The following is a 230,686-nucleotide window of genomic DNA, read 5'->3' on the forward strand; positions in this document are numbered from 1 at the left end:
CTCGTAACAGCATCGGGATACGTTACATGGGAGGAGCGATGCCATTTGCGCCGACATTTACCGCAAATGCCGAGAGCGATTCGTCACCAGCCTTTGCTGCGAGCAGAAGAACCTTCGCCCCGATCTTTAGCACCGAGCGATCGGCCGGTTCGATGCTAACAATCGGAACGTCCGCCGGGATGAAGACTTTCTTTTCCCCGCTCTCATATTTGACCGTCAGTGTCCGTCCGTCCGCACCCAGGATGCTGCCAACGGAACCATTGGTCATAGTGCTGTTCGGCTGCATGTCCCACGGCCCGCTCCCTTCTCCGACACCACGCATGGAGGGAGGAAAGATGTGAACCTCCAGGGCCTTGAGGGTGCCATCCGCCTGTGGTGCAGCCGCCGTGCCGATATAGCTATCCGGTTTTATTGCGCTCAAATCGGTCAGCATAACGGAGGCTATTTTGGTATCGGCACCGATTTTGATACCGACATCCTTACCGTCCCGTGTACGCACCTTTAGTTCGTTCACTGTTACGCCGGTGAGTGAGCCGCGGACGCGCACGGGCTCAGTGGCGTGGGCGACGCCGACGGCGGTGGAGCAGAGGACTGTGGCCGTTAGCGCTGCAGCTAGGAAAGGGGATCTCGTGGGGTTGAACATTGACGCTGGAACTCCAATACAGGACAGAACGATGCGATGAGTAATCTGGGAACTGCCACCGCAGGGTGACGCAACGATGACAAATTTGTCATCCGCCGTTCACGGAAATGTCTCAGTCGAGACATTAGTCAAACTCAGTTCTGGAGTGCGATAGGCGTGGCGATTCTGATAATCGAAGACGATCCGAAGACCGGTGACTATCTCCGCAAGGGACTGAAGGAGAATGGCTATTCCGTCGATCTGGCACGCACGGGTATTACCGGCCTGCATTTGGTAATGGAAAACGCCTACGAACTGGTCATCCTTGACGTCATGCTTCCCGGGCTCGAAGGGTGGGAAGTGATCCGCCGCATTCGGCTGCACCGCGATCTGCCCGTCATTTTTCTTTCGGCTCGTGACGATGTGAACGACCGTATTCGGGGACTACGCCTCGGCGCCGACGATTATTTGGTAAAGCCTTTCTCATTTGTAGAACTGGAACTGCGTATTCGTACAATCCTCCGGCGCGGCATCGTGCGCGAAAACGACACCTTTGAGGTGGCGGACCTGAAGCTCGACGTGCTGCGCCGAAAGGTTACGCGCGGCGGCGTCGAAATCGCCTTGACCAACAAGGAATTCATGCTTCTTCATCTGTTGATGAAGCGGCAAGGTGAGGTTCTCTCGCGCACGCAGATCGCCTCGGAAGTCTGGGACATGAATTTTGACAGCGATACGAATGTCGTTGACGTCGCGATCAAGCGACTGCGGGCGAAGGTTGATGCGGCGTTTAACCATAAGTTGATTTCCACGATCCGAAGCGTCGGATATAGCCTGAGCAGCGAAGCATGACCTCAGGTGCAAGCCGACCGTCGTCCCTGATGTTGCGAATGACGGTATCCTACGTCGCAGTCTTGTGCATTCTCAGCGTGACCCTCGGCACCTATTTCTATCATTCCGTTCGCCAGTCTCAGGAGCAGCGTATCGAGTCCCTTACTTCCGGGCGCGCCTCCTACTACGCCCGGCTCGTCCATGAAATGTATTCGGTGGCTGAACTGCATGACCGTCCCCTGCTGATTGCGAGCATGCTCGGTGCAGAACGCGACGTTCTCGTCTTTCGGCGTCCCTCCGGAGAAGTTGTCATCGAGGTCAATCAGGACGAGATCCCGCTACCGCAGCTTCTTCCAGACACGAAAGGCCACGGCTTTGCGGCGGTCGCCTTCAAAACGACGACTGCCGCTGGTACCGAGGTTTATTGGGCATCTGCACGAACAACCGCCCTGCAGAGCAATTCGCCACTCGAAGTGATCGCCGGATATCAGATGACAAACGAGCGCGCGATGCTGGCTGCTTATCGGGAACGAATCATACTGTCCACGGTTGCTGGTGTGGCCGCCGCGACATTAGTTGCTTATGGATTGCTACGGCGGGGACTGCGACCGGTCCATGACATGGCGGCCAAAGCTGCCGAAATCCATCCGGGGCGCCTCGATTTGCGCCTCGATCCCATGGCCGCCCCGGCCGAGCTGCGCGCGCTCGCCAGGGCATTCAACGCCACGCTCGATCGGCTGGCGGATGGCTACCAGCGCCTATCGCAATTCTCCGCCGACCTCGCGCACGAGATCCGAACGCCGCTTGGCGTATTGATCGGACAGACCCAGGTGACGTTGGCTAAGCCCAGGACGTCCGATGAGTATCAACTCGTCCTCGAATCCAACTTAGAGGAGTTTGAACGGCTGAGCCGGCTGGCCGAAAATATGCTTTTCCTCGCTCGGGCTGACCATGGCAGTCAGCAAATTGAGCGGACGCGGATCGATATGGGCGGGGAACTGCAGAAGATCGCTGACTATTTCGAAGGTCCGGCCTTCGAACGCAACGTGAGCTTCAGCATCGAAGCCGACGGCATAGCATGTGCCAATCTGGATCTCTTTCGGCGCGCGGTCAGCAATCTGGTCTTCAATGCTATCCGTCACGGCAGGGAAGGATCGATCGTTCGGCTGTGCGCCACAAGCGCCGGGGACCAAGCGATCGTGGAAGTCGAAAACCGCGGGTCGTCACCTTCGCCGGAACAACTCAGTCGGCTATTTGACCGCTTCTACAGGGCCGACCCGTCGCGCAGTGCTGCGACAGAATCCCATGGGCTCGGTCTGGCGATCGTCGATGCTATTATGCGGCTGCACCGGGGCGAAGCGGAAGTATCCTGTCCCGAACATGACCTCATTCGTTTTCGTCTTTCATTTCCGAATTGAGATGGCGAGTTCACCTTCACCGCGGAAGTTCGCCATGGCGTACCCTGGCACGACTGCGAGCTGGGCAAGCGTCAACAACTAAAATCTTCGGTTGCCGGGATGCCGACATTCCGGCCGCTTCGGTTAAACGCGCAGTATGACTCAAGCTGCAGGCCGATCATGCGGCCTGCCGTGCGCGTATCGTCCTTTGATTCCCGCCTAACATGCGCCTCCTGGAAATTGTATTAGACCTGTGCGCGGATAGGCCTTCCAATTATTTTTTGCCAACCGCGACGAATCCACGTCCATCTGCGCCACAGCAGATTGCGGCGAGATGGATGAAGCGAGGTAATACTCTGCGCGTCGACGCAACGGATTGCGAAGCAAGGGAAATGCTTGAGCTTGTTAAGCAGCGTTCGATGGAGTTGCGCAACTGGTAGACAACTTCACGTGCATCACGCGCCACGAAAGTGCGATGTCGAACCGCCACAGCCAGTCGCCGTTTGATGACGAGCGACGGAGTGGAACGACTAAAGGCGATGCCGGACAGATCAATGATGTCGAGCTGTGCTCGTCAGCGACCATCGGCTTTCGTATCAGCGTGAAACTTGAGGCTGAAACCTGTGGCGGAGGACAAGCCTGCGTCTAACTGCAACTTGACATAGTATGTTTGAAAGAAGACTGTTTGAAATCAGACAATTTGAGATTGGTAGCTCCGACAATGACAGTAGAGGCCTGCCCGCCCGACCTTCTTGATCACAGCATCGGTGCGTTCATGCGCTATTTCCAGGTTCACATAAACCCCATCCTGCACCGCGTCGAATTTGAAGGGCGCACCTATTCCGATTACGAAATCGTCGTCTGTATGGCGCTGAACCTCGAGGGGACGATGCGGCCGATGGACCTAAGCCGTGATCTCAGTCTCATCAAAGGCAGCCTGACATCGGTACTTCGGCGCCTGAGGGACCTGGACTTGATCAGGAGGCTCGACATTCCCGGTAACGAGCGCAGCTATCGGGTGGCGCTGACCAACAGGGGGGAGCGCTTCGTTCGCCATCTCATGGAATATCGGCTCAGAATGTTCCGGCAGCTGTTCGCCGACATGACGCCGGAAGACATCGCGGCGACGGCGCGGGGGTTCGACTTGATTTCCGCGTATCTAAAGCGGGTGGAGGAAAAGCATGCTGGGCCTATTTCGCAAATCTGAGCCTGAAACAAAGGCCCATGACTGGTATCACGCCGCTACGCCTGAGGACCGACAGGAATATGACGCCTTCGGCCCTTGGGTCTACCAGATCACCAAGGAAAGCGAAATGCCGTCGCGTTTTCGCTTTGCCTATGCGCGGCACCACGATGCCCGCTTTATCCTAAAGATACCCGTCCATGCTGACCGCCGCGTAATGCGCCCAGGGATGGATCTCTATCTCGCCGTCCTGGCCATCGACGAAAACGGCGTGAGCATCTACCGCCTCGTCGAAAACCGTATCGTCTTCGATGAATGTTCCTGGGACGGCGTCGCGGCCGTCCGCAACGGTTCCGACCTGCTGCAAGGAACCTTTTCGCTCCTGCTGACGAGCGGGAGCGAGATCAAGCTGGCCTTCAACAACGTGTCGAAGCGGTTGATGGAGGATGCGTCCGATTTCGTCAGGAGCCGTTGCGCAAGTCCGGTACAGACGCCGCGCCTGCCGGCGACCGTGCCCAGCATCGCCATCACCGACAACTTCTTCCGCTCAATGTTTTTGATAGCGCAAGGGCGATGCCCTACGCCGATCGCCGCCGCTCATTTCGAGCCGCCCGGTAGTAGGTGCCTCGACCGCGACGGCCGACGCCGAATGACAACCGGCCTCCTACTCCTGTTAGCCCCAGATGAACTGATCATCATCAGTCGCGACCAACCGACGCGCCGGTACTTACAGGACAGTTATTCAGCGCTCACCACCTGCGTTCCGCTGGCCCGCATCGCAGGCTACGACTTCCGCGAAGCCACCACCGGCGGGACGCGGCCGCGCTTCCATGAATTGCTGCTGCGTCTCGGCGCGCAGGACCTGCTTCTTTTCTGCCTCGCGGTTCCCGAGACGGTACTTGCCCGGCTCGACGACCTCGCCATCCCGCGCATCGGATCGAAGACGCTCTAGGCGAGTTTCTCAATCTGGGCGTTCTGCCGTCGACGAACTGACGATCGTCCGGGATGCTGTGTCACTCAGGCCACATTACAAAACTGCATCTCAGAAAGCGGCCGAGGTCAGGCGAAGTCGGCTCTGTGAACCCACTTTGTCAGCACCCTCAGCCCAACCAATCCAAAGACGCTATCCCTGACTTGCGCATCGTCTCCGATGGAAATTCACCAAAGCGATTTCGATACTCTGCGGCGAACCTGCTCGCGTGCACAAATCCCCATTTCTGCGCAACCTTTTTGACTGTTTGTCCCGGCACGCCTTGTGATAATTCCTGGTGAACAGCGTCAAGCCTTAAATGCTGCAGGAATGCCATAGGTGTCGTGTGGCGAAAGTCTCGAAAGCCCTGCTGCAAAGTGCGCGGGCTTACCCCCGCCGCTTGTGCTACATCGCTGATCATTATCGGTTGATCGATGTGTGCACGCATATAGTCGATGGCGCGCTTGACGGTTCGCGGCATTGGCGATTGGACGGTACGCAGGAGTTCACTCGAATAACGGTGCTGGGTTGCATCCAGCAAGAGTTCTAAAATCGTATTTGTTAGATTAACTAACGCAAGCGGCGCCTGAACCAAAGTTCGATCTGCCAAGCCCGAATACATCAACTCTGCTAACCGTACTAGAAAAGATCCCGGTCCTGTTGCCAAATCTATTTCTGGCGAAAAATCGATCCTGCCGCGAACTGACGTATCGAGACGAAGACCTAGACGCTGAGACAATACCTGCTCGCTAATCTTCAGGCCGAGATGTTTTCGTGTGCCGACAAAATGCAAGGCATTATCTGACATGCTACTCACAAAAGCCCCACGCGTCCCCTCCGAAAGTACCCGTTGGCCGTTTACAGTGACTATCGACCGCCCGCACAACGGCAGGAGGACAATGTTTGATTCGCTCGGGTTGCGATGCCGCATCTTGAGGTTGCCCCAATACGTTCCGGCAATAATAGAGATTTGGTTCGAATTAATGCCATGGACATTGAAAGCAACTTGTTCGCTGCCCTCTAGGTCCACCTCACTTCGCATGCAGAGGGTGGAAAGGCGGTTCTCAAGATCGCCCATGCTCGATCCCGCGATTGAGAATTCACTGATCTCAGTGAGGGGGTGTCGGCACACCTAAAGACTCCATAAATCTAGCCACATAGGCTGCTTCAAATCGATGTAATACAACCACCGCGATTTAATCCCGATAGAGTAGTGACTATTTTCGTATCCTTAAGACACAGTTCGCGACATAAATATCTCGAACAGCAGTATAATAAGACAGATGCATCTACTGCTAGTATCCCAATTTCTTGTCATTTATTTATTTAGTGTCAACTTTTGGAAAGTCTCTACCGATCGCGTGAAGCTGCGCTTGACAGCACACCTGCGACTCCGACTACCAAGGTCAATATCGATGAGATGGTGCGTATAACGCAACAGCGATTCAAAAAAGGAGGACTAATTTCATCGTCAAATAGGTTTGTTAAGGAGTTTTACGATGAATGCGGGTGTTACCAGTCTGCCGGTTAGGAATGGACACGGCGAAAGGCGGCAGGAACGTCGGTTCCAGCCCGACATGTGGCCATTCTCGATTTACTAGGCTTTGACCTGTACCCGCGCTCGACATGGTCTCGTTCACAGGCGAGTTCGGTCACAAAGGCGCCGTAGTAGCGCCGACATCCACTCAACTCGATCGCACGTAGACGTTGCAGTCATAAATGCGCCCATGCTGGGCGCGCACGAAAAAGAATCGCCGGACCCAGCCGGCGATCCTCTATCCTTTAAACGTCAGACCGTTCAGAATTCTTCCCAACTGTTGGCGACGGCAAGATTACCGTTTGTCGAGGGCTTGCGTGCCGGCGCAGCACGCAATGCATTGCGCGATGAGGTCGCGTCCATCGCCCGCGCGGTCTGCTGCAGGGCATGCACCTGGAGCACGCTTTGTTCGAAAGAGAACTGCGCTACGAGCGCGCGCAGTTTCGCCGCTTCCTCAGCGAGCGAAGCCGAAGCCGCAGTCGATTGTTCGACCATGGCGGTGTTCTGCTGGGTTGTTTGATCCATTGAATTGACCGCTGCGTTGACCTCGGCGAGTCCGATGGACTGTTCCTTTGCGGAGGTTGCAATCCCCTCCATATGGCGATTGATGTCTGAAATCTGCTCGCCGATAGTTTTCAGCGCGATGCCGGTCTCGCGGACCAGCCTGACGCCGCCTTCAACTTCGGAAGACGAAGTGTGGATCAGACTCTTGATTTCCTTCGCAGCCTGCGCCGACCGCTGGGCAAGTTCGCGTACCTCTTGCGCGACCACCGCAAAACCCTTGCCGGCATCACCTGCGCGCGCTGCCTCCACACCCGCATTGAGCGCCAGGAGGTTGGTTTGGAAAGCAATCTCGTCGATCACGCCGATGATGTTGGAAATCTGCTGCGACGAAGCCTCGATCTTCTGCATCGCGTCTTCCGCGTGGCTCACGACCTGGACCGACTGCGCAGCGCTGTGGTTCGCTAGGGTCGCAGCTTGGCGGGCTTCCTCCGTGCGCTTGCTTGAATTGGAGACATTCGCGGTAATCTCGTCGAGTGCGGCAGCTGTCTGTTCGAGCGAGGCTGCCTGCTGTTCGGTGCGCTTGGAAAGGTCGCTGGCACCCGATGAAATCTCACGTGTGCCACTGTCCAGTGCCGAAATGCTGCCCGCCATCGCCGACAAAGTTTTGCCGAGCTGACTGACCGAAGCATTGAAATCGTGCCGCAGCGCTTCAAAATCTGCGGCGAAGGGCTCATTTAGCTGGAAAGTAAGATCGCCGGAGGCCAGTCTCCGAAGCCCCTGCGCCAGACCCGATGTGGCGATTCTCAGCCGTTCTGCGGCGTCCTGCTCAGCTTTTTCCTGCGCGGCGACGCGCTCGCGTTCAGAACGCTTGCGATTTTCCTCAAGTTCCCCCGAGACCTGCGCCGCCCCCACGGCAGCGATCCTGAACTGTTCCACCGCTCTTGCTATATCCCCCATTTCATCGCTTCTATCCTTGAACGGAATCTCAGCAATGCGATCCCCCGTGGCAAGCTTCTTCATCGAGGCGATAATTCCGTGGACCGGCCTGGTCAGGCTGCGTGTTGCGAAAGCCGCAGCTAGGAGCGTTATCGTTAGGAGCACGCCGGTACTGGCAAGCGCCAGCCAGTAATTGCTGTCTGCATCTTTCAACACCTTTGCCGCGGCATCGATCATATCCTGCTCAAAGCGTTTTTCGACGGCAGCATAAAGATCCATTCGCGCGGCATTGGCGGAGAGCCAGGCCTCCGGCGATACATCGCTTATCGGCGCGTTCGGCCCGGCGTCCGCTACCAGCTTCAGCATCCGGTTTGTCTCGTCCACCGGCTGGCCGGCATAGGTGGAATGGAAGAAGGCCCGCTGCTCGGCATTCGCATAGAAATCGATCATGCCTTGATATTGCTTCTGCCGATCGACGAAGCGGACAACCGCAGCAAAAAGATCGTTGCTGAATTTGCCGGCTGAGAAGCCTCCCGCGGCGTTGGCTCGTGCGGCACTCGATGCTTCGGCCGCCTGTAGTAGATAGGCGTAGACCAGCATGTTGCGTGTCACTTCCGAGTCTTTGGAAGCGGCGGTCGCATGCAAGCTGAAATCCAGCAGGCGAACGATGGCGCCGGTATAAGCCGGGTTCGTGTTGTCCACGGATATGGATTTCGTCGATACTTTCGGGCGGATATCCTGGAGTTGGTCGGCCTTGTCCATACCGTCTTTCAAAACAGCGCCGACCTCAGTGTCGATGCTACTAACGGGAATATCGAGCAGGGCCTTGGCGACGGCGGCACGCGTCTCATCGGAGGCTCCTCGCGCTTGTTTCAGCTCTGCTTCCGACGCCTTGCCCGTCAAGAAGGCTACGGATTTTCCTGCTTCTTTCTGCAAGCTGTGGACATATGCGCTCACCCTCGCATTGAAATTTACGAGCTTGTCGGTTTGCTCCATATTTGTCGCCACCTCTGAATACTGGTTCAGCATGATGGCGGATGGTATGAGCATACCGGCAACAGGTATCAAAAGCAGAAGCAGAAGCTTTGTGGCGATACGGAATTGGAATTCGCGCTTTTCGTGGGCGACAGGCATGCGTTCCTCCAGGAAGATATGACCAACATGTCTTCGCTTCGGGATGTCCTTCAGCGATTTCAACGTTGCTGTCACATGCAGCGTCCACGTGGTTGATTTTCGGTAAAGCCTGATGCAGCAACGATATGCCACGGGATTTAAGATGCGGCAATTGGCTATACCCGCGCAGAACGTATAGCTGAGAACCTTCTGCTAGATCAGAAAGATGAAACGCTACAGATGCTTTCTGAACCTCGAAGCATGGGATCTTTCGATCGCCATCGATGATTTCGGCACCGGCTATTCGGCGCTGAACTAAATTGAACGCGATAGAGAACCCGTAGGGCGTCGGCGCAGAGAAGCCTACGCGGTATGGGATTCCGGCAGCATGATTTACGATCGAAGTCCGGCAAATTCCGGCTTAGACCAATGAGCCTAAGCCTAAGGCCAATCCGCATAGCCCGAGGACAACATGCTGTTTTCCGAGCCGGCCGAGGCGCGGGCGATCTCGCGGTAGCCGGCGGGGGAAAGGCCGGTCTTGCGTTTGAAGAAATGGCTGAAATAGGTCGGGTCGCGAAAGCCGAGGCTGTCGGAGATTTCCTGGATATTGCGGGCCGAGCGCTCCAATCTCAGCTTTGCCTCCTGCACCACCCGCTCGTGCAGAAGCTGGATCGGCGAGCGGCCGAGCGCCCTTTGGCAGATCGAATGCAGCCGGTCGGCGGTAACGCCCAGTTCCGCGGCATAATCGCTGATCGGCCGGTGCCGGCGGAAACCGGCCTCCACCAGTTGCCGGTATCGCTGCAGGATCGATCCGGTTTCGCCCTGCCCGCGCTGTTCGCTTCGCTCGCCGTCGGAGCCGCGCCACAGCGCCATCAGCATCAGCCTGATATAGGCGGATGCGACCATCCAGGAGGAGCGGGCGGGATCGGCGAGTTCCCGCACGAAGCCTGAAATCAGCGGGCTGATTTCGGCCACCGCTGCGGGATCCAAGGCTTCGACCAGCTTGCGCTGCTCGGTGAAGAGGCGCAGCGAATAGGATTCCACCTTGTCGCCGATCGCATCGACCATGATCTGCGGCGAGGCGCCGACCAGATGAGCCGCGCTTCCGGCTGATATCGATAGCTCGCAGCGCGCCTGTGGCGGCAGGAAGGCGAGCAGCGGTCCCTGCAAAGGCCGATCGTCGCCATTGTCGAAGTGAAGCTCGGCCGCCCCCTCGCCGAGCAGCAGGAAATGGTGGAAATCGGCATAGAGGCCTTTTTGAAAACGGATGCGCCGGTGCGACAGCGACGGCGCATGCCACTCGCCCCTGGCATAGTGATGAATCCCCCCGTTCGTTGCCAAAGGCCTCTCCTCCATTCCCGCGAAAGCATGCGACAGTCACCGGATAATTACAATATTAACCCAATAAATCGCATTCCATCCGCAGCCGATCGGCGTACCTTGTCTCCATCAGCCTTTGGGAGGAGGCTCTTCAACAGATGCAGGAACCGTCAGGCCGCCCTCGTGGCGCCGCGTCCGCTCGTTTTCTCCCATGGCAACAACGCAAGTGCCAGCATGTGGCGCCAACGCGTAGGGAATGGGTGGAACAGTGTTCGCGGCAAAGCTGATGATCAACAACGAGGCGATGGATGCTTCCGAAGGGGCCACCTTCGAACGCATTGATCCGCTGACCGGCGATGTCGCAACGATCGCTTCGGCAGGATCCGTTGCCGACATGATAAGGGCAGCCAATGCGGCCGCGGCCGCTTTTCCGAACTGGTCGCAGACCGGCCCGGGCGAACGGCGCAGGCTCCTGAATGCCGCAGCCGATATCCTGGAAGCGCGCACTCCCGAACTCATCGCCGCCATGACCGGTGAAACCGGCGCCACCGCGCAATGGGCGGCGATCAATTGCGGGCTCGGCGCCGATATTCTTCGCGAGGCGGCGGCGATGACCACGCAAATATCAGGCGAGATCATTCCATCAGGCATTCCGGGAAGCCTCGCCATGGCGGTGCGCCAGCCGGCCGGCGTCTGTGTCGGCATTGCCCCGTGGAATGCGCCCATTATTCTCGGCACCCGCGCCGTCGCCATGCCGCTTGCCTGCGGTAACACCGTCGTCCTGAAAGCCTCGGAACTTTGCCCGAAAACCCATGGCCTGATCGGCGACGTCCTGCGGGATGCCGGTTTCCCCCGCGGTGTCGTCAATGTCGTCTCCAATGCGCCGAACGATGCCGCCGCCATCGTCGACGCGCTGATCGCCCATCCTGCCGTGCGCCGCATCAACTTCACCGGCTCCACCCGTGTCGGCAGGATCATCGCCGAATCCGCGGCAAGGCATCTGAAGCGCTGCCTGCTCGAACTCGGCGGCAAGGCGCCGTTCATCGTCCTGGCCGACGCCGATATCGATGAGGCGGTCGGTGCGGCCGCCTTCGGCGCCTTCATGAACCAGGGCCAGATCTGCATGTCGACCGAGCGGATCATCCTCATGGACGAGATCGCCGACGGCTTCGTCGGCAAGTTCCGGACGAAGGCCGCGACCCTCGTCGCCGGCAACCCTAACGACGGCAACACGCCGCTCGGCACGCTGATCAATGCCGAAGCCATCAGGCGCGTCCGGTCGCTCATCGACGATGCCCTGCAAAAGGGCGCGGTGCTCGTCTGCGGCGGCGAGGCCCACGGCACGCTGATGGATGCGACCGTCATCGATCACGTGACGCCGGCCATGCGCATCTACCGCGAGGAGAGCTTCGGGCCGGTTGCGGCGATCATCCGGGTCGGCAGCGTCGACGAAGCCGTGACGGTTGCCAACGACAATGAATACGGGCTCTCGGCCGCGGTTTTCAGCGCCGACGTCAATGCGGCGCTATCAGTCGCCATGCGGCTCGAATCCGGCATCTGCCACATCAACGAAGCCACAGTTTCCGACGAGCCGCAAATGCCGTTCGGCGGCGTCAAATCAAGCGGCTACGGCCGCTTCGGCGGCAGGGCTGCGATCGATGAATTCACTGAGCTCAGATGGATCACCATGGCCTCGGGAAAACGGCACTACCCGATCTGAATTGAGATCGGCCGAAATGAACACTGTGCACGGGCTGGGAGGCCCGCATCAAGAGGGAGGAATGAATTCATGAACGGCATCTTCCGCAACGGAAAATTCAACGCGGCGTCTCTCACCCGCCGCTCTTTCATCGCATCAGCTGCCGCAGGCAGTGCGGCGCTGGCGCTTTCCGGCCGCACGGCCTGGGCTGCAAGCGGCGATACGCTGAAGGTCGGCTTCATCAGCCCGCGCACCGGCCCTCTCGGCGGCTTCGGCGAGACGGACGGCTATGTGCTCGACCTGGCGCGCAAGGCGCTGGCGAACGGTCTGCAGGCGGGCGGCAAGACCTGGAAGGTTGAGATTCTCGACCAGGACACCCAGTCCGATCCCTCGCGTGCCGGCCAGTTGGCGAAGGAGCTGATCAACAACCAGGCGATCGACCTGATGCTCGCCGTCTCGACGCCCGAAACCATCAACCCGGTGGCTGATGCCTGCGAAGCATCAGGCATTCCCTGCCTCTCGACGGTCATGCCCTGGGAGGCCTGGTATTTCGGCCGCGGCGCCAAGCCAGGCGCGCCCTCGCCGTTCAAGTGGACCTATCATTTCGGCTTCGGCGTCGAAGAGTTCCACAAGGCCTATGTCTCGCAGTGGAACCTGATCGAGACCAACAAGAAGGTCGGCGTCATGTATCCCAACGACGCAGACGGCAATGCGATCCGCGCCCATCTGGCGCCGGCACTTGCCAAAGAGGGCTTCACCATCGTCGATCCCGGCGCCTATGAAACCGGAACCACCGACTTTAGCGCGCAGATCGCCCTCTTCCGGCAGGAGGGCGTGGAGATCTTCAACTCGTTCCCGATCCCGCCCGATTTCGCCGCCTTCTGGCGTCAGGCGGCACAGCAGGGCCTCACCCAGCAGATCAAGATCTGCCAGGTCGCCAAAACAGGCCTCTTTCCCTCCGACATCGAGGCGCTCGGCGATCTCGGCCTGAACATCGGCAGCGCCGCCTACTGGCACAAGGCCTTCCCTTACAAATCGACGCTGACCGGCGTCTCCGGAACCGAACTCGCCGACGGCTATGAAACGGCAAGCGGCAAGCAATGGACGCAGCAGCTCGGCGCCAGCCTGGCACTTCTCGACGCCGGCTTCGATGCGCTGAAAGCTAGCGCCGACGTCAAGAGCAAGGAGGCGGTCGCCAAGGCGCTCAGCACGCTGAAGACCACGACGATCGCCGGCAAGGTCGACTTCACCAGCGGTCCCGTCGCCAACGTTTCTCCCGGGCCGATCATCGGCACGCAATGGGTGAAAGCGCCGGAGGGCTCGAAATTCGCGCTCGACTATGTCGTCACCGAAAACGCCACCGACCCGAATGTCCCGGTCGGCGCCAAGCTCACCGCTTACAACGGATAACCAAAGTGCAGCAGCAAGCGCAAAGACGGCCGGGAGGAGCCTTTCTCTCGGCCCAGGGGATCCACAAGCGGTTCGGCGCGCTCGTGGTCTTGGAGAATCTGGATTTCTCCATGGGCGATGGCGAGGCGGTCGGCATTGTCGGGCCGAACGGCGCGGGCAAGACGACCCTGCTCAGCGTGCTCGCCGGCGCCTTCCCGCCGAGTGCGGGAAGCATCACCTTCGATGGCGCCGACGTCACCAACCGGACGGCGGCGGAGCGCTGCCGGTCGGGTCTCGTCCGGACCCATCAGATTCCGAAACCCTTCAGCGGCATGACGACCTTCGAAAATGTCTTTGTCGCCGCATCGCACGGCCATGCAGCAAGCCGCGACGAGGCCTATGAGCGTGTGGTGGATTCGCTGTCGCTCTGCGGCATGCTCGGGGTCGCCAACCGCCAGGCCGACACGCTCGGCCTCTTGGATCGCAAACGGCTTGAGCTTGCCCGTGCGCTCGCCACACAGCCGAGGCTGCTGCTGCTCGACGAGATCGGCGGCGGCCTGACCGATGGCGAAGCGAGCGAACTTGTCGAAACCATCCTCGAATTGCGCCGCCGCGGCATCGGCATCGTCTGGATCGAGCATATCGTTCATATCCTCCTGCAGGTGGCGGAACGGCTGATCTGCATGGACGCCGGCAGGATCATCGCCGATGGCGAACCGAAAACGGTCATGAGCGATGCGGAGGTGGTCAAGGCCTATCTCGGAGGGACACCCGCATGAGCCTTCTCTCCATCCGCGACCTCGACGTCCGCCACGGCCTGCTGCAAGCGGTGCGCGGGGTCAGTTTCGATCTCGCCAAGGGCGAGGTGCTGGCGCTGGTCGGCGCAAACGGCGCCGGCAAGACGACGCTGCTCAGATCGATCGCCGGCGCCCACCTTCCTTCCTCCGGCCACGTCCTTCTCGACGGTGAAGATCTGGCCGCCGTCCCCTCCCACAAGCGGATCGCCAAGGGCATCGCCCTGGTCCCGGAAGGCCGCCGCCTGTTTTCGCAGATGACGGTCGAAGAAAACCTGCTTCTCGGAAAGAGTTGCGGCCGCCAGGGCGAGTGGAGCATCGACCGCGTCCTTGACGCCTTTCCGAACCTGAAACCCCGCCGTCACGCCAAGACCGGGCATCTCTCCGGCGGGGAACAGCAGGCGACCGCCATCGGCCGGGCGCTGATGAGCAACCCCGATATTCTTCTCCTGGATGAGGTTTCGCTCGGGCTTTCACCGCTGGTCGTCGATCGCGTCTACGCGCAATTGCAGGCGCTGCTGACCTCGGGAACGACCATCGTGCTCGTCGAGCAGGATCTTGCCCGCGCCATGAGCGTCGCCAGCCGTGTCATCTGCATGCTGGAAGGACGCATCGTCCTCGACAGGCCGGCAGCGGCCGTCACGCGCGCTGACGTCACCCAGGCCTATTTCGGATTGCATCGGGCATCCGGCGAAAGGAGCGCATCATGATCAACACCCTGCTCCAGGGCATTCTGCTCGGCGGCTATTATGCCGTCATCGCCTGCGGCCTGTCCTTCATGTTCTCCGTCATGCGGATCATCAATCTGGCGCATGGCAGCCTGGCGGTCGCAGCCGCCTACGGGCTGTGGCTGCTCGCCGCCAAAGCCGGAATCCCGCCTTTTGCCGGCCTGCTGATCGTACTGCCGGTCATGGCCGCCATCGGCTGGCTGTTGCAGCGCTTCATTCTGGAACGCAGCGCCCGCGGCGGCACGCTCCTGCCGATCCTGACGACCTTCGGCCTGTCGATCGTCATCGACAACCTGCTGTTCGAGCAGTTCGGCGCCGACACAAGGTCGCTGGCGCCCTTCATCGGCAACCTGTCCTATGCCTCCTGGCAGCTGCCGGGCCACATCTTCGTCGGCAAGCTTGCCGTCCTGATGATGGTCACGGCGATCCTCATTCTCGGCGGACTGCAGTTCTTCCTTAGCCGTTTTGCGTTGGGCCGCGCCATCCGCGCCACGGCCGAAGATCCGGATACGGCAGGACTCGTCGGCATCGACGCCCGCAGGGTGAACGCCGTCGCCACCGCCATCACCATGGTCACAACAGGCATTGCCGGCGCTTTTCTCGGGATGCGGGCAACCTTCAGCCCCTATGCGGGCGGCCCGCAGCTGCTCTTTGCCTTCGAGGCGGCTGTCATCGGCGGAGCGGGATCGCTGTGGGGCACGCTTGCCGGCGGCATCGTTCTTGGCCTTGCCCAATCGCTCGGCGCGCAATTGCATCCGCAGGGCTTCCTGATCGGCGGCCATGCCGTGTTCCTGCTGGTGCTTTTCATCAGGCTGTCCCGGTCTCGCCTGCCGGTTCTCGACAGAGTCGGAGCGCTTCTCAAACCCAGTGCCCTTCTCAACCTTCGCGCACGTCTCCGGAGTCCGACATGACCCCCAACACGAGCTTTGCCTCCAACGGAATATCGATCGAGCGCTGGACGAAATCGTCACGGCTGGCGCTCGGTTCGATGGCCGCGGTGCTTGCCCTCTTGATCTTTGCCCCCGCCGTGCTCGGCGCCGGCGCGATCGACCGGCTGACCGCTCTGTTCATCTACGTGATCCTTGCCGCCATGTGGAATGCGCTTGCCGGTTTCGGCGGGCTGGTGTCGGTCGGCCAGCAGGTGTTCTTCGGCCTCGGCGCCTATTTCACCATTCGTCTGGCCGATGCGGGGCTCGATCCCTTCGTCTCGGTCTTTGCCGCCGCGATCGTGACCGGCGCGCTGTCGATCCCGCTTTCACTGTTCATGCTGCGGCTGAAGGGCGGCGAGTTCGCGATCGGCATGTGGGTCGTAGCCGAACTCGCGCATCTGCTCGTCAACCTCGACCGGCTGATCCAGGGGGAAACGGGCACCTCGCTGATCTCGCTCAACGTCTATGACGGCGGCACGCGGCGGGCGACGATCTACTGGCTCGCATTGACCGCGATGGCCGCCCTGCTCGGCGCTCTCTTCATCCTGATGCGCAGCCGCGCGGGTGCAGCCATGCAGGCGATCCGCGACAATGAGGAGGCGGCGACCTCTGTCGGCGTGCGCGTGATCGCGACGAAGCGGCTGCTCTTCGTGCTCGCCGCCTTCGGCATCGCCGTCGCCGGAGGCCTGTGGCTGGCAACCGCCACGACCTTCCAGCCGAAGACCTATTTCAGCGTCCAATGGACGGCCTACATGATCTTCATGGTGCTGGTCGGCGGGATCGGCAAATTCGAGGGCGCCATCCTCGGCGCCATCCTGTTCTTCGTGATCGAGACCTTCTTCGGCGCAGCCGGCGTCTGGTACCTGATCGGCCTCGGCGCCACCGCGCTGATTTTCTCGCTCTACCTGCCGCGCGGCCTGTGGGGCGAAGTCGAGCGCCGTTTCGACTTCCAACTGCTGCCGGTCGGCTATCGGCTGAAATTGCCCGGTCCGCATAAAATCAAATGGGAAGAATGAGCCGGCTTGCGTCCGGATTCTCACGGGAAAGGTGACGTTCATGCTTTTTGGTAAAACAATCCTGGTGACCGGCGTGGCCTCCGGCATCGGCGCCCGCACGGCTGAGCTGGCCGGCCAGATGGGCGCCGAGGTGATCGGTGTCGATGTGCGCGAACCGGCAGGTGGAAATGCCGCCTTCATCAAGGGCGATCTGTCCACACCGTCAGGCGTCGCCGAGATAGTCGGGCAGCTTCCGGTGCGCCTCGACGCGCTCGCCAATGTCGCCGGCCTCTCCGGCAGCGCCGGCGTCGTCTCGACGCTCGCCGTCAATTTCTACGGGCTGCGCGCTTTCTCGGAAGCCGTGGCCCCGCGCCTTCGCGAAGGCGGCGCCATCGTCAACGTCGCCTCGATCGCCGGTTACGGTTGGCGCGCCAATCTCGAGCGGGCAAAATCGCTGACCGCAATCGAAGGCTTCCCCGATGTCGCGGCTGTTGTCGCCGAACACGGTCTCAAGGACGAGGAGGGCTATCCGCTCTCCAAGGAGCTGCTGCTGCTCTGGACCATGCGCGCCGCCCATCAGGCACTGTTCAAAAACCGTGGCATCCGGGTCAATGCGGTCAGTCCCGGGCCGGTGGAAACGCCGATCCTCAAGCAGTTCCGCGCCGTGCTCGGTGACGCCAGGGTCGACAGCGACATCACCCGCGTCGGCCGCGCCGGCACCGCTGCCGATATCGCCCCCGCCGTGCTCTTCCTCTGCTCGGACGGCGCACGCTGGATCAACGGCACCAATCTTGCCGCCGACGGCGGCCTCGAAGCATCCATCAACGCCGAAGTCCTCGGCTTCTAGTTCTTGTCCCCAGGAGATCTCCGATGAATATTTCCCTCCTCATAAATGGTGCAGACCGCGCGGCCTCCGGCGGCCGGACCTACGATCGCATCGACCCCTTCACCGAGAAGCTCGCCAGCCGCGCGGCCGCGGCAAGCCTGGACGATGTCGCCGCGGCCGTCGATGCCGCCTCTGCCGCCTTTAACGCCTGGTCGAAGACCGGCCCCAGCCAGCGCCGCGCGATCCTGATGAAGGCGGCCGATATCATGGATTCGAAAGTCGGCGAGTTTACCCGGCTGATGATCGAGGAAACCGGCGCCACCGCGCCCTGGGCCGGCTTCAACGTCATGCTCGCCGCCAACATCCTGCGCGAGGCCGGCGCCATGACGACGCAAATCACCGGAGAAATCATTCCGTCCGACAAGCCCGGCACGCTCGCCATGGGTGTTCGCCAGGCGGCCGGCGTCTGCCTGGCGATCGCCCCGTGGAACGCCCCCGTCATCCTTGCCACTCGCGCCATCGCCATGCCGATCGCCTGTGGCAACACCGTCATCCTCAAGGCATCCGAACAATGCCCCGGCACGCATCGGCTGATTGCCGCGGTGCTGACCGAAGCGGGCCTGCCTGCCGGCGTCATCAACGTCCTCACCAATGCACCGGAGGATGCGCCTGAGATCGTCGCCGCGCTGATTGCCCATCCGGCCGTCAAACGCGTGAACTTCACCGGTTCGACCAAGGTCGGCAAGATCATCGCCGAGACCTGCGGCAGGTATCTCAAGCCTGCCCTGCTTGAACTCGGCGGCAAGGCGCCGCTCGTCATCCTCGACGACGCCGATATCGACGGTGCCGTCAATGCCGCCATTTTCGGCGCCTTCATGCATCAGGGCCAGATCTGCATGTCGACGGAGCGGATCATCGTCGACGAGACGATCGCCGATCAGTTCGTCGCCAAGCTGGCCGCCCGCGCCAGCCAGCTGCCGGCCGGCGACCCGCGCGGCCATGTCGTTCTCGGCTCGCTGATCAGCCTGGATGCCGCCAAGAAAATGGAGGAACTGATCGCCGATGCGACCGCCAAGGGTGCCAAACTCGTGGCCGGCGGCAAGCGCTCCGGCACCGTGGTCGAGGCGACGCTGCTCGATCACGTCACATCGGGTATGCGCGTCTATGCCGAAGAATCCTTCGGCCCGGTCAAGCCGATCATTCGTGTCTCGGGTGAGGAGGAAGCCATCCGCATCGCCAACGACACCGAATACGGCCTGTCATCAGCTGTCTTCAGCCGCAACATCCAGCGGGCGATGGCGGTTGCGGCCCGCATCGAATCCGGCATCTGCCATATCAACGGCCCGACGCTGCACGACGAGGCACAGATGCCGTTCGGCGGCGTCAAGGGCAGCGGCTACGGCCGCTTCGGCGGCAAGGCGGCAATCGCCGAATTCACCGACCTGCGCTGGATCACGGTAGAGGATTCCGCCCAGCATTATCCCTTCTGAGGGGTATTGTCGCCCGGCGGTCAGAGGCATTGAAAATCATGCGCGCCACAGCGGCTATTGCGGTTGTGGCGCATTTTACTCGGGGTTCACGGTCGAAAGAAGCTTCCTCCAGAACAGGTGAGCGGGTTTAGCGTTGCTTTAAACAAACTGTGCAAGGGTAGATGCCTGTCATCCACACCGGCAACCTGATGAAGTTTCGAAGAAATCCTAAGGTAGCGCGCGGCTTCGCGGGCTCTATAATGAGCCACACAAGCGCATTTGCTCCAGCAATATTTGCGGCAGTCATTGCAGCCATCGTCGTCTGGGTGGCAACGAACTGGCGGCTGGAGCGATTGCTGGCCGATGAACGCTCGATTGTCGCCGGCGAGCTTGCCGGCATATCATCCCGACTTCAGACGAACCTCAACAGCAATGTGAAGCTGTTGCAAGGCCTGGCGGCGGGTATCGCCGTCAATCCGGCGATGGACCAGAACGGATTTTCCAAACTTGCCGCGCAGATCCTGCTGCCGGATTCACAGTTGCGAAGCTTCGCCGCCGCACCCGGCATGGTGGTCAAGTGGGTTTATCCGGAAAAGGGAAATGAAAAGGCCATCGGACTGGACTACCGAACGAATGAGAAGCAACGGGCCGGCGCGATGCTGGCGCGCAACACCCACAATATCGTTCTGACAGGCCCGGTTGACCTGGTCCAAGGTGGAACCGCTTTCGTCGTCAGGTACCCGATTTATATCAATGAAGGAACGAGCCAGATCTTCTGGGGTCTGCTGTCCGGACTGATCGACATTCCAAGGCTCTACGGCGAAAGCGGCCTTGGCGCGACCGAGCTCGAGATCGCCATCAGCACCGTGCCGGATCCGAACGCGCCCAAACAGGTTTTTTTCGGCAGCCTGGACACTTTTTCGAAGCAGCCGGTCGTGACCTTCGTTGACATGACCTATGGCCGATGGACGCTGGCCGCAGTGCCGAAGAGCGGATGGGGCCGATATAGCGGGCTCGGCACGTTTGAGCTCTATGCGAGCCTGTTGTCGCTGTGCGTCGTCGCGCCGATGATCTGGGTCGGCTTTCTGACGAAATCACGCCAGAGAACCATTGAAAAGCTTCGCCTTCACAAGAAAAAGCTCGTTCGAGCACGGCAGAGACTGGAATACCTGTCATTGCATGACGCCCTGACCGGGCTTCCCAATCGACGATTTATCGACCAGATGATCGCGCAACCGCGAAGACCTGGTCCAGACGATTGTCTGATCCTGATCCACATCGACCTCGATCGCTTTAAAGAGATCAACGACACGAAAGGGCATGCCGGCGGCGACACGGTCTTGCAAACCACCGCTTCGCGCCTTGCCGATCTGGCTGGTCCAAACGATGTCGCGGCGCGGATCGGTGGAGATGAATTCATCTTCGCCAGCTGGAGCACCGATCCCGAGGCTAAAGCGAACGGATTGGCCGAGCAGATTGTCGATAGGCTCGAGCAGCCGCTGTTCATTGATGGTGCGGAGTGTGTGGTCGGTGCCAGCGCCGGCGTTGCCTGGGAAACCGAACAGGCGCGCGGGCGGGATCTCAGCCAATTGCTTCTGAATGCCGATCTGGCTCTCTACGAGGCGAAGAAGGCCGGCCGCGGCCGCGCGGCCATTTTCACCGAGGAGCTTCGCGCCGCGGCAATCCAATCAAAAGAATTGGCGGATGAATTCGATCATGCGCTCGACAGCGACGAACTCGTTGCATTCTTCCAGCCGCAATTCGATGCCAATACATTGGCTATCGCCGGCGTCGAGGCCCTTGCTCGCTGGGATCATCCGAAAAAAGGCCTGCTCGGCCCGAACGCATTTCTCGATGTCGCCGAAAGGCTGGGGCGCAGCGGCGACATGGACAGGCTGATCCTGCAAAAGGCCCTGTTCGAGCTGACGCGATGGGACAGCCTGGGAATGCAAATCCCGCGTGTCTCAGTGAATATTTCAGCGCGTCGGCTGGCGCAGGCAGATCTGCTTGCCGAGCTTTCAGCACTTCCTGTCGCGAACGGCCGCCTGTGTTTCGAGCTGCTTGAGACAATCTCCTTCGACCATCTTCAACCTGTTCTCAGCGAGATCATTCCCGCTGTCAAAGAGCTTGGCATTGAAATCGAGATCGATGATTTCGGCACCGACCATGCCAGCATCGTCAGCCTGCTTCGATTTGAGCCGCGGAGACTGAAGATCGATCGAGAGATTATCAAGCCGATTATCGCGTCTCCATCCCAGCGCCGCCTGGTCTCCTCGATTATCGAAATCGGCCGATCACAGAATATCGACATCGTTGCCGAGGGCGTGGAGACAATGGAACATGCAAAGATCCTGAAAGATCTTGGCTGCCATCTGCTGCAAGGTTACGCCTTAGCACGACCCATGAGCTCGGAGCAGCTGATTGAATTTTGCCGCATGAAGGACAACGGACTGACACAGGCAGGCTGATAGTTGCTGCTTTCCCGTGACCGAAAACGGCTGGCGCCCTCATTGCCAAGCTTCGGCTGAACCGCTCTAAAGCGCGTCGCGATCTTTCAGATTCGCTTCCTGCGCCTTAGCTCTTTGTTTTTACGCATGTCGTTGCCGCAAAACCGCTGCACACTTTTGCGCGACATGCTTTAGACCGAGAAACCATCCAATGCGTCGGCAAGCTTCAGCCATAAATCATGGGGCGGCGAAGGAATGGGTCGCGAATCTGCATCGGAGATCCGAATTGCGAAAGCGATCTCATCCGATCTGACGGACGAGAGCATCCGGCGAAATCTGGCGGCCTTGTCGGTGAACTGATCCGAACCCTGTTCGCCCAGCACGGTGCGGACCGTCGCAATGGCCAGATTGAAGTTCTTTTGCAATGGCCCAAACGCGCCACGGTGCTTGTCGCGCATGCCGCGATGCAGATCGCCCTCTGCGAGGGCCGCCATGGCATCGTCGAAATCGGACAGGTTATCGCCGATCGACACAATCAGCTGGTTGAGGATGGCGGCAGAACGGCAAAGATCCGGGTCGGCGTAATCGGCCTTCATTCGCCGCGTCAGATCTCCGCTCATGACAGCCGTCGCCAATGCCGCGATCTCGGCGCAGAAGCTGGCTTTCTGATCCTTGAGATCGGTTGGCGTATCCACGGTATCGGGATCGTCGGAACCTTGATCCCGATACGCCGTATTCCACCCCGGGCCGTTGGTTGTCTCGACCATGCACACCGAGCCCTAGCGCAATGCACCGCTGCCGCAGAACCGACAGCGGATCATAAATGCACAATTGCTATGTACCATGGCGTATTCCCCATATGCCTGCAGGCCATCGTGCCGCTGCCACACAAAGCCTGATATCCCCAGGTGACAGAAGGCGATCCCATCCAAGGCGACAACGCTTAAAAAAATCCTTCGGCGCCGCCACGGCCGGACTTTTGTCGCGCAGAACGGATAGTCTCGACGTATTTTGATCAGGGTTGGGCGAGTGCAAACGCATTTGTAAGGCGGCGGGTGACCTGACGGGCTAGGTAACTATCGGGAAGTGGTTTGGCCACCTCGAGCGGAATTCGACGACCTCACTATGCACCTACCTCGCGGACTGCCGGGACACTAGGAATGGTTGTATTATAAAGGGTGAAGGGCACCGCCTGAGCTGCAATCGTCATGGCCGCAAGCGCCCCTGCCGGTCGGAGATTGTCAATGGTATCGGCCCGCCCAGAGCCGGGTGAAGTTTGGGCGCGTAGATTTGCCCCACTTGCAGTTCGCCATGAGCAAGCAGGAGACGCTTGAACATCGGCTTCCCATTTTCGTCAGGATTGTCGTAGGAATCTGCCTTCACATTGCCGATCAAGATTCCCAACGTGATTTTGGGATCCATATCAGGCTCGGGCGAAAACAGTTCCGGGCAACTGACGCGTCCATAAAGCATATTGATTTCGACGGTTTTATAATCCTCGTTCCAAGCAACCAAATCCCCGAAAGCCGAAAATCCGAGAACATGCGTTCTTTCCGGCTTCAGGTCCTCATCCCCGCCAAGAACCAGCGCCAGGACCGATTTATATTCGTCCGTCGCGGTCGGCAATGGACGAGATGTCGGTAAAGCCGGCTTGCGGACTGCCCTTCATCACCAGGCCATCGGAACCGATGACATAGTCGGCTTCGGGGCCATCGCTCTCGACATCGGCGACGTAGGAATAGGCGGAAAGAGATCGAGCGATGCGATCCGGCAATGCCTGCTGCTTCCAGGCGCCGGGCCGACCGGTAAAAAGTGTTTTCAAACGCGGATAACTGTCCATTTCGGCATAAAGTTTTTTCTGAAGCTCAAATTCCTCCTCCTCCGACATATCCTCCCGATAAAGAGGGTGGCCGGGATAGAGATTGAAATGCCGCGCATTCGCCGCCTGCGTGCCAACAATGAAGATATCGCCGTTTTGATTGGTCCCGAGGATCGTCCAATCGGGCACCTTATAAGGATATTCCGTCGGCAGCGACGGGGAGACATCCTGCCAGGATTTGTCCTTGCCAAGCTTCAGAAAACCTTCGCCGCCCGCAACCAGCCATTGATCCCCGACCGGCAGAATGGAGGTGAATAGGATCTCGGGTGCATCATCGGATTCGGCCTGGGTCCCAGGAATGACCGAATGCTCCGCGCCTTTGGGACTGATCACATAAATGTCGCCGTTCAGGCTGAGCGTCACATAAGACGGCTCTACGTCATCGGCCCGCGGCACGACCCTGATATCCCGCAATTCCCGCTGCACATCGAGGCGCGAGAATGTCTGCGCTTCGGCGTCGCGCGTCAGGATGATGGTATAGGGATCGTCCCAGCGCGGGCCGCCAACCAAAAGCGCAAAGTACCGATCATCCGCCATAGCCGCAGCATAAAGCGTCGGCTCCCATGCTCCGTAGAGCTCCTCGATATCTTCATCGTCAGTGGCGTCAATCATCGAGGCTTAGACGGCAACCCTTTGAAATCGCGTTCCAACAATTCAGGTGGAATTTCGATTTCTGTCCAGCGATCACCGTCAAAGGTGTGCACGCCATGCTTCGAGTCAAAATAATACAGGACGTTGTCGACAGCCTGAACTTTGAGCGGGTTCGGAATGTTGCGATTGATGCTCGGATCAAGGATGGGCTTCAAAGGTGACAGCAGATGCCCGTCGAACCAATGCAGCGCGTAGTCTGAGGCTATCACCATCCGATCCTTGAATTTCGTGATCGAGTGCAGCTTTTCTTTGTTTCCTTTGAAAGAAACATCCTGAAAACCATGTTCGGCATTCCCGCACAAAATGACGCCATTGCCACCAACCGCCCAGATCTTCTCTGCAGACTCGATAAAAATATCCGAAAGCGTAGCAGGCTCCGGATAGTATTTTCCCGAACGCGGCTTGGCAACGATCTGCCATTCCTGCCCGTTCCAGTGATAAAGGCGGCCTTCCAGGACACGGCTTGGCCCCTCTGAGGCTCGTCGAATGGCTGCAGCCTCTTCGCTCCGACCGGCAAGGTAGAGGCGACCCATCTCCTCTTCCTCTTCCTCCGTCAATTCCCTGTTTGTGCTTGTCGGTGAATAAGTCACATTCATATAGAGGTCGCTCTCGGTCGAGCCATCCAGATCGCCGAAGAGGAGATAATCGTAGGTTTCTGGTGCTTGCGGCAGCTTTTCCTTGTGAAACCAGTTTATGCCGCTCTCAGTCAGACGGTAAAGCTGCGAGTGATAGCCGGTTACGAACAACGCATTCCCAATCAGAGCTATGGAGTTGACGTATCCGAGGTCGGTCGCATCGTCGGAATAGACGCCAGCCCCTTCAATTTTACGATGCGAGGAGTTCTGCCCCATGGGTAGCGTATAAACATCGCCTTCATCGCTTAGGGCGTAGATGATCGGTCGTCCATCCTCTCCCATTTTACCGGTAAGACCGTCGATCTTGCGCGGAATATCGGAGCGAGACCATGGCTGCTCCAACCCACCTTCGTAAACGAGGATATACGAGTGCATATCCTCGTAATCCTTGCCGCTGAACACGACGCAGAATGTGTCTTTCGCCAGGGCAATGGCGCAGTCAAGGCGGAGTGGATCGAATGGCTTCATGTTTCGTCACTTCAATAGGTGCCGACCGACCTTCAGGACATCACGCGTTGCCCGCAAGCCCGGGGCGTCGAAGCAAATTACCGAACGCTACCGGCGGGGATCGTTTGGGACACAATTTGCTGCTGTCCTCCGACTTCGACTGCGAATGAATAGTAGATCTCGTCAGGCACGCGCGAGACAGCCTCGGAAATATTCAGCTTTTGATAGTGGTCAGCCGTATTTTCCCCCGCAGTCCTATCTCGAAAATAGATCTCGTCCTGCGAAAGCTCACCGAGACTTCGGCGAAGCTGCGGCGTGATGGCTTTACCGTTATCGTCATAAATCGCCTTGTATGAATCCGTGCTGGTTGCCGCCAACAATATGTTCCAGATGTCCTCCGGCGCGGACCTGGCTTCCAGAAACAACTCGACCGCGTTTTGAGGCATGTCCACACCGGCCGCGCGATAGATCTCCTCCAGATCATGGGGCGGAGGATCGGTTCGGCTCCGGCTCGTCAAATCCATCAGCAGTGCGACATCGAGCGAAAACGTGAAGTGCCGTCCTGTCTTGTGCCAGAGATTGACGGTTCCCAGGCTAGAATATCCGAAGGCGGCGAGGTCATCAGCATCCAATTCCGGCACATTAGCCAGCACCTGGCGAAAGAAGCCCTCAAAGAGAGCCGGTGTGCACAGCCAGTAGTTCCTGTTTGCATAGTACCCCACGCCATATTGCATCCAGAATTCTCGCAAGTCCTCCGGAACGCGCCCAACGGCACTTTCCGCTTCGGCCTCGGAAATTCTTTTTGCCTCGTGGGGTTTGCCTCGCGTCTCAAGAAACTCTGCTGCGGTCATTCGTATCTCAAACCACGATCAGAAAATGAACCAATACTTTCCACTTCGGCGGAATCCCCGGTCTTGGTCTCATCGGTTCTGTGGCCCGATCGTTCGGCGCGGCGTCACCGTACCAAAACCGCTTTCTCCCCGAGCGGGCGGTGTATAGTCGTAATAGGTTGGCGGCTCCATGGAAGCCAGAAAGATCAGATGCTCAACCAATGGCATCTTCTGAAGATTCTTCAAAATATTGCGGCCACCTAGATTAAGTGCGGGCGCAAACCCGTAAATTTGGCCCCATGTCAGAGGCCCGAGAGTTTCGAAAGCCTGAGGCATCATGTTTTTCCGATTTTCGTCCTCCCACGGCGGAGTAACCGGCGCAAATCGACCTGAGAAGCACAGGCCCAACATGACTTCATCGGTCCACCGGCGTTGGTGTTCCTCGTTATATCCTCGATTGTCGACACCCACCTCTCCCCTCGGCAGGTTCAACCTAATCATGGCATCGCCGTACCAGATATCGATCGCACCGAAGGCACTATAGCCAAAGGCGTACATCTCTTTCGGATCAAGTTCCGGATCACCGCGAAATACATAGTCCAGCACCGGCTTCGGCAAGGAAGGATTGCAGAGCCAGTATTGACCGTCGGACCAACTGCACCAACCATGATCGATCCAGAAACGGAGAAGAAAATCCGGCAATTTTCCGCGATAGGCCTCCACATCGGCCGCGCTCGGGCGAATGACATTGTCGATCTTGTAAGCAGAGAGAAATTCGTCGAACCACTTGATCTCGAAGATGTTGTAGTTTGAAGCCACGTCCATGTTCCCGAAAAGCGTTTTCCTGGGTGGCACAATCTGCTGGACAGCGCCCGCTTCCTCGCGGGCGCAACGCTTAATCATATGGATTGCATCTAAGGCGAAGCACACATCAATTGTCGATTAGACGGTCATGTCCGATCGTACGGACAGCCTCGAGATGTCCAAAGGGTCCTCGGCCACCCTGCTTCGGATCGATATAGCGTTCGAGCGTAAAGGATCCTATCTGCGACAGCACTCCCAAATATTCGACGAAGCCGCCGATTGAAAAATCCTGGGCAGCGCCATCGCCGCCGAGGCGGAAATGCGGGACCATGGTATAGACCTGATCGGCACTGATCGGCCCGAGCCGCCGGCGAACCGCATCGAAAACGGGCTTGCCGGTTGTAGCATCCACCCAGCCACGACCATCGAAAACGCTGGCGTCCACGGCGGCAGCTACCGCCATATCATCGTCGAAGGGAGGTACGCCCTCAATGACGTGGGTGGTAATGTCTGTGGTGGTGACGGTGCCGAGATTCATCTTGAGCGTGATCAGCTTGAACTTAGGATGCCAGACGCTGACCTCGCCGAACGCATCACGCATGAAGGGCACCATTCTTGCGACGTCGAATTCCGGATCGCCAGCAAACAGCGCATGCAGAACAGGCATGATCGGCTCGGGATCGCAGATCCAGAAAAGACCGTCGCGCCACTGCCCGCGCCCAAGTTCAATCCAGAAATCAACCATGGCGTCAGGCAGCTTCCCGCGACAGCCCTCAGCCTGCGAAGCAGCAACCGCCATACCGTCCTTGAGCGGTCCGAATTCATCCAATATTTCCTGTAAGGGGCGCCGGGGGGTAGCAGACATATTGGCTCCAGATGCTCATCAGCCGCTCGATATGGTCAGGGCGATCCTTTGTCGCCGCCACCCTTGAATGGCCTCTGCGAAAGCTCTTTCGGAATGTCGTACTGATTCCAACCCTGATCATCGAATGTGTAATAGCGAAGCCCGTAGTCGAACACGTAGAGCTTGTCGTTTTGAACGAAGATCGCGCTCGGCTGCAGTACGAAGGGGGCAGAGCGCATCTTCACCTTGGGCGCGAATGGCTTTGCAAAATGGCCATCGAACCGGAACAGTTCGGTGCCGGTTGCAAGGATCAGTTCGTTGCGCCAGCGAACGCCGTCCTTGAAATTCTTCTCGCGGTCGGCAATGGACGAGATGTCGGTAAAGCCGGCTTGCGGACTGCCCTTCATCACCAGGCCATCGGAACCGATGACATAGTCGGCTTCGGGGCCATCGCTCTCGACATCGGCGACGTAGGAATAGGCGGGAAGAGATCGAGCGATGCGATCCGGCAATGCCTGCTGCTTCCAGGCGCCGGGCCGACCGGTAAAAAGTGTTTTCAAACGCGGATAACTGTCCATTTCGGCATAAAGTTTTTTCTTCAATTCGAAGCGCTCTTCATCGGGCATATCCTTCCGATAGAGAGGGTGGCCGGGATAGAGATTGAAATGCCGCGCATTCGCCGCCTGCGTGCCAACAATGAAGATATCGCCCGCCTGATTGGTTCCTGTGATCGTCCAATCGGGCATCTTGTAGGGATACTCCGCCGGCAGATGCGGAGAGACATCTTGCCAGGATTTTCCCTTGCCAAGCTTCAGAAAACCTTCACTGCCGGCGACCAGCCATTGGTCTTCGACCGGCAAAATGGAGCTGAACAGGATCTCGGGCGCATCATCGGATTCGGCTTGAGTTCCGGGAATGATCGAATGCTCCGCGCCTTTGGGACTGATCACATAAATGTCGCCGTTCAGGCTGAGCGTCACATAAGATGGCTCACCTACGTCATCGGTCCGCGGCACGACCCTGACATCCCGCAATTCTCGTCGCACATCGAGGCGCGAGAATGTCTGCGCTTCCGCGTCGCGCGTCAGGATGATGGTATAGGGATCGTCCCAGCGCGGGCCGCCAATCAAAAGCCCAAAATATCGATCATCCGCCATGGCCGCGGCATAAAGCGTTGGCTCCCATGCTCCATAAAGCTCTTCGAAATCTTCATCGTCATCGATGGCGTCGGTCATCTTCACTCTTTCAATCTGTTAGGGATAGCTGCCATTGCGAAGAACCTCCGCGATCCGGCCCGAAGGAAGCGGCTTTTCCTTGGTGCGGCCTGGCGCAGTCAAACCGGTTTTTCCTTTCACTTGCGCCGCTGCTCGCGCATTGGCGGCTGCTGCGCAAACTTTGTCGATGTCTTTCGTCTGCAAGAGTGCAGCCTGCGATCTTATTAGGATGTCCTCCATGGGAGCAGTGCCGGGGAATTCCGGATGATCAATCCCTGCAAACTCTTTCCTGATGTGTTCATGCACACCCCCTGAGTCATTCTTATTGCTGTGTTCGTCGCTCGTCAGACAGATTGACTCACCTTGGCCTTCCGTGGGTGCGTTGGGAACCCGTTCCGTCGTTACTTTTCCTGCCCGATCACCTAACCGGTAGACCATGTCAGGCACCACGTGGTGAGTCTTGCCGCCGCGCGCCGTGCATGGTGCTAAAATCTCATCATAGGGTCCTATGAGGCACTCTTTCTTCTTTTTGTCATCGATCCTCGTATTGGAACCGGGATCAAGTGGCGGCGGTGGAACTGGCTTCGGTTTCTGCTCCTCTTCTTCCTTTTTCCGAGCCTCGGTCATCTCCTTCAGCTTTTGCTCGATCTGGTCGTCCGACAGCCCCTGAAAAGGAGAGAGGACACCCTGAACTTCGGCATCCGACATTGTGCGGACGTCCATCGGCTTTCCGGCCAACGTAGACAAGATGTCATTGGCAAGCGGAACGCGTTCGCTGTCGTTAATAATGAGGCCGTATTTCCCTTCCCAAGCTGAAGAATTAAACATGTCCAGAGGATTGCTGACATGTTGGCGACCACCGAGCAGGCGATTCTGAGTCATGACATAATCGCCCGGGCCAGAAAGGATCGTCTGAAAAGCACGCGCTTCAGCACCTTTTTCAGCCTGCGTTTTGCTGAGGTCGTCCAGGACGAGCGACGCAGCGCGACCCCAAATTCCAAGTCTTTTGAGCACCTGCGAACCAATTTGCGATCCGGCGGTTGGAGTCTGCGTTGTCGGCGGAGCGGTTGTGGTCGCTCCTCTCGTCGTTCCACCAACGGGCACCCCGCCACCCACACCCGTCATGGTGCCGACATTCGCCTGCGCATATTGCGCACCCATGATCGGAACCTCGGGCGAGGCATCGCTGATGACACGGCCTTCGTCACTGCCAGTCGAGCGCAGCGATCCTCGAACAGGGTCGTCATCTTTGGGCGGGACATATGTCTGAGTCCCACGCACGAAGATCGCTTCGCCCTGCGTATTCCGATTGTTCATCCAGAAGCGGTCGAGATGCCGGATGACGTGAGAACTCTCGGCGCGTACCTGGTCGGCATGACCGATCGGCTCGCAAATATCTTCGACGGTGCCGGATTTGACTCCCTTTTTCGTTCCCGGCGCATCGCCATGAACGTGGGTCGTACAGGACCGCAGGACCATTGCCTTCTTGCCGGTGAAGCGGACAGATGGCGTGTAGTCTTTGTCGTGCCCGCAATAGTCGACGATCGGGTACGGGATAGGGACAACCGAGGAGCCGACCGGCGTCAGGCATACATCCGGTGCCAGCGAGATGATCTTTGCTTCGTCGAGATCACGCAAACCTTCGCGCGGCTGCTTCGTCGTCCAGGGCGCCGGGTAGTCGGGCTCGCCGACATAGTTGTCGCGCGGGATGCTCATGCCGCAACCTCATCGGCGTCAGCATCTGCCGCTTTGACTTGAACCCGCGTCAACGTCAGCGATGTTTCGCCTGCCTCCTGAAGGGGAAAGCGTGCCCGCCAAGTCAGCATCACGCGACTATCGTTCCGCCAGTCGAGTTGCACGCCGTCTAGCGAGAGCACATACCACTCATCGCGCTCATGACCGACACATCGGACCCCCAGCGTGATTCCCGGAAGTCGCCCTGCGGCTAGGGCGAAGCTGGGGTGCAGATGATCCAGCTGGTAGTCTTCGTCCCCGATCAGATGCGGCATAACAACGAGATCCGGATGAGCGCATTGCCAGAAGCGCGCATCGAAATCCTTCGGCAGAAGCGGGTGGCGCTCATTGAGCCAGACATCGTCATAGGTGCCGGCGTGTTCCTGGCGGGACCGCCACCAGGGCGATGTCAGACCCAGTCCCTGCGGCTCGACCGGCTCGCGCCAGTTCAGCTTCTCGCCAGGCAACGTGATTTGTGGCGCCGCGACGGGCGCTTGATCCCAAGGCATGTCTAGATTGACGATGCCGCAACCGAGCGGATTGCGCGCTTCAACATCGGCGGGCGTTTCGTTTTCCGGGTCGCCCGTACCGGGAATTTGACCGCCATACGCCTTGCTCCAGCAAATCGGCACCGAAGATGCCGGCTCGGCTTCGGTCAGTTGCCAATCCGTCAACACTCGCTTTGCTTCCTTTGCCGAGAAGCCCGCCCATTTCTGCTTGACGACGGGGCGCCAGAAGCGCGCGCCATGGACTTCGAGCCTTTTGGAAAGCTGCCCGACGCGAAGGCCCACCTGCCATGAAGGCGCTGGCTCGCCGCCCGGGGCGTAAGCATTGCCAAGGAAAGTGATGTCGGTTCCGACCTTCTCTGGCGTGAGATCGGTCTGACGCAACAGCGGGCTGGCATGGGGATCGCCGTCATAGGCGTCCTCCCACTGGAAGTCTTCCTGTTTCGAGGCGATGGCGAGCGCATCGCCCTGGCGGTGAACGAAAGTGCCGCGAACCGAGACCACACAATCCAAATCGCCATTCGCGTCGAATTGCCGGAAGGCCACGGCCGGAAAAGGAAGCCGGTTGATCAGTTCCAAGGTTGCTCCTCCTCAGTTCAGATCGATCGGCTTGCCGCGCATCTGGAAATGTTCGGTGGCGACGAAGTTGAACGTCTTGCCGAGGATGATCACTTCGCCATTGGCTTTCATGATGAATTTGGAATCGCCGCATTCGATGACGAATTCCTCGCCGACGGCGATCTTCTTGAACTTGCCGACGCTCTCCAACGATGTCTGGCCGACATTGGTCACCTTGCTGACGCCGATCTGCTCGGCGCGGGCGATGCCGATCGTGTCGGATTTGAAAGAGCCGACGATGGTGTTCATGATGCCGGGAAGCGGGAAGAGGCCTGAAGCCGCATCGCCGACACCCGTGCCGGAGCCGGCAAGTGCCGTGCCGGCATCGGCACGCGGGCTTGGTCCCGAGACGACCCCCTCACGGCTGCCAAGACCACCGGCGCCTAAGAAACCGAGCGCTGAAGATGCGAGTGTGCCGGCAAAGGCCGCAAGCCCCGGCCCGCCACCGCCTGCAATCTGGCCGGCCTGCGCCAAGAGCCCCGCCGTATGTCCGGAGAGACCGCTGACCGCCCCCATCAGCGCCATGGCCATCGGCCCCGTGCCGCCGACGACGGTGTTCATCGAACCGCCGACTTCATGTTTCTGGTTGCCGCCGACCTCGACCGTCCGGTTGGCGCCGATCGCCGAGACCTCGTGCCGGTCGATGCGCTTGGTGCGGTCGTTCAGAACGCGCGTCGTCTGGTCCTTCTGCGCATGGAAGAACATGTTCTCGCTGTCGGCCTCGTCCTCGAACGTCATCTCGTTGAAGCCGGTACCCTTATGCGTGTTCGACCGCATGACCATGCGTGTCTTGTTGGCCGGCAGGTCGTAGGGGACCGTATTGGAAGGATTGGGGACCACGCCGGTGACCAGCGGCCGGTCGGGGTCGCCGTCGACGAAGGCGACCATCACTTCCATGCCGATGCGCGGAATGACCTGGGCGCCCCAGGTTCCGCCGCCCCAGACCTGGCTGACGCGCACCCAGCAGGTGTCGGAGCCGTCCTTCTTCGCCTTGCGGTCCCAGGGGAACCACAGCTTGATGCGGCCGTACTGGTCGGGATGGATCTCCTCGCCGGAAGGGCCGGCGACGATCGCCACTTGCGTACCCTCGATCCGCGGCCGCTTGGTCTCGCGATGCGGCGTCATCGGTACCCGCGACGGCACCGCCTCGAATGTGTTCGTGTATTCCGGCTCGTTGCTGTTCGTCTCGTAGGAGCGGTCGACGACGGTATGCACCGCCTTGACCACCACATGCTCCTCATAGACGTGGTCGGGATGGGCGACTTCATAGGGCGTGAAGCGGCGTCCTGCCTCAAGGATGCGGGATGTGGAGCCGCCGAAGACCCGGTCGTGATCGGCTTCGGAGGCCTGCATCCTGAGTTTTTCCGCCCGCTCCGCCTCGGCGACGGACGAAATGCGCGCCGGATATTCGTAAAGCTCGCGCTTGGTTGCTTCCGGCATCTGCACCAGGGATGGCGTCATGGTGCCGGGCACCATGCGCGGCGTCTCGAAGTTCCAGTCGGCGCCTGCCCGCTGGCCGGGCACATAGGAATAGCGCCGGCTCCAGTCGTTGATATGGTTGCGGTCGGACGAGCCCTGCGCCAGGCGAACCCGCCCCTCACCCTGCGCCGAGGGCGACGGGCCGAGCCAGGATCTGGCACCGTCGGCCACATGCAGCTTGTGTTTGCCGTCCTCATGGGAGAACCAGTAGAACAGGCCGTCCTCCTCGAAGCGGCGCGTGAGATAGGCAAGGTCCGTTTCATTCCACTGCACCGAATAATGCTGCGGCGGCGGTGGCGTGATCACGCCTGACGTATCGGGCGCCGGGATGCCGTGCTCGGAAAACAGCGTTTCGACGATATCGACCGAGGTCTTGTCCATCCAGATGCGGCAGTCGGAACGGCGCGACAGCAACCACATCTGCGGCCTGAGCACCATGGAATAGGATCTGAGGCCGCGGGTGATCGGCGGCCCCTCGTTGAGTTCGGTCACCAGGCCGTTGAACGGCCGGCGCACGCCGCCGCCATCCTCGCCCTGCTGCACCTCGACGGAGACATCCATCAGCCGGCCGATCAGTTCCTCCGGCTTGACGGATGGCTTCTTGGCGCGGGCCGAGAGCTTGATTTCAAAGAGCGAGGAAATCCCTTCCTCGATCGTCACCCGCTCCGGCAGAAGCTGGTCCTCGCCGAGCGGCGAGACGATCTTCAGAATACGGTTCGCCTGGATGAAATCGGCGGCGAGGGATTGCAAATCGTCCATAACATCACGTTCCGTCTTCAAAAGCCGATTACTACTGCTGTTGCGGCCGAGGATGGGTTTTGAGGTAATCCGCCAGTGCCGAGAAATATTGCCCCAGCATTTCGGTATTCGCCCGATCGGCCACCTGCCTGTAACTTTCGATCAGCGCGTCGCGCTTGGCCTTTCCGCCCGGACTCCCGTAGAAATCCGACAGCACCGACAAGTCCTGCGCCGACAGGGTGGCGAGCGCAAAGGTACGCTGCGCCTTCTCGTTCGCTCGCGCCGTATCCTTGGGAATCGGCTTCTCGTTCTCGTTTCGGGAGCGCAGCGCCGAGATCACGCTTGACATTTCGGACTGCAGCTTGCCTTGCGAAGCGGACGCCAGTTCTTCGGCATCGGAATTGGAAAGAGCCTCGAGGGAGAGATAGATGAGCTGCGAGGTAAAGGCGGTTTCGACGGCAAGATCCGGGCCGGCCATGAGATCGGTGAGCCGGCTGATGCGCGGACCTTTGTCCGGGTCGGCGAGACGCGTCTCGATATCCTTCGCCGCCGTCTGATCCTGCGCTTCGGTCATCCGCGCAATCTTTGCCCGCCCCTCTTCCAATGCCGTCGCCGCTTTGGCGAGAGCTTTCGGATCGACGCCATCGTCGCCGGCGTCTGCCACGGCCTTCGATATCTCGGCAGCCATGCTGTCGGCTTTGAAGGAAGACCGCGCGGCCGTTTCGAGCAGCGGCTGCACTTGCGAAGCCTCGGAAATGCCGCGATCGGACGCGGCCTTGGCGACATTTTCGACGGCGGCAGGCGTGGCGGAAAGGCGCCCTGAGAAGCACAGGCCCAACATGACTTCATCGGTCCACCGGCGTTGGTGTTCCTCGTTATATCCTCGATTGTCGACACCCACCTCTCCCCTCGGCAGGTTCAACCCAATCATGGCATCGCCGTACCAGATATCGATCGCACCGAAGGCACTATAGCCAAAGGCGTACACTCTTTCGGATCAAGTTCCGGATCACCGCGAAATACATAGTCCAGCACCGGCTTCGGCAAGGAAGGATTGCAGAGCCAGTATTGACCGTCGGACCAACTGCACCAACCATGATCGATCCAGAAACGGAGAAGAAAATCTGGCAGTTTTCCGCGATAGGCCTCCACATCGGCCGCGCTCGGGCGAATGACATTGTCGATCTTGTAAGCAGAGAGAAATTCGTCGAACCACTTGATCTCGAAGATGTTGTAGTTTGAAGCCACGTCCATGTTCCCGAAAAGCGTTTTCCTGGTGGCACAATCTGCTGGACAGCGCCCGCTTCCTCGCGGGCGCAACGCTTAATCATATGGATTGCACCTAAGGACCGAAGCGCACATCAATTATCGTCAGTTGGAAACGGCTCTTGATCAGCCCATCTTTAGCCTTCAAAGCGAATGGGTTTGATGAGCCGTGCGACCGCGCGATAGCTCTCCGCCCCCCCGCTCGCAGCATCGCCCAAGACAGGCTAGGCCCCGGCGCGAAGGTTTGCTCCGTTTGAGAACTAACGGGCGCCTCAATGTTCGCTTCGCCGAGAACGGTGAGCCAGTTTGATGAGCGCGGCTTCTCCCAACCACCTTCCTCGGTTTCTGCCCAGAAGAGTCCCATAGCGTCGTGCTCCAGCCCTTGCTTGAGCCAAGGATAGTAATAAGCATCTTTCTCGTGGCTGACCAAAAGAACAGACCGTTTTGCCAATGTTAATCCGCAGTGAGCCAGCCGAGGCCCTCGACGATGCGCCCACCATGCGCGGTCGGATCCCCCATCCGGGCCAAGGCCTTGCCCTCGATGAAGACAATCGACGAGCCGCCGCTGATCGTGTCCGGACCGCCGACCATGCAGGTGCATTTGTCGCCGACAACGGCAACCGGCACGCCGTCGACGGTCACCAATGTCTGCGTTTGCGAAATCGGCCCGCCGACATGCGGCTTGGGTCCCGGTTCAACCATCGGGCAAAGGTGGTTGTGACCCTTGAGGGAAACGTGAAATGACATATAAAATTTCCGTCCAATCCCTGTTGATCGAAATAACTAGCCATAGAAACTCGGCCGCCGATACCCCTCCCGGCCCCAACTGGGCGTCGGACTTACTCGAAGTCCTTTGCCCGATCCTTCCAGTATTCGCTGATGAATTCACGTGACGGTGGCGAATCCTCGTCGTCGTCATCGAATTCCGGACCACCTTGGGCGCGCGCTTCCAGAGTGCGCCGCACTTCGTTGCGCAGGAACTCGCCAAAGCTGTCCGCAATCTTGTCCTTGCCGTTCGCGTATCCGCCAGCGGACACCTCGTAGACCGGCGCCTCGCCGTCTGCGTTCATCTCGGCGCAATCCATCACAAAGAAGGGACCATAACCCGCTGTCAGAAACGGGATCATCGTCTCGCTGATCCGACCATCGGCGCGCTCTCGTTCCGTGGCATACACGACATTGGTGATGAATTTCGCGTCTATACCTTGGGAGAGCCAACCGTAAATCTCAACCGTGTCGAATTCGAGCGCTCCATATTCGGACAGCATCTTCTTATACGACACCGGCAGCGACACGCCGAGCCGGCTCTCGATCTGCTTCAAATCTTCTTCAGTCGCGCTCCTGGTCCCGAGAATGTCGATCCCGTTGTCTCGCAGGCTGCGGATTGCATCATCAAACATCGCGGTGCTCATCATCTACTCCTTTGTCCACGGCCTACCCAAAGAGCCTGGCGCTGCCCCTATGGAGGCGGTCCATTGCCGAAATCCCTAGCCCTGGCGCGCCAATATCTCGACCGGTAATTGTTGTAGTCTATCTCGTCCTGCGGATGCAGCTTCCGCCAACTTATATAGTCGGCGTCGCCTTTCGGGTAGATGTGAATGGTGTTGTAGTTGTCACTATGGAAGGTGCTTTGCACCTCCGCTAAGGGACCCTTCTTGCCTGTCTCGCGCAGAGTCTCCTGCTGAACCATGTGGTGCAGTTCGATCAGTTTTCCATCCGAACCATAGGGCGCAAGTCCAGCCTTCATACGCTGATAATTGGTGCGTCCCTTTTCATCGACTAGGTTCGGATCGATCAAATCGTCTCTCTGGTAGACCGTGCGCCCACCGACCTCCTTCTTCTTCCAGAGGCCCGGCCTTGGCCCGCCGGGATCCTTGACATTTTCATGGGTCGACTTCGGCAGCCCCGCCTGGTCGTCGCCAAAACCCTTATGTGACTTGGCATGCTCCACGACCTTCGCTTCGGGAAGCTCAATGCGGGCAGTCTTGCCGACATTTCCCCCGGCCCGCTTCAGCATGATGACGATCTTGCGCGCTGCTGTTCCGACCTTCTTGCCGATCGACACCGCCACCTTGAGGGCGATAGCGCCCGCGCCGGCCGTAAGAGCGCCGGCCGCCGCCGAAATCGCCAATTCAAGCGCGAGGAAGGCGCCGTCAATGCCAAGGGTCCCGAAGGCGTAAGTCGGGCCGCCCTTCTCCCAGTCGGAAAGGAACTGCTTGTAGCGCGCCAGAGCGGTCTCTTTCAACGCATTCCACACCTTGGAAAGCGCTGCGGTGACCTGTGCCTGGCGCGCGCTGACTGTACCTTGCGTGGCCGCGATGACCTTGTCCTCGGTGGTCGTGTCCGCCTTGTAGTCGTAAAGCCCGGTACTTTTGCCGAGCCATTCGACCGTCGCCTTGCCACCCTTCATGACCTGCGAGGTCTGGTTCACGTCGACGGCGACGCTGTCGCGTATGCTGCGGTCGAGATTTTCGATATCGTCCTTAAAGCCCGGATCATAGCCGAAGAATGTGCCGACCTTCTGCGCTGCCCATAGGCCGCCGCGCTGCATACCGAGATGGGCGGCGCCTAAACCGGGCGGCGTGTAGTCGTCGATCGCAACTCCGGCGGCTTCGACGAGGCCCATGGCCTCCTTGACCGCGCCCTCCAGGGCGGCAAGCACCGCCTCTCGTGCCGCCTTCTGCTCCTCCGCAGTGCCCAGGACGCCGCCCAACAGGCCAAGCGTATAGACCATGCTCCAGTATTCGAGCAGTCGGTCGTAGGTGTATTTCTGCAGATCGGTGTCCGGATGCGGATGTGTCCCGGGAAGCTGCGAGTCGGGATATTGAGCCGCCGCGCTACCCATCGGCATCTTCTCCGAGGAAATGCCACTTCAGGAGTTCCTGAGGAAGCATCTTGTAGAAGTTCAAGGATGCGTGCCCCACCGGAGCCATGACGCCGCCGGCGCCGAGACCGATCTCTCCGAGCGCCTGCGACAGCGCTCCCAGACATGCGGTAATATCTGCCGATCCCTGTGGATTGGCCTTGGTGAGTAACCCCTGCACAAGCGGCAATTGCTGTTCGGGGCTGAGCGACAACTGACCCATGGAACTGAAAGGCTTGATACCCACGCGGGCCTGAAAGCGCTCGCGAACCTCGTCGCGAACGCTTCGGCGCTCTGCAGCAATGGGTATCCACTCTCCCGACGGCACTAGGGTCATCGCGTCAGTTCCTGCGGATATCGACCTTCGAAGCCTTTAGGACCAGTTCCTGTCCCGCCTCGATCGTCACGTTTTCGCCCTTGAGGTGAACCGTCCCGTCCGCCTCCATCCTGACGCTGGTCTTGCCTACGACGATCTCGTAGGTCTTGCCCACGACCGTGGACTTGGCCATACCCACTTCCTGATAGTGGCCGATGGCGGTCGAATCGTTGCGGATGCCCCCGACCGTCGTTTGCAATCCGCCGCCGATCGTCATCGACTTCGCCGCGCCGACGATTTCTGTGGAAGATACCATCACCGTCTCGGCCTTGTTCTTGGCCACCCCGATCACGAGATTGCCCTCGCCCATGGTCGTGTCGGACAGGAAGCCAAGTTTATCTGTGAACGCACCAAGCTTATCGGTGAGCAAGTCGCCGACCTTGCTGCGCAGAATACCCATGGCGGCCGTCACTCCCTTCTGAAGGATGTTTGGACCGACCATCAGCGTCATGTTGCCGCCGATCACTTCGTGGTGGTTGTTACCGACCTCGATCGTCTTGTTATGGCCGACCGACTCCGACTGGTTGTTATCGACGCGCTTCGAACGAGAATTTTCGACATGAATGCGGTGATCCCGCTGCGCATGCATGTAGATTTCTTCCCGGCCGTTCTCGTCCTCGAAGCTCATCTCGTTGAAGCCAGTGCCCTTATGGGTTTGAGTTCGGAATGTACTCTTGGTCTTATTCGCCGGCAGCGTATAAGGCACCGCATTGGCAGGATTGGGCACCACCCCAGTGATCAGCGGCCGGTCGGGGTCGCCGTCTACGAAGGCAACCATCACCTCCATGCCGATGCGGGGAATGATCTGCCCGCCCCAGGTGGAACCCGCCCAGTTCTGCGCCACGCGCACCCAGCAGGTGTCGGAGCCGTCTTTCTTCGCCTTGCGGTCCCAGGGGAACCACAGCTTGATGCGGCCGTACTGGTCGGGATGGATCTCCTCGCCGGAAGGGCCGGCGACGATCGCCACCTGGGTGCCCTCGATCCGCGGCCGCTTCGTCTCGCGATGCGGCGTCATCGCCACCCGCGACGGCACCGCCTCGAATGTGTTCGTGTATTCCGGCTCGTTGCTGTTGGTTTCGTAGGAACGGTCGACGACGGTATGCACCGCCTTGACCACCACATGTTCCTCATAGGCGTGATCTGGATGAGCGACTTCATAGGGGGTGAAGCGGCGCCCCGCCTCCAGGATGCGGGATGTGGAGCCGCCGAAGACCCGGTCGTGATCGGCTTCGGAGGCCTGCATCCTGAGTTTTTCCGCCCGCTCCGCCTCGGCGACGGACGAAATGCGCGCCGGATATTCGTAAAGCTCGCGCTTGGTTGCTTCCGGCATCTGCACCAGGGATGGCGTCATGGTGCCGGGCACCATGCGCGGCGTCTCGAAGTTCCAGTCGGCGCCTGCCCGCTGGCCGGGCACATAGGAATAGCGCCGGCTCCAGTCGTTGATATGGTTGCGGTCGGACGAGCCCTGCGCCAGGCGAACCCGCCCCTCACCCTGCGCCGAGGGCGACGGGCCGAGCCAGGATCTGGCACCGTCGGCCACATGCAGCTTGTGTTTGCCGTCCTCATGGGAGAACCAGTAGAACAGGCCGTCCTCCTCGAAGCGGCGCGTGAGATAGGCAAGGTCCGTTTCATTCCACTGCACCGAATAATGCTGCGGCGGCGGTGGCGTGATCACGCCTGACGTATCGGGCGCCGGGATGCCGTGCTCGGAAAACAGCGTTTCGACGATATCGACCGAGGTCTTGTCCATCCAGATGCGGCAGTCGGAACGGCGCGACAGCAACCACATCTGCGGCCTGAGCACCATGGAATAGGATCTGAGGCCGCGGGTGATCGGCGGCCCCTCGTTGAGTTCGGTCACCAGGCCGTTGAACGGCCGGCGCACGCCGCCGCCATCCTCGCCCTGCTGCACCTCGACGGAGACATCCATCAGCCGGCCGATCAGTTCCTCCGGCTTGACGGATGGCTTCTTGGCGCGGGCCGAGAGCTTGATTTCAAAGAGCGAGGAAATCCCTTCCTCGATCGTCACCCGCTCCGGCAGAAGCTGGTCCTCGCCGAGCGGCGAGACGATCTTCAGAATACGGTTCGCCTGGATGAAATCGGCGGCGAGGGATTGCAAATCGTCCATAACATCACGTTCCGTCTTCAAAAGCCGATTACTACTGCTGTTGCGGCCGAGGATGGGTTTTGAGGTAATCCGCCAGTGCCGAGAAATATTGCCCCAGCATTTCGGTATTCGCCCGATCGGCCACCTGCCTGTAACTTTCGATCAGCGCGTCGCGCTTGGCCTTTCCGCCCGGACTCCCGTAGAAATCCGACAGCACCGACAAGTCCTGCGCCGACAGGGTGGCGAGCGCAAAGGTAAGCTGCGCCTTCTCGTTCGCTCGCGCCGTATCCTTGGGAATCGGCTTCTCGTTCTCGTTTCGGGAGCGCAGCGCCGAGATCACGCTTGACATTTCGGACTGCAGCTTGCCTTGCGAAGCGGACGCCAGTTCTTCGGTATCGGAATTGGAAAGAGCCTCGAGGGAGAGATACATGAGCTGCGAGGTGAAGGCGGTTTCGACGGCAAGATCCGGGCCGGCCATCAGATCGGCGAGCTGGCTGATGCGCGGGCCATTGTCCGGGTCGCCAAGACGTGTCTCGATATCCTTCGCGGCCGTCTGATCCTGCGCTTCGGTCATCCGCGCAATCTTTGCCTGCCCCTCTTCCAATGCCGTCGCCGCTTTGGCGAGAGCTTTCGGATCGACGCCATCGTCGCCGGCGTTTGCCACGGCCTTCGATATCTCGGCAGCCATGCTGTCGGTTTTGAAGGAAGACCGTGCGGCCATTTCGAGCAGCGGCTGCACTTGCGAAGCCTCGGAAATGCCGCGATCGGACGCGGCCTTGGCGACATTTTCGACGGCGGCAGGCGTGGCGGAAAGGCGGCTCCCACCTGCTCGATTTGAAGCAGGGATTGATCGACGGAACCGGATGCGCCGGTTGTGCCGGCAGCAGTCGCTGCCAGAACGCAGGCGACGGCCGCCGGGATCACCAGCCATCGCATGCGACCCATCAATCCACGCTTCAAGACGTCAGTCAATCGCATCGGCACCGCCTCAGATCATCCTGACATCGGTGAGCTGCCTGGGCCGTGCATCGGTGGAAAGGCGGTTGATGATCTGCTCCGCCTTCGCCATCTGGGCGCCGCCAGTCGGATCGATCAACAGCTTTTCGGCAAAGTTCTGCTCGGGATAGAAGGACGAATTGCCGGTGAGACGGCTGAGCGTATTGATGCGATCGCGCACGACCGAACCGACATTGTCGTATTCGACACGCTGACCGGGATCGTAAGGCTGGAAAGGCCGGCCGGTGAAACGCGGCGAAATGGACTTTGGATAGTCCGATGCCGAAGGCAACTGCGGAATAGCCTTCTTGCTGTATTCGATGTCGCGGCCAATGCCGCCGGCGGTCCCGCCGGTGGACGGCGCATAGGTCACCAGCTTGTCGGAATCCAGGACGGCGCTCATGTAGAACAAGAGCTCCATCTTCTGGGACAGCCGGTTTTCGTCGACGCGCCGGCTCTCCGGCGGATTGCAGAACGGCGTCTGACCGACCAGATCGACAAGCCTCGATTTGGTGGCTTCGCTGATCGTGTTGTCCTGTTGCACGCCCCTGATGAATTCGTGCACGCAGACGTGGTTGATGGCGATGAAATCATCGATCCGCGTCTTGAAATTCAGAGCGGTCGGGGCAGACGCGATCGGCGCGCTGCTCGTCAGTTTTTCCGCAGCGCTCGTCACCTGCTTGCTGGCAAGCTTCTTGGCTTCGTCGAGGACGCCGCCAAGCGCAAACATCACCACCTTGCTGTTGGCGGCGGCATGCATGACGCTGAAGGTACGGTTGAGGTTGTTGTTGCAGATCACGTTCAGCGCGGCCCGGCCCGCCAGCACCCGCAACGAAGTCGTCGCGAAGGCGGCCATCATGATGCTGCCGGTCAAGACGGAAGCGGAAAACACGAAAAGCTCGGCCAGCATGCGGTCGCGGGCTTCCTGGGCCTTTGTGGTTTTCTGGAAATTGTCGACGGCGAGATCGTAGGCCCGCACATAAGGACTGGAGACATTCGTCTCCCATTGGGACTTGTACTTGGGCAGTTCTACCAGAATATCGTTCAAACGCTCAGTTGCAGCCGACACGATCATCTCCATTGTCCAAAGCGCAAAACAACCTGTTCAATCGCCTTCCTTGGGGAGACGAGAGAACATGGGACGACAATGCCAGCAGCAAGGCTGGCATTGCCGATGTCGTGAAGCGTCAGGCAGCCTTGGTGGTCGCGAGATCGTAAGAGGCGATCATCGGCGACTGCGGCGAGTGCTTGTCGTCGTAAGGCGTGTACTTCACTTCCATCTTGGTGAAGTTCAGCTTGATCGTCTCGACCGGGCGGTCACCGTTGGAATCGATCGAGTAGCTGGCAATCAGCGTGTTCTCGAGCGAATACTCGATATAGGTGTCGCCGGGATTGCCCGTCGTGACGAGGTGGATGACGGAGCGCTTGCCGGTGCGGCCCGAGCAGGCTTCCTGGAAAAGCTTGGTCGACGAGGAGTCGCTGACCTTGGTGAGGATCACTTCCGAAACGGTCGGCTCGGAAGCTTCGCGGTTTGCCGCCGAACCAGCGGAGGTGTTCATGTTGCGGGCGACGTTCCAGTGGATGGCTTCGATGTCCATCCACTTGCGATGCTGTTCGTGGGTAGCATCCCCTTGGATTCCGTCGATCTGAAGATAAATCGGCATGCTGTCAGCTCTCCTGTTGGCGGTTGAGTGCCTAGTTGCGTCTAAGGCGTAGTTGCCTTTCTTCTTCCTGCTCCCCGAGTGCGCTTGCGGCTCGGGGTTACTTCATCCGACAACCGGTTTTCCCCCGGCGTGTCGAATTCCTGCGGGGCGGCCTCGTCGGCATCAAGGCCGAAGCGGTGGCCATCGTAGCCGATGGCAATCCCCGTAATTTTCTTGCCCGTTGCGACGGCATCGAGGAAAAATGTCGAAAGATCGGGCAAGAGATCGCGGGCGATCATCACCTCGATGGCGCGGGCGCCCATCTCGCTGGTGCGCGCCCGCGCAATCAGCGCGTCGCGGGCTTCCGGCGACAGCGAAAGCGTCGTCCCGTAAGTGGCAACAACCCGCTCGCGGATACGGCCGATCTGGATGTCGACGATGCCCGACAGCGTCTCGGTGCCGAGCGGCATGAAGGGCAGCACCGTCGTGCGGCCAAGGAAGGCCGGCTTGAAATGCTTCTGCAATTCCGGCAGCAGCAGCGCTTCAAGTGCATCCGGTCCGGGCATCGTGTCGGGATCGGCAGAAAGTGCGGCGATCATCTCCGAACCGGTATTCGCCGTCATGACGATGGTGGTGTTCTTGAAATCGATGTCGCGGCCTTCGCCGTCGCGCAGCGTTCCCTTGTCGAACACCTGGTAGAAGATTTCCTGAACGCCCGGATGCGCCTTGTCGATCTCGTCGAGCAGCAGCACGCCGTAGGGTCTGCGCCTCACCGCCTCGGTGAGCACGCCGCCTTCGCCGTAACCGACATAACCGGGGGGCGAGCCGAGGAGCATGGAAATCTTATGCTCCTCCTTGAACTCGGACATGTTGATGGTCGTGAGGTACCGGCTGCCGCCGTAGAGCATGTCGGCGAGCGACAGTGCGGTTTCGGTCTTGCCGGTGCCGGACATGCCGACCAGCAGGAAAACGGCCGGCGGCCGGCGCGGATCGGAAAGCCCGGCGCGGGCCGCCCGCATGGCCGAAGCGATCCGCTCGATCGCCGCGTCCTGGCCAAGCACCCTTTCCTTCAGCCTGATATCGAGCGTCTTGACGGTCTCGATCTGGTCGGCAAGCAGCTTGCCCAACGGGATTCCGGTCCAGCGGGCAACGACGGCGGCAACGATCTCCTTGTCGACGACCCGCGGCAAGAGAGGCGTTTGATCCGCCACCGCCGCAAGGCTCCGCTCCGTCGCGGCCAAGGCCGCGCGGGCGCCCTCGGCAGTCATGGTCTGCGGTGGGAAAGGCGCCACATTCGTGCCGTCGCCCGTATTGTCGGCCGACGCCAGCGGGACGACGGCGTCGTCGGGCGAGAAAAACTCCTCCAGCCGGTCGGCCTCGCGGACGAGCCGGTTTTCTTCGTCGAATTTCGACCGCAACGCCTCGATCTCGAAAACGATCTCCTGCTGCTTGGCAGCAATTTCGCCAAGCCGGGCGCGCTTTTCCGGAGTCTCCGGCTCGCGGGCGAGCCAGTTCGCCTCGGTTTCCAGAAGATCGCGCTCGTCGGTCAGCAGCTTCAGCGCCTCCGGCGTCGTCTGGCGCGCCAGCGCCACTGCGGCGGCGGCCGTGTCGATCAGGCTGATCGCCTTGTCGGGAAGCTGCCGGTCCGGCAGATAGCGCGCCGAAAGCCGGACGGCAGCGACGATCGCCTCGTCGCGGATGCGGACATTGTGATGGGTTTTCAGGCCTTCCGCCACGCCGCGCAGCATGCGGATTGCGGCTTCCTCGTCCGGCTCACGGACATGCACCGTCTGGAAGCGGCGGGTGAGCGCGGCATCCTTTTCGATGAACCGCTTGTATTCGCCCCAGGTCGTCGCCGCGATCGTGCGCAGCTCTCCCCGCGCCAAAGCCGGCTTCAGAATATTGGCGGCATCGCCCTGCCCTGCCTGTCCGCCGGCGCCGATCAGCCCGTGGGCCTCGTCTATGAACAGGATGATCGGCTGCGGGGAGGTCTTCACCGCATCGACCACGCCATGCAGCCGCCTCTCGAACTCGCCTTTGACGCCGGCGCCTGCCTGCAGCAGGCTGAGATCCAACAGCAGCAGCTTCACGTCCTTCAACCGGGCGGGCACATTGCCGCCGGCGATCTCCAGGGCGAGGGCTTCGGCCACCGCGGTCTTGCCGACGCCCGCCTCGCCGACGAGGATCGGATTGTTCTGCCGCCGGCGCATCAGGATATCGATCACCTGCCGCAGCTCGCGATCACGGCCGATGACCGGATCGATGCGGCCCGCGCGGGCGTCCGCCGTCATATCGCGGGCGTAGAGCCGCAGGAATTCATTGTCTCCGGCCGAGGCGGCCGACACGGAAAGCTGCTCCGACGGAGCGGGCGCTTCCGTCTCCAGCAATCTGTCGAGCCTTGCTCTGTCGAGATTGCGCAGCGACGGGGCGATGCCGCGGATAAGGGCCCGCAATGCCGGATCGCTCAGCAGCGCGGCAAGCAGATCGGCGAGAAGCACGATATTGCGCCCGCATTGCAGCGATGCAACCAGAAAGGATTCCCTCCCAAGGGCAAGCAGATTGGGGGAGAGCGCCAGCGAGGCGCCATCCTGGCGCGGGATGTCGGCGATTGCCGCGTCGAGCTCCGTCCTCAGCGTCGCGGAGGAGGTCCCGAGCTCTTCGAAAACGGCGGAAAAGCCCGCAATATCAACAAGGGAGCGAAGCCAGTGGGCTATGTCCACAACGGCGTGCTGGTGACGCACAGCAAGCGAAGCCGCTGTCTCAAGACCGACACGTAAATTGGGCTCAAGCGTTCTTATCAGACGATTGAGATCGATATGGGACATCCGCTAGTCCTGTTTTTACGTCGAAATTCAGCGCGCGCTCGTGATGCGAAGAACAACTAGGGCGCTCATAAACCCTTGTCCAGAAGAAAAACGACTCTATTTTAAAAAATGAGCATATCGAAAGTCGTCATAAATCCGTCATCATCAGGAGATGGTTGACAAGCCAATACAGGCCGCCCAAAATGCCAGCTATCTGCTGTATTCTCTGATTTTTGAGGTATTTAACCGCGTGAACGTCCACGAAATTATAGATCCACTTGAAACAGATCGCCCGTGCGGAGAAAACGTGCGCGTTAATACTGCATCACGCGAAATATACTATAGAATTAAAGACGCGAGAAACGCTGCACGTACAGCCGAGCGTAGTATTTCGCCTGGTGACGTTATTGCGCTTGCACCCGCCTGGCATGATGTTAGCAATCTTGGATTGCAGATCCTTTCTTCCCGGAGCAAGGACATCGAAGTATTGGCCTGGCTGGCGGAGGCCCAGCTGCGGCTGCGCGGCTTCTCAGGATTGCGAGATGTTTACGTTGCAACCGCGTCGCTTTTAGGCAAGTATTTCGACACTTTGCATTCGATCGGGGACAGCGATTTCGAGGAACGGTTCGCGCCCTTCGCAGGCCTCAACGGTGTCGGCGGCGAGGGAACCCTCATCCAGGCTATTCGTTTGACATCGTTGATCCCGGACGGGAAGTTCGCTCAATTTTCGCTTTGGGATTTCCAGCTTTCGCAGCGGCCGAACGAGGCCGAACGGCGCGAGGAATTGCAGCAGGCGGCAGCAGAAGCCGGTGTCGCGCAAATGTCAGCCTATCTCGGCGTGCTGACCGAGTGCATCGCCGCTTTCGACCGCATGGTCGAAATACTTGACCAACACTGCGGCGACCAGGCGCCGCCGAGTTCGAATACACGCAATGTTTTGCAAGAGGCGGCGTCTGCAATCCGGATGCTCGCCGGCATCGAAGCTCCCCCGGCCGCGTCTGAAACGCCTGCTTTGCAAGGGCTGGAGCCGCTGCAGGCAGGCGATACCGACGGTGCCGAGACCGTTCGCACGCGGCCTGTCGGCGCTGAGGCGATTCGTTCGCGGGAAGAGGCCTTCGAACTTCTGGTCGCCGTGGCGCGCTATTTCCGCCGCACGGAGCCCCATTCACCGATCTCCATGTCGATCGAAACGCTGGTGCGTCGCGGCCGCATGGATTTTTCCGAGCTTCTTGCCGAGCTTCTGCCCGAACAGCACACACGCAATGCGGTGCTGACGGCAGCCGGCATTCAGCCCGTAAACGACAAGGGAGGCTAGCGGCGCGCGGCCGGGCTTTCGGCCGCAATCCGGAGCATCCTCAATTGGCAATCCGCCGATGAGACGAAGGAGAATCTCGATGGCAAGTGTGCATGAGAAACTGGAACGGGTTCGCAAACCGCGGGTCCACATTAAATACGAAGTGGAAACCGAAGGCGCGATGGTGGTGAAGGAGCTGCCGTTCGTCGTCGGCGTGCTCGGCGATTTCTCCGGCAATCCCACGCAGCCGCTCAAAGCTTTCGGCGAGCGCAAGTTTGTGCAGATCGACCGCGACAATTTCGACGACGTCATGCGCCGCATGACGCCGGGCCTCACCCTATCGGTCGAGAACACGCTCGAGAAAAACGGAACCGAGCTGCCGGTTTCGCTGAAATTCGAAAGCATGGCCGATTTCGAACCCGGCGCGGTCGTCGATCAGGTGCCGGCGCTGAAGGCCCTGCTCAACGCCCGCAATCAGCTGCGCGACCTGATGAGCAAGGCGGACCGCTCCGAGGAGCTCGAGCGTCTGCTCGAGGACATCCTGCAGAACAAGGCCGATCTCTCGCAGCTGGTGGCCCAGCTTGGCGGCGGCGAAGCCGGAGCGGCGAAGGACGCGTTGAACTGAATGCCTGGGATCGCGGGCCGGTGATGGCCCGCGCGAATTCCTGAAGAGTCTTTGTCCGGCCGCGGCCCCTTTTGAAGGGAACCCCTCATGCTTCGAGGGCCGCCGCTTTCGCAAAAAGGATCGATAGATGACCGCCGAAACGCAATTGCAAACAAAGGAAGAAGTAGGCTTCGCGCCTGATGAGAACCTGCTCTCGAAGGTCGTTGCGGCAACCCGCCAGACCGAGCCCGACCGTGCGCAGGATCTTCTGCGCACCCTCACCGACCAGGCCCTGAAGGGCACCGTCACCTATGATCGCAATCTGACGATCACCCTGAACAATGCCATTGCCGAGATCGACAAGGCGATATCAAGCCAGCTCGCGGCAATCATGCAGTCGCCGGAGTTCACCAAGCTGGAAGGCGCCTGGCGCGGCTTGAACTATCTCGTCAAGAATAGCGAGACCAGCGCCAATCTGAAGATCCGCGTGCTCAATGCATCGAAGCGCGATGTCGCCAAGGATCTGGCCAAGGCCGTCGAATTCGACCAGTCCAGACTTTTCAAGTCGGTCTATGAAGACGAGTTCGGCACACCCGGCGGCGAACCGATGGGCGCGCTGATCGGCGATTACGAATTCGACAATTCCTTCGACGACGTCCAGCTTCTGCAGGGGGTCTCGATGATCGCCGCGGCCGCTTTCGCGCCGTTCATCTCGGCCGCCAGCCCTCGCATGTTCGGCTTCGAGGATTTCCGCGAGCTGGCAAAACCCCGCGATCTCGAAAAGATCTTCGAAACGGTCGAATACGCCAAGTGGCGGAGCCTGCGCGACAGCGATGATTCCCGCTTCGTGACGCTTGCCATGCCGCGCGTGCTCGCCCGCATGCCTTACGGCCCGAAGACCAGCCCGATCGAAGAGTTCAACTTCGACGAAACAGGCGGCTCCAAGACCGGCGAGCTGTCGCACGATTCCTACTGCTGGATGAACGCAGCCTATGTGATGGGCACGCGCCTGACCGAAGCCTTCGCCAAGAACGGCTGGTGCACCGCCATTCGCGGGGCGGAAAACGGCGGCAAGGTCGAAGGCCTGCCGATGCATATCTTCTCCAGCGACGACGGCGACCTGGACCTGAAGTGCCCGACGGAAGTCGGCATCACCGACCGCCGCGACGCCGAACTCGGCAAACTCGGCTTCCTGCCGCTTTGCCACTACAAGAATACCGATTATGCCGTGTTCTTCGGGGCGCAGACCGCGCATAAGCCGAAGCTCTACGACCGGCCCGAGGCGACCGCCAACGCCGCCGTTTCCGCCCGCCTGCCCTATATGATGGCGACCTCGCGCTTCGCCCATTATCTCAAGGTCATGGGCCGCGACAAGATCGGCTCCTTCATGGAGGCGGAAGATTGCGAGGCCTGGCTCAATCGCTGGATCTCCAACTATGTCAACGCCAATGACGACGCCGGCGAGGAGTCGCGGGCGAAATATCCGCTGCGCGAAGCAAAAGTCACCGTGCAGGAAATCCCCGGCAGGCCGGGCGCCTACAACGCCGTCGCCTGGATGCGCCCTTGGCTGCAGATGGAGGAATTGACCACCTCGCTGCGCATGGTCGCCCGGATTCCGTCGAAGAACTGATGAAATCAGGGTCCGGCGCGGCGGTTCGCCGCCGCGCCAAACTCTTCCGAAACATTTGGTCAGGTCGACGATGGGTTCCAGCACTGAATGGCGGCGCCGGGCGGATCAGCTGATTACGCTGATCGACGAGGCGCTGAACAGGCAAGTCAATGCCATCCTCCACCATCCCGATTTTCAGGCGATGGAGGCGAGATGGCGTGGCCTCGCCATGCTCGTGCGCGAGGCAAGCCGCCGCGGCGAGGTGAAGGTCAAGCTGCTCAGCGTCAGCTGGCGCGAGCTCGCGCGAAGCATGGAGCGCGCCAGCGACTTCGATCAGAGCCACCTGTTCGAACTGATCTATAGCCGCGAGTTCGGCATGCCAGGCGGCGAACCCTTCGGCCTGCTGGTCGGCGACTATCATCTTTCTCCGGCCGATCCCGCCGACGGCGATCCTGTTGGCACGCTGTCGCAGATCGGCATGGTGGCGGCCGCCGCCTTCTGCCCCTTCGTCGCCGGTGCTGCGCCGCTTGCGATCGGGCTTGAAGATTTTCACGAACTGAACCGGGTCAACGACTTTTCCTGGCTTGCCACAGAGACCGACCGGATCCGCTGGAATGGTCTTCGCGCGCGTGAGGATTCACGTTTCCTCGGGCTTGCCGCACCGCGTATCCTGATGCGTTCGCCGCTCACACCGCATGCGCGCGATCGCAATGACGGCTTTCCCTTCCGCGAAAGCATTGCTAGCGACGGCAGTTCACTGCTCTGGGGCAACGCCGCTTTCGCCTTTGCCACTGTTGTCATCCGCAATTTCATCGCTTCCGGCTGGTTCGCAGATATCCGCGGCGTCACGCAGGATGCGATCGACGGCGGCCTGCTGAGCGCAGCCGAGCTCCCGCCTTATGATTTCGGCACGGAGAGCAACGGACTTTCCGCCCAGGCGCCAGTGGAAATCCACCTGACCAGCAGCCAGGAGCAGCAGCTTTGCGAGCTCGGCATCATCCCTGCCGCGACCACCTATCTCTCCTCTTCGGCGATTTTCAATTCCAATCAGTCGTTGCATGCGCCGCCGCATTATTCCAACGAACATGCACGGCAGAACGCGCGGCTTGCCGCCATGCTGCAATATGTGCTCTGCGCCTCGCGCTTCGCGCATTATCTCAAGGTCATCATGCGTGACGAAATCGGCCAGCTTTCGGATGCGATCTCGATCGAGCGCCGGCTGGCGGACTGGCTCACCGCCTATACGCTCGGCAACGACGATGCCGATATTGCGTTGCGCACGCGCTTTCCCCTGCGCTCCGCCGGCATCGGCGTCGCCGAGATTCCGGGCAAGCCCGGCAGCTTCTCCTGCACGGTCCGGCTGCAGCCGCATTTCCAGCTCGATGACGTTGCCACGAGCTTCCATCTCATCGCCGAGACCACGACCACCGGCCAGATCCTGAGCCGCCCGGTCGCCATACCCGAGAGGATGTCCGCATGACGCTTTCCGCCAGCATCGCCCAATCGCTCAGAGACAATGCCCTTGAGGAGGCGCTCGAGGAGGTCAAGGCGCATCTGAAGGCCAAGCCCTCGGATCAGGAAGCGCGGCATCTCTATATCGATCTTCTCGTGCTTGCCGGCGATTACCAGCGGGCGGACAATCAATGCAGCCTTGCCGCCACTCTCTCTCCCGACGCGACGATGGGCTTTGCCTTGCTGCGCAACGAGCTTCGGGCGATGGCGGCGCGCGACGCCTGGTTTGCGAGCGGCGGCGTGCCGGAATTTCCGCAGGGGCCGAGCGAACTCGACAAGCTCGCCGTTCGCCTCGGCATCGCCCATCGCGACGGCAATGCGGATGAGGCGCGAACCGCGCTCGATGCGCTTGAGCAGCTCAGGAACGAGCGGCCGCTGATCTGGAACGGCAGACCGGTCTCCGATTTCCGCGACCTAGACGACCGCACGCCGCACGCTCTCGAAGTGATCATGACCGGCGGCGGCTATCTGTGGATCGATTTCGCCAAGATCGCAGCGCTGTCGATCGAGCCGATTGCCCGGCCGCGCGATCTCGCCTTCCGCCGTGCCGAACTGTCGCTCATCGACGGCGCCGCCGCTTCGGTGCTTCTGCCGGCGGTCTATCACGGCACAGGCAAGGATCCGACGCTCAGGCTTGGCCGCGAGACCGATTGGATCGAGGAACCGACAGGCATCACCACCGGTCGCGGCCAGCGCTGCTACCTCGCCGGCGACGAACTGGTTTCCTTCCATGATACTCAAAGTCTGGAGATCGTGCCGGCAACGGCTGCCGGCAGGCAGGTCGCGCATGGTTGATCCCCTCGAACGCTACCGGCTGCGTGACCGTGTCCTGTCCCGCTCGATCCTCGACAGGCTGATGGACGAGGCGCCGGATCGCGCCGTCGACCCGCCGATGACCTTCGTCGACCAGGTGCGAGAGGTCAGAGAGGCCATCCGCCGCGATCTCGAGGCGCTGCTCAACACACGGCGCTCCCCGGCGACGCCGCCGGCCGTGCTTTCCGAGTTGAGGGACGCCCTGGTGAGCTATGGTGTCGACGGCATCGTCTCGGCCAATCTGATGACCGAGCAGGCCAAGCTCAAGCTTGCCGCAGTAATCGAGCGGCGGATCGCGCTGTTCGAGACACGGCTTGCCGATGTCAGGGTGACGATCCTGAAAAGCCGGACGATGACCGAACGGGCGCTGCGCATGCGCATCCAGGCGACCTTCCGCCTGCACGAAGGCATGCCGCCGATCAGCTTCGAATCGACCATCGATCCGTCGACCCAGCGCTTCCTCGTGGAGGCCGGCAATGGCTGAAGGTTTCCTGCACCGTTACAATGAGGAATTGCTGGCGCTGCGCCGTCGGGCCGCGCGTTTTGCCGATGCCTTCCCGAAGATCGCCGGCCGCCTGCGCATGACCGGCGACGTCGCCGACGACCCGCATGTGGAACGCCTGATCCAGAGCTTCGCCTATTCGGCCGCCCGCGTCCGCCAGAAGCTGGACGACGAATTTCCCGAGCTCACCGACGGCCTGCTCGAAACGCTCTATCCGCATTATCTCGCGCCGCTGCCGTCGATGAGCATCGTCAAGTTCCGGCCGAGCGATACGCTCGCCTCGGTCCAGACCGTGCCGCGCCATACGGAGGTGCTGGCCGAGCCGGTCAGAGGCGAAGCCTGCCGCTTCCGCACCACGCAGGACGTCGAGATGGCGCCGATCGAAATTGCCGGCGCCGGACTTTCCGGCCAGCCGATCAATGCGCCGCTTTCACCCTATGCCGGCGTTGCCGGCTGCCTCAGGCTGTCCCTCCGTAGCCTCGATGCCCGAAAGCCCCTCGGCGGCCTCGGCGTGAGCCGGCTGCGCCTGCACATTCCCTCCCCGTGGCAACAGGCGGTAGCAATCTACGAACTGCTTGCCAATCAGACGCTCGGCATCGCCCTTGCCAAACATGCCGACGATCGGTCGCCGGTCTTCCTGCCGGCTGGGAGCCTCAAACCGGTCGGCTTCGAGCCCGAAGAAGCCATGCTGCCCTATCCGGCGCCGAGTTTCACCGGCTACCGGCTGCTGACCGAATTCTTCGCCCTGCCCAGAAAGTTTCTCTTTCTCGACATCGAAGGGCTCGATGCCTGGACGGGCGAGACGCTGGAGCTCTTCATCTATCTCAAGGAGAGCGACGCCAAACTGGAGCGTGCAGTGTCCGTCCGCGACTTCGCGCTCAACGCAACGCCCGTCGTCAATCTCTTCCGCCAGGTCTGCGAGCCGATCGCCATCGACGGCACCCGCACGGAATACCGTCTCCTGCCCGATGCGCGGCGCCAGAAGACCCGCGAGATCTATTCGATCGATCGCGTTCTGCTCACCGGATCGCGCGGCCAGGAGGAATTCTGCCAGCCCTTCTTCGGACGGTCGCAACGGGCAGGCGCGAGCCCGACTCACTGGCAGGCCTATCGCCGTTTCGACGAAGACGACAGAACCAGCGATATGGATATTGCCTTCGTCGACAGGCAGCGCCGCTCTTCAGGTCCCGTCGATGCGGTCGCAAGCGTCGACACGCTCTGCCTCAACCGCGATTTGCCGGAACAGCTTCCCTTCGGCGGCGGCCATCCCTTCCTGCAGCTTGCCTCCGGCCACGAGGCGGTGGCGGGCGTCGAAGCGCTGATCCCGCCGACGCCATCGGTCCGCATGAACGATCAGGAGGGCCGGAACTGGCGGCTGATCTCGCATCTCGTCCTCAACCACCTGTCGCTCTTCGACAATGGCGGCGCGGCGCTGAAGGATATCCTGTCGCTTTATGCCTTCCGGGACAGTCCCGAGACCAAGCAGTTCGTCGACGCGCTGGTCCGGATCAAGGCAGCCAACTCGACCGCCCGTCTCGGCAGCGGCGGCATGGTGCCCGGCACCGAAATCACACTGGAATGCGATCCGGCCGTCATCGACCGGCCCTCGGCCTTCCTGTTCGGCAGCGTGCTCGACCGTTTCTTCAGTCTCTATACCTCGGTCAACAGCTTCACCCGGCTCACCATCGGCATGAAGGGCCAGTCGAGGCCGATTGCCCGGTGGCCGGCGCGCGCCGCCGACCGCCCGCTGCTTTGAGGAAGGATCGCTAGCGAATCATGGATCTCCCCGTCGCCCGCAAACCAGACGCCCTTGCCGATCTGCTCGAACGCGACCCCGGCCGCTTCGAGCCGGTGACGGCCTTTCGCGTCGCGCAGGCTTCGGTGGGCGAAGGACGCCTCGATGTCGCCGCCCATGTCGGCGTCTCGCCGGCGCCGCTTGCGGTCAGCGGCTACAAGCGCAAGGCCGGTCGCGCCACCGTCCGCAGTGCACTTGCCGGTCTCGTCGGCGCACTCGGCTCGATGCCGTCGGCCTATAACGAACTCGTCATGCGCGAGGAGCGCAACCGGTCGCGGGCGCTCGCCGGCTTCTTCGATCTCTTCGGCGCGCGGATGGCCGAACTCTTCACCGATGCCTGCGAGAAATACCGCATCGCCCGGCGGCTGCGCTGGGGCGGCGCCTGGGCAAGCAATGCTTTCGTCACCACGCTGCTGTCGCTCACCGGTTTCGGCACCAAGCGGCTCGTCGAAAAGAGCGGCGTCGACGAGGAGTTGATCCTGCGTTTTTCCGGTTTCTTCGCCGCGCGTAACCGCAATGCCGTCAATCTGCGCGCCATGCTGACCGAATTCAGCGGCCTGCCGGTGGAGATCGAATTGTTCCGCGGCCGCTGGCTGGCCATTCCGGCGGAAGAGCGCAGCCGCATGGGCCAACCGCAGGGCGTCCAGCTTGGCGTCAATGCGACGGCGGGTGCCGCGATCCACGATTTCAGCGGCGGCTTTCGCATCGTCATCGGTCCGCTCGGCTATGCCGACTACCTCCAGCTTGCGCCGGGCGGCCGCGCCGTCACCGAGCTCTTCGCCCTGACGCGGCTCTATGTCGGCGCCGCACTCGAATTCGACATACAGGCCATCCTGAAGAAGGAGGACGTTCCCTTCTGCCAGCTCGGACAAGCGGGCGATCCGCCGCGCCTGGGCTGGAACAGCTGGGCGAGGGTCGCGCCGGCGGCAAAGGACAGCGGCGATGCGGTGATCGTCGAACGCCTGTCGGTGCAGGCGCGGTGAGGAGACGAGAATGCGGCTCGAACTGAAAGAGATCACCAGCGACGCGACGGCGTCAGGCCAGTCGAAATGGTTCTTCGAACGCGGCCGGCGAACGCTCGGGCGGGCGCCCGATTGCGACTGGCGGCTGCCGGAGGATCGGCGCTCCATCTCCAAGCTCCATTGCATCATCGAACGTGACCGCGATGGCTTCCTGCTGCGCGACCAGAGCGCAAACGGCTCCTGGGTCGACGGCGTCGCCGTTCATGAAGGTCAAATCGCCAGGCTTTCCGACAGGTCGCGGCTGGAGATGGGCGGACTTGCCTTTTCCGTCCACATATCAGGCGACAAGGACCGCGAGATCGAGGATCCCGATGCCGGTTTGGTGCTGAGCGACGAACCGCTGACCATTTCTGCGATCCTGGCCGACATCGCTCCAGGCGGTCGCACCGCAAGCGGTATTCTCGGTGAGCGCGCGACCGATGACTGGGCCTTTCCCGAACAGGGCGGGAAGAAAGGCGCGGCTTCATCCCGCAATGTCGAGATCGGCTGGAGCGGCCCTCCGGAGATCCGTTCAGCCACCCAGCTTCTGCCGGAAGACTGGAATTCGGAGGAGACCGAATACGGCAGCCACCTGGAACATGGGTCCGCCACCCATGTCGCCGTGCCGATCGCTCAGCGCCGCGCCGCGCCGGTGATCGAGATCGTCAACGACAACGACCCGCAGCCCGAAGCCGAGGAATTTCCATCGTTGACGATCGGCCGGTTCGAAGCCTTCGCCGATCGGCTGGAGCCGCTGCTCGCCCGGTTCGAGGAGGCTGTCGAGAACAGCTATGCCGTTTTCGAAATGCATGTGCCGTCCTTCGACAGGCAGCCGGACTTCCTGGCCGGCGGCACGGAGGAGGCGCTGCTTGCCCGCATCGAGGCGCTGCTCGGGCGACAGCTCACGCTCAATTCCGCCCTCCAGGCTCTCGTTCGGACGGCGGGCCAGTTGGAGCCGCGCAGCCTGGAAGCGCGTGTCGAGACCGGCGCCTGGCGCCGGGACCGGAATTACTGGCGGGCTTACCGGGCGCAATTCGAAAAGGACGGCAAAAGCCGGTCGATTCAGGACCTCTTCCGCGATGCCATGACCGGCGCGATGAACGGCAGAGACGCAGGGCCTCGTCCGCAAGACAGGCAGGAAGGAAAAGACGCGCACCATGAGGAATGAGAACCGGGTGGCCTGGAGCGAAGGCATGTTCCTTCGCGTGCAGCATTTCCAGCAGGCGGACCGCTGGACCGAGCGGCTCGTGCGCACCGCCACGCACGGCCTGTCGCCCTATCCCTGGGGCATAGCGGAGATCGGCATCGACCGCGGCGCATTGGCGATCGGTCAATTCGCGCTGTCGAACCTGCGCGGCGTGTTGCCCGACGGAACGCCGTTCGAAGCCCCCATCGATACCGACCTGCCGCCGCCGCTTGATCTCGACGAGAATACCAAGAATACGATCGTCTATCTCGCACTTCCCGCCCGTCAGCCGGGCAAGGCCGATGTGGCGCTGAACGGCGGTGCCGCGCGCAACAGCGTCCGCCTCGTCGCCTCGCCCTACGAAGCGCCCGATGCCAATGTCGAGACCGACTTCATGGCGCCGATCGATGTCGGCCGCCTCAGCCTGCGCTATCTCCGGACCGGCGACGAGCTCGCCGGCTACGAGCTCATCGGGCTCGCCCGCATCATCGAGGTGCGCTCCGACCGGGCCGTGATCCTCGATCCCGACTATATCGTGCCGAGCCTCAACTGCACGGCCGCGGGACGGCTGAACGAGCTGATCACCGAGCTTCTCGGCATCGTGCGCCATCGCGCAGAGGCGATCGCCGAGCGGATCGGCGACCCCACCATCCGCGGGACGGCGGAGGTCGGCGACTACCTGCTGTTGCAGATCCTCAACCGCGCCGATCCGATGCTGAAGCATATTTCGGCGAATGCAACGCGCATCCATCCCATCACCTTCTACGAGAACTGCATCCAGCTTGCCGGCGAACTCGCCACCTTCACGACCGACCGCAAGCGCGCCAGCGACTTCCCGCCCTATCGCCACGACGACCTGAAGGCGACATTTGCCGCCGTCTTCGACGATCTGCGCGCCTCGCTGTCCTCCGTGCTGGAACAGGCGGCGGTGGCGATCGAACTGGCCGAACGCCGGCATGGCGTCAGGATCGGCACGATCAACGACCGTACGCTGCTCAGGGACGCCGGCTTCGTGTTGGCGGTGCGGGCCGAGATGCCGGCCGAGGACGTGCGCCGCAAGCTGCCGGCGCAGATCAAGGTCGGCCCGGTCGAGCGTATCGCCGACCTCGTCAACGTGGCGCTGCCGGGCATTCCCGTGCGGCCGCTGCCGGTGCTGCCGCGCCAGCTCCCCTATCGCTCCGGCACCATCTATTTCGAACTCGACACCAAGAACCCGCTCTGGAAACAACTCGACACTTCGGGCGCCATCGCCGTGCATCTCGCCGGCGATTTCCCCGGGCTCGAAATAGAACTGTGGGCCCTGAGAGAATGAAGACCGAACCCGCCTCCTGGCAGAACCTGCCGACCGTCGTCGAACTCACCGAGGACGGCACTCGGAAAAAGCAATCCGCCCGCAAGATGGCGGAAATGCTGGATGACGTTCTCGATTTTCCCGAAAGCGAGGGGGGAAAGGGGCCGGTGGGATCACTTGCGAAGAGTGCCGCGTCCATCGAAACACTCGTCCGGGATTTTCGCTTCGGCGCCGAGGACGTACCGACCATGGTGCGCTCGGCCGCACCGCTGCTCAACCTTGCCCATGCCCTGCGCTATACGGAAGAACAGCCCGAGATCGACGCGTTGCGCCAGCTGGCGATCGAAGCGGTCGGCCGCTACGAGCGTGATCTCGCCAGCGCGCGCATCAGCCCCGAACGGGCGCGCGCCGCCCATTATGTCGTCTGCGCGACGGTCGACGATGTCGTGCTCAGCAAGGCCTGGGGTGTTCGCGCCGGCTGGGCTCGCTCGGGTCTCGTTTCCACCTTCCACATGGACGTGACCGGCGGCGAACGGGTGTTCGACCTGCTCGACCATTTCCAGCAGAGCCCCGGCGCCAACAAGGACCTGCTGCTGCTGATCTACCTCTGCCTGTCGCTTGCCTTCGAGGGCCGCACCCGCGTCTCGGCGCGCGGCGGGCTGGAGCTCGGCCGCATCCGCGACAGTCTCTACAAGACGCTGCTTGGCCAGTACGGCGTGTTCGAACGGGAGCTTTCTCCCCATTGGAGGGGCGTTTCGGCCCGGCACCAGCCGTTGCGCACCGCGGCCGCGATCTGGACGCTGCTTTCCCTCCTGACCCTGATCCTGGCGTTCGGCTACCTGTTCTTCACCCTCTCGCTCAATCGCGCCTCCGACGGAACATTCGAGCGGCTCGCCAAGCTGCCACCGCGCGATATGCCGAGCGTGCTGGTCAAAGTTCCCGAGCCGTCGCGGCAACCGCCGCCCGTTGTCGTCGCCGAAACCCCGCCGCTAACCCCACCGCCGCAAGTGAAACCGCCGAGCCGGCTCGACAATCTGCTCGCCTTCCTCCAGCCGGAGGTCGAAAAAAAGCTGGTCACGCTCTCGGATTCGAATGGCAGGCTGCTGGTGCGCATCAGCAATTCCGGCCTGTTTGCCATCGGCAGCGCCGAGGTCAGCCCGAAATTCCACGATCTTCTCCAGCGGATCGGCGGCGCGCTCGCTGCAGAGAATTTCCGCGCCGTGGTGGTGGGTTATACCGACAATGTGCCGATCCGCACCGTCCAGTTCCCCTCCAACTGGCACCTTTCCGAAGCCCGCGCCAAGGCGGTCGGCGAAATCCTCACTTCGTTCACCGGACCGGGCGCGATCCTGACCGAGGGGCGTGCCGACACCGATCCGATCGCCGCCAACGATACGCCGGAGGGCCGGGAGATGAACCGCCGCACCGAGATCCTGGTCCTGACCGATCCGAGCGAGCGGCTGAACGATGCGGATTTGACGACCTCGCCTCGGGCCGACATGCCGGATGAACCGACGCTGCCTGCTGCAGGAGGTGGTTCGCGATGAACCCACTCAGTTATTTCTATACGCTGCGTTCCTATGTGGAGGCCTATGCCGGCCTCATCGGCCGCCGTTTCATCTCGATCATCTGGGTGGCGGCAATCTGCGTCGTCATCTGGTTCTACGGCTATCTCGCCGCCTATGGCGATTTCAAGCCGCTGGCGAGCACCAGCGCGCGGCTGACGCTGATCGGCATCATCATCGCCGCGTGGCTCGCTTATCTCGTCTTCACCGCCATCCGCGACCGCCGCCGCGACAAGAAGCTCGTCGAAGGGATAGAGCGGGACGCGGAAGCCGAAGCGGCGGCCAGCCAGCAGGCGGAGGTCGGCGAGATCCACAGTCGCCTCAAGGAAGCGCTGCAGCTCCTGCGCCGCATCACCAAGAAGCGCTTCGGCTATATCTACGAGCTGCCGTGGTATGTCATCTTCGGCGCCCCGGGTTCCGGCAAGACGACGGCGCTCAGCAATTCCGGCCTCAAATTCCCGCTCGGCGATGCGCTCGGCAGCAATTCCGTGCAGGGCATTGGCGGCACGCGCAACTGCAACTGGTGGTTCACCGATGAGGCGATCCTCATCGATACGGCCGGCCGCTACACGACGCAGGACGATCTGAACGGCACCGCCAAGGCCGGCTGGGAAGGCTTTCTCGGCCTGCTGCGCAAATACCGCCGTTCGCAGCCGATCAACGGCGCGCTGGTGACGCTGTCGATCGGCGATCTTCTGACGCGCGATCCCGAAGCCCAGCGCGAGGAGATCAGGGCGATCCGCCAGCGGCTGTCCGAGCTCGACGAACTCCTGCATGCGCGCGTGCCGGTCTATCTGCTTTTGACCAAGGCCGATCTCCTGACCGGCTTCGTCGAATTCTTCGACGGTTTCAACAAAAGCGACCGCGAACAGGTCTGGGGCACGACCTTCGGGCTCGACGAAAGCTACAAGGCGGCGAACCTGCCGGAACGCTTCAACGAGGAATTCACCCTGCTGCAGCAGCGCGTCGACGCCATGCTGATCGAACGCCTGCAGCAGGAGCCCAATCCGGAGCTGCGCGGCCGCATCTTCCGCTTCCCGGCCGAACTCGTCTCTTTGAAAGAGCGCCTGCAGGATGTCGTGACCGAACTGTGCTCGGGTTCGAAACTGGTGGAAGCGCCGCTCTTGCGCGGCATCTATTTCGCCTCCAGCACCCAGAGGGAGGAGACCGTCGCCGTTCCCCGCACGCGGCGCAGCTATTTCCTCTCGCGGCTCTTCAAGGAGGTGATCTTCGGCGAGGCCTCGCTGGTTGCCCGCGACAAGCGGCTTTCCGGCCGGCAGCTCCTCTTCCGTCGGGCAGCCTATGTATCGGCGGTCCTGCTGCTTGCCGTCGTTCTCACAAGCTGGACGGCGACCTATATCCAGAACACCACGGCGCTTGCCGGCGCGGAAAGACGCATCGACGCCTATGAACAGCTGGTGCGCGGCGTGCCGGTGCGCGACGTCTCGGATGCTGATTTCCTGCGCATCCTGCCGGCGCTCGACAATCTGGCCGCCGTCACCACCGACTTCGGCAAGACCCGCGTCTGGCCGGTGAGCCTCGGCCTCGATCAGGAAGGAAAGGTCGAAAGCCGCCAGCGCGAGGCTTATCAGCGGGCGCTGAACACGCTGCTGTTGCCGCGCATGCTGGTGCAGCTGCAGAAGGAGATGACCGAGACCACCGACGTCACCCGCACCTTCGACGCGCTGAAACTCTACGGCATGCTCGGCGGACTCGGCCCTGTGAATGCGGACTTTGCCTCGCTTGAGGCGGAGGACATGTTCACCAGGCTCTACCCCGACGAAGGCCGGGCCGCAGCCCGCAACGCGCTGATCGCCCATGCCGAAGCCATGACGCGCGGCGCGCTGCCGCCGATCGAGCTCGACAAGGCGCTGATCGCCAAGGCGCGCGCGATCATCCGCTCTGAGAATATCGCCAGCCGTGCCTATGACATCCTGGCGGAATACCGCGAGTCCCGGGCTCTTCCGGCTTGGAGTCCGGCCGGCGCGCTCGGACCGCTCGGCGAACAGGCTTTCGAGAGAACCTCCAAGGCGCCGCTCAGCGACGGCATTCCCGGCCTTTTCTCCGCGACCGGCTACCGAACGGTCGTTCTCACGGGGATCACCGACGCGGCGCGCGAAGCGCTCGACGAGCAATGGGTCCGCGGCGATCCCAATCCTGCCGGCGTCACGGTCGATACGGTCGCTCAGGCGACGCTTCAGCTTTACTTCGACACGTTCGAGCAGCGCTGGTCGACGCTTCTCGCCGATATCAGGGTGAAGCCTTCCCAGACGATCGGCGATGCGGCGGAAACCACCCGCATTCTGGCCGGCAAGCCCGGCCCGGTCGAGACGATTGCGAAATCGATCACTGCTGCCACCGATCTGCGCGGGCCTGGCGCCGAAATCGCCTCGGCCGCCGGCGACAGCCTGGCGACCTCGACCGCGGCGCTTGCCAGTGCGGCGAATGCGCCCGATCCCTTCGGCCGCCTGCGCGACGCGCTGAAGGCGCCGGCCGGCCAGTCTCCGCTTCCCGACCAGTCGAAGGATGCGCCGCGGTCGGAGATCGGGCAGCTCGAGCCGATCCTGCAGCGGGTCCAGGAGCAGCTTTCGCGGGCGACGACCTCGACCGCCGAAGTGGCGAAAGTGTTCGACGTCGACAGCCAGCTGACCGACGCCAATCAGGACCTGCTTCAGCAGGCCCGCAAGCTGCCCGGGCCGGTCGATAGCTGGATGGCGGGGCTGGCTGCGGATGTCGGATCGCTGGCGGTCAAATCCGCCCGTTCTCGCATCAGCGGCGCCTGGGCCGCGGAAGGCGCGGGTTTCTGCTCGACTGTCGTCGCCGGCCGTTATCCCTTCGACCGGAAATCCCCTCGTGACGTGGCGATGAGCGACTTCGTCAGGCTGTTCGGCCCCGAGGGCCTGTTCAAGACCTTCTTCAAGGAAAAGCTCGAAGCCTTCGTCGACACCAGTGCTTCGCCATGGGGTTGGAAAGGCACGTTCGGCGCGGCAAGCATCCCGAGCGCCGCAATCGCCCAGTTCGAGAATGCCGACAAGATCAACCATGCCTTCTTCCCGGCCGGCAGCAAGAACCCGTCGATCACGATCAACGTCAAACCGGTCTCGCTGACCGATGCCGCCAGCGCCGTGATGCTGGAGATCGAAGGCGAACGGGTGGTCTATTTCCACGGTCCGATCCAGTCGAAATCGATCACCTGGCCATCGACGGAAGCCAGCAACGCCTCGCGCATCGCCTTCCAGCCGGGCGGCTGGCAGCAGGCCTTGACGGAAAATGGCGACTGGTCGCCCTTCCGCCTTTTCGATGATGCCAACGTCACGGTGCAGGGCGACGATCTCTTCCGGGCAAAATTCCAGCAGGACGGCCAGGCGGCGGAGTTCGACGTGCAATTCGGTTCGGTGCTCAATCCATTCCGGCTGGAGGCGCTCGGCGCCTTCTCATGCCCGGTGCAATTCTGATCGGCCTGATATGAACGAGCGCGCCACCCTCGAGCGAAACCCGACCGAGGCCGACAGGATCGGCTTCTTCGGCAAACTGCCGAGCCATGGCGATTTCGTTTCGATGGGCTTGGGCCGCAACCTGCAATCCGCGCTCGACGCGTGGCTGCAGGCCGGGCTGCAAGCGGCACAGCAGGAACTCGGAGGGGATTGGGAACGCCGCTTCCGTTTCATGCCGGCATGGCGTTTCATCGTCGAACGCGGCCTCTGGGGACCGGCCACCGTCGCCGGCGTTCTGCTGCCGAGCCTCGATCGCGTCGGGCGCAGTTTTCCGCTTGTTATCGCTGCCCAGCTTCACGGCTTTGCCGAGCATCCGCGCCAGCTCTATCTCGACGACGCGTGGTTCACGGCGGCCGAGGCGATCGCCGAAAGCTCTGCCAAGCGGGATTTCGACATCAACCATTTCACCGCAAGCCTGAAGCGGCTGCGGAGCTTGCGGCCGGCCGATCTCGCCGAAAACGAGACGCTGCAGGACAGAGCGTCCAGCCGCGGCACGATCTGGTGGCGGATCGACCCCGAGGAGCGGCGGGCGAAGGGATTCGGCGTCAGCGGCGCCCCTGAACCCGAGCACTTTCCGAAACTGCTGCACGACAACTCCCCCACCGCTTCGGCGGCCCCGCGACCCGAAACGGCCGCGACAACAACGCGCGCAGTTGTCGTCGAACAGCATCAGCCTCTCGTGCTGCGTCACAGCCACGCCACACATGCCGGCACGCGGCTCACCGTCAATGCCGACGCACTGCTCGTTTCGGAGACGCATTCGCTCTTTGCCGTCGCCGATGGCGTGGGTGATGGCAACGCCGCGGCCGAAGTCGGCAAGATCGCCGTTCATGTGCTGGCCGAAACGGCGAAGCAGCAGACGATCGAGGCTCTCGTGCAGGAGGTCAAGGGCAAGCTCGGCCGTGCCCACGGCCTGCTTCAATCGGCCTATCATTCCTCCGATCGCGAACCGTCGGCCGCCAGCATCGTCGTGCTGGCCACGCTTCGGGAGAGCTGCGCCCTGCTCTGGGTCGGGGATGCCCGCTGCTACCTCCTGCGAGAAGGCATGATGCGCTGCCTCACCCGCGACCATGTGGAGATCGGCCTGCGGCGCACGCTCTCGCGCGCCATCGGCCTACGCGGGCATCTCATTCCGGAAGTCCTCTGCGGCGGATTGCAGGCCGGCGATCGGCTCCTGCTCTGCAGCGCGCCGCTGCCGAATGCGATCCCTGAACGCAGCATCGCTGAAATCCTGCTTTCCGCAAAAATCGAAAAGGCGGCCGACATCCTCGTCCAGGAAGGGCTGATCGCCAATTGCCGTGACAATCTCAGCGCCATCGTGATCGACGTGAAGACCGATGAGCCGTGAACCTCCGGAAGCGGATTTCGAGGAGATCGCGCGACGTTTCTCCCATCTCTGGCAGGCATTGAATGCTAGCGCGGACAATCCGTATCCGCCCGGGACCCGGCAGATCCTGGTCGACCGGGTGCGGGATGCGCTCGATCGAGGCGAGGCCCGTCTCAGCGATACCGATCCCGGGATCATCGCCAACAGCTTCGTGCTCGAGGCGCTGGTCCATGACGGCGCGTTCACCCAAATCTATCGTGCCCGCCATCGTGATCTCGGAACGCTTCATGCCATTAAGATGCCGCGGCCCGAGCATGCCGACGATCCCGTGCTGAGGAAGCTCATGCTGCGCGAAGCCGAGATGGGCATAACGCTCCGTCACCCTCATATCGCTGGAACACAAGCGGTTCTGCGCCTTGCCGACGGACGCCCAGCTCTGGTCCTGGAATGGCTCGGGAGACGGCTTGCGGATCGCTTGCAGGAACAACCGTTCTCTCCGGATGAGGTCATCTCGGTCATAATATCGGTGCTGTCCGGGCTGGAGGCCATCCATGCCGCCGGCTCCGTGCATTGCGACCTGTCGCCGCTCAATCTTCTCTTTGCCGATGGCGACCTCTCCCGTTTGAAGATCGCCGATTTCGGCATCGCGATCGAGATCGGGTGCCGGCACGGGCAACTCGATCTCGCCTTTGCCGGCCAACCGGATTTCGTGTCTCCGGAACAAATGGCCGGTGGATCGCTGGACGGCCGATCCGACCTCTATGCCGCAGGACTTCTGCTGTCCCTGCTCCTGCATCATTGCGACGAGGAAGGCGAAGAGCTTCAGGCTTTAGAGGCGTTGGCGATCTGCCTGTCGCAGCGCAATCCTGAAGACAGGCCCCAAAATGCGAAGGCCGCCTTGCATCTGCTCGGCGGCCCCGCGAAACGTCCAGTCGGCGCTTAATTACCGCTCGAGCCGGGGATGGGTGCAGCGGCCGTCGGCACGCTTTTCTGGTAGACGTTGAAGAGCTTGGCGAAGTCCACCAGGCTGGCATTGCTGGCGTAGATAATATCGCCGTCCATCATCTGGAAGCGCTGCATCAGCGCCAGATTGGACACGTCCTTCATATTGACTCGGTAAATCACCGGCTTGCTGCTCACCAAGACCGGCGCGGCAGTCTTGGCATTCACAGCCGCCACCTGCGTATAGACCGGCTGGTTGCGAAGCACATAGAAATTGCTCGCATCGGCCCGGTCGTCGAGCAGGCCGCCCGCCCGGCCGAGCGCCTGGGCCAGCGTCAGCCTACCCGGCTCGAATTCGAACTCGCCGACGCTCTTGAAGGCGCCGAAGGCGGTGAAGGTCGGTGAATCCTTGTCGACATAGATCTGGTCGTCCGGCAGCAGATAGACATTCTGCTTGCTGTCGTCGATGACGCGCTGCAGCGGCACGGTGGCGCGCTGCTTGCCGCGCATCAGCGTCACGGTCGCCGAGCCCGGCGCAGACGATGCGCCGCCGGCCAGTGCGACCGCATCCAGCACGCGCTCCTTGCGGGCGGTCAGCGGGAAGCGGCCGGCGGACCGCACGTCGCCATTGACGGTGAAGCCGCTGGAAGGCCTGTCGACCACGGTGACGACAGCCTGCGGATTGACGGCCGACCCCTTCAGGCCGGTGACGATGCGCGTTTGCAGAGCCTCGGTCGAGGAATCCACCACCCGCTGCTTGCCGATGAAGGGAAGCGTCACATTGCCGGTGGAATCGACGGTGAAGCGGCCGAGATTGAGGGTCTTGCTCTGGGTCGACGAGAAAAGCCCATCCTCGCCGGGATCGAGAATCGTCACGTCGATGACGTCGCCACGCCGCAGCCTGGTATCGGCAAATCCGCTCGAGCGCATGCTGCTGAGCCCTGTATCAGTGGCCGCATAGGCGAGCGGGGCTGAAGAAACCGGACCCATCGGCGCTTCCGACAACCGGACAACAGGAATTCGCTCGTTCGTTTGCGGTGAGGTGGCATTATAGAAACCACCGGCAGTTGGGCCATCGGATGGCCGGGCACATGCGCTAAGAACTGCGACAAGGACCAACGGCGCCAGCTTTCGCATCAGGTATCCTTTTGGCAATGTTGAGAGAATCGAAAATTATCAGCGGTAGGTGGCCGAGCAATACCAGTTGTACGCGAAAAATCAATTATGACAGCTCAGAGGCAGCCCGCTGTGACTAATTGGCAACCATCTGGCTTTGAGCTGGAACCAAATCCTTCGTCAACCTATTCGGTCGAAACGGTTTTGAACCTATTCAGGCAAGCAAATGACCTTGCACATCAAACGAATCTACGAGCCTAGCGTAGACAAAGACGGCACGCGCATTCTGGTCGACAGGCTCTGGCCGCGCGGGCTGAACAAGCAGGATGCGGCCGTCGACACATCTGGCTGAAGAATATCGCGCCGGGCCCGGTGCTGCGCCGATGGTTCGGCCACGATCCGGCCAAGTGGACCGAGTTTCAGCGCCGTTACCGACAGGAACTCGTGCTTCAGCGCTTCCTCGGCAGAGACTGAAGCCTCGGCGGCCAATGCCGATGATACGCCGCTTGCACGGCGTAAAATTTTCCGGGAACCTTTTCGACCGGTCTGCATCCAATGCTCGCTTCCAGAGGCGCACCACCGTTGCTGGGAGACGTTCCGTCATATGACATTAGGGAGACAGATCATGTTGAAACCAATTCTCGGCACAGCCCTCCTGGCGGCCTCGCTCGGCACGGCTTCGATGGCCGCCGATGCCAAGCCGACCGACCCGCAGATCGCCCATATCGCCTATACGGCGGGGCACATCGATGTCACCGCCGCAGAGCAGGCGTTGAAAAAGAGCAAGAATGCCGAAGTCATCGCATTCGCCAAGACCATGGAACGCGACCACAAGGCCGTCAACGAACAGGCGCTCGCCCTCGTGAAGAAGCTGAAGGTGACGCCTGAGGACAATGCGATCAGCCAGTCCTTATCGACACAGGCAAGCAACGAACTGACGACACTCGGTGCTCTCGACGGCGCGGCCTTCGACAAGGCCTATGTCGAAAACGAGGTCGCCTATCACAAGTCGGTCAACTCAGCGCTTGCCGAGGTGCTGATCCCCTCGGCTCAGAACAAGGAACTGAAGTCGCTGCTGGAAACGGGGCTGACCCTGTTCAAGCAGCATCAGATGCATGCCGAGCATCTTGCCTCGATAATCAAGTAGTCTGCGATGGGTCTGCTCAAGATATCGCTGCGGCTTCCGTCGCTGTTGGCGCTGCTTTGGGCAGGCGCCGGCATTGCATCGGCGGGGGAATATCAGCTCACCATCGCGGGCATGAAATTCGCCGCGCCGCCGGCCGAGCTGCATGTCGGCGATGTGATCGTCTGGCGAAATGATGATATATTCCGGCATACGGCAACGGCTCGCGACAAAAGCTTCGATATCGACCTGCCGCCGAAATCGGAAGGCCGCATGACGATCAGCCGGGCAGGAGCGGTCGATTTTTATTGCCGCTTTCATCCCACCATGACGGGTAAACTGGACGTCCGGCCGTAGGGCCGGGCTCCACCAAAAGACGAGGCAGGCAGGCGGAGATTTTCATGACAGCCATTCCGGTTCCGGTCGCACGACACCGGCCACCTTTATCGACGCTCGCCGACGCCGAGCGTGTGCCCCTCGCAAGAAAGGGCGACGAGCCCGCCATCCGTGCCATCGTCCAACGTCACAATCAGCGCCTGTTCCGCACGGCACGCGCCGTGATCCGCAACGATTGGGAAGCGGAGGATGTCGTGCAGGCCGCTTATGTCAAAGCCTTCACCAATCTGGCGACCTTCCGCGGCGAGGCCGAGCTTTCGACATGGCTAACCCGGATAACGCTCAACGAGGCGCTGAGCCGCGTGCGCAGTCGCAAGAACACCACCGGGCTTGAGGAAATCGACATGCAGACGACATCGCGGGGCGGCGAAATACTTCACTTTCCGTCCTCGCTTTCGGCAGCCGACCCGGAAACCGAGCTGTCGCGGAGCCAGGCGCGCCATCTCCTCGAACATGCGGTCGACGAACTCCCGGACGAGTTTCGCGCCGTCTTCGTGCTGCGCGATGTCGAGGGCATGAGCACCGACGAGGCCGCATCCTATCTCGGCATCAAACCCGAGACAGCCAAGACCCGACTGCACCGGGCGCGCAGAATGCTGCGCCAGTCGATCGAAAAACAGCTTTCCGGCGCATTCTCGGCGCTGTTTCCGTTCGACGGTGCCCGTTGCGCCTTCATGGCCGATCGCGTCGTCGCAGCCCTTCGCCACGAGACGCCCTGATGTCTTGCAATTCACACGCCGAACTCGCTCGACGCCTCAACGGGAGGGGCGACGGTTACCCTGCGATTCCTGGCGGCGCGAAACTGGTTTTCAGCGCACCGTTCAATCTGTCGAGCTCGTCCAGGACCTTTTGGATCCGCGCGCGCGCCTGGAGCATTTGATCCACCTGCGAATCGCCGGACGGTGTGCCTGCGGCCTCGTGATCGTGATCGTGAAGAGGGGTGTCGGAGACCAGCGTTGGAAACGGGATAATTTCAGCCATTTGCATTCTTATTTCGTTGTGGAGAACAGGAAACTCTCATGTCTCCAGGTCCGATGGCTCAATGGGCTGCGGTGGTTTCATCGCCGATCAACCAGAACAACTTCGCTTTTCATTTCAATGTGTTGCGTCTTATTCGTATAACACTAAACGCCGCATTAGCCTTAACAAATCCCTATTTTCACCCGAGCGGCAGCTCAGTTTGCACCTTTGCCGCGCCAAATGGATAGAGATGCGAAATTCGGACAGCTATCAATTCCGAGCAAAGACGGGTTCATTCGGCAAGCGCCATTCGTTGCGAGCGGCTTATCTCGATCTTCCCGGCACCGACGGGATTTTCGCCGATCCGGGAAAGGGTTTGGGATGGCAGTTCGCCGAAGCGCTTTCGATATTGACCCGAGAAACGGCCGACATGGGTGAAGCCCCATTTCTGCGCAATGGTTCTCACCGATTGATCGGGATGGGCGGATGAAAGCTCCTGGCGAACGACATCGAGACGGAGATGCTCCAGATAGGCCATGGGCGTCGTCATGCGAAATTTTCGAAAGCCATCCTGCAGGGTACGGGGACTGACGCCGCACGCGTCGGCGATTTCCTTGAGGGTCATCACCTGGGAAATATTGCCGTGCATGTAGTGGATCGCGCGCTTGACGTGCCATGGAACCGGAGATTTCCTGTCACGGGAGAACTCCTGCGAATAGTTATGCGGTATGGCATCGATGAGAAGCTCGAGCATAGCTCCGAGGAGATGGCCAAGCGCCCTCGGCGATTTACGGAGGGTTTCACCCATCAGGCCGTGATGCATGGTCATTGCGAGCAACGCCACGTCCATTCCGGATCCTTGCGACAGATCGATCTCGTTTGCGAAGCGAAGGCGTCCCCGCAATGAAGCATTCAACCGGGCTTCGATCCGCCGGGCGAATTCGAGGTGGGGCACTCTAAGGCAAAGATGCGTTCTGGGGCCGGCAATACGCAGTTGACCGTTCGACTGACCGTCGAAGAGGATACCCTGGTTTTGGATGGACGGCAGCTTGCGGTCGGCGACCGTGACCGTTGCGCTTTCCGCCAGCGGAATGAGAACCGTGATCGTCTCGGCCGATGCGGGAAAATGGATCGAGAAATCGCCGTCATAGACGCTTGCGATGATCGAGATCCCGCGCGCGCGAACCATGTTGATCTGATACTGCGCCTTCCGACTGCCTTCCGGTCTTACGTCTATTCTGCTGTGCAAGCGGGAAAGCGAAGTTGAAAGCTCCTGCAGATCCGTCCCGGCGAAGGACAGGTGATCGAAGGCGTTCCAACTTGCTTGCGGCATTCCAGGCTTATCCTCACCAATCCTATGTATCGGGTTTGAAGCCCTTATCCGCGCGGCGCGATCGGTGCCCTCTTGCCGCGGCCCCAGAGAATGAACGCCGAAAGGGCGAGCAGGATGACGTTGAGCGGCAGCGCAGGCGTTTCGCCGCGGGAGACATGAAAGATCATGGCGGCGATCTGCAGCAGCACGCAGCCGAGCGCAGCGAGCACGCTCAGGCGCGGCTGGATCCGGGTCAGGGCCGGCAAGAGGACGCCCACCCCGCCCGCAAAATCGATGACGCCCATCAGGCGCAGAAACCATACGGGAACCTCGCCCGGCCAGACCCACATCGCCGCCAGTTGATCGACCGGCATGAAGAATTTCATGCAGCCGAACAGGGTAAAGGACGCGAAGATGAGCGCCTGCGCGACCCATAATGCGATCTGGAGCCCTTTTCCCGCGGGCGCGGCAGGCGAGGCGGTCGCGGCGCTGGACATTCGAACCTCATGAACACAATGGCGAGCCGAAAAGATACGGCTGGAAGCTCATCGTGAAAACCGTTATATTTTCGAAAAAATTTATCGATTGGATCGATGAGATATGCAGCCCCAGCCGACCTTGGATCAGCTCCAGGTCTTCCTCACCGTGGTCGAGAAAGGCAGCTTTTCAGCCGCCTCCCGTGCCCTCAACCGAACCCAGTCGGTCGTCAGCTATACGATCGCCAATCTCGAGGCGCAGCTCAGGGTGGCGCTTTTCAGCCGCTCAGGCACCAAGCGGCCGCAGCTGACCGAGGCCGGCAGATCCGTTCTCGAGGACGCCCGCCGGCTGCTCGGCGATCTCGATCTGATGCGGGCGCGCGTGCAAGCTCTGAGCGACGGCCTGGAGGCGGAGCTTAATGTCGCGCTGAGTTCCGTCGTGCCGTCGGAGATCGTCGTCGACGTGCTGCGCGCCTTCCGCAGCCACTATCCCACGGTGTCGCTGAATGTAACGGCCGGCACACCCGGGATGGTCATGGATGCGGTCATCAACAGGAGGGCAGTCGTCGGCTTCGGCGGCACTATGTCGGTCAAAAGCGATCAGATCGTTTTCGAAAAGATCGGCCAGCAGGCGATGGTTCCCGTCGCGGCACCGGATCATCCGCTTTCGATGCTGCGGCGGCCGATGACGCTTGCCGACGTACGGGACGAAACCCAGCTCGTGGTCTTCGACGCCCCGGGGTTGGCGAAGGGCCGGGACTTCAATGTATTCTCCCTCAAGACCTGGCGGGTCAGCGACAATGCGACGAAACATCTGTTCATCCGCGGCGGACTGGGCTGGGGCGGACTGCCGGCATCTGTAGCCAAGGACGATGTCGCCGACGGCCGTCTCATCCGCCTCGACTTTCCTGCCTTCGATCAGCGCGAATTCCCGGTTCACGCGGTCCGCAATATTGCAAACCCGCCGGGGCCTGCGACGAGATGGCTGATCGCAGCGTTCCAGGCGAGGCTTTCCGGCGAGGACGAAAGCCGAGAGCTGGAGAACAAGGTTTCGAAACCGGCCTTACAGAAACGGGCAGTTGACGGCGCCTCCGGATAAACCATGGGCGGTGCCGGGCCAACGGGAGTTGCTGCGCACGGTTCCGTGCTGACGATGAAATTGCATCCTCTGCCGTTACAAGCAAAGCAGTTACGGCAAAACCGCAGCAAATCGCTGCATATCTGCACATCTCTTCCCCCAAAATGCTAGAATTTTCCCGGCTGGCTTCGTAGCCCGTTGCAATTACCCCCGCCTCTGGCTGGATTGCTGCGTTTTCGCGGTCAGTCCAGGCGCATTTGGAGTGACCGCATGATTGAGACCCGCGACGTGAACGAACGAATGAACACCGCCCTTGATATGGACAGCCTCCTCATCGACTGGATCGACGTTGAAGGCCGCATCTCCCGCATCAGCGATCGGGAAGCCAGGGAATTGGCCATCGATCCGCGGACGGTGATCGGCATGCCGCTCGAAAGCGTCTATAGTGGCGTGTCCGCCTCACTGATCCGTGCCGTCGCTCGCGGCGAACGGACTGCCGATCGAAGCTTCCCGGTATGGATGAACTCCGGTCCCTATGGTGAGATGGCCATGGTGGCGAGTGCGTTCGCAGACGGGCCGAATGGCCTTGCAATCCTCAAGCAGCCGCTGACGCCGCCGACCCTTGGCATCGGCGCGGAACTGGTCGAGCGGGTGGAAATCCTGTCGCAAATGATCGGCGCTGCCACCGATGCTTGCTGGTGCATCGAGTTTCTCGAGCCGGTCGATACGTCGCTCGCCGAAGAGGAAATCGTCGAGCAGATCTTCCGCAACCGAAGCCGGTGGCGCGCCTGCAACGAGGCCATGTCGCGCCTCTACCGGGTACCCGATGACCAGGACTTCAACACGCAGCCGGTTTCCCGTTATTTCCCGGCGACCGAAATCAATCGGCGAATGGTGCGCGATCTCGTCCGCTCCAACTATCGCCTCGACCGTGCACAGGCCGTGGACAGGCGCCACGACAACAGCGAGATGCTCGTCGAGAACGACTTCCGCGCCGCCGTCAAGGACGGGCTCCTGATCCGGCTCTGGGGCACGACGCGCGACATCGGAATACACAGAAAGCGCGAGCAGCAGCTTTACGATCGCGCAGAGACGATGCTCGACATCCTGAGCGCCACGCCCGATCCGATCCTCGTCATATCGGACGACGGGTTGCTGCAGGCGGCAAATCCCGCCGCCGAAACCGCCTGGGGCCGCCCGGTCGACCAGATGCTGGGGCGACCGCTCCAGCATTTTGTCGAGACCCGCAACGTCCTGGAAAAACTGCTGCAGGCAGCGCTCGAAGAGGAGGAGGCCGGGGACAGCGAATGCGACCTCGTCATCATCTCGGCGAGCGACAGCAGGGACAGCTGGCGCTTCAGGGCGGCGCGCATCGAGGGAGAGATGCGCCGCTACGTGCTGACGGCGCGGAAAAAACCGAGAAGAAAGTCGCGCCTCACTGCACAGGAGGCGCTGTCATGAAGTTCTATGCCAACGACATCAACATATCGGCACCGCGCGGGCTGCGTCCGGGCTTTATCGACGATCCGCAGTTTCGCAGCCTTCTTGAAGCCCTGCCCGACGGCGTTGCCTTCCTGGAAACCGACGGCACGATCAAGATCGTCAACGGCAAGCTGGAGCTCATCCTCAACCTCGCGCGCGCCGACCTCGTCGGAACGGAGCTCGCCAAACATGCGAAAACCGCCGGCCCCGTCATTCAAAAATTGGCGGCCGCCCTTCATCAACTCAAACGGACCGAGGTCTCGGGCCCGCTCAATTCTCAGCGGAACGTGTTCGCGTCGCTGAGCATCTTGCGCAACCAGGAGGGAGGCGCCTACGGAGCGCTGATCACCATGCGCGACTCGGGCCGGCAGCACAGGGCGAGCGAAGGCCTGGAGCGGTTCCGTTTCGAGACGGAGGCCGGTGAACCTGGCCGGACGGCTTACCACATGACGCCGCAGCTCGAGAACCTAGCGCGCAAAGCCGGGGTGGCGTTGGAACGCGGCAGCGCAATCCTGCTGACCGGCGAAACCGGAACGGGCAAAACTGAGTTCGCTAACCGCATCGGAAGCGCGGGCGAAGCCGGCGCCCTGCCCTTCGTGCACGTCAACTGCGGCATGCTGTCCGACGAACAGTTCGATGCGGAGATGTTTGGCATCGAGCCCGGGGCGCCGCTCGACAAATCCACCCGCGGCAAGCTCGGTTTCATCGAAGCCGCCGACGGTGGCATTCTGTTTCTCGACCAGATCACCGATCTGTCCGTCACTTCCCAGATGAAGCTCGTGTCCTTTCTCGAGACCCAGACGTTCAGCCGGTTGGGATCGATGCAGCGGCGGCGCGCCCGCCTGCGCCTCATCTCCTCCACAAACCTCGACCTGCAGAACAGCATCGCCAGCGGATCCTTCCGACAGGACCTCTTCTATCGTATCGCCGTCGTCACGATCCCTCTGCCGCCATTGCGGCAGCAGCCCGATCTCGTGAAAACAGTCGCCGACCAGATGCTTCACCGCATCAATCTCGGGCGAAAGCCTCAATTGCGCCTGTCGCGGGAGTTTGCCGATCTCCTTTTGAAGCATGCCTATCCGGGAAACCTGCGGGAACTGTCGAATATCCTCGAGCATGCCGCGGCCTCAGCCGAGGAGATTGCGCTTGCCGAGCATTTCATGGCGCCGATACCCGCCTCCGCGCGCGCCGAGCCCGAGCGTTCGGAAGGGCCTGAGGCCACCGCACCCGCGCGCGCCGGTTTGAAAGATCTGGTTCAGGAGTTCGAGACCTGGATCCTGGAAAAATCCATCGCAGAGAATGGAAGCAAAAGAGGCGCCGCCAAGGCGCTCGGAATCGACATCGCCACGCTCGTCCGCAAGACGAAACGCAAACAATGAAACGCGATACAGGGGAACCACAACATGAATCTCATCAGAAAATTCGCGATCGGCGCATTGGCGGCGATCTCGGCATTGCCGAACATCGCCTCGGCGAGTGCTGCTGAACTCAACCTGCTGACCTGGGAAGGCTATGCCGCGGATGGCTTCGTTTCGAAATTCGAGGCGGCATCCGGCTGCAAGGTTACGGCCTCCTATGTCGGCTCCAACGACGACTTTGCTGCCAAGCTCGCCGCCGGCGGTGGTGTCTACGACATCATCACGCCATCGCTCGATACCGTTCCGATGTTGCATCAGGCGGGTTTCGTCGACCCGATCGACACCGCCAAGGTCGATGGCTACGACGGCATCTATCCGGAATTTTCCAAGTCACGCGCAGTCGTGGCCGACGGCGAGACCTGGGCGGTGCCGCTGATCTGGGGCTCGGTCTCGCTCATCTACCGACCGGACAAACTGCCCTCCACACCTGACTCCATCGGCGTCCTATTCGATCCCGCCAACAAAGGAAAGATCTCGCTGTGGGACGACAAATCGGCGATTTACTGGACGGCGCGTTATCTCGGCTATGACAACGTCTTCGATCTCTCGGACGAGCAGTTGGAGGCGGTGAAGGCAAAGCTGATCGAGCAGAAGCCGCTCATCCGGAAATACTGGGCGTCCGCCGGGGAACTGACCGAGCTGATGGCGAACGAGGAAGTCTATGTCTCCAATGCCTGGACCGGCCTGTCGAGCAAGGACGTCAATGCTTTGAACAAAGGCTTCAAGGTCGTCGAATTCACGCCGAAGGAAAAGGCCGAAGGCTGGATGGATTCGATGATGATCGCCAAGGGTTCACCCAACACCGAATGCGCCTACAAATTCATCTCGTTCATGCAATCGGCCGAGGGACAATGCGGCATTGCCGGATCGACCGGCTACTTCCCGGTCAACCCGAAGGCCGTGGAAAGCTGCATGAATGCGGACATGAAGAAGGAACGTCAGGTCAACAACGTCGAGTTCGTCAAGAGCCTGGTGATGTGGGAGCAGCCCAAGCGTCTGGACAAGTATCTCGAGGTCTGGAACGCGGTAAAGGCGGCGCCCTGAACCACCTGTAGTCCGGAGGATGCTGCACGCATCCTCCCCTTCCTCTTTGATCTTACTTTTGGAGAACGCATGAGCTCGCGTGCTATCGTGACGCTGAACGGCGTGACAAAATCCTATGGCCATTTCACGGCCCTGCATGAGACCAACCTCGACGTGAGCGAAGGCGAATTCGTCACGCTGCTCGGACCGTCCGGATGCGGAAAAACCACCACGCTGAGACTGATCGGCGGCTTTGAATATGCGACGTCGGGCGCCGTGTCGATTGCCGGGCAGGATGTCACCAGCGCTCCACCCTACCGGCGGCCCGTCAACACCGTCTTCCAGGACTATGCGCTCTTTCCTCACATGACGGTTGCGCAGAACATCGCTTATGGCCTGTTCGTCAGGGGGAGCTCCGTCCCGCCGCAGGAGCGCAAGCAACGCGTCGACGAGGCGCTTGCGATGGTCGGTCTGGAAACGATGGGCCACCGGGTGCCGGCGGCCCTTTCCGGCGGCCAGCGCCAACGTGTCGCGGTCGCCCGCGCGATCGTCCGCCGGCCGCGTGTCCTGCTGCTCGACGAGCCGCTGTCGGCGCTCGACGTCAAGCTCCGGGAAGACATGCAGGTCGAACTCAAACGGCTTCATCGCCAGCTCGGCATCACCTTCCTGATGGTGACCCACGATCAGACGGAAGCGCTGGCGCTGTCCGACCGTATCGTCGTGATGAAACAGGGCAGGATCGTCCAGATCGGCGCGCCCACCGACCTCTACGACAATCCGTCCACCCCCTATGTCGCCGACTTCGTCGGCGCCTCGAACCTGGTATCGGCACGATACGAGGGCCGGGACGGAACATTCGATCTCCTTCGGCTCGACGATGGAACGCTCCTGAGGCGGGGCGTCAAACATCGCGATGCGTCGGCGGCCCCGCACGTCGGCACCGTCACGGCCGGCATCCGGCCCGAAAGAATAAGGCTCGACGGCTTTGACGGCGCCAACACCCTGGAGGCCCGGATCGTCGAGACGTTGTTCCATGGAGACCGGGTGCGTCTGGAACTGACTTTGGCGCGCAACGCCGGGCGGATCTTCGTCGATATCCCGCGCACGGCCGGGACGTCACGTCAGCTCGCGCCCGGAGAGACGATCGGCCTACACGTCGATCCCGCCGACGTGATGCTGTTTGCTCCGGAGCCGGGCGCATGATCGTCACTCGTCGCAATCTGGCAGCCTTCGCAGCCCTTTTTTCCATTCCGCTCGGCTGGGCGCTGATCTTCCTGATCATACCCTACGCGGTGATGATCGCCGTCGGCTTCTGGACCCGCCAGTTCCCGCTCTTCGTTCCGGATTTCCAGTGGGGCAACTTCGCCCAGCTGTTCAACGATCCTCAATATACAACGGTCATCCTGCGCACTCTCAAGATTGCCCTGCTGGTGACGCTTGGAGCGACCCTGCTCGGTTATCCCCTGGCCTATTTCCTGGCCTTCACGGTCAAAAGCCAAAAGTGGCGGAACCTTCTCTACATGTCGGTCATCGTCCCGCTCTGGGTGTCGTATCTTTTGCGCGCCTACACCTGGAAGATCATCCTCGGAACGAACGGCGCGCTCAACTCCCTGCTCCTGTCGCTCGGTCTCGTCGACCAGCCGCTGTCGCTGTTCCTCTACAACCAGGCTACGATGGTGATCACGCTCGTCTACATCTTCATCCCGTTTATGGTCATGCCCCTGTTCACGGTGCTCGACAATGTTCCGAAGGCATTCGTCGAAGCGTCGGAAGACCTCGGCGTCGGCCCCTTCATGACCTTCTGGAGAGTGATCTTTCCCTTGTCGCTCGGCGGGCTGATTGCCGGGGCGACGATGACCTTCTGCCTGTCTTTCGGAGATTTCGTCGCCCCGGTGCTCGTAGGCGGGCCCGACGGCACCATGGTTGCCAATCTCCTGCAAAGCCAGTTCGGCGCGGCGCTCAACTGGCCGCTCGGCTCGGCGCTCGCAACCCTCGTGCTGATCCTGGTGCTCGTCGTTCTCACCGTCTCCAGCCGGTTCGACCGCACCGGTCACATCGACATGAATTAGGAGGATGCGATGATGGCTTCTCTTCAATGGTGGCAGCGCGGCCTGGTGGGCTTGAGCCTGCTGGTGCTGGTCTTTCTCTATGTACCGATCGTCATCCTCGTGATGTTCTCGTTCAATGACAGCGCCGTGACCTCCTTTCCGCTCTCGGGCTTCACCCTGCGCTGGTACCAGCAGTTCCTGGCAAACGGCCAGATGCTGACGGCGCTCGCCAACAGCCTGATCGTCGCGACCTTTGCCACGCTCGTCAGCGTCACGGTCGGCGTGACGGCCGCGCTGGCGCTCGATCGTTACAGCTTTCCGGGCAAAAGGCTCTTCAGCAACGCCATCCTGCTGCCGCTCAGCCTGCCGGGGATCGTGACCGGGATCGCGATGCTGAATTTCTACAAGCAGATCGGCATCCCACAAAGCCTGACCGCTGTGGTCATCGGCCACGCGACGGCGCTGCTCGGCGTCGTCGTCTCGCAGGTGATGGCGCGCCTCGCCAAGCTCAACCGGCGCCTTCTCGAAGCCTCGGCGGATCTCGGAGCGACGCCGTTCGAAACCTTCTATCGGGTCGTTCTCCCCAATATCCGGGCCTCGATCCTCGGCTCCGCGCTGCTCTGCTTCACACTGTCTTTCGACGAAATCCCCGTCACCTACTTCCTCACCGGTCGCGAGGTGACGCTTCCGATCTACATCTACTCGACCCTGAGGCGGGGCATCACGCCCGAGATCAATGCCGTCGGCAGTGTGATCGTCGCCGTTTCATTCGTTCTCGTCGTCCTTTCCGTGACGATGCTCAGGAACCAGCCCAAATCACGATAACCAAGGAGGATCTTTCATGGACGCATCGACCTACACACGGGATTTCTGGCACACCAAAGCCAGGTCTCTCAAATTCCGGACGCAGCATTTTATCGACGGAACATATGCTCCCTCGGCCGACGGACGCACTTTCAAGTCCATCAATCCGGCCACCGGCGAAGTCCTGGCAGAAGTTGCCCGCGGCGGCCAGGCGGAGATCGACCGGGCGGTCGCCGTCGCCCGCAGGGCCTTCAAATCCGGCTCCTGGTCGCGCATGGACCCGCGCGAGCGGATGGCGGTGCTGGAGCGTTTCTCGGCTCTCGTACAGGAGAACGCGGAAGAATTCGCCCTGCTCGACAGCCTCGACATGGGCAAGCCGGTCATGGACATGATCAACATCGACATCCCCGGCTCGGTGACGTCGCTGAAGTTCTTCTCCGAGACCATCGACAAGATCGAAGGCGCCGTCACCAACACGTCGGCCAGCGCCCTCCACTACATCCTCCGCCAGCCGCTCGGCGTCGTCGGCCTCATCGTGCCGTGGAACTACCCGCTGATGATGGCCGCCTGGAAGCTCGGCCCTGCCCTTGCGACAGGAAACTCCGTCGTTCTCAAGCCGGCGGAGCAGTCGCCGCTCTCGGCAAACCTGCTCGCCGAACTGTTCATCGAGGCCGGCGGCCCGGCCGGCGTCCTCAATGTCGTCCATGGCCTCGGCGAAGAGGCAGGAAGGGCGCTCGGCCTGCACAACGATATCGACAAGATCGGCTTTACCGGCTCGACCGAGGTCGGCAAGCTCTTGATGGTCTATGCCGGACAGTCGAACATGAAGCGGGTCTCCACGGAATGCGGCGGCAAGACGCCGCAGATCGTGCTCGGCGACTATGACGATCTCGACACCGCGGTCACCTATGCCGTCAACGGCATCTATGGAAACCAGGGAGAGGTCTGCAACGCCGGTTCGCGCATTCTGGTCGACAAGAGCATTCACGACGATTTCGTCGAACGTTTCTCCGCTCGCACGAAGGAGAGTTTCGTGCTCGGCGATCCGCTGGATCCGTCGACGACGATCGGGCCGCTGGTGACCTCGTCGCATCAGCAGCGTGTGCTCAGCTATATCGACATCGGCCGCAGCGAAGGCGCGGCCCTGAAATTCGGCGGCGGCACACTTGCCTCCTCGCCGGCCGGCGCCTTCATCGAACCGACGCTGTTTACCGGCGTCGACAATTCGATGCGGATCGCCCGCGAGGAAATATTCGGGCCGGTGGCGGCCATCATCCCCGTCGATGGCATCGACGACGCGATCGAGATCGCCAATGACACGATCTACGGCCTCGCCGCCTCGATCTGGACCCGCGATATCGGAAAGGCGCATCGCTTCGCCCGCGACGTGGAAGCCGGCGTGGTCTGGGTCAACTGCTTCGATCATGGCGACATGACCTCGATCTGGGGCGGCTACAAGCAGACGGGCAACGGCCGCGACAAGTGCCTGGAGGCGCTGACCCAATACAGCCAGACGAAGTCGGTCTGGGTGCACCTCGGCTGACCAAACGCATTGCGCCTGGGCAGCGGTTCTGCCCAGGCGCCACCCCATGCCTTCGATCAACAATTCCGGATTTTACAATGACCGCCTCAGCAGACCTGCATTCCCGTCAGAAGGCCGCCGTCGCCGGCGGTGTTGGAACACGGGCCATATTCGCGCAAAGGGCTCAGAATGCCGAACTCTGGGATGTGGACGGTAAACGATTCATCGATTTCGCCGCCGGGATCGCCGTCAACAATACCGGCCATCGCCATCCCAGAGTCATGCAGGCCGTCGCCGATCAAGCGGAGCAATTCACCCATACCTGCTTTCACGTCGCCCCTTATGAGGGATATGTCAGACTTGCGGAACGGCTGAACGCGATCGCCCCGACAGGGCAGGAAAACCGCACCATGCTGGTGACGACAGGTGCCGAAGCGGTGGAAAACGCCGTCAAGATCGCCCGCGCCTATACGAAGCGCCCGGGCATCGTCGCATTTTCCGGCGCCTTCCACGGCCGCACCATGCTCGGCATGGCACTGACCGGCAAGGTCATGCCCTACAAGAAGAATTTCGGGCCTTTCCCGGCCGACGTCTACCATGCGCCGTTCCCGAATCCGTTCCTCGGCATTTCCACCGAGGAGGCGATATCGGGGCTCGAGCGGTTGTTCGCAGCCGACATCGATCCCGAACGCATCGCTGCCTTCATCGTCGAGCCGGTTCAGGGAGAAGGCGGCTTCAACGTCGCGCCGAAGGAATTCCTCGTGCGCTTGCGCGAGATGGCGGACAGATATGGCATCGTGCTGATTGCCGACGAAGTGCAGGCCGGCATGGCCCGGACGGGCAGGATGTTCGGTTTCGAGCATGCCGGCGTCGAGCCGGATCTCGTGACCATGGCGAAGGGACTCGCCGGCGGATTTCCGCTGTCGGCCGTCACCGGCAGAGCCGAGATCATGAACGCCGCCCATCCCGGAGGGCTCGGCGGCACCTATGCCGGAAATCCACTGAGCGTCGCGGCCGCCAACGCGGTGCTCGATGTCATCGACGAGGAGAAGCTCTGTGAACGCGCGGCCGAAATCGGACGGCGCATCACCGACCGCTTGACGTCGCTTGCATCCCGGCAGGGCATGGAACGGATCGGCGACGTGCGCGGGCTTGGGGCGATGATCGCCTTCGAGCTTGTCGAGGACCGGCAGACGAAGACGGCCGCGCCTGCGATGACGAACCGCATCGTCGCGGAAGCCGAGGCGCGGGGTCTCATCCTTCTCTCCTGCGGAACCCGCCTGAACGTAATCCGTCTCTTGCCGCCGCTGACGATCGAATGGGATGTCCTCTCGGAAGGCTTGAACATCTTGGAGGCCGCAATCGAGGCGGCATTTTCCGTGCCCTCCGACTCCGCGGCAGCATAGGCTCCAAAGCGAAACTTAGGACTCCCCCGCACGTAATTCCGCGCCGAGCCAGGCGCGGAAAGCCTCCAGCGGCGGGTAATTGGCACGTGATTGCGGCCAGACCAGCCAGTAGGATCCCGACCCCGGCACCGATCTCTTCAAGACAGGCACCAGCCGTCCTTCGGCGATTTCACTGTCGGCGAGATAATCCGGCAGAAGGGCGACGCCCAACCCTGAGATCGCGGCCTGTGTCATCGTCGCAAACTGATCGAAGAGCATGCCCGTCACATTTGCCGGTTCCGCGCCTTGGGCGGCAAACCAGAGTCTCCACGCCGTCGGCCTGGTCTCCAGCTGCAGAAGCGGCAGGCCGACCATGTCGCCAGCCGAGGTGATCGGATGTTCGCCAAGCAGCGCCGGTGAGATGCAGGCCGTCAGGCGTTCCTCGAATAGTTTCATGTGATCGGCATCGCGCCAATCCTCCGCGCCGAAATGAATGGCGGCATCGAAACCCTCGGCGGCGAAATTGAAGCGCCTGAGGCGTGTTGCCAGGTTGATGGTGATGCCGGGATGTTTAATGAGGAATTCGCCCAGCCGCGGTGCCAGCCAACGCGTGCCGAAAGCCGGCAGGATCGCGAGCGACAGGCCGCCGCCGCCCGGATTGGCGGAAAACTCCATGCTGCTGCGTTGAATGAGATCGAGTGCCCGGCTGACGTCCCGCCCATAGGCATGCGCGGCTTGCGTGGGGATGAGCTTCTGCCTGTGCCGTTCGAAAAGCGGACGGCCGAGTTGCTGCTCCAGATTCTGGACGAGACGGCTCACTGTACTCTGCGTCAGGTCGAGTTCACGCGCCGCCGCTGCGGTTGAACCCGTCCTGAGGACGGCGTCGAAAGCCGAGAGGAGGCTTATCGAGGGAAGGAACCGGCGCGGGCGCATCTTACCTATGCATTTTATGAATGATGTTACGCCTAAATAGGGTTTTTCCTCGCTTTTTGCAATCGCTATATGAATAGGAAAGCCACTTCGTCATTCCGAGGGGAAATCCGTGACCGCCGACAGAACCGCAACCGCCTTTAAAGCTTCGTCCTTCGCCTGGGACGATCCCTTCCTGCTCGACGACCAGCTGTCCGAGGAAGAGCGCATGATCCGCGAAGCGGCCAGGGCTTTTTCCGAAGCCGAGTTGCTGCCGCGTGTTCAGGATGCCTATCTCCAGGAACACACCGATCCCGCTCTCTTCCGGCTGATGGGCAAGGCCGGGCTTCTCGGCGTGACCTTGCCGGAGAAATACGGTGCTGCCGGCGCCAATTATGTCGCCTATGGCCTCGTCGCCCGGGAAGTCGAGCGCATCGATTCCGGTTACCGCTCGATGATGAGTGTGCAGTCCTCTCTGGTGATCTATCCGATCTATGCCTATGGATCCGAAGCGCAGCGGGACAAATACCTGCCGGGCCTCGTTTCCGGTGAATTGATCGGCTGCTTCGGCCTGACCGAGCCGGATGCCGGTTCCGATCCGGGCGGCATGAAGACCCGCGCCGAGAAGATCGACGGCGGTTACCGCTTGCGCGGCTCGAAGACTTGGATCTCCAACGCACCGATCGCCGACGTCTTCGTCGTCTGGGCGAAATCGGAAGCGCATGGGGGTCAGATTCGCGGCTTCATCCTCGAAAAGGGCATGAAGGGCCTGTCCGCGCCAAAGATCGGCGGCAAGCTGTCGCTACGCGCTTCGATTACCGGCGAGATCGTGCTCGACGGCGTCGAAGTCGGCGAAGATGCTCTGCTGCCGAACATTGCGGGCCTCAAGGGACCGTTCGGCTGCCTCAACCGCGCCCGCTACGGCATTTCCTGGGGTGTGCTCGGCGCTGCCGAGGATTGCTGGTTCCGCTCCCGGCAATATGGGCTCGATCGCATCCAGTTCGGCAAGCCGCTCGCCGGCACCCAGCTTTTCCAGAAGAAGCTCGCCGACATGCAGACGGAGATCGCGCTCGGGCTGCAAGGCAGCCTGCGTGTCGGCCGGCTGATGGACGCGGGCCAGTTCGCGCCGGAAATGGTTTCGATCGTCAAGCGCAACAATTGCGGCAAGGCGCTTGAGATCGCCAGGCATGCGCGCGACATGCACGGCGGCAACGGCATCCAGATCGAATATCATGTCATGCGCCACGCCCAGAACCTCGAAACGGTCAACACCTATGAGGGCACGCACGACGTCCACGCGCTGATCCTCGGCCGCGCCCAGACCGGCATCCAGGCATTCTTCTGATGGCCGGCGTAAACGGCGCGCCGCTTGCCGGCCTGAAAGTGGTTGAACTCGCCCGCATTCTCGCCGGCCCCTGGATCGGCCAGACGCTTGCCGATCTCGGCGCTGAGGTCATCAAGATCGAAAGCCCGCAAGGCGACGATACCCGCAGCTGGGGTCCGCCCTTTATCGAACGGCCGGACGGCAGGGGCGGCACCGAGAAAGTGGCCGCCTATTTTCACGCAGCAAACAGGGGCAAGACGTCGCTTACTTGCGATTTCGCCGATCCGGAGGATCTTGCCCGCGTCCGGACCTTGATCGAAGAAGCAGATGTCGTGGTCGAAAATTTCAAGGTCGGCGGATTGAAGAAATTCGGCCTCGATTATGACAGCGTCGCCGCGATCAATCCACGCATCGTCTACGCCTCCGTCACCGGTTTCGGCCAGACGGGTCCGCGCGCGCAGCAGCCGGGCTACGACTTCCTGATCCAGGGCATGTGCGGGATCATGGACCTGACCGGTGAGCCCGATGGCGAACCGCAGAAGGTGGGCGTCGCCTGGATCGACGTCTTCACCGGACTTTACGGCGTGATCGGCATTCAGGCGGCGCTTGCCGAGCGTGAACGTTCCGGTCTCGGCCAGCAGGTCGATCTGGCGCTGTTCGATGTCGGCGTCGCGGTGCTCGCCAATCAGGCGATGAATTATCTGGCCGGCGGCAAGGTGCCTCGACGCATGGGCAATGCGCATCCCAACATCGTGCCCTACCAGGTCTTTCCGGCCGCCGACGGTCATCTCATCATCGCCTGTGGCAACGACCGGCAATTTCAAGGTCTGTGCGGCCTGCTGGGCCTCGACGGGGTCGCGGACGATCCGGCCTTTGCCACCAATCCCGCGCGAGTGGAGAACCGCGAGGCGCTCTGCGCCTTGATTGCGGAAAAGACCAACCGCAGGCCAAAGGCGGTATTGATCGCCGACCTCGAGAGGGCAGGCATTCCGGGCGGGCCGATCAACAGCGTCGCCGAAGCGATCGACGAGCCGCAGATCGAGGCACGCGGACTGAGGATCGCGCCGGAAGGCCTGCCGGGTTTGAGAACGCCGATCAGCCTGTCGCGCAGCCCGCTGACGCTCGACAGGGCTTCTCCGATCTTGGGTGACGGACACTGGAACTTTCCCTCCGAAAAGGCAGACGCAGAATGATAGTCGAGGCCGTTGGAGTGGTCGGCGCCGGCCAGATGGGCAGCGGCATTGCCCATGTGCTTGCGCTTGCGGGATACGACGTCTCGCTGATGGATGTCGACGCGGAACGGCTTGGCGCCGCGATTGCCAAGATCGGTAGGGACATGGACCGGCAAGTAACGCGGGGCGTGATAACCGAGGAAGGAAAGCTGCTCGGCCTTCAGCGCATCCGGACGACGGTGCGGCTGCCGGAACTCGGGAAGAGCGATCTCGTCATCGAGTCCGCGACCGGGAAGGAAGCGGTCAAGCAGAAGATTTTCGACGATCTGGCAGAGCACCTGCGGCCGGAAACGATCCTGACGACCAATACGTCTTCGCTTTCCATCACCCGGCTCGCCGGAGGGACCAGTCGACCCGAGCAGTTCATGGGCCTCCATTTCATGAACCCGGTTCCGGTCATGCAGCTTATCGAGCTCATCCGTGGAATTGCGACCAGCAAGGAAACCTTCGAGGCGGTCCGCGGGGTCGTCGAAAGGCTCGGCAAATCGGCCGTCGTGGCTGAGGATTATCCGGGCTTCATCGTCAATCGGCTACTGATCCCGATGATCAACGAGGCGGTCTATGCCCTCTACGAGGGCGTCGGTTCGGTCGCCGACATCGACAGCAGCATGAAGCTTGGCGCGAACCATCTGATGGGTCCGCTGGAACTTGCCGTCTTCATCGGCCTCGACACCTGCCTTGCCATCATGAATGTGCTCCATGACGGGCTCGCGGACACCAAGTACCGTCCTTGTCCGCTGCTGGTCAAATATGTCGAAGCCAAGTGGCTAGGGCGGAAGGTCGGCAAAGGTTTTTATGACTACCGTGGCCCCGAGCCCGTCCCTTCCCGCTGACCCCCGGCCCGCTGAACAGAGGTGAATGCACATGAGGATTCTCGTGCCCGTCAAACGGGTTGTCGACTACAACGTGAAGATCCGGGTGAAGGCGGATGGCACGGGTGTCGAGCTTGCCAATGTGAAGATGTCGATGAACCCGTTCGACGAGATCTCGGTGGAAGAGGCGCTGCGGCTGAAGGAAGCCGGCAAGGCCGAGGAAGTGGTGGTGGTGTCGATCGGGCCTGCCAAGGCCGAGGAGACGCTGCGCACCGCCCTTGCCATGGGCGCCGATCGGGCGATCCTGGTCGAGACCGATGATGCGGTCGAGCCGCTCGCCGTCGCCAAGATCCTGAAAGGTGTCGCCGATGCCGAGCAGCCGGGCCTGATCATCGTCGGCAAGCAGGCGATCGACGACGATTCGAACCAGACCGGCCAGATGCTGGCCGCACTACTTGGTTCAGCCCAGGCAACCTTCGCCTCGAAGATCGACATCGGTGATGGCAAGGCGCAGGTGACCCGCGAGGTCGATGGCGGCCTGCAGACGATCGAGATCAAGCTGCCGGCGGTGATCACCTCCGACCTCAGGCTGAACGAACCGCGTTATGCCTCGCTGCCGAACATCATGAAGGCGAAGAAGAAGCCGCTCGACAAGAAGGCGCCTGCCGATTTCGGCGTCGACACCACGCCGCGGCTGAAGGTGCTGAAGACCGAGGAGCCGTCCGGCCGCAAGGCCGGCGTCAAGGTCAAGTCGGTCGCCGAACTGGTCGACAAGCTCAAAAACGAAGCCGGCGTGCTGTAATCAGCTGAGAACAGGAGCAAAATATCATGACCATTCTTCTTCTCGCCGATCACGACAATCAAAGCCTTTCCGACCAGACCGCCAAGGCGCTGACGGCGGCAAGCCAGATCGGCTCCGACGTGCACATTCTCGTCGCCGGCAAGGCTGCCAAGCCTGCTGCCGAACAGGCAGCCAAACTTTCGGGCGTCGCCAAGGTGCTGCTGGCCGAAAGCGATGCACTCGCCAACAATCTGGCCGAGCCGCTGGCCGAGCTGATCGTCTCGCTGGCAGGCAGCTACGACACGATCCTGTCGGCCGCCACCTCGGTCGGCAAGAACGTGCTGCCGCGCGTCGCTGCCCTGCTCGACGTCGCCCAGGTCTCGGAGATCATCGAGGTGATCTCCGCCGATACCTTCAAGCGGCCGATCTATGCCGGCAATGCCATCCAGACGGTGCAGGCCAGCGATGCCAAGAAGGTGATTACCGTGCGCACCGCCTCCTTCGCCTCTGCACCGGAAGGTGGCTCGGCCACCGTCGAGGCGATCGCGGCGGTTTCCGATCCGGGCCTGTCGACCTTCGTCAAGGACGCCCTGTCGGCCTCCGACCGTCCGGAACTGACGTCTGCGAAGATCATCCTCTCCGGCGGCCGGGCGCTGGGTTCTGCGGAAAAATTCCGGGAAGTGATCCTGCCGCTGGCCGACAAGCTCGGAGCTGCCGTCGGCGCCAGCCGTGCCGCCGTCGATGCCGGTTATGCGCCGAACGACTGGCAGGTCGGCCAGACCGGCAAGGTGGTTGCGCCGCAGCTCTATATCGCCGCCGGCATATCAGGCGCTATCCAGCATCTGGCCGGCATGAAGGATAGTAAGGTGATCGTCGCCATCAACAAGGACGAGGAGGCGCCGATCTTCCAGGTCGCCGACTACGGCCTCGTCGCCGATCTGTTCGAAGCCCTGCCGGAATTGCAAACATCCAAACTGATGCAGGCGGGTTAGGAATAGCAATCGCCGAATTGCACTTAGTTCGGCGATAAACTTTTCACACTCGAATCCGCTCCTCCCCTAGGTCGAAGCCGTTGGCCGGGGAGCCGAGCCACAGAGCCATGATCTCAGCCTTGGGCACGGCTTTGCTGTAAAGAAACCCCTGCGCCGAACCGCATCCGTTTGCCGCCAGGAAGGCCGCCTGCTCGGCGGTCTCGACGCCTTCGGCCACCACGCTCTGCCCGAGACAGCGGGCGATGGAGAGGATCGCCTTCACCAGTTCCTCGTTCCGCCTGTCGGTGCTGTTGATGAACGACCGGTCGATCTTCAGCGTGTCGATCGGAAAGCGCGCCAGATAGTTCAGCGCCGAATAGCCAGTGCCGAAATCGTCGATGGCAATCGAAAATCCCATGTTGCGCAGTTCGGAAAGCATCTGCAGCGTATAATCCTTCTGATCGAGCAGAAGGCTTTCAGTGATTTCGATTTCGATCCATTCCGCGCGGCAGCCGGTCTCCTCGAGAATCTCGGCGATCGACCTGACCAGTCCGGCGGATTGAAATTGCTTGACCGACAGATTGACCGCTACCTTGTGCGGCACCTGGCTGCCGGCATTCATTTCGGCCGCGGTCTGGCATGCCTCGCGCAGCACCCATCGCCCGAGTTCCACGATCAGCCCCGTATCTTCCGCAACCGGAATGAAACGAGCCGGAGGAATCATGCCCATCTCGGGGTGACGCCATCTCAGCAAGGCCTCGCAGCCCACCATGGCGCCACTGTCCAAAAGCACCTTCGGCTGGTAGTGCAATTCCAGTTCTCCGCGCTCGATGGCACGGCGCAATTCCGATTCCAGCCGCATGCGCTCTTCAGCGCTCGCCGTCAGGTCCTTGGAGTAGAAGCGAAAACTGTTTCGCCCCGAGCGTTTGGCGAGATACATCGCCGAGTCGGCGTATTTCACCAGGTCGTTGGCGTCGGCGCTGTCATCGGGATAGAGTGCGATGCCGACGCTGCAAGAAATGAATACCTCCTGGCCATCCAGCAGGAAACGCTCCTTGAACCTTTCGAGGACCTTGCCGGCTGTCCGACCGAGATCGTCGCCTTCTCGGATATCCGGCAACAGGATCGCGAATTCATCGCCGCCGAGGCGCGCAACGGTGTCGTAGTCGCGAACGCTTTCGTTCAGCCGCGAGGCGGCCTGACAGAGTAGTTGATCCCCGACGGGATGCCCCATCGTATCGTTGACCGCCTTGAAATGATCGATGTCGATCAGCATCACGCCGGCCCGTTGACCACGCGATACGGCTGATGTGATCATCTGCCGCAGTCGATCGTTGAACAGCGACCGGTTCGGCAGCGAGGTCAGGGGATCGTAGAAGGCCATCTGGTGGATTTTTTGGCGCGAGACATTCAACTCGGTCACATCCCGCGACACACCGAGAACCCCGGCGACTTCCCCCCCTGCACCCAATATCGGAACCTTGCGTGTTTCAAGAAGAACAGATTGACCATTCTCCTGGGAGATGACCCATTCCTCGCCGACGATGATGCCCCCAGCCTGGATGGCTGCTTTGTCTGACTCCAGGAAGTACAGAGCCCTTTCGGTCCCGAACAGCTCGAAATCCGTTTGTCCGACAACCTCGGATTCCGCCATCCCGGTCAGTCGCTCGAATGCGTGGTTGCATAAGAGATAGACGCCATCCATGTCCTTCACCCAGACCATATCAGGCATGGTCTGAAGCACGCTGAGCAACTGCGTCCGCACGGAATTTATGGCTTCCTCCGCCCGTTTTCGTTCGGTAATGTCACGCGAGAATGCCAGAAGCGTGTTGACCGCGGGATCGGCGCTCGGTCGTTTGGCGACCGACAGCTCGAACCAACGCGTCTCGCCGTTCGGCAAGGAGATGCTGATGCAGCGACCGTAGGCCACCCCCTCTTTGGCGGCCGTGCCGAGCGCCTCCATTGCGATGGCCGCCTGGTCCGGCGCCAGAACGTCATTGACCGTTCTGCCGAGCAGCATCTCCTTCTGCTGGGCCAGCAGTTCGGGGCTTCTCGTCCAGACCTGGAGATAGCGGCCGTCCTGATCCACCTCGAACAGAACATCCGGAATGGCGGTGACGATCCCCTCCGCGAATTCGAGCGCCTTCGTGAGGTCTCGCTCCGCCTGCTTGTGCTCGGTAATGTCAACGACGGCGCCGATCAGGCCAGCCGGATCGCCGTTTTCCCCAGTCAATACCGCCTTGTTGACGGCGACGTCCCGCACGGCCCCGTTCGCCGTGGTAAATTTTCTTTCGATGTACTGGGCTCCACCCCTTTCAAGGAGTGCATCATTCTCGGCGAAATAGAGTTCGGCCAGATGCTTCGGATTGAAATCGAAATCCGTTTTCCCAATGATCTCGTCGCGCCTGCGGCCAATGAAATCTTCGAAAGCCTTGTTGCAGCCGATATAGCGTCCATGTGTGTTCTTGTAGAATACAGGAAGGGGACACGCGCCGAGCAAGACTTCCGGAAGAGCTTCCCCGGTGAAAGCGGCGTCCTGATGCTGCGCTCCATCCTGCTCGTGGCCTCCCAAGAAAAGGGCCGGCTGCTGGAGCGATTCGGACGACGACTTCATCATGGATATCCTCACCATGCGCCCGGCCGGATGCGTCATTCATCCGGTCGAGAATTCTCTGGAAAAGTCGCCCAAGTCATTTGAGGCGCAAACTGATGAAGATGTAACTTTAGGAGCGCCGGCCCGCTGCAACCGAGCACGTCACTCAGCCCTGAATACTGCGGCCAGAAAATTAAGAGATCACTGCGCACTCCTGCAGCGCCTCACCTTTCGGCGCGCGATCCGGATCGAACCGCGTAATTTGGATACTGCCGACCTGCCCTGCTTTGGTTTTCATCGCCGGCGAACGGATCGGAAAGGGACATAGCGCTTATCCGAAATCCGAACAGTATGGCCAATTTACGATGTTTTCGTGCGGTTTTTCCCGCAAGAAGCTGGTTTCGTTGGTTTTTCACGAAGGCGTTTACGCTTCTGAAACCAGACCGTCCGCAGTTTTGAACCATTCGAACGGGGTGCTGCCCGTGCCTCTCCGCCATGAAGACGGGTTGCGGGACCAGCCAGAATAGGCGCTGCTCATCAATGGAGATGGCATGCGCTCAGAGGGGAAAATGTTCAATAATTCGCATGCACATGGCGGCAGTTTTTCTCAATATAGTGGAGACGGCGCGAGCCAGTCCGCACCGACAGACCGGAACATCCCCGTCGTCTGGAATTCCTGACGCACGGAGCCGCGTCGGTCCGGGAGCCTTCACAACATCTTGCGGGCGAGCGACGGCGACGGCGGTTCGAAGAGCTGATGTCACGACGTGAGCCTTGCATTTTCCGGCGCGAATCCAGGCCATGAGGGCCGATCTCCCGATAAATCATGGTGACGCTTCCCGTCCGGCGCAAACACGGCGGATTCAAGCAGCGGGCTTCAGCAGCAAAAAATTCAAGGCATCTTTGAGAACGGGCTCAACGGCCTGTGCGCCGAATGCAACTCGGCCGATTTATACTTTCCTGATGGAGCGTGAATGGTGGTTGGTTCGGATTTGGAAAACACGGTGACGCCGCCCGGCGAGTCCCATTCCTCCGTGGCGAAATATATCCGCTCCATCGGGCGCCATTACGTCGTCGCCGTCGTCGTCATGACAGTTCTGATCGGGGCAACCTTCCAGACGGTCAAGGTGGCTCTCGATCGCCATTCCCTGCAGCAGAACATCAGCTATCTGATCGGCCGCCAATTCATTCGCTTCCAGCAGCTTGCCAATCAGACCCGGGCGATCATGCGCGCTTCGGCCGATCCGAACATGCCTGAATATATAGTCAGGCCGATGGTCGAGGACGTTCAAAGAGCGATCGACGACATCCGCGCCATGAACACACAGTTGAACACGCTGAATGTCGAAGTCGAGGCGAACCTTCTCGAACGGCTGAACGGGCGGGATGCCGCATCGGAAAAGTTGCGTCTGGAACTTGACGGGCGGGTGGAGGACTTTCTTGAAAGAGCTGAACGCGTCGTGTCCGCGAAATTGCTGGATCGGCGGGAGCGTTACAGCTTCTGGGGGCCAATCGACTTCGCCGTTTCATCCGATAGCATGCTCATGCGTCAGTTCAGCGCCTTGATCGAGAGCGCGCATGACCGTAGCGATATGAGCATAGATCATACCCGCCTGATCAGCGCAGTGCTTCTCAGCCTCACTGCGGCAACACTTATCCTGGCGACCCTCATCCTTTTCATACCGCTCCTGATAAAGCTGCGCACCGAGCATCGCCGGTCGCTCGATTTCGAGATCAAGCTGACGCATCTCGCGCATACGGACACGCTGACAGGCCTTGGCAACCGATCTTCCTTCAATGAGGCGCTGAACGGGCTGTTCGGTTCGGTCGAGCGGACAGGCGCCGGTTTTTCCATGCTGCTGGTCGATCTCGATCACTTCAAGGCCACCAATGACAGTTTCGGTCATCCGGCCGGGGATGCGGTTCTGAGCCACGTCGCGAGCGCGCTGCAGAAGACTTTCCGCGCCGGTGACGTCGTCGCACGGCTTGGCGGCGACGAGTTTGCCGCTCTCCTTCCTGGAATTTCAGATGCGGCAACGCTGGAAGGAATTGCCGAGCGGGCGGTCGCGGCCATTGCAACGGAATGTCACTTCGAGGGTCGGCAGCTGCCGGTTTCGGCCAGTGTCGGAGGCGCGGTCGTGCCCGGCCACGCGTCGGATGAGGCGACCCTCATGCGCATTGCCGATCTGGCGCTTTATGCCGCCAAGGCCAAACGCAACACGGCCGTCATCTTCGATGAAGCATCATTCGCCCAGCGTCTGGAACAGAACCGGCTTGCAGCAGCCCTCTCCGTCGCTGCCGATCGTGACGAGTACGTCGTCTACTATCAGCAGAAGGTCAATCTGCAGACCGGCGTGCATCTCGGCTTCGAGGCGCTGGTGCGCTGGCGCCATCCCCAGCTCGGCATCCTTCCGCCCGGCCGCTTCCTGCCGCTCATGGAAAGCCATATCATACAAGGCATGACGCGCTGTATCGTCAATATCGTCGCGCGTGATCTGAGGAGCTGGAAGGCAGCAGGGCTCAGGGTGGGGTCGATTGCCATCAATCTGCCGGAAGCCCTGTTGGTCGGCGACGACGGTTACGCCCTCATCGCTGCGGCGGTCGAAGCAAACCGGCTCGACTGGCTCGATTTTTCCATCGAGGTCACGGAAGACGTGTTTCTCAATCGCGGCGCCAATCAGATCATCGAAACCATTTCCCGTTTCCGCAAACATGGCGTGTCGGTCTCGCTCGATGATTTCGGCACCGGTTTTGCGTCGCTCGTGCATCTGCGCGACTTTCCCTTCGACGAACTGAAGATCGACCGCAGCTTCGTTGCCGAGATCGGCAAGGATATACGCTCGGAGCAGATCATCAGAGCAATCATCGATCTGGCCCGCAACCTCGGAAAACGGTGCGTCGCCGAAGGCATCGAGGACGAGAGCCAGCGTGATTTCCTTTTGAACGCCGGCTGCGAAATCGGCCAGGGTTATTTTTATGCCAAGCCGGAACCGGCGGCTGCGGCGGTCGAACGATTGGCCCGCCGGCCGGTTCTGCGCGGGATATCAGGCCGATCACGCAAATTACGGGCTGAAACTGTCTCCTGAGAGGCTGCACAGGAACGGTGCGGCAGGATTCATCAAAGAAAAGAGGGAAACGAATGAAACAGGGAATCATACGGGCATGGCTTGCCACGGCTCTGGCGGCCGCAGGCCCCGCTGCACAAGCTTTGGCGGGACAGGACATGGCGGTTGATGTCGTGCATTTCTGGGTGTCGAAAAGCGAGTCCGCAGCGCTCGACGTTTACCGCAAGGCCTGGGCCGCAGCCGGCAACCGATGGGTCGATATGCCGGCGGAGAACAAGGTTGCCGTCCAGCGGGCGGTGAGCGATCGCATCGCCAACGGATATGCGCCGGCAGTGATGCAGTGGAATGCCAATGAGGGATCGCGCGAACTGCCGGAAATGGGCATCGTGCAGGATATCGACGATGTCGCTCAGGCGGATCATTGGCAAGACGTCATTCCCGCAACAGTTCTCGACCGAATCTCCTACAAGGGGAAGGTCTACTTTGCACCGACCAATATTCATGCAGAAAACTGGCTATGGACCAGCACCGCGGCCTTGGCCGAAGCGGGTGTGAAGACGCCGCAGACCTGGGACGAGCTCTTCGACGCGGCCGAAAAAATCAAGGCGACGGGACGTCTGGCGATTGCACTCGGCGGGACGCGATGGGAGGTATCTCTCATTTTCAATGACATCATCTATCACAAGTTCGGTCCGGAAGGTTATGCCCGCCTGATGAGCGGCGACGCCGAGCTCGTGCAGGATCCACGCATGATCGAAGCCCTCGATCTGCTGCTGCGTCTCTCCAACTATGTGGAACCGATCGAACAGCGAAAGGACAAGACATGGGCTGATGCCACGGCGGCGGTAGGCCAAGGCAAGGCCGGTATGCAGTTCATGGGCGACTGGGCCAAGGGTGAGCTTTCAGCGCGCGGCTACAACGTCGACAAGGATTTCGATTGCAGTCTGGTTCCGGGCACATCAATCGCCTATTTCATGGTAATCGACGCCTTTGCCTTTCCGCTGACCAATCGGGACGGCACGGCAGAGGCGCAGCAGGCCTTCGCACGCATGGTGCTCGATCGCGACAATCAGGTGGCCTTCAGCCGGGTCAAGGGATCGTTGCCCGTCCGCACCGATGTCGATCCGTCCGGACTTGATCGTTGCGGCAAGCTTGGATTGGAGATGATCAAGGCAAGGAAAGGCGAAGTCAGTGCCCAATCCCAGGCCATGCCGACCCAGATGTCGGAAGGCTGGATCGCCGTCGTGGGCGACTTCTTCAACAATCGGAACATGTCCCCTAGAGAAGTTCAAGAACGCCTGCACGATCTGCTGATGCAGCGCTGAACACAGGTTTTCATGGGCAGGGACCGCTGTTGGCCAGCGATCCCGTCGACCTCGCCTGCTCATCATCCAATATTTCAGTACGGTTTTGCCGTAAGCGCGCCGATCTCACGCTGCCCTGAGCGCGCCACGCATCGGCGCCGTGACAGCGTTGACATATGGATGACGATTGCCGATGCCGGCTCCTCAATATCCATAATTCGCAGGAATATCCAATATGCGCAGAAAACGGCGCATCCGCAACCTGATTTCGCCGGAACTTGCAAGAATTAACAAAGGCTTAAGCGTCCTTAACACATCTTGCCCTCACTCTTTTTTATATTCTCTGCGGCGGTGTTTTATTGAAGTCGGTTCATTCATATTCATTCGGTCGGGCCTTCGAAGCCCTTCGCGGTCTGCGAAGGAACAAAGCCGGCAACGTCGGCATCGTCGTTGCCCTGAGCCTGGTGCCGATGCTCGTCGCCGTCGGCGCGAGCTTTGACTACATCCGCAGCTACAATGTCCGCCAGAGGATGCAGAGCGACCTCGATGCGGCCCTGATCGCCGCCGTCAAGCAGATCAACAATACCGCGGACACCGACGCCCTCAAGCTGAAGGTCTCCGACTGGTTCCACGCACAAGTGGAAAACAGCTACACGCTTGGCGAAATCAACATCGATACTACCAATCATAACATCACGGCGACGGCACGCGGGACCGTGCCGACGACGTTCATGAAGATCGCCAATATCGACACCGTCCCCGTCAGCGTGGCAAGCGCCGTCAAAGGGCCGTCGACGTCCTATCTCAATGTCTATATCGTCATCGACACCTCGCCGTCGATGCTCCTGGCGGCAACGACGGCGGGCCAGTCGGCCATGTATTCCGGCATCAAATGCCAGTTCGCCTGCCACACCGGCGATTCGCACACCATCGGCAACAAGACGTACGCCAACAACTATGACTACAGCTCGGAAAAGAAGATCAAGCTGCGCGCCGATGTCGCCGGTGACGCCGTTAGAGACGTGCTCAGCCTGATCGACACATCCGACCAGAATCACGACCGGATCAAGGTCGGACTGTATAGCCTGGGCGATACGCTCACGGAGGTTCTCGCCCCGACGCTGAGCACGAGCACGGCGCGCGCACGCCTTTTGGACTCAAGCTACGGCCTCACCAGCGCGACCTCGAAGGCTGCCACCTATTTCGACGTTTCGCTCGCCGCGCTCAAGCAGAAAGTCGGCGCCGGGGGGGATGGAACCTCCTCGGGCTCGCCGCTCAAGCTGGTTCTTCTGTTGACGGATGGCGTCCAATCAAAACGCGAATGGGTGACCGACAGCGTCGTATGGAGTAATGGCAAGGCGATCTCCGGCGCATACTGGAATAAAGTCGCGCCGCTCAACCCCGATTGGTGCGGCTATCTGAAAAATCAATCCAATACGATGGCAGTGCTTTACACCGAATATCTGCCGATCACCTCGGACTGGGGTTACAACGCAACCGTCGGCTCGACCATGGCGAGCGCCAACTGGAAGAACACCTATGGCGGCACCATGCAAAGCGGTGTATCGACCAGCATCACGCGGCGGGATTATATCCCCTATGCGCTTGCCGATTGCGCATCGTCGAAGAGCCTGTTCATATCGGCATCCTCATCGACCGAAATCACGGCAGGCCTGTCGGCGCTCTTCACCCAATATCTCTCTGCCGTACGGCTGACCCAATGAGGCGGAGAAAACCATTCACGCCGCTGCGCCGCCTGATCGGCGATCATAAGGGGGCTGCCGCGATCGAATTTGCGATCCTGGCCCTGCCGCTCTTCATCATGCTGTTCGGCATTATCGAAGTGTCGCTGATGTTTTTCGTCAACTCCGCGCTGGACGCTTCGGTTCACAAGATTTCCCGGATGATCCGCACCGGCGAGGCGGCGTCCTCCAAGATCACGCTGGGCGGCTTCAAGGCCAAGATATGCGAGGACATGCTTCTGTCCTTCGACTGCTCCAGCGGTCTTGTCGTCAAGGTGAACGTGCTTTCCGACATGTCCACCGCTGCCAGCACCGATCCCATCGACAGCAGCGGCAAACTTGCCGTTACCGAGACGTATGATATCGGTAAGGGCAGCGACTACATCCTGGTTCAGGCGTTCCTGCCATGGACGGCCGTCGTCAATTTCTTCAGCCTGTCGAGCGCCAAGCTTTCCGACGGCAGCTATCTGCTTGGATCTTCCGCTCTGTTCCGCAACGAGCCCTTCTGACATGACCATGAAACGGAGCCTGTCCCTTTTCCGGTTCGCGCCGTGCCGCATCCGACATCTCGCAAGCGATAGGTCGGCTGCTTCGGGGGTGGAATTCGCGCTCGTGCTGCCGATCCTGGTGATGCTGCTGTTCGGCACCGTCGATCTCGGCCATGCGCTGACGGTCAGCCGAAAAATAGACGAGATCGCCTCGTCCACAGGCGATATGATAGCCCAGCAGAGCTCCTGGACGAAGTCCGACGTCGCCAAGCTTCTTTCCGGCGCCAGGTTCATCCTGCAGCCCTATGACACCAGCAAGCTGACGATCTCGGTCGCGGTGAACGATGTCAAGGCGAGCGGCAGCCCGACCGTCAACTGGTCTGCGGCGCTGAACACCTCAGCGGTGAATTCCGGCACAGCGAGCGCGGTCGCGATCCCCTCGACAATCCAGGAGACAGGCGTGCAGGTCGTGCTGACCCGTGTTCAATACACGTTGACGACACCCGTCTCGGCGTTTTTCTCAACTTTCACCGGACAGAACGGCTACAGCTTCGATCGCTATTTCTTCAATCGCCCAAGAGTCAGCGCCACGATCAAATACAACTGAGCCAAAAGACCCTCGTAATCGGGCCGGCTTCAGTTCCAGTCTTCGAACAAGGCGTGGATATCGCGATCCGGGTGGCTGCCGCATTGTACCCCATCGCCGATGAAGGCGAGACGACTGCGCTCGTTGAAAGCTTCCCACGGAGCCTCATGCCTCGTCACGAAATCGCAGACGATGCCGTGCAAATCCACCTCCCTCGCAGGAATGCCCCACGCGTCCTCGAGGTCGGAGAGGTGCGTGGAATAGCCGGCAAAGGGGCCATGAGGTTGAGGGCGTTCGTATCGATAGACCCAGGTCGGCGCACCGTGCATCGCGCGACGCCGCGCCAGGCGCAACGAAGGCAATTCATATTCTTCGGCCGTCAGCAGAAGCAGACGCCTTCTGCGCCAGTCGAGATCCGGCCTCGAACCTGCAAGCTTCGCCTCTATCTCTGCCATCTGCTCCTGCGAAAGATGACCGAGCAGGGCATCCGCCCAGGGCTGATTGGGTTCCTGGCGGACGACCATCGGATAGCATTCGTCCCGGCAGCTCCCCAGCAGCATCGGAACCGGCAGGGCCTGACCCGCTTCGACAACGGCGATGGGAGCGACGGGAAGAAGCGACTGGCCGTAGACGGGCCTCAGTGGAAAGCGCTTTCGCGCGCGAGCCAGCACGGCTTCCTGCACCGCCAGAATCCTCTCCCAGGGCGCGTCGCCCCATCGGCTCTCCGCAGCACCCGTTGGCACCACGTCCTCGATGAAACGGGTCGCTGTCTCAGCGGGAAACACGGTGTCCGCCCCTCCCGACATCGAAATCGCCGCGTGGAACAGACCCCTGGCGGCTGATGTAGTGGTCAGGACACAGACATTCTTCGCCCCGGCGGACTCCCCACCCAGCGTGACGCGCTGTGGGTCGCCGCCGAAGAATGCGATGTTGGATTGCACCCAGCGCAGTGCCGCAAGCTGATCCCGCAGCATGAGGTTGGCGGTGTCGCGATAGTCTTCGCCGAACAGGGATTCCGCGTCCGCAAGGCCCAGCAGGCCCAAGCGGTGACCCACGGTGACGCAGACGATGCCGTTGCGAGCGAAGCTTGCGCCGTCATAGACCGGCCGTGAGGTGCCACCGATGAGTTGCGAGCCGCCGTGCAGCCAGACGAGCACCGGGAAGGGACCAGGTCCGCTGGGCGCGAAGACGTTGAGGTAAAGACAATCCTCGTCCATCGGCCGGGCCGGCATGGCCGCCGGATCACCCGGAAAGAAACCTTCGTCCCGAGGCTGCGGCGCCACCGGCGCGAAGACACCGGCATCGCGTATGCCGTCCCAGGGCTGCGGCGGTTCCGGCGCACGCCAGCGACGGGCTCCGACGGGAGGCGCCGCGAAGGGTATTGCGAGGAATCGATTGACGAGCCCATCGGTGCGCCCGCGCAGTCGACCTTGCGGCAGCGCGATCTCCGCTGCTTCAGTTGCGGGCAAATGGAGATCAGACTGCAGCATGCGAACCCACGGCGCTTTCGGGAAGGTCGAAATGACAGGCAATACGGTGGTCGCTGCCGACCGGCCGGAGTTCGGGAACCTCGCTGCCGCAACGCTCCGTCGCAAAGGGGCATCGTGTGTGGAAACGGCATCCCGAAGGCGGTTTGACGGGACTGGGAATATCGCCGCGCAGCAATATGCGCTGCCGCTTCTCCGCCGCAGCGACGACAGGAACCGCCGACAGGAGGGCTCGGGTGTAGGGGTGCTGCGGAGAACCGAAAATCGCCCTGCGCTCTCCCTCTTCCACGACCTTGCCCAGATACATCACGGCAATCCGGTGCGTCAGATGCTCGACGATGGCAAGGTCGTGGCTGATGAAGAGAAGCGACAGCCCCATCTTGCGCTGGATGTCCTGAAGCAGGTTGACGATCTGCGCCTTCACCGAGACATCGAGCGCGGAAACCGCTTCGTCGCAAACGATAAGCTGAGGATTTGCCGCAAGGGCGCGGGCGATGGCGATACGCTGGCGCTGCCCACCGGAGAACTGATGAGGATAGCGCTGGGCGGCATCCTTGGGCAAGCCGACCATATCGAGCAGCGAGGCAATCCGCTCGTCGATTTCCGACTTGGCCGAGGCGATCGCGAAATTCCTGATCGGTTCGGCAAGCATCGCCCCGACCGTATGGCGCGGGTTCAGGCTCGAAAACGGATCCTGAAAGATGATCTGCACCTTCGATCGGAAAGTTTTGAGCGCCTGGCCGGAGATGGCGTCGACCCTTTCTCCGTTCAGCAGGATCTCGCCGCTCGTCGGTTCATGCAGCCGCACCACCGTCTTGCCGAGCGTCGACTTGCCGCAGCCGCTCTCCCCCACGACGGACAGTGTTTCACCCGCTCTCAGCGTGAGGCTGACATCGTCCATGGCATGGACGGTCGACGTGGGTCGGCCCCAGAAATCGGGCGCGATCGGATAATGCTTGCGCAGCGAGCGCAACTCCAGGAGAGGCGATCCGCCGGTCATGCTCCGTTTCCTTTCTGCACCTTGTGGCACGCCACCTTGTGGGCCGGACGTTTGGCCTCAAACACCGGCACCTCGGTTCGACATTGCTCGGCGACGAGCGGACAACGCTCGGCAAAAGCGCAGCCGGTAAGCCGCTTGCGCAGGCTGGGAACCTGGCCGGGTATCTCCTGCAGACGCTGCGGGGTATCGTCATCGAACGACGAACCAAGTTGCGGTATGGTGGCGAGAAGCCCTTGCGTATAGGGATGCAGCGGATTTTCGAACAGCTCGGCAGTGGCCGCCTCTTCGACGGTTCTTCCTGCATACATCACGATGATCCGATCGGCCATCTCGGCCACCACGCCGAGATCATGGGTGATCAGAATGATGGCCGTTCCGGTCTTCTTCTGCAGCGCCCGCATCAGATCGAGAACCTGGGCCTGGATCGTCACGTCGAGCGCCGTCGTCGGCTCGTCGGCAATCAGGAGGCCCGGCCTGCAGGCGAGCGCCATGGCGATCATCACCCGCTGGCGCATTCCGCCGGAAAGCTGGTGCGGATATTCGTCGATCCGCCGCTCAGGCGCCGGAATGTCCACCAGCTTCAACATCTCGATGGCGCGTTCCCGCGCTTCTCGTTTCGACAGGCCCTGATGCCGGATCAACGTTTCCATGATCTGCCGCCCGATCGTCAGCACCGGATTGAGCGAGGTCATCGGCTCCTGAAAGATCATGCCGATGTCGTTGCCGCGTATGCGGCGCATCTCCTTTTCGTTAAGCGACAGCAGGTCGCGGCCCATGAAGTCGATGCGCCCGGCATTCCTGGCGTTTCGACCGGGAAGCAGCCGCATGATGGACAGGGATGTCACCGACTTGCCTGATCCCGACTCGCCGACGATTGCCAGGGTCTCACCGGAATTGAGCGCGAAGGATACGTCTTCCACGGCCCGGACGGCGTCACCGTCATCGCCGCGGAAATGTGTTCTGAGATTGGAGACTTCCAAGATTGGTGTTTGAGCGTTCATAATCACGTCCTATTGGCGGCACGCGGATCGAAGGCATCGCGAAGACCGTCTCCCAGCAGGTTCACCGCCAGGACCGTGATCGAAAGAAATGCCGCGGGAAACAGGATGATGTAGGGCTTGAGCTGCCAGAGCATCCGGCCTTCGTTCATGATGCCGCCCCAGCTCGGAACCGAAGGCGGGGTGCCCGCGCCGATAAAGGACAAGGCCGCTTCGGTGATCATGGCCGCGGAGCAGATGTAGGTCGCCTGGACCATGACCGGCCCGAGCGTGTTGGGAAGGATGTGCCACAGCACAATCCGCGGCATGGAACAGCCCGAGGCGATTGCGCCGTCCACAAAGGGCTGTTCACGGATGGAGAGCACGAGGCCGCGCACTAGGCGGCTCATGCGCGGAAATTCGGCGATGGTGATGGCCATGATCACATTGCCGACCGAACCGCCCGTAGCCGCCATCAGCGCGATGGCGAGCAGGATGGGCGGGATCGACATCAGCCCGTCCATGATCCGCATCACGACAGAGTCGAGCCGCCGGTAGGCGCCGGCGGCCAGTCCTGTCGCAAGTCCCAGGAATGTCGCGCATGCGGCCACGCAGAAGCCCACGAACAACGAGACCCTGGCGCCGTAGAGAACGCGCGAATAAAGGTCGCGGCCGAGCGTGTCGGTGCCGAACCAGAACATCAGCGACGGCTCGCGGTTTCGCTTTATCGGCGACACGAATTCCGGATCGACGGTTCCCAGCAGCGGCGCGAGAATCGCGGCAGCGACGAGCAGCAGCAGGAGCCCGCCGCCGATGACGATCGTCGGGTGCTTGTGCAGCAGCCTGCGAAAGCGTCCATATTGCCGCGGCTGTGGAAAGAGATCCGGCAGTTGGCCGAGTTCCAGGATATCCGTGCTCATCAGTAGCGCACCCTCGGATCAAGTAGCGTGTAGAGAAGATCGATGCCGAGATTGATCAGCACGTAGCCCATGCTGAACAGCAGCACGACACCCTGGATGACGGGATAGTCGCGCCGCAGAATCGCATCGACCACGAGGCGGCCGACCCCGGGAATGGCAAAAACGGTCTCGGTCACAACGGCGCCGCCAATCAGCATGGCGATGCCGATGCCGATCACGGTCACTATAGGCACGGACGCGTTTTTGAGTGCGTGCAGAAAAAGAACGGGGGTCGGGCTCAGGCCCTTGGCACGCGCCGTACGGATATAGTCCTGCGAGAGCACATCGATCATCGACGTCCTGGTGATGCGGGCGATCAAGGCGATATAGACGCAGGACAGCGCCGTCGCCGGCAGGATGAGATTTCGAAGGAAAGGCAGGAAACCGCCGGCCAGGGGAGAATAACCCTGCACCGGCAGCAGATCGAGCCGGATGGCGAAGACATAGCTCAAGAGATAGCCGATGACGAAGACCGGCACGGAGAAGCCGAATACGGCAATCGCCATGACCAGCCGGTCGACCCACGTCCCCTGCCGCGCCGCTGCCAGGACGCCGAGCGGAACCGCGATCGCAACCGACATGACCAGCGTGAGCCCCATGAGCGACAAGGTCGGCTCCAGCCGTTGGGCGATGAGCGTCGAAACGGGCAGCCGGGAGAAGATCGATACGCCGAGGTCTCCCCGCAGCACATGCGCTATCCACTCCAGGAAGCGCACCAGCATCGGCTCGTCCAAACCGAGGTTTTCGCGGATGCGCGCGATCTCCGCCGCGGATGCCTGGTCTCCGGCGATCAATGCGGCCGGATCGCCCGGAGCCAGGTAGAGCAGACTGAAGACGAAGAAGGCGACGAACAGCATGACCGGAACGGTCGACAGCACACGTCTGATGGCAAAACTGATCATGTTTTCCTCCCATCCTTGAAGGAGAGTGCGCGCGGGCCGCGAATATGCGCGCAGCCGTCTTGGCTTAACCGAACGATCACTGCGGGGATCGGGAGGGCGCCTGTTCCGGCGCCCTCCGCTTCGCGTTACTTCCGCGCTATATTCCAGTAGACCGGGGCCGGAGGCGTGAGGATGCCGGTCAGATTGTCCCGATAGGCGCGGATCTGGTATTGGCTGCCGATCGGAACGTAAGGCACGGTCTCAACGGCCCGCAGCTGGATTTTTTCGGCCAGCGTTTTGCGCTGCGCCTGGTCGGTGAGACCTGCGAACTGCGTGCGCATGGTTTCGATCTGCTCATCGCAAGGCCAGCCGAACCAGGCCTTCTCGCAGTTCGAGCGCAGGCCGAGGTGACCGACCGGCTCCAGAAAGTCGAGCCCGCCCGGACCGGAAATGAAGATCGACCAGCCCCCCTTGTCGACCGGCTCCTTGCTCTGGCGGCGGCTGGTAACGGTGGCCCAGTCCATGGCCTCCACGCGCGTCTTGATGCCGATGTCCTTCAAGAGCTGGTCGGTCACGGTGACGAAGGCATGGATATTGGCGTTTTCGGTCGCGTCCAGCAACACCGCGGGCGTGCCGTCATAACCGCTCTCGGCCACCAGGGCGCGGGCCTTTTCCAGGTCCGGTGTGGGGAACCCGGCTTTGGTCACGTAGGGGGAAGAGCACGAATAGAAGGACTGGCACGCCTTGCCGAGCGAAGCATCCGTGATGACGGCGGCGAGGAAGTCATCGCCGTTGACCGCCGTCAGCAACGCCTTGCGCAGCAGAGGATTGTTGAACGGCGGCTGGATCGTGTTCAGGCGGATCTGCTGCGCGACGCCGATATCATCCTGGTTCGCCACGGCAACGCCCTCTGCCTCCTTGGCAAGCGGAATGAGATCGGCCGCGAGATCCTCGTCGATATCGATCTCGCCCTTGCGCAGGGCATCGAGCGCCGTCTGCTGATCCGGAATGATCATCCATTCGACGCGGTCGATCTTGACGACCTTGCCGCCGGACAGGCCGCTCGCCTCCTCGCTGCGCGGCACGTAATAGGGGTTCTTCGCAAATGCCAGTTTTGCGCCTGGAACCCATTCATCGGCGAGGAAGATGAAAGGCCCGGAACCGGTGTGGTCCTTGACCGCTTCGTTCGCAGGCGTGGCATCGGCAATGCGCGCAGGCATGATGAAAGGCACGGGAGCACCGGCCTTCCCCAGCGCATCGAGCACCAGACCCCAGCTTTCCGACAGAGTGAGCGTGAAGCGACGATCGTCCTGAGCGGTCCAATTGGCGCCCTTGGCGACGAGTTGCTGGCCGAGGCTGTCGTTTGCACTCCAGCGCTTCAGCGAGGCAATGACGTCGGCCGACGTCACCGGGCTTCCGTCGCTGAACTTGAGCGCTTCTCTCAGCGTGAACGTGTAGGTCTTTCCATCGTCGGATTTCGACCAGGTATCGACCATCTGCGGCTTGACGGCGAGCGACGCATCCATGGCGAACAGCGTGTCGTAGACCATGTAGCCGTAGTTTCGCGCCATCGAATCCGAACCCAGATGGGGATCGAGCGCTTTGACGTCGCCCGATGGCTTGATCCGCAAGGTGTCGGCGGCAAGTGCGGTTCCCGACGCAAGGGCCATCGCCAGCGCCAGAAGCGCGCCGGTCAATTTCAGAGATTTCATGTTGGTTCCTCCCACAGTGTTAAGGGTTCATGCTTTCCGTTCCGGCCTGCGCCAGGACGTTCTCCTCCTCCTGAGCGGGTTGGGCTCCGCGCTTCAGGTAACCGAATGTGGCCAGCGACAGGGCGGCCGCAGGCTCACTTCCCAGTTCGGACTGAACGAAATTCAGCACGACGGAGCCGGCTCCGCCGAGCAGGCAGCTATCGATGCCGGCCAGAATCGACGCCCGTCCGGCCTCGCCGAGATTTGCGGGCCATCCACCCAGGAAGACGCGCCGCGTTCTGACGAGGTTCAGAGCGTTGCCGATCGCCATGCCGAGCCGGGACAGTCGGGCATTGAGATCCGCGCCGGTCTTCTCGCTGATCGGAACCCTCTGCGGCCAGGCATCACCGAGGGCCAGAAGCTCCACTTCGTCGATCTTCAGCCGCGGCGCGATGGCGCTTGTCGACAGATAGGCTTCGAGGCATCCGAAGTGACCGCAGCGGCATTGCGGACCCTTCGGGTCCATGACCATATGCCCGATCTCGCATGTCGTGACCTCGCCATTGCCCCAGAATTCGCTGACAAGGGCAGCCGCCACGCCATGACCGGCGAAAACATAGAGGTAATCGTCGCTCACGCCGGCCGTTCCCAGCGTTAGCCGCTGATTGATGGCCCGGGCGACAATGGAATTGGCGATCTCGACAGGTACGCCGGGAAAACTTGCATCGAGCCTTTCCAGGGTCTCGGAAGGATTGAGCATCACGATCGGATTTGCCGCCCGGCGCGGATCGTAACCGGGAACCGAGACACCGACGAGATGGAGCTGCAACCGCGAACGCTCGGCACAATCGGCCAAGGCGGCGACGGCGGTTCCGATGACTTGCGATACCGCTTCCGCCGACGCGCCGTCTTTCAGATCGAACCGCTCCGAGAACACACGGTCGCCGGCCAGGGTGGCGACACCTGCATGGACACGATTGCTCGAGACTTCCAAAGCGCCGAGATAACGATTTTTGCTTAAAGTAAGAATTGCGCTGGGACCACCGGGATATTCCGCAGGCTGCCGCTTTTCGGAGAGCACGCCCTCAGAGCGCAATTCCGAGACGATGCGCGAGACGCTTGCCTCTGTAAGGCCCACATTGTCAGCAATATCGGTGCGAAAGCTGCCTTTCTTCTTCCAGACATAATTCAAGACGGCAGCGCGCGTCTCCTGGCGACTCCTCGCAAGCCTCACAACGCCGCCCTCCCAGCGATTTCATTCTTACTTAATGTAATAATTGATACGCGGCGTGTGCCGAATTGTCAACCGGGACGCCAGCGGCAACCAGACCAGTTGTCGCCGGGCCGGCAATGGTGCATTGCTTGCTGATTGCGGATCGGCCTTCTGCAGGAAGCGCAATGGCCGCAAACGATGCGAGAACTCTTCAGTGACGAGGAAGATGAAGTGACGACAAGAAGCGTTTTCGGCGGCATGGGACGCTTGCCGGTCATCGCGCCGGTCGCCCTGGCGACCGTGCTGTGTTCACATGGCTCTGCCGGTGCGGCACCAGGAGACCTGCAATGGACGCAGGATCCGGGCAGCCATTGCACATTCGTCGCGCCGGTCTCCCTGACCAGCGGCCCGACCTTCTGGATCGGCGCCTGCGTCGACGGCAAGGCGTCCGGGGAAGGCATGCTGCGCCGCCGGGATGGCGACAAGGCGGGAGCAGCCTTCTTCGGCCGGATGAAGGACGGCGTTCCCGAGATCGGCGTCGTCGATCTGAGCGAAGGATATAGAGCCGGCAGTTTCAGCGACGGCGACATCGGCGGGCAGACCGAGTCCGATCCGCAGAACCGGATAGACGCCTTTCGCATCGCGGCCGAAGCAGCCCGGCTGGTCGGCGCCAAATATGCCGCCGAGAAGAATGCGGGATCTGCCCGCCTTTACGAGGAGCTTGCCAAGACACTGGAACTGCAGACGGATTGAGCATGAGCGAGAGTCTGCAACGGCGATCTTTTCTGACAGGGCTATGGGCAGCACTGTCGGCAATATTTGGAGCCAGCATGCCTGCGGCCGCGACGAACCAACCGCAGCAGAGCGCTGAAGGCCGCGAAGGCAGGGCTGGCATCCACCCCTGGCTCGGGGTCGGAGAGCAGTTGACCGCTGACGTCCTGCTGGACGGCAAGGTGCTGGCGCGGCTGGACGACACAGCGACGCTTCCCGGCTTGAAAAAGCTGCCGGCGGTGGTGTTCGACTTGCCGCGGGGACTGAAGCGGCTGCAACTGCGCGGCTCGCTGAGGGACGCCGACGGCCGGGCTGGATTGTTCTCGAAAACATGGACCGTACGCGACATGGCCCCGATTTCGACTCCGCTCTATGACGGCTCACGGCCATTGATCGAACGGGTGCGGGCTTTTGTAGAGAAAACCGAACTGGCGGAAGTGGCCGCTCCCCGGCTGCCCGCCGGCACGACGGCGGAAGCGGCTTTCCAGCAGTTGGAGCGGCGTCTGCATGTTCAACTGCCGGCGCCGCTGCGGCAACTGCTCGGCGAAGCGGACATACAGATCGACGACTCCTATTTCCTGGCGCCACAGGACCTCGGGACGGTGAGCGAATTGCTGCTGAAGGGTTGGGGTTATACGCGCAACGGCGGCCCGACCGCATTGGATACCTTGCTGCCGGAGACCGTACGGGCTCGCTACGACCGCAGCGTGGCGGTGTTCGTGGAGGTAGGCGACGGGTTTGGCGCCCTCGCCTGGGATCCGGCAGGGGTCACTCCGCGGGAGCCACCCAACACCTGGGCCGATAAGGGCAATCCCGGCGCCCGGCCTGCCACATCCAATGAGGGTGTGTGGTACTGGCTGCATCAGGAGCACATAGACGAGCCCGAGCTGCTGCTCGACGACAACTATCAACCCAAAAGCGCGGAAGCCGCGCTCATCAACGTGTTCCAGCGCTTCGCGCTGTCCCAGGCCGCTTATCCCGAGACCGAGGACGAGCTGGTCATCGACAGCGCCCATCCGCGCAATCTGCTGCAGCTCAGTTTCGACGGGCCGAAGAAACCACGGCTCTGGTTCCGCAGCTACGATTACCACTATAGCCTCTATTGAGAGGCGCAGCTCACTCGGCGAGCCTGACGATGCCGTATGGATTGAACTTGAACTCGTCCACTTCGTAGGTGGAATCGAAGGAGAGGCTTGCCCGACGCTCCTTCAGCGTCGGCTCGAGTCCCCGACCGGCGATCTCGTCGGCGACCGCATCGATGATGGCGACGATCTCCCGTTCGCTGCCGGCTGTCTCAGGCACATAGACCTCCGGCAATCCGACGAGATGGAAGCCGACGCTCTCCAGATACCCCCGTGCAGAGAGCGGCCGCTTCGCAAAGGCCAGCCGGCCGATCCGTTGCTCCGCAAGCCGGTCGGCCGCCTTCTGCGCCGCGTCTGCCTGCCGGATCAGCTCTCTCCACCGATCGAGCCCATGTGCGATACCGGCACTTTCACCCTTCACGGCAACCGCCCCCGCGCCGATCAAGCGGTCGACGAGGCAAAGCGCCAGCATCGAAATCTTCACCGTCTCCGCCTGCGACATGCTCGGCCCGAGGATGTAGAGGACGGATTGATGACCGGCGACGGCTTGTTCGTCCGCCTGATCCCACGCATCGGGCTCGACCCGATCCCAGCAGACGTCGAACGACCGGCTCATCCGGTCGTCCGGCTCGGCCTGCGAATAATCATCGTCAATGCTGAATCCGGTGGCAAAGTCACGGATCGCCTGCGATGCCGCCTCGGAGAGATGGCTCAGGTCGCGATCCCGCCCGAGGAAACACAGGACATGCCGAGGGGTCACCGACGATGCTTCCTCCTGCGTCGTCGTTTCTTCGCCGAATTCCGAGCTGGATTCCTTGCCCAGGGTTGGTTTCCAGCCGATCATGGCCCATATGGACCCGAGGAGCGCGCGACGCATGAGCTTCATGAAGCCTTCCGTTCGGTCGAATGTTCACGGCTCAGCCTTGTAAACATCTGAATTCCGAAACGAAAGCAGGATCATCATGAAAGAGATGATGCCGTCGCGCGCCATCAACTTCCTGCGCGAGAACTACACGACCGATGTCGCGTTGGGCCCGCTGCGGGCTGCGGAGTAATCACATGACCGTCAACAGCATTGGATTCGTCGGCACCGGCGCCATCACCGAAGCAATGGTTCGCGGGCTTCTCACCGAGCCGGCCTATGCCTCCGCGATGCACGTTTCTCCACGAAGCGCTCACATCGCCGCGACACTGGCAGACGAATTTGCTGCCGTGAGGGTTGCCGAGGACAACCAGGACGTCGTCGATCGCAGCGACATGGTGTTCCTGGCAATACGGCCACAGGTCGCCGAGGAGGTCGTGCGAGGGCTTTCGTTTAAGGCCGGCCAGAGGATCGTCAGCGTCGTGGCGGCGACGGAGCGTCAGGCGCTGCTCGACTGGATCGGCGCCGACGTGCATCTCGTCCAGGCGATCCCCCTGCCCTTCGTCGCAAGGCGGCAAGGGGTGACCGCCGTCTATCCGCCCGATACCGCCGTTGCAGCGCTGTTCGATGCGCTCGGAACGGCTGTGCAATGCCAGTCGAGGAAGGAATACGATCTTCTCGCAGCCGCGAGCGCCGTCATGTCGACCTATTTCGGCATCATGGAGCAGGTTACCGTCTGGCTGGAAGGAGGCGGGCTCGAAAGGACGAAGGGACAGGCTTACATCGCCCCGCTCTTCGCAAGCCTGGCGCAGAAGGCGAACAGCCCCGGCAACGAACCGTTCAGCGCGCTGAGCCGCGAATTCGCGACCAAGGGCGGGCTGAACGAGCAGGTTTTCTCAGACTTCGATAAGAGGGGCGGCCTTGCCGCACTGACCGCCGCCCTCGACGGCGTACTTGCCCGGATCGAGGGCAGGAACTAGAAAGTCGGCGGCGTGCAGGCGCTGATGACTTCGCAAGGCACCGGCCCGACGCAGCGGAAGCGGTGCGGGCGCCTGCTTTCAAAATAGTAGGCATCACCCGGTCCGAGGATCCGCCGCTCGTCATCGACGGTCACCTCGAGCCTTCCCGAGAGGACGATCCCGCCCTCCTCCCCCTCGTGAACAAGCGGAATCTTTCCGGTATCGGCGCCCGGCTGGTAACATTCCTTGAGGATTTGCAGGCTGCGCCCGAACAGGTTCTCCCCAACCTGCCTGTAGGAGATGGCGCCCTTGCCGATCTCCACCAGTTCCTCGGCCGCATAGAAGGCCTTCCTTGGACGCTCGGGCTCGAAGGCGAAGAATTCCGCCAGCCCAATGGGGATGCCGTCGAGAATTCGTTTCAAGGCCCCGACCGAGGGGTTGGAGGCGTTCGATTCGATCAGCGAAATCGTCGAATTGGGCACGCCCGTCCGTTTGGCGAGCTCACGCTGGGAAAGCTTGTGGGCGATACGGAGATGGCGAAGGCGGCTGCCGATATCGACTGACATGGTGCGGTCCGTTTGTGTTGTTCAGAATATCGAAAATGTTATATATTCATCCATTTAATTTCAATCACTTGCACCAGCAAAGAAAAGGACTTGTTTGACGGATGGAAATTGCCATTCTCGGCGCCGACCATAGGAGGCCAGGATGGACCAGATCAGCAACACGAACGCGCCCGTGCTCGATAATTTCTGGATGCCGTTCACCGCGAACCGGCAATTCAAAGCAACGCCGCGCCTTCTGGCAGCCGCTGAGGGCATGTATTACACCGACGTCGATGGAAATCAGGTTCTTGACGGCACGGCCGGGCTCTGGTGCTGCAATGCCGGCCACGGCCGCAAGAAGATCGCCCAGGCGGTCGAGCGGCAGCTTGCGACGCTCGACTATGCCCCGACCTTCCAGATGGGCCATCCGATCGCCTTCGACTTCGCCGCCAAACTGGCGGCGAACGCGCCGGGCGGCCCGGAAGCCAAGCTCGACCGGGTCTTCTTCACCGGCTCCGGCTCGGAATCGGTCGATACGGCGCTGAAGATCGCCATCGCATACCAGCGTGCGATCGGCCAGGGCACGCGCACGCGGATCATCGGGCGCGAAAAAGGGTATCATGGCGTCGGCTTCGGCGGCATTTCCGTCGGCGGCCTCGTCAACAACCGGCGGGTCTTCCCGCAAATACCGGCCGACCATATGCGCCACACGCTCGACGTCGAGCGCAATGCGTTCTCGAAGGGGCTTCCCGCGCACGGCGTGGAACTTGCCGACGATCTCGAACGCCTGGTGCAGCTGCACGGTGCCGAAACCATCGCCGCCGTCATCGTCGAGCCGATGTCGGGATCGGCGGGCGTGGTCCTGCCGCCGAAGGGCTATCTGGAAAAGCTGCGCGCCACTGCCGACAAATACGGCATCCTGCTGATTTTCGACGAGGTCATTACCGGCTTCGGCCGTCTCGGCACGCCTTTCGCGGTGGACTATTTCGGCGTCGTGCCCGATCTCGTCACCACGGCCAAGGGCCTCACCAACGGCGCGATCCCCATGGGCGCGGTCTTTGCCAGCCGCAAGGTCTATGACGGCCTGATGGTCGGGCCGGAAAATGCCATCGAGCTCTTCCACGGCTATACCTATTCCGGCCATCCGGTCGCCTGCGCCGCCGGCGTCGCCACCCTCGAAATCTACGAGGAGGAAGGCCTGCTGACCCGCGCGTCCGAGCTTGCCGACCACTGGCAGGACGGCCTGCATTCGCTGAAAGGCCTGCCTCATGTCGTCGACATCCGCAATCTCGGCCTGGTCGGCGCGGTCGAACTGGCGCCCCGTGACGGGGCACCGGGAACACGCGGCTACGACGTCTTCGTCGACTGCTTCAACAAGGGCCTGCTGATCCGGGTGACCGGCGACATCATCGCGCTGTCGCCGCCGCTCATCATCGAGAAAGGCCAGATCGACACGATCGTCTCGACGCTCGGCGATGCGCTGAAGCGCGCGGCATAGAGCTGCGTCCGGCGTCTCGCTCGTCGGCGATCGGGCATTTGCTCCATCGCCGACGGAACCATCCGGCCGCCGACACGACTCACTTTCAAGAAATATATGCTTTCCTTTGGCGCCGGCCGGACAGTTTCAGCCGTATCGGCTGACGGCGAGATCCCGCGCGTCGATTTGCGGCTTGGCGCCGCTGACGAGGTCGCCGATAAGCCGCGCCGAACCGGTGCTCATCGTCCAGCCCAGCGTGCCGTGGCCGGTATTGAGAAACAGACCGCTGATTTTCGTCGGGCCGATCACCGGCGTGCCATCCGGCGTCATCGGGCGCAGGCCGGACCAGAAGGAAGCCTTGGAAACATCGCCGCCGGGGAAAAGATCGGTGACCGAATGTTCGAGCGTGCTGCGCCGAGCCAGCCCGAGATCGTTGGTATAGCCTGATATCTCGGCCATGCCGCCGACTCGGATGCGATCGCCGAGCCGGGTGATCGCGATCTTGTAGGTTTCGTCCATGACGGTCGATTCCGGTGCGCGGGACGCATCATTGATCGGGATGGTCAGCGAATAACCCTTGACCGGATAGACCGGCAGCCTGATGCCGAACGGCTTGAGCAGCAGCGGCGAATAGCTGCCGAGCGCGACCACCACCGCGTCGGCGCTCATCCGCTCGCGGTCGGTGATGACGCCGCGCACGCGGCCGGCCTCCACATCCAGCGCCTTGATCGTCGTCCCGTAAGCGAAGCGGACGCCGAGCGCCTCGGCTTTGGCGGCCAGCGCATTGGTGAACTTGAAGCAGTCGCCGGTTTCGTCCTTCGGCGTCAGCAGACCGCCGACGATCTTGTCGCGCACGTGCCTCAGCGCCGGTTCGACGCGGATGCAGCCGTCCCGGTCCAGCACCTCATAGGGAATACCGTCGGCCGCCAGCGCCTTGACATCCTTTGCCGAGGCGTCGAGCTGCTGCTGCGTGCGGAACAGCTGCAGCGTTCCCTGCATGCGTTCGTCATAGGCGATGCCGGTCTCCGTGCGAAGCTCGGCCAGCGCGATGCGGCTGTAGTCGGCAAGCTGCAGCATGCGGCTCTTGTTGATCGCGTAGCGCTCGGACGTGCAGTTCGACAGCATCCTCGCCATCCAGGAGAGCATCGCCATGTCCAATTTCGGGCGCAGGATGAGCGGCGCATGTTTCATGAACAGCCATTTCATCGCCTTCGCCGGAATGCCGGGGGCTGCCCATGGCGAGCAATAGCCGAACGAGACTTCGCCCGCATTGGCAAAGCTCGTCTCCAGCGCCGGCCCCTTCTGCCGGTCGACGACGGTGACCTCATGGCCTGATTTGGCCAGCTGGTAGGCGGATGTGACGCCGACGATGCCGGCACCCAGAACGATGACTTTCATGATGTCCCCAATGATAGAGCCGCCGGGCTCTCAGCAATATTGCCTGTCGTAACGATCGCCCAGACCGGTTAGGATTTCGTAAGATATCGTTCCGGCATCCCTGCCGACGTCTTCCAGCGTCTGGTTCGGGCCGAGCACCTCGACCAGGCTGCCCAGCGTCAAGGCGCCTTCGGGCAGTGCCGAGATATCGACGGTCGCGCTGTCCATCGACACGCGGCCGACGATCGGCAGGCGGATGCCATCGAAATAGACGGCGCCGCGGTCGCCCAGCGACCTCGGCAGGCCATCGGCATAGCCGGCGGCAATGGTGGCGAGACGCATTTCCCGTTGCGTGACGTGCGCACCGCCATAGCCGACTTTCGCGCCGAATGGCACGGTGCGCGTCTGCACGACGGCAACGTCGAGACTGACGACCGGCTCCATCGGGTTCTTCTCGCCGGCGTTCGGGGCACCGCCATAAAGCGCGATGCCGGGCCGGGCGAGCACGCCGTGATAGGCATCGCCGAGGAAGACGCCGCCGGAATTGGCGAAGGATATGTCGAAGCCCGGAAATTCGTCGGCGATGCAGGACATCTCGGCAAATTGCTCGGCGTTCTGTTCGCTCTCCATGTCGTCGGCCGACGCCAGATGGCTCATGATGAACAGGATTTCGAGATTGGTGCCGTCGCTAAGGGCCGCCGCAAGCTCGGCTCGTTCTTCCCGGGGAAAGCCGAGCCGCGACATGCCGGTGTCGAACTGCAGGACGGCCGGCAGGCAGCGCTTCAGCATGCGCGCCGTCGTCGACCATTGCCGCCACTGGGCCAGCGAATTGAGAACCGGGACGATACCCATCTCGGCACAGGCGATCTCGTTGCCCGGCTGCAAGCCATTCAGCACGAAAATCTGGGCATCATGGGCAAGCGTTGGCCGCAGCCTTACGGCCTCGACGAACTGGGCGACGAAGAAGTGCCGGCAACCTTCGCCATAGAGCGTTGCCGCAACCCGTTCGGCGCCGAGGCCATAGGCATCGGCCTTGACGACAGAGCCTGCGCGAACCGGCGCCAGCATCGATGCCAGCTTGCGATAATTACGGCCGAGTGCCGCAAGATCGATCGTCAGATAGCCTGTGGCTCCCTGCTTGATCGTCGCCGTGTGTGTGCGAGAAACCAAAATATCGCCGTCCATCTCCGCCCTTCCCGGCCGCTTGTCGGATGAAAGGCGAGAGTATGAAATAACGAGCGAAATTGCCTATCATTTCGCAGCCGATTATTGCGTCAAGCGTATATTCTTCGCATAATCGACAAAAATTTGGGATGATCCGTCATGTCTGGCCTCGACGCCATCGATCGCAATATACTGAGGCTGCTGCGCCTCGATGCGCGTATGAGCAATGCCAGGCTCGCCGCCGAGATCGGACTGTCGCCTTCGGCCTGCCTCAGGCGCATCAAGATCATGGAAAAATCGGGCGTGATCCGCGGCTATACGGCGCTGGTGGACACCGGCAATGCGGACGAGACGATCGCCGTGATCATCAATATCACCCTCGAGCGGCAGACCGAGGACCATCTCGATCGCTTCGAGGCGGCGGTCCGCCGGCATCCCGAGATTCGCGAGTGTTTTCTGATGACCGGCGGTTCCGACTATCTGCTGCGCGTCGAGGTCGCCAATGCCGGCGAGTTCGAGCGGATCCACAAGGAGATCCTATCGACCCTGCCCGGCGTCCTCAGGATTCATTCCAGCTTCTCGATCCGCAATGTTCTGGCGACGCGCACGAGAGGCAGACGCTGAACCGCGATCCCCATGCTCATATCAATTCGAGCGCCGTGGCTTTGGCGACTGCTTCAGTCGTCGTGGCGACGGTCAGCTTGCGGCGTGCCGAGGCGAGATAGAGTTGCACCGCGCTTACCGAAATGGACAGGCGGGCGCAGATCTGCTTTGCCATCAGCCCGCTGGCCGTCATTTCAAGACATTGCAGTTCGCGGCCGGACAATTGCGGAATATCGGCCATTTTTCTCAGGCCCGACAGAACCATGGCCCTGTCGTGGAGATGGTGGGCGAGAAACTGGAGGTCGCGCATACTGTCCATGCGGAATTGCCGCCAATAGGCATCGGGATGATTGGACGTGACCGTAAACAGCGATCGCTCCCCTTGAGGTCCCCGCACCGGCAGGGTCACGCCTTGCCGGCCGATACCGAAGGCCATGGCCTCCTTGAAGAAGCCGTAGGCCCGGCCTGAATCCCATTTCGACGCGGACCATTCCACCGGCAAGAAGCCCCTCCGGCCGAGGCGTACGACGGGATCGATGCTGAAATAGTCCCGGTCGAGATATTGTTTTACCCATTCGGGCGGGTAGGTCAGCATCAGCAATGGATTGCTGGCCGCCGCCCCCGAGGAGCGCGTCACATGCAAAACCATGTGCGATATCGCATAAATATGGCGAACTTCGTCCAGCGTCGTTTCCAGATCCCGCAATGTCGGCGATGCGGAGATCCGGTCCAAACTATAGAAAAAACGAGAACTGCTCAGCATGAGATGGACTCGTGATTGCGTGATTCCCTGACCGCCCGCAGAAATAACATTTCGCGACTACCGGGAACAGCATTATTTTATAGCAACCATGCCGCGAGATGAAGAATGGGTTAAGAGCTGACGAGATCATTCCACTGCTGAGCGATGGGACAGCGACCGCGCTTACCGCATGTCGCCATCGACAAGGGCTCTGTCAGGAAAGGGAGAGGCTTGCTCCAGAAGTCGGGACAGGTTGGCCCGAAGTGTCCGACAATTTTCCGCCGTCACATCCCATAGGCCGACATACAGCTTGCCGATTTCGGGCCGGGATCGGGCAAGCGGCGTCGGCCTCCAGCCGATCCTGCGGTACACCCCGACCATCGCGACATCATAGACGCCGACGATGCTTTCGATACCGGTGTCGAGCGCAAGATCGCAAAGCCCGGAGAGCAGTTCCGTGGCGACTGTGCGCGATTGATCGATGTGTCCGGCAAGCGGATGAAGGCAAAAGCGGGTACATTCCCAAGTCGTCGGGCTATCGACGTCGATAGGCTCATCGAAGAAATGCCGGAACTCGCTTTTGAGCATCGTCGCTCCCGTGGTCGGCAGCAGGCGCAGCGAACCCGTCAGCGTGCCGGAAGGCCGTTGCGTGACGAGATATACGGGATCTTCCGCCTCATCGTAACGGTCCCTTTCCCACTGGTCCCTGACATCGACCTGCCATCCCAGACGATCGCGAAAAACGGCGGCGCGTGCCCGAAACATTTGATCGAATGCATGCGGCTCAGTCTCGAGCATGTCCCTGGTGAGTATCCGCAACATCTCCGTCCCTCCCGATCCTAAAAGCGTGCCGTGATCTTTCAGATTCGCTGACCGCGCTTGAGATCTTTGGTTTTCCGCATGTCGGGATCGCAAAACCGCCGCACAGCTTTGCGCGACCATGCTTCTAGATGTTTCACAACAGGAGACCGGCCTCGGACAATATGGATATTTCACCAGATTGACCGCGCCCCGCTTTGCCTTTCACCTTCATAAGCGATTTCTGATATTTGATCGGCCGAGCGCCCTCAATGGCTGTCAAGTTCAATACAACCACGGGGAGGATTCCGATGACGTACGACCTGGCACGCGGCAAACGCATTCGCGAGGCGATATCCCGCGGCAAGTATCGGAAAGTTCACGCACTCGCTGCCGAACTGAACGTGTCCGTCGCCGCCGTCTCGCGCTGGCAGAATGGCGGTCACACCTCGCTCGAAAGCGCCTGCGCCCTCGCGCACCTTTTGGATGTCTCCCTCGACTGGCTGCTGCTCGGGCGGGGCACCATGGATTGGCACAGGAACAGCCCGATCTCGACCACCGAACTGCAATTGGTTCTGGCGCTGCGCGACCGGCCCGCGTCTACCCGGTCCAATCTCATCGGGCTGCTCGAATCCATCCCCCTGGCACACCCGTAACGCCAAGCGCAATTTTGTGCCGTTTTTTTGATCTCCGCTCAACATCTTCAGGTTGATAAAAATAAGATACTCAACCATCCTTCTGATCGGAGCTTCAGCAGCGGCATGCTGTACGGAAAGTAACGCCACCCATTCGGCCACGATATTTCCCTCATCCGGGACCACCTATTTTTTCGATCCGGTCCCGGCAAGTCTCAACCGATTTCGGAGTCCGCCATGACAGTTGCGTTTTGGAATGAGCCAACGACAGTTGCTAACCCGGCCCATATCGGCGCCAATGCGCCTGCAGTCAAACCGCGGCCCGCCTTCGCCCAGACCGATCTGGTCGCATTGTCGCGCTATTTTTCTCTTCTGATGATGCGCAACATCACAAGCGATGGTTATGTCATCGAGGATCCGGCATCGCCCGGCGTCTTTTCGGCCCCGGGCTGCGTCATCGCCGCACCCTCCTATCCAGCGAACACGCCTGGTGTCGACCAGGACTATGTTTTCAACTGGGTCCGCGATGGGGCCATTACGGCCATCGAGATCGCACTTGCCGGCTTGCTGCCCGTTCCGGGCGGGGTTTCGCCGAGCCTGGTCGACTACGTGAACTTCGCCGCGCTCTGTCAGGCGAATGCGAAGAATTCCGCGACCGTCACACTTGGCCACGCCTGCTTCACCATCACCGGCGAGGTTCGTCCATGGTCGGAGCAGAATGACGGACCGGCCATTCAGTCGATTGCGATCCTGACCGTGTTCGATCAGCTGGATGGCGCCACGCAGACGATCGCCAAACAATTGGTCGAGACCAACCTCTCTTATCTTCTCGAAGTTTACCAGAACAAGACCACAAATCTCTGGGAGGAATATGAGGGCTATTCCTTTTTCGCAAGGGCGGTACAGCTGCGCTTTTTCCGGGAAATTTCCACAAACACGATCGGTATAGCGGTGCCTGCGGGGGTAGCCGATGCCATCTCCTGGCTGGAAAGCCAGCTGGCCACCCACTGGAACGGGCAGCTCTATGTGAGCATTCTGGATGCCGCGGAGCAAGCCGGTTACGACGCGAACATCGATATCGTCTCTTCGGTCTGCTATGGCGGGATCGACCCGACCGATACCAGGCTTCTGGCAACGGCGGCCATCCTGCGGCGCCAGTGGGCGGATCCCTCGTCTTCGAACTATTACCCGATCAATGGCGCCGACGCGGCCAAAGGGCTCGGACCACTCTTCGGGCGCTATCCTGGCGATCACTACGATGGCGATGTGGCGGCTCCGGTGGTCGGCGGGCATCCCTGGGCTCTGTGCACCGCCAACTTCGCCGAGTTTCAATATCGGCTTGCCAATGCCATCGAGGCCAGCGGCGCCATCCCCCTCGATCAGTTCTCCGAGCCCTTCTTCGCGGAACTGGGACTTGGCGCATCCAGCAGCGCCGCCGACGCGTCAGCTGCCTTGCGGGCTTCGTCTGACGTCATGCTGCGCGCCATCGTCTATCACAGCGATCACTATGAACTCAGCGAACAGTTCGATGGAACCGTTGGTTACGAGAAAAGCGTCCGGAACCTCACCTGGAGCTACGCCTCCTTTCTCTCGGCAGTCAGAGCCCGTTCCGCCGCCGCCCCGGCCGCTGCCAAGTCCAAACCCCGAAACTCCCGCGGCCCGAGATCGTGACGACTTCAGGCCGTCCGGCCTGAAATCTCGATTGAGTCCCAAACCGCATGATCCGCAAAGCCTGATGCGGCTTTCCGGGAATAATGGAGGACCAACGTGCTTTTTCCCCTCGAATCCGCGATAAAAGCCGATGCCAAGACCGTCGCAGCCTCTGGCGAATACGATATCGTGATCGTCGGCAGCGGCATTTCCGGAGCAATCATTGCCAAGCAGGCTGCGGAGGCGGGCAAGCGTGTCCTTATCCTTGAAGCCGGAACCGGTGCCAACAGCACTCTGGAAGGCTACGACAATCTGCTGACGACGTTCTATTCGGCGGCCTCCAAGGACAACCAGTCGCCGTTTCCGCTGAATGCGAACGCGGCCATGCCCCGCAGCCCGCAGCTTCGCAAACTGCAGGCGGGGGAAACCGATAGCTCGACTTATATCGTTCAATCCGGCCCCTATGTCAGCGACACGACATATACCCGTATTTTCGGCGGAACGACCATGCATTGGGAGGCGAAAACGCCTCGCCTGCTTCGCTCGGATTTCAAGACGCGCAGCATTTTCGGCCAAGGGCTGGACTGGCCGCTGAGCTTTGAGGAAGTCGAGGATGATTACCGCCTGGCCGAGCGGGAAATCGGCGTATCGGCAGATGTCGAAGATCAGCAATATCTGGGGCAGACCTTCGCGGAAGACTATGTCTTTCCCATGCGCGGCCTGCCGCTTTCCTATCTGGATCAGCGGGTCAACAAGGGCATCGAAGGCACCAGTGTCGAACTTTACGACAAGACCTATCCCCTGAAGGTCAGGCCCTATCCGCAGGGGCGCAACAGCATACCAAACCCGGCCTATGACGGTGGGAAGGGCTACCGTCCCATCGGTGCAGTCGATACGCATCAGGTCGAAGAGGGCGGCCGCTGCCAGGGCAACACCAACTGCGTACCGCTCTGTCCCGTGCAAGCGCGTTACCACTCCGGCAAAACGCTTGCCAAGGCGTTCGCGGCAAACGGGAAATGGGGCGAGCGGCTTGTCGAACTGTTGCCACAGGCGGTCGCATCGAAGGTCAACATCGATCCGGATAGCGGGAAAGTCCGCTCTCTCGAGGTCAAGATTTACAAGGACCCGGCCTCACCTGCTCACGAGACCATCACCGTCAAAGGCAAGGTCTTCGTGCTTGCGGCAGGCGCCATCGAAACGGCGCGTCTTATGCTGGCCTCCGGCCTGCGTAGCACCAGCGGTCTTGTCGGACGCAATCTGATGGACCACGCCTACCTGCTGAACTGGGCGCTGATGCCGGAAATCTGCGGCACGATGCGCGGAACCAGTTCGACGGGCGGTATCGTGGACCTGCGGGACGGCCCGTTCCGGGAAAAACAGGCCGCTTTCGCCATCGATATCCATAATGACGGTTGGGGCTGGGCCACGGGCGCGCCGACCTCCGACCTTCTCGAACTGGTGGATGATCGCAACCTCTACGGGGCGGATCTTCGGCGGGGCATGATCGACCAGGTGTCACGGCAGTTGCTGCTGGCATTCATGATCGAGGTCATGCCCGTCGAAAGCAACCGCATCACGGTGGATCCGCAATATACCGATGCTCTCGGCAACATGCGGCCCATCCTGTCTTTCACGGTTCCGGAATATACCATGAAGGGTGCCGCCTATGGCCGCCAGTTTGCGCGCACCGTCTTCACGCGTCTGGGCGCGCAGGATCATACCCAATACGACCCTAGCGATTTCGGCTATGTGGCCTATGAGGGGCAAGGCTATGCGATCCGCGGCGGCAATCATCTGGCCGGCACCCATATCATGGGAACGACGAAGACCAATTCCGTCGTGGACAAGAACCAGCGCAGCTGGGACCACGAAAACCTCTATCTCGTGGGCGGCGGCAGCATGCCGACGATCGGCACGGCCAATGTCACCTTGACGCTGGCCGCCATGTGCTTCCGCAGCGGCCGCGACATTCTGAAGTCTCTGCATTGAACGAAGACCGGCTTCCGCTGCGCGGAACGAACCGATGGGCTCGACGCAAGCGACACGAAGCCGGCCTCTGCACCCAACTTATCTTTCCTGGAGCTTGAGCATGTATTCCTTCAGTATTAAGACGCTCGATGAGCTGAAAGAGTTTCTCTACCGGGCAATGCAGCTCGAACATGCGACGATTCCGCCGTATCTGACGGCGCTTTACTCGATCAAGCCCGGCGTCAACCAGGATGCGACCCAGGTTCTGCGCGTGATCGTCGTGGAAGAAATGCTGCATCTGACCATTGCGGCCAATGTTCTCAATGCCATCGGCGGCACGCCGGATCTTGTCAGGGCGGACTTCGTCGCCCGCTATCCCGCCGCCCTGCCGGACGGTGAGACCGATTTCAAGGTCGGCATCCAGGCTTTCGGCCGTGAGGCGCTGGCGACTTTCCTGAAAATCGAGCGGCCGGCCCAGCGCCCTGAACATCTCGTCGGCAAAGGCCTGATATATCGCAAAACTCCCCCTGATATCACCGTGCTTGCCAGCCATCCGAGCCATGAGGACCTCCATTTCTTCAGTATCGGCGAGTTCTACTCGGCCATCGCGGAAGGCATCAAATACCTGGAAGCCGAAGCGCATGGGGCGGGCACAACTATCTTTACCGGCGACAGGTCGCGCCAGATCACCTCGGAATATTATTACTCCGGCGGCGGCGAGCTGTTTCCGGTGACCGATCTCAAAAGCGCCTTAGAAGCCATCGATCTCATCATCGAACAGGGCGAGGGCGACGGTGGCGGTATCTACGACGATGACGACCACGAACTGGCCCATTACTATCGTTTCGAGGAACTGGTCAAAGGCCGCTACTACCAGAAGGGCGACCAGCCCGGCCACCCCACAGGTCCTGAGTTGCAGGTCGATTGGGAAGGCGCCTATTCCATAAAAAAGAACCTGAAAGTGGAGGACATACTCGAAGGCTCGGAGCTGCGCGAGGCGGCTATCGCCTTCAACACGCGCTATGGCGAATTTCTCCAGCTTTTGACACGTGCCTATAACGGCCAGCCGAACCTGCTGCTGGAAGCCGTTCCGATGATGTTCGAATTCCGCAACATGATCCTCGAACTCATCCGCAATCCCCTGCCGAAACATCCCGGTAAGAACGGCAGCCCCACTTATGAGATCCCCGGCGCCATCAAACAGCCAGCCGCCACCCGGCAGGCGGAGGTGAACGCATGAGCAACCGTTTCGAGGCATTTCTGGGTCTTTCCGGGGAATTGACGGCCTTCTCCCATTTCGATCTTCTGGGAACGGGCCTGGCGGACCGCTATCTCGCCACGCTCGACAAGGTGGTCGGCGGCGAGATCGTCGACGCGCTGCTGGCCGCCTTCTCCGCCCTGCCACCGGCGGAAGGTGAGGCCCGTATCCAGGCAGTGCGCACGACCATTCTGGGCAATGAATTGCTGGGAGACGTGGCCCGTGCGCTGATCAAGCTCTGGTATTCCGGCACCTGGTTCGAGCTGTCCTCCGCCTGGACGGAGCGCTTTGGCCCCAGGGCTGCGAATATCACCTTCGTCGTTTCTCCCGATGCCTATGTCGAGGGTCTGCTCTGGAAGGCGATCGGAGCCCACCCTGCGGGCGCCAAGGGGCCAGGTTTCGGCTCCTGGGCCTTTCCGCCGAAAATTCCGGCTTTTTCCGGCTCTCCATTCCAAAACCTGACCTGACGCCACCTCTGTTTGTCTTCAAAGAACTGGATCATTGCCATGACGACACATCTGCATCGACTGACGCCTGCCAAGGTCTGGCTCGGTGTCATCCCCACGCTCTGGTGGAATGACGATTTCATCAACATCGACATCGGCATTCCCTACGAGCAGGCTCTGAGTGAAATGGCGCTCGCCGGCTATGTCGGATGCGGCGTCGGCCATAAATATCCGACGGACCCGAAAATATTGCGGCCTGTCCTCGAACTCAGGGGATTGCGGATTTCCGAGCCCTGGGTGAGCACTTACTTCACCATCAATGCGATGAAGCGTCATACGCTTGATAATGTCGATGCTCAGCTCGACTTCCTCGAAGCCATGGAAGGCGGCAGCGACGATCCGCGCAGGGCCGATCTGGTCGTCGCCGAATTTGGCGGAGCGGTCAATCCGCTTCCGGTCGCCCTGTTTCCGAATTGCCCCGAATTCTCCGAGGATCAGTGGAGACAGCTGATCGACGGCCTGCATGAGGCCGGAGCGAAAGCCAGAGCCCGTAACCGCCGGCTCTGCTACCACCCGCATCTGGGGACCGGGGTGATGAAGACGGAAGCGATCCACCGGCTCATGGACGAGACGGATCCTCGCCTGGTCAACATGCTTCTCGACACCGCGCATCAGGCGGCTGCCGGTGTCGATCCGCTGGCGCTGGCCAGAAAATACGCCCACCGCATCAAGCATGTTCATCTGAAAGACATTCGCGGCGAGGTGGTTGAGAAGATTCACAAAGAAGGATTGTCCTTCCAGCAAGGGATCGAGGCGGGGATCTTCACCGTCCCGGGTGACGGCTCCATAGGGACCTTTCCGGAAATCCTCGATGCGTTGGCCGAGGCGGATTTCGCCGGTTGGATCTGCGTCGAGGCAGAGCAGGACCCGGCCAAAGCCAATCCGCTGCAATACGCGAAAATGGGCCGCGAATATCTGCGCAAGCTGCTCGGATGGTAGCCCGGCGCGGACCGTTTGTTTCAGCCCGATGGCGATGTGAAGGAGGCGGGGAAGGATCTCGCCTCATGACGGTGTCGGGCGAGACATCATCCTGAACCACGCATGACTGGATAGCGACAGCTGGAGCGATGAAGATGGAAGAGGCACGCAGGCGAGATATATATTTCAGCTTCTTTATGTTTACAGCGGATTTGAGGCCGAATGACGCGGGCTATACCCAGGTTCTCGTCCGACATCTGAAAGCTCTTACCGAGATCGGCTACACCGGCTTCGATGTGCATATCGCCCCAGGACCGGCTGATGTCGGTCATCACGCTGAGGTCGAAAGCTATATCAGCCTCAAGAGGACGTTCGATCGGGCCGGCTTCCGGGATGTGAAGTTCACAACCAATGTGGGGACCACGCGAACCTTCGATCCGACCTCGCCCTACGAGGAACAGCGCAAGCAGGCTCTGTCCTATCTCAAATCCCGCGTCGACATCACCTCGGTGCTGGGCGGGGAGAATACGATCATGTCGGGGCCGTTCCTGTACCCCTATGGTATCTTTCCGCTGACGGATGACGGTGAAGGGATCTGGAGCGACGCGCTTCAGGATTGGATGAAGCCACGATACGCGGCGGCGGCCTCGATCTTCCGGGAGTTGGCGCAATATTCTGCCGGGAAGAGGGTGAAGCTCGCCATCGAACCCGTCAAGAATTGGGAAACGCCCGGGCCGACCATGGTCTCGGAAGCGCTGGATTTTCTCGAAAGCGCCGACATTCCGACCTGTGGCGTCACGATCGACACAGCCCAGGTCGTGATGGAAAGCCAGGGGCCGGCAATCTTCAGGAAAAATGTCGCCCGCGCCGTACAGCAGAACCGGCTGAACTACGTTCACATCTCAGCGCCGGACCGGGGCGCGGTTAGAGATAGCTGGATTCCCTGGGAGATCATGCTGGACGAAATCGAGCCGGTCTATTCCGGCCCCTATCTCGTCGAAGTCTTCAACGCAATTCCACCCTTCGAGAGCTCGATGCGAATGACGCGCAGACGCTTCTGGCGGCCCAGTGAGGACGCGCCGGAGGCAAACGTCGACAGCGCCTACGACGTTGCGCGCGCGGCCCTGAAGACATTGGAGGAGAAACTTGTGTCCCGCGGCCGTTGATCTCATCCGTGATGGCGCGTTGGCGCGCAAATGTTGGAAACAACCCAGGAATGTTGGCCAGGAATGCCGGGGACCTCTCATCTCCGCCGTGCCCGAGTGAACGTCAAACCTCAGCAAACGACCTTTCAATCAGGGAGATACCTATGGTCACGCAATTGCCGGATCCCATTAAAATCGTCAGGCGAGCAGGCGATGTCCGCATTCATACTTTCATTTCAGCTTTCACGGCTGACAATATCGCCAATGCAACGCACATCATCGAAAGCAGGAACAAGCTTGTTCTCGTCGATGGGCAATTCCTCGTTCCCTATGCGCTGCAATTCAGGGAATATGCCAACAGTATCGGCAAGAAAATCGACCGGATCTACCTGTCGCACAGGCACCCCGACCATTGGTTCGGGCTGGGAGCCGCATTCGGCGACATTCCGATTTATGCATTGCCGGAAACGATAGAGTTCCTGAAGCAGCATGGGGAGGATTCCCTGAATGACCATTGGAAATTGGGCAATCTCGCTCCGAAGAGCCTGATCATTCCCGAAAGAACTGTCCGCGCCGGCGAGGAAATCATCGACGGAGTCAAATACCTATTTGATGAAGTCGTTGACACGGAGATCGATTTTCTTCTCACCATAGGTCTCCCGGACGTGGGCGTTTTTATTGCGCAAGACCTAATCTACAGCGGAACGCACCTTTATCTGACGAAATACATGGAGCATTGGATTGGGATTTTGCAGGGTATGCTGCTGTCCGACTATGACCTGTTCCTTCCCGGTCACGGCTTCCCGGCCGACAAAAACGAGGTTGCCAAAAATATAGAGTATTTGTCCGTCGCCCTGGAGGCCGCCGGCAACGGACGCACCAATGATGCTTTCAAGCACTTCCTGCTGGAAAGATTTCCCGAGCGAAAATGCCCCGGCATATTCGACATATACATACCGCGCTTATTCGATAACGCGAGCGAGTTCTAGCGCATCGGCCCGAAAATCGGAATCGATTTTCGGAAAGCACGATGCGCAGATTTCAAAGTGTTAGAGCGTCCTTTGTGCGTCCGAAAGGACGCACGGCGCTCTATTACACGTCAATTGTCGTCAACAGGGGAGCCGTTGGAACATGGGCGACACATACACGGTTGGACAATATCTGGTCGACAGACTTCGCGAACTGGGCCTGGGGCACCTGTTTTCCGTAGCGGGCGATTATTCGATCGAATGGGTGAACAGTTATGTCGAGAAAAGCGATATTCAGGTCATCGAAGAGGTGAATGAACTGAATGCCGGTTATGCGGCCGACGGCTATGCGCGACTGAAAGGAATCGGTGCGCTGTGCGTCACCTATTCCGCAGGCTCGCTTTGCGCAACAAATGCGATCGCCGGATCTTACGTCGAGAAGGTGCCGGTCGTTCTGATCAACGGTGCGCCAAGCATCAAGAAGACGCTCACATTCGAACAAACCGGCTACAGTTCGCATCACTTCATCAGCGGACGGGAAACCGATCTTCAGGTGTTCGAATACATAACGGCCGCTGCCGTCCGCATCGACAGCCCCCATCTTGCGCCAATGCTCATAGATTATGCGCTGACGCAGTGCATCACGGAAAGACGTCCGGTCTATATCGAGTTGCTGGAGGATATGGTGGACCTGGAATGCGCGCGACCGTCGAATGCATTAAAAGCGGCGCCTGTTATATCCGACGAGGACAGTCTCGATCAGTCGATCGCGCAAATCAGCGAAAGATTGCAAAACGCCGCCAAGCCCCTGATCTGGATCGGTGTCGAGATCGACCGGTTTGGCCTTCACGACCAGGCGGAGCGGCTCATTCGGGACCTTAAAATTCCCTACGTGACCGAGCTTTTGAGCAAGGCCATCCTATCGGAAGACGATGTACAATTTGCCGGGGTGTTCGATGGCAAATCGTCGTCACCCTATGTCCAGTCTTTGGTCAAAGACTCCGATTTCGTGTTGGCGCTGGGCGCCTGGTTGACTGATATCAATGATTTAGGCTGGCCTATCGATCTCGATAAAACCGCATTCGCCTCCTGGGATACCGTGAAATATGGCACGATCTTCAACGCACAGGTTTCGCTGGCGGATCTCGTCAATGGCTTGATTGACAAAAGGCTGACGTGCAAAGCTCAAAGTCTTCCGGCGAAAACGGCCCGGCAAGCGCCGGTCGTGAATTCCACAGGCGAAATTACCTATCAGGGCTTCTACGATTTCATTCAGCCGCAGATCGACCGAAATACCATCGTTGGTGCCGATGCGAGTTTGAATTATTTCGGGAGCCTGCTTCTTGAAGTGGGTGCTCGCCGCGGTTTCATCGTACAATCATCCTATTCGGCGATCGGTTATATTGGCCCAGCCGCGACAGGGGTTTCGCTGGCAAAGCGAAATCAACAGAGGCTGATGGTCTTTGCGGGGGATGGCGGGTTTCAGATGACCGCTCAATGCCTCTCGACACAAACCCGCTTCAATCTCAACCCGATCATCTTCGTGATGGACAACGGCATCTATGGCGTGGAGCAATGGCTTGCCGATGCATCGGTTTTCCATGGCGACAAACCGTTCTACAACTCATGCATCCTGCACCGGTGGAATTACAGCAAGTTGGCAGAGGTCTTTGGCTGCCGAGGCTGGAAAGTGGGCACCTATGGCGAACTGAGGGAGGCCATAAACGGCGCCAAAGAAAACCTGAACAGTCCGTCCATCATCCAGGTCGTCGTGCCGCAGCGGTCGATCCCCGATAATGCGAACTGGAAAGCAAACTAGAATGGCCGATGTCGCAGAAATTCTGCGGCTTCAGTCCTTGTTGGACTGCTACCCCACGCCGTATGTTTAGTATCCAAGCATTGGATCACGGGGATACTGAACGAATGGTGGAAAGCCCACCAATGCGGCAGTTCGTCGGCGGTGGCGAGCGTGCCGGTAATCTTGCCTGCCGCACGGATCTTGTCGACGGCGACCGCGACCTTCTCCATCACTGCTTCAGGCCGCGGCTCGCCGAAGGGTGGAGCCGGCGGATAGCCCATATTCTGCGAGAGATCGCCAGGTCCGATGAAGAAGACGTCGATGCCATCGACCTTCAGCATCTCGTCGAGGTTGTCGATGGCATCCACCGTCTCGATCATCGCCACCACCAGGCGCTTGTCGAAGTCGGACGGAAGAGCGTAGCGGACGGCATCGACGATGGCGCGCGCCTGTTCGGCCGTATCCACCATCGGAACCATGATCCCGTCGGCGCCCGCATTCAGGTAGCGGATGATGATCGGGCGCTCGTGCGAATGCGGCCGGGATCGCCGCCCCGTCGGCGGAGCGGACGATCTGCGCCGTCATGCGCACATCCTCGAAGCTCCAGCTACCGCGTTCGCAGTCGACGAAGACGGCATCGGCGCCGAGTTCCACCAGCCGGGCTGCCAGCCCCGGTAGCGCTCGACATTGCCGTCCGCGCCGCGGCATATACGTCGAGCCGTTGAATTTATGCATGCGAACGTCAGCAAGCCCATTACCATGCAGAACATAACCGAGGCCTCAGTCGTTCCATTCGTGCGCTTGAGGGAGGTCGGGAAACGCCATCGCAAACGACAAGGCGATTCAATGGCGAGCACATGTTAGGCCTCTGAGATCTTACAGCCGCAAAACGGCACAAGACTTCTAGGACGAATAAGCAGGATCGAGAAGTGCGCTCTCAGCCTGAAATCAGATCCGATAAAAGCGCGCAGCATTGTCGTGAAAGATCGCGCGGCGCTCGCCTTCCGTATAATTCCGTGTGATTTCCTTGAACGCATTCCAGATCCTGTCATAACTTGAAAACAGCTTGTCGACCGGAAAGTTTGACGCGAACATGCATCGATCTGCTCCGAACAAAGTGATCGCCTCCTCCACATAGGGTCGGATCGACTCGGTCGTCCAGATCCAGTCCCCCATCCCGAGGCCAGAGATCTTGCATGCGATGTTCGGCGCCTGAGACAACGCCCTCATCCCCTTCCGCCAGCCCTCGAAGTGATCAGGTCCGTCTACCTGCATGCCTGTGTGATTGAGGATGATCTGAACATCGGGAAAGTCGCGGGCAAGTTCGAGGAACTCCTCCATCTGCCAATAGTAAAGCTGCAGGTCGAAGCTCAGTTCCCGCCGTGCCAGTTCCTTGAACCCCCGCCGCCATTCCGGGGTGCGGCTTACTTCCGGCTCGGTCAAATAGGTCTTGGCGGGATCGTCATGGAAGTTCATCGACTGTCGAATGCCTCGGAAATTGGCAAACTGCATGTGCTCGTCGAGCAGCGCGCCAACGTCGGGCTTGCGCAGGTCCGCATATCCGACAATGCCATGGGGAAAGCCGTGTTGGTCCGCAACGCCCTGAAGCCAGCGCGTTTCGCCGGCGGGATCCCTGGGGTCGTAGCCGACGTCGAGATGCACCGCTTTTGCGAGATTCTGGTTCTTGGCGTCGGCGAGATAGTCGCCGATCAGATAAGTCTGGTTGATTGCCGTATAGTCGCCAAAGGCCGAGGGCTTCACACCATCGGACAGCCATGGATAGTAGTTGTTTTTCAGGTCCCACAGATGGAAGTGGGGATCGATGATGGGAAGGCCGTCCATTTGTTCGTTTCCATGGTCGTTGGAGATTGGCGATGGAGTGCCGCCGAGGCGGCACTCCATCTGATCAGTTGCTCGGCGGGAAGACACGCGCGATGACCGCCTTGGCTTCCGGAGAGTCCACCTTGTCGGCCGTCACAAGCGGCATGACCAGCGCCAGGTCCTTGGACACCGGTGCGCCAGTCAGCGCATTGTAGACCTGCTGAGTCCCGTCGATGCCCTGCCCCACCGCTTCCTGGAAGAAGATGCCCTGGATGGCGTTCGACTTCAGCAGCGCGATCGTCGTCGGGCTCCCGTCGGCGACGGCGATACCGACCTTGCCGGTCAGCCCACGGGTTTGAAGAACCTTCGCAGCACCTGTCCCGGCCTCGTCATACATGCCGTAGATCGCCTTGATGTCGGGATGCGCCGTCAGCATATCGTTCGCCTGCGTGACGGCCTCATTGACCGTCAGTCCGCGGGTTTCTAGCATCTGCGCAAGTTCGCAACCGTCGGCCTTGAAGGACTCCTCGGCACCTTTCAGGTACTTCTGGGCGTTCTCTCGGTCCTGGGGCAGCGACAGCACTCCCACCTGGTTTCCTCCTCGCTCCTTTGCAAGCTTGCACACGAAGCTGCCCTGCGCCTTGCCGGTCTCGTAGTTGTTCGCCGTGACCGCAGAGGTATAGTCGGTCTGGCCGGGCTGAGGCCCGATACCGGCAAACGAGACCGGAATGTTCTGGGACTTCAGATAGGCGAGCAGCGGCGGCGTGCTGGTCGAGCTCACCGGGCCGATGACGACCGCGCTGACGCCCTTGGTGACGGCGGTGCGCGCATTGTCCATCTGCTTGGCCGGGGAGTTCTCGGAGGTGTACTCGACGTAGTCCATGCCGAGCTCCTTGGCCTTCTCCTTCACGCCATAACCGACCCACTGCCAATACGAGATATCAAGCGACGGCGCGAGATAGGCGACGGTCTTCTTATCCTGCGCATGGACGGAACCCGCCAGTCCGATACCGAGGGCAGCCAGGCCGAACGCCAGGGTGCGTCTCATTTTAGATTTTGATTTCATGTCTTTCCCTCCTCCTCATTGAGCCGGCACCAACCGGCTGCTGGTTGTCAGCCCGCACTACGCCGGGCCTTGCCGAAGCGGTCGATCAGGACCGCGATCAGGATGGCAAGGCCGGTGACGGAACCCTGCCAGAAACTGTTGATACCGATGAGATTGACGCCGTTCTGGATCACCGTGATCATCAGTGCGCCGAGGACGGCGCCGACCGCGGTTCCCGTGCCGCCGAGAAGGCTCGCCCCGCCGATCACCACGGCCGCGATCGCCTGAAGCATCAGACTGGCGCCGGCCGTCGATTCCGCGTTCAGGATGTAGGAAATCGTCAGCAGTCCCGAAAACGACGACAGAAGGGACGAGGCGACATAGGCGAAGAATTTCGTGCGTTTGACGGGGATGCCCAGCAGATAGGCGGCCGCGGCGCTGCTGCCCACGGCGTAGAACCAGCGTCCGGCGACGACCTTCTTCAGGAAGATCTCGATGGCGACCAGCAGGACGACGCAGAACAGGATGTAGTTCGGTATGCCGGGCACGATGCTACCGGCATTGAGCAGCCAATAGTCGGGATCCGGGATGGGCATGGAGCGGCCATTGGTGACGATGAAGGCGAGCGACCCGGCGACGGCGAAGGTGATCAGGGTGACCACGAACGGCGCGAGACCCGCGACCGTGACCAAGAAGCCGTTGATGGAGCCGAAGAGGAGTCCGACGGCAAGACCGGCAAGGCTGGCGGTGATGCCGCCGTAGCCGCTTGCCATGACCTGCGCCGTCACCATGCCGGTCAGCGAAAAGACCGAGCCGACGGATAGATCGATGCCACCGGTTATGACCACCAGGAGGACACCGAGCGACATGATGATCAGCGGCGCACCTGCCTGGGTGATGTTCGAAAAATTCCCCCAGCTCAGCGCCTGGGGAACCTGCGACCCGACGGCAAGAGCCAGGATGACCATTGCTACTGCGATCGCGATTTCCGTCCGGTATGCACTGAGCAGACTGTCGCGATTTTTGATAGCCTGGGGAGACGGCTCCACTGCGCGTGCCTCGTTGGTCGATGTTGGGATCATGTCGCCATTCCTGTCAGTTCCGCGAGCCTGTCCTCGCTCATGTCCTGCCGTTCGATGATGCCGGAGGCGCGACCCTCGGTGTCGAATGCAACGATCCGGTCGCATACATCGAGGAGCTCGGCATTCTCGGTCGACCACCACACGATGATCGTTCCCGTCGATGCCATCTGCCGGATAAGCTGGTAGATTTCTTTCTTGGTGCGGATATCGACACCCCGCGTCGGCTCTTCGAGCACAAGCAGGCTCGACGGCAAGCCGAGCCACCGCGCCAGGAGCAACTTCTGCTGGGTGCCGCCGCTCAATGTTGCGGGCAGATCCCAGATGGAGGCGGCCTTCACGCTGAGAGCCTGCAGCAAGTCCACGCATTCCCGGCGTTCGCCACCTGAGATGAACGCAGTGCCCCGGACAACTCGGCGCGACGCCAGCACGTTGTCGATGATCGGAAGGCTGTGGAGAATCCCCTTGTGAGCCCGGTCGCCGGTGACGAAACCGGCTCCTGCCGCAGTCGCCCTCCTAGGAGAAGCGAAGCGCTCCGGCCAGCCCGCGCGCGACACCGTCCAACGCTTCGCCTCAGCAGCCCCCACCAGGGCCGAAATCAGCGACGCGGGACCGGCGGGCGCGCCTGCCACTCCAAGGATCGTTCCGGGAGAGAGCGTGATCTCGAGATCCGCCTCCCGAATCGACAGCGGCTCTCCCTTCATTCGGTTCCGGTCCACGGCCCCGCTCGACGCAGAATGCGAGGCAGCGACCTGCCCCATCTTCTCGATGATCGCGACGTCGGAAAGTTCAGAAAGCGCCAAGCGGTCGACGATGGTGCGACCATCGCGGATGATCGTGCAGACGTCCGCGATCTGGCGTATCTCCTTCATCCGGTGCGACACGAAGACGACGGATAGCCCTGTCTCGCGCGTCAAACGGCGAAGCACGGCAAACAACCGAGCCGTCTCCGCGGCCGTCAAGTTCGCCGTCGGCTCGTCGAGAAGAATGAGTTCGGCGCCTGACGACAGCGCTCGGGCAATCTCGACCATTTGGCCTTCGTGAAGGCTGAGGTCTTCCACGAGCCGGTGCAAGGATCTGGCTGCGAACTCCGTATCGATCATTGCCAAAGCTTCGAACGCCTTCTCGATCGACAGCCTTTTCTTCACCGCTGCGAAACCCCTGCGATAATGCGGCAAGGTGATATTTTCGGCGACGCTAAGGTGGGGAAGAAGGGCAAGCTCCTGATGGACCACCGCTACCCTGGCGCGGCCCTCGGCATCGGTGCGCGGCGCTCCACTCGGATCGAAGAAGGTAATGTCACCGTCCCCTTTCGAGGCCGATCCGGTGATGATGCGGATCATCGTCGACTTGCCGGCGCCATTCCCTCCGAGCAGCGCGTGGATCTCGCCACGCGCAACGGAGAAGTCGACGCCCTTGAGAACCGACGTCGCCCCATACGACTTCGTCAGTCCCTTGACACTGACAACCGGATTTTGCGTCTCCATCATGATCCCACCTTCAGTAGATCGTCAGAGCAGGGATGAAGCTGACGGCGAGCAGCAGCAGCATCGCCATCCCGAAATACGGCCACAGCTCGCGGGTCGTCGTCCCCAGCGGCGCCTTGGCGATCGACGACGAGATAAAGAGCGTCGTGCCGATCGGCGGGGTGTAGAGCCCGATACCGAGATTGATCACCATCATCAGGCCGAGTTGCACCCGGTCGAGACCGATCGCGTCGGCAAGGGGCACGAAGATCGGCCCCAGCAGCAGGATGGCAGGCGGCATGTCCAAAGGCATCCCGACGATCAGCATCAGGATGTTCATCATCAGGATGATGACGACGGGACTGGAAATGTGGGTCGCCACCCACTCGGCCATCTGCTGTGGGGCCTGGTCGAAGGTCAGCACCCAGCCGACGGCCGCACTTCCCATGATGACGAGCATGACCACGCCGGTCGCGACCCCGGCTTCCACCATGTTGTCGCAAAAGCGCTTCCAGGTGAGGTCCCGGTAGAACAGCAGGCTGAGCAGGAGCGAGTAGACCACCGAAAGGACCGAGACCTCCGTCGGCGTTGCAAAGCCGAAACGCAGGAGGACAACAATCAGAATGGGCAGGATGATCGCCGGGAAGCTCTGAACGGCAAGCTTCGCCAGATCCCGCTTGCGAACCTTGACGGCCTGCGCTTCGTAACCCCGCCGCACGGAGATGAACCAGCAGACGAAAATGAAGCTGAGCGCCATCATCAGCCCGGGCAGGATTCCGGAGATGAACAGGTCGCCTACGCTGACGCCGCTGATTAGGGCGTAGAGGATCATCGGGATCGACGGTGGGATGAGGACGTCGATGACCGCGGAGGTGGCGTTGTTGGCCGCGCAAAGGGCCGGCGGAAAGCCTTGGCGCTTCTGCCAGGGAATAAGGACAGATCCGAGTGCGCTTGCATTGGCCACCGCCGAACCGGACACGCCACCGAAGACGACGGAGGAGACGACAGTGGTGGAGAGTGGCCCGCCGCGCCAGCGCTGCATGGCGCGGGACGCCAGTTCGAGAAGCTGGCGGCCGAGCTCGCCGCCGAGCATCAGGGTTCCAGCAAGCATGAAGAACGGCAGTGCGAGCATCGGAAAGGATTGCGTCTGGTCGTAGACCTGTTGCGCCACCACCGACAAAGGGACGTAACCGTTGAACAGCACGCCGAGGCCGGCCGCGATGATCAGGGCATAGCCGACCGGAACGGCCAGAACCATGAGAACGCAGAAGGAGATGATCATGACAAGGGTCATAGCGGCATCTCCCCGGATCCGATCACCGTCCGGTGCTCCCAGCCGAGGCGCAAGACACGTAGCGTTGCACAAACGGTCACGATCGACACCAGAAGCGCACCGACAGCGAGCGCATAATATCCGATGCTGTTGGGCAGTTGCAGGACCGGGCTGTGCTCGACGCCGGCGATCTCGGCGACCACGACGGCCTGATAGCCGAGCACGAGGAAGGCTGCCACGCTGATTGCGTTCGCGGTCACGAAGGCGGCGATCCGCAATCGCCCCTCAAGCTGGTCGTACAGCCACTCGACCGCCATGTGTCCACCCGCCTGCGCGGCGATGACGATCCCCGCCAGGATGAAAAGCGGGAAGATCAGCAGCGGCAGTTCCTGGGCGAAAGAGAAACCGCCGCTCTGCAGCGTGTAGCGAGCAAGGACATTGGCAGTCGTCACCACGGTCAGCGCAATGCCGCTGGCGATGATGACGAAACGGGACAGCGCGACGATGGCGCCGGCCGTCGTATCGACGGCCTTCAGCACGTTTTCCATAGATGACTCCGCGTCATGGCAAAGGCCGGTCAGGCCTTTGCCTCCGCTTCAACCTTGCTGACGAAATCGCCGAAAGGCTTTTTCTTCCAGCTCTCGGCGACAGCGGCGGTCGCCTTCACGAAGGCTTCCCGATCCACGTCCACGACTTCGATCGCCGTGTTCTTCCTGAAGGCGCCGAGAACTTCGGACGCCTTCTCGTTCGACAGCGTCCGCTGCAGCGCTCCCGCCTCCTTCGCCGCCGCCTTGACCGCGTCGAAGTCGGCGCCGAGCCGGGCTTCGGCGATCTTCGACATCAGGAAGGGCGTCGACTCCCACTTATGTGCCGTCAGGCTGACGAACTTGTTGACCTCGTGAAGCTTCGAGCTCTCGATGTTGGCGAGCGGGTTTTCCTGTCCGTCGACCACGCCCTGCTGCAGGGCGATATACAGCTCGCCGAACGCGATCTGCTCTGTGCCGGCTCCAAGAGCCTGGAAGATGTCGATCGTCATCGGATCCGCGGGCGTGCGTATCTTCAGGCCGGCGAGATCGTTCGGGGCGACGACCTTGCGTTTGGAATTCGTCAGGTGGCGAATTCCGTTGTCCCACCAGTCCAACGGTACGACGCCGACGGCTTCGAAACGCCTGTTCAGATCCTCACCGACCGGACCGTCGAGAACTCTGATCGCCTTCTCGGTATCGCCAAAGAGAAACGGCAGACCAAGCGCGGCAAGCTCCGGCACGATTGCCGAGGTGGCGCCCTGGCTGTTTGCGGTAAAATCCAGCGCACCGGTGCGCAGGCTGGTAAGCATCGCCGAGTCGCTGCCGAGCGTCTCAGCACCCGCGACGTTGATCTTCACACGGCCGTCGGTCTTCTGAGCCACGAGCTCCGCGAATTTGGCGGCGGCGACCGTCCGGGGATTGCCTGGAGCAGCGCCGTGACCCAATGTCAATGTCGTGCCTGCCCGCGCCGGACGCACGCTCGTAAGAAGTGCGGGGGCAGCCAGGGCCGCCGCCGTCGCTACCAGAAATCTGCGTCTGTTGGTCTGCAAGCTCATCTTCTCCTCCATTATGTGCTTACATCAAAACTCGGCTCCCCTCCTGAAAAGAACCGAGGTCGTCCCGTCCCTACGTCCCCAGCCAGGACCTGATCGACGATGTCACCCGACTGGTCGCCAGACCGTATTGGTCATGGAGCGTCGGCAGCGCGCCGGCCTCCAGGAATTGGTCCGGCAATGCGATCTGCCGGAATGCGGCAGGCGCGACGCCGGCACGCAGCAGCGTGCCCGCCACGGCCTCTCCAAGACCGCCGATGACAGTGTGGTTCTCTGCGACGACGACCAGGCGGCCGCTCTTGCGGCACTCGGCCAGAATGGCTTCCTCGTCCAAAGGCTTGATGGTCGGCACGTGAAGCACCGCCGCGTCGACGCCGTCCTTGCGAAGCTCCTTGGCCGCCTCGAGCGCGCGCATCGTCATCAGCCCCGACGAAATGATCAGGGTGTCGCGCCCATCCCGCAGGAGTTTCGCTTTTCCGAGTTCGAACTGGTAATCATATTCGTCCAGCACAAGGGGAACATTGCCGCGCAGGAGCCGCATGTAGACGGGCCCCTTGTAGGCGGAGATCGCGGGCACCGCCTGCTCGATCTCGAGCGCGTCGCAGGGGTCGACGATCGTCAGGTTCGGCATGCCGCGGAACATGGCGATGTCTTCGGTGGCCTGATGGCTTGGCCCGTAGCCCGTGGTCAAGCCAGGCAGTGCACAGACGATCTTGACGTCAAGCATCTCCTCGGCCATCGCCAGGCAGATGAAGTCATATGCGCGCCGGGAGGCGAAGACTGCATATGTCGTGACCCATGGCTGGAAGCCTTCGCGCGCCATGCCCGCAGCCGACATCATCAGCAGCTGCTCGGCCATTCCCATCTGGTAGAAGCGGTCGGGATGCGCCGCCCGGAAGACATGAAGATCGGTGTATTTTGCAAGGTCTGCCGACATGCCGACGATCCGCTCATCCTTTTCCGCGAGCGCCGCCAACGTGTTTCCGAAAGGCGCCGGCTTCGTCGGCTGGTCGGCGCCCGCGATCGAGGCGATCATCGCCGAGGTCGTCAGCCGCGGCCGGTCGCTTCCCTGCGAAAGATGCGTCGGGCGGATGTATTTCGAGCGCCTCATGCGTCAACTCCCGCATCGATGATCCTGATTGCCTCGGCCCATTCGTCTGCCTCGACCCGGAGGAAGTGATTGCGCTCGCGAGCCTCGAGGAACGGGACACCTTTCGCCATTTTCGTGTCGCATATGATGATGCGCGGCTCCGGCCCAGCGTGAGTACGCGCGGCGTCGAATGCTTTGACCAGCGCGCTGATATCGTTGCCGTCGATCCGCTGGACGAACCAACCGAAGGCTTCGAACTTCGCAGCGAGCGGCTCGAAATTCAGGACGCCGAGCGAAGGGCCGTCCGCCTGCATCTGGTTGACGTCGACAATCCCGATAAGGTTGTCGAGCTTGTAGGAGCCGGCCGACATCGCCGCCTCCCAGGTCGAGCCTTCGTCGAGCTCGCCGTCAGAGAAGAGGTTGTATACGAAGGATTGCGACTTCTTGCGTTTGAGGGCGAGGCACATGCCGACGGCGATGCCGAGCCCGTGACCCAAAGAGCCGCCGGTGATTTCCATGCCCGGCGTGTAGGTGGCCATTCCGGACATCGGCAGCCTGCTTTCGTCGGTGCCGTATGTCTCCAATTCGTCCTCCGGGATGATCTTCGCCTCGATAAGGGCGGCATAGAGCGCGATCGCATAGTGTCCGATCGAAAGCAGGAACCTGTCGCGGCCCTCCCATTCCGGATCCTCCGGCCGGTAGTTTGTGGCATGGAAATAGGCGACGGCGAGCACGTCAGCCACGCCGAGGGCCTGGGCGATGTAGCCCTGGCCTTGGACCTCGCCCATTCGCAAAGCGTTGCGGCGAATTCGTCGCGCGCGCTCGGCAAGGCTGATGTTATGACCAATCTGGCTCATTCTTGAATAGCGCCTTTCAACGACACCGGGATTCCACTCGGCGATCAGTGGATCAGCATGCCGCCATTGACGTCGATTACGGCGCCGGTGACATAGGCGGACAGGTCGGATGCCAGGAACAGATAGATGTTGGCGACGTCGCTCGCTTCACCGAGCCTGCTCAAAGGAATGCCCTTGATGATATCAACCCGCATCTGGTCGGTAAGCTTTCCGCCGGTGATATCGGTCTGGATCAGTCCCGGCGTGACAGAGTTCACGCGGATGCCCGCAGGGCCGAACTCGCGAGCCATTGCCTTCGCGAGTCCGAGAACGCCGGCCTTGGCCGCGGAATAGTGTGGTCCGCCAAAAATCCCGCCGCCGCGCTGCGCCGAGACGGACGACATGCATGCAATCGAGCCGCCGCCTTGGTCGCGCATCTGCGGAATGAAGGCCTGGCTGAGAAAAAGTACGCCGGTCATGTTCACCGCGACGATGCGATCCCAATCCGCTTCGGAAATTTCCAGCGTCGTGACAGGCTGCGTTATACCGGCATTGTTGATCAAAGCATCGACGCGTCCGAACGTCGCGACCACAGCGTCGGCGGAAGCCACGCAGGACGCCTTATCGGCCACATCGCAACGCAGACCGATGTGGTCACCGCCGGCAACGGTCGGCAGGGTGGCGGCAGCTTCCTCGGCTGCGCCAGCGTCGATGTCGAGGATTGCCACTCTGGCCCCGTGTTCGGCGAAAAGCTGCGCGGTTGCACGGCCGATACCGCGCCTGCTTGCCGCGCCGGAAATGACCGCGGTCTTTCCTTCCAAAAGCATATGATCTCCTCCTGACGCTCTCCCGGCGTCCGGTTCTCTTCCCTGCAGCGATCGTCACTGCGACAGCCATAGTTCTGGCCGAACGGAGAGGAGTCATCAAACGCCAAGTTTACATCAGTAGATGAATCTGTTTCACTAATCGGATGCTCAATACGATCTCGCTTTCCGCCATGCGAATATTCGAAGCAGCCGCCAGGCTCGGTTCGTTTCGCCGAGCGGCAGAGGAGCTGAACTTGTCTCCGAGCGCTGTCAGCCATGCTATCGTGCGGTTGGAAAGCGATCTGGGGGCGAGTCTTTTCGAACGCAGCACAAGAAGCATTGCACTCACGCTTGCAGGTCAGACGCTGCTGCTGCACGCGTCGAACGCTTTCGAAGAGCTGCGGCGCGGTGTTGAACTTATTTCATCCAAAAAGGCTCAGCTGCTCCGACTGCACTGTGCACCGAGCTTCGCCGCACAAGTCCTTTCGCCGCGTCTGCCGGGTTTTCTCAAGGAGAATCCCGGCATCGAGGTAAGGGTCGCCGCCAGTACGAACTATGCCCGTTTCGTCGACAATCTGTTCGACGCGGACATCGTCTATGGCGAGCCGCAAAACCGCGACGATCTCATCGTGATCCCGTTGGGTGAGGAGCTTGTCTTTCCGATGTGCTCACCGGAGATAGCTCAGCGCCTCAAGTCTCCGCGCGACCTGCTGCGCCATCCCCTGATCAGAAGCGACCTGAAAAGGATACAGTGGATCGACTGGTTCGAAGCCAATCAGCTCGGCTCTCCGCCACCGCCCGCGATGAGTTTCGACAGAAGCTTTCTGGCCCTGGACGCTGCCGTCAACAGCCTGGGCGTGGCGCTCGAATCCAACGTCCTCGCCGCTCGCGAGCTCGAAAGTGGAAAACTCGTGCGGCCCTTTTCGGCAGGGTCTCGCGACAACAGGTATATCGGACATTACCTTGCCTATCCGAAGACCGGCACGCAGCGGCGACTGGCCCGAATTTTCGCAGATTGGCTCATACAGAACATGCACCGTTCGACTGCTGCCGTAGCAACCTTGTGAGGTTCGGCCGCTCGGCTTCGATCGAGATCGTCGTCAGCGACGGACACCGCACCGCGCTTTAGAGCATTTCCGTTTTTCTTCGAATCACGAAAATGCTCTAGCTCTTTGTTTTCACGCAATTCCTGACGCAAAACCGCTTCACACTTTTGCTGGAATTGCTCTAAAAGATGAGTTGCACCTTGCAGGCGACCGCGCGGTCGCCGGCGAGAATGAAAGCTGCATCGGCTTGTTCGAGTGGCAGGTTGTGGCTGATGATCGGGCGCACGTCGATCTTGCGGCTGGAGATCAGCTCCACGGCGGCGGCGAATTCCTCGTGGAAGCGCTGCGTTCCGTGAATGTGCAGCTCCTTGCCGACAATGGCGTTGAGAGGGATCGGGATCTCGCCTGTGACACCGACCTGCACGATCGTTCCGCGCGGCCTGATGGCGGCGATCGCGCTGCGGATCGCCGGGACGGCGGCCGAACATTCGAAAACGAGATCGAAATAACCCTTTCCCGCCTCGAATTCGGCAAGTGCGTGGGCATCCTTGGCGACGTTGATCGTGCGGCTGGCGCCCATCGCCTTGGCTCTGGTGAGCGCCGCATCGGCAAGATCCGTCACGACGATCTCGCTTGCACCGTGATAACAGGCGACGGCGACCATCAGCGCGCCGATCGGGCCGGCCCCGGTGACCAACACGCGTTTGCCGGCAATATCTCCTGCGCGCGATGCAGCGTGCAGGCAGACGGAGAGTGGCTCGCTGCAGGCCGCCTCTGCGGCAGTTGTCGCGGCGCCTGCCGCAAAGCATTGCCTGGCCGACACCACCAACCATTCCCGGAACATGCCCTGCTCATGCGGCAGGCGCATTGCGCTGCCCATGAAGCGCATGTCCAGGCAATGGATCGGCATTGCCTGGTCGCAATATTCGCAGTGCCCGCAAGGTTGACTGGGATTGACCGCCACCAGCGTACCGGCCTTCAGATCGACGCCTTCGCCGGCTTGGCTCACGGTCCCCGATGCCTCGTGGCCCGGTATGATCGGCTCGCGAACCCTGACCGGCCCGAAGCCGCCATCCTGATAATAGTGCAGATCGGAGCCGCAGATGCCTGCGGCCGCCATTTTGAGAAGGACCTCGCCGGGACCGGGGGCCGTAACCGCGGCGGTTTCGATCCTCAGATCGCCCTTTTGGTAAAGCCGTGCCAGACGTGTCTGCATTACTCCGCTCCTATCTCAGCAGTCCAAGCTGCTGCGGCAGCCACAGCGATATGGCCGGGACGAAGGTGATCAAGATCAGCGCCAGGAAGAGCGGCACCAGCCAGGGCAGGATTGCCATGGTCGTGCGTTCGACGGATAGTTTCGCGACCCGCGACAGCACGAAAAGCACCATGCCAAGCGGCGGGTGCAGCAGGCCGATCATCAGGTTCAGCGTCATGATGAGGCCGAACTGGACCGGATCGATCCCGAACTTCAGGACGATCGGCAGCAGGATCGGCACGAGGATGGTGATAGCTGCGATCGTATCCAGGAAGCAGCCGACGAACAGCATCAAGAGGTTCACCAGGATCAGGAAAACCCATTTGTTGTCGGTGATCGACAGGATCGCATCGGAGAGCAGCTGGGCCGCCTGGCTCACCGTCAGCAGCCAGGCGAAGACCGATGCCGCGGTGACGATGAAGAGAACCGATGCCGTCGTCTCGATCGTATCGAAGCTTGCCTTGGCGAGCGTCGAGGGCGTCATCGTGCGGTAGCGCACCAGGCCGAGGAATAGCGACCAGAGGACGGCAGCAACGGCGGCCTCCGTCGGCGTGAACCAGCCCATCGTCATGCCGCCGATCAGGATCACGGGTGTCATCAGCGCCATGACGGCGGAGAAGCGGAAATACCAGTCGAGCGCGAGAAGCCCGGCAAGGGCAAGTCCCGCCGCCGCATTCATCGATACGCCAGCTAACATCAGCAGATAGATGGCCACGGGCACCGCCAGGACGACGACGATTTCCAGTCCCGCCGACAGGAGCTGCCTGATATCGAACGGCGCGTCCGAGCCCCAGCGCTTCCAATAGGCGAAGGCGGCGACGGTGATCATCATCAACAGCGTCATGACGACGCCGGGCAGGATGCCGGCCATGAAAAGAGCGCCGATCGAGACGTTCGCCATCATCCCGTAAATCACGAAAGGCAGCGATGGCGGGAAGATCGGCCCGAGCGTGGCCGAAGCCGCCGTCACGCCGACCGCCGCCTCGACCGGATAGCCGTGATCCTTCATCGCCTTGATCTCGATCGTACCGATACCCGCCGCATCGGCAAGCGCGGTGCCGGACATGCCGGAGAAGATGACGGAACCGATGATGTTGACCTGGGCGAGACCGCCCTTCATCCAGCCGACCAGCGCGACGGCAAAAGAATAGATGCGGCCGGTGACGCCGGCCGAATTCATCAGATTGCCCGCAAGGATGAAGAAGGGGACGGCGAGCAGCGGGAAGCTTTCGACGCCGGCGATCATGCGCTGGGCGACGATGATGTCGGGCGCGACGCCGTAGAGGACGATGTAAAGCACGGAGGCCACGGCCATCGAGATGGCGACAGGCACGCCGACCAGCATCAGCACCAGAAACGAGCCAAGAAGCAGCAGCATCGGATCACCCCTCGATGGTCTGGAATTCTTCGGGGCGCTCCAGAACGGAGTAGCCGCGGCGGATATTGGCGACGAAGACGATGATCGCGCGGATTAGCATCAGCGCGAAGGCGACGAGAACGGAGTAGAAGACGATGTTGCGCGGCAGGTCGATGGTGACCATCTGCTCGTCGGCGACGATGTCGACATAACGCCACATCAGATGGCAGCCATAGGCGAAGAAGCCGATGCGGACGATATCGACGAAGGTGGCGAGCACGCGCGCCAGGCCTGCAGGCATATAGTGATAGAACACATCCACCTGGATATGCCGCGAGGTGCGTACACACATGACGGAACCCAGAAAGACGACGCCGATCAGGCAGTTGATCGCGATTTCCTCGGTCCATGCGTAGCTGTCGTTCAGCACATAACGCGTGAAGAACTGCAGGAAGACGCAACCCGCCATCAGCCAGAAGACGATCAGCGTGATCCAGTCTTCGATGGCATAATCCGAGACGTTTGCGGTCGGCGCGTGTCCTTCGAATTCGTGGCCGATCTCCTCGGCCGTGATGGGGGTGTGAATTTCTTGCGACATGATCGGCCTTGTTTGGGTTGGGGAAGAAGGGCCCGGCGTGTGGGGCGCGTGCCCTTCGTGTCGACATCGTCTTGCGCTCGGCGGCGCCTGCCCCTCATCCGGCTGCCGCCACCTTCTCCCCGTAAACGGGGCGAAGGGGATATGCCGCGACCTCTCCGTCCCCCGCCCACCTCTCGCAGGGCACGTCCCCTCGCCCCGTTTTTACGGGGAGAGGGTTAGGGTGAGGGGCAACCGTCATTGCCAGGCTTTACTGGATCGCGCGGATTGCTTCCCAATCGGCCTTCTCGTAACCGAAGTCCTCGAACTTGACCTTTTCCATTACGGCCTTTTCGAAATCGGCCTTGTCGACCTCGGCGACGTTCAGGCCCTTTTCCTTGAAGGTCGCAATAAGACCGTTTTCCTTGCCGGCGATCGTCTTGCTCGTGCGCTCGGCCGCCTCCTGCATGACCTCGCCGAAGATCTTCTTGTCTTCGTCGGAAAGGCTTGCCCACCGCGTCTTCGAGACCACGGTGTTGAGATGATCGACGATGTGGCCGGTGAGGATGATGTTCTTCTGGACTTCGTAGAATTTCTTCGCCTCGATCGTCGTCAGCGGGTTTTCCTGCGCCTCGACCGTGCCGTTCTGCAAAGCGAGATAGACTTCGGCAAAAGCGATCGGTGTGGTGTTGGCGCCGCAGGCGCGCGGCATGGCGAGATAGGCCGGAACGTCGGGCACGCGGATCTTCAAGCCCTGCATGTCGGCGCATTTGGCGATCGGCTTGTTTGATGTCGTGTGGCGCGTGCCGTAATAGCTGACGGCGGCGATGTGGTTGCCGGTCTTGTCTTCATAGCCTTTGGCAAGGCGCTTGAAGACATCGCTCTTCGTATAGGCGATCAGGTGATCGGGACCGCGGAAAATATAAGGGAAGTAGGTGACGCCGATCGGCTTGTAGTCGCGGGCCGCGAAGCTCGAACCCGAGATGATGATATCGACCGTCCCGAGCTTGAGGCCCTGGTTGATATCGGCTTCCTTACCGAGCTGCGAGGCCGGGTAAACCTCGATCTTGTAACGCCCGTCGGTGCGCTTGTTGATCTCTTCCGCAGCCCAGACGGAATCCGTGTGGAAGGGCTCGGACGTTTCATAGACATGCGCCCATTTCAGCACGGTCTCGGCATGCGCGATCGCGCTGCTCGCCATGATCGCGGCTGCGGCGCACAGTATCGTTGCCAGTCTCTTCTTCATCGCTCTCTCCTCCGAGCTTATGTTTAAGTCTTGGTCGTTCCTTTCGCGGGCCGCTTGCTGCGGCCGCGCTCCTCCTCTCCCGAAAACTCCTCCCCGAAGCTCTCGGAAAACCTCTTCTGCGACATGGTGAGATGGGCGCGCATGGCGGCCTTCGCGCCCGCGGCATCGCCGACGGCGATTGCGTCGCGAATGGCCCGATGCTCATCCACGGCGCTGCGCCATGTGCCCGGCCCCTCGAAATGGCTCGCGAGCTGCGCGAAATAGGGGGTCATGCGCATGTCGAACATCTCGCCCGTCACCCGTATCAACGTCGCATTGCCGACGATGGCGGCGATGCCGGTGTGGAAGGCGCGATCGGCGGTAAGTACGGCGCTTGCATCATTGACAACGCCGCTCATGCGCATCAGCGCTTCATCGAGCAAAGCGATATCCTCAGGCCTGGCGCGGCCTGCGGCCTCTTCGGCAATGGCGCATTCGATGATGGCGCGCGCCTGCAGCAGCTCGAAAGGCCCCTCCACCGGCTCGCGCTCGGCTCCGGCCACATCAGCGGCATGCTGGCGCACCACATAGATGCCGGATCCCATGCGGATATTGACCAGGCCTTCGACCTCCAGGACGATCAGCGCCTCGCGCACGGTCGGGCGCGACACCGACAATTGCTCGGCCAGGTCACGCTCGGCCGGCAACCGTCGGCCGATGGCAAGCTCGCCGCTGGCGATCATCAAGCGGATCTGGTCCGCCACCTGCCGATAGAGGCGGCGTGATTCAACAGGCGAAAACATCGTGGCCTCCCCGGCGGCTTCTCCTCAAGCACGCAGCTGGTCAACTGGCCTGACCAATTCGCACAGAGGTACCATCCCGTGAGCTGTGCGTCAATCCGCCGCATAAACGTTAAACAGGAAAGCCACAGGCTGGGAACCTTGGTGATTTGGACAGAGCGGCTATCGTGCCGGCTTCAGCCCTCCGGAAAACTTAGATCCCGGCATACCATTCGTAGCCGCGATCCTCCCAGAAGCCGCCATTGCCGCCATAAATCTGGCCGAGGCCTGCCACCGCCTCGATGCGGGTCAGATATTTCGCCTGCTTATAACCGAGCTGCCGCTCGACCCTAAGCCTCAGCGGCGCGCCATGCGCCACTTCCAGGTCGCGTCCATTCATCGAATAGGCAAGGATCGTCTGCGGATGGAAGGCATCGACCAGATCGATACTCTCATAATACCAGCCGGTACCATCCAGCGTCTTTTCATATTCATCGGCGCAGTGGAACACGATGTAGCGCGCCTGGGGTTTCAGCCCGACCGATTGCAGCAGGGCGCCGAGCGGCAGGCCCGTCCATTTGCCGATCGCGCTCCAGCCTTCGACGCAGTCGTGTCGGGTGATCTGGGTGCGCGACGGCATCGTCTTCAGCTGCGCGAGCGAGAATTGCGACGGCTTTTCCACCAATCCGCCGACATCAAGTCTCCAGGTCGAGAACTGCCGGCTCATCCAGTCGAGATATTGCGGATTGTCAGGCATGCTGGTGCCGTTCGAGCGAAAGACCGGCGACAGATCGGCCTCGCTGAATTCACGGGCCAATGCCTTGTCGCCGAGCAGCAAGCGCTGCGCCTTCATGCTGAAACCCTCGGCGACCTTCAGAACCGACTTCGTCCGGTCGCTTTCGACCAATGCGTCGCATCCGCTTAGTCCCAAAGCAGAGGCGGTCAGGGTCGAGCCGATCAGGAAGCGGCGGCGGGTGATCAGGCGGCTCATTGTCTGTCTCCCTGTTCGATGGCGTAGTAGCCGGTGATCATTGACCGCAGATTGTTGAAGACACCCGACAGGATCACCATGGCGACATGCACCACGACGAAGGCGACGAGCGAAAAGGCGGTGAGGAAATGGAGGGTGCGGGCCGATTGCCGCCCACCGAAGACATCGAGCAGCCAGGGCGCCACGGCGTTGAAGCCCGGCGACATGGTGAGCCCCGTCGCGACCATCAACGGCAGCAGCAGGAAGATCACCAGGAGATAGGTCAGCTTCTGCAGCGTGTTGTAGTGCCGCGCTTCGGGGCCTTTCGGAAAGCGCAGCCTGATATGATTGACGATTTCATGACCGAGATGCGCGGGTCTGAGCTCGTTGCCGCTCGGAGCGAGATCCCGGCGGAAATGCCGGCTGACCAGTCCGTAGACGAGATAGGCAAGGCCGTTGAGGACGAAGAGCCAGGCAAAAAAGAAATGCCAGCGCCGGCCGGCCGACAGGTCCTGATAGCTTGGTACCGTGACCCAGCTTGGGAACCCCCTGGCTGTCGCTTCACCATCGACATTCGAGAGACCGAGCAAGCCTGTCGTATCGAAGGTGAGCGAACCCAAATGCGTCAGCCCCTTCACTTGGTCGCCATCGTCGACGGCTTCCATGGAAATGAAGGAAGGGTCGTTGTCGGCGCCATACTGGCCCCAATAAAGTGCGGGATGCGCATTGAATATCTGCAGGCCGCTGAACAGCAGCACCGTGAGGCAAAGCACATTCACCCAATGCGACAGGCGGACGGCAAGGCTGTGGCGGTAGATAAGTGTGCGGCCGGTTTTCGCGCCGGCATCGATCATCGCCATGATAGTTCTCCGGATGAAGAGACATTTCGAGAAGAGAAGACGCGACCGCCGCGGATAAAGTTTCAGCGGCCGCGCAGATCTGAAAAACGCCTATTTCATCGCGTCGCAGGTCTTCATCATGTCGGCCTTTTTCATCGCATCCTTCTCCATGCCGGCCTTATGAGTGCAGTCCGCCTTGGTGGCCGATGTCTTCATGGCGTCCTTCGACATCGCGTCGCTCTGCATAGTGTCCTTCTTCATCGAATCGGACTTCATGGCGTCCTCAGCCGACACCACGCCGGCGAGCGAAAGGCCGACGATGAAGGAGCAGGCTGCAAGGCTGGAAACAAGTTTGGTCATGGAACTCTCCTGGAATCGGATTGTCGTGTCCGCCGGCGGCCTGCCGATGGCTCACATCAGCCCATTCGAGCGAGTGTGGGGATGCGTTACAGCTTCACGCGCATGTGATAGAGCTGTGATGCCGATATTGTTTTTGATCTTCTGTAACCGATTGGCTGTTTTTCCGAATGAACTCTCTGACAGCATGACAACCGCCCGTTCGGAAGAAGCCCTGAAAGCCTTGATGCTTCTCTCCCTTGACGGGGACGAGGCGGCCTATCGGCGTTTGCTGACGGTCTTGCGCGCGCTGCTTGTTGGTTATTACAGCCGCCGGATGGCTGCGGCGACGAAGGCGGATATGGAGGACTTGGTCCAGGAGACATTGCTGGCACTGCATTCCCGCCGATTCACCTACGACCGAAACAGACCTTTCACGGCATGGTTCTTCTCGATCGCCCGCTACAAGCTGATCGACCATCACCGCGGCCACGGTGGACGCAGGCTTGGTGAGACCGAGCTTGGCGAGGAGATCGAAAGCGACTTCAGCGAGGACACACTGACGGCGCGTATGGATGTCGAGCGGCTGCTCGACGGCTTGCCGCTGAAGCAGCAGGAACTGATCCGGCAGGTAAAACTCGAGGGCCAATCGGTCGCCGACACCGCAACCCGCACCGGCCAGTCCGAATCGGCGGTGAAAGTCGGCATCCACCGGGCGCTCAAGGCGCTCGGAGAGAGATTGCGAGGCGCATCGTGACAAAGACGGACGACATCATCGAAAGCCTGGTAAGCGACCTGAAGCCGGTGCCGCGCCATGCGCTGTGGCGCCGCTTCGCGCTTGGCCTCTTGCCGGCCCTCGGGCTCTCGCTGCTGCTGATGCTGGCCATTCTCGGCCTCAGGGTCGATATGCCTGATGTACTGATGCTGCCGGTCTTCTGGATCAAATCGGCCTACAATGCCGTGATTGCCGTGGCGGCTCTCTTCGCTGTCTTCCGGCTTTCCCGCCCCGACGGTTCCGAAGGACGGTTTTTCGGTTGGCTGACTTCGATCTTCGCTGCCATGACAGCGGTCGCAGCGATCCAGCTCATGATGGCTCCCGTTGGATCTTACCGGGTGTTGATCCTCGGCTCTTCGGCGCTCCATTGCCCGTTGCTGATCATCGCCTTCGCATTACCGGTCTATGCCGGGGTGGTCTGGGCATTGCGTCGCGCGGCGCCCTCGAATCTCAGGCGAACCGGCTTGGTCGCCGGCATTGCCGCGGGAGCAGCCGGCGCCTGGGTCTATTCGTGGTTTTGCACCGAAAACGGCATGCCCTTCGTGCTGATCTGGTATTCCCTCGGCATCCTGCTCACCGGCGCGCTCGGCGCCTTCACCGGTCCTCGGCTGCTCCGCTGGTAGATCCTCTGCCGAGACAATTCGCGATCCGAAAAGATCGATCGTTGCGCGCCGCAACACTTTGCGCAAACGAGGCAAGGCTGTCATTTCGACTATCCCAGCCGCCGCCCTTTCTCGTCGGCCTTCAGCGCCTTCGTCGAGGCCTTCCGGTTCAGATCACACCGGGGACTACTGCAATTGGTATTGGCGCACTCGAAAAAGCAGCGCCATGCACACAAAATGATGCTTTTCGCGCTCATCGTTATTCCCTACTCCCTGTCAAGGCAGGTGATGAAAAGGGGACTACCGCATGGCGACGCCGTTTTACTGGAACGAGCTCAACACATATGATTTTGCCGGCCTTTCCCCCGAGACGACGATTGCCGTTCTGCCGATCGCCTCGACGGAACAGCACGGCCCGCATCTGCCGATCGCAACCGATGTCGCCATCGCGGCCGGCATGCTGGCGGAGCTGAAGAGGCAGCGGCCGGAGGATCTGGACATATTGGTCCTTCCGACACAGGAGATCGGCAAGGCCAACGAACACATCTATGGCCCCGGCACGCTGTCGCTCAGCGCCGAGTTGCTCATCCCCGTCTGGACGGCGATCGGGGCAAAGGTTGCCGAAGCTGGATTGCGGAAAATGGTGATCGTCAACTCCCACGGCGGCAATGTCGACATTATGAGCATCGTCGCGCGTGAACTGCGCGTGCGCCATCAAATGGCGGTGGTCTCCACGCAATGGGGCCGTTTCGGTCATCCGGAAGGCATGGTCAGCGATCACGAGAGCAAATACGGCATCCACGGCGGCGATGTCGAGACGTCGTTGATGCTGCACTTCCGCCCCGAGCTGGTGCGTATGGACAAGGCTGAGAATTTCGCCTCGAAGGCCGAATGGATGCGGCAGCAATCCAAATATCTTCAGCCTCTGCCGCCGCATTCGCTAGCCTGGATTGCGCATGACCTCAATCCCCTCGGCGTGGTCGGCGATGCCTCGATCGCCACAGCCGAAAAGGGCGAGGCGATCTGCCGCCATCAGGTCAAGGGGTTTGTCGAGCTGCTCCGGGATCTCAAGGCCTATCCGCTTTCGAATCTCTATGTGAAATAGGGTCAGCCACGGGTTTCACATCCGGCGGGATATGGCCCTTGGCCTGCAATTCCTGCACCAGGCCGAGCAGTTCGGCGAGCAGATATTCGACGAATAGGCTGGTGGCTGCATCGAGCGGGGCGCGGGCGCGCGCAAACAGCTTCATCTGTTGGTAACGCGCATGCGGCTCGGCGACCGGCCGGAAGACGAGTTCGCCGCGCCGGCATTCGGTGATGACGTCGAGCGGATTGAGCAGCGTCAGGCCCGTGCCGCATTTGACGAGCTGCTTCAGCATCTCCGATGCGTTCGTTTCCAGCACCGGTTCGACCGAGATGGGCAGGCGCGCGAAAGCAAGATTGATTACCTCGCGCAGGCTGGTGCCCGGCTGCGCCAGAACCAGTTTTTCCTGCGTGACATCAGCGAGGTTGATCGGCCCGGGACCAATCAGGCGATGGCCCGGCGGCAGTACCACACCGATCGGGATATCGAAATTTCCAAGCGTGCGGATGCCGGGCATGGCGGGGATGTTGAAGCCGAGACCGATATCCACCTCGCCTGATACAACGTGGCTGGCCGTCGTGCCGCCGGCATCGTTGCGCAGCTGAACGAAGACGCGCGGATGCTCTGACAGAAACCGCGCGATGATTTCGGGCAGCGGCCCGGCGGCAAGGCCGACGGTGGTCACCATGCGCACCTTCCCCGCCTGCTGCATCTTGAGGCTGCGGATGCGCCCCTCCAGGCGCTCGTAATTCTTCAGCACCTCCCGAATATGTTCGATGCAGAGTTCACCGGCAGCCGTCAGCCGCAAGCCACGCGGCAGCCGCTCGAAAAGCGGCGCCCCGATCTCCTCTTCCAGCGCCAAAATCTGCCTGTTGACCGCCGATGACGCAACGTTGAGGCGCGCTGCCGCCTTGCGGATCGAACCGCAACGGGCGATCTCGTTGATGTAAAGAAGGCGTCTGGAGTGCAACATGATCTCTCCGGTGCATAAATTTTGCGCAGGGCGCACAAATTATCTTCAGCTTTTCCACAGATGCCGAAAAGGCATCAATGCGCACGAATTTTGATGCTTTTCAAAGCGCATGGCAATGGCTCAAATTGCGTTAAAAGGGAGCCGACCAAGGCTTCCCTCGGCGAAAAAAGGGGAACTGCCTGCCATGTTGAAATCACAGACGAAGACGCAATTCTTGCGCTGCCTCGGCCTCGCATCCATGCTCGCTGGCGCCTCGCCGGCGCTTGCCCTCGACAAGGTAAGCTACGGCACGAACTGGCTTGCCCAAGCCGAGCATGGCGGCTTCTACCAAGCCGTCGCCGACGGAACCTATGCGAAATACGGCCTCGATGTCACCATCGTCCAAGGCGGCCCGAATGCTGCAAACAGCGCGCTCTTGATCTCCGGCAAGCTCGATTTTTACATGGGTGGTCCTCAGGAAGAAATATCCGCCGTAGAGCAGGGTATTCCGCTGGTCGATGTCGCCGCGATCTTCCAAAAAGATCCGCAGGTGCTGATTGCCCATCCGGATAACGGCGTCGACAAATTCGAGGACCTCGCCAAGCTGAAAACGCTGTTCCTCAGCAAGGACGGCTACCTCACCTATTTCGAATGGATGAAGGCCAACTTCAAAGGCTTCAAGGACGAACAGTACAAGCCCTATAACTTCAGCCCCGCCCCCTTCCTCGCAGACAAGGACTCGGGCCAGCAGGGCTACCTGACCTCCGAACCCTACGAGATCCAGAAGCAGGCGGGCTTCGAGCCTAAGGTCTTCCTGCTCGCCGACAACGGTTACTCCCCCTATTCGACGATGATCACGACGACGCAGGCGATGATCGACGGTAAGCCCGATGTCGTGCAGCGCTTCGTCGATGCCTCGATCGAGGGCTGGTACAACTACCTCTACGGCGACAACGCCAAGGCGAACGCGCTGATCAAGAAGGACAATCCCGAAATGACGGACGGCCAGATCGCCTATTCGATCGCCAAGATGAAGGAATATGGCATCATCGAATCCGGCGACAGCCTCGACAAAGGCATCGGCTGCATTACCGACGCCCATTACAAGAAGTTCTTCGACGAGATGACGGCCATCAAGGTGTTCAAGACCGATACTGCCTATACCAAGGCCTTTACGGCGAAGTTCGTGTGCAAGGGCGCCGGAATGGCGCTGAAGAAATAAGCCTCCCAGGCTCGGTCCGCCGCCCGGTGGCGGACCGCATCCCTTTCGATAAATGAGCGAGAAAATGTCCCTAGCCGAAACCAAGGTGGCGCCGTCGAAGGAAACGCGAAAGCGGCCGCTGGTCGTCATGCAGTCGGTTTCGAAGGTCTTTTCCAGCGGCACTGTCGCCCTTTCGAACATGTCGCTCACCGTCGAAAGTGGCGAGTTCGTCAGCCTGCTCGGCCCTTCCGGCTGCGGCAAGTCGACCGCGCTGCGCATCATAGCCGGTCTCGGGGATGTCACCTCGGGAACGATCGACTGGCCGAGTTCGCGCATCAATTCCAGAGGTCTGCCGGAGGGCGATATCGGCTTTGTCTTCCAGGAACCGACGTTGATGCCCTGGAAGAACGTGTTCGACAATGTCCATCTGCCGCTGAGGTTGAGGCGCGTTTCGAAGGCAGCCGCGCATGATCAGATCATGGAAGTGCTGACTACCGTCGGCCTTCAGGATTTTGCCAAGGCCTATCCGCGCGAACTTTCCGGCGGTATGAAGATGCGCGTCTCGATCGCCCGTGCGCTGGTGACGAAGCCGAAGCTGCTGCTGATGGACGAACCTTTCGCCGCGCTCGATGAGATCACCCGCCAGAAGCTCAACGACGACGTGCTGCGGCTGTGGAAGGCGACCGGCATTACGGTGATTTTCGTGACGCATTCGGTCTTCGAGTCCGCCTATCTCTCGAACCGCATCGTCGTGATGAAGGCAAGGCCCGGGCGTGTGCATGCCGACGTCCCGCTGATCACCAGCCTCGAACGCGACGCGCACTACCGCACTTCGGAAGAATACCGCAAGGCCTGCGAAACGGTATCGTATTCGCTGATCGGGGCGATCAATTCGGCAGGGGATCATTGATGAGTGACGAAACAGACACATCGCCGCCGCTCGTTAAGGGTACCGCAAACGCAAGGCGCCGCAATCTTGCGCTGCGCATCGCCATTCCCTTCCTCGTCATCGCCCTGTTGATCCTCGTCTGGTACACCTATGTGAAACTGTCCGGCGTGCCGCCCTATATCCTGCCAGGACCGGCCGCTGTGGCAAACGCCTTCGTGACGGATTGGGGTACGCTGGCGCCGGCCCTCTGGGTCACGACTAAGATCACCTTCATCTCGCTGATGCTGGCGCTGATCGGCGGCGTGGGGTTTGCGATCTTCCTCGTGCAATCGCGCTGGATCGAGATCGCCTTCTATCCGCTCGCCGTCATCCTGCAGGTGACACCGATCGTGGCGATCTCGCCGCTGATCCTGATCTACGCTCCCTCGACGCAGGTGGCGCTGCTCATCTGCGCCTTCCTCGTCGCATTCTTCCCGATCCTGTCGAACATGGTGCAGGGCCTGAAGAGCGTCGACCATAACCTCATCAACCTGTTCGAGCTCTACGGCGCCTCGCGCTGGCAGACGCTGATCCATCTGAAGATCCCGGCCGCCCAGCCCTATTTCATGACCGGTCTCCGCATCGGCGGCGGCCTCGCGCTGATCGCCGCCGTCGTCGCCGAATTTGCCGCGGGCTCGGCCGGTGCCGGCTCCGGCCTCGCCTTCCGTCTGCTCGAAGCACAGTACCGGATGAACATCCCGCGGCTGTTTGCGGCGCTGTTGATGCTCTCCATGCTTGGGGTCGCCATTTTCGGCCTCACCACCCTGATTGCCTGGCTGAGCCTCCACCGCTGGCATGAAAGCAGCATCAAACGGGAAAACTGATGACCTATTCCTTCATATCCCCGCCGAATGCGGCCCGCTTCGTGCTGAGCAATGCGACAGTGCCCGCCGTTACCGTCGGGCCTCTCGACGTGTCCGTGACGGAGGGACTGGCGACAGTCGATATCGTCATCAGCGACGGTACGATTGCCGCCATCCGGCCGGCTGGCGCCGCACCCGCCGACTATGCCAGGATCGATCTCAAGGACGGCATGGTCTGGCCGTGTTTTGCCGATATCCATACCCATCTCGACAAGGGCCATATCTGGCCGCGCCAGGCCAATCCCGACGGCAGCTTCATGGGCGCGCTCGATGCCGTCCGGGCCGACCGGGAAGCCAACTGGTCGGCTGCAGACGTCAAACGGCGCATGGAATTCTCGCTGCGTTCCGCCTATGCCCACGGCACCAGCCTGATCCGCACGCACCTGGATTCGCTGGCGCCCCAGCATCGCATCTCCTTCGAGGTCTTTGCCGAAATCCGGGATGCCTGGAAGGACAGGATCGCGCTGCAGGCAGTCGCCCTGTTCCCGCTGGACGCCATTGCAGACAGCATCTTCTTTGCCGACCTCGTCACAACAGTTCGGCAGAGCGGCGGCCTGCTTGGCGGCGTCACCCGGATGGGGCCAGAGCTTGCCTGGCAGCTCGACACGCTCTTCAGAACGGCCGCAGAACATGGCCTGGATATCGATCTGCATGTCGACGAGACGGATCACCCCGGCGCCGAGACGCTCAAAGCAATTGCCGAGGCGGTACTGCGCAACGGGTTTAAGGGCAAGGTCGCTGCCGGCCATTGCTGCTCGCTCGCCCGCCAGGACGACGACACCGCCGCGCGCACCGTCGAACTGGTCGCCAAAGCCGGCATAGCCGTCATCTCGCTGCCGATGTGCAACATGTATCTGCAGGACCGCTATGCCGGCCGCACCCCGCGCTGGCGCGGCGTCACTCTGTTCCACGAGCTGGCCGCCGCCGGTATCGCGACCGCGGTCGCCTCCGACAATACCCGCGACCCCTTCTATGCCTATGGTGATCTCGATCCGGTCGAGGTCTTCCGCGAGGCCGTCCGGATTCTGCATCTCGACCACCCGCTCGATACCGCCGCCCGTGTCGTCACCACCTCGCCCGCCGCTATCGTCGGACGGCCGGACAAGGGCCGTATCGCCGCCGGCGATCCGGCCGATCTCGTGCTCTTCAGCGCGCGGCGCTGGAGTGAATTCCTGTCGCGTCCGCAGTCTGACCGCGTCGTGCTTCGCCGCGGCAAGGTGATCGACCGCAGCCTGCCGGACTACCGTGAACTCGATAACGTCGTTGGAGCCTGACATGGCCGATTATCAGAAGATCAAAAAGGAACTCGAAGGCATCGCCGTCGAGGACAATCCGGCGCTGGTACGCCAGAAGAGCCGGGATTTCTATTGGTACTCGCCGATCCTGAAGGCGCAGCTCGACAATGTGACGGCCGATCTCGTCGTCACGCCGAAGACCGAGGACGAGGTCATCCGGACGCTGAGGGTCGCCTATGCCCATGGCGTGCCGGTCACGCCGCGCGGCGCCGGCACCGGCAATTACGGCCAGGCCATGCCGCTTTCCGGCGGCATCGTCCTGAACCTCGCCGCCATGGACAAGATCAAGGAGATCCATCCCGGCCGCGTCATCTGCGAACCGGGCATCGTGCTTGCCCAGCTCGACAAGCAGACCAAGGCCCATTCCGGCCAGGAGCTGCGCTTCCACCCCTCCACCGCCCAGACGGCGACGGTCGGCGGTTTCATCGCCGGCGGTTCCGGCGGCGTTGGCTCGATCACCTGGGGCGGCTTGCGCGACATCGGCAATATCCTGCGGCTGCGCGTCGTCACCATGGAAGCCGAGCCGCGTGTCCTCGATCTCACCGGCTGGGATCTGCAGAAGGTGAGCCACGCCTACGGCACCAATGGCATCATCACCGAGATCGAGATGCCGCTTGCGCCTGCCTATGACTGGGTCGATGTGCTGGTCGGCTATGACGATTTCATGGAAGCGGTGCGCTTCTCCGACGCACTGGCGAAATGCAACGGCATCCTCGTCAAGGAGATCGCGCCGATTGCGGCTCCTATCCCTCACGACTATTTCACCCGCCACAAGCCATATATCCGTCAGGGTCAGTCGATCGTCGTACTGATGATCGCGCCGCATTCCATGGATGCCTTTCTTGCCTTCACGGCGGCGCTGAAGGGTGAGATCATGTTCCGCTCCGACAAGGTGGAAAGCATGCGCGGCATCCCGCATGCTTACGAACTCGCGTGGAACCACACGACATTGCGTGCCCTCAAGGTCGATCCGAGCTTCACCTATCTGCAGGTGCAATATCCGGGACCGGATCATGTTGCTAAAGTCCGCAAGATGGTGGAAATCTTCGGTGACGAAGTGCCCGGTCATCTCGAATTCATCAAATTCGACGGCCAGATCCAATGCTCCGGCCTGCCTCTGGTACGCTACACCACCGAGGAGCGGCTGGAAGAGATCATCAAGATCCACCAAGACAATGGATGCCCGATCTTCAACCCGCACCGCTATACGCTTGAAGAAGGCGGCATGAAGCGCACCGACACGGTGCAGCTCGCCTTCAAGCAGGAAACCGATCCGAAGGGCCTGCTCAATCCCGGCAAGATGATTGCTTGGGAAAATCCCGATTTCGATTTCAACGCCGGCAAGAACTATCTCTTCCCCGGCCTGGCGGCCCTGATGGAGGCCTCATGAGGGTTCTCGTCCTCCACTCCCACCCGGTCGAGGAAAGTTACGGCAAGGCGCTCTACCGGCAGACCGTCGAGAGTCTTGAAAAGGCCGGGCATACAGTGGATGCCTGCGACCTTTATGAAGAGCAGTTCGACCCGGTGCTCTCACGCCGCGACCGGCTCGTCTATCACGACTATCCGGAAAATCTGAAGCTGGTGGAATCCCATGTCGACAGGTTGAAGGCAGCCGAAGGGCTTGTCATTTGCACCCCGATCTGGAACTTCGGCTTTCCGGCAATTTTGAAAGGCTATTTCGACCGCGTGTGGCTGCCGGGCGTTTCCTTCGAACTGGTCAACGGCAAGGTGGAATCGCGGCTGCGCCACATCCGCAAGCTTGCAGCCGTTCTGACTTATGGTGCAACGCCCTTTCGGGCGTTTGCCGCCGGCAACCCGCCGAAGAGGATCGTCAAGAGGGTGCTGAGGGCGCAGATCAATCCACTGAGGCCGGTGACCTTCCTCGCCCATTACGACATGAACAATTGCACGCCGGAGACGCGGGCAAAATTCCTCACCCGCGTCGGAGACGCGATGGAGCGCTTTTAGAAAATCTTCGCGGCCGTCACCTCGACCTCGACGAGGAACTCAGGGCGGGTAAAGCCGCCGATGACGAGCAAGGTGGAAACTGGCTTCTGATCGAGCGTATAGCGATCCCGCACCGCCATATAGGCCGGGAAATCCTCGCGCCGGGTAACGAACCCCGAAATGCGGATCACATCGGCAAAGCTCATCTCCGCCTCTTCGAGGATCGCCTTGATCGCGTCGAAACAGAGTTCCGCCTGAGCAGTGATGTCGCTCGGAATAATATCGTCGAGACCGATACCAAGCTGGCCCGACGTGACCAGGAGCGATGCGCCGGGTGGCACCAGCAGGCCGTGATTGTAATTTCCAAAAGGCCGGCGCACCGAGGGAGGATTGAAGGTCTTCTTCATCGATTTGAAATTTCCCATAGATCTGCAATGCCGATCCTACAAGATGCAGCGGAATATGAGAATATCGCGTTGCCCATGCTGTCTTGCGACAAAAAGCAGGATGACCGCCTTGAAAGGAAATGAACCGGCGACCCTCGCGGTCCCTGCGCGACCGCCGTCCTAAGCCACTGGGAAAGCTGACTTTTGAGGCGTAAGCCTATTTATGGAGCTTAGTCGTTAGGCTCGCGCGGCATGTCAACGGATCGCTTCAAGTCGATACCGACCAGCCGGAGAAACCAAGCGAGCAACCGAGACTACATTCCGGTTTGAGTTGAGGCGCACGTGGATGGACAAACACGGCTTGGTCGGAAGGATCGCAAGGAGCGTCTGTTCCCATCCCTCTGGCGAAACCGCTCTTATGGAGTATTCGTTTCTGGCACCCTGCGCGGCCTCTAAGAGATAAGAAGTAGGCGTACGCTTCGTGAAATCCTGCGCGAGGTAAGCAGGAACGGCGCTCGGAAGTACGAAGCGATCTTCCAACTGCACCGGAACGTTGTCTTTGTGATGCAGGATCACGGAATGAAAAACTGTGGAGCCGACCTCAACCCCGAGTTCATTGCCAATCTCGAAACTGGCTGGATTTTCAGACAATGTGATAACATTGGCCGTATGAATTTTCCCACGCTGGCGAATATCTTCAGCAATATCGAGCATATCGAGGACCGCCGGGAAGCATTTTGGTTTGGCTACGAACGAACCGATTCCGGGTATCCGCCGCAGTACGCCTTCGCTGGCAAGTTCGTACAACGCGCGCTCAGCGGTGGTCTTGCTGACTCCATACGATACCACGAGTTGATTTTCGGACGGCACACGGTGGTGTGGCGGCCATTTTCCGGTACTGATGCAGCCAAGAATAAATTGTTTAACGTCCTTGTAGGTTCGTAACCTTCCTGCCGGAGTTGGACCGCTTATGTGGTTATCCTGCCCGCGCGGCGTCTCCACGGCTTACCGTCCCTTGAACTGCGGCCGTTCCTTCGCGGCAAAGGCACGCATCCCCTCCGCCCGGTCGTCGCTTGCCGCAATCAATGCGGACAGCGAACGCTCGTAACGAATGCCAGCGGACAGCGGAGTCTCGAAACTTTCGAGAACAGCGGCCTTGGCCATGGTGACCGCGATGGGGGCAGCTTGAGCGATACGCTCGGCGATCGCGCAGGCTAGATCGTCCACCGTCTCGCCATCGACGGCGATGCTGCTGATCAGGCCGCAGGCTCTTGCCTCTTCCGCGTCGAGCTTTCGCCCCGCCAGGACCATCTCCATCGCCATGGACTTGCCGACGGCGCGCACGAGGCGCTGGGTTCCGCCGGCGCCGGGTATGGTGCCGATCGCGGTTTCCGGAAGGCCGAGCACCGCCGTGCGATCGGCGACGACGATGTCGCAGATCAGCGCCAGCTCAAGACCGCCGCCAAGGGCATAGCTCGAGATCGCAGCGATGAGCGGCTTGGTGATGGCCGCCACCTCGTCCCATTTCTCGCTGAAGCCGCTGGTATAAAGCTCGATGGGAGTGGCGGCGGCGAGCGACCCGATATCGGCGCCGGCGGCAAAGCCGCGCTCGCTGCCGCTGATGACGATCGCCCGCACGGAGTGATCCGCCTGGCAGTCGCGCAGCGCATCGACAAGCCCGGTCAGCATCTCGATGTTGAGCGCGTTCCGCTTGGCCGGGCGGTCGAGGATGACGCGCGCGAAGCCGCTTTGCTTCTCGGTTTTGACGAGCGAGGATGTCATGGCTTGCGCCTTTCCGTCAGCAGGCGGACAGTACCGTCGCGGCGCGCGATCGCGGCCGCGATCCCTTCAGCCGTCCAGTCGTAAAAGCCGCGACCGCTCTTCGTTCCGAAAGCCCCCTCCTCACACAGCCGGCGAACCAGGGAGGGGATGCCTTCGCTGCGATCGAGCGCCGGCATCAATATGCGCGACACTTTCTCGACGGTGTCGAGACCGGCCAGATCCATCAGCCGCAGCGGCCCTGCCGCAGACCAGCGCGGCGCAAGCGTCGTTTCGACCGCCCGGTCGACATCCTCAATCGAGGCGGCGCCCACTTCGACGAGATGGAGCGCTTCTCGCAGGATCGCATATTGCAGCCGGTTGACGACGAAGCCCGCTATGTCGGTCTTCACCTCAATCACTTCCTTACCGATATCGGCGCAGAGCGCGCGGGCGCGTTGGACCACCTCATCCGAGGTTTTCTCGCCGCGCACGATCTCGACAAGCGGCATGACAGCCGGCGGATTGAACCAGTGAACACCGACGACCCGCTCCGGCCTGGCAAGCCCCGCCGCGATCAGGGTGATCGGAACGCTGGAGGTATTCGTCGTCAAAAGGCAATTGACCGGCGCCATGGCTTCGATCTCGCCGAAGACGCGCTGCTTCAGCGTAACGTCTTCCGCGAGATTCTCACTGACGATGCCGGTGCCGGCAACGCAATCCTCCATCGAGGTCGTGTACGTGACCGCCGCTTCGCCAGCGATGGCGACGATCCGGCTCCGCGCCTTGTCGAGCGTCTCCGAGCTGCGGGAATAGACGGCGACGGGATAGCCTTGTGCTGCAAACACGCCGGCGATGCCGGCACCCATCGTGCCCGCGCCGAGGACGGCGACCTTCGGCCGGGTGCGGGTCTTGTGACTGATGTCCTGCGCCATGGTCAGATGACTCCCCGCAACCGGAGATTTTCGATATCGGGGCCAGCCAGCCCCAACTCATCGCTCAAGACTGCATCAGTATGTTGACCCAAGGTCGGCGCGGCATAATCCCCGCCCGAGGCAATGCCGCTGAAGCGAACCGGCTGCGGCATGACCTGGAATTCACCGGCATTGCGATGCTCCACGGTATGCAATAGCTGGCGGTGCTGCGCATGCGGCGTAGCGAGCGCCTGGGCGAGATTATAGATCGGTGCGGCCGGGACACCCGCCTCATCGAGCAGCTTCGTCACCTCCTCCGTCGTGTGGGTGCGCGTCCAAGCCTCGATGAGGGCTCGCAGCTCCTCCTGATGGCCCTGCCGATCCGGATCCGTCTTGAAGCGGGGATCCTCGATCAGGCGCGGATTGCCGAGCGCCCGCGCCAGTCGGACAAAGAGCGCGTCATTGGCAACGGCGATGACAACATAGCCATCGGCCGCCTGATAGGAATCCATCGGCGCACTGATCGGATGTGCGTTGCCGACGCGGCCGGGAGCGCCCTTGCCGCCTGTGATCTGCGACAGCGAGACCATTTGCAGGGACATGATGGAATCGAGCATGGCGACATCGACATGCTGACCCTTGCCGGTCCGATCGCGCTGAAACAGCGCCGCAAGCGCGCCCCAGGAGCCGTAGATGCCGGCGACAACATCGCCGATCGCATCGCCCACGCGGGTCGGCGGCCCATCCGGCCAGCCGGTGACGGTCATGATGCCGCCCATTGCCTGGACGACATGATCGTAGGCGGCACGGTGGGCAAGCGGCCCGTCTTGGCCGAAACCGGAAATGCTGACATAGATGAGGCGCGGATTGAGCGCTTTTACGGCCTCGTAGTCAATGCCCAAACGCGCCGTGACGCCCGGCCTGAAATTCTCGACGAGAATATCGGCCTGCTTGATCAATGCGAGCAACAGCTCGCGGCCCTCATCCGATTTCAGATCGAGCGTGACGCTCTTCTTGCCGCGATTGACCAGCATGAAATAGCTGCTCTCGCCGCCGACATGCGGCGAAAAGGCGCGGGAATCGTCGCCATGATCGGGAATTTCGATCTTGGTCACCGTTGCGCCGAGATCGCCGAGCATGGCGGAGCACAGGGGCCCCGCAAGCACGCGCGCCAGATCCAGCACCTTTATTCCATCGAGCGGCCGTACGGCCCGCGTTGCTTCGGTCACGGAAGTCTCCAAGATCTTAAATGTTGACTGCGAGGGCACGGTCTACGGCCCGTGCGATGGTGCCATTATCGATGAGGTCGCGGACGGCCTGCAGTTCCGGGTACATGGCGCGGTCGCTGTGGCGCGGCGGAACGACATGCCGGATCGCGTCATAGGCCGCGCCCGTACCCCTGCCCGGCCGCAAAGGCCGGTGGAAATCCAGCCCCTGGGCGGCGCAGATCAGTTCGATCGTCAGGATATCCGCGAGATTGTCGGCCGCTGCGCGCGCCTGCATAGCGGCGGAGACGCCCATGCTCACATGGTCTTCCTGGCTGGCACAGGTGGTCACCGTATGGACTGAAGCCGGTGCCGCAAGGCTACGATTGTCGCCGGCGATGGCAGCGGCGGCATAGGGCGGGATCATGAAGCCGGAATTGACGCCGCTCGCGCCCATGAGGAAAGGCGGCAGCTCGCTGATATGGCCATTGGTCAGGCGATCCGATCTTGCCTGCGACATGGTGCTCACATGCGCGATTGCGATCGCCAGCACATCCAGCGCGAGCGCCGTCGGCGCGCCATGGCCGTTGCCGCCGGGCAAAGGCACGAGCTCCTCGTCTTCGATGACGAAAACGGGGTTGTCAGTCACCGAATTGATCTCGATGGTCAGGACATCGCGGCAATAGGCGAGCGCATCGCGCACGCCGCCATGGACCTGCGGAATGCAGCGCAGGCTGAGCGCATCCTGAAGGCGATGATCGCGGTGCTTCGCCAGTACCTCGCTATCCGACAACAGGCTTCGCAGCCGGCTCGCCGTCTCGACCTGTCCAGGATGCGGCCGCATCCGCTGAAGGCGCTCGTCATAGCCCCGGCTGTTGCCTTTCAGCGCTTCCAGGCTCATGGCGCCGGCGACATCGGCAATCGCCACCAACTGCTCAGCCTGACGGACGACGAGTGCGCCGATGCCGGTAATTTCATAGGTGCCGCTGATCAGCGCATGCCCTTCGCGGGGACCGGGCGCCTTGATGGCAATGCCGGCGCGGGTCATCGCCTCGCGTCCCGAAAGCAGCTCGCCTTCGTACCAGGCGCGCCCCTCGCCGAAAATAACAAGACCGATATGCGAGGTGGCGACCAGGTAGCCGACCGAGCCTTTTGCAGGCGACCAGGGAATGACGCCGCGGTTGAGCATCTCGCTCATGGTCTCGACAAGCCCGGCGCTGACGCCGCTGCAACCCTGCAAGAGCGCCTTGATCATCGTCGCCATGATGGCGCGCACGGCCGGCGGATCAAGCGGCGTACCCATGCCGCTCGCGTGGCTGAGCAGCATATTGAGCTGCGCACGGGAAATATCCTCGGGCTGAAGCTTCACGGTGTAGAGGTCACCGACCCCCGTCGTCAGGCCATATATCGGCCTGTTTGTCTCAATGGCTTGGAGCAGAAGTGTCTGAACTTTGCTCATGCCGTCTACTGCATCGGGGCAAAGGGTCACTCTTGCTCCGGCGGCGATGTCCGCGATTTCCTGGATCGTGGTCGGCGACACGCCGAGCCGAACGGTCGCGGAGTTCTGTGAACGTTTGTTGCTGTGCGGCATTTCCGGTTTCCTTGGGCGGACGCCGGCTTTCCCCATCTGGAGACAAGCGGCCCCTCTACTTCCCTTTATTCAGGTCCGGCGGCCGAACATGGCTCGGCCGCCGTGATATCGATTAGTTCAGCTTGTTCTTCGCCAGCCAATCGCCGGCAACGGTGTCGAAGCTTTCCTGATTGGCGAGACGGCCGTTCATCTCGATCAGGTCCTCGGTCGTCAGCGCGGTGGAGACGGCATTGAGCGTCGCGGTGACCTTGTCGCTGACCTTGCTAGTGGCGATTATCGGCAGGATGTTCTGTGCCGGGAACAGGTTCTTCGTATCCTTCAGCGCGACGAGCTTGCTCGCCTTCATCGCCGGATCGGTCGAGGTCATATCAGCGGCATGAACCTGACCGTTGATCAGAGCCGAAAGGGTCAGCGGACCGGCCACGTCAAGGGTTTTGAAATCCTTGAATACCAGGCCATAGACGTCCTTCAGACCGACGACGCCTTCCTTGCGCGTCTTCCATTCCGGCGGACCGCCGAGGATGAATTCGCCGGCAACCGGCTTCAGATCCTCGATCGATGTCAGGGAGTATTTCTTGGCGGTTTCTTCGGTGACGGCAAGCACGTCCGAATCCTGGGCATTGGATGCGGTCAGCATCGACACGCCCTTCGGCAGCACCTTGCCGAGCGCCTCGACGACATCCTTCGGGGCATGCGCGGTCGCGCTCTTGTCGAGGTAGCTCAGCGTCGCGCCGGCATATTCGGGAAGAAGATCGATCGAGCCGTCGAGCAGCGCCGGCATGTAGACTTCACGGCTGCCGATATTGAGCTTCGTGTCCACCTTCATGCCCTTGGCAGCGAGCGCCAGGGCATAGATCTTGGCAAGAAGCTGGCTTTCCGGGAAGTCCGCGGATCCGACGATGATCGTATCGGCATCCGAGCGTGGCGTGCTCGAGGACAAGGGGTCTTCAGCCCGCGCGAGCGGAGCGACCGTGAGAAGGGCAGAAATGGCAATAGCGCCGATTGCAAGCATGTTTCGCTTTATCATCATCGTTCTTCCTAGCTGTTCCGTTGTTTTTCGTTTGCAAGCTGGCGTCGGATGGCGACGCCTTTCACAGTCCGGCGCGTCAAGCCGGGCGAGACTGCGATCCTGGATGCGAGGCCGAAGAACAGGTCGACGATCAGGGCGAGAACACCCACGAGAACGGCGCCTGCGGCCATCTGCATGTAGTCGTTTTGGGCGCGGCCATCGATGATGAGCCGGCCGAAGCCACCAAGCGAGACGTAGGCAGCGATTGTCGCTGTCGAAATCACCTGTAAGGCCGCACTGCGGAAGCCCGAAAAGATCAGCGGCAATGCACAGGGAAGCTCGACGGCGAGCAGCAAGGCGAGTGGTCTGTATCCCATGCCTCTGGCCGCATCGACAGCCGCCGGATCCACCGAGGTAATCCCGGAATAGGCGCCCATCATGATCGGCGGCACCGCAATCAGCACCAGGACAGCGATGCTTGGCACCAGAAAGGCCAGGTCCGTTTTGAAATAGGGTCCGACGAGGATGACGAGCAGGACGATCAGGCCGAGGCTCGGCAAGGCGCGCGTGGCGTTCGCAAGCCCGGCGATCAGGAATGTCCCCTTGCCCGTATGCCCGACATAGAGGCCGGCAGGCAGGCCGATGAGCGCCGCGATGAAAAGAGAGATGAAACTATATTCCAGATGCTGGGCGAGAAGGTTCGGGATGCCCTCCGAACCGTGCCACTGCGCTGGGTTGAGAAACCATTCGATCATGAGCTCACACTTTTCTCGGCCGCCAGGGCGTCAGCCAACGATTGAGCAGGATCACCAGACAGTCGAGGACGACGGCAAGCAACAGGCAAAGCACGATGCCGGCGATCAGCGGCGTGACGAACCGAAGCTGAAGACCTTGCGTGAACAGCAGCCCGAGCTGCGGCGTCCCGATCAATGCCGCGACGGAGACGATGCTGACATTGGACACGAGCGCGACGCGCAGGCCCGCCGCGATGACAGGCACGGCAATCGGCAACTCGACCAGGAAAAATCGCTGGAAAGACCGGTATCCCATGGCGGTGGCAGCCTGCAGCGTATCCGGCGGCACGGCGCCAAGGCCGTCGCTGACGGTGCGGACAAGCAGGGCAAGGGAGTAGACCGTCAGCGCCACGACCACGTTGAGCGGATCGAGGATCTTCGTGTGGAGCACCAGAGGCAGAAGAACGAAAAGCGCGAGCGACGGGATGGTGTAGAGCAGACCGGCAACGCCAAGGATCGCCGATTTGAACAGCCCGCTCTTATGCGCCAGCCATCCAAGCGGCAGCGAAAGGATGAGGGCGGCGATGACGGGAATGACGGAAAGTCCGACATGCCACAAGAACAGGTTGGCAATGTTCCCGGACTCACGCAGCAGCCAGTCAAACCGCATGGTCCGCTCCCTTCACCGGAGCCGCCGGATCTTCCGATCCGTCGAGCAGCGCAACCAGATCCGCAACCCCGATGGAGCCCATCAGCTGGCCCTTATCGTCGACGACGACACCGCGTCGGCTGGGCGAGCTCAAAGCCGCGTCTAGAAGCTGTCGTAGCGAGCCGTCAGCCGAAGCGAGCGTGCCGCTGAGATTGAGGTCGCCCATCCGGACTGGTCCCTGCAGGCTTGCCGGTTCCGTCCAGCCAAGCGGCTCTCCGCGCTCGTTGGTGACAAGCAGCCACCGATCCTTGGTAGCACCTCGCGCTGCTTCCGGCGTATCGCCGAGGCGCACGGTCGGCTCGGTCTTGACAGCCAGCCGTCCATTGGCGCCGACGAAACCCAGGAAACGATAGCCTCGGTCGCGGCCGACGAAATTGGCGACGAAGGCATCGGCCGGTTTCGTCAGAAGCTCCTGCGGCGTCGCGATCTGCGCGAGCTCGCCGCCGACGCGCAGGACGGCGACCTGGTCGCCGAGCTTCAGCGCCTCGTCGATATCATGGGTGACCATGATGATGGTCTTGCCCATTTCTCGCTGAAGACGCAGGAACTCGTCCTGAAGCTGTGTGCGGACGATGGGATCGACCGCGCTGAAGGGCTCGTCCATCAGCATGAACTTGGGATTGGACGCCAAGGCGCGCGCCACACCGACGCGCTGCTGCTGGCCGCCCGAAAGCTGCCAGGGATAACGATGCGCAAAGCTTTCCGAGAGACCGACACGCTCGAGCAGTTCAAGGGCGATAGCGCGAGCCTGGTTCTTCGGCGTGCCGTTCAGGCGGGCGGTCGTCGCGACATTGTCGATGATCGTCCGGTGTGGGAAGAGGCCGGCATGCTGGATAACATAGCCGATCCGACGCCGAAGCACCGCTTCGTCCATCCGCGATGTCGGTTCGTCGCCCAGCCGGATCGTGCCAGAGCTCGGAGCCACGAGGCGATTGATCATGCGCAGCGATGTCGTCTTGCCACATCCGGACGGCCCGACAAGCACCGTCAATTTACCGGTCGGCGCCGTGAACGACAGTTCGTTCACCGCCACAACATCGCCCTGATAGCGCTTCGTCACATTTTCGAAAGTGATCAACCTAGCTCACCATACTTATATGTACCTGTATATATAGGTTACACAAAAGCGAGGGGTGCGCAACCGGGCCAGGCCAGTTTTTAGCCTTTATGCCGCACTGCACATAAAATGTGCGATTGGAGGAGGGGCTGTTTAAAGACGCGCCAGACGCTGCATCAAATGCGCCACCACGAACGCCAGGTCTCTCCCGGTCGATGCGCCAATGCTTGGATTTGGATGGCCAACAGCGCTCGTTCCAAGATCAAAGCTGTCGCCTTCGCGCCGGTCATCAGCGGCTATCTTGAGTGATGAAAGTATGGCGGGTCCCCGGATGGATGAAACGTGTGAATGTTGTGACATCATCACCGACCCAAGTCTTTCTCGTGACAACAAGGCAAGGATCACTCTCGTTGAGTTCGAGAAGCTGGGCTTCTCTGGCAGTTGGAAGGACGGCCTGAATTTCGTTCTCCGTACGCGTTGGAAGCGCAATCGACTGAAGATAATCTGTCGTGGAATAACTGGTGAAGTTCTGGTTGAGATAGCCGGGAGCAAAGCCAGGAGATACAAATCGGTCTTCTAGCTGCACCGGGCTGCCGTTTGCACAGTAGACGATAAGCGAGTGGAAGACGGGAACGCGAGCTCTTGTTCCCATTCGCTGCGCAATGTCGGGCGGGACACTTGTCTGCTCGACGGCGTGCACGCGAATCGATAGAACTTCTCCGCGGTTTCGTATGTCGTCCGCAATGTTGTGCAACAGCACGAAAGTAGACGAAGCCCTGGGCGGAGCAACAAACGTTCCAACGCCGGCAATCCTCTGCAGCACACCGCTGACGGTCAGCTCACGCAGCGCGCGATTGGCGGTCAATCGAGATGATCCCAACTCGGCGGCAAGCTGGTTTTCGCTTGGTATTTTCGCGCCAGGGCGGAATGTGCCATCCGCGATTCTTTCTAGCACATGGAGTTTGATTTGTTCGTATAAAGGCTGCGGCTGCGAGAGCATGCAATCTCCATGTAAAAATTCAAGGCGAGCGCTGACGCCAGCGAGTTCTTTTCTTTTTCGCTGACAATGCAACCTTATAGCACGTGAACTTGTATAGGCGATGGTTCTTGGAGAACGACCCAATGACGACCGCCCCTCGATTCTTGAAGGCTAGGCCTGGGTGGAACGTGTGGATTCATGGCCCAGCGATAGCGAAATCACGGTGCTGTCTACGCAGGAAACCGACATGCTCGTGTCGGTTCGGCGCTGAAATTGCCAAGCAGGCAGCCTTTTGTGAATACCGCTTCTCTGAATGCCTCTATCCGCTCATCAAAATAAGCTTCCAGTTTGACGGGGCGCGACATCCTGATCGCACAGAAGTCGCGCTTCATCTTTGCATCACGCGCCGCGGCGCAACCAACCGGATTGGCTTGCTGCCTTCGAATGACCTCCCGCTGCCTTGCCCGTCCGGCGCGCTTTTGTCGCCGTCCAATTGAAACTGGTTGACCAGATCCCGCAGGCGGCCTGCCTCGGAGGACAACGAGGCAACGGCAGCCGTCGACTGCTCGACCATCGCCGCATTTTGCTGGGTCGCCTGGTCCATCTGATTGACGGCCGTATTGATCTCAGCAAGTCCCGTCGACTGCTCGCGCGCCGATGTGGCAATCGCATCCATAAGTTGGTTGATCTGTACGACGTACTCACCGATCGACTTCAGCGACGTTCCGGTTTCGAGAACCAGTTTCACGCCATTTTCCACATCAGTTGATGACTTTTGGATGAAGCCCTTGATCTCCTTGGCCGCTTGAGCTGCGCGTTGGGCGAGCTCACGGACTTCCTGGGCGACAACTGCAAAACCTTTGCCAGCCTCACCCGCACGGGCAGCTTCAACGCCGGCATTCAATGCCAAGAGGTTTGTCTGGAAGGCGATTTCATCAATTGCACCAATGATGTTCGAAATCTGCTGTGAACTGTCTTCGATGCGTCGCATGGCCTGTTCCGCCTGCGAGACGACAGTTGTCGACCGCTGAGCGCTGATATCGGCTTCTTTGGCCACATTGCGCGCCTCGTCGGTGCGTTTGGTCGCCATCGTCACATTCGACGTGATCTCGTCCAAGGCTGCAGCCGTCTCCTCGAGAGAGGCTGCTTGTTGTTCGGTACGCTTGGAAAGATCCTGCGCGGCAGATGCAATTTCACCGGTACCATTATCGATGCTGTGCACCGTCTGGAGCACTGCGCCGATCGTCGTACCCAATTGCCGGAGCGAGGCGTTGAAGTCTTCGCGCAAGGCTTCATATTCGGCCGCAAATTGCTCCGAAAGCTGGAAGGATATGTCGCCTGCTGCAAGCCGCCGGAGACCTTCGCCCAATGTCGTGGTCGCGAAGCGCAATTGTTCCGCCTCGCGTTCGGCGCGCTGTTGGGCTGCGGCGCGCGTTGCCTCGCTCTCGCTGCGGGATTGGGCGGCTTCCTTTTCGAGCCTGACGACGTTGAGGGCGTTCTGCCGGAAGATTTCAACCGCACCGGCCATTTCGCCAACTTCGTCTGTGCGGCCGGCATAGGGAATATCACTGTCAAGATCGCCATCGGACAAGCGCCGCATGGCGGAGGCGATGCTTCGGATTGGGTTGGCGATGCCCGATATCGCATAGAAGATGCCGGCTACGGCAAGAAGCACAGCCAGCGCTGCGATCGCGGCCGTCAGCATGAAAGCGGATTGTGCGGAATCACCGCTCGAGGTCACAAAGCCTTCGGCCTGGTTGAGAATGAAAGCGACCAGATCCGCCACCGCCTTGTTCACCAGCTCGGCTTGGGGCTCCATATTTTCCTTGAAGAGGCGGATTGCTTCAGGCGTCTTCCCGTCATTTTCAAACGCGATCATTTGCTCTGCCAGCGCTCGATATTTGGCGAGTTCCGGCTTGATCTGATTGATGAGTTCGCGCCCACGGTCCGTGCGGACGCTCTTTTCGTATTCGGTGACAACTTTCTCGACCGCGGCGCCGGCGGCATCGATTTTTTGCTGCCCGATATTCCGCTCCTCTGCTGTATCCTCCAGGAGGTATTGGGCATAGACCAATTTGAGGTCGAGGAAGTCGTCCTTGATCTCGCGAGCCGTCACAAGCCGCTGCATCCAGAAGGTCCCTATCTGCTCAGTATTGGCACGAAGTGTCGAAATCGTGCTCAGCGAGACATAGGATAGGCCAACCATGAACAGACTGATGATCGACAGCTTTAAGATCAGGGCTTGCTTGATGCTCGGGCGCTTCATGCGGGTCTCCTCGAAGGTAGCAGGGACGACCGGCTTGCCGGTTTGAGGCAAAATCTCGCATCAGATTCGATAATTTAGTATTAACTAAACCATGACCCCGGTGTCGTTTTTAGAAAACTTTTGCGCTGACCGACACTTCCGCGATTAGTTGAAACGCGGCACGACTCAGAGTTCCTGGAAACTTGAGAAAAAAACAGCCATGGCGAGCGAAAATGTCTCGCCTGACGCAGTAGCCCTGCCGTTGGCAAGCACCTGCATGCTTGCCAATCCGTCAAGGGGACACATACTGGATCCATGCAGCAATCAGAAGCCCAACCTGCCGGCATTGAAATCGCGCTCTGGCAGTATCCCAAGAGTGAACACGACCGGAACCGCTGGATGCAGTCGCTTTCACAGGATGAACGGGATCGGGCGGCGACCTATCGGTTTGAACGAGATCGAGCCTCGTTCATTGCCGGCCGCTATCTTTTGCGACGGCTGTTGAGCGTGCATACCCGGACAGCGCCGAGCATGGTCGCATTGTCTCCGGACAAATACGGCAAGCTCAGGCTTGAGGGGCACGACACGCCGCAATTCAGCCTCGCCAATGCCGAAGGGCTGGTAGCGGTCGCTGTCGCGTCAGGATGTGATCACGTGGGAATAGACTGCGAACGCGCCGACGCCGAGATCGAAGAGGCGGCGGTGGCGAGCTATTGCAGTGCCGACGAATGGCGCCGGCTCGCAGAATTGCCTGCCCGCGAACGGGCGCGGGCGGCTGTCGCACTCTGGACGCTCAAGGAGAGCCATCTGAAGGCGCTCGGCGTCGGGCTGCGCGAAAATCCCAGCAGTGTCGTCTTTTCCTGGAAGGACGGCATCCCTGTCATGATCGACGGCAGCGATCGCGATCGGCGATGGCATCATCGTCTGATCGAAAGCGGCAGCCAGCACGTCGTCGCGCTGGCTGCTTGCTTCCAATCCGGGTTGCCCGGCATTTCCACGCGCATGTTTCAGGACGACAGCATGCCGTCCGAATAGCCGGCGCGGAGCTGATGCGGCATTGCCGAAGCGGTCTCGGTCGCCCAGGCCAGTTGCGCATTGTCCGGCTCCGCGTCGAAATGCCGCCGGCCAAGCAGCGTATTGACGATCGTTGCGCTGCGCCAGGCCATCAGGCTGAGCTGAGAGTCGGCGATACCATGCGAGTATCGGCCGGCATTCTGCGCAAGCAGCCGGTTTGCCCTCGGGCCCGTCCATTGCATCGTGTAATCGTCGTTGAGGATGGGATAGCCGTTTCTGTCGAGCGTTATCCGCTCAGCCAGCGAGCCCAAAGCATCCGGCAAGCGGAACCGGTAGCCGGTTGCCAGCACCACCGCATCGGCGTGGAGCACCTCGATGCCGCCGTCGAATTGATTCCTGACGATGAGCCGATAGGCATTGCCGTTCCGCTCCATCTGGATCACGTCGCGGTTGGGCGCCAGAGATGCGTTGAGCATGCCCGGCTCGAGATAACGCAAGGCGTAGAGGCGACGGTAGATCGAATGGATCGTCGAAATCGACAGTCCGTCGCTGGTCAGGATCGAGTTCTTCAAAGCGGCCTGCTTCTGCTCGCCGCCGAGCTTCAGATAGGCCTGCACGTATTCCGGCGAGAAAACCTGGTTCGAAAACGGCGTATCGTTGATCGGCTCGAAATTGTGACGCCGGCTGATCCAGGTCAGTTCATTCATCGAACTGGGATTCCCAAGCAGCGCTTCGACCACTTCGCCGCCGCTCTGGCCGCCGCCGACCACGACGATGCGGGCAGCACCGAGATCGGCGAGACGCGACTTGGCCTCGCTGTTGTGAAAGCAATCGGCGCCCAGAAACGGTTTTGACCAGTCGGGCACGAAGGGCGAAGATCCCGTCCCGATCGCCAGGTTCCGTGCTTCTTCCCGGCCATTGTCGAAGCGCAGGACGAAGCGGTCGTCGCGGTGTTCGACGTCGCGAATATCCGTTCCAAAACGCAAATCCTCCACGCCGTTGGCGACCCAGGCGAGATAGCGTGCAAACTCCTGCCGGGGAACGGCGTCATAATTGGCGTTCAGGAAGGCGTAGAGCCGCTTATGGGCAACCAGATAGGAGACGAACGACCAGCGGCTGGTCGGCAAGACCGGGGTGACGAGGTCTTTCAGGAAGGACGATTGCAGCTCTACGCCGGGCATCATCATGCCGGGATGCCAGTCGAAGGCGCCGCGCCGCTCGAAGAAACGGCTGCGAACCTCAGGCACCGATTCCAGCAGGCAGGCAAGGCTCAGATTGGAGGGACCGATGCCGATACCGGCAAGATCGAGCGGCTCGTGGAGGGCATCCCTGCGGGTAAAAGCGACGGTCATGCGAAATCCTTCTCTGTTTCCTTGAGACGCAGGGCAAGCCTTGAGTGGAAGGCGGGAGACCCGATCATGTGCAGGTGGTTGGTGCCGGTGATGATTTCGGCCGCATACGCCCGCGGCGACAGGCGGCGCCAATCGATCAGGTTGAGGCCACGGTTGAGGCTGTCGTCGGCCGCCCAGGGATAGATCGGCACATCGTGGGGAACGAGCCGGTGCTTGCGGAAGATCAGCGCATTGTCGATCAGCACCCAGAACGTATGCTCGCGGCTGCTGATATCGGGCCCATCGGTGGGAAGCGGGTCCTTCTCATCACCGACGAAGCGCAGGAACTGATCGTAGGTATCGGCGTCCATCGTCGACAGCAGCCGGTCCCATTCCGGGCGCATCGCCGTTTTTTGCAGCCAAGCCTGCACGTCCCGATGAAGCATGTCGCGTTCGTCCGGCCGGAAGCGCGGCTTGGCGCCGATCGCAAATTCCGATCCGAGGTCGCAGACATCGACCATCGCCATCATCCTGACATCGACCTCGTTGCCCAGCGTGCGGGCAGCCTCATAGGCCAGAAGCCCGCCCCAGGACCAGCCGAGGAAAGTGCAGGGCGCGCCCCTGCTGTGGCTCCTGATATAATCGACATAGCTCTCGATGATCTCTTCGACCGGCGCGCCGACCTCCTTCTTCTCGGACAGCGAGTGGCAGATGAAGCCGGTCGCCGGCTGATCGGCGCCGAGATAATCGACGAGCTTCACATATTCGCGGGTGCTGACGAGAAGCCCCGGGAAGCAATAGAGCCGCGGCTTGGCGCCGGAAGCGCGCAGCACGATCACCTCGGAGAGATCCCGTTCCGCCCCCTGCTCCATCACGCCGGCAAAGGCGCGGATGGTCGGGTTGTTGAAGATGTCGGCGACGGTGAGCGGCGTTTTCGGACGGCGCTGGCGCAGCTGGGTGAGGATGCGGATCGCGCCCAGCGAATTGCCGCCGATCGCGAAGAAATTATCCTCGACGCTGATCGCTTCCAGCTTGAGAACCTGGCGCCAGACATCCAGCACCTCTTCTTCGAGTGTCGTCGCCGGCTCGACGATTTCGCGCCGGACCGGCTGCGGCGCCGGCAGCGCAAAGCGGTCGAGTTTGCTGTTCGGATTGGTCGGCATTTTTTCCAGTTCGACCACCGCCGCCGGCACCATGTAGGAGGGCAAGCTGCGATCGAGGCCGGCACGGACCGTTTCGACCTCAATCCTCTCGTCCTTCTTGGGAACGACATAGGCGACGAGCGCCTTCTCGGCACCATCTTCATCGCGCAGCACGACCAGGGCTTCGCCGACGCCGGGCTGCTGCAGCAGAGCCGCTTCGATCTCTCCGAGTTCGATGCGGTAACCACGAAGCTTCACCTGATGGTCGACACGGCCGACGAATTCGACGGTTCCATCGTCGCGCCAACGCGTCAGATCGCCGGAGCGGTAAAGCCGGCCGCCCTCCGAGGAGAACGGGTCGGGGATGAAGCGGTCGGCGGTCGTATCCGGCTTGCCGAGATAACCGCGGGCGATGCCCTCGCCGCCGATATAAAGCTCGCCGGTCACGCCGATCGGGCACGGATTGAGATCGGGGTCGAGCACGTAAACGCGCCGCAACCCGACGGCACGGCCGAGTGGAGCATAGACTCCCTGAAACTTCGTGCCGGCCCTGACCTTCCAGACCATCGGCGTCATGATGGTTTCTGTGGGACCGTAGCCGTTGATCAGCCATTCCGATTTCAGCGCCCGCGACAGAAGATCGAAGGTCGGTTGCGCCAGCCCCTCGCCGCCGAAGGAATAAAGCCGCATCGGCGGTGCCCCGTCTGACATGTCGGCCCATTCCGCCAGCTGCTGCAGGTAGGTTGTGGGAATGCTGGCATTGTTGGCGCCATGCTTGCGCATCGCCGTCAGCGTCTCTTCCGGCGTCCAGAGCGGCTGGTCGGGAAGGATGATGCTGCCGCCCTCCATCAGCGGGTTCATCCACCGCTCATGGCCACCGTCCGAACTGAAGGGCAGGAACGGCAGCTCGCGGGATTCCGAGCTCATGCCGTAGACACGCGAGGTATTCTGCAGATGGTGCGTCAGCGGGCCGTGCTCGACGGCCACGCCCTTCGGCAATCCCGTCGATCCCGAGGTGTACATGACATAAGCGAGCTGATCCTTGTGGATGGGAACATCGAGCGGCGTTTCCGGCTCGCCGTCGAGATCGAGGTTGTCGAGTTCGAGGATAACGGCGTCGAGCTCCTCCGGCAGGCGATGGCGCAGCCAGCTGTGGGTCAAGACGATCTTGACGCCGCCGTCGCGCAGGATGTGATGGTTGCGCACCGGCGGATGATCGGGCTCGACGGGGATATAGGCGCCGCCTGCTTTCAGCGTGGCGAGGATGCCGACGATCGCCTCCGGCGAACGCTTGATGAAGATCGCGACCGTCACCTCGGCGCGAACGCCGAGCTGCCGCAGCCGATGCCCGAGACGGTTGGTGCTCGCCTCCAGCCAGCCATGGCTCCATTCCTCGTCACCATAGACGATCGCCGTCTTCTCAGGCGTCCGGCGCGAATGGGCCGATATCAGCTCGTGGACCGGCCTGTTGTCGTTGACGACGTCATCCCCGTAGGGCGCCGACAACCAGTCGAGTTCGTCGCTGCCGACGAGTTCGATGTCCTTGATCCTGAGGCCCGGCTGCGCGACGATCTGCTCGAGCACCAAGCCGAAATGCCTGGCGACACGGGCGATCAGGGCGCCGTCGTAAAGATCCTGGGCATAGTCGATCAGCCCGGAGGCGCCGCCGTCGGGACGCGCCTCGATCACCAGGGAAAGCTCGCTGTCTGCGCGCGCGCCCAGTGGCTCCAGATTCGCAGCCTCTCTCGCGACCGGATAGGGTCTGCGGAATTCGAACAGTGCCTTGACCACGGCTTCCTGCGCGGCCGCCTCGTCGACGACCAGTGCCTGCGTGATGCGTTCAAGCGGCACGAGCCGGCGAAGCCCCTCCTCCGTCACCGAGGAGATCGCCGCGACGACGTCGTCGAGGGAAGGTCGGGAGGCGAGCGGCAGGACGAGGGGAAGAACCTGTTCGGCGCGGCCGCGGCTGGCGAAATGCTCCGTGCGGGGCCGCGCGACCAGCAGGCCGGTCAGCAAAGCATAATTGCCACTGTAGCGCGCCAGCAGCGCGCAGAAGGCGGCGTGGAGCACACGCTCGACCTGAAATCCCTTGCTCCCCGCATGCCGTTCGAGCTTGCTCCAGAGGTCGGGCGCGATGGCAAACCGATGTTCGGCGCGCGCCACGCCTGCAAGCCCGCCGCTGTTGAAGCGGGTGGGGAAAGTCGAGGCCGCATAGTCGAGACCGATCGTGTCACGCCAATAGGCAAGCGCTTCCCGCGCCTCATCCGTCTCCAGCCATTCCTCCTCCCGCGTTCCGGCCGAGATCTCCGCCGGCTGCATGTTGCCGGCGGGTTCGCCGTCGAGAATTCGCGCAAGGGAACCGGCAAGAACGGATTTTTCGCGGTCGTCTGAGATGATCGGATGCAGCACGATCGTCAGCAGCGACTGCCCATCGGCCAGCTGGATGATCTGGATGCGCGCCCCCGGCCCTTCCAGGAGATCGAAGCGCCTGTCGCGGAAGGCTTTCCGCGCGGCCAAGGCATCAGCCTCTGAAAGAGCGGCTCCCTCTCTTCCGAGGATTTCGGTCGGCACGGCGTTCGATGCGCCGCGATATTGCTCGATGCGGCCGCCCGCCAGCCGGCGGAAGCGGGTGGTGAGCGACGGGTTCTCAGCCACGAGCGCGCGGCAGGCGCCGGCAATCGTCTCGGCGTCGATCGCAGCGCTCAATTGCAGCCCGATGACCTGGTCGGGAAAGACCGTGTAATTGCCGATCTGCTCCAGCGACCAGATGCGCTTCTGCGCGATCGTCAGCGGAAAGCTCTCGAAGACTGTGTCCACCGTCGCATCGGTCGGGCGGGCGTCGGCGAAGTAGGTGATCTGCTTGTTCATCTTGCCATCCAGATTTTCAGAGACGTGCATCGCCGGCCATCGCCGAGCGGAGGGAGAGCGGGCGCGGATCGGCCCAGATGCCGCGAATATGGACCAGGCATTCCTGGCGCGAACCGGCAAAGCCCGCTGGCTGCCAGCTCACCGGAATCCGCTTGTCCTGCGGCCAGACCGAGTAGTGATGCTCGGTGTCGTAGACGACGATCCAGAGATCGTCGCCGGGCTCGAGATTATCCATTGAAGGCTCCTGCCGTGATTGACGTCATGCGCAAATGACGGATCCCGCCAGCCGGAGTTTAGAAAATTGTTGAGAATTTTTTTCTTCTCTTGGCCCTAAATCCGGCCAGCGATGGATCGTCATTCTACCAAATCGGCACAGGAGCGAGCTTCATGCTCGCAGCATCAAAACCTTGCCGATCAAGGAGAGCATCATGGATTTCGACGCCGCCAAACAAAGGCGGGCTCTGCAGGCGCGCAGCTATGTCAGCCTCGCCCCCAATCTCATCCACTTGAAGACCGCGCATGGACTCCACGAAGCCGCCTTCGAGGTCGAGGCCGGCGTCGCAACGATCAGCTTCTACCACGGTGATCCCCCGCAATCGGCGGAGCTTCTGATGGCCGCCGCCGAAGCGGTGACGGCGCAAGATCGCTCGATCACGTCGGTCGCCTTCGAAGGGCATCAGGCAAGCCTTCCCCGGCACATCTCGGGCATCGACGGAAGACTCGATTCCGTGATCCTCTGGCAATGGCCGTCGCTGTGGCTGCCGCAGCTGCCCTATCCGCTGCCGCCTGTGCCGGAGATGACCGCGGGCCGGTACCATCCGCGCCGGCCGGCAAAGCCAACGGGCTCGGTTTACCGACGGTTCATTCCCTGGCTCGAACGGGATATCACCTTCAGGGTTGCCGACCGGGAGACCGATCTTGCCGCCTTTCATCGCTGGATGAACGACGAGCAGGTCAACACGATCTGGGAGGATGCGGGCTCGCTCGACAAGCACCGGGAGATTCTGCAGGAAAGGATCGCCGATCCGCATGTGCTGCCGCTGATCGGCAGTTTCGCCGACATTCCCTTCGGCTATTTCGAGGTCTACTGGGCCAAGGAGAACCGGCTCGGTCCCTTCTACGACGCCGACGATTATGATCGCGGCTGGCATGTCGCCATCGGCGAGCCCGACTATCGCGGCAAGAAATGGATCAGCGCATGGCTTCCCTCGCTGATGCATTTCATCTTCCTCGACGACCCCCGCACCAGGCGCATCGTCGGCGAGCCGCGCGCCAGCCACGAGCAGCAGATCCGCAACCTCGATCGCTCGGGCTTTGCCAAGGTCAAGCATTTCGATTTTCCGCACAAGCGGGCGCTGCTGGTGATGCTGACCCGTGAGCGCTTCTTCGGCGACCATCTCTGGGTGCCTGCATCATGAACGACATGAGCGAGATGAGCGGCAGCCTTCGGAAACGGCGGCTTGCACCGGAAGATCTTGCCAGCCCGCAGCTTTTCCGGCTGCTGCTGCGGCTCGGGCTGCCGGCCATGTTCGGCCTGTCTATCAATGCCGCGCATCACACGATCAACATGGTCTTTGTCGGCATGATCGGCGAAGACCAGATCGCCGCGATCATGATCGTGCTGCCGATCCTGATGCTCGTCGCTGCCTTCGGCGAGGGCATCGGCGTCGGCGTGGCAACCGAGGTCGGCCGCGCGCTCGGTGCCGGCAACCGGTCGCGCGCCGGCACCCTCGCCTCGGTCAGCCTTGCCGCGGGCGTCGCCTTCGGCGCGGCAAGCGCCGTCGCAATCGTTGCCTTCCCATCTTTCCTGCTGTTCGGCGCCACGCCCGCCATCGAGCCGCTGGCGCAGCATTATCTCCTCATCATCGCGGTCTCGATACCGCTGACAATGGCGCAGATCATCCTCGATTTCCTGGCGATCGCCGAAGGCAATGCCCGCTTCAGCATGTGGACGCTGGTCGCCTGTTTCGCGCTAAACATGGTCCTCGACCCGATCATGATCTTCGGATTCGGCCTCGGCCTGCAGGGCGTGGCAATCGCAACCATCCTGTCCCAGCTCGTCGCGCTTTCCATCTATGGCGCTTACCACGCCAGGCGGCTGGGGACGGTTCGGCTGACGCTTGGCTGGCGGCTAAGAGACATCGGCGGCCTCAGACCGGTTCTTGCCGTGGGCGCGCCGACGACGCTGACCAGTCTCGCAACGGCAGGCGCGATTGCGGCCATGCTGTCGCTCGCCGGCACCTATCACGGAGAAGCCGGCATTGCCGGCGTCGGGATTGCCTTGCGGCTGCTCGCCGTCGGAACACTTCCCGTTATCGGCCTTTCACTCGGGGCCCAGTCCATTCTGAGCTTCGCCTGGGGCAGCGGGGATGTGGCCCGGGTGCTGTCGGCAGTCCGCATCCTGACAGTGGTCACCAGCGCGGTCGGCGGCGCTTACGGACTGGCCGCACTCGGCTTTCCCGAACACCTCGCCTCGTTCTTCACCAAGGATCAGGCCGTGCTTTCGGTCGCAAGCCAGGCAATCGTCGCGACCCATCTTCCCTTTCTGCTGTTCGGCCTGCGGCAAACGCTGCTGGTCCTCTTCCAGGCGCAGGGCAGGCCGAAAGCCGCGCTTGCAATCGGTCTGGCGCAGAATGGTTATCTGCTCTTGCCGCTGCTTGCGCTCCTGCCGCCCTTCCTCGGCTTTTCAGGCCTGCTCAGCGCAATGTTCCTCGCCTCTGCCCTGACCGGCCTGCTGTCGGCCGTCTGCCTGGTGAGGGCGCTCAATGCACTCCGGCAGCGCTCGGCCGACCGTCTGGCCTCCATCCGTCCCTACCCCCGCTTTTGCCCGTGATTTGCCCATGAGAGGATCACTATGAACCAGTCGATCAATCCGCACGATCTTGGCGCCCATGCTGTCGCCGACGATCTCTTCACGCCCGTCGATCCCGCACCATTCAACGCCGTGTCTCCACCGATCTTCCAGACGTCGCTCTTCACCTACGACAGTTACGAAGCGATGGAGGATGTCTTCGCGGGCCGGACGCGCAATTACATCTATTCGCGCGGCGACAATCCGACCGTTCGCGAATTCGAGCTCCTGGTCGCCCGCCTCGAGGGTGCGGAGGACGGACGCGCCTTTTCGAGCGGAACGGCCGCCATCACCTCGACGATCCTCAGCCTCGTGGAAGCCGGCGACCGGGTCGTTGCGGTCCGCCACCTCTACAACGATGTCTACCGCCTTCTGGTGAAACTGCTCGGCCGGCTCGGCGTCGCGGTGGATTTCGTCGATCCCGCCGATCACGACGAAGTCCGCAAGGCGCTCTCCGGCGCCAAACTGCTCTATCTCGAAAACCCGACATCTTTCGTCTTCGAGCTGCAGGACATAACGGCGCTCTCGGCCATGGCGAAGGAGGCTGGTGTTACCACCATCATCGACAATTCCTGGGCGACGCCGCTCTTTCAGAAGCCGATCCAGCACGGCGTCGATATCGTCATTCACGCCGCTTCGAAATATCTCGGCGGCCACAGCGACACGGTCGCCGGCGTCGTCGTCGGTTCGAAGGAAGCCATTGCCCGGATGAATGTGACCTCATACCCCTATGTCGGCGCCAAGCTTTCGCCCTTTGAGGCCTGGCTGCTGCTGCGCGGCATGCGCACGCTGCGTGTCCGCCTCAAGGAGCATGAGCGCAGCGGGCTTTTGCTGGCCGACCGGCTGAAACAGCATTCCGCCATCGCCCGCGTTCGCCACCCGGCCTTTCAGGATCACCCCGGTCGGGCGACGCTGTCGGGTTATGCCGGGCTGTTTGCCTTCGACCTCACGCCCGACATCGATGTCGCGCGCTTCGTCAACGGGCTTCGCGACATCCGCCTCGGCGTCAGCTGGGGTGGGCCTGAAACGCTGGTCGTTCCCGCCAAGGTCGCTTTGCAGATCCCCGACCGGATGACCTCTTTCATCCGGTTCGGCGTGAGCGAGCAGACGATCCGTTGCGCCGTTGGGCTGGAAGAGCCGGAATTGCTGTGGAGCGATCTGCAGCAGGCGCTGCACGCAGCGAGACGCTAGACGCCTGCCGATGTTCATGATCGGGGCGGATGGCAGGCTCGGTGATTGCCAGATGGCAATGCTGCTCCGCCGCCTTGATCATGAAGTTGACGAGGGTGCGGGAGACGCCGAGTTCGGCTGCAATATCCTTCTGCGGCACGCCGTTGAGGCGGTGGCGGATGAAGGCATCATTGGTACGCTTCGGCAGAGCCTCGAGCGAGGCCAGCACATCGCGCAGGGTCTCGGCAGCGACAAGCTGGTCGAGCACGGTGGGGATGGGAGCGGTGATCTCCTGAACCTGGTCGATCGACCTATAGTTGTTCATCCGCTGGCGCCGCCGGCGGCTCTCGTCGAGTGCGAGATTATAGACCATGCGAAAGGCGTAACCGATCGGGCAACGAATGTCGTCGGTTTTCACCCCGTAGGCTTTGATAACTCCGTCCTGAAAGATATCCTCGGAATATGATCTTGATTTAACAACGCTTTCAATCGTTTTGAGGAGTTTATCCTTATTCTCGATCATAGCGTTGACCACGGCATTTCCGTTCACATCACGATGCGATGCTCGCATAGTCCTGTACCCTTTTTACAAATGGAAAATCAGGCTCTGTCGTTGCTGGTCGGTTCGGTCTTGGCGCTCCTTATTTCGAGCGGAAGTGCACGATGTGATTGCAGTGTCTATTTTAAGGTGATAACAGGAGTCAAGTTTAAATCGACCGGATGAATGCGAGAAAAAATGGGAAGAACAGTCGAGATCCTGACAGGCAAGGCGGAGCTCTGCCGCTCGATCATGGGGGCTTTGCCCGACTGGTTTTCAGAACCGGAAGTCATTGAAGCGAGTGCCGCGGCGGTCGAAGATCTGCCGGTGTTCGGTTATGTCGAGGCGGATGTCGTGACGGCGTTGATGGCCTTGAAGCCGCATCTGCCCGGCGCCGTCGAAATCGCGCTGATTGCGACGCGCCCCGAATATCACGGTCGCGGCGCCGGACGCCATCTCCTCGACGAGGCCGAACGCTTCGGCCATCAATCGGGCGCCCGGCTGCTGACGGTCAAAACGCTCGCTCCGCGTGACCGCGACGAGCCGCAATTCGAGGCGACGCGGCGGTTCTACGACCGGAACGGCTTCGTCAGGGCGGAGGTCTTTGCCACGCTCTGGCACGAGGATCATCCGTGTCTGTTCATGGTCAAGCCGCTCGCCGGGGGACAGCTAAGCGAGACCGCGCCTTGAGACGACGGGATTTTCTTCTGGGCGCGCTGGCAACGGCGGGCACACCCGCCATCGCGCGCGCCGCGGCACCCACCATCGCCAGCGCCGGGGATGGCGGCGTCGTTTCGTTCGATTACGGATTGGCATCGACGATGCTGGCGCTCGGCAGCGTGCCGCGTGCGATCGCCTCGCTGCGGAACTGGTCGGAATGGGTTGTCGAGCCGACCATGCCGCAAGGCGTCGTCGATATCGGCACCACGGCGGAGATCAATCTCGAAGTCCTCACCAGCATCCGGCCATCGCTCATCCTCAGCACGCCTTTCCTTGCGGCGATGGATGAAAAGCTCTCCCGCATCGCGCCTGTGGAGACCTTCACCATCTATGCGGAGGGTGGCGAGGCGCTCGACCGCTCCTATGCCGAAACCCGGCGTCTCGGCGCCATGATCGGGCGACAGCAGGAAGCGGAAGCATTTCTCTCCCGCGCCGACGCCACGTTCGGCCGGCTGCACGAGCAGGTGAAGAGCCTGTCCGCGGCTCCGGTCGCCGTCATCAATTTCATCGACCAGAGGCATGCGCGCATCTACGGCGGCCCAGGCCTTTACGGCGGCGCCATGAGACGCATCGGCATCGAGAATGCCTGGAAAGGCGAGGCCAGCTACTGGGGATTTCAGACGATCGGCCTGGAACAGCTCGCCGAACTCGATGAAGAAGCCCACCTCGTCGTCGTGTCGCCGCTGCTTCCGTCCGATGTCCTGACCCGGCTTTCCGAAAGCCCACTCTGGACCAGCCTTCCCTTCGTCCGGCGGCAGCGGATCTCGGTCGTCCCAGGCGTCCTGATGTTTGGAATGGTCCAGGAGGCGCTGCGCTTTTCGATCTTGATGGTCGATGTTGTGGAGACTGCCGCCTGATGAAGCCTCGATATTCCCGCTTCGGCGCGCCGGCACTAGCGGCGCTGCTGCTGTTTTCAGGCTTGGGCCTGGCCGTCCTCGATCTCCTGCCGGCGCTGCCGCATCTGGAGGCGACCGCCGGTTACGATGCGCAGCATCTTCTCCTCCTCTATTCCACGCTTCCGCGCATGGCGACCGCCCTGATCGCGGGCGCCGCCCTCGCACTGTCGGGGACGATGCTGCAGCAGGTGCTGCGCAATCCGCTGGCCTCGCCGACGACGCTCGGCGTCTCGGCCGGCGCCAATCTGGCACTGGTTTCCGTCATGCTCGCCGTTCCCTCGCTGACGGGATGGGGCCGGGACGCGGTCGCGCTCGGCGGAAGTGCACTTGCTGCCCTCGCCATTTTTTCGATCAGCGCCCGGCACGGCTTCTCGCCCTTTTCTCTTATCCTGTCGGGCATGATCGTCGGCCTCTGGTGCGGGGCGGCGGCAGCCATTCTGGTGCTGATGAACGATCAATATCTGTCAGGAATTTTCATCTGGGGCGCCGGATCGCTGTCGCAGCAAAGCTGGGCGATCCCGACGTCGCTGCTGCCGAAGGTGGCGCTGCTGGCGGGGCTTGCCCTTCTGGCCACAAGGCCGCTGACGCTGAGCCAACTCGGCGATGCCGGCGCAACGAGCCTCGGCCTGCCGGTCAAATGGGCACGGAGTTTCATCCTGGCGATTGCCATCGCACTCTGCGCCCTCGTCACCAGCGCCGTCGGCGTCATCGGCTTCATCGGGCTGGTAGCCCCGCAGATCGTTCGCCTGGCCGGCGCAAGGCGGATCATCAGCCAATTGATCTGGTCGCCGGTTGCCGGCGCCGGTCTTCTGCTTTTAACGGACGAGGCCATCAAGCTTCTTGCGCCCGGCGATTTCGTACCGACGGGAGCCGTCACCGCATTGCTCGGCGGGCCGATCCTGATCGCGCTTCTGCCGCGCCTCGCCACCGCGTCGCGCACGCTGCCCGGTATCGCCTCGCCGCGGCTTGCGGTCGGCAACAGAACGGCATCCCTTGCTCTTCTGCTGGTCTCGGTCGTCGCTTTGGCCGTGACCGCCATCTTTTTCGGCCGCGCACCCGACGGAGCCTGGGCATGGCTGCCTGCCGCCTCGTGGGACGACATCCTGCCTCTTCGGCTGCCGCGCGTCGCCGCCGCATTCGGTGCCGGCACCGTGCTCGGCGTGACCGGCCTTATCCTGCAGCGGCTGACCGGAAACGAAATGGCGAGCCCCGAAGTGCTGGGGATATCGGCCGGGGCAACGCTCGGCGTTGCGGCCGCCATGTTTGCCTTTGCCGCACCGGGACTGATGCTCCAGCTTGCCTTTGCCGGTGGCGGCGCCCTTGCCGTGCTGACGCTGATCTTCCTGTTGAGCGCCCGTTCCGGCTTCGGCCCGAACCGCGTGCTGCTCGCCGGCATCGCCTTCGGCGCGATCCTCGACGCCGGGATCGGCGTCCTTGCCGCGAGCGGCGATCCGAGAGGCCTGGCGCTGATACGCTGGATGGCGGGCTCGACCTATTTCGTCGACAATGCGGTGGCCGCAAACGCCCTTCTGATTGCGCTCGCCTGCCTGGCCGCCGCCTTTCTCGCCAGCCGGTGGCTTGCCCTGCTGCAGCTTGGAACCGAGACGGCAAGCGAACTCGGCCTGAGGATTGTTCCTGCACGCGCTGTTTTATTCGGGCTCTCCACGATCATGACGGCGGCGGCGACACTCGTCGTCGGCCCTTTGAGCTTCGTCGGGTTGATGGCGCCGCACCTTGCCCATGGGCTCGGTCTTCGCCGCCCCTCCGCCCAGCTCCTCGCCGCCGCTCTGATTGGGGCGGTCCTGCTGGTCATTGCCGACTGGACGGGGCGGATGATCGCTTTTCCCTATCAGATCCCCGCCGGATTGATCTCGGCTCTGGTCGGAGCGCCGATGCTGCTGGTCGTTCTGCGCCGGCGGACGTGACAGGCGGGCGGCAATCGGCAAGGCCCGCTCATGGCCCAACACAATCGTCGTTGCATCCCTCTTTGACCGTTCCGGCCAATTCCCTCTCGTGTTAGGTTGCAGGTATGACCCGAGACGCCGCTATTGCCAGAGCAGAGTCTTACTTCGCTTCCGGCGATTTTCGGAAGGATCTGTCGCGACGTGTCGCGATGCCGACAGAGAGTCAGAACCCTGATCGTGCACCGGTTCTCGATCAGTATCTCGACAGTGAGATGATACCCGCCTTTGAGGCCCTCGGCTTCCAATGTCGCAAGCTTTCCCAAAACGGCTGGCCTTTCCTTTACGTCGAGCGCCACGAGGACGCCCTTCGACCGACGGTGCTGGGTTACGGCCACGGCGACGTCATACGGGGGCTCGATAATGAATGGGCCGACGGTCTTTCTCCTTGGCAACTCATCGAGCGGGATGGCAGGTGGTACGGTCGCGGTGTCGCCGACAATAAAGGTCAGCATACCGTCAACATCGGCGCGCTCCGGGCCGTCTTGGAAACGCGCGGGAAGCTCGGATTCAATGCCAAATATCTGATCGAGATGGGGGAGGAAAGAATTTCCCCTGGCCTGCACGCACTCGTTGACGCGCATAAGGAATTATTCCGCGCCGACGTGCTGATCGCCTCGGATGGTCCCCGACTTTCCGCCGCACGGCCGACCGTCTTTCTGGGATCTCGCGGCGCGATCAGCTTTGACATCTGGATCGATGCGCGCAAAGGCGGTCATCATTCCGGCAACTGGGGCGGTCTTCTCTCCGATCCTGCAATCCAGCTTGCCCATGCGATCGCCAGTATCACCGAACCCTCCGGCAAGATTCTGGTTCCGGAATGGCGCCCGGTGAGCATCCCGGACAATGTTCGTCACGTTCTTGCCGATTGTGAGATCGAGAGCGATGCCGAAGGCCCGCAGATTGATCCGAACTGGGGCGAGCCTGGGTTGACGCCAGCGGAAAAGCTGTTCGCCTGGTGTTCGTTTGCTGTACTCGCCTTCGAGGCCGGAAACCCGAGGACGCCTGTCGGGGCCATTCCTGCGAGAGCCTGGGCTCGCTGTCAGTTACGGTTCGTCGTCGATATTGACGTGGAAAATGTCTTGCCGGCTCTGCGCCGTCACCTGGATCAGCACGGTTTTTCCCAGGTTCAAATAGCGCAGCCGAGCGGTGAGGTCTTTCGTGCCACGCGGCTCGATCCTGAGCATCCTTGGGTCAACTGGGTGGTGGACTCGATCGGCCGTACAACAGGCAAGAAGCCGGCCATCCTGCCGAACCTCGGCGCCTCTCTGCCGAATGATGCCTTCTCTGAAACTCTGCAGCTTCCGACCGTGTGGATACCGCACTCATATCCGGGGTGCTCTCAGCATGCGCCGAACGAACATCTGCCCATTGATATCGCGCGTGAAGGACTCGCGTTGATGGCCGGGCTTTATTGGGACCTCGGAGAGCGAAACGTTCCGGGAGTATCAAGTAGCGATCACGATCGTAAATGAGCGCGCGGTTGATGGCACATGCTCCTTGATGCCGCAAATATCCCTGTGGGGTACGATTATGCCCGTCTGCAGGGAGAACCGAGCAGCTTCCCGCGGCAACAAGGAGATCGGCCCTCCCCCACCAGGCCGTCGCGGGCGACGGCCTGGTTCATCTCAACCGCCGTGCTTACCACCGATACTTCAGTGTGCCGGTCATGTTGCGGCCCTGGCCGAGGTAGCAGAAGCCTTCTTCGCAGACCGTGTCGCGGTGATCGGCGATGTTGCGGATGTTGAAGGCTGCCGTCAGCCCTTCATACTTCTTGTCGACCGCGCCGAAATCATAGGAGAGGGCTGCATCGACATAGAAACTTGCAGCGTTCTTCGAGGTATTGGCGACATCCGTCCAGGTCTCGCCGATGTAGCGCACGCCGGCGCCAGCCGACAGACCGTTGAAGGGATTGCCTTCCTGGAAGGTGTAATTCGTCCACAGGCTCGCAATATGGGTCGGGGTGACGGCCGGAGTATTTTCAACGTTGTTGCCCCCGGTGACTTCGGAGTCGTTGTAGGTGTAGCCCGCAATGATATCGAGACCATCGGCGATTGCCGCGCGGGCCTCCAGTTCGATGCCCTTTCCGGTCACTTCTCCCTGGGAATCGTAAGCGAAGGTCAGCGGATCGGCGAGCCTCGGCTTGTTCTGCTCGACGATGTGATAGGCGACGGCCGAGAGCAGGATATCGGAGCCGGGCGGCTGGTACTTCACGCCGACCTCGAATTGCTCGCCCTTCGTCGGCGGGAGAATCGTGTTGGCGGCCGACCGGTTGGTGACCGGATCGAAAGAGGTGGCGTAAGAAACGAAGGGCGCAATGCCGTTGTCGAAGAGGTAAAGGGCGCCGGCCTGTACGGAGAAGGCGTTCTTGTCGACATCCTCCGAGCTGACCGAGGGCAAGGTCGAATCTCGCGTCTGGTTCACCCAGGTCTGGCGGCCGCCGAGGTTGAAACGCCAGTTTCCGACCTCGATCTGATCCATGGCATAGATGCCGACCTGCCGCATATCGGCCTTGGAAGCCAGGAAATTATAGTCCGGCGTAGCGCCAGAGACTCCATAGGTCGGATTGGCGATATCGAAGTCGAATGCCGGATCGGCGGCTCCGAAGCCGTAGCCAAAGCTCGAGTCGAGATTGCTGTAGTCGAGCCCGAACAGCATCGTATGGGCAACAGGGCCCGTATCGAACTTCGCCTCGAGCTGATTGTCGACCTGGAAGACGTACATTTCGTCCCGGATCGCATTGGTGCCGCGATGCGCGACGGTGCCGGTCCAACTGGTAACGCCGAGGTAGCGGGCCTCCAGATCGAGATGCGAATAACGCAGGTTCTGCCGGAACGTCAGGCCGTTGTCGAACTCGTGTTCGAACTGATAGCCGACCTGCTGCTGCTTGACCTTCTGGTAGTCATAGTCGGGATCGCTCTGCCTGAGATCGAGGATCCTGCCGTCCACGGTCGTGATCGCGCCGACATTGGCGTCGGTCTCGTCGGCCTGCGCCAGACCGTACACCGTCAGAGACGTGCCCTCGTCCGGCTTCCAGGTGAAGGACGGCGCCAGGAAATAGCGGTCGTCGGCAATATCGAAATTGGTGTCGCCGCGGCGGGTAAGGCCGACGATGCGGTAGAGGAAATCGTCGTTGTCTTCGCTGATCGGTCCGCCGAAATCGAACATCCCCTGCACCCGATCCTTGGTGCCGTAGGTCATGCCGACTTCCCGGATCGGCTCTTCGGTCGGTAGCTTTGAGATCTTGTTGACGAGGCCGCCCGGCGAACCCGAGCCGTAGAGAACGGAAACCGGCCCCTTGATCACCTCGACGCGCTGCAATTGATAGGTGTCGGTACGGAACATGCCGTAATTCATGTAGAGCTGGCGCAAGCCGTCACGAAAATCGCCGACCGTCGTGACGTTGAAGCCGCGAATATAGATCTGATCGAATCGCGGGTCGAAGCCGTTCGGCCCCGTCGTCACGCCGGCGGTGTAGCGCACCGCCTCGATGATGCTTTGGGCGCCGCGCTGCTCGATTTCCTTCTCGGTGGTGACCGAGACCGCACGCGGCGTCTCGACGAGCGGCGTGCTGATCTTGGTCGCGCCCGCGCTGTTTTTGGCGGTAACCGACGTCCGGTCGGTCTTGCTATCAGAGGCTGCACCTTGAATGACGATCGGTTCCAGCGCCGTCGCGGTGTCACCTGTGGAGGCGCTCTGGGCGGAAGCCGGCGATGCTGCAACGCCGATCAGAACGACCGCTGTTGTAGCAAATAGGCCATCTCTATAAATTCGCGGTAGATTATTAGAAACATTCAAAAAAACACGCGCCATCACTGGGTCCCTACGTCACAGATGCGCGCGGAACCTATGGAGCGAAATTGGCCTTGTCAACATAAGGTGATTCTTTTAGTCATCTTTTAGCCGATAAAATCTCCACGCCTGACTCTCCCGAGTAGGTTGCACGCAGCATCGAGGTTCGCAACATTCTCCGCCGGGTCAATGCCAGCGGAGGGCGGTTTTCGTGTAAGAGGCCAGGTGCGGACCGAGACGACCGTCAACCCGCCGATCTTGATGGGAGCAGAACCGTGAATTCGGCCCGGCATGGGTAAGATATTGGCTCGATGTGACGCATGTTGCCGACATACTGTCATCACCTGGTACAAAATCATTAGGGCAAGCACGTCGTCTTTTCGGGCGAACTCCGCGGCCCGTCTTGTCTCCGGTCATCTGCTCCCTAAATCCGACACATGGATATCGAGCGAACCACAGCTCCTATCAAATCGGTAAGGGCGTCTTCGCGGAAACCTCTCCAGAGGTTGAGCCCGGCCATTGTAGCACAAGTCGAGTGCCTGCTCGGCGGACGTACGCGCGATATCCGCCTCCATGGCGAGTTGGCTCAGCTTTTTCGCGAACGCTCCTGGCCGCGGACTGCCAAGATCATCCGCGCATGGATGGTTTGGGTTATCGTGCTCGACATCCTGACATTGGGCCTTAACGCTATCTTGCTTCCGGCCGAAACCGTCACGTCGATGCTTTGGCCAGCGTCTATCCTTCCTCCTGCGGCTCTTGTCGCCGTGCTCGCCTTCCGGCGGCCGCACCCTTTGTGGCTGCAGGGTGTTTTCGTCCTCTCGGCGGTTTTTCTCATCCTGCTGTCCGTCGCCTTGGTGGGCGTGAATAGCGGCGGCGAGTTTTATGAGCGGCATTTGACCATCATGCTTTTTGTTGCCGTCACCGCCATCATCATCTTTCCCATTCCGCTCGGTTGGGCGATGGCGATCGGTGCTTCTGCCCTCGGTCTCTACCTTGTGTTTCAACTACGTAATCCAGGCATCGAGGCGGGAAGCGCGCTCGCCGGGACGCTGTTTTTCGCGAGCGGAGTGGCCGCAACCGTCGTTGCCCGACGCACCACAACCATCTTCGCTCAGAAGACTTTCCTGCTTGAGTTACGCGATCGAAGTCGCCTCGCAGAGCTTACCGACGCCAACTCGCAGCTGGAATTGCTTGCCCGGACCGATCCGCTGACTGGTGTCGCCAACCGGCGTTCGATGATGGAAACGCTCCATCATTTCTGGAACGAGGAGCTTAAGCACACGAGCGGCGCCGCGATGCTGATGTGCGATCTCGATGACTTCAAGCATCTCAACGATAATCTCGGGCATGCCGAAGGCGACCGCTGCCTGGTGAAAGTTGCCGGCATCATTCAGAGCAGCATGAGAGATGAGCGGGATGAGGTCGCCCGTTACGGCGGCGAAGAATTTCTCGTCTTTCTGCCGGGCTCCAATGGACAAGAGGCCAGGGCGGTTGCGGAGAGAATTCGCAGCCGAGTTGAAGCTGCGTCTCTTCCAAATCCCACCTCTCGCGTCGTTCCCTGGGTCACTGTCAGTATTGGAATAGCGATATTGCAAAATGGTGACGTCGTATCCGCAGAGCACATGCAGCGCCAAGCGGATGCGGCGCTCTACCTTGCCAAAAAGACCGGCCGCAACTGCGTGGTGGTCCATGCTTCAGAGGTCGGTCAAACCTCCAACTAAAATCTCCCAGGAAAACTGCGCTGTTTGCCTGTTGTCGTTCTGGCGCCCAAGAATGACCGCCTCAAACGCCTGCGAGCCGGGTTCGGTGTCAACTTGACCATTTGACAGATATCCTACAAGTATATATGTAAAACCCATCTGATAGACGATGCGAGAAGGCGACCGGCATGACATTGAAATCCATGAAGCCGCTGACGCGTGCGCCGCTGCTGCATGTCTCCGTGCAGGAAAGCCTGCGCGCCTATATCGATGATAATGGCCTGGCGCCCGGAACCCTGCTTCCGGCGGAAGGAGAGCTTGCCACCCAGCTCGGCGTCAGCCGCAATTCGCTGAGGGAAGGCATCAAGGCGCTGGAATCGCTCGGTGTGTTGGAGACGCGGCGCGGCGTCGGTATCTTCGTGAAGGCCTTTTCCTTCGAGCCGCTTCTCGACAATCTCGCTTACGGCCTCGGCGGCGCTCTGCGGCAAATCGAAGAGGTCCTCGAAATCCGGCGCACGCTGGAAGTGGGGTTGATCGGCAAGACGATCGACGTGATCGGGGAGGAGGACATCGCCGAACTGCGCGCCACCGTCAATCGCATGCGCGCCCATGCCGAGCGCGGTGAAACCTTTGCGGAAGACGACCAGCTGTTCCACCGACTGCTGTTTCGCTGCCAGGACAATGAAACGCTCGTGCGGCTGATCGATGTCTTCTGGCTCGCCTTCTACAAGGCGTCGGATTTCGTCAATCTTGAAAATCTCGATCCGATGGCGACGTGGCGCGATCATGCCGCGATCGTCGATGCAATCGAGACGAGGGATCTGGCGGAGGCGCGCAGACGCCTGGATCGTCACTACGAGGGCATTGCCCGGGTGATTGCCAACAACAAGACAAGTTCAAACGTGGGAGGAACGCATGAAAAGACTGTCTAGATTATCCGTTATCGGGCTTGGCGCCCTGCTGTCGACGGTTGCCGTTCCGGCTCTTGTCGTGTCGGGCGTTGCAGCCCAGGCGCAGGCAGCCACGCTGTCCGGCGGCTTCGACGTCGGCCCCGGCGGCTTTCAGGGCAACTTCAATCCGCTTGCCGCAACCGCCGGCTTCACCTGGCTCAGCATCTACTACGAACCGCTGATCGCCTATGACGAGAAGCTGAAGAAGGTCGTCGGCGCGCTGGCAAGCTCCTACGAGGTCAGCTCGGACCAAATGACCTATACGTTCAAACTGGCGGATGCCAAATGGCATGACGGCAAACCCTTCACCGCCAAGGACGCAAAGTTCACCATGGCCCTTGCCGTGGATGCGAAAACCGGCTCGGTGCTCGCTGCCCGGCTGAAGGGCATATCGTCCGTCGAGACGCCGGACGATCACACTGTTGTCATCAAGCTCAGCGCGCCCAGCAGCAGTTTTCCTGACACGATGACCAAGGTGATGATGCTGCCCGAGCATGCGCTCTCCTCGATTCCGGCCGACCAGCTGGCGAAGAACACCTGGTGGTCCACCGCGCCGATCGGCACCGGTCCGTTCAAATTCACCAAATACGTCTCGGATCAGTATGTCGAACTTGCCGCAAACACCGATTATCGCGGTGGCAAGCCCGCGCTGGAACGCGTCATCAATCGCTATTTCGCCAACCCGGCCGCGGCGATCGCGGCGCTGAGATCCGGCGAAATCCAGTTCACCTATGTCGATTCCAACGACGTGCCGACCTTCAAGGACAGTAAGGACTTCAAGGTCATTGAAGGCAACTCTTTCGTCGTCAATTATCTCGGCTTCAACCACGATTCCCCGCTCTGGAAGGATGTGCGCGTCCGTCAGGCGGTGATGTACGCGATCAATCGCGATGCCATCATCCAGAGCCTCTACGGCGGCGCTGCCAAGCCTGCCAATTGCGCCTATGTCGCCGAACAGCTGATACCCCAGGGCATCGACAGCTATGCCTATGATCCGGAGAAGGCCAAGCAGTTGCTGGCGGAAGCCGGCTGGGATCAGATCAACGGCGCCAAGCCGATCACGCTTCTGACCTATTACACCACGCCGCTGGCGACCAATGTGCTTGCCGCAGTCCAGGCGATGCTGACCCAGGTCGGCATCAACATTGTCCCGCGCGCCGTCGATGCGCCGACCTATAACAGCATCGTGCTCAATGCGACGCCGGATATTGCCCAGTTCCAGCTGGTTTATGCCGGGCTGCAGAATGGGCCGGATGCCGGAAGCATCAATGTCGGCCTCAACGAGAAGCAGATCCCTCCGGCCGGACCGAACGTCGCCAGGGTTCGCATGCCCGACCTGACCAAGGCGCTCGATAGTGCGCTGGCCGAGCCGGACAGTGCCAAGCGGAATGTTGCCTACCAGGACGTCTGCAAGGTGATGAACACGAACCTGCCCTGGGCGACACTCTGGGTGGCAAACCGCTACGGCATCGTCTCGACCAAGGTGAAGGATTTCGTCTGGACGCCGGCGCCCGGCGGCGGCCCCTACCAGGCCAACCCACAGAAATGGTCGATCGCCGACTAGGCGTTTTCCGCAAAGCCTTGAGGGTGGCTTCGGCCACCCTGACAAGGACGGCCTGACAAGACGGCCCGACAAAACGGATTGCCGATGCTTCGATACAGTCTCAGACGCCTGATCATAGGAATAGGCATGCTGGTCGCCCTGAGCATGCTGATCTTCCTGCTGCTGCGCCTGACGCCCGGCGATCCGATCGATGCCTATATCGATCCGAACCTGCCGATGTCGCCGTCTGACCTTGCGGATCTGCGCAGAAACCTCGGGCTCGATCAGCCCTTGCCCGTCCAGTATCTGGGCTGGCTGCAGCAGGCAGTGACGGGCAATCTCGGCTATTCGATCAAGCGTCTCGACCAACCTGTTCTGGGTCTGGTACTGTCGCGGATCGGGCCGACGGTGCTGTTGATGGGCACTGCCCTTGTCTTCGCCATCGTCGTCGGCATCACCTGCGGGGTGATCGGCGCCGTCCGCCGCAATTCGCTGGCCGATCTCTCCCTGTCGGTGGCGGCACTTTCCGGCATTTCGAGCCCGGCCTTCCTCAGCGCGCTGCTCGGCCTTTATGTCTTCTCCGTCCGGCTGCACTGGATGCCATCGGGGGGCATGCTGACGCCGGGCGAGGAATTCTCGGTGAGGGATCTCCTCCACCATCTGATCCTACCGGCGGCACTTCTGTCTGTCGCTCAAGCCGCATTGATCATGCGTTACATGCGCGCTTCGCTGCTCGAAGTCCTGAACCAGGATTACGTGCGCACGGCCCGTGCCAAGGGCGTTCGCGAGTTCTGGGTCATCAGCAAGCACGCATTGCGCAACGCGCTTCTTCCGATCGTCACCCTGATCGGCTCCACCATCGGGCTTGCTATCGGCGGCGCCATCTTCATCGAGAGCGTCTTCAACTGGCCAGGCATGGGGCTCCTGCTCGTCGATGCCGTGCAGACCCGCGACTACCCCGTCATCATGGGCGCGACGCTCGTCATCGGCACTTGCGTTATCGTCGTCAACCTTCTGACCGATATCACTTATGCGGTCGTCGACCCGCGCATCAAGTTGGGCTGAGCATGCTGGCACGCTCTTCCGAACGCCGTAGCCCAGGGCCGCTTGCCCGCGCCTTCAGTCGTTTTCTACTCAATCGTGCGGCCGTTGCCGGCGTCTGTATTGCCATTCCAATGCTGCTGTTGATCCTCTCCTATCCGCTATGGTGGGCTTTCCAGCCGAACGACATCGATCTCCTGGCGATGAACAGCGGCCCGACGGCAACGCACTGGTTCGGAACCGACGGCGTCGGCCGCGACGTCTTCGCGCGCGTGCTCGAAGGCGGCCGGATCTCGCTCCTGGTCGCCGTCGCATCGACCGCGCTTTCCGCGGTCATCGGCTTTCTCTTCGGGGCCATCTCGGCGCTTGCAGGACGTTGGACGGACGCCGTCTCGATGCGCTTCGTCGATCTGGTGATGACCCTGCCTCCCGTCATCTTCCTGCTTGTGCTTGCCTCGATTGCCGGTACCGGCATCTGGCCGACGGTCCTCGTCATCTCGCTGCTCTCCTGGCCGCTGCTGGCGCGCATGATCCGCTCGCGACTGCTGGAATTGCGTGAACGCGACTTCGTCCTGGCCGCCCGCGGCATGGGCGCCGGCATCGGACATCTGCTCTTCCGCCACGGCCTGCCGAACTCGATCGACATCCTCGTGGTCTATGCGACGCTGCAGATCGCCAATGCCATCCTGCTCGAGGCGGGGCTGTCCTTTCTCGGTCTCGGCATCGCCCCGCCGGCGGCCAGCTGGGGCAACATGCTGAACGCGGCCCGCTCGACCGCCGTGCTCGAACAATATCCGTGGCAATGGCTCTTCCCCGGCGCCGCGCTGATCCTTGCCGTCCTGGCAATCAACTTCATCGGCGACGGCCTCAGAGATGCCTTCGACCCGCGTGCCGAACTGAACTGACAATCGAAAGAAGCGAAAATGACCAAATTCAAGGGTGTCGTCCCTCCCGTCGTAACACCGCTCAATGCGGATCTCACTGTCGACTACCCATCCTATACACGCGTGCTCGAGCATCTGATCGATGCCGGCTGCCATGGCGTATTCGTACTCGGCTCGACGAGCGAGGTGATCTTCCATGACGAAAAGACCCGGCGGGAAATCATCGAACATTCGGCCAAGGTGGTGAATGGCCGCGTGCCGCTGATCGTCGGCGTCATCGATCCGACTACGGATCGCGTCATCGCCCATGCGAAGGTCGCAAAGGCCGCCGGCGCCGATGCGGTCGTGGTGACGTCGCCCTTCTATACCGTCACCAGCCAGTCCGAGATTCTCGACCACTTCCGTTATGTCAGAGACGCGGTGGACGTACCGCTGGTCGCCTACGACATTCCCGTCTGCGTTCACGTCAAGCTGCAGCGCCAGACCGTGGTCACGCTCGCCAGGGAAGGCGCGATTGTCGGCCTCAAGGATTCCAGCGGCGACGACGGCAACTTCCGCTATGCGCTCCTCGATCTTGCCGAACACAAGGACGTCTTCCTGATGACCGGCTCCGAGATCGTCGTCGACACTGCCCTGCTGATGGGCGCCCACGGCGTCGTTCCCGGTATCGCCAATGTCGATCCGCACGGCTATATCAGGCTTTGGGACGCTGCCCAGCGCGGCGACTGGATCGCCGCGAAGAAGGAACAGGAGCGTCTCTGCCGCCTGTTCGAAATCGTCTGGGTCGCGCAGGGCCGTGTCAGCGGCGGCGCCTCGGGCATCGGCGCCTTCAAGACCGCCATGCGCAGCCTCGGCATCATCGATTCCGCCGTCATGCCGCGGCCGCGTGCCTCTCTCAACGATGCCGAAACGGCGCGGATCGACGAGATCCTGCGTGCAACCGGTCTGCTGAACTGAGCCGGCTGATGGAACAGACCGCCGAACCCGTGCTCGACATCAAGGGATTGCGAACGATCTTCCGCATCCGGGGCTGCGAGATCACGGCGGTCAACGATATCGACCTGACCGTTGCCGCCGGCGAGACGCTCGCGCTCGTCGGCGAATCCGGCGCCGGCAAATCGGTCACCAGCCTGTCGGTTATGCGGCTGCTCACCCGCAACATCGGCGTGATTGCCGCAGGCAGCATCCGCCTTGCGACGGGCAACGGCGTGGTCCGCGATCTCGTCTGCCTCGATGAAGAGAGCATGCGCAGGATCAGAGGCGACGACATCGGCATGGTGTTCCAGGAGCCGATGTCGAGCCTCAATCCCGTCTTCACCATCGGCGACCAGATTGGCGAGCCGATCCGCATCCATCGCGGTGCCGATCGCAAAGCGGCGATGAACGCAGCCGTCGCGTTGCTTGAAAGCGTCGGCATACCGGACGCTCGACGCCGCGCCGGCCAATATCCGCACGAACTGTCGGGCGGCATGCGCCAGCGCGCAACGATTGCCATGGCGCTCGCCTGCGATCCGATGCTGCTGATCGCCGACGAGCCGACCACGGCGCTCGACGTGACGATCCAGGCGCAGATTCTTGACCTGCTTCTCAAGTTGCAGCGCGAGCGCGGCATGGCCATGCTCTTCGTCACCCACAATCTCGGCGTCGTCGCCGAAATCGCCCATCGCGTTGCGGTGATGTATGCCGGCCGGATCGTCGAAGAGGGGCCGGTCGGCGAGGTGTTCCGCAATCCCAAGCATCCCTATACGATGGGCCTTCTTGCCTCCATGCCGCGCCTTGGCGATGCAGCGCGGATGAAACAGGCCGGCGAAAAGCTCGCCGCCATTCCCGGCATGGTCCCGAGCCTGATGAACATGCCGAGCGGCTGCGCCTTTTCCCCGCGCTGCAAATTCGCGATCGATGCCTGTCGCGCCGCAGTTCCCGCGCTCGAACAGGTCAATCCGCAGCACCGCAGCCGCTGCATCCGATGGCAGGAGATCTAGATGAGCGCACCGCTGCTCTCCGTCCGCGACCTTTCGAAACATTACACCTCCCGCGGCACGCGGCTGAACATTCTCCAGGGCATCTCCTTCGATATCGGCAAGAGTGAAGTCGTCGGGCTTGTTGGCGAATCCGGCAGCGGAAAGACCACGATCGGGCGTTCCGTTCTTCGCCTCGTTGAGCCGTCGTCCGGCAGCGTCCGCTTCGACGGGACGGAACTCACAGCGCTTTCCGCCTCGGCGCTGAGACGGCAACGGCCACGCATGCAGTATATTTTTCAGGACCCCTTCGCCAGCCTGTCGCCGCGCATGACCATCGGCGAGATCCTGACGGAAGGCCTGAAGATCCAAGGGATCGGCACCGCCCGCGACAGGCTCGAACGGGCGCTGTCGGCCTTGGCCCAGGTCGACTTGCCTGCTGAAGCGATCAATCGCTACGCGCATGAATTTTCCGGTGGCCAGCGCCAGCGCATCGGGATTGCCCGTGCGTTGACCTTGTCGCCTGAGTTCATCGTCGCCGACGAGCCGGTCTCGGCGCTCGACGTGTCGATCCAGGCGCAGGTGATCAACCTGCTGCGCGACCTGCAGCAGCGGCTTGGCCTGACCATGCTGTTCATCTCGCATGACCTCGCCGTCGTCGAATATATCTGCGACCGGGTGATCGTGCTCTATCTCGGCCGCATCATGGAAATCGCACCAAGTGCCGATCTCTATGCGAGACCACAGCATCCCTATACGCGCGCGCTGCTCTCGGCGATTCCCTCGCCCGATCCGGATGCCCACCGCGACAGGCAGATCCTGAAAGGCGATATCCCAAGTCCGGCCAATCCGCCGAGCGGATGTGTTTTTCGCACGCGCTGTCCGACCGCGCTCGAGGCTTGTGCCGGCACGATCCCGCAATTGCGTGAAATCGCACCCGGCCACCTCAAGGCCTGCATCCGCGACGACCTCGACTGATCCGTCATCCACCGGAGAAAACAGATGAACGCCAAGACGCCGCATCCCGCCATCGGCGGAAACTGGGCGAGCCTGCTTCTGCCGATCGCAGCCGACGACAGCATCGAATTCGACAAGCTCGCCGAGGAGATCGATACCCTCATCGATGCCGGTGTCGACGGTATCTATTCGAACGGCACGGCAGGAGAATTCCACAATCAGACGGAGGAGGAATTCGACAGGATCCAGGAGATGCTGGCTGGACGCTGCAAAGCGTCTTCAACCCCGTACGTGATCGGGGCGTGCCAACCGGACCCATCGATCATGTTCAACCGCGTCCGCCGTGCCGCCGCGCTCGATCCCCGCGCCATTCAAGTCATATTGCCCGACTGGTGGCCACTCACCAATGCCGAAGCGATCGACTTCTTGAATCGAGCTGCCGACGCCGCCGATGGAATTCCGCTCATCCTCTACAATCCGCCGCATGCGAAACGCGTACTGTCGCCAAGGGAGTTGGGTGCGGTCTGTGCGGCGACCCCTGACGTGATCGGCATCAAGCTCGCCGATGGCGACGGCCTCTGGTACGCGGAGGCGCGCCAATATCTCGCCGGCCTGTCGCTCTTCGTTCCCGGTCATCATCTCGCGACCGGCATCAAAGAGGGCGTCGCCGCAGGCTCTTTTTCCAATGTCGCCTGTCTTAGCCCCCGCGGCGCGCAGACCTGGACGGCCTCGATGCGAAGCGATATCGCTGCCGCGCTCGATCTCGAACGACGGATCTGCACGTTCATGGACGCGCATATCCTCCCCTTCCGCCAGGAGTTTGGCTATTCGAACGCTGCTCTCGACAAAGTATTGAGCGCCATCGGCAATTGGGGACCCGTGGGCACCCGTCTACGGTTTCCTTATCGCTCGATAGATCCGGCGGAAGCAGTCAGGTTGCGGCCCATCGCCCGCACCGAACTCCCCGATCTTTTCCCCTGAGTTTTGCTCGGGTTGAGCGCAGACCCGCAACTCGATCCCGATCTCCAGGCGGAGAAGAGTTTTCTGTTGTCGCAAAAGAAAAATCTGATTTACTGCTACTCCGCTGCTTGGCTTTGAGGGGGATATTGCCGATGCCGTGGACACGCAGAAATATTGTGCTTGGTGGATTGGCGTTACTTGGCGCCGGGGCAGTTCAGAAACCCGCATTTGCCGCGGCGTCTTCCAATTTTGCCGGCACCGCCGTCGACAATGGTGTGACCTTCCAAAAGACCAACTTCGCCAAGATCGACAAGAAGTGGCAGCGTCAGGTTGTCAAATATTTCAGCAGCGAGCCGATCGGCACCGTCGTCGTCGATACCAGACACCATTTTCTCTACGTGATCATGGAGAACAAGACGGCCATCCGCTATGGCGTCGGCGTCGGCCGCGAGGGCTTCAAATGGTTCGGCCGCGCCACGATCGACGCCAAATCCCTTTGGCCGCGCTGGACGCCGCCGCCGGAGATGCGCAAGCGCCATCCCGAACTGCCGGAATTCGTGGCTGGAGGCTCACCGAAGAACCCGCTCGGGCCGCGGGCCATGTACCTGCATCGCGACGGCGTCGACACCGGCTATCGCTTCCATGGCACGCTTGAGCCATGGAGCATCGGCAAGGATGCCTCCAGCGGCTGTATCCGCATGTTCAACGAAGACGCCATCGACCTTTATCAGCGTTGCCCCATCGGCACGGCTGTACAGGTTCTGCCGCATATTGCCGACCAGGCCGAAAGCGCCACCCAGGTCAGCCAAACAACCCCGGTCGAATAAGGAATATCACCCTGATGTCTGCTACAGCAGAATATACGAGGCGCCTTCTCGCCGCGGCCATGCTCTTGGCGCTCGCCGCCTGCTCCACCACAGAGGTCGCCTCCCTGGAAGAACCCACGGTAGCGCCGATGACCGGCCAGACCAACGATCCCGCGCCCGGTTTCGAGAATGTCGCGGCCGGCAGCGAAGAGGATTTCATCCTCAATGTCGGCCGGCGGATCTACTTCAAGCAGGACTCCGCCGCTCTCGATTCCGTCGCCATGGCAACCTTGGACAATCAGGCGGTCTGGCTCAACAACCACCCGACCTGGCTGCTCAAGCTGCAGGGATTTGCCGACGATTCCGGCTCCGCATCGAAAATGGAGACGCTGTCGCAGAAGCGCGCCGATGCGGCGATGGCCTATCTCGCCTCGAAGGGCGTGGACGCCAAGCGCATGTGGGCCAAGGGCTACGGCAACGACCGCGAAGTCCGCGATTGCACGGAGCGCTCCTGCAAGGTGCAGAACCGGCGCGTCGTCACCAATCTACGCACACAGCCCGACGCGGCCTGATCGCAGCTCAAACCGCTGAACGCTTGGCGCAGACGCTAACCGCTGTCGGCCAGGCTCGGCGCGAATACGACATAGTGTCGCCGGCCTGCCTTTAGTCTAGTGCGAGGGCGGCAGCACATAATCGACTGGTGACTGCAGATCGAGCACGAACCTGATATCCGCGGCATTCGCCGCCACGACCAGCTGGTAGCAGCCGGCTTCGGCCCGAAAGGCGCCGGCCTCGGCGTCGAAATAAGCAAGATCGCGCGGCCGGATCGTCATCACGGCCGTGCCGGTCTCGCCGGGCTTTAGCGAAAGCTTTGCGAAGGCGCGCAGCTCCTTGTCCGGCCGTTCCACCTTGGTCTTCGGCGAACGCACATAGAGCTGTACCAGCTCGGAGCCCGCCCGATCGCCGATATTGGTCAGGTCGACGCTCACAGTGATGCCATCAGGCCCCATTTCGCCGGCCGATAGCCGCGGCTCATCCCAGCTGAAACGCGTATAACCAAGGCCGAAGCCGAAGGGGAAAAGCGGCTCGACGGCGCGTGTATCGTGATGACGGTAGCCGACGAACACACCTTCGGCATAGTGCACATGCCCGTCCTTGCCGGGGTAGATGGCGGAATCGCTCGTGATAGCGGAATTGTCGGCGAGCGCCTTCGGGAAGGTCTGCGGCAGGCGTCCGCCGGGCTCGACATCCCCGAACAGCACATCGGCGACGGCATTGCCGAGCTCCTGCCCCGGATACCAGATCTGCAGCACGGCGCGAACTTTGCCGAGCCAGGGCATTTCTACCGGGCCGCCGGTCTGCAACACGACGACGGTATTGGCATTGGCGGCGGCCACCTTCTCGATCAGTTCCTCCTGCCGGCCCGGAAGCCGCATGTCGGGCAGATCAAGCCCTTCCGTATCCCATTCACCGTCGCGACCGACGAAGAGAAGCGCCAGATCGGCATTGCCGGCCGTCTCGACGGCTGCCTCGATGTCGGCCTCGCCGAGCGGCTTTTCAACGCCGAAACGAACGGCGATGAGGTTGATGCCCTCCTCGCTCGCGGTGGACGGCTCATATTCGACGGTGACCGCATAGGCCCGGCCGGCTTCGAGCGCCATGGCGCCGCGCTGTTCGTCATTGGCGGTGCCAAAATAGTTTTCGCCGCGCGTCCAGCCGTCGCGGCCGTCAACCGTCAGCGCACCATCGACGAAGAGCCGCGCCAGGCCGGCATTGGTCATGCCGAAAACATGATCGCCGCTCTCCTCCGGCACGAATTGCACGGTCATCCGGGCCGAAAAATCGGCCGGATCGAGCTCATCGGACGGCAGCTCGAACCAGAAGAACTCGCCCTTGTCGACGGTCTCGACATGCAGCGGATTGCCCTGGCAGCCGCGGCCCTTGAAATATTCGACCGCGATCTTTCCCTTGAACACGTCGATCAGACGGTTATGGCGGCAGCCCACCGCGTGGCTGATGCTGTTGGCATTGGCAAGGGCGGCGCGAATGCCTTCGAGCGGACTGACCGTGTAATGCGCGGCAATCTGGGCGCTGCCGCCGCCCATGACGCGCGCGCTGGCGGCATTGGGTCCGATGACGGCAATGCGGTCGAGCGAGGTCTTGGCAAGCGGCAGGATGCCGTCGTTCTTGAGGAGGACCGTGCCCTCGGCGCCGAGGCGGCGGATCAGCGCCCGATCTTCCGGCAGATCGATCGCCCGCTCGGTGAGATCGGGTTTGCTTTCGAAGGCGCCGACCCGCTCGAGCAGCAGCAGCATGCGCCGCGCCGCGGCCTTTACGGTGGCAGCCTCGACCTTGCCCTCGCGCACGGCAGCAACCAGTTTCTCGCCGCGATCGCGCGCCGGACCCGGCATTTCGAGATCGAGACCGGCATTGATCGTCTCGGCCGTCGAATGCGAGCCGAACCAGTCGGACATGACGATACCGTCGAAACCCCATTCCTGGCGCAGCACCTTAGTCAGCAGCCAATGGTGCTCACTCGTATAGGTGCCGTTGAGGCGATTGTAGGAGGACATGACGGCCATCACGCCGGCGCGGCGGACGGCCTGTTCGAACGGCGGCAGGTAGATTTCGCGCAGCGTCCGCTCATCGATATCGGAAGACATGCTCTGCCGCTCGATTTCGGATTCATTGCCGGCAAAGTGCTTGATCGTCGCCGCGATCCCCTCGCCCTGGACGCCGTCGATATAGGCGACCGCCAATTCGGCGGTCAGCATCGGATCTTCGGAATAACATTCGAAATTCCGGCCATTGAGGCCGGAGCGATGGATATTCACCGTCGGCGCCAGCAGCACGGCGGCGCCCTTGCTCTTTGCCTGGCGCGCAAGAGCTGCGCCCATCTGGGTGACGAGATCGGGATTCCAGGTGGCGCCGAGCGCGATGCCGACGGGAAAGCAGGTCGCCTTGACGCCGGCGACCAGCGAGCCCGCGCCGCGCGCTCCGTTCGGGCCGTCCGTCACCTTGATCTTCGGCACGCCGAGACGCTCGACGGAAACGGTCGTCCAGAAATCGGCGCCGGACAGCAGGGAGACCTGCTCATCGAGCGTCATCTGGTCGAGAATGGAATCGATCATGCAAACCTCCCGAGGAAATCCTTAAACCTACCGATTACTCGGTATTTTTAGGATGTCAATCGGGCAAGCCTGATGTATGGATGGAGAACACGGGAGAAAATGGCCGAAAGCCGCTCCAAGCGGCAGACGAGGACGATGACAGAATTGTCGGAACAGAAGACCGGACCGGCGGAGAAGCGGCAGCGACGATCCCGCAAGGGAGAGACCCGCCGCGCGGAAATCCTGACGGCCGCGATGCGGCGCTTTGCCGAAGACGGCTACCAGAATGCCGCCATCGCCGCCATCGCCCGCGATGTCGGCCTGTCGCTGCCCGGACTGCTGCACCACTTCCCCACCAAGGTCGATCTGCTGCTCGCCATTCTTGCCAAACGCGATCTCGACAGTGCCGATTTCATCGGGCTCCACGGGTCCGATCTCCGCGGCCTGCTGAAGGGCATGGTCACCGTCTTCCGCCGCAACGCCGACATGATCGAGGTCGTCAGGGCCTTCGCCATCCTCAATGCCGAAAGCCTGATGAAGGATCATCCTGCCAAGGCATGGTTCCTGGATCGCGCCACCGAGCTGCAGGACAATTTCGCCTCGACCTTCGAACGGGCTGTCGCCGACCGCTCGATAGACGGCGGGATCGACGGCAAGGCGATGGCTGCCGAACTCATCGCCGTGATGGACGGGCTGCAAATGCTCTGGCTGCGCGACCCCGATCGCTTCGATATGGTCGGCGGCCTGGAAGCCTATGTCGGCCGCCTGCTGGCGAGCCTCGGCTTGGAAGGCTGATCGGCTTTGTCGTCAAAGCGCGCCAGCCAAACCATCATGCGGCTGACGGCTTCGCAAGATCGTCAGGCTGCGCCGGCCATATGCTTGCCGATGGTCTGTTTGTCCGCGGTTGCGACGTCAACCTCGTAAACAAACCGGCCTTCGCTCATGACAACGATGCGATCGGCAAGATCGAATAGCTCGTCGAGATCCTCGGAGAGTAGCAGGACGGCGGCGCCGTTGTTGCGAGCATTGACAATCCTTTCGCGGGTCTCCTCGCAGGCCTTGAAATCCAAGCCGAATGTGGGGTTGGAGGCAATGAGAACCTGCACCTCATTTGTCAGCTCGCGTGCCAGCACGGCCCGTTGCACGTTACCTCCGGACAGTGTGGTCATTTCGGCATCGAGCCCTGCTGCCTTTACGCGGAACTGCTGAACAAAGTTCGCCGCTTGCTCTGCCATTGCCTTGCCGCTGATGAACTGACCCACGGCGACCGGCGGTCTGTCGAAGTTTCGAAGCGCCATGTTCTCCTGAAGCGACATGCGTGGAACGCAGGCATTCTTCAACGGCTCTTGCGGGAGACCGTAGACTCCGAGATCGGCGATTTCTTTCCGGGTTCCGTGGAAGGGCCTGCCGCATACTTTGACAACGCCCGAGCGATCTCGCTGTCCCATCAGGGCCTCGACCAATTCCTTCTGGCCATTCCCCGATACCCCGGCGACACCGACGATCTCGCACCTTCCAACATCAAGAGAAACGTCCTTGACTGCAGGCAAGCCTATATCCCCCAGTGCGCTGAGACCTTGAATTGACAAAAGCGCTTCGGAATATGTTGGAGCCCGAGCCTTGGTGTCCCTTTTTTCCAATGCATGACCGATCATTGCCTCGGCCATCTCAGTCGTGGTCATGTCCGACACCCGGCCTGTCCGAACGGCCTGCCCCTTGCGAAGAATCGTCGCGTCGTCGGCGTAGCGCGTCACCTCGTATTAGCTCCCTCGCATGCTGTTTATTGTATTTATCATGATAAACCGGATTATTCAATCCATCGCGATTAACAGATTTGAAGACACGGCTACGGATGGTATGGAAGCTGGGGGACACGCACAAAGGACGCACCATGGAACATGTCGTGAGATCACAGACGTCTCGGGTGAGGCAGCAAAAGCGGGGCGACCTCGTCGCTGAGGACATCAAGCGGCTTGTCACTCAGCACGAGCTGAGGCCAGGCGACAAACTTCCGATGGAGAAGGAACTGCAAAAACTGTTCGGGGTGAGCAAGAGCACCATTCGCGAGGCGCTAAAGTCACTCGAGGTGCAAGGATTGATAACAATCAGCACCGGTCCGACCGGCGGCGCCACCATCGTCGAGGTCCCCTTGGAGCGGACTCTGCTTTTTTTACAGAACTACCTGTTCTTCCAAAACGTGACGATGAAAGACATTTACGCCGCCAGGCGTTTGCTGGAGCCTGAACTCGCCGCGGGCGCTGTCCCATATCTTACCGAAAAGCATTTCCGCGCTCTGGAAGAGAACATTGAGAACTGCCAGCCTACCTCTCGTGACGAAACGCGGCTCGTGTATCAAAGGCAGGCGGACCTCGACTTCCACGACATTCTCGCTTCCGCCAATCCGGACCCGTTTCTGCGCTTCCTCTGTCAGATGATCAATGAAATGCTCCGACGCCTGGTCGTCTTTAGCACCCACACGCCGCCAGAAGAGCATGCCGAATTCGGATGCGCCAACGCCAAATGCCACACGCACATACTCGAGGCGGCCCGGCAGAGGGACGCTGAAAGAGTCCGTCACCTCATGCGCGCGCACATGGACGAAGCGTCCGGCTTCGTCGAGCGCTTGAATGGACAATTGGACGGGCGGCTTATCCTCGACTCGGAAATGATGCCCACGCCATTCAAGTTGCCGCCTGGGCGATCCTGAGATTTCCATCGAAACAAGGAGACCGATCTTGCCGCTTTTGAAATTTCATCTGCTGAATGGCCGCACGGATGATGAAGTCGATCGTCTGCTCGAGACCGCTCACCGCTTCATGCTGCGATCATTTCGAGTGCCGGAGCAGGACCGTTATCAAATTGCCACAGAATATGAGCCTTCTCGGTTGCGGGCACTTGATACGGGTCTGGGTTTTGAGCGCACGGAATTTTGTTCTCCTTGAAGTGGTCTCACGGCCTCGATCAAAAGCAGACAAGATCGCATTTTATGAATCTCTGCCACGAGCTCGCCAACGCTCAGCCGCGCAATTCGCTCATAGTGGAAATCAGTAATTTCGATCGAACCTTAATACTCGCGCTCGTTTTTCTGCTGTTTCAATTGAAATTTCGGTGCGCAGGACCGCCTTTTGGGCATAGGAAAAATTGGCGGCGGCTTGTTCTGCCCGCTCTTGGACGGCGAGCCGGGCGAGCCTACGCGTCTCAAGCAACACTCCGGCATCGGCTTTACGGCTGTGCAACATGGATTGCCGCATCAGGGCGTCCTGGAGCTGCGCGCCGGAAACAATGCCGTCCTTGCGCAATGCGTCGGCGACAGGGTTGCCTGTGGCCCGGCTCGCGGCGATCTCGTGCAGCTCGGAGGCTTTCATCTCCTCCTCGCTTGCCCGCTCGGCATCCTCACCCGCCTCGGCGAGGCTGCGGCAAAGATTGTCCGCCCGCAAATTGCGTATTTCCAGCAACTGCCTGAGAGGCCTCAACGCCTTCATGACCGCCCTCAGGCGCCATTGCTCGTCGACAGGATTTCCAGCTGGCCGCCCTTGATGACCTTGATGCTGTCATCCTGCGGCCGGCTCAGCACATCTTCGACGGCCTTGACGAACACGGCCGGGCCGCGCACCAGCACCAATCCACTGGCCACATCTTCACGCAACGCATCGTCGGGCAGGAGCGGGAACAGCGCGCGTATGGCGTTTTGCTCGGTCTTCCAGCTGCGGCCGCCGCGATCGAGGACGACGGTGGAGACCTCCTGCTTCGGCGCGATGATGATGCGGCTGCCGTCGTAGGCGACGAAGAGATTGCTGGCATCGCCAAGCTTGACGAAGGCCTTGGCGCCGCTTTCCTGGACGGACCAGTGCTCGACCTTGCCGCTGAGGGTCCCGACGGTAGTGACCGGAATGCCGGACATGAAGGACAGCGTCTGGACGACATCGCCAAGCGGCAGCGAGACGACATCGAGACGCACCTCCCGTTCGCTGGCTCCGGCCGATAGGGGAAAAGCCGCCAACAGTCCGAGTGCAGCCGTGTAAACAAAACGCGCAAACATATGAGTTTACCTCACGATCCGGATATCGCCCGCCAACAACATGATCGAACTAAAACATGGATACGAAATAGCGATCATTAACAGTTCTCTGTTTATATTGTTGCAGATCGTCAAGGCGCGGGGAACAGCCTTGATAGCCATTTCGCGCATTTGTTGTACATATTGCGAATTAATAACTTTTTAACATAAGATATTGAAATCTATTTTGAATTCTGCGAGGTTCTGGCCGCCAATCCATGCAAGGAGTTTAAGACATGGCTACCAGCACCAGTACTTCTACACTTGACGCGGGCATCAGCTCCGCAATTTCCGCCTTCAAGTCGGCCCAGAACGAAGCAACAGCGCAGAGCCTGCAGGTTGCGACCGAGATCACCAAGATCAACGGCGTCGCAAACGCCATCAAGAAGATCGGTCCAGGCTGATTAAACGCAATGGCGAGACGGGTTCGCCCGTCTCGCTTCCCCGCCCTCGAAGACAATAGAAGCCGCTCGACGGACCGGTTCGGGAACAGATGGCTATCGATTTAGATTTTTCCTCGCCGACATTCAAAGGCGCCGCCGGCAAAGGCACCACCGGCAAAGGCACCACCGGCAACGCGGCTGCCGATAGCAATGTGTCAGGCGGTATTGCACCACCGGCCTTGCGCATCACGCGTGCCGGGCGAAGCTCCATTCTGCCGTTGGCGACGGAGCGACAGGTGGTCGGCGGCAGCGCCGATTGCGACCTGATCATCCTCGGCGACAAGCCGGAGCCCGCCTTGGCCATATATCTGCAACGCTCGCGCGGTTCCTACACGGTGTCGTTGACCGCGCTGCGGGACGGCCTGGCAGTCGATCGCCGTTCTGTTCAGCGCGATCAGACGATTACCCTCGGGAAAAACCAGACCGTCTCTTTCGATGGCACGACATGCAGGCTCGAAGGTCTTGGCGCCGGGCGCGTGCGCTTTGCGCCGCGCCGGATCGCCGCAGCCGGCCTTCTCGCCCTGGCAGCAATGCTTTTGCTGGCCGGCCTTTACAACAGCGATGCGCCGGCGCAACAGGCGCCGCTGGTCCAGGTTTCAGCGGCACCCGAACCGGCGCCGTCATCGGCTGCGATCGCCGCCGAAATCCGCCAGGCTGTGCGCATGGCGCAGCTTTCCCCTAATTTGAGCATCGTCGCCACCGCCGACGAAATTCGCATCGGCGAGGGATCGCCTCCTCTCAGCCTGCCCGACAAGACCAAGCTGCGCGGCATCATCGCGTCGATGAGCCGCCGCAGTTCCGTCGCCATCGTCGATCTCACTGCCCTCTCCTCCGGCCTCGACGGCTTCGTTGCCGCCGCCGGCTATACGCCCGTCAGGTTCATCATCGGCTCCGACGGCCACCGCTACGAGGAAGGCGATGTCGTCCCGAGCGGCTGGCGGATAAAGGAGATCCGCAACGACCAAATGGTCGTTTCCCGCGACAGTGAGGACGATACGGTCAATTTCGCCTCCGCCGGGAATGCCGAGCCCAAGCTGGCCGAAATTTCCAGCAACGAACAAGATTAGGCGATGGCGTCGAAAGCCGGATCATGAAGGTAAGGTCATCCGCCATCGCCATGCTTGCGCAGCGCACGGACATGCTGCTTGCGGTGTTTTTCGCCTCCGTCGTGACGATGCTGGTGCTGCCGCTTCCGACAATCGTTCTGGACGTGCTGATCGCTTTCAATCTTTCCTTCGCCTTCGTGGTGCTGATCACCACGACCTATCTGAAGAGCGTTCTTGAAATCTCGACCTTTCCCGCCGTCATTCTGATCGGCACGCTGTTCCGGCTGGCCCTGACGATTTCCTCGACGCGGCTTGTGCTTGCGGATGCCGATGCCGGCGAGATCATCATGGCCTTCGGCGATTTCGTCGTCTCGGGAAACGTCGTCGTCGGCCTGATCATTTTCCTGATCGTGGCGCTGGTGCAGTTCATCGTGGTGACGAAGGGCGCCGAGCGTATCGCCGAAGTCGGCGCACGTTTCACCCTCGACGCCATGCCGGGCAAGCAACTCGCCATCGACAGCGATCTGCGTAACGGCCATATCAGCGCGGAGGCCGCCCAGAAGCGCCGGGCGCACCTCGAACAGGAGAGCCAGTTCTTCGGCGCGATGGACGGCGCGATGCGGTTCGTCAAGGGCGATGCGGTCGCCGGACTGGTGATCGTCGCCGTCAATCTCATCGGCGGCCTGGCGATCGGCATTTTCCAGAAGGGACTGAGCTTTGCCGAGGCCGCCCATCTCTATACGCTGCTGTCGATCGGCGACGGCCTGGTCTCGCAGATCCCATCCATCCTCATGGCTGTCTCCGCCGGCATCGTCGTGACCCGCGTGTCCGACGACGGCAACGGCAGCCTCGGCAGCGATATCGGCCGCGAACTCTTCCGGGAACCGCGCGCATTGGCGATTGCGGCAGTGCTGACGATATGCGCGGGCTTCGTTCCCGGATTCCCGACGAGCGTGCTCGGCGCGATCGGCCTGTGCCTGGCGGGCCTTGCCTTCGTGGTTCATCGCCGGCGCACAGGCCAGCCTGCAGCCGGAGCGGCGAATGCGATGGAAAGCGCCAAATCCTATCCGCTCGACAGGACGAAATATGGCGATCCCGTCGTCGCCACCGTCTCCATGGAAACGCTGGCGCGGCTCGAGGCCATGAGGCTCGGCGAGATGTTGGACGGGCGTATCCGCATGGCGGCGCGCGCCGTTGGCGTCTCCGTGACGGTGCCGACATTCAACGCCGATCCTCGCATGGCCGAGGATCTCATCCATCTTCAGGTCGAAAACGTCCCTGCCGGGCTCATCAGGTGCGGCCCTGAACGATCGGACGAACAGATTGCCGACGACATCGTGCGCATCGTCCGCCGGCATATCGGCGCGCTTTTCAGTGTCGATGACGCCGCGCAATGGCTGGGCAGCCTCGAACCGCGTCTCGGTAAGCTGGCGATCGATGTCGCCACCCAGATCCCGCTGATGCTGACGGTCGCGGTCGTCCGGCGGCTGCTGGATTCCGGCGTGACGCTTTCCCAGCCGCGCGGACTTCTGGAAGTGATGCTGCACGCCGGCACCGATCATGAGCCGGATGCCCTGGCCGAAAAGGCGCGTTGGGCGCTTTCCAAGCAGATCGCCTTCGGGCTTCTCGACCGGCGCGGACTGCTGCCGGTACTTATGCTTCCCTCCGACTGGGAACATTTCATCCGGTCCTATGGAGAGACGGGCCGAACGGCGGACAAGATCGAGATCGGCGAAAAATTGCGTCTTCTCGCCGAGGAAACCAGAGCTGCCTTGGCCGACGCCAATGAGCGCGGGCTCGATCCCGTCATTATCATGCCGGGCGAGCTTCGGCTTCTCACCCAGGCGCTGATGATCCGCCACAACTGCCGCATTCCGGTGTTGGCGGTGGAGGAAATCGACAGGGATATCGCGATCGAAACCGTCGGAGAGGTCGGACAATTCCAGAACTCTGCCGGATCAAAACGAAAGTCGAGCTCATAGCAGTCTAGTCCAGCCCAAGAGGGGAAATCGAAATGGTGGACTCCGTCTCCAGTGCTTTATATCCGGGCTTCCTCAAGGAGGACATGTCTGCGATCAACAGTCTTCAGGACGAGGCCTCGAAGCGTCTCGTCGATGAGTTCAAGAATGCCGACCGTAGCTTCGAAAGCGTCGATGTCGCCAAGAAACCGTCAAACTATACGGCGGAGCAGAAACTCATCATGCTGCTCGACCTCCTGCAGTCCAAGGCAAATTACGGCGGATATCAGGAAGCCCTTCGCGAGCATTACTCCTGGTATGGAGCCGATGCGGCAACCACGTCCCGGGTCGTTCTTCGGACCAATGATGAAATCAAGGCCGATTTCGAAAGGGCGATCAACGCGCTGGAAGCCGACAAGGATGTTCGGACGGAGCTGAGCCAACGCCTGTTCAAGGAAATCAGGGAAATGTTCGCGGAGGGCCAGCACCCGGAAGCCTACGCGACATTCAAGCAGCATTTCGAGGACAATGTCGTCAGCGGTAAAATGCTGACGGATGAACTGGCAGCCGGCACGTCCCTCAAGGATGTGGTCAACAACTATTCCGCTGCCACATACTTCTACTCGCAAATTTTGTCCGACGTCGATTTCAAGGCGAAATCAGCCGAGGCCCGGAAGAACTACTCCGACTTCCTGCAGGCCAACATCCTCGACAATGTTTCCGTACCGACCGCCATTGACGGACTGCTGACCAGCACGTCGGCGGACGGCACCGCTCTCGACAAGATTCCCGGCCTTGGCAGCGTCCTGCCGACGGTTCCGGATAGCGCGCTGGCGACCACCGTGTTTGGCGATGGTCTTTACGATAGCAACCTGATGCAGGGGCTATCCGACAGGATGGACCTATTCGAGCCGACGGTGAAGCTGCTCGCCAATCAGATGTTTGGCGACAACAAGGACGCCGTCGACGCCTTTACCGCCGAGGCCATGAAGCTTCTGCCCGTCTTGTGGGAGAAGATGGCCAAGGGGGAAATGTCCGAAGCCGACTTCCAGGGGAATTTTGAACGGCTTCTACACGGAATCTCCATCCCGTCAGGTGTCGATGCCGGCGATTACAAGGCGAGCATCGAGGAAGCGGTCATAGCTCTCATTCAGGGCGGGGCGCTCGTCTCCCAGACGCAGCCGGCAAATGTCGAGCAGCCGCTCGTGGTGCGAGTCGCCGACGGCAAATTCGTTCGCCAGTCCGGCCTGAATACCTATACCGACGATGAAATCTCGGCGATGATCGCCGCTGCGACAGGTTTGGCCGGCCGCTCGCGTGCCGATATGAATGCCCGCAGCAGCGAAAGTCGCTACGATGCCGATCCCGCACATACGGCGACGATCGACCGGACGCTGTTCGGCGCCGAAAATCATGCTTGGGACGGCGCGGTCACGCAGGCCTTCGGCTTCGACAGTGTGAAAACCGCTGCCGGCAAACTGACCGACTTGGTCAAGGATCGCGCGCCGGATCTGACGGTGATCGATCCGAATCCTGTAAGAGGAAGCTACGGCTTCGACAGTGTCTTGCCGACAGTGACCGACAGCGGGCTTGCGGCGACGGTTTTCGGCGACAATCTCTACAACGGCGGCCTGATGCAATGGCTCTCGGGCAAGATGGAGCTTTTCGAACCGACCGTAAAACTCCTAGCCAACCAATTGTTCGGCGATGACAAGACCGCTGCCGACGCCTTCTCCGCCAAGGTGATGGAGATCCTGCCCACGCTTTGGAGCAGGATGGCGAGCGGGGAGATCTCCGCAGCGGATCTGGAAAGAAATATCGGCCAGCTTCTTTCCGGGGCGGACATTCCGACCGGCGTAAACGCGGCTGAGTTTACCGCGGCCGTCAAGGATGCCGTTCTCGCCCTTGTCAACGGCGGCGCAGTGGTTTCACAGACCCAGCCGTCGACGGTCGACCAGCCGCTGGTGGCGCGGGGTCCTGATGGAAAATTCGTCCGGCAATCCGGTCTCAATACCTATAGCGACAACGAAATTTCCGCGATGATCGCGGCTGCGACCGGGCTTGCAGGACGCTCGATCACCGACACGCGCACGCATGATCCGCAAAGCGGGGACGCGACGGTCGATAGCAAGATGTTCGGGGTCCAGGATCACGCCTGGGACAGGTCCATGCTCGACGCCTTCTCTTTCAAGGACGTTGGAACCGCTTCGACGAAGCTGACGGACTATGTCGCAAACAATGCGGGCGACCTCGAAGTCACGTCTCCCAAGGCCGTCGCCAGCCTCAGCCCGAATTCCAGCGCCGACAAACTGGCGGCAATCTTCGGTCCGGCGCTTTCGGTCATGGCTGGCCAGTTGTTCGCAAACAATCTGCCGGCGCAGCAGCAGTTCCAGATCAACGTGATGTCGATCGTGACCTCCCTTTGGGGTATCGGCAAACCCGGTGGTGATCTGGACACCAATTTAAAACTGTTGCGGCAAAAGCTGGAAGTAGAGGTTACGCCTCCGCCCGGCGTGGAAAAGAATAAATATTTCGATGCATTGATGGACGCGGCAAATGCCCTGGTGAACGGCGCCGTCGTCGCCTATCGCTCAGGAACCGGGCGTAACAACAGTCCGGACGCGCTTGCGGCGACCGTTCTTTACGGCACGTCCGTCGCATCGAAGGTTCTGAGCGGAACCGGCCATTTCCTTTCGACCATCGAAGACATCGGCAAAATGTTCGGCAACGGTGCGGCCTGGCACGCGCAGGCATCGACGATGTTTGCTGCAGATACGCTGAAGATGGCCGCAACGACGATCGGCGCAGCTGTGGGGGTCGCATGGATCGGGCTCGACCTTTACTGGACGATCACCGCCGGACTGAAGGGCGCCGACGGAATAGAGCTGTCGATGTACTCAATTGCGACGATCGCCGATTCCATCGTTGGTATCGGCGGCGTCATCAGTGCGGCATCCAAGGCGCTGCAGTTTGCGATCCCGGAGCTTTCGGGCGCCTTGTCCTTTTCAACCTCCTTCAGCGCCGTCCTTGGCGTTGCCGGTCTTGTGTCGAATTTGGCTTGGTTGGGAATTGTCGCCTACCAGGACATTAAGGAAGACCGCGAATTCGATAAGCTCACCAATAGGATGAGCGACCAGACGGAGCGTCTTCTCGACGACCCGATCCTGTTCAATGGTCCGCGCCCGCCCGTCAATCCGCCGGACTGGTCTCCGTGGTGAAGCCGACCTCGAATTTCAGAACATGTGAAGCAGAAGAAACCAGCAGGGGATGAATGCAATGTATGGCGTAGATGGACAGAGGCCCATAGACTTCGACAGAACCTCCCGTTTCGACCTCGAATCCGGCTGTCATGGCGGCGGCAACAAGATCGATATCGGCTCCAACCGCACCCACACCACGGATTTCACCACCAGCCAGACCCGCAAGACCTCACCCTTCGACGATTTTTCCGGCAACCCGTCGATGCTGACCTCCTATGTGCCGAAGTCTCGGGAGACGCCGGAAAGCGGCACGGATTCCGATCTCAAGGATGTGCTGCGCAAGCTCATCAACTGGCTGTCCGACTCCAAGAAGTCGGACAATACGGACGGCACTTCTTCCCCTGACGAGATCTCCGGCCACAAGACGGAAAACAATGCCGAGAAGCAGACCAAGAGCTCGGAGACCACGACGGAAAAGTCCGATCTCTCCGGAGAAGGCGACGTCATCGTCGTCAACGAGCCGATCATCGTGGATGGAGGTGTGTTCGACGGCAAGGGCGCGACCTATACGGCCTCTTCCAAGCTTGGCGATGGCGGCCAGTCCGAAACCCAATCGCCGATCTTCATTCTCAGGAACGGCGCGACGCTCAAGAATGTCAATCTCGGCGAGAATGGCGCCGACGGCATCCACGTCTATGGCGGCGCGACCCTCGAAAACGTAAATTGGCAAAATGTCGGCGAGGATGCGCTGACGGTGAAAAGCGCGGGCGACGTAACCGTTATCGGCGGCTCTGCCAAGGGCGCGACCGACAAGATCTTCCAGATCAATGCCGACACGACGTTCTATCTGAAGGATTTCGTCGCAGACGGCTTCACCACGCTCGTGCGCACCAATGGCGGCAAGCAGATCGACGCCGACGTCACCATCGACGGCGGCGCGTTCTCCAACGGCAGCAACGTCTTCCGCACCGACAGCTCGCTTGCCAGCGTGAGGTTCCTGTCCGATATCACGCTGGACAATGTGAAGAACTGGACGCGTGTGGGTGACAAGCAGTCAGGCGTCTGAGACGCCCGGTTATAACGTGAAGATCGAGCGGGCACCTCAAGCTTCCGCTTTATCGCCGGCCCGGCCCTTCCTTGCGCGGCGGGCTGCTGCGCATTTCCGCGCCGATCTGTCTGCGCGCCGACTTCAGCTTCGGATCGCCCTGGGTGTCCTTGTATTCGCGCCGCGCTTCGGTCTTGGTCATACGATGCTCGTGCCTGAACAGTGCGCGCGAAATGCGGATATCGAAAAAGGCAGCCGCGACCATGATGCCGGCGGCGATGACGAGGATCGAGCCAAGCAGATGAGCTGTGGTGGATAGCGAACATGCCTCTCCGCAAAGGGGTGCCCAGAAAATGCCGTTGAGGAAATAGAGGATCGCACCGCCGCCGGCAGCGGCAAGCAAGACAAACTTGACGAGCCCCTTGAGGAACTCGGCGATGCTGGCGAGCGAAAAAAGCCGCTTGATGCCGTCGAACGGATTGAGACGGGTGAAATCGAAGCTCATATGCTTGAACGAAACAGGAAAGCCTTGCGCGTCGAGGATCGAGACCACGATGGTCGCGGCAAGCCCCATCGCCAGCGGCAGCCAGATGAGGTCGAGCAGCGCCACGCCGGTTTTGCTCAAGCCGACGGTAACGGCGTCGGAGAGATCGGCCCGGGCGGCGGACTGCAGGCCGGCATCGAAACTGCGGGCGAAGTCTTCGAGGATGCCCGGCAATTCCCAGGTGACATAGACCGCGATGGCGAGGACGGAGATCGCAACCGGGATTTCCTTCGAGCGCGGAACCTGGCCCTCGCGCCGGAGCCGATCGAGCTTCACCCGGCTCGGCGGCAGGGTTTTTTCCTCGGTATCGTCATTTTTGGCCATGGGTCACCTCCAGCATGGCTTTCACCTCGTTGAATCCATCGACCCAGAGATCGTGGAAATAGCTGGAGATGAAGGCCGTGTAGATGACGAGAATGACCATGACCGCGAAGTTTTTGATGGCGGGCAGGCTGTCGTTCAACGGGAACTGTTTGGACGAGCGGCCGACGAAGGCCAGCGAAAATTCGAGCGCGCAGGTGACGATCATAAACGGGGCGGCAAGCAAGCCGGCCGCCTTGAAGAGCCGGCCGAAAACACCGAGGATCATGTCGAGCGGGTCGTCAGGCATGGCCGGCGTCAGCGTGAAGAGCGGCCAGAGCTCGAAGGATTTGTAGAAAATCGCGACCAGATCGATGATGCCGCCGGCGCTGACGAAAATCACCAGAGCAATCGACATCATCAGTGAACCGAGCGGCGCGGTTTCCAGCGCGTTGATCTGGTCGAAGAGATTGGCGGCATTGGCGCCGCGATAGACATCGGTCATGTCGCCCGCCGCCTGGGCGGCCCAGAAGGGGATGCCGAGCCCCATGCCGATGAGCGCCCCGAAGCAGAGTTCCTTGATCGAGAGAGCGGCGAGATCGAACCAGGACGTATCCCCGAGAGCCAGCACCGAATAGGCGAAGGCGACGGAGGGCGCCGAAAGGCCGATCGCAAGGCCGAAACGCAGAATGCCGACGATGCTGAACAGCGAGAAGATCGGGAAGATCAGCAGGATCCCGAGCGCGCGGGCAGCACCCAGCATCGCCGCGGCAGGTGCCGCGACCTCGATGCCGACGAGCGGAAGATGATCCGGCCCCATCCGCCTCGCCTCACTGAACCATGGTCGGGAAGTCGTTGAGGATATGAACGGAATGTTCGATCAGCGGCGTTGCCAGCACCCGGCCGAACAGCAACAGGGTGATGGAGATCACGAAAATCTTGACGATTTGCGCGATGGTCTGTTCCTGGATCTGCGTTGCGGCCTGGAAAATGGCGATGACGAGGCCGAGAAGCGCCGCTAGGCCCAGAATGGGGCCGGCCAAGGCGAACGTCGCCATGACAGACATGCCGATTTCGGCTGAGACCTGATCCTCACCCATGACGGCAAGCCTTTCCCGGTGCTGGCGTGAAGGCGGAATGCTCACTGCGCATAGGACAGCACCAGACCTTCCAGCAATCGCCGCCAGCCATCGATCGAGACGAACAGCAGCAGCTTGAGCGGTGTGGAAACGACGGTCGGGGACATCATCTGCATGCCGAGCGCCACGAGGATGGCGGAGACGGCGAAGTCGATCATCAGAAAGGGCAGATAGATCAGAAATCCGATTTCGAACGCCCGCGTCAGTTCCGAAACGAGGAAGCTCGGCGTCAGCACGGTGATGTCGTCGGAGGCAATGGGGGTAACCGGCGCGTTCGCCCAGATCTTCTGCGAGGCCTGCACGAAAAAGTCGCGGACCTCGGCATCGGAAAACTTCAGCATGAAATCCTTGAGCGGGGCGGCCACCTTGACCACACCGTCCGCCATGCCGCCGATCGTGCCGAAATCGCCGCTATGGGCCAGCAGCAATTGCCAGCTGCTTTGCAGCACCGGGTTCATCACGAATGCCGAGAGCACGATGGCGATGGCGAAGACCAGGAGATTCGGCGGCGTCTGCTGGATGCCGATCGCATTGCGCACGATCAGCAGGACCACCGAAATCTTGGTGAAGGACGTCGCGATCACGGCGATAACCGGCAGCATCGAGATCGCCGCCATCGCCACGAGGCTCTGGGCAAGAGGAAAGGTCTGTTCCATCAGTCGTGCAGCGCCGTGACGCGAACGGCGCTCAATCCATCCACGGAGATGATTTCACCCCGTCCGATGACGCGGCCCTGGGCGATGATATCGACGGCATCCGACAATGGCCTGTCGAGGTGGAACACATAACCTTCGCCGATCGTCTCGAGCGTCCGCAGCGGCAGCTCCAGCCGCCCGGCATCGAAGACCAGCTTGATCGGGATGCTGTCGACAGGCGACGGACGCGGCTCGCCCTGCAATTCCTGATCGACGGTTTCATTCGTCATGAAATGCCTCATTGGTCCGGTTGGCGTCGACAGGAGCGGTTCGGCGAGGACCGCGCCTTTGTCCGATCGCATGCAGGTTGCAAGGTAACGTTCACCGGTGACCGCGATGACGGTCGCTGTCGCCGCCCCGTCGATGACGATGCCGTCACCCAGTCGCAGGGATTTGATCTCACCGACCGACAGCACGGCATAACCGCGCCGGATGCTGACCGTCGTCGTCAGGGAATCGAGGGTGCGGCGCGGCAGGCAGCTCGCCCAGCCGACCAGCCCGCCAAGAAAAGTCTCGTCGAAGCGGCCGCTCAAGGGCAGACTGATGCCGTTCCAGCCGATTTCGAAGCCGAAATTGCCGGCGAAATCCGGTTCCGGTTCGGCGCCGATCTGCAACAGCGAAAGGCCGATGCCGATCCTGTTCTCGACGGCCTCGAAGGCCTCGGCGAACCGATGTTCGATCACTGCGGCCTTTTCATGCGGCGACAGTTTTTCCCACAGGAGCAGCGGTTCCAGCCTTTCGGCCAACAACCGCAGCGCTCCGGCCGAAGCGACCAGCATCTGCTCCCGCTCGCCGATACGGCAGAGAACAGCGACCGGATCGGCGATCCGCCCGGCCGCGATATCGGGGGACAGAGGGCGAATGGAAAGGGGTTGCTCCCGGAGCGGAATGTGCCAGGCGGCCCGCATCATCGTGCCGGAACGGGAAAAGAAGCTCTCGGCCATCGATGACCGGGGCCATGCGGACGCAACGATATTCATCGGACAAGCTCCTCGAGCGTTTCGACGATGGCGCCGAACGGCTGCGGCTTGCCCTTCCCGTCAAACAGGAAGCGCTGAATGAGGCCGTGTTTGGCGACGGCTTCGTCGACGGCGGCATCGCGCCCTTGGCGATATTCGCCGACGCGGATCAGCAACTCCACCTCGTCATAGAGGGCAAGCAGGCCGCGCAGCCTGTCGGCTGCCTGGCGATGGCTCCGGCTCACCACCGCGCTCATCGTCCGGCTTCGGCTGGCCAGCACGTCGATCGCCGGAAAATTGCCCGCCCTGGCGATCTTGTCTGAGAGCACGATGTGGCCATCCAGCAGCGATCTGGTTTCTTCGGCGATCGGATCGTCCTGCTCTTCGCCTTCGACGAGGACCGTGTAGAAAGCCGTCATTGTGCCTTTTGCACTGTTTCCGGCCCGCTCGAAGATTTGCGGCAGGACGGCGAAGACAGAGGGCGGAAAGCCACGCCGCACCGGCGGTTCGCCGGCCGCCAGCCCCACTTCGCGCAAGGCGCGGGCCATGCGGGTGACGCTGTCGATGACGAGCAGCACATGTTTTCCCTGCTCGCGAAAATGCTCGGCGATCGCCGTTGCCGTCATCACCGCCTTGAAGCGCTCCAGCGCCGGGCGATCCGATGTGGCGACGACCAGCGCCACATTCGACGGAACGCTTTCGGGCATGTTGCCGGCAACGAATTCACCGACTTCGCGTCCGCGTTCGCCGACCAGGGCGCAGACGATCACATCGGCATTGCTGTTGGCGATGATCTCAGACACCAGCGTCGACTTGCCGGCGCCAGGCGCACCGAAAATACCGATGCGCTGGCCCTGCCCGCAGGTCAGCAACCCGTCCAGGGCAGCAATTCCCGACGTAAACGGCTGCCGGATGGGGCGGCGCGACAGGGGATCGACCGGCTGGCCATGGAGCGGCTGCAGGAAGCGGGCGTCGTCGCCGGCGGGGTTGGCGGAAGGACGCAGGACATTGCCGTGCGCGTCGATGATCGCGCCGAGCAGGAAATTGCCGACGGAAATGGTCGGCTCCCGGCCGGTCGGAACGACTTCCGTGCGCTGGGAGATGCCGCGGGTTTCGCCGTGAAGCGACAGAAGCGCCGTCTCGCCGTCGATGCCGACGACATCGCCAAGGCCGATGCGCCCTCTGCCCGGCTCATGCAGTTCACAAAGCTCGCCGATCCGCACCGAAGGAATGACCGCCCGCACCAGCAAGCCCGAAACACTTTTCACGCGGCCGCTCTGCCGCCGCACGTCCGTCTGTTCGAGTGTCCGCTCCATCCGAAGCAACGCGTCAACCATGGACGAGGGCCTCGATCACGGCGGCGAGCTGGTCCTTCAGGCCGATCTGGCTTCGTCCCGCCGACGTCTCCAGGACGATCTCGCCTGAAGACATCAGTGGATCCGCTTCGATGGTGATGCGATGATCGAGATCCGCGATCGCCCGGGCCATCATGGCGGCATCTTCGGGGGCGACGTGCAGCGCGATCTCCTCGGCCCCGGCGGTCTGGGAAATGGCGTGACGGACCAATCGCCTCGTCCGCTCGTCGGCCTCCATCGATCCGAGGATCAATCCGACCGACTTCAGAACCACCGTCTCGATCCAGCCGTCGAGATTGGAAATTTCCTGTTCGGCTTTTCCGAGCGAGGCGGCAAGCCGCGCGGCGGCGTCACGAACGCCCTGCTCGAATCCGGCGCGGTAGCCGTGTTGGGCGGCCTGCTCGCCGGCGGCTGCCAATGTCGCCTGGGACTGGGCGGCGTCCTGGCGGGCGGCCGCCAGAATCTGCGCTGCCTCCCTGATCTGACCGAAGTTTTCTGCCGGAATGATGCGGTCGTGGCCTGCGAATACCGAGCTCATCGTCCGGCGCCTTCCTGTATGGCGACCTCGCTGACGGCAGCCGCCGCCAGGGCGAGCGCCGGGCTTTTCAGGAGGGAGGCCGAACCGTCTTCGGCCATGTCGCGCCAGCCCGCCGACCGCCAGGCCGCGGAGATCCGATATTCGTCTGCCAGAAGCGCCAGCATGGACCAGCCATCGGCCTCGACAACACGGCTTGCCTCTTGGCTCAGCAGATCGAGCGGCGGCGTTGCCGTGCAAAGGTGGGCGTGGCCGAGAGCGAATGCGACCGCTTGCTCGCCGTAGGCAGCCTTGAGTTTGGCAAGGGTCGGGCGATCGACCGCGGGACAGAAGGCTGCGAGATGATAGGCGAGGCCCGCCCGGAGTGCTGCCTTTGCGCGTTCGCCCGCGCTCATGGAAATCAGGCGGCGGACGCCGTCGGGAAAGGTGGCGGGATCGCCATGGGCTTCCGCGATCGCAGTGAAAAGCCGCCGATGCAGCCGAGGCGACAGAGACGCCCCACCAGCAAAGAGCGGCCCGATCTCACCCCATCGGGCGGCCGTCGGGATATCCGCGGAGAGCAGCGCTGCCTTGCGGAGCTTTGCCGCATTCGAGATCGCCTCGCCGTCGGAACGCGGCGCGCGCATGCTCAGCGCTCCTTCCGCTGCGGCAATAGCAGCAGCAGGCATGCGCCGATAGCGAGGATGATGGCGCCGATCACCGCCAGATTGGGCCCTTTGACAGCCGAGAGGGCAGTTTGCACCATCGAGAGCGGCGCGGCGGCGGGTGCTGATGTCACGGTTACTGCCGGCACGGGCGCTGCCGTTGCCGTCGGAGCCGGCTGCGCACCGACCTCCGACCAGGGGCTGACCACCACCGAGACATCCTCATAGGAGAGGTCGCGGATGCTGTTGACCAGAACGGATCGGCTTTTCATGTCGATCTCGTTGAGATTGGCGCCGGGTCGATATTGCAGCACCGCTGCGGCCCTCGCCTTCTCCTTGATGAGCCCGCGACCATTCTCCTCCGGCAGCACCACATGGACGCGCGCCGAAGCAATACCATCGAGCCCCGAAAGCGTTTCCGCGAGCTGCTGCTCGATAGCGTAGCTCATCCGGGCTTTCTGTTCGTAGGGCGTCACCAGGAAGCCGTTGCCGGGAAAGAGTTCGGCGACATTTCCGAACGACCGGCGCGGCAGGCCGGCGCCCGCCAGCAGTTCGATCGCCCGGGCGTGATCAGCGGAATCGGCGGTGATCGCATATGTCCCGCCCTTTTCGCTCTTCATGGCGACGGAGATCCCCGCGCGTTCGAGCAGGACCTGGGCATCCAGCGCATCGCGCTGGTCGAGCCCCGTCAGCACGTCCTGGCTGCAGGCGGCAAGGAACAGACAGAGGGCGAGCATGGCGGTCTTTGGAAGGACCTTGCGCGCGGTCGAAGAGATCGAGGATCTTGCATGGGTCGATGCAGTCATGATGCTCACTGGCCTTGCGTCAGCCGTTTGGACGACGACATCACCGACTGGGTGAGCGACGACAGCAGCGTCGTGCCGGTGGCGAATTGCTGTGATTTCTCCAGCCGGTCGATCGATGTGGCGATATCCTCGATCTTCGTGCCGCTGTGCCCCTTATCCCCCGCAAATCGCACGAGCGGCGCCTCCGGCTGGCCGCTTCCGGCCACGGGCATGAAGAATGCCGACAGCCGGTCGAGAATACTGGACGGCCTCGTATTGCCTTCCGGCGAATAGGATGGCGCGATGGCATCGGATTCAGGCGCGATCTTGCGGCCCTGGGTATTCGGAATTGATGCGAATTCGCTCGGTCTGATGCCGACGAGATCCGTCGGCGGCCGCCCGATCCGCTCCGCCACGATCTCCGCGGTCTTCAGGACATTGCCTGTCGATACACCATCAACGGGCGGCGTAAAGGCGCGGCCGGAAAGTTCTTCTCCACTCATTGCAATTCCTCAACTCGGTACACGTCAACTGCAAACGATGAACGGAAAATGCTACTCGTCGCTGCCTTCGTCGATCGCCTCCTTGGCGAAATTGAAAAGCGAATTGTTCAGCATCAGGGTGTTGGAAATCATGCTCGGCAGAAACGCGTCCACGGCCGCCGAGAGAACCTCGCTCTCGCTGTTCGGATCGACCTTTTTCGTCGTGCTGCCGGTGCTCGTGGGATCTTTCTTGTCGATCGTCAGCTCGACGGAGACGGGATTGGCAGGCGCCAGGTTCAGGTCGGAATTCACTGCATCTACGGCCATATGAGCACTTCCATCAAGGAATTATCAAAATGAATGCATGTTTTGATATGGATAAAAAAACCGCTGGTCAATTGTATAAACTTAACCGATGGTTAATTTCTAGAACTTACGGTCTTCTTAGGTAAATTTGCCGCCTGCTATATTATAAATCGATAATTACTATCCAGAATACGCTGCGAATATCCAAATTGCGCATAAAATTTATACTTCAATTCATTGCAGAGAATGTTCACAGGCCCGGTCGGCGTCAAACCGACCAGGCCTGTGAACACCCAGATATTTGCTGTTTCGAAAGCCGGATCAGCCCACCGCCGTACCGCGGCGCTTCTCGACATCGGCGGTGATCGCGTCCCAGTTCTCAGGTGTCAGCTCGCGCTGTCCCGGTTCGCGAGGCGCCGGGCTGACGCCGCCCTTGGCGCCGATGATCGGCCCGCTCTTGGCATAAATGCCGACCGTGTCGTTGACCGTGCGCTTGAGCATGTCGTTCATCATGTCGGTCTGCCTGTGGAAGGCTTTTTCCTGTTTGATGCTCTGGTAGATGGTAAAGCCCGACCAGGCCGCCCAGGACACCGCGCCCGCGACCGCGAAGGCGAACGAGAAGCCGCCGGAGACCAGGGCGACCGTTGCGCCGGTGCGTCCGAGGAAGGTGGAATTCACCAGCATATTGGCGACGCCTGCCAGGCCTTCGATCGCGCCGATCGTGTCGGCCGCAGTTCCGATGCCCATGAAAATGAGGTCGACCGGGTCGCCCTTGCCGCTCGTGAACCCCTGAAGGAACTGGTAATATTCGATCGGAAGCCAGGCGACGCCGGCAACGGCGCCGACCGTCGTCCCGGTATTCTTGAAGAAGGCGGAAAGCACGCTGCGCTGGGCCCGCGCCAGTTCGTCGGAAACCCCGACGAGCGAGCCGATCCCGTCCAGCAGCGAAAAATTCGAGGCCTTGATCGCCGAGCCGAGCGCACTGCCCATATGAGCCAGCGCGCCGAGGGCGTGCAGAACCACGACGCCGATGCTGTCCCAGGTCGGGCTGGTCATGTTGAGGCCCGCATAGATGGAACGAGAGGCTGTCAGCACCGACATCACGCCGGAGGATAGTGCCGCCTTGTATTTGACTGGATCGACGCCTGCCGGTGCTGCGGTGGCGGTCTTGTCGATCAGCTTGCCAAGTTCGGCCTTGATGGTCTCGACGCTGCCGCCCGGACGCATCGTCGCCCAGAGGGCGGTGAAGATCGTCGTGAAATTGGTCTTGTATTGCGTCATGGCTTCGGCATTGCCCTTGAACAGGGTCTCCGCCAGCGCATCCAGGCTCGGGGCGATGATCTTCTTGATCGCGTCCTCGGCGGTCTTGCCGTCGATGATGATCGGATCGATCACATCCGTGCCCGGCATCAGCGTCTTCATCAGCCCCGACATGGAAAGCCCCATCTCCTTGAGGCTCGATGTCAGATATTCGCTGTCGATATAGGGCAGGTCGAGAGCCTGGATGGTCTTGCTCCAGCCATTGTCCTTATTGCCGAACATGCGCTCGGCGATCCAGGCATCGCCACCGCTGCCTGCGAAGAAGCGAGCGCCCTCGGAGCCGTTGGCGGCGATCCCCTTGCCGGCCAGGCCGGTGCCGATCATGATCGCCGCCATGACGTCGTTGAACGAATAGCTGGCGAGATTGCTGGAGGGCAGCGGCGAGACGCTCTTGTCCCATTCTGGATTGGCCGGCAGCTTCGAGACGAGGCTGGCGCCCATGACGAGCCCTTCGAGAGCGGTCTGCACCGCGTGACGGTAGCCCCAGACCTCCTTGCCGCCGGGTGCCGTCAATTGCGACGTCAGGCGCTCCAGAAGGCCGCCGAGGTCAGCCTGGCCGACCTCTCCCGCGCCGATCTTATCGAGCAGCGGACCGAGAGGCGCCTTGACGTCGGCCTTGAACCTGTCGCGGACTTCGGCGCTGTCTCCCCCGTAAAACTGGTTGGCCATCGCCTGGATGGTCGGGTTGAACAGGTGGGTGATATTGTTGGGGACGGTGCTGCCGAACTCCGACGCCGCAACCTTCTTCAAGCCGTCCAGGTCGATCTTGAGGTCGGCAAACAGGCTGCCGCCGGGCCCGAGCAATTGATCGGAATCCACCACCGGCAGGATGGAGCCCAGCCCCTTCAATTCCCGCTCGGTCTTGTCGCCCGCCAGTCCCATCCGGATCAGGCCATCGAGCGCCGTCGTCGGATCGGAGATCGTCGGCAGCACGTTCTTGTCGAAGAATTCGGCATAGGCCTTGTCGGCGGTCGCCGAGCGCTGCTTCACGAAATCGTCGGGAAGCACCATGGAATAAAAGCCGAGGGCGGCATTATATTCCTTGAGAATGGTCGTGACGTCCTTGCCGGATTTCAGGCCGTCGTTCAGCAGGCCGCCATTGACGATGTCGTGCTCGAAGGCATTCTCGACCTTTTGACGCAGGTCCTTCATCTTCTCATCGCGCGTGATCGTATCGTCGATGATCTCGGCGGCGTCCTTGTTCGTATCGGCCGGCGCGACGCGATAACCGGAGAAGATCAGCTTGAAGGCCTTCAGCGCCTTCTCGGTCATCAGCGAGTTGACATCGGGGTCCGAGCCGAGGATGGCGATCGACTTGTCGAGATCCTTCAGGATCTCCTGGTCGTTATAGATGCCGCGCTGGTTGTCACCGAGGCTGTCCTTGTATTTGCCGAAGGTCGCCTTGGTCTGAAGCAGATCGAGATACATGATCAATTTCTGCTCGGCGGTATAGTTCTGAGGGTTTTTGACGACGTCGATGCTTTCGAAGGACTTGTCCTTGTCCTTCAGCCCTTCCATGAAGCCCTGGTTGATCTCGTTCATGAAATCGGAATTGAACAGAAGATCGATGACCGACTGGATCGGCGCGGTCGGGCTGGAATCGCCGTTCGAGGTGCCGGCGAGCGAAACGAACTTCGGGCTGGTCGTCTGTGCCGACGTGGACGAGAAAATCGTCAGGCCTGCCGCCGTCGTGCCGCCAGAGGTAAAAGGCGATGTCTTCTTGATCGCGGTGCTCGTGGTCTTGCCCTGGCTTGCGGAACTTTCGGTCTTCGAATTGGAATCGGCATTCAGCCGGAGAAAAGAAACCGTATCGGTATCCAAGGATGCTGGCGCGATCGATGACATGCGTTCCCTTTGTTTTCTTTTCCGCTTTTTGCGGATGACGTCGTTTACCCCAAGTTAAGTATAAGAACGACCTTTGCGCGATAATTCAAGACCGGTCGCGACAACGAGGTTGCATAAAAATGCGGCAGCATGACGCGGGGAGATCGACGGCGCAGAAATGCGCGGGCTCTCCCCAGCGGGAAGGCCGGAAAGATCGCCTTTGACTTGAGATCACAGGGGCGTTTCCCCGACTTTGCCGGGGAGGCGGCCATCATCGTTGTCGCCGACGCATGCCGCGAATATGCCTTTACCAGATGAACGATGGGTCCGGCCGGAACTCGAGGTGCACGGACTCGCCCGTGTACCGCTCGAGCTTCTCGTTCAGCTTCTTTTCCGTCTCGTCGAGCTTCTTCACGCCGTTGGCCATATCCCACAGGCCGAGCGCCAGCCCGACGCCTGAGGCAACGAGGCCGGTGACCAATCCGGCCGCGGCAAGGCCGGCTTTGGCGGCGTTGCTGAAGATGGTCATCACTTCGGGCGCCACGGTTCCGAGGCCTGAGAAGGCGCGGGACATGGCGTTGGTGAGATAGAGCATCGCCTCGGAGAAGCCGATGAGCGCGTTGCCGGTGCCGGCAATCCCGCCGATGATTTCGAGCGCGCCCTTGGCGCGATCGCCGGCCTTCATCGACCGCGATGCCGAGTAGAAACCGAGGCCGGCCATAGCGAGGCCGCCGGCCGCGCCGAGGATCTTGCCCGCCGCTTCCATCGTCTTGGGCGAGAAGCTCATGGAGATGCCCTTGCCCCAACTGCCGGGCTCATTGCCGAAGGCGCTGAACGGCTTGCCGGCAACGTCGAGGTTCTTGCCCAGTCCTTCCATCGTCATGCCGACGATCTGCGTCGCCGAGCCGACCGCGGCCGCGATATCGGTCGACGTCCACTTGCCCACGCCCAGGCCGCGCGCCACCAGCACGCTCGACATGCTGAGCATCTGGACGGCATGGACGAGGCCGGCCTTGTACACCTCGGCATCGATGCCGGCGGGTGTCCGGGTCTGACGCGGCAGATCGAGCGAATCCTTGAAGGAGAGGACCGCGTCGTCGAGCTTCATGCCGCCGCGCACCATACGCAAAACACCGTCGACGTCGCGTGCTATGTCCTGTGCCAGGTTCTGTTTCAGTGTCTCGCCGCCATCCGCCGGGCCGTTTTTGCTGATGAAATCCTGGGCGAACTGGTTTGCCAATTGGCTGATGGCGTCGTTCGTCGCGCCGGGCACGAAGGTGTCATCCGGCCCCGACAGCAGCGGCTGGAGATCAACGCCCCGGCCGTCGCCGATATAATGTTCCTTGATGAGGTTCGAGAAGGTGACGTTCGCGGCGCCAAGATGCGCATCGATATAATCCTGAGGCAGGAGATCGACGAGCGTGTTGAGCTCGGAATAATAATCCTTCAGGGCGTCGTCGAAGCTCTTGCCGGCGCTGAGCGCCCGGTCGATCGCCTTGCCGCCGCCGATATCGATCAGATAGGCGTCTTCGATGTTGGTGAGCAGATCGGAATTCTCCGGGCGCTGCAGATATTCTTTCATGCCGCTGGCGAATATGTCCGAGAGATGCTGCTGCGTCGCAGGATCGGCCGTCAGCTTTTCGATCCGCGCGTCGAGGTCCTTGCCGACACGCTCGCCGTCGGGCACGCTGTCGCCATACTGGTTCATATAGCCGTTGAACTGCTGCTTGATCTCGATGAGATCGTAAAGCAGCGTCGCTTTCTGCTCCGGCGTCAGCTGGTCGAGATGGTCCATACTGTCGGGTGCGACGAATTCCCGGTTCACGTCCTTCACAGCGTCGCCGAGAATGCCGTATTTGAGTTCGTCGAGCTTCTTCAGCGTCGGCTCATAGGCGGTCGACGGAGCATAGCCACGCAGCACCTTGCTTTCCAGGATGTCGTTATCGTCGATCGGCCGCTCCACGACCGGCTCGGTGGCATCCGAGCCCGACATGACAAGCTCCATTTTCTTGAGGCTCGATGTCAGATATTCGCTGTCGATATAGGGCAGGTCGAGAGCCTGGATGGTCTTGCTCCAGCCATTGTCCTTGGTGCCGAACATGCGCTCGGCGATCCAGGCATCGCCACCGCTGCCTGCGAAGAAGCGAGCGCCCTCGGAGCCGTTGGCGGCGATCCCCTTGCCGGCCAGGCCGGTGCCGATCATGATCGCCGCCATGACGTCGTTGAACGAATAGCTGGCGAGATTGCTGGAGGGCAGCGGCGAGAGGTTCTTGTCCCATTCGGCATTGGCCGGCAGCTTCGAGACGAGGCTGGCGCCCATGACGAGCCCTTCGAGGGCGGTCTGCACCGCATGACGATAGCCCCAGACCTCCTTGCCGCCGGGTGCCGTCAATTGCGACGTCAGGCGCTCCAGAAGGCCGCCGAGGTCAGCCTGGCCGACCTCTCCCGCGCCGATCTTGTCGAGCAGCGGACCGAGAAGCGCCTTGACGTCGGCCTTGAACCTGTCGCGGACTTCGGCGCTGTCTCCCCCGTAAAACTGGTTGGCCATCGCCTGGATGGTCGGGTTGAACAGGTGAGTGATATTGTTGGGGACGGTGCTGCCGAACTCCGACGCCGCAACCTTCGTCAAGCCGTCCACGTCGATCTTGAGGTCGGCGGCCGGGCCGGTTTCAGTCGTGCTGGCCTTTGCATCAACCAGTATCGCGGAGCCGTCACTTTTGATCGGCCTAGACCCGACGAAACCCAAATGCGCGACGGAGATGTCGATCGCCTGCCCGTCGCCGGTCGGAGCGATCTTGCGTATTTCGCTGGCGTCGATGGTTTTCGACGAGGCAGAACGGCCGGTCACGTCCTTCTGGCCAAGGTCCACGACCAGGGGGGCAACCTCTTTCGATCCGCTGCCAACGCGTTCCAACATGATCTCATCACTCCTGATCGACGGCCACACGCGGCGGGTCCCGCTAGCCTCGTTAGGTCAGAAGTTTTTCAGTTATGTGACACGCTCGATGTATCCGGTGGCTTCAAGAATGAAGCGATCGATGCAACGGTTCATCAATCGCAAGGAATGTTTGATGAAGCGCACTCCTAGCCGCGGGCTGAGCATTCATCGATCAAAAATTTCATCCCGCATTCCTGCGTCACGGAGCGCTGCGGGTCCGTGACGCGCCGGCATCAGAACTCCTCCCATGAAGCGGCAGCGGCCGTAGCGGTTGCGGCGCGTCCGCCAAAGGCGCCGGCGAGCTTCTGACCGAGCGTGCGCGCCGGCGAGGCGACCGGTTTGCTTTGGGGGGTGACTGAGCGTGGCGCCATTTGGGCGGCATCCAGCTTGAAACGGGCGATCAGGCGGGCAAGATTGGCCGCCTCCTCCGCCAGCCGGTTCGTCGCGGCCGTGGATTCCTCGACCATCGCCGCGTTCTGCTGCGTTACCTGATCCATCTGATTGACGGCGGTGCTGACCTCGGAGAGGCCGGTCGACTGCTCTCTTGCGGCCGTTGCGATCGAACGCACATGCTCGTCGATCTTGATGACATGGTCCTGGATATTGCCGAGCGCTTCGCCCGTTGCCGTCACCAGCTTCACCCCGGAATGGACCTCGTCGCTGGAGCGGTTGATCAGCGCCTTGATGTCTTTGGCGGCATTGGCCGAACGCTGCGCCAGTTCGCGCACCTCCTGGGCGACGACGGCGAAACCCTTGCCGGCCTCACCGGCCCGCGCCGCCTCGACGCCGGCGTTCAGCGCCAGAAGATTGGTCTGGAAGGCGATCTCGTCGATGACGCTGATGATCTTGCTGATCTCACCCGACGCCTGCTCGATCCGTCCCATGGCCGAAACGGCCTCGCTGACGACGGCGCTCGACTGCCCGGTGCTTCTCTTCGCCTCGTCGACCATATGGCTGGCTTCCGAGGCACGCTCGGTCGAGTGCTTCACCGCGACAGTAATCTCCTCCAAGGCGGAAGAGCTTTCCTCGAGCGAGGCCGCCTGCTGCTCGGTGCGCTGCGACAGATTTCCGGAGGCGATCCGCATCTCGCCGGCGCCGCCGTTGATAATGTCGACAGCCGCACGCACCTCGCCGAGGACGGAGCGCAGATTGGTCATGGTCGCGTCGACATTTTGCTTGAGTTCGCCGAAAGCGCCCTGGAACTCGCCTTTCATGTCTTCGGTCAAATCACCTTCGGCAAGCGCCGCAATCACACGGCAGGTCTCGGCGATGCCGCGGTCGACCGACGCAACGAGGGAGTTGACGCCCGTGGCCAAACTATTCAGGTCCTCGTAGCCGTATTCCGCGGCAGCGCGCCGCGTGAAGTCGCCGGCACCCGCGGCAGTAATGACCGCGTCGACGTTCTTCTGCATTTCGATGACCTTCATCCGCTTGTCTGCGCCGGCGGCATCGAGTTCCCGTATCTTGATGCCATTCTGCTTGAAGACCTCGACAGCGCGGGCCATCTGGCCGATTTCGTCGCGCCGGTCGGCGAAGGGGATATTGACGTCATGATTACCGTGGGCGAGATCGTTCATGCTGCCGGTGAGCCGGCCGATCGGTTTTGCGATCACCCGGGCGCCAAACATGGCAGTGGCGATGAGCGTGACGATGGCCAGCAGACCCATGCCAAGATTGAAGAATAGAACGAGAGCAGCGGTCGCATCCGCCTCTTCCCCGGCCTTTGTCGCCATCGCCTTTGCCGATTCCACCCCTTCATCGATCAGCTTGGATGCCTCATCCGAAATGGCCGGCAGCTTTGCCTGAGCGTTTTTCTCCTTTGCATCGAGAGACGGATCACCGGCTTTGAGGGAAACCTTTGCCTTCGCAATTTCGACCATGTCGTTGGTTGCAGCAAAAAGGCTCTCGGCCAGCGTTTTGAGCTTGACGATACGGTCCCGGTTGACCGGCAATCGCAGTCCGTCCATGGCCTCGTCCAGATATTTGATGACAAAGTGATGGCGAGCGGCGAGGTAATCGGCAGCCTTGGCAATCTCGTCGGCGGAAGTGGCGAGACGCAGATCACGCACGCCGATCTGCATATCGCGCCATGAAGCCTTGGCATCGACCAGATCGCGGGAAACGATCAACTGGTCTCCCTCATATTTCGCGCGTTCATGAACGAGATGGCCACCCTGCCAGCTGGTGATGAGCATAACCGCCACCAGGAAAATGCCGATGCCGGAAAGAATGGCCTGTTTGGTGCTGATGCGCGAAAAGATGCTTGCGGGCATGTGTCGGTTCCTGCGTCGCGGCAACAGGAGTCCTCATATCCCCTGCTGGCCATCGGAATGGGTGATCGACTTCATTCGACCGCCGTCTACGCGCCCGGTCTTTTCGAAGCCCCTTCGCTCTCGAAGGGAAAAAATCGCCATGGCTCGGCTCACTAAGGTTCGATAAAGATCTAATAAAAAGTTCAACTTTCGCCGGCCCGGAACTTGGATGCGCGATTGGGATAGCGGGAACCGGAAGTGGATATGGCAAACGACCAGCTCCGCTTGCAGAGGCTAGTTCGGGTTGCAACGGCAATTGGGCGGATCACTCCGCGGCATCGAGGCGACGAGCCCTTTGCCAGACGAAAGCATCAGCCCTTCTGCAGCTTCCAGGTCCTGACCTCGAAGGGCATGATGTCGGCAGGACCTTTCCGCTCCATAGGCTCTTCGAGAATGTTGAGTGGCTGCGATGCTGCCCATCCGGACGGCAAGGCAAGGGATAGGCGACCGCGCCGGCCCGCAGGTTCGTAGAGACGCAGGATGAGGCCGTCCCCCTCTTCCGCAGGCTTCAGCCCGGAGAAAGCGACGGGAGTGCCGTCGACGGCAAGCGGCGCGAAACTGCCCGCGGAGAGGCCCTTGGCTTCCGCCGCGAGAAGCGGCTGATTGAGATCGATCGCCTCATCGAGCACGCCCCCTTCATGCCAGGCGCCGTCATGCGGCATCAGCGCATAGGTGAAGCTCTGCTCGCCCTCGTCGGCCAGCGGATCCGGATAGATCGGCCCGCGCACCAGGCTCATGCCGATCACGTTGCCGCGGGCGCTATGGCCGTATTTGGCATTGTTGAGCAGCGCCACGCCGAAACCCGGCTCGCTGATATCGACGAAACGATGGGCGACCGCCTCGAACATGGCCTGCTCCCAGGAGGTATTCGTGTGCGTTGCCCGCTCGACGACACCGAAGGCGCATTCGAACGTCGCCTTTCGGGCTCGCACCTCGACCGGGTTCAGGGTCCGCAGCAGGGTGCGGCGGTCATGCCAGTCGATCGTCGTTTCGATGTCGAGCCGGCGGGCGTTGGCCGTCAGCACATAAATCTGGGTGACGCTCGAATTCCGGTAACGATGGACGACACGGATCGCCGCGCGGTGCGGACCGCTTTCGACGAGGGAGATGCCCTCCGGCGCCTCGAGACGGACGGCCTTTTCGGGATAATCCGCATCGATATCCCAAGCGTCCCAATTACGCGGCTTGTCGGCCGGATAGACCCAGAGTTGGTTTGCCGAACCGTCGACCGCTTCGCGGCCCGTTGCCTTGTGGATGAGGCTCGCAACCGTCCCGTCCTTGCCGATGACCACAATGAGATGATCGTTTTCGAGGCGATCGGGGCTGGCCTTCAGCCCACCCGCCGGCTGGAGCGCGTGCCTGTCGAAGACGGCAACGGACAAAGGGGCGACGATATCGGCGGCCGAAACGACCGTGCCGTCGGCCAGTGTGGCGCTCACCGCCCGCCGCGCAAGCGACGGATTGACGACGACGAGCGCATCGCCGACCCCGCCCTTCGGCAGATGGACCGACAGCGCCTGCAAGGCCTTTGCCTGTTCGTCCCTCGCGTGGTCTATGACGCCGTCGAGCTCCTGCTCCGCATCCTGATAAACCTCGCGGATGCTCGAGCCCGGCAGGATGTCGTGGAACTCGTTCTTCAGCACCACGCGCCAATCCGCTTCGAGGCTTTTCGGCTTTTCGGCACCCAGCATGTGGGCAAGCGAAGCGAGCGTCTCGGCGGTGATCAGGGCACGTTCGGCGTGGCGGTGCTTGCGTTTGACGCCGCTTTGGGTCGTCAGCGTGGCGCGGTGCAATTCGAGATAGATTTCGCCGTCCCAGACCGGAAGGTTCTTTTCCCCAGCGGTCTGGTGCGCCTGCTCGTAGAAGCTTTTGACGGTGCCCCAGCGCGCCTGCGGGATCGCCGGGAAATCGCGCAGCTGCACTTCGCGCTCCACCATTTCAGGCGTCACGCCGCCGCCGCCGTCACCGTAGCCGACGGCCAGAAGCGAGGTATCGTGTTGCACCTTGCCGCGGAAATTCTTCCATGTCGGCACATAGCAGTCGGCCCGAACGAAGCCGTTATATCCCTGCATCGGATTGTCGAACGTGTGGGTCAGCACCCGGCTGCCGTCGAGGCCCTTCCACCAGAAGAGGTCGGAGGGAATATGATTGGTTTCGCTCCAGTTGACCTTGATGGTGAAGAAGCTGTCGATGCCGCCCTGCCTCAGGATCTGCGGCAGGGCGCCGGAGAAACCGAAGCAATCCGGCAGCCAGCAGACCGTATGGCGCGTGCCGAAGGTCTTTTCGAAATAACGCTGGCCGTAGAGAACTTGGCGGGCGAGGCTTTCGCCGGTCGGCATGTTGGTGTCGGGCTCCACCCACATGCCGCCGACGGTTTCCCACTTTCCTTCCGCGACCTTCTCCTTGATGCGTTCGAGAAGCTCCGGATCTTCCTCTTCCATCTGCGCATAATAATGGGCGGTCGACTGGTTGAAACGGAAATCGTCGGAGCGCTCCATCAGCGAGAGCGCCGTGTTGAAGGTGCGCCGCATCTTCCGCCGCGTCTCGCGGTAGGGCCA

General features: G+C 61.1%; 206 protein-coding genes and 4 pseudogenes (2 of these 210 running past the window's edge). 107 read left to right on the forward strand and 103 right to left on the reverse strand.

The features are described 5' to 3' along the window. Window positions 1-13 carry the 5' end (the start) of a cytochrome b/b6 domain-containing protein gene (locus tag QMO82_RS06605; protein WP_183609355.1) on the reverse strand. Its footprint begins 638 nt before the window's first position, so 13 of the gene's 651 nt are visible here — the first part of the coding sequence; it begins with the start codon at window positions 11-13; the stop codon falls past the left edge of the window. 9 nt (window positions 14-22) lie between these two features. Beyond that, window positions 23-514 (reverse strand): hypothetical protein, encoded by a 492-nt coding sequence (locus tag QMO82_RS06610; RefSeq protein WP_246718369.1) that lies wholly within the window; start codon window positions 512-514, stop codon window positions 23-25. Between the two features lie 285 nt (window positions 515-799). On the opposite strand from QMO82_RS06610, the gene QMO82_RS06615 reads away from it, so the two are divergent. The 5 genes from QMO82_RS06615 (at window position 800) to QMO82_RS06635 (ending at window position 4,982) form a co-directional block, all read left to right on the forward strand. Beyond that, complete coding sequence (locus tag QMO82_RS06615; RefSeq protein ID WP_183609357.1) at window positions 800-1,471, forward strand: heavy metal response regulator transcription factor; 672 nt, start codon at window positions 800-802, stop codon at window positions 1,469-1,471. Between the two features lie 38 nt (window positions 1,472-1,509). Then, window positions 1,510-2,868 carry a heavy metal sensor histidine kinase gene (locus QMO82_RS06620; RefSeq protein WP_246718370.1) on the forward strand — a complete coding sequence of 453 codons (1,359 nt, stop codon included), beginning with the start codon at window positions 1,510-1,512 and terminating at the stop codon, window positions 2,866-2,868. Between the two features lie 454 nt (window positions 2,869-3,322). After that, complete coding sequence (locus QMO82_RS06625; RefSeq protein ID WP_183609359.1) at window positions 3,323-3,496, forward strand: hypothetical protein; 174 nt, start codon at window positions 3,323-3,325, stop codon at window positions 3,494-3,496. A gap of 72 nt (window positions 3,497-3,568) precedes the next feature. Then, window positions 3,569-4,054 (forward strand): hypothetical protein, encoded by a 486-nt coding sequence (locus QMO82_RS06630; protein ID WP_183609360.1) that lies wholly within the window; start codon window positions 3,569-3,571, stop codon window positions 4,052-4,054. Then, a complete protein-coding gene (locus tag QMO82_RS06635; RefSeq protein WP_183609361.1) occupies window positions 4,029-4,982 on the forward strand; it encodes a hypothetical protein in 954 nt (317 codons plus the stop codon). Before QMO82_RS06630 ends, QMO82_RS06635 begins: the two co-directional genes overlap by 26 nt. Before the next feature lie 148 nt (window positions 4,983-5,130). Here QMO82_RS06635 and QMO82_RS06640 read toward each other — a convergent pair whose 3' ends face one another. The 3 genes from QMO82_RS06640 to QMO82_RS06650 form a co-directional block, all read right to left on the reverse strand. Continuing rightward, on the reverse strand, window positions 5,131-6,078 hold the full coding sequence (locus QMO82_RS06640; protein WP_183609362.1) for a helix-turn-helix transcriptional regulator: 948 nt from the start codon (window positions 6,076-6,078) through the stop codon (window positions 5,131-5,133). A gap of 720 nt (window positions 6,079-6,798) precedes the next feature. Then, on the reverse strand, window positions 6,799-9,186 hold the full coding sequence (locus tag QMO82_RS06645) for a methyl-accepting chemotaxis protein (RefSeq protein WP_277545076.1): 2,388 nt from the start codon (window positions 9,184-9,186) through the stop codon (window positions 6,799-6,801). 345 nt (window positions 9,187-9,531) lie between these two features. Next, complete coding sequence (locus QMO82_RS06650) at window positions 9,532-10,431, reverse strand: AraC family transcriptional regulator (RefSeq protein ID WP_183609363.1); 900 nt, start codon at window positions 10,429-10,431, stop codon at window positions 9,532-9,534. A gap of 235 nt (window positions 10,432-10,666) precedes the next feature. Here QMO82_RS06650 and QMO82_RS06655 point away from each other — a divergent pair, with 235 nt between their 5' ends. From QMO82_RS06655 to QMO82_RS06695, 9 genes are all read left to right on the forward strand, one after another. Beyond that, window positions 10,667-12,130, forward strand: a complete 1,464-nt coding sequence (locus QMO82_RS06655; RefSeq protein WP_183609364.1) for an aldehyde dehydrogenase — start codon at window positions 10,667-10,669, stop codon at window positions 12,128-12,130. Between the two features lie 69 nt (window positions 12,131-12,199). Next, window positions 12,200-13,519 (forward strand): ABC transporter substrate-binding protein, encoded by a 1,320-nt coding sequence (locus QMO82_RS06660; RefSeq protein ID WP_183609365.1) that lies wholly within the window; start codon window positions 12,200-12,202, stop codon window positions 13,517-13,519. 5 nt (window positions 13,520-13,524) lie between these two features. Continuing rightward, on the forward strand, window positions 13,525-14,277 hold the full coding sequence (locus QMO82_RS06665) for an ABC transporter ATP-binding protein (RefSeq protein WP_183609366.1): 753 nt from the start codon (window positions 13,525-13,527) through the stop codon (window positions 14,275-14,277). Beyond that, the gene (locus QMO82_RS06670) at window positions 14,274-15,002 is read left to right on the forward strand and encodes an ABC transporter ATP-binding protein (protein WP_183609367.1); all 729 of its coding nucleotides are present in this window, start codon (window positions 14,274-14,276) and stop codon (window positions 15,000-15,002) included. The genes QMO82_RS06665 and QMO82_RS06670 overlap by 4 nt, the downstream gene beginning before the upstream one ends. Beyond that, entirely contained in the window at window positions 14,999-15,931 is a 933-nt protein-coding gene (locus QMO82_RS06675; RefSeq protein WP_183609368.1) for a branched-chain amino acid ABC transporter permease, read from the forward strand. Before QMO82_RS06670 ends, QMO82_RS06675 begins: the two co-directional genes overlap by 4 nt. Further along, window positions 15,928-16,965 carry a branched-chain amino acid ABC transporter permease gene (locus QMO82_RS06680; protein WP_183609369.1) on the forward strand — a complete coding sequence of 346 codons (1,038 nt, stop codon included), beginning with the start codon at window positions 15,928-15,930 and terminating at the stop codon, window positions 16,963-16,965. Before QMO82_RS06675 ends, QMO82_RS06680 begins: the two co-directional genes overlap by 4 nt. Before the next feature lie 40 nt (window positions 16,966-17,005). Continuing rightward, entirely contained in the window at window positions 17,006-17,791 is a 786-nt protein-coding gene (locus tag QMO82_RS06685) for a coniferyl-alcohol dehydrogenase (RefSeq protein WP_183609370.1), read from the forward strand. Window positions 17,792-17,814: 23 nt separating this feature from the next. Further along, the gene (locus QMO82_RS06690; protein WP_183609371.1) at window positions 17,815-19,260 is read left to right on the forward strand and encodes an aldehyde dehydrogenase; all 1,446 of its coding nucleotides are present in this window, start codon (window positions 17,815-17,817) and stop codon (window positions 19,258-19,260) included. 188 nt (window positions 19,261-19,448) lie between these two features. After that, entirely contained in the window at window positions 19,449-21,707 is a 2,259-nt protein-coding gene (locus tag QMO82_RS06695) for an EAL domain-containing protein (RefSeq protein ID WP_283196519.1), read from the forward strand. A 170-nt stretch (window positions 21,708-21,877) separates the two neighbouring features. Here QMO82_RS06695 and QMO82_RS06700 read toward each other — a convergent pair whose 3' ends face one another. The 23 genes from QMO82_RS06700 to tssH form a co-directional block, all read right to left on the reverse strand. Further along, a complete protein-coding gene (locus tag QMO82_RS06700) occupies window positions 21,878-22,453 on the reverse strand; it encodes a chemotaxis protein (RefSeq protein ID WP_183609372.1) in 576 nt (191 codons plus the stop codon). A gap of 439 nt (window positions 22,454-22,892) precedes the next feature. Further along, entirely contained in the window at window positions 22,893-23,312 is a 420-nt protein-coding gene (locus QMO82_RS06705; RefSeq protein ID WP_246718371.1) for a GAD-like domain-containing protein, read from the reverse strand. Beyond that, on the reverse strand, window positions 23,287-24,177 hold the full coding sequence (locus QMO82_RS06710) for a hypothetical protein (protein ID WP_246718372.1): 891 nt from the start codon (window positions 24,175-24,177) through the stop codon (window positions 23,287-23,289). The genes QMO82_RS06705 and QMO82_RS06710 overlap by 26 nt, the downstream gene beginning before the upstream one ends. Next, window positions 24,174-25,319: a hypothetical protein gene (locus QMO82_RS06715; protein ID WP_210305836.1), complete on the reverse strand. Its 1,146-nt coding sequence runs from the start codon at window positions 25,317-25,319 to the stop codon at window positions 24,174-24,176. Before QMO82_RS06715 ends, QMO82_RS06710 begins: the two co-directional genes overlap by 4 nt. A gap of 77 nt (window positions 25,320-25,396) precedes the next feature. After that, the gene (locus tag QMO82_RS06720; protein ID WP_183609373.1) at window positions 25,397-26,149 is read right to left on the reverse strand and encodes a GAD-like domain-containing protein; all 753 of its coding nucleotides are present in this window, start codon (window positions 26,147-26,149) and stop codon (window positions 25,397-25,399) included. Window positions 26,150-26,218: 69 nt separating this feature from the next. Continuing rightward, window positions 26,219-26,953: a GAD-like domain-containing protein gene (locus QMO82_RS06725; RefSeq protein ID WP_183609392.1), complete on the reverse strand. Its 735-nt coding sequence runs from the start codon at window positions 26,951-26,953 to the stop codon at window positions 26,219-26,221. Between the two features lie 106 nt (window positions 26,954-27,059). Then, window positions 27,060-27,797: a GAD-like domain-containing protein gene (locus QMO82_RS06730; protein ID WP_183609374.1), complete on the reverse strand. Its 738-nt coding sequence runs from the start codon at window positions 27,795-27,797 to the stop codon at window positions 27,060-27,062. 35 nt (window positions 27,798-27,832) lie between these two features. Then, window positions 27,833-29,011, reverse strand: a complete 1,179-nt coding sequence (locus QMO82_RS06735; RefSeq protein WP_183609375.1) for a hypothetical protein — start codon at window positions 29,009-29,011, stop codon at window positions 27,833-27,835. A gap of 18 nt (window positions 29,012-29,029) precedes the next feature. Further along, complete coding sequence (locus tag QMO82_RS06740; protein WP_246718374.1) at window positions 29,030-30,706, reverse strand: PAAR-like domain-containing protein; 1,677 nt, start codon at window positions 30,704-30,706, stop codon at window positions 29,030-29,032. Then, window positions 30,703-31,809, reverse strand: coding sequence for a DUF2169 domain-containing protein (locus tag QMO82_RS06745; RefSeq protein WP_183609376.1), 1,107 nt, complete (start codon window positions 31,807-31,809; stop codon window positions 30,703-30,705). Before QMO82_RS06745 ends, QMO82_RS06740 begins: the two co-directional genes overlap by 4 nt. Before the next feature lie 12 nt (window positions 31,810-31,821). After that, window positions 31,822-34,086, reverse strand: coding sequence for a type VI secretion system tip protein TssI/VgrG (gene tssI, locus QMO82_RS06750; RefSeq protein WP_283196514.1), 2,265 nt, complete (start codon window positions 34,084-34,086; stop codon window positions 31,822-31,824). Between the two features lie 31 nt (window positions 34,087-34,117). Next, window positions 34,118-34,996, reverse strand: coding sequence for a hypothetical protein (locus tag QMO82_RS06755; protein ID WP_283196515.1), 879 nt, complete (start codon window positions 34,994-34,996; stop codon window positions 34,118-34,120). After that, the gene (locus QMO82_RS06760; RefSeq protein ID WP_283196516.1) at window positions 34,993-35,313 is read right to left on the reverse strand and encodes a GAD-like domain-containing protein; all 321 of its coding nucleotides are present in this window, start codon (window positions 35,311-35,313) and stop codon (window positions 34,993-34,995) included. Before QMO82_RS06760 ends, QMO82_RS06755 begins: the two co-directional genes overlap by 4 nt. Before the next feature lie 94 nt (window positions 35,314-35,407). Then, on the reverse strand, window positions 35,408-35,782 hold the full coding sequence (locus QMO82_RS06765; protein ID WP_183610638.1) for a hypothetical protein: 375 nt from the start codon (window positions 35,780-35,782) through the stop codon (window positions 35,408-35,410). 2 nt (window positions 35,783-35,784) lie between these two features. Continuing rightward, entirely contained in the window at window positions 35,785-36,078 is a 294-nt protein-coding gene (locus QMO82_RS06770; protein ID WP_183610637.1) for a PAAR domain-containing protein, read from the reverse strand. 92 nt (window positions 36,079-36,170) lie between these two features. Further along, window positions 36,171-36,743, reverse strand: coding sequence for an SMI1/KNR4 family protein (locus QMO82_RS06775; protein ID WP_017956902.1), 573 nt, complete (start codon window positions 36,741-36,743; stop codon window positions 36,171-36,173). A 47-nt stretch (window positions 36,744-36,790) separates the two neighbouring features. Beyond that, complete coding sequence (locus tag QMO82_RS06780) at window positions 36,791-38,176, reverse strand: HNH/ENDO VII family nuclease (protein ID WP_183610636.1); 1,386 nt, start codon at window positions 38,174-38,176, stop codon at window positions 36,791-36,793. After that, window positions 38,169-38,531, reverse strand: coding sequence for a hypothetical protein (locus tag QMO82_RS06785; protein WP_183610635.1), 363 nt, complete (start codon window positions 38,529-38,531; stop codon window positions 38,169-38,171). The genes QMO82_RS06780 and QMO82_RS06785 overlap by 8 nt, the downstream gene beginning before the upstream one ends. Before the next feature lie 4 nt (window positions 38,532-38,535). Beyond that, on the reverse strand, window positions 38,536-40,698 hold the full coding sequence (gene tssI / locus QMO82_RS06790; protein WP_283196517.1) for a type VI secretion system tip protein TssI/VgrG: 2,163 nt from the start codon (window positions 40,696-40,698) through the stop codon (window positions 38,536-38,538). A 31-nt stretch (window positions 40,699-40,729) separates the two neighbouring features. Next, window positions 40,730-41,608 (reverse strand): hypothetical protein, encoded by an 879-nt coding sequence (locus tag QMO82_RS06795; RefSeq protein WP_283196518.1) that lies wholly within the window; start codon window positions 41,606-41,608, stop codon window positions 40,730-40,732. Window positions 41,609-41,665: 57 nt separating this feature from the next. Next, window positions 41,666-42,742 carry a hypothetical protein gene (locus QMO82_RS06800; protein ID WP_183609875.1) on the reverse strand — a complete coding sequence of 359 codons (1,077 nt, stop codon included), beginning with the start codon at window positions 42,740-42,742 and terminating at the stop codon, window positions 41,666-41,668. Window positions 42,743-42,860: 118 nt separating this feature from the next. Continuing rightward, window positions 42,861-43,337 carry a type VI secretion system tube protein Hcp gene (locus QMO82_RS06805; RefSeq protein WP_003575677.1) on the reverse strand — a complete coding sequence of 159 codons (477 nt, stop codon included), beginning with the start codon at window positions 43,335-43,337 and terminating at the stop codon, window positions 42,861-42,863. A gap of 41 nt (window positions 43,338-43,378) precedes the next feature. Continuing rightward, window positions 43,379-46,141 carry a type VI secretion system ATPase TssH gene (tssH, locus tag QMO82_RS06810; protein ID WP_183609874.1) on the reverse strand — a complete coding sequence of 921 codons (2,763 nt, stop codon included), beginning with the start codon at window positions 46,139-46,141 and terminating at the stop codon, window positions 43,379-43,381. Between the two features lie 286 nt (window positions 46,142-46,427). Here tssH and tssA point away from each other — a divergent pair, with 286 nt between their 5' ends. From tssA to QMO82_RS06880, 14 genes are all read left to right on the forward strand, one after another. Beyond that, window positions 46,428-47,435, forward strand: a complete 1,008-nt coding sequence (gene tssA / locus QMO82_RS06815) for a type VI secretion system protein TssA (protein ID WP_283196520.1) — start codon at window positions 46,428-46,430, stop codon at window positions 47,433-47,435. A gap of 79 nt (window positions 47,436-47,514) precedes the next feature. Then, window positions 47,515-48,039 (forward strand): type VI secretion system contractile sheath small subunit, encoded by a 525-nt coding sequence (gene tssB, locus QMO82_RS06820; RefSeq protein ID WP_183609873.1) that lies wholly within the window; start codon window positions 47,515-47,517, stop codon window positions 48,037-48,039. Between the two features lie 127 nt (window positions 48,040-48,166). After that, entirely contained in the window at window positions 48,167-49,648 is a 1,482-nt protein-coding gene (gene tssC / locus QMO82_RS06825; protein ID WP_129421088.1) for a type VI secretion system contractile sheath large subunit, read from the forward strand. 70 nt (window positions 49,649-49,718) lie between these two features. Beyond that, window positions 49,719-51,107 carry a type VI secretion system contractile sheath large subunit gene (gene tssC / locus QMO82_RS06830; protein WP_183609872.1) on the forward strand — a complete coding sequence of 463 codons (1,389 nt, stop codon included), beginning with the start codon at window positions 49,719-49,721 and terminating at the stop codon, window positions 51,105-51,107. Then, entirely contained in the window at window positions 51,104-51,934 is an 831-nt protein-coding gene (locus QMO82_RS06835; protein ID WP_183609871.1) for a type VI secretion system accessory protein TagJ, read from the forward strand. The genes tssC (QMO82_RS06830) and QMO82_RS06835 overlap by 4 nt, the downstream gene beginning before the upstream one ends. Next, the gene (gene tssE, locus QMO82_RS06840) at window positions 51,927-52,436 is read left to right on the forward strand and encodes a type VI secretion system baseplate subunit TssE (protein ID WP_183609870.1); all 510 of its coding nucleotides are present in this window, start codon (window positions 51,927-51,929) and stop codon (window positions 52,434-52,436) included. The genes QMO82_RS06835 and tssE overlap by 8 nt, the downstream gene beginning before the upstream one ends. Next, window positions 52,429-54,210 (forward strand): type VI secretion system baseplate subunit TssF, encoded by a 1,782-nt coding sequence (tssF, locus tag QMO82_RS06845; RefSeq protein ID WP_183609869.1) that lies wholly within the window; start codon window positions 52,429-52,431, stop codon window positions 54,208-54,210. Before tssE ends, tssF begins: the two co-directional genes overlap by 8 nt. A gap of 20 nt (window positions 54,211-54,230) precedes the next feature. Next, on the forward strand, window positions 54,231-55,232 hold the full coding sequence (gene tssG, locus QMO82_RS06850) for a type VI secretion system baseplate subunit TssG (RefSeq protein ID WP_183609868.1): 1,002 nt from the start codon (window positions 54,231-54,233) through the stop codon (window positions 55,230-55,232). Between the two features lie 10 nt (window positions 55,233-55,242). Then, window positions 55,243-56,418: a type VI secretion system-associated FHA domain protein gene (locus QMO82_RS06855; protein WP_183609867.1), complete on the forward strand. Its 1,176-nt coding sequence runs from the start codon at window positions 55,243-55,245 to the stop codon at window positions 56,416-56,418. Further along, the gene (gene tssK / locus QMO82_RS06860) at window positions 56,408-57,748 is read left to right on the forward strand and encodes a type VI secretion system baseplate subunit TssK (RefSeq protein WP_183609866.1); all 1,341 of its coding nucleotides are present in this window, start codon (window positions 56,408-56,410) and stop codon (window positions 57,746-57,748) included. Before QMO82_RS06855 ends, tssK begins: the two co-directional genes overlap by 11 nt. Next, window positions 57,745-59,274, forward strand: a complete 1,530-nt coding sequence (tssL, locus tag QMO82_RS06865) for a type VI secretion system protein TssL, long form (RefSeq protein WP_183609865.1) — start codon at window positions 57,745-57,747, stop codon at window positions 59,272-59,274. The genes tssK and tssL overlap by 4 nt, the downstream gene beginning before the upstream one ends. After that, complete coding sequence (tssM, locus tag QMO82_RS06870) at window positions 59,271-62,747, forward strand: type VI secretion system membrane subunit TssM (RefSeq protein ID WP_183609864.1); 3,477 nt, start codon at window positions 59,271-59,273, stop codon at window positions 62,745-62,747. The genes tssL and tssM overlap by 4 nt, the downstream gene beginning before the upstream one ends. 10 nt (window positions 62,748-62,757) lie before the next feature. After that, complete coding sequence (gene tagF / locus QMO82_RS06875; protein ID WP_183609863.1) at window positions 62,758-64,134, forward strand: type VI secretion system-associated protein TagF; 1,377 nt, start codon at window positions 62,758-62,760, stop codon at window positions 64,132-64,134. Continuing rightward, on the forward strand, window positions 64,124-65,056 hold the full coding sequence (locus tag QMO82_RS06880; protein WP_183609862.1) for a serine/threonine-protein kinase: 933 nt from the start codon (window positions 64,124-64,126) through the stop codon (window positions 65,054-65,056). The genes tagF and QMO82_RS06880 overlap by 11 nt, the downstream gene beginning before the upstream one ends. Here the strand turns inward: QMO82_RS06880 and QMO82_RS06885 are convergent. Continuing rightward, window positions 65,053-66,192, reverse strand: a complete 1,140-nt coding sequence (locus tag QMO82_RS06885) for a polysaccharide biosynthesis/export family protein (protein ID WP_183609861.1) — start codon at window positions 66,190-66,192, stop codon at window positions 65,053-65,055. The genes QMO82_RS06880 and QMO82_RS06885 overlap by 4 nt on opposite strands. A gap of 277 nt (window positions 66,193-66,469) precedes the next feature. Here QMO82_RS06885 and QMO82_RS06890 point away from each other — a divergent pair. The 4 genes and pseudogenes from QMO82_RS06890 to QMO82_RS06905 form a co-directional block, all read left to right on the forward strand. Then, window positions 66,470-66,645: pseudogene (locus QMO82_RS06890) on the forward strand (DUF488 family protein); the annotation flags it as partial. Between the two features lie 151 nt (window positions 66,646-66,796). Beyond that, window positions 66,797-67,318, forward strand: a complete 522-nt coding sequence (locus tag QMO82_RS06895) for a DUF4142 domain-containing protein (protein WP_183609860.1) — start codon at window positions 66,797-66,799, stop codon at window positions 67,316-67,318. Between the two features lie 6 nt (window positions 67,319-67,324). Then, window positions 67,325-67,651, forward strand: coding sequence for a cupredoxin family copper-binding protein (locus QMO82_RS06900; RefSeq protein ID WP_183609859.1), 327 nt, complete (start codon window positions 67,325-67,327; stop codon window positions 67,649-67,651). A 44-nt stretch (window positions 67,652-67,695) separates the two neighbouring features. Beyond that, window positions 67,696-68,409: an RNA polymerase sigma factor gene (locus tag QMO82_RS06905; RefSeq protein WP_183609858.1), complete on the forward strand. Its 714-nt coding sequence runs from the start codon at window positions 67,696-67,698 to the stop codon at window positions 68,407-68,409. A 55-nt stretch (window positions 68,410-68,464) separates the two neighbouring features. Here QMO82_RS06905 and QMO82_RS06910 read toward each other — a convergent pair whose 3' ends face one another. Further along, window positions 68,465-68,671, reverse strand: coding sequence for a hypothetical protein (locus QMO82_RS06910; protein ID WP_246718395.1), 207 nt, complete (start codon window positions 68,669-68,671; stop codon window positions 68,465-68,467). 38 nt (window positions 68,672-68,709) lie between these two features. Between QMO82_RS06910 and QMO82_RS06915 the strand changes: the two genes are divergently transcribed. Further along, complete coding sequence (locus QMO82_RS06915) at window positions 68,710-68,898, forward strand: hypothetical protein (protein WP_183609856.1); 189 nt, start codon at window positions 68,710-68,712, stop codon at window positions 68,896-68,898. A 44-nt stretch (window positions 68,899-68,942) separates the two neighbouring features. Here the strand turns inward: QMO82_RS06915 and QMO82_RS06920 are convergent, their stop codons facing one another. Both QMO82_RS06920 and QMO82_RS06925 read right to left on the reverse strand, forming a co-directional pair. Then, a complete protein-coding gene (locus tag QMO82_RS06920) occupies window positions 68,943-69,983 on the reverse strand; it encodes an AraC family transcriptional regulator (protein ID WP_183609855.1) in 1,041 nt (346 codons plus the stop codon). Window positions 69,984-70,027: 44 nt separating this feature from the next. Continuing rightward, window positions 70,028-70,459, reverse strand: a complete 432-nt coding sequence (locus tag QMO82_RS06925; protein WP_183609854.1) for a DoxX family protein — start codon at window positions 70,457-70,459, stop codon at window positions 70,028-70,030. Window positions 70,460-70,562: 103 nt separating this feature from the next. Here QMO82_RS06925 and QMO82_RS06930 point away from each other — a divergent pair, with 103 nt between their 5' ends. The 9 genes from QMO82_RS06930 to gabT all read left to right on the forward strand — a co-directional run bounded on the left by QMO82_RS06930 (window position 70,563) and on the right by gabT (window position 81,219). Next, entirely contained in the window at window positions 70,563-71,537 is a 975-nt protein-coding gene (locus tag QMO82_RS06930) for a LysR family transcriptional regulator (RefSeq protein WP_183609853.1), read from the forward strand. A 249-nt stretch (window positions 71,538-71,786) separates the two neighbouring features. Then, entirely contained in the window at window positions 71,787-72,977 is a 1,191-nt protein-coding gene (locus tag QMO82_RS06935; protein WP_183609852.1) for a PAS domain-containing protein, read from the forward strand. After that, entirely contained in the window at window positions 72,974-74,377 is a 1,404-nt protein-coding gene (locus QMO82_RS06940; RefSeq protein WP_183609851.1) for a sigma 54-interacting transcriptional regulator, read from the forward strand. Before QMO82_RS06935 ends, QMO82_RS06940 begins: the two co-directional genes overlap by 4 nt. 24 nt (window positions 74,378-74,401) lie before the next feature. Continuing rightward, window positions 74,402-75,460 carry a PotD/PotF family extracellular solute-binding protein gene (locus QMO82_RS06945; protein WP_210305906.1) on the forward strand — a complete coding sequence of 353 codons (1,059 nt, stop codon included), beginning with the start codon at window positions 74,402-74,404 and terminating at the stop codon, window positions 75,458-75,460. 69 nt (window positions 75,461-75,529) lie between these two features. Further along, window positions 75,530-76,642 (forward strand): ABC transporter ATP-binding protein, encoded by a 1,113-nt coding sequence (locus QMO82_RS06950; RefSeq protein WP_183609850.1) that lies wholly within the window; start codon window positions 75,530-75,532, stop codon window positions 76,640-76,642. Beyond that, window positions 76,639-77,508: an ABC transporter permease gene (locus tag QMO82_RS06955; protein ID WP_183609849.1), complete on the forward strand. Its 870-nt coding sequence runs from the start codon at window positions 76,639-76,641 to the stop codon at window positions 77,506-77,508. Before QMO82_RS06950 ends, QMO82_RS06955 begins: the two co-directional genes overlap by 4 nt. Window positions 77,509-77,517: 9 nt before the next feature. Beyond that, complete coding sequence (locus QMO82_RS06960) at window positions 77,518-78,312, forward strand: ABC transporter permease (protein ID WP_246718394.1); 795 nt, start codon at window positions 77,518-77,520, stop codon at window positions 78,310-78,312. 16 nt (window positions 78,313-78,328) lie between these two features. Continuing rightward, a complete protein-coding gene (locus QMO82_RS06965) occupies window positions 78,329-79,834 on the forward strand; it encodes an aldehyde dehydrogenase (protein ID WP_183609848.1) in 1,506 nt (501 codons plus the stop codon). A 77-nt stretch (window positions 79,835-79,911) separates the two neighbouring features. Beyond that, on the forward strand, window positions 79,912-81,219 hold the full coding sequence (gabT, locus tag QMO82_RS06970) for a 4-aminobutyrate--2-oxoglutarate transaminase (protein WP_183609847.1): 1,308 nt from the start codon (window positions 79,912-79,914) through the stop codon (window positions 81,217-81,219). Window positions 81,220-81,234: 15 nt separating this feature from the next. Here gabT and QMO82_RS06975 read toward each other — a convergent pair whose 3' ends face one another. Continuing rightward, a complete protein-coding gene (locus QMO82_RS06975; protein ID WP_183609846.1) occupies window positions 81,235-82,131 on the reverse strand; it encodes a LysR family transcriptional regulator in 897 nt (298 codons plus the stop codon). 205 nt (window positions 82,132-82,336) lie between these two features. Between QMO82_RS06975 and QMO82_RS06980 the strand changes: the two genes are divergently transcribed. The 5 genes from QMO82_RS06980 to QMO82_RS07000 are packed head-to-tail and all read left to right on the forward strand — an operon-like array spanning window position 82,337 to window position 87,248. Further along, window positions 82,337-83,452: an acyl-CoA dehydrogenase gene (locus QMO82_RS06980; protein WP_183609887.1), complete on the forward strand. Its 1,116-nt coding sequence runs from the start codon at window positions 82,337-82,339 to the stop codon at window positions 83,450-83,452. Then, complete coding sequence (locus QMO82_RS06985; RefSeq protein WP_183609845.1) at window positions 83,452-84,624, forward strand: CaiB/BaiF CoA-transferase family protein; 1,173 nt, start codon at window positions 83,452-83,454, stop codon at window positions 84,622-84,624. Before QMO82_RS06980 ends, QMO82_RS06985 begins: the two co-directional genes overlap by 1 nt. Next, window positions 84,621-85,496, forward strand: a complete 876-nt coding sequence (locus QMO82_RS06990) for a 3-hydroxybutyryl-CoA dehydrogenase (RefSeq protein WP_183609844.1) — start codon at window positions 84,621-84,623, stop codon at window positions 85,494-85,496. The genes QMO82_RS06985 and QMO82_RS06990 overlap by 4 nt, the downstream gene beginning before the upstream one ends. 31 nt (window positions 85,497-85,527) lie before the next feature. Continuing rightward, window positions 85,528-86,277: an electron transfer flavoprotein subunit beta/FixA family protein gene (locus QMO82_RS06995; protein WP_183609843.1), complete on the forward strand. Its 750-nt coding sequence runs from the start codon at window positions 85,528-85,530 to the stop codon at window positions 86,275-86,277. Window positions 86,278-86,303: 26 nt separating this feature from the next. Then, the gene (locus QMO82_RS07000; protein ID WP_183609842.1) at window positions 86,304-87,248 is read left to right on the forward strand and encodes an electron transfer flavoprotein subunit alpha/FixB family protein; all 945 of its coding nucleotides are present in this window, start codon (window positions 86,304-86,306) and stop codon (window positions 87,246-87,248) included. 43 nt (window positions 87,249-87,291) lie between these two features. On the opposite strand, the gene QMO82_RS07005 is transcribed toward QMO82_RS07000, so the two are convergent. After that, a complete protein-coding gene (locus QMO82_RS07005) occupies window positions 87,292-89,841 on the reverse strand; it encodes a bifunctional diguanylate cyclase/phosphodiesterase (RefSeq protein WP_183609841.1) in 2,550 nt (849 codons plus the stop codon). A 1-nt stretch (window position 89,842) separates the two neighbouring features. Between QMO82_RS07005 and QMO82_RS07010 the strand changes: the two genes are divergently transcribed. From QMO82_RS07010 to QMO82_RS07035, 6 genes are all read left to right on the forward strand, one after another. Further along, entirely contained in the window at window positions 89,843-90,148 is a 306-nt protein-coding gene (locus QMO82_RS07010; protein ID WP_183609840.1) for a hypothetical protein, read from the forward strand. A gap of 646 nt (window positions 90,149-90,794) precedes the next feature. After that, window positions 90,795-92,906: a bifunctional diguanylate cyclase/phosphodiesterase gene (locus QMO82_RS07015; RefSeq protein ID WP_183609839.1), complete on the forward strand. Its 2,112-nt coding sequence runs from the start codon at window positions 90,795-90,797 to the stop codon at window positions 92,904-92,906. A 53-nt stretch (window positions 92,907-92,959) separates the two neighbouring features. Further along, the gene (locus QMO82_RS07020; protein WP_183609838.1) at window positions 92,960-94,210 is read left to right on the forward strand and encodes an ABC transporter substrate-binding protein; all 1,251 of its coding nucleotides are present in this window, start codon (window positions 92,960-92,962) and stop codon (window positions 94,208-94,210) included. A 338-nt stretch (window positions 94,211-94,548) separates the two neighbouring features. Continuing rightward, window positions 94,549-95,913, forward strand: coding sequence for a TadE/TadG family type IV pilus assembly protein (locus tag QMO82_RS07025; protein WP_183609837.1), 1,365 nt, complete (start codon window positions 94,549-94,551; stop codon window positions 95,911-95,913). Continuing rightward, window positions 95,910-96,440 (forward strand): TadE/TadG family type IV pilus assembly protein, encoded by a 531-nt coding sequence (locus tag QMO82_RS07030; protein WP_183609836.1) that lies wholly within the window; start codon window positions 95,910-95,912, stop codon window positions 96,438-96,440. Before QMO82_RS07025 ends, QMO82_RS07030 begins: the two co-directional genes overlap by 4 nt. A gap of 1 nt (window position 96,441) precedes the next feature. After that, window positions 96,442-97,026, forward strand: a complete 585-nt coding sequence (locus tag QMO82_RS07035; protein ID WP_183609835.1) for a TadE/TadG family type IV pilus assembly protein — start codon at window positions 96,442-96,444, stop codon at window positions 97,024-97,026. 29 nt (window positions 97,027-97,055) lie between these two features. Here QMO82_RS07035 and QMO82_RS07040 read toward each other — a convergent pair whose 3' ends face one another. From QMO82_RS07040 to QMO82_RS07070, 7 genes are all read right to left on the reverse strand, one after another. Beyond that, complete coding sequence (locus QMO82_RS07040; protein ID WP_183610662.1) at window positions 97,056-98,474, reverse strand: carboxylesterase/lipase family protein; 1,419 nt, start codon at window positions 98,472-98,474, stop codon at window positions 97,056-97,058. Window positions 98,475-98,481: 7 nt separating this feature from the next. Beyond that, entirely contained in the window at window positions 98,482-99,492 is a 1,011-nt protein-coding gene (locus tag QMO82_RS07045) for an ABC transporter ATP-binding protein (protein WP_183609833.1), read from the reverse strand. Continuing rightward, window positions 99,489-100,493: an ABC transporter ATP-binding protein gene (locus QMO82_RS07050; protein WP_183609832.1), complete on the reverse strand. Its 1,005-nt coding sequence runs from the start codon at window positions 100,491-100,493 to the stop codon at window positions 99,489-99,491. Before QMO82_RS07050 ends, QMO82_RS07045 begins: the two co-directional genes overlap by 4 nt. Before the next feature lie 2 nt (window positions 100,494-100,495). Continuing rightward, window positions 100,496-101,389 (reverse strand): ABC transporter permease, encoded by an 894-nt coding sequence (locus QMO82_RS07055; protein ID WP_183609831.1) that lies wholly within the window; start codon window positions 101,387-101,389, stop codon window positions 100,496-100,498. Beyond that, a complete protein-coding gene (locus QMO82_RS07060) occupies window positions 101,389-102,330 on the reverse strand; it encodes an ABC transporter permease (protein WP_183609830.1) in 942 nt (313 codons plus the stop codon). The genes QMO82_RS07055 and QMO82_RS07060 overlap by 1 nt, the downstream gene beginning before the upstream one ends. Before the next feature lie 125 nt (window positions 102,331-102,455). Then, a complete protein-coding gene (locus QMO82_RS07065; RefSeq protein ID WP_183609829.1) occupies window positions 102,456-104,021 on the reverse strand; it encodes an ABC transporter substrate-binding protein in 1,566 nt (521 codons plus the stop codon). A 19-nt stretch (window positions 104,022-104,040) separates the two neighbouring features. Further along, window positions 104,041-105,192, reverse strand: a complete 1,152-nt coding sequence (locus tag QMO82_RS07070) for an ROK family transcriptional regulator (RefSeq protein WP_183609828.1) — start codon at window positions 105,190-105,192, stop codon at window positions 104,041-104,043. 252 nt (window positions 105,193-105,444) lie between these two features. On the opposite strand from QMO82_RS07070, the gene QMO82_RS07075 reads away from it, so the two are divergent. Together QMO82_RS07075 and QMO82_RS07080 are read left to right on the forward strand one after the other, a co-directional pair. Continuing rightward, window positions 105,445-105,966, forward strand: a complete 522-nt coding sequence (locus QMO82_RS07075; RefSeq protein ID WP_272784377.1) for a hypothetical protein — start codon at window positions 105,445-105,447, stop codon at window positions 105,964-105,966. A gap of 77 nt (window positions 105,967-106,043) precedes the next feature. Next, on the forward strand, window positions 106,044-107,090 hold the full coding sequence (locus tag QMO82_RS07080; RefSeq protein WP_183609827.1) for a hypothetical protein: 1,047 nt from the start codon (window positions 106,044-106,046) through the stop codon (window positions 107,088-107,090). Between the two features lie 10 nt (window positions 107,091-107,100). Here QMO82_RS07080 and QMO82_RS07085 read toward each other — a convergent pair whose 3' ends face one another. Next, entirely contained in the window at window positions 107,101-107,952 is an 852-nt protein-coding gene (locus QMO82_RS07085; RefSeq protein WP_183609826.1) for a hypothetical protein, read from the reverse strand. 173 nt (window positions 107,953-108,125) lie between these two features. Between QMO82_RS07085 and QMO82_RS07090 the strand changes: the two genes are divergently transcribed. Beyond that, window positions 108,126-108,908 carry a pyrroline-5-carboxylate reductase gene (locus QMO82_RS07090; protein ID WP_183609825.1) on the forward strand — a complete coding sequence of 261 codons (783 nt, stop codon included), beginning with the start codon at window positions 108,126-108,128 and terminating at the stop codon, window positions 108,906-108,908. Here QMO82_RS07090 and QMO82_RS07095 read toward each other — a convergent pair. Next, window positions 108,905-109,453, reverse strand: coding sequence for a cupin domain-containing protein (locus QMO82_RS07095; protein ID WP_064844805.1), 549 nt, complete (start codon window positions 109,451-109,453; stop codon window positions 108,905-108,907). The two genes, QMO82_RS07090 and QMO82_RS07095, sit on opposite strands and share 4 nt — an antisense overlap. Before the next feature lie 142 nt (window positions 109,454-109,595). Here QMO82_RS07095 and QMO82_RS07100 point away from each other — a divergent pair, with 142 nt between their 5' ends. Beyond that, complete coding sequence (locus tag QMO82_RS07100; protein WP_183609824.1) at window positions 109,596-110,930, forward strand: aspartate aminotransferase family protein; 1,335 nt, start codon at window positions 109,596-109,598, stop codon at window positions 110,928-110,930. 126 nt (window positions 110,931-111,056) lie between these two features. Here QMO82_RS07100 and QMO82_RS07105 read toward each other — a convergent pair whose 3' ends face one another. Both QMO82_RS07105 and alr read right to left on the reverse strand, forming a co-directional pair. Next, complete coding sequence (locus QMO82_RS07105; RefSeq protein ID WP_183609823.1) at window positions 111,057-112,307, reverse strand: D-amino acid dehydrogenase; 1,251 nt, start codon at window positions 112,305-112,307, stop codon at window positions 111,057-111,059. Between the two features lie 30 nt (window positions 112,308-112,337). Continuing rightward, the gene (alr, locus tag QMO82_RS07110) at window positions 112,338-113,471 is read right to left on the reverse strand and encodes an alanine racemase (RefSeq protein ID WP_183609822.1); all 1,134 of its coding nucleotides are present in this window, start codon (window positions 113,469-113,471) and stop codon (window positions 112,338-112,340) included. A 138-nt stretch (window positions 113,472-113,609) separates the two neighbouring features. Between alr and QMO82_RS07115 the strand changes: the two genes are divergently transcribed. Beyond that, on the forward strand, window positions 113,610-114,074 hold the full coding sequence (locus tag QMO82_RS07115; protein ID WP_183609821.1) for an Lrp/AsnC family transcriptional regulator: 465 nt from the start codon (window positions 113,610-113,612) through the stop codon (window positions 114,072-114,074). A 16-nt stretch (window positions 114,075-114,090) separates the two neighbouring features. On the opposite strand, the gene QMO82_RS07120 is transcribed toward QMO82_RS07115, so the two are convergent. Both QMO82_RS07120 and QMO82_RS07125 read right to left on the reverse strand, forming a co-directional pair. Then, the gene (locus tag QMO82_RS07120) at window positions 114,091-114,816 is read right to left on the reverse strand and encodes a LuxR family transcriptional regulator (RefSeq protein WP_183609820.1); all 726 of its coding nucleotides are present in this window, start codon (window positions 114,814-114,816) and stop codon (window positions 114,091-114,093) included. A 162-nt stretch (window positions 114,817-114,978) separates the two neighbouring features. Continuing rightward, a complete protein-coding gene (locus QMO82_RS07125; protein WP_183609819.1) occupies window positions 114,979-115,617 on the reverse strand; it encodes an acyl-homoserine-lactone synthase in 639 nt (212 codons plus the stop codon). Between the two features lie 287 nt (window positions 115,618-115,904). Between QMO82_RS07125 and QMO82_RS07130 the strand changes: the two genes are divergently transcribed. From QMO82_RS07130 to QMO82_RS07170, 9 genes are all read left to right on the forward strand, one after another. Further along, window positions 115,905-116,249 carry a helix-turn-helix transcriptional regulator gene (locus QMO82_RS07130; RefSeq protein WP_183609818.1) on the forward strand — a complete coding sequence of 115 codons (345 nt, stop codon included), beginning with the start codon at window positions 115,905-115,907 and terminating at the stop codon, window positions 116,247-116,249. A gap of 216 nt (window positions 116,250-116,465) precedes the next feature. Then, entirely contained in the window at window positions 116,466-117,899 is a 1,434-nt protein-coding gene (locus QMO82_RS07135) for a glycoside hydrolase family 15 protein (RefSeq protein ID WP_183609817.1), read from the forward strand. A 96-nt stretch (window positions 117,900-117,995) separates the two neighbouring features. Beyond that, on the forward strand, window positions 117,996-119,867 hold the full coding sequence (locus QMO82_RS07140; protein ID WP_183609816.1) for a GMC oxidoreductase: 1,872 nt from the start codon (window positions 117,996-117,998) through the stop codon (window positions 119,865-119,867). A 100-nt stretch (window positions 119,868-119,967) separates the two neighbouring features. Next, window positions 119,968-121,086: a ferritin-like protein gene (locus tag QMO82_RS07145; protein ID WP_183609815.1), complete on the forward strand. Its 1,119-nt coding sequence runs from the start codon at window positions 119,968-119,970 to the stop codon at window positions 121,084-121,086. Then, window positions 121,083-121,571, forward strand: coding sequence for a hypothetical protein (locus QMO82_RS07150; RefSeq protein WP_183609814.1), 489 nt, complete (start codon window positions 121,083-121,085; stop codon window positions 121,569-121,571). The genes QMO82_RS07145 and QMO82_RS07150 overlap by 4 nt, the downstream gene beginning before the upstream one ends. A 39-nt stretch (window positions 121,572-121,610) precedes the next feature. Continuing rightward, complete coding sequence (iolE, locus tag QMO82_RS07155; protein WP_183609813.1) at window positions 121,611-122,549, forward strand: myo-inosose-2 dehydratase; 939 nt, start codon at window positions 121,611-121,613, stop codon at window positions 122,547-122,549. Window positions 122,550-122,677: 128 nt separating this feature from the next. Next, window positions 122,678-123,694 (forward strand): sugar phosphate isomerase/epimerase, encoded by a 1,017-nt coding sequence (locus QMO82_RS07160; protein ID WP_183609812.1) that lies wholly within the window; start codon window positions 122,678-122,680, stop codon window positions 123,692-123,694. A gap of 143 nt (window positions 123,695-123,837) precedes the next feature. Then, on the forward strand, window positions 123,838-124,662 hold the full coding sequence (locus tag QMO82_RS07165) for an MBL fold metallo-hydrolase (protein WP_183609811.1): 825 nt from the start codon (window positions 123,838-123,840) through the stop codon (window positions 124,660-124,662). 142 nt (window positions 124,663-124,804) lie between these two features. Beyond that, window positions 124,805-126,460: an alpha-keto acid decarboxylase family protein gene (locus QMO82_RS07170; RefSeq protein ID WP_183609810.1), complete on the forward strand. Its 1,656-nt coding sequence runs from the start codon at window positions 124,805-124,807 to the stop codon at window positions 126,458-126,460. 119 nt (window positions 126,461-126,579) lie between these two features. On the opposite strand, the pseudogene QMO82_RS07175 reads toward QMO82_RS07170, so the two are convergent. Further along, window positions 126,580-127,111: pseudogene (locus QMO82_RS07175) on the reverse strand (HpcH/HpaI aldolase/citrate lyase family protein); the annotation flags it as partial. Between the two features lie 24 nt (window positions 127,112-127,135). Here QMO82_RS07175 and QMO82_RS33780 point away from each other — a divergent pair. Further along, window positions 127,136-127,251, forward strand: a pseudogene (locus tag QMO82_RS33780) (AraC family transcriptional regulator); the annotation flags it as partial. Between the two features lie 136 nt (window positions 127,252-127,387). On the opposite strand, the gene QMO82_RS07180 reads toward QMO82_RS33780, so the two are convergent. From QMO82_RS07180 to QMO82_RS07225, 10 genes are all read right to left on the reverse strand, one after another. Next, window positions 127,388-128,281 (reverse strand): amidohydrolase, encoded by an 894-nt coding sequence (locus QMO82_RS07180; protein WP_183609885.1) that lies wholly within the window; start codon window positions 128,279-128,281, stop codon window positions 127,388-127,390. A gap of 64 nt (window positions 128,282-128,345) precedes the next feature. After that, on the reverse strand, window positions 128,346-129,326 hold the full coding sequence (locus QMO82_RS07185) for a substrate-binding domain-containing protein (RefSeq protein WP_183609809.1): 981 nt from the start codon (window positions 129,324-129,326) through the stop codon (window positions 128,346-128,348). A gap of 47 nt (window positions 129,327-129,373) precedes the next feature. Then, window positions 129,374-130,387, reverse strand: a complete 1,014-nt coding sequence (locus QMO82_RS07190; RefSeq protein WP_183609808.1) for an ABC transporter permease — start codon at window positions 130,385-130,387, stop codon at window positions 129,374-129,376. Further along, a complete protein-coding gene (locus QMO82_RS07195) occupies window positions 130,384-131,874 on the reverse strand; it encodes a sugar ABC transporter ATP-binding protein (protein ID WP_183609807.1) in 1,491 nt (496 codons plus the stop codon). The genes QMO82_RS07190 and QMO82_RS07195 overlap by 4 nt, the downstream gene beginning before the upstream one ends. 10 nt (window positions 131,875-131,884) lie before the next feature. Beyond that, window positions 131,885-133,144 carry a TRAP transporter large permease subunit gene (locus QMO82_RS07200; RefSeq protein ID WP_183609806.1) on the reverse strand — a complete coding sequence of 420 codons (1,260 nt, stop codon included), beginning with the start codon at window positions 133,142-133,144 and terminating at the stop codon, window positions 131,885-131,887. Then, window positions 133,141-133,671 (reverse strand): TRAP transporter small permease, encoded by a 531-nt coding sequence (locus QMO82_RS07205; RefSeq protein ID WP_183609805.1) that lies wholly within the window; start codon window positions 133,669-133,671, stop codon window positions 133,141-133,143. The genes QMO82_RS07200 and QMO82_RS07205 overlap by 4 nt, the downstream gene beginning before the upstream one ends. 29 nt (window positions 133,672-133,700) lie before the next feature. After that, window positions 133,701-134,705 (reverse strand): TRAP transporter substrate-binding protein, encoded by a 1,005-nt coding sequence (locus QMO82_RS07210; protein ID WP_183609804.1) that lies wholly within the window; start codon window positions 134,703-134,705, stop codon window positions 133,701-133,703. A 70-nt stretch (window positions 134,706-134,775) separates the two neighbouring features. Further along, window positions 134,776-135,813, reverse strand: coding sequence for a transketolase family protein (locus QMO82_RS07215; protein WP_183609803.1), 1,038 nt, complete (start codon window positions 135,811-135,813; stop codon window positions 134,776-134,778). Continuing rightward, a complete protein-coding gene (locus QMO82_RS07220) occupies window positions 135,810-136,649 on the reverse strand; it encodes a transketolase (protein WP_183609802.1) in 840 nt (279 codons plus the stop codon). The genes QMO82_RS07215 and QMO82_RS07220 overlap by 4 nt, the downstream gene beginning before the upstream one ends. Before the next feature lie 44 nt (window positions 136,650-136,693). After that, the gene (locus QMO82_RS07225; protein ID WP_183609801.1) at window positions 136,694-137,455 is read right to left on the reverse strand and encodes an SDR family NAD(P)-dependent oxidoreductase; all 762 of its coding nucleotides are present in this window, start codon (window positions 137,453-137,455) and stop codon (window positions 136,694-136,696) included. Window positions 137,456-137,598: 143 nt separating this feature from the next. On the opposite strand from QMO82_RS07225, the gene QMO82_RS07230 reads away from it, so the two are divergent. Further along, window positions 137,599-138,501, forward strand: a complete 903-nt coding sequence (locus QMO82_RS07230) for a LysR substrate-binding domain-containing protein (RefSeq protein ID WP_183609800.1) — start codon at window positions 137,599-137,601, stop codon at window positions 138,499-138,501. 160 nt (window positions 138,502-138,661) lie between these two features. On the opposite strand, the gene QMO82_RS07235 is transcribed toward QMO82_RS07230, so the two are convergent. The 8 genes from QMO82_RS07235 to QMO82_RS07270 form a co-directional block, all read right to left on the reverse strand. Further along, on the reverse strand, window positions 138,662-139,696 hold the full coding sequence (locus tag QMO82_RS07235; RefSeq protein ID WP_183609799.1) for an L-idonate 5-dehydrogenase: 1,035 nt from the start codon (window positions 139,694-139,696) through the stop codon (window positions 138,662-138,664). A gap of 10 nt (window positions 139,697-139,706) precedes the next feature. Then, window positions 139,707-141,113: a TRAP transporter large permease gene (locus QMO82_RS07240; protein ID WP_183609798.1), complete on the reverse strand. Its 1,407-nt coding sequence runs from the start codon at window positions 141,111-141,113 to the stop codon at window positions 139,707-139,709. 4 nt (window positions 141,114-141,117) lie between these two features. Next, window positions 141,118-141,690 (reverse strand): TRAP transporter small permease, encoded by a 573-nt coding sequence (locus QMO82_RS07245; protein WP_183609797.1) that lies wholly within the window; start codon window positions 141,688-141,690, stop codon window positions 141,118-141,120. 247 nt (window positions 141,691-141,937) lie between these two features. After that, window positions 141,938-142,912, reverse strand: a complete 975-nt coding sequence (locus tag QMO82_RS07250; protein WP_183609796.1) for a sialic acid TRAP transporter substrate-binding protein SiaP — start codon at window positions 142,910-142,912, stop codon at window positions 141,938-141,940. 23 nt (window positions 142,913-142,935) lie between these two features. Continuing rightward, window positions 142,936-143,694: a FadR/GntR family transcriptional regulator gene (locus QMO82_RS07255; protein ID WP_183609795.1), complete on the reverse strand. Its 759-nt coding sequence runs from the start codon at window positions 143,692-143,694 to the stop codon at window positions 142,936-142,938. Between the two features lie 190 nt (window positions 143,695-143,884). After that, the gene (locus tag QMO82_RS07260) at window positions 143,885-144,661 is read right to left on the reverse strand and encodes a molybdopterin-binding protein (RefSeq protein WP_183609794.1); all 777 of its coding nucleotides are present in this window, start codon (window positions 144,659-144,661) and stop codon (window positions 143,885-143,887) included. Then, window positions 144,658-145,500, reverse strand: coding sequence for a cytochrome b/b6 domain-containing protein (locus tag QMO82_RS07265; protein ID WP_183609793.1), 843 nt, complete (start codon window positions 145,498-145,500; stop codon window positions 144,658-144,660). The genes QMO82_RS07260 and QMO82_RS07265 overlap by 4 nt, the downstream gene beginning before the upstream one ends. Before the next feature lie 90 nt (window positions 145,501-145,590). After that, window positions 145,591-145,839, reverse strand: coding sequence for a pentapeptide MXKDX repeat protein (locus tag QMO82_RS07270; RefSeq protein ID WP_183609792.1), 249 nt, complete (start codon window positions 145,837-145,839; stop codon window positions 145,591-145,593). A gap of 184 nt (window positions 145,840-146,023) precedes the next feature. Here QMO82_RS07270 and QMO82_RS07275 point away from each other — a divergent pair, with 184 nt between their 5' ends. The 4 genes and pseudogenes from QMO82_RS07275 to QMO82_RS07285 all read left to right on the forward strand — a co-directional run bounded on the left by QMO82_RS07275 (window position 146,024) and on the right by QMO82_RS07285 (window position 148,297). Then, the gene (locus QMO82_RS07275; protein WP_183609884.1) at window positions 146,024-146,572 is read left to right on the forward strand and encodes a sigma-70 family RNA polymerase sigma factor; all 549 of its coding nucleotides are present in this window, start codon (window positions 146,024-146,026) and stop codon (window positions 146,570-146,572) included. Next, on the forward strand, window positions 146,569-147,213 hold the full coding sequence (locus QMO82_RS07280; protein ID WP_183609791.1) for an NrsF family protein: 645 nt from the start codon (window positions 146,569-146,571) through the stop codon (window positions 147,211-147,213). Before QMO82_RS07275 ends, QMO82_RS07280 begins: the two co-directional genes overlap by 4 nt. A gap of 66 nt (window positions 147,214-147,279) precedes the next feature. Next, window positions 147,280-147,375: pseudogene (locus tag QMO82_RS33785) on the forward strand (LysR family transcriptional regulator); the annotation flags it as partial. Between the two features lie 124 nt (window positions 147,376-147,499). Then, window positions 147,500-148,297, forward strand: a complete 798-nt coding sequence (locus QMO82_RS07285) for a creatininase family protein (RefSeq protein WP_183609790.1) — start codon at window positions 147,500-147,502, stop codon at window positions 148,295-148,297. Here the strand turns inward: QMO82_RS07285 and QMO82_RS07290 are convergent. Beyond that, the gene (locus tag QMO82_RS07290) at window positions 148,260-149,249 is read right to left on the reverse strand and encodes a LysR family transcriptional regulator (RefSeq protein WP_183609789.1); all 990 of its coding nucleotides are present in this window, start codon (window positions 149,247-149,249) and stop codon (window positions 148,260-148,262) included. The two genes, QMO82_RS07285 and QMO82_RS07290, sit on opposite strands and share 38 nt — an antisense overlap. 184 nt (window positions 149,250-149,433) lie before the next feature. Here QMO82_RS07290 and QMO82_RS07295 point away from each other — a divergent pair, with 184 nt between their 5' ends. From QMO82_RS07295 to QMO82_RS07320, 6 genes are all read left to right on the forward strand, one after another. After that, window positions 149,434-150,450, forward strand: a complete 1,017-nt coding sequence (locus QMO82_RS07295) for an ABC transporter substrate-binding protein (RefSeq protein WP_183609788.1) — start codon at window positions 149,434-149,436, stop codon at window positions 150,448-150,450. A 64-nt stretch (window positions 150,451-150,514) separates the two neighbouring features. Further along, on the forward strand, window positions 150,515-151,339 hold the full coding sequence (locus tag QMO82_RS07300) for an ABC transporter ATP-binding protein (RefSeq protein WP_183609787.1): 825 nt from the start codon (window positions 150,515-150,517) through the stop codon (window positions 151,337-151,339). After that, window positions 151,339-152,181 carry an ABC transporter permease gene (locus QMO82_RS07305; RefSeq protein WP_183609786.1) on the forward strand — a complete coding sequence of 281 codons (843 nt, stop codon included), beginning with the start codon at window positions 151,339-151,341 and terminating at the stop codon, window positions 152,179-152,181. Before QMO82_RS07300 ends, QMO82_RS07305 begins: the two co-directional genes overlap by 1 nt. Beyond that, entirely contained in the window at window positions 152,181-153,494 is a 1,314-nt protein-coding gene (locus QMO82_RS07310; RefSeq protein WP_183609785.1) for a cytosine deaminase, read from the forward strand. The genes QMO82_RS07305 and QMO82_RS07310 overlap by 1 nt, the downstream gene beginning before the upstream one ends. Window position 153,495: 1 nt before the next feature. Next, window positions 153,496-154,905 carry an FAD-binding oxidoreductase gene (locus QMO82_RS07315; RefSeq protein ID WP_183609784.1) on the forward strand — a complete coding sequence of 470 codons (1,410 nt, stop codon included), beginning with the start codon at window positions 153,496-153,498 and terminating at the stop codon, window positions 154,903-154,905. Beyond that, window positions 154,902-155,483, forward strand: coding sequence for an NAD(P)H-dependent oxidoreductase (locus QMO82_RS07320; protein ID WP_183609783.1), 582 nt, complete (start codon window positions 154,902-154,904; stop codon window positions 155,481-155,483). Before QMO82_RS07315 ends, QMO82_RS07320 begins: the two co-directional genes overlap by 4 nt. Here QMO82_RS07320 and QMO82_RS07325 read toward each other — a convergent pair. The 12 genes from QMO82_RS07325 to QMO82_RS07380 all read right to left on the reverse strand — a co-directional run bounded on the left by QMO82_RS07325 (window position 155,480) and on the right by QMO82_RS07380 (window position 168,070). Continuing rightward, the gene (locus tag QMO82_RS07325) at window positions 155,480-155,869 is read right to left on the reverse strand and encodes a RidA family protein (protein ID WP_183609782.1); all 390 of its coding nucleotides are present in this window, start codon (window positions 155,867-155,869) and stop codon (window positions 155,480-155,482) included. The genes QMO82_RS07320 and QMO82_RS07325 overlap by 4 nt on opposite strands. A 234-nt stretch (window positions 155,870-156,103) precedes the next feature. Continuing rightward, complete coding sequence (locus tag QMO82_RS07330; RefSeq protein ID WP_273885100.1) at window positions 156,104-156,850, reverse strand: UTRA domain-containing protein; 747 nt, start codon at window positions 156,848-156,850, stop codon at window positions 156,104-156,106. Window positions 156,851-156,853: 3 nt separating this feature from the next. Continuing rightward, the gene (locus tag QMO82_RS07335) at window positions 156,854-157,630 is read right to left on the reverse strand and encodes an enoyl-CoA hydratase-related protein (RefSeq protein WP_183609781.1); all 777 of its coding nucleotides are present in this window, start codon (window positions 157,628-157,630) and stop codon (window positions 156,854-156,856) included. After that, a complete protein-coding gene (locus QMO82_RS07340; RefSeq protein ID WP_183609780.1) occupies window positions 157,627-158,541 on the reverse strand; it encodes a 3-hydroxyacyl-CoA dehydrogenase family protein in 915 nt (304 codons plus the stop codon). The genes QMO82_RS07335 and QMO82_RS07340 overlap by 4 nt, the downstream gene beginning before the upstream one ends. Window positions 158,542-158,543: 2 nt before the next feature. Further along, a complete protein-coding gene (locus QMO82_RS07345; protein WP_283196507.1) occupies window positions 158,544-159,788 on the reverse strand; it encodes a CaiB/BaiF CoA-transferase family protein in 1,245 nt (414 codons plus the stop codon). Next, window positions 159,766-161,316, reverse strand: coding sequence for a histidine ammonia-lyase (gene hutH, locus QMO82_RS07350; protein ID WP_183609778.1), 1,551 nt, complete (start codon window positions 161,314-161,316; stop codon window positions 159,766-159,768). The genes QMO82_RS07345 and hutH overlap by 23 nt, the downstream gene beginning before the upstream one ends. Before the next feature lie 112 nt (window positions 161,317-161,428). After that, complete coding sequence (locus tag QMO82_RS07355) at window positions 161,429-162,343, reverse strand: ABC transporter substrate-binding protein (protein WP_183609882.1); 915 nt, start codon at window positions 162,341-162,343, stop codon at window positions 161,429-161,431. A gap of 11 nt (window positions 162,344-162,354) precedes the next feature. Continuing rightward, entirely contained in the window at window positions 162,355-163,080 is a 726-nt protein-coding gene (locus tag QMO82_RS07360) for an ABC transporter permease (RefSeq protein ID WP_183609777.1), read from the reverse strand. A 4-nt stretch (window positions 163,081-163,084) separates the two neighbouring features. Beyond that, entirely contained in the window at window positions 163,085-163,729 is a 645-nt protein-coding gene (locus QMO82_RS07365; RefSeq protein WP_183609776.1) for an ABC transporter permease, read from the reverse strand. Next, window positions 163,719-164,846, reverse strand: coding sequence for an ABC transporter ATP-binding protein (locus tag QMO82_RS07370; RefSeq protein WP_183609775.1), 1,128 nt, complete (start codon window positions 164,844-164,846; stop codon window positions 163,719-163,721). The genes QMO82_RS07365 and QMO82_RS07370 overlap by 11 nt, the downstream gene beginning before the upstream one ends. 268 nt (window positions 164,847-165,114) lie before the next feature. Then, window positions 165,115-165,825: a UTRA domain-containing protein gene (locus QMO82_RS07375; protein ID WP_171603240.1), complete on the reverse strand. Its 711-nt coding sequence runs from the start codon at window positions 165,823-165,825 to the stop codon at window positions 165,115-165,117. Window positions 165,826-166,192: 367 nt separating this feature from the next. Then, on the reverse strand, window positions 166,193-168,070 hold the full coding sequence (locus tag QMO82_RS07380) for a methyl-accepting chemotaxis protein (RefSeq protein WP_183609774.1): 1,878 nt from the start codon (window positions 168,068-168,070) through the stop codon (window positions 166,193-166,195). Between the two features lie 294 nt (window positions 168,071-168,364). Between QMO82_RS07380 and QMO82_RS07385 the strand changes: the two genes are divergently transcribed. Next, complete coding sequence (locus QMO82_RS07385; protein ID WP_183609773.1) at window positions 168,365-169,084, forward strand: 4'-phosphopantetheinyl transferase superfamily protein; 720 nt, start codon at window positions 168,365-168,367, stop codon at window positions 169,082-169,084. On the opposite strand, the gene QMO82_RS07390 is transcribed toward QMO82_RS07385, so the two are convergent. From QMO82_RS07390 to QMO82_RS07400, 3 genes are read right to left on the reverse strand one after another with little or no spacing between them, the layout of a single operon-like run. Further along, entirely contained in the window at window positions 169,057-170,415 is a 1,359-nt protein-coding gene (locus QMO82_RS07390) for a lysine N(6)-hydroxylase/L-ornithine N(5)-oxygenase family protein (RefSeq protein ID WP_183609772.1), read from the reverse strand. The genes QMO82_RS07385 and QMO82_RS07390 overlap by 28 nt on opposite strands. Continuing rightward, window positions 170,412-174,404, reverse strand: coding sequence for a non-ribosomal peptide synthetase (locus tag QMO82_RS07395; RefSeq protein WP_183609771.1), 3,993 nt, complete (start codon window positions 174,402-174,404; stop codon window positions 170,412-170,414). Before QMO82_RS07395 ends, QMO82_RS07390 begins: the two co-directional genes overlap by 4 nt. 16 nt (window positions 174,405-174,420) lie before the next feature. After that, window positions 174,421-174,639 carry an MbtH family NRPS accessory protein gene (locus QMO82_RS07400; RefSeq protein WP_183609770.1) on the reverse strand — a complete coding sequence of 73 codons (219 nt, stop codon included), beginning with the start codon at window positions 174,637-174,639 and terminating at the stop codon, window positions 174,421-174,423. A gap of 193 nt (window positions 174,640-174,832) precedes the next feature. Between QMO82_RS07400 and QMO82_RS07405 the strand changes: the two genes are divergently transcribed. The 3 genes from QMO82_RS07405 to QMO82_RS07415 are packed head-to-tail and all read left to right on the forward strand — an operon-like array spanning window position 174,833 to window position 178,446. Next, a complete protein-coding gene (locus QMO82_RS07405; RefSeq protein ID WP_183609769.1) occupies window positions 174,833-175,822 on the forward strand; it encodes a GNAT family N-acetyltransferase in 990 nt (329 codons plus the stop codon). After that, the gene (locus QMO82_RS07410) at window positions 175,819-177,237 is read left to right on the forward strand and encodes an MATE family efflux transporter (RefSeq protein ID WP_183609768.1); all 1,419 of its coding nucleotides are present in this window, start codon (window positions 175,819-175,821) and stop codon (window positions 177,235-177,237) included. The genes QMO82_RS07405 and QMO82_RS07410 overlap by 4 nt, the downstream gene beginning before the upstream one ends. A gap of 21 nt (window positions 177,238-177,258) precedes the next feature. Continuing rightward, window positions 177,259-178,446 (forward strand): PLP-dependent transferase, encoded by a 1,188-nt coding sequence (locus QMO82_RS07415; protein ID WP_183609767.1) that lies wholly within the window; start codon window positions 177,259-177,261, stop codon window positions 178,444-178,446. Here the strand turns inward: QMO82_RS07415 and QMO82_RS07420 are convergent. After that, on the reverse strand, window positions 178,337-178,996 hold the full coding sequence (locus tag QMO82_RS07420) for a sigma-70 family RNA polymerase sigma factor (protein WP_183609766.1): 660 nt from the start codon (window positions 178,994-178,996) through the stop codon (window positions 178,337-178,339). The genes QMO82_RS07415 and QMO82_RS07420 overlap by 110 nt on opposite strands. A gap of 165 nt (window positions 178,997-179,161) precedes the next feature. Here QMO82_RS07420 and QMO82_RS07425 point away from each other — a divergent pair, with 165 nt between their 5' ends. From QMO82_RS07425 to QMO82_RS07440, 4 genes are all read left to right on the forward strand, one after another. After that, window positions 179,162-179,653, forward strand: a complete 492-nt coding sequence (locus tag QMO82_RS07425) for a GNAT family N-acetyltransferase (RefSeq protein WP_183609765.1) — start codon at window positions 179,162-179,164, stop codon at window positions 179,651-179,653. 50 nt (window positions 179,654-179,703) lie between these two features. Continuing rightward, on the forward strand, window positions 179,704-180,540 hold the full coding sequence (locus QMO82_RS07430; RefSeq protein WP_183609881.1) for an iron-siderophore ABC transporter substrate-binding protein: 837 nt from the start codon (window positions 179,704-179,706) through the stop codon (window positions 180,538-180,540). Continuing rightward, on the forward strand, window positions 180,540-182,504 hold the full coding sequence (gene fhuB / locus QMO82_RS07435; protein ID WP_183609764.1) for a Fe(3+)-hydroxamate ABC transporter permease FhuB: 1,965 nt from the start codon (window positions 180,540-180,542) through the stop codon (window positions 182,502-182,504). Before QMO82_RS07430 ends, fhuB begins: the two co-directional genes overlap by 1 nt. Before the next feature lie 104 nt (window positions 182,505-182,608). Beyond that, the gene (locus QMO82_RS07440) at window positions 182,609-184,015 is read left to right on the forward strand and encodes a M20 family metallopeptidase (RefSeq protein WP_183609763.1); all 1,407 of its coding nucleotides are present in this window, start codon (window positions 182,609-182,611) and stop codon (window positions 184,013-184,015) included. Between the two features lie 166 nt (window positions 184,016-184,181). Here the strand turns inward: QMO82_RS07440 and QMO82_RS07445 are convergent, their stop codons facing one another. Next, window positions 184,182-186,353, reverse strand: coding sequence for a TonB-dependent siderophore receptor (locus QMO82_RS07445; RefSeq protein ID WP_183609762.1), 2,172 nt, complete (start codon window positions 186,351-186,353; stop codon window positions 184,182-184,184). Window positions 186,354-186,838: 485 nt separating this feature from the next. Between QMO82_RS07445 and QMO82_RS07450 the strand changes: the two genes are divergently transcribed. The 11 genes from QMO82_RS07450 to QMO82_RS07500 all read left to right on the forward strand — a co-directional run bounded on the left by QMO82_RS07450 (window position 186,839) and on the right by QMO82_RS07500 (window position 197,703). Continuing rightward, window positions 186,839-188,053, forward strand: a complete 1,215-nt coding sequence (locus QMO82_RS07450; protein WP_183609761.1) for a diguanylate cyclase — start codon at window positions 186,839-186,841, stop codon at window positions 188,051-188,053. A gap of 167 nt (window positions 188,054-188,220) precedes the next feature. After that, window positions 188,221-188,964, forward strand: a complete 744-nt coding sequence (locus QMO82_RS07455; protein ID WP_183609760.1) for a FadR/GntR family transcriptional regulator — start codon at window positions 188,221-188,223, stop codon at window positions 188,962-188,964. Next, on the forward strand, window positions 188,948-190,546 hold the full coding sequence (locus QMO82_RS07460; RefSeq protein WP_183609759.1) for an ABC transporter substrate-binding protein: 1,599 nt from the start codon (window positions 188,948-188,950) through the stop codon (window positions 190,544-190,546). The genes QMO82_RS07455 and QMO82_RS07460 overlap by 17 nt, the downstream gene beginning before the upstream one ends. An 84-nt stretch (window positions 190,547-190,630) precedes the next feature. After that, window positions 190,631-191,590, forward strand: coding sequence for an ABC transporter permease (locus tag QMO82_RS07465; RefSeq protein ID WP_183609758.1), 960 nt, complete (start codon window positions 190,631-190,633; stop codon window positions 191,588-191,590). A 2-nt stretch (window positions 191,591-191,592) separates the two neighbouring features. Next, a complete protein-coding gene (locus QMO82_RS07470) occupies window positions 191,593-192,471 on the forward strand; it encodes an ABC transporter permease (RefSeq protein ID WP_183609757.1) in 879 nt (292 codons plus the stop codon). An 18-nt stretch (window positions 192,472-192,489) separates the two neighbouring features. Next, complete coding sequence (locus QMO82_RS07475; RefSeq protein WP_183609756.1) at window positions 192,490-193,407, forward strand: dihydrodipicolinate synthase family protein; 918 nt, start codon at window positions 192,490-192,492, stop codon at window positions 193,405-193,407. An 8-nt stretch (window positions 193,408-193,415) separates the two neighbouring features. After that, entirely contained in the window at window positions 193,416-194,432 is a 1,017-nt protein-coding gene (locus QMO82_RS07480; protein ID WP_183609755.1) for an ABC transporter ATP-binding protein, read from the forward strand. Beyond that, a complete protein-coding gene (locus QMO82_RS07485) occupies window positions 194,433-195,386 on the forward strand; it encodes an ABC transporter ATP-binding protein (protein ID WP_183609754.1) in 954 nt (317 codons plus the stop codon). It abuts the gene before it with no gap. Window positions 195,387-195,410: 24 nt separating this feature from the next. After that, window positions 195,411-196,346, forward strand: coding sequence for a dihydrodipicolinate synthase family protein (locus QMO82_RS07490; protein WP_183609753.1), 936 nt, complete (start codon window positions 195,411-195,413; stop codon window positions 196,344-196,346). 131 nt (window positions 196,347-196,477) lie between these two features. Further along, the gene (locus tag QMO82_RS07495) at window positions 196,478-197,152 is read left to right on the forward strand and encodes a L,D-transpeptidase (protein ID WP_183609752.1); all 675 of its coding nucleotides are present in this window, start codon (window positions 196,478-196,480) and stop codon (window positions 197,150-197,152) included. A 14-nt stretch (window positions 197,153-197,166) separates the two neighbouring features. Continuing rightward, on the forward strand, window positions 197,167-197,703 hold the full coding sequence (locus QMO82_RS07500; protein WP_183609751.1) for an OmpA family protein: 537 nt from the start codon (window positions 197,167-197,169) through the stop codon (window positions 197,701-197,703). 96 nt (window positions 197,704-197,799) lie between these two features. Here the strand turns inward: QMO82_RS07500 and QMO82_RS07505 are convergent, their stop codons facing one another. Then, complete coding sequence (locus tag QMO82_RS07505; protein WP_183609750.1) at window positions 197,800-200,262, reverse strand: glycoside hydrolase family 3 C-terminal domain-containing protein; 2,463 nt, start codon at window positions 200,260-200,262, stop codon at window positions 197,800-197,802. A 135-nt stretch (window positions 200,263-200,397) separates the two neighbouring features. Here QMO82_RS07505 and QMO82_RS07510 point away from each other — a divergent pair, with 135 nt between their 5' ends. Further along, window positions 200,398-201,036: a TetR/AcrR family transcriptional regulator gene (locus QMO82_RS07510; protein WP_183609749.1), complete on the forward strand. Its 639-nt coding sequence runs from the start codon at window positions 200,398-200,400 to the stop codon at window positions 201,034-201,036. Between the two features lie 62 nt (window positions 201,037-201,098). Here QMO82_RS07510 and QMO82_RS07515 read toward each other — a convergent pair whose 3' ends face one another. After that, window positions 201,099-201,995 carry an ATP-binding cassette domain-containing protein gene (locus tag QMO82_RS07515; protein ID WP_183609748.1) on the reverse strand — a complete coding sequence of 299 codons (897 nt, stop codon included), beginning with the start codon at window positions 201,993-201,995 and terminating at the stop codon, window positions 201,099-201,101. Between the two features lie 137 nt (window positions 201,996-202,132). Between QMO82_RS07515 and QMO82_RS07520 the strand changes: the two genes are divergently transcribed. Both QMO82_RS07520 and QMO82_RS07525 read left to right on the forward strand, forming a co-directional pair. Next, window positions 202,133-202,948, forward strand: a complete 816-nt coding sequence (locus QMO82_RS07520; protein WP_183609747.1) for a FadR/GntR family transcriptional regulator — start codon at window positions 202,133-202,135, stop codon at window positions 202,946-202,948. 28 nt (window positions 202,949-202,976) lie between these two features. Next, window positions 202,977-203,183, forward strand: a complete 207-nt coding sequence (locus QMO82_RS07525; RefSeq protein WP_183609746.1) for a hypothetical protein — start codon at window positions 202,977-202,979, stop codon at window positions 203,181-203,183. 102 nt (window positions 203,184-203,285) lie between these two features. Here the strand turns inward: QMO82_RS07525 and QMO82_RS07530 are convergent, their stop codons facing one another. Beyond that, a complete protein-coding gene (locus tag QMO82_RS07530) occupies window positions 203,286-203,723 on the reverse strand; it encodes a hypothetical protein (RefSeq protein WP_183609745.1) in 438 nt (145 codons plus the stop codon). An 8-nt stretch (window positions 203,724-203,731) separates the two neighbouring features. Further along, the gene (locus QMO82_RS07535; protein ID WP_183609744.1) at window positions 203,732-204,280 is read right to left on the reverse strand and encodes a hypothetical protein; all 549 of its coding nucleotides are present in this window, start codon (window positions 204,278-204,280) and stop codon (window positions 203,732-203,734) included. A 254-nt stretch (window positions 204,281-204,534) separates the two neighbouring features. On the opposite strand from QMO82_RS07535, the gene QMO82_RS07540 reads away from it, so the two are divergent. The 5 genes from QMO82_RS07540 to QMO82_RS07560 all read left to right on the forward strand — a co-directional run bounded on the left by QMO82_RS07540 (window position 204,535) and on the right by QMO82_RS07560 (window position 212,011). Next, window positions 204,535-204,702, forward strand: coding sequence for a hypothetical protein (locus QMO82_RS07540; RefSeq protein WP_164740457.1), 168 nt, complete (start codon window positions 204,535-204,537; stop codon window positions 204,700-204,702). 89 nt (window positions 204,703-204,791) lie between these two features. Beyond that, the gene (locus QMO82_RS07545; protein ID WP_183609743.1) at window positions 204,792-205,808 is read left to right on the forward strand and encodes a hypothetical protein; all 1,017 of its coding nucleotides are present in this window, start codon (window positions 204,792-204,794) and stop codon (window positions 205,806-205,808) included. Window positions 205,809-205,831: 23 nt separating this feature from the next. Further along, window positions 205,832-207,769 (forward strand): flagellar biosynthesis protein FlhA, encoded by a 1,938-nt coding sequence (locus tag QMO82_RS07550; protein ID WP_183609742.1) that lies wholly within the window; start codon window positions 205,832-205,834, stop codon window positions 207,767-207,769. A gap of 32 nt (window positions 207,770-207,801) precedes the next feature. Next, complete coding sequence (locus tag QMO82_RS07555; RefSeq protein ID WP_183609741.1) at window positions 207,802-210,963, forward strand: hypothetical protein; 3,162 nt, start codon at window positions 207,802-207,804, stop codon at window positions 210,961-210,963. Window positions 210,964-211,021: 58 nt separating this feature from the next. Next, window positions 211,022-212,011 carry a pectate lyase gene (locus tag QMO82_RS07560; RefSeq protein WP_183609740.1) on the forward strand — a complete coding sequence of 330 codons (990 nt, stop codon included), beginning with the start codon at window positions 211,022-211,024 and terminating at the stop codon, window positions 212,009-212,011. Window positions 212,012-212,060: 49 nt separating this feature from the next. On the opposite strand, the gene QMO82_RS07565 is transcribed toward QMO82_RS07560, so the two are convergent. The 12 genes from QMO82_RS07565 to QMO82_RS07620 form a co-directional block, all read right to left on the reverse strand. Beyond that, entirely contained in the window at window positions 212,061-212,858 is a 798-nt protein-coding gene (locus tag QMO82_RS07565) for an EscU/YscU/HrcU family type III secretion system export apparatus switch protein (protein WP_183609739.1), read from the reverse strand. Beyond that, complete coding sequence (locus tag QMO82_RS07570; RefSeq protein WP_183609738.1) at window positions 212,845-213,654, reverse strand: EscT/YscT/HrcT family type III secretion system export apparatus protein; 810 nt, start codon at window positions 213,652-213,654, stop codon at window positions 212,845-212,847. The genes QMO82_RS07565 and QMO82_RS07570 overlap by 14 nt, the downstream gene beginning before the upstream one ends. 10 nt (window positions 213,655-213,664) lie before the next feature. Continuing rightward, window positions 213,665-213,934: a flagellar biosynthetic protein FliQ gene (locus tag QMO82_RS07575; protein WP_183609737.1), complete on the reverse strand. Its 270-nt coding sequence runs from the start codon at window positions 213,932-213,934 to the stop codon at window positions 213,665-213,667. A gap of 41 nt (window positions 213,935-213,975) precedes the next feature. Next, window positions 213,976-214,629 (reverse strand): type III secretion system export apparatus subunit SctR, encoded by a 654-nt coding sequence (gene sctR, locus QMO82_RS07580; protein ID WP_183609736.1) that lies wholly within the window; start codon window positions 214,627-214,629, stop codon window positions 213,976-213,978. Next, entirely contained in the window at window positions 214,629-215,648 is a 1,020-nt protein-coding gene (gene sctQ / locus QMO82_RS07585) for a type III secretion system cytoplasmic ring protein SctQ (protein ID WP_183609735.1), read from the reverse strand. The genes sctR and sctQ overlap by 1 nt, the downstream gene beginning before the upstream one ends. Continuing rightward, window positions 215,645-216,964, reverse strand: coding sequence for a FliI/YscN family ATPase (locus QMO82_RS07590; RefSeq protein ID WP_183609734.1), 1,320 nt, complete (start codon window positions 216,962-216,964; stop codon window positions 215,645-215,647). The genes sctQ and QMO82_RS07590 overlap by 4 nt, the downstream gene beginning before the upstream one ends. Next, a complete protein-coding gene (sctL, locus tag QMO82_RS07595; RefSeq protein WP_183609733.1) occupies window positions 216,957-217,520 on the reverse strand; it encodes a type III secretion system stator protein SctL in 564 nt (187 codons plus the stop codon). Before sctL ends, QMO82_RS07590 begins: the two co-directional genes overlap by 8 nt. Beyond that, complete coding sequence (locus QMO82_RS07600; protein WP_183609732.1) at window positions 217,517-218,143, reverse strand: hypothetical protein; 627 nt, start codon at window positions 218,141-218,143, stop codon at window positions 217,517-217,519. Before QMO82_RS07600 ends, sctL begins: the two co-directional genes overlap by 4 nt. 2 nt (window positions 218,144-218,145) lie before the next feature. Then, complete coding sequence (gene sctJ, locus QMO82_RS07605; RefSeq protein WP_183609731.1) at window positions 218,146-218,976, reverse strand: type III secretion system inner membrane ring lipoprotein SctJ; 831 nt, start codon at window positions 218,974-218,976, stop codon at window positions 218,146-218,148. Continuing rightward, window positions 218,973-219,449 carry a hypothetical protein gene (locus QMO82_RS07610; RefSeq protein ID WP_183609730.1) on the reverse strand — a complete coding sequence of 159 codons (477 nt, stop codon included), beginning with the start codon at window positions 219,447-219,449 and terminating at the stop codon, window positions 218,973-218,975. Before QMO82_RS07610 ends, sctJ begins: the two co-directional genes overlap by 4 nt. Window positions 219,450-219,500: 51 nt before the next feature. After that, the gene (locus QMO82_RS07615) at window positions 219,501-219,755 is read right to left on the reverse strand and encodes a hypothetical protein (RefSeq protein WP_097613974.1); all 255 of its coding nucleotides are present in this window, start codon (window positions 219,753-219,755) and stop codon (window positions 219,501-219,503) included. A gap of 300 nt (window positions 219,756-220,055) precedes the next feature. Further along, a complete protein-coding gene (locus QMO82_RS07620) occupies window positions 220,056-222,596 on the reverse strand; it encodes a hypothetical protein (protein ID WP_246718392.1) in 2,541 nt (846 codons plus the stop codon). A gap of 25 nt (window positions 222,597-222,621) precedes the next feature. Between QMO82_RS07620 and QMO82_RS07625 the strand changes: the two genes are divergently transcribed. After that, window positions 222,622-222,957 carry a hypothetical protein gene (locus tag QMO82_RS07625; protein WP_246718391.1) on the forward strand — a complete coding sequence of 112 codons (336 nt, stop codon included), beginning with the start codon at window positions 222,622-222,624 and terminating at the stop codon, window positions 222,955-222,957. Window positions 222,958-223,185: 228 nt separating this feature from the next. Here the strand turns inward: QMO82_RS07625 and QMO82_RS07630 are convergent, their stop codons facing one another. The 3 genes from QMO82_RS07630 to QMO82_RS07640 form a co-directional block, all read right to left on the reverse strand. Continuing rightward, window positions 223,186-225,795 (reverse strand): hypothetical protein, encoded by a 2,610-nt coding sequence (locus QMO82_RS07630; protein WP_183609728.1) that lies wholly within the window; start codon window positions 225,793-225,795, stop codon window positions 223,186-223,188. A gap of 254 nt (window positions 225,796-226,049) precedes the next feature. Next, window positions 226,050-228,089 carry a methyl-accepting chemotaxis protein gene (locus tag QMO82_RS07635; protein WP_183609727.1) on the reverse strand — a complete coding sequence of 680 codons (2,040 nt, stop codon included), beginning with the start codon at window positions 228,087-228,089 and terminating at the stop codon, window positions 226,050-226,052. A 350-nt stretch (window positions 228,090-228,439) separates the two neighbouring features. Beyond that, on the reverse strand, window positions 228,440-230,686 hold the 3' portion of the coding sequence (locus QMO82_RS07640) for a glycoside hydrolase family 38 C-terminal domain-containing protein (protein ID WP_183609726.1). Its footprint extends 780 nt past the window's final position; only the last 2,247 of its 3,027 coding nucleotides appear in the window; its start codon lies beyond the right edge, outside the window — the gene reads right to left on this strand; its stop codon occupies window positions 228,440-228,442.

Source organism: Rhizobium sp. BT04, from assembly GCF_030053135.1.
GTDB classification, from domain to species: Bacteria; Pseudomonadota; Alphaproteobacteria; order Rhizobiales; family Rhizobiaceae; genus Rhizobium; species Rhizobium binxianense.

What these genes read in the sequence shown, in the direction of transcription:
- QMO82_RS06620 (WP_246718370.1), top strand. Translation starts at nt 1,510, where the DNA reads ATGACGGTATCCTACGTCGCAGTCTTGTGCATTCTCAGCGTGACCCTC.
- QMO82_RS06625 (WP_183609359.1), top strand. Translation starts at nt 3,323, where the DNA reads ATGTCGAACCGCCACAGCCAGTCGCCGTTTGATGACGAGCGACGGAGT.
- QMO82_RS06630 (WP_183609360.1), top strand. Translation starts at nt 3,569, where the DNA reads ATGACAGTAGAGGCCTGCCCGCCCGACCTTCTTGATCACAGCATCGGT.
- QMO82_RS06635 (WP_183609361.1), top strand. Translation starts at nt 4,029, where the DNA reads ATGCTGGGCCTATTTCGCAAATCTGAGCCTGAAACAAAGGCCCATGAC.
- QMO82_RS06640 (WP_183609362.1), bottom strand. Translation starts at nt 6,078, where the DNA reads ATGGGCGATCTTGAGAACCGCCTTTCCACCCTCTGCATGCGAAGTGAG.
- QMO82_RS06655 (WP_183609364.1), top strand. Translation starts at nt 10,667, where the DNA reads ATGGGTGGAACAGTGTTCGCGGCAAAGCTGATGATCAACAACGAGGCG.
- QMO82_RS06660 (WP_183609365.1), top strand. Translation starts at nt 12,200, where the DNA reads ATGAACGGCATCTTCCGCAACGGAAAATTCAACGCGGCGTCTCTCACC.
- QMO82_RS06670 (WP_183609367.1), top strand. Translation starts at nt 14,274, where the DNA reads ATGAGCCTTCTCTCCATCCGCGACCTCGACGTCCGCCACGGCCTGCTG.
- QMO82_RS06675 (WP_183609368.1), top strand. Translation starts at nt 14,999, where the DNA reads ATGATCAACACCCTGCTCCAGGGCATTCTGCTCGGCGGCTATTATGCC.
- QMO82_RS06680 (WP_183609369.1), top strand. Translation starts at nt 15,928, where the DNA reads ATGACCCCCAACACGAGCTTTGCCTCCAACGGAATATCGATCGAGCGC.
- QMO82_RS06685 (WP_183609370.1), top strand. Translation starts at nt 17,006, where the DNA reads ATGCTTTTTGGTAAAACAATCCTGGTGACCGGCGTGGCCTCCGGCATC.
- QMO82_RS06690 (WP_183609371.1), top strand. Translation starts at nt 17,815, where the DNA reads ATGAATATTTCCCTCCTCATAAATGGTGCAGACCGCGCGGCCTCCGGC.
- QMO82_RS06695 (WP_283196519.1), top strand. Translation starts at nt 19,449, where the DNA reads ATGAAGTTTCGAAGAAATCCTAAGGTAGCGCGCGGCTTCGCGGGCTCT.
- QMO82_RS06700 (WP_183609372.1), bottom strand. Translation starts at nt 22,453, where the DNA reads ATGGTCGAGACAACCAACGGCCCGGGGTGGAATACGGCGTATCGGGAT.
- QMO82_RS06710 (WP_246718372.1), bottom strand. Translation starts at nt 24,177, where the DNA reads ATGATTGACGCCACTGACGATGAAGATATCGAGGAGCTCTACGGAGCA.
- QMO82_RS06715 (WP_210305836.1), bottom strand. Translation starts at nt 25,319, where the DNA reads ATGAAGCCATTCGATCCACTCCGCCTTGACTGCGCCATTGCCCTGGCG.
- QMO82_RS06720 (WP_183609373.1), bottom strand. Translation starts at nt 26,149, where the DNA reads ATGACCGCAGCAGAGTTTCTTGAGACGCGAGGCAAACCCCACGAGGCA.
- QMO82_RS06725 (WP_183609392.1), bottom strand. Translation starts at nt 26,953, where the DNA reads ATGGACGTGGCTTCAAACTACAACATCTTCGAGATCAAGTGGTTCGAC.
- QMO82_RS06730 (WP_183609374.1), bottom strand. Translation starts at nt 27,797, where the DNA reads ATGTCTGCTACCCCCCGGCGCCCCTTACAGGAAATATTGGATGAATTC.
- QMO82_RS06735 (WP_183609375.1), bottom strand. Translation starts at nt 29,011, where the DNA reads ATGACCGACGCCATCGATGACGATGAAGATTTCGAAGAGCTTTATGGA.
- QMO82_RS06740 (WP_246718374.1), bottom strand. Translation starts at nt 30,706, where the DNA reads ATGAGCATCCCGCGCGACAACTATGTCGGCGAGCCCGACTACCCGGCG.
- tssI (WP_283196514.1), bottom strand. Translation starts at nt 34,086, where the DNA reads ATGGACGATTTGCAATCCCTCGCCGCCGATTTCATCCAGGCGAACCGT.
- QMO82_RS06755 (WP_283196515.1), bottom strand. Translation starts at nt 34,996, where the DNA reads ATGATTGGGTTGAACCTGCCGAGGGGAGAGGTGGGTGTCGACAATCGA.
- QMO82_RS06770 (WP_183610637.1), bottom strand. Translation starts at nt 36,078, where the DNA reads ATGTCATTTCACGTTTCCCTCAAGGGTCACAACCACCTTTGCCCGATG.
- QMO82_RS06775 (WP_017956902.1), bottom strand. Translation starts at nt 36,743, where the DNA reads ATGAGCACCGCGATGTTTGATGATGCAATCCGCAGCCTGCGAGACAAC.
- QMO82_RS06780 (WP_183610636.1), bottom strand. Translation starts at nt 38,176, where the DNA reads ATGGGTAGCGCGGCGGCTCAATATCCCGACTCGCAGCTTCCCGGGACA.
- QMO82_RS06785 (WP_183610635.1), bottom strand. Translation starts at nt 38,531, where the DNA reads ATGACCCTAGTGCCGTCGGGAGAGTGGATACCCATTGCTGCAGAGCGC.
- tssI (WP_283196517.1), bottom strand. Translation starts at nt 40,698, where the DNA reads ATGGACGATTTGCAATCCCTCGCCGCCGATTTCATCCAGGCGAACCGT.
- QMO82_RS06795 (WP_283196518.1), bottom strand. Translation starts at nt 41,608, where the DNA reads ATGGCTGGTGATCCCGGCGGCCGTCGCCTGCGTTCTGGCAGCGACTGC.
- QMO82_RS06805 (WP_003575677.1), bottom strand. Translation starts at nt 43,337, where the DNA reads ATGCCGATTTATCTTCAGATCGACGGAATCCAAGGGGATGCTACCCAC.
- tssH (WP_183609874.1), bottom strand. Translation starts at nt 46,141, where the DNA reads ATGTCCCATATCGATCTCAATCGTCTGATAAGAACGCTTGAGCCCAAT.
- tssB (WP_183609873.1), top strand. Translation starts at nt 47,515, where the DNA reads ATGGCAAGTGTGCATGAGAAACTGGAACGGGTTCGCAAACCGCGGGTC.
- tssC (WP_129421088.1), top strand. Translation starts at nt 48,167, where the DNA reads ATGACCGCCGAAACGCAATTGCAAACAAAGGAAGAAGTAGGCTTCGCG.
- tssC (WP_183609872.1), top strand. Translation starts at nt 49,719, where the DNA reads ATGGGTTCCAGCACTGAATGGCGGCGCCGGGCGGATCAGCTGATTACG.
- QMO82_RS06835 (WP_183609871.1), top strand. Translation starts at nt 51,104, where the DNA reads ATGACGCTTTCCGCCAGCATCGCCCAATCGCTCAGAGACAATGCCCTT.
- tssE (WP_183609870.1), top strand. Translation starts at nt 51,927, where the DNA reads ATGGTTGATCCCCTCGAACGCTACCGGCTGCGTGACCGTGTCCTGTCC.
- tssF (WP_183609869.1), top strand. Translation starts at nt 52,429, where the DNA reads ATGGCTGAAGGTTTCCTGCACCGTTACAATGAGGAATTGCTGGCGCTG.
- tssG (WP_183609868.1), top strand. Translation starts at nt 54,231, where the DNA reads ATGGATCTCCCCGTCGCCCGCAAACCAGACGCCCTTGCCGATCTGCTC.
- QMO82_RS06855 (WP_183609867.1), top strand. Translation starts at nt 55,243, where the DNA reads ATGCGGCTCGAACTGAAAGAGATCACCAGCGACGCGACGGCGTCAGGC.
- tssK (WP_183609866.1), top strand. Translation starts at nt 56,408, where the DNA reads ATGAGGAATGAGAACCGGGTGGCCTGGAGCGAAGGCATGTTCCTTCGC.
- tssL (WP_183609865.1), top strand. Translation starts at nt 57,745, where the DNA reads ATGAAGACCGAACCCGCCTCCTGGCAGAACCTGCCGACCGTCGTCGAA.
- tssM (WP_183609864.1), top strand. Translation starts at nt 59,271, where the DNA reads ATGAACCCACTCAGTTATTTCTATACGCTGCGTTCCTATGTGGAGGCC.
- tagF (WP_183609863.1), top strand. Translation starts at nt 62,758, where the DNA reads ATGAACGAGCGCGCCACCCTCGAGCGAAACCCGACCGAGGCCGACAGG.
- QMO82_RS06880 (WP_183609862.1), top strand. Translation starts at nt 64,124, where the DNA reads ATGAGCCGTGAACCTCCGGAAGCGGATTTCGAGGAGATCGCGCGACGT.
- QMO82_RS06885 (WP_183609861.1), bottom strand. Translation starts at nt 66,192, where the DNA reads ATGCGAAAGCTGGCGCCGTTGGTCCTTGTCGCAGTTCTTAGCGCATGT.
- QMO82_RS06895 (WP_183609860.1), top strand. Translation starts at nt 66,797, where the DNA reads ATGTTGAAACCAATTCTCGGCACAGCCCTCCTGGCGGCCTCGCTCGGC.
- QMO82_RS06900 (WP_183609859.1), top strand. Translation starts at nt 67,325, where the DNA reads ATGGGTCTGCTCAAGATATCGCTGCGGCTTCCGTCGCTGTTGGCGCTG.
- QMO82_RS06905 (WP_183609858.1), top strand. Translation starts at nt 67,696, where the DNA reads ATGACAGCCATTCCGGTTCCGGTCGCACGACACCGGCCACCTTTATCG.
- QMO82_RS06910 (WP_246718395.1), bottom strand. Translation starts at nt 68,671, where the DNA reads ATGGCTGAAATTATCCCGTTTCCAACGCTGGTCTCCGACACCCCTCTT.
- QMO82_RS06915 (WP_183609856.1), top strand. Translation starts at nt 68,710, where the DNA reads ATGTCTCCAGGTCCGATGGCTCAATGGGCTGCGGTGGTTTCATCGCCG.
- QMO82_RS06920 (WP_183609855.1), bottom strand. Translation starts at nt 69,983, where the DNA reads ATGCCGCAAGCAAGTTGGAACGCCTTCGATCACCTGTCCTTCGCCGGG.
- QMO82_RS06925 (WP_183609854.1), bottom strand. Translation starts at nt 70,459, where the DNA reads ATGTCCAGCGCCGCGACCGCCTCGCCTGCCGCGCCCGCGGGAAAAGGG.
- QMO82_RS06930 (WP_183609853.1), top strand. Translation starts at nt 70,563, where the DNA reads ATGCAGCCCCAGCCGACCTTGGATCAGCTCCAGGTCTTCCTCACCGTG.
- QMO82_RS06935 (WP_183609852.1), top strand. Translation starts at nt 71,787, where the DNA reads ATGATTGAGACCCGCGACGTGAACGAACGAATGAACACCGCCCTTGAT.
- QMO82_RS06940 (WP_183609851.1), top strand. Translation starts at nt 72,974, where the DNA reads ATGAAGTTCTATGCCAACGACATCAACATATCGGCACCGCGCGGGCTG.
- QMO82_RS06945 (WP_210305906.1), top strand. Translation starts at nt 74,402, where the DNA reads ATGAATCTCATCAGAAAATTCGCGATCGGCGCATTGGCGGCGATCTCG.
- QMO82_RS06950 (WP_183609850.1), top strand. Translation starts at nt 75,530, where the DNA reads ATGAGCTCGCGTGCTATCGTGACGCTGAACGGCGTGACAAAATCCTAT.
- QMO82_RS06955 (WP_183609849.1), top strand. Translation starts at nt 76,639, where the DNA reads ATGATCGTCACTCGTCGCAATCTGGCAGCCTTCGCAGCCCTTTTTTCC.
- QMO82_RS06960 (WP_246718394.1), top strand. Translation starts at nt 77,518, where the DNA reads ATGATGGCTTCTCTTCAATGGTGGCAGCGCGGCCTGGTGGGCTTGAGC.
- QMO82_RS06965 (WP_183609848.1), top strand. Translation starts at nt 78,329, where the DNA reads ATGGACGCATCGACCTACACACGGGATTTCTGGCACACCAAAGCCAGG.
- gabT (WP_183609847.1), top strand. Translation starts at nt 79,912, where the DNA reads ATGACCGCCTCAGCAGACCTGCATTCCCGTCAGAAGGCCGCCGTCGCC.
- QMO82_RS06975 (WP_183609846.1), bottom strand. Translation starts at nt 82,131, where the DNA reads ATGCGCCCGCGCCGGTTCCTTCCCTCGATAAGCCTCCTCTCGGCTTTC.
- QMO82_RS06980 (WP_183609887.1), top strand. Translation starts at nt 82,337, where the DNA reads ATGATCCGCGAAGCGGCCAGGGCTTTTTCCGAAGCCGAGTTGCTGCCG.
- QMO82_RS06985 (WP_183609845.1), top strand. Translation starts at nt 83,452, where the DNA reads ATGGCCGGCGTAAACGGCGCGCCGCTTGCCGGCCTGAAAGTGGTTGAA.
- QMO82_RS06990 (WP_183609844.1), top strand. Translation starts at nt 84,621, where the DNA reads ATGATAGTCGAGGCCGTTGGAGTGGTCGGCGCCGGCCAGATGGGCAGC.
- QMO82_RS06995 (WP_183609843.1), top strand. Translation starts at nt 85,528, where the DNA reads ATGAGGATTCTCGTGCCCGTCAAACGGGTTGTCGACTACAACGTGAAG.
- QMO82_RS07000 (WP_183609842.1), top strand. Translation starts at nt 86,304, where the DNA reads ATGACCATTCTTCTTCTCGCCGATCACGACAATCAAAGCCTTTCCGAC.
- QMO82_RS07005 (WP_183609841.1), bottom strand. Translation starts at nt 89,841, where the DNA reads ATGAAGTCGTCGTCCGAATCGCTCCAGCAGCCGGCCCTTTTCTTGGGA.
- QMO82_RS07010 (WP_183609840.1), top strand. Translation starts at nt 89,843, where the DNA reads ATGGATATCCTCACCATGCGCCCGGCCGGATGCGTCATTCATCCGGTC.
- QMO82_RS07015 (WP_183609839.1), top strand. Translation starts at nt 90,795, where the DNA reads ATGGTGGTTGGTTCGGATTTGGAAAACACGGTGACGCCGCCCGGCGAG.
- QMO82_RS07020 (WP_183609838.1), top strand. Translation starts at nt 92,960, where the DNA reads ATGAAACAGGGAATCATACGGGCATGGCTTGCCACGGCTCTGGCGGCC.
- QMO82_RS07030 (WP_183609836.1), top strand. Translation starts at nt 95,910, where the DNA reads ATGAGGCGGAGAAAACCATTCACGCCGCTGCGCCGCCTGATCGGCGAT.
- QMO82_RS07035 (WP_183609835.1), top strand. Translation starts at nt 96,442, where the DNA reads ATGACCATGAAACGGAGCCTGTCCCTTTTCCGGTTCGCGCCGTGCCGC.
- QMO82_RS07045 (WP_183609833.1), bottom strand. Translation starts at nt 99,492, where the DNA reads ATGACCGGCGGATCGCCTCTCCTGGAGTTGCGCTCGCTGCGCAAGCAT.
- QMO82_RS07050 (WP_183609832.1), bottom strand. Translation starts at nt 100,493, where the DNA reads ATGAACGCTCAAACACCAATCTTGGAAGTCTCCAATCTCAGAACACAT.
- QMO82_RS07055 (WP_183609831.1), bottom strand. Translation starts at nt 101,389, where the DNA reads ATGAGCACGGATATCCTGGAACTCGGCCAACTGCCGGATCTCTTTCCA.
- QMO82_RS07060 (WP_183609830.1), bottom strand. Translation starts at nt 102,330, where the DNA reads ATGATCAGTTTTGCCATCAGACGTGTGCTGTCGACCGTTCCGGTCATG.
- QMO82_RS07065 (WP_183609829.1), bottom strand. Translation starts at nt 104,021, where the DNA reads ATGAAATCTCTGAAATTGACCGGCGCGCTTCTGGCGCTGGCGATGGCC.
- QMO82_RS07080 (WP_183609827.1), top strand. Translation starts at nt 106,044, where the DNA reads ATGCCTGCGGCCGCGACGAACCAACCGCAGCAGAGCGCTGAAGGCCGC.
- QMO82_RS07085 (WP_183609826.1), bottom strand. Translation starts at nt 107,952, where the DNA reads ATGAAGCTCATGCGTCGCGCGCTCCTCGGGTCCATATGGGCCATGATC.
- QMO82_RS07090 (WP_183609825.1), top strand. Translation starts at nt 108,126, where the DNA reads ATGACCGTCAACAGCATTGGATTCGTCGGCACCGGCGCCATCACCGAA.
- QMO82_RS07095 (WP_064844805.1), bottom strand. Translation starts at nt 109,453, where the DNA reads ATGTCAGTCGATATCGGCAGCCGCCTTCGCCATCTCCGTATCGCCCAC.
- QMO82_RS07100 (WP_183609824.1), top strand. Translation starts at nt 109,596, where the DNA reads ATGGACCAGATCAGCAACACGAACGCGCCCGTGCTCGATAATTTCTGG.
- QMO82_RS07105 (WP_183609823.1), bottom strand. Translation starts at nt 112,307, where the DNA reads ATGAAAGTCATCGTTCTGGGTGCCGGCATCGTCGGCGTCACATCCGCC.
- alr (WP_183609822.1), bottom strand. Translation starts at nt 113,471, where the DNA reads ATGGACGGCGATATTTTGGTTTCTCGCACACACACGGCGACGATCAAG.
- QMO82_RS07115 (WP_183609821.1), top strand. Translation starts at nt 113,610, where the DNA reads ATGTCTGGCCTCGACGCCATCGATCGCAATATACTGAGGCTGCTGCGC.
- QMO82_RS07120 (WP_183609820.1), bottom strand. Translation starts at nt 114,816, where the DNA reads ATGCTGAGCAGTTCTCGTTTTTTCTATAGTTTGGACCGGATCTCCGCA.
- QMO82_RS07125 (WP_183609819.1), bottom strand. Translation starts at nt 115,617, where the DNA reads ATGTTGCGGATACTCACCAGGGACATGCTCGAGACTGAGCCGCATGCA.
- QMO82_RS07130 (WP_183609818.1), top strand. Translation starts at nt 115,905, where the DNA reads ATGACGTACGACCTGGCACGCGGCAAACGCATTCGCGAGGCGATATCC.
- QMO82_RS07135 (WP_183609817.1), top strand. Translation starts at nt 116,466, where the DNA reads ATGACAGTTGCGTTTTGGAATGAGCCAACGACAGTTGCTAACCCGGCC.
- QMO82_RS07145 (WP_183609815.1), top strand. Translation starts at nt 119,968, where the DNA reads ATGTATTCCTTCAGTATTAAGACGCTCGATGAGCTGAAAGAGTTTCTC.
- QMO82_RS07150 (WP_183609814.1), top strand. Translation starts at nt 121,083, where the DNA reads ATGAGCAACCGTTTCGAGGCATTTCTGGGTCTTTCCGGGGAATTGACG.
- iolE (WP_183609813.1), top strand. Translation starts at nt 121,611, where the DNA reads ATGACGACACATCTGCATCGACTGACGCCTGCCAAGGTCTGGCTCGGT.
- QMO82_RS07160 (WP_183609812.1), top strand. Translation starts at nt 122,678, where the DNA reads ATGAAGATGGAAGAGGCACGCAGGCGAGATATATATTTCAGCTTCTTT.
- QMO82_RS07165 (WP_183609811.1), top strand. Translation starts at nt 123,838, where the DNA reads ATGGTCACGCAATTGCCGGATCCCATTAAAATCGTCAGGCGAGCAGGC.
- QMO82_RS07170 (WP_183609810.1), top strand. Translation starts at nt 124,805, where the DNA reads ATGGGCGACACATACACGGTTGGACAATATCTGGTCGACAGACTTCGC.
- QMO82_RS07180 (WP_183609885.1), bottom strand. Translation starts at nt 128,281, where the DNA reads ATGGACGGCCTTCCCATCATCGATCCCCACTTCCATCTGTGGGACCTG.
- QMO82_RS07185 (WP_183609809.1), bottom strand. Translation starts at nt 129,326, where the DNA reads ATGAAATCAAAATCTAAAATGAGACGCACCCTGGCGTTCGGCCTGGCT.
- QMO82_RS07190 (WP_183609808.1), bottom strand. Translation starts at nt 130,387, where the DNA reads ATGATCCCAACATCGACCAACGAGGCACGCGCAGTGGAGCCGTCTCCC.
- QMO82_RS07195 (WP_183609807.1), bottom strand. Translation starts at nt 131,874, where the DNA reads ATGATGGAGACGCAAAATCCGGTTGTCAGTGTCAAGGGACTGACGAAG.
- QMO82_RS07200 (WP_183609806.1), bottom strand. Translation starts at nt 133,144, where the DNA reads ATGACCCTTGTCATGATCATCTCCTTCTGCGTTCTCATGGTTCTGGCC.
- QMO82_RS07205 (WP_183609805.1), bottom strand. Translation starts at nt 133,671, where the DNA reads ATGGAAAACGTGCTGAAGGCCGTCGATACGACGGCCGGCGCCATCGTC.
- QMO82_RS07210 (WP_183609804.1), bottom strand. Translation starts at nt 134,705, where the DNA reads ATGAGCTTGCAGACCAACAGACGCAGATTTCTGGTAGCGACGGCGGCG.
- QMO82_RS07215 (WP_183609803.1), bottom strand. Translation starts at nt 135,813, where the DNA reads ATGAGGCGCTCGAAATACATCCGCCCGACGCATCTTTCGCAGGGAAGC.
- QMO82_RS07220 (WP_183609802.1), bottom strand. Translation starts at nt 136,649, where the DNA reads ATGAGCCAGATTGGTCATAACATCAGCCTTGCCGAGCGCGCGCGACGA.
- QMO82_RS07225 (WP_183609801.1), bottom strand. Translation starts at nt 137,455, where the DNA reads ATGCTTTTGGAAGGAAAGACCGCGGTCATTTCCGGCGCGGCAAGCAGG.
- QMO82_RS07230 (WP_183609800.1), top strand. Translation starts at nt 137,599, where the DNA reads ATGCTCAATACGATCTCGCTTTCCGCCATGCGAATATTCGAAGCAGCC.
- QMO82_RS07235 (WP_183609799.1), bottom strand. Translation starts at nt 139,696, where the DNA reads ATGCAGACACGTCTGGCACGGCTTTACCAAAAGGGCGATCTGAGGATC.
- QMO82_RS07240 (WP_183609798.1), bottom strand. Translation starts at nt 141,113, where the DNA reads ATGCTGCTGCTTCTTGGCTCGTTTCTGGTGCTGATGCTGGTCGGCGTG.
- QMO82_RS07245 (WP_183609797.1), bottom strand. Translation starts at nt 141,690, where the DNA reads ATGTCGCAAGAAATTCACACCCCCATCACGGCCGAGGAGATCGGCCAC.
- QMO82_RS07250 (WP_183609796.1), bottom strand. Translation starts at nt 142,912, where the DNA reads ATGAAGAAGAGACTGGCAACGATACTGTGCGCCGCAGCCGCGATCATG.
- QMO82_RS07255 (WP_183609795.1), bottom strand. Translation starts at nt 143,694, where the DNA reads ATGTTTTCGCCTGTTGAATCACGCCGCCTCTATCGGCAGGTGGCGGAC.
- QMO82_RS07260 (WP_183609794.1), bottom strand. Translation starts at nt 144,661, where the DNA reads ATGAGCCGCCTGATCACCCGCCGCCGCTTCCTGATCGGCTCGACCCTG.
- QMO82_RS07265 (WP_183609793.1), bottom strand. Translation starts at nt 145,500, where the DNA reads ATGGCGATGATCGATGCCGGCGCGAAAACCGGCCGCACACTTATCTAC.
- QMO82_RS07270 (WP_183609792.1), bottom strand. Translation starts at nt 145,839, where the DNA reads ATGACCAAACTTGTTTCCAGCCTTGCAGCCTGCTCCTTCATCGTCGGC.
- QMO82_RS07275 (WP_183609884.1), top strand. Translation starts at nt 146,024, where the DNA reads ATGACAACCGCCCGTTCGGAAGAAGCCCTGAAAGCCTTGATGCTTCTC.
- QMO82_RS07285 (WP_183609790.1), top strand. Translation starts at nt 147,500, where the DNA reads ATGGCGACGCCGTTTTACTGGAACGAGCTCAACACATATGATTTTGCC.
- QMO82_RS07290 (WP_183609789.1), bottom strand. Translation starts at nt 149,249, where the DNA reads ATGTTGCACTCCAGACGCCTTCTTTACATCAACGAGATCGCCCGTTGC.
- QMO82_RS07295 (WP_183609788.1), top strand. Translation starts at nt 149,434, where the DNA reads ATGTTGAAATCACAGACGAAGACGCAATTCTTGCGCTGCCTCGGCCTC.
- QMO82_RS07300 (WP_183609787.1), top strand. Translation starts at nt 150,515, where the DNA reads ATGTCCCTAGCCGAAACCAAGGTGGCGCCGTCGAAGGAAACGCGAAAG.
- QMO82_RS07305 (WP_183609786.1), top strand. Translation starts at nt 151,339, where the DNA reads ATGAGTGACGAAACAGACACATCGCCGCCGCTCGTTAAGGGTACCGCA.
- QMO82_RS07310 (WP_183609785.1), top strand. Translation starts at nt 152,181, where the DNA reads ATGACCTATTCCTTCATATCCCCGCCGAATGCGGCCCGCTTCGTGCTG.
- QMO82_RS07315 (WP_183609784.1), top strand. Translation starts at nt 153,496, where the DNA reads ATGGCCGATTATCAGAAGATCAAAAAGGAACTCGAAGGCATCGCCGTC.
- QMO82_RS07320 (WP_183609783.1), top strand. Translation starts at nt 154,902, where the DNA reads ATGAGGGTTCTCGTCCTCCACTCCCACCCGGTCGAGGAAAGTTACGGC.
- QMO82_RS07325 (WP_183609782.1), bottom strand. Translation starts at nt 155,869, where the DNA reads ATGAAGAAGACCTTCAATCCTCCCTCGGTGCGCCGGCCTTTTGGAAAT.
- QMO82_RS07335 (WP_183609781.1), bottom strand. Translation starts at nt 157,630, where the DNA reads ATGACATCCTCGCTCGTCAAAACCGAGAAGCAAAGCGGCTTCGCGCGC.
- QMO82_RS07340 (WP_183609780.1), bottom strand. Translation starts at nt 158,541, where the DNA reads ATGGCGCAGGACATCAGTCACAAGACCCGCACCCGGCCGAAGGTCGCC.
- hutH (WP_183609778.1), bottom strand. Translation starts at nt 161,316, where the DNA reads ATGCCGCACAGCAACAAACGTTCACAGAACTCCGCGACCGTTCGGCTC.
- QMO82_RS07355 (WP_183609882.1), bottom strand. Translation starts at nt 162,343, where the DNA reads ATGATAAAGCGAAACATGCTTGCAATCGGCGCTATTGCCATTTCTGCC.
- QMO82_RS07360 (WP_183609777.1), bottom strand. Translation starts at nt 163,080, where the DNA reads ATGATCGAATGGTTTCTCAACCCAGCGCAGTGGCACGGTTCGGAGGGC.
- QMO82_RS07365 (WP_183609776.1), bottom strand. Translation starts at nt 163,729, where the DNA reads ATGCGGTTTGACTGGCTGCTGCGTGAGTCCGGGAACATTGCCAACCTG.
- QMO82_RS07375 (WP_171603240.1), bottom strand. Translation starts at nt 165,825, where the DNA reads ATGCTCTCGCAGCCGCAGCCTTTATACGAACAAATCAAACTCCATGTG.
- QMO82_RS07380 (WP_183609774.1), bottom strand. Translation starts at nt 168,070, where the DNA reads ATGAAGCGCCCGAGCATCAAGCAAGCCCTGATCTTAAAGCTGTCGATC.
- QMO82_RS07385 (WP_183609773.1), top strand. Translation starts at nt 168,365, where the DNA reads ATGCAGCAATCAGAAGCCCAACCTGCCGGCATTGAAATCGCGCTCTGG.
- QMO82_RS07390 (WP_183609772.1), bottom strand. Translation starts at nt 170,415, where the DNA reads ATGACCGTCGCTTTTACCCGCAGGGATGCCCTCCACGAGCCGCTCGAT.
- QMO82_RS07395 (WP_183609771.1), bottom strand. Translation starts at nt 174,404, where the DNA reads ATGAACAAGCAGATCACCTACTTCGCCGACGCCCGCCCGACCGATGCG.
- QMO82_RS07400 (WP_183609770.1), bottom strand. Translation starts at nt 174,639, where the DNA reads ATGGATAATCTCGAGCCCGGCGACGATCTCTGGATCGTCGTCTACGAC.
- QMO82_RS07405 (WP_183609769.1), top strand. Translation starts at nt 174,833, where the DNA reads ATGGATTTCGACGCCGCCAAACAAAGGCGGGCTCTGCAGGCGCGCAGC.
- QMO82_RS07410 (WP_183609768.1), top strand. Translation starts at nt 175,819, where the DNA reads ATGAACGACATGAGCGAGATGAGCGGCAGCCTTCGGAAACGGCGGCTT.
- QMO82_RS07415 (WP_183609767.1), top strand. Translation starts at nt 177,259, where the DNA reads ATGAACCAGTCGATCAATCCGCACGATCTTGGCGCCCATGCTGTCGCC.
- QMO82_RS07420 (WP_183609766.1), bottom strand. Translation starts at nt 178,996, where the DNA reads ATGCGAGCATCGCATCGTGATGTGAACGGAAATGCCGTGGTCAACGCT.
- QMO82_RS07425 (WP_183609765.1), top strand. Translation starts at nt 179,162, where the DNA reads ATGGGAAGAACAGTCGAGATCCTGACAGGCAAGGCGGAGCTCTGCCGC.
- fhuB (WP_183609764.1), top strand. Translation starts at nt 180,540, where the DNA reads ATGAAGCCTCGATATTCCCGCTTCGGCGCGCCGGCACTAGCGGCGCTG.
- QMO82_RS07440 (WP_183609763.1), top strand. Translation starts at nt 182,609, where the DNA reads ATGACCCGAGACGCCGCTATTGCCAGAGCAGAGTCTTACTTCGCTTCC.
- QMO82_RS07445 (WP_183609762.1), bottom strand. Translation starts at nt 186,353, where the DNA reads ATGGCGCGTGTTTTTTTGAATGTTTCTAATAATCTACCGCGAATTTAT.
- QMO82_RS07455 (WP_183609760.1), top strand. Translation starts at nt 188,221, where the DNA reads ATGACATTGAAATCCATGAAGCCGCTGACGCGTGCGCCGCTGCTGCAT.
- QMO82_RS07460 (WP_183609759.1), top strand. Translation starts at nt 188,948, where the DNA reads ATGAAAAGACTGTCTAGATTATCCGTTATCGGGCTTGGCGCCCTGCTG.
- QMO82_RS07465 (WP_183609758.1), top strand. Translation starts at nt 190,631, where the DNA reads ATGCTTCGATACAGTCTCAGACGCCTGATCATAGGAATAGGCATGCTG.
- QMO82_RS07470 (WP_183609757.1), top strand. Translation starts at nt 191,593, where the DNA reads ATGCTGGCACGCTCTTCCGAACGCCGTAGCCCAGGGCCGCTTGCCCGC.
- QMO82_RS07475 (WP_183609756.1), top strand. Translation starts at nt 192,490, where the DNA reads ATGACCAAATTCAAGGGTGTCGTCCCTCCCGTCGTAACACCGCTCAAT.
- QMO82_RS07480 (WP_183609755.1), top strand. Translation starts at nt 193,416, where the DNA reads ATGGAACAGACCGCCGAACCCGTGCTCGACATCAAGGGATTGCGAACG.
- QMO82_RS07485 (WP_183609754.1), top strand. Translation starts at nt 194,433, where the DNA reads ATGAGCGCACCGCTGCTCTCCGTCCGCGACCTTTCGAAACATTACACC.
- QMO82_RS07490 (WP_183609753.1), top strand. Translation starts at nt 195,411, where the DNA reads ATGAACGCCAAGACGCCGCATCCCGCCATCGGCGGAAACTGGGCGAGC.
- QMO82_RS07495 (WP_183609752.1), top strand. Translation starts at nt 196,478, where the DNA reads ATGCCGTGGACACGCAGAAATATTGTGCTTGGTGGATTGGCGTTACTT.
- QMO82_RS07500 (WP_183609751.1), top strand. Translation starts at nt 197,167, where the DNA reads ATGTCTGCTACAGCAGAATATACGAGGCGCCTTCTCGCCGCGGCCATG.
- QMO82_RS07505 (WP_183609750.1), bottom strand. Translation starts at nt 200,262, where the DNA reads ATGATCGATTCCATTCTCGACCAGATGACGCTCGATGAGCAGGTCTCC.
- QMO82_RS07510 (WP_183609749.1), top strand. Translation starts at nt 200,398, where the DNA reads ATGACAGAATTGTCGGAACAGAAGACCGGACCGGCGGAGAAGCGGCAG.
- QMO82_RS07520 (WP_183609747.1), top strand. Translation starts at nt 202,133, where the DNA reads ATGGAACATGTCGTGAGATCACAGACGTCTCGGGTGAGGCAGCAAAAG.
- QMO82_RS07530 (WP_183609745.1), bottom strand. Translation starts at nt 203,723, where the DNA reads ATGAAGGCGTTGAGGCCTCTCAGGCAGTTGCTGGAAATACGCAATTTG.
- QMO82_RS07535 (WP_183609744.1), bottom strand. Translation starts at nt 204,280, where the DNA reads ATGTTTGCGCGTTTTGTTTACACGGCTGCACTCGGACTGTTGGCGGCT.
- QMO82_RS07540 (WP_164740457.1), top strand. Translation starts at nt 204,535, where the DNA reads ATGGCTACCAGCACCAGTACTTCTACACTTGACGCGGGCATCAGCTCC.
- QMO82_RS07545 (WP_183609743.1), top strand. Translation starts at nt 204,792, where the DNA reads ATGGCTATCGATTTAGATTTTTCCTCGCCGACATTCAAAGGCGCCGCC.
- QMO82_RS07550 (WP_183609742.1), top strand. Translation starts at nt 205,832, where the DNA reads ATGAAGGTAAGGTCATCCGCCATCGCCATGCTTGCGCAGCGCACGGAC.
- QMO82_RS07555 (WP_183609741.1), top strand. Translation starts at nt 207,802, where the DNA reads ATGGTGGACTCCGTCTCCAGTGCTTTATATCCGGGCTTCCTCAAGGAG.
- QMO82_RS07560 (WP_183609740.1), top strand. Translation starts at nt 211,022, where the DNA reads ATGTATGGCGTAGATGGACAGAGGCCCATAGACTTCGACAGAACCTCC.
- QMO82_RS07565 (WP_183609739.1), bottom strand. Translation starts at nt 212,858, where the DNA reads ATGGCCAAAAATGACGATACCGAGGAAAAAACCCTGCCGCCGAGCCGG.
- QMO82_RS07570 (WP_183609738.1), bottom strand. Translation starts at nt 213,654, where the DNA reads ATGGGGCCGGATCATCTTCCGCTCGTCGGCATCGAGGTCGCGGCACCT.
- QMO82_RS07575 (WP_183609737.1), bottom strand. Translation starts at nt 213,934, where the DNA reads ATGGGTGAGGATCAGGTCTCAGCCGAAATCGGCATGTCTGTCATGGCG.
- sctR (WP_183609736.1), bottom strand. Translation starts at nt 214,629, where the DNA reads ATGGAACAGACCTTTCCTCTTGCCCAGAGCCTCGTGGCGATGGCGGCG.
- sctQ (WP_183609735.1), bottom strand. Translation starts at nt 215,648, where the DNA reads ATGAATATCGTTGCGTCCGCATGGCCCCGGTCATCGATGGCCGAGAGC.
- QMO82_RS07590 (WP_183609734.1), bottom strand. Translation starts at nt 216,964, where the DNA reads ATGGTTGACGCGTTGCTTCGGATGGAGCGGACACTCGAACAGACGGAC.
- sctL (WP_183609733.1), bottom strand. Translation starts at nt 217,520, where the DNA reads ATGAGCTCGGTATTCGCAGGCCACGACCGCATCATTCCGGCAGAAAAC.
- QMO82_RS07600 (WP_183609732.1), bottom strand. Translation starts at nt 218,143, where the DNA reads ATGCGCGCGCCGCGTTCCGACGGCGAGGCGATCTCGAATGCGGCAAAG.
- QMO82_RS07610 (WP_183609730.1), bottom strand. Translation starts at nt 219,449, where the DNA reads ATGAGTGGAGAAGAACTTTCCGGCCGCGCCTTTACGCCGCCCGTTGAT.
- QMO82_RS07615 (WP_097613974.1), bottom strand. Translation starts at nt 219,755, where the DNA reads ATGGCCGTAGATGCAGTGAATTCCGACCTGAACCTGGCGCCTGCCAAT.
- QMO82_RS07620 (WP_246718392.1), bottom strand. Translation starts at nt 222,596, where the DNA reads ATGAACGAGATCAACCAGGGCTTCATGGAAGGGCTGAAGGACAAGGAC.
- QMO82_RS07625 (WP_246718391.1), top strand. Translation starts at nt 222,622, where the DNA reads ATGACCGACTGGATCGGCGCGGTCGGGCTGGAATCGCCGTTCGAGGTG.
- QMO82_RS07630 (WP_183609728.1), bottom strand. Translation starts at nt 225,795, where the DNA reads ATGTTGGAACGCGTTGGCAGCGGATCGAAAGAGGTTGCCCCCCTGGTC.
- QMO82_RS07635 (WP_183609727.1), bottom strand. Translation starts at nt 228,089, where the DNA reads ATGCCCGCAAGCATCTTTTCGCGCATCAGCACCAAACAGGCCATTCTT.